Origin of the sequence: Streptomyces sp. NBC_00210 (assembly GCF_045160975.1) — a bacterium.
Lineage (GTDB): Bacteria > Actinomycetota > Actinomycetes > Streptomycetales > Streptomycetaceae > Streptomyces.
The window spans coordinates 5,687,656-5,918,341 of sequence record NZ_CP108120.1 but is presented as its reverse complement, the minus strand read 5'-3'; the positions used below and the strand labels follow the sequence as shown (position 1 = coordinate 5,918,341).

Sequence of the window (230,686 nt, the reverse complement as noted above, 5' to 3'; positions counted from 1 at the left end):
ACCAAGCTGAACGGGCTGCACACAGAGTTTCAGTCGGGCCTGAAGAACACCGCGACGAAGACCTTCATCACCACGCACTCCGCCTTCGGCTACCTCGCCGAGCGGTACGGCCTGGACCAGGAAGGCATCGCGGGCATCGACCCCGAGTCCGAGCCCAGTCCGGCCCGTATCAAGGAGCTGCAGGCCGTCGCGGCGAAGGACAAGGTCAGCACGGTCTTCTTCGAGACCCTGGCCAGCGACAAGACCGCCAAGACCCTCGCCGAGGACGCCGGCCTGAAGACGGACGTCCTCGATCCGCTCGAGGGGATCACGGGCAAGTCCAAGGGCCGCGACTACATCGAGGTCATGGAATCCAACCTCGCCGCGCTGCAGAAGGCTCTCGGCGCGAAGTGACGTACGACGTGGACGACGTATCGGAGGCAGGAGCGATGGAGCCCGTCATATCCGTCAGCGGGGCGCAGGCCACGCTCGGCTCGCGGCCCGTGCTGCGCGGCATCGACCTCACCGTGCAGCGCGGTCAGGTCGTCGCGCTGCTCGGCGCCAACGGCTCGGGCAAGTCGACCGCCGTGCGCTCGATGATCGGCCAAGTGCCGCTCACCGGCGGCGAGATCGCCCTGTTCGGCACCGAGCTGCGCCGTTTCCGGGCGTGGTCGCGCATCGGTTACGTACCGCAGCGCACCACCGCCGCGAGCGGTGTGCCCGCGACCGTGCGGGAGGTCGTCTCCTCGGGTCGTCTCTCACGTACGAGGCTGGGCCGGCTCTCCAAGGCGGACCGGGCGGCCGTGCAGCGCGCCATCGAGCTCGTGGGGCTCGCCGACCGCGCCAAGGACTCCGTGAGCGCCCTGTCCGGCGGCCAGCACCAGCGGGTGCTGATCGCCCGTGCGCTCGCCTCCGACCCGGAACTGCTGATCATGGACGAGCCGATGGCGGGCGTGGACCTCGTCAGCCAGGAGATCCTCGCCGGGACACTGCGCGAGCAGGTCGCCGCCGGGACGACCGTGCTGCTGGTGCTGCACGAGCTGGGCGCGCTGGAGCCGCTCATCGACCGCGCGGTGGTGCTGCGCGACGGCTGCGTCGTCCACGACGGGCCCCCGCCGAAGGCCGTGGGGCAGCACGCCCTGCCCGGCCACGACCACGTACATCCGCACGCGGCCGACGAGCCGCTCCGCACGGGACTGCTGACCTGATCATGGAAATCCTCGAGACCGCCTTTATGCAGCGGGCGCTCATCGCGGCCGTGCTCGTCGGCATCACGGCGCCCGCCGTCGGCATCTATCTGGTGCAGCGCCGACAGGCGCTGATGGGCGACGGAATCGGACATGTCGCGATGACCGGCGTCGGCCTCGGCTTCCTGCTGTCGACCAACCCCGTGTGGATGGCGACGCTCGTCTCCGTCGTGGGCGCGGTCGCGATGGAGCTGATCCGGGCGTACGGACGCACCCGCGGCGACATCGCCCTCGCGATGCTCTTCTACGGCGGTATGGCGGGCGGCGTCCTGCTGATCAACATCTCGGACACCGGGTCGACGGCCAATCTGAGCTCCTACCTGTTCGGATCGCTCTCCACGGTCTCCGAGGAGGACCTGACGGCGATCGGGCTGCTCGCCGCGTTCGTCGTACTCGTCTCGCTGGGGCTGCGGCGGCAGCTGTTCGCCATCAGCCAGGACGAGGAGTTCGCGCGGGTGACCGGGCTGCCGGTGCGGGCACTGAATCTGCTGATCGCCGTCACCGCGGCCGTCACGGTGAGCGTGGCGATGCGGGTGGTCGGGCTGCTGCTGGTCAGCGCGCTGATGGTGGTGCCGGTGGCGGCGGCGCAGCAGATCTCGCGGTCGTTCAAGGCGACCTTCGCCGTGGCGGTGGCGATCGGTATCGCCGTCTCGCTGGCCGGAACCGTCACCTCCTACTACCAGGATGTGCCGCCGGGAGCGACGATCGTATTGCTGGCCATCGCGGTCTTCGTGACCCTGACCGCCCTGGCGGCACCTCTGGCGAGGCGGCGTGCACGCGCTGTGGAGGCGAGTACGGCGGAGTGCACCGCGGACCTGCCCGGCACCCGGCGGGCGAGCGACGACGTCAAGGTCTGAGTCCGGGCCTGGCACAATGACCCGACGTACGTGGGTATGGCGGGCGAAGCGAGGAGGCACCTGTGGCGACGGCGCCAACGGGCGGGAACACCGCCCCTGTGCGAGGCCGGTCGACCCGGCAGCGTGCCGCGGTGGCGGCGGCGCTCGACGAGGTGGACGAGTTCCGTAGTGCGCAGGAGCTGCACGACATGCTCAAGCACCGCGGCGACTCGGTAGGTCTCACCACGGTCTATCGCACGCTGCAGTCCCTCGCCGACGCGGGCGAGGTGGATGTGCTGCGTACATCCGAGGGCGAGTCGGTCTACCGGCGCTGCTCGACCGACGACCATCACCATCACCTGGTGTGCCGCGTGTGCGGCAAGGCGGTGGAGGTGGAGGGCCCGGCGGTGGAGCAGTGGGCGGAGACGATCGCGGCGCAGCACGGGTATGTGAACGTGGCGCACACGGTGGAGATCTTCGGCACGTGCGCGGAGTGCGCAGCGGCGGACGCCTGACCGGGACCCGGCGCGCCCGGGGCTGTGGGTGCGGGCTACGGGCTTGCCCCGTGCCGGATGCGCACCGTCCGGGGCCGCTTCGGGGTCGTGTCCTGGACTGCTTTCCTCACCGCGCTTCGCGCGAGCTGCGCCGCTTTACGTCCAGAACACGACCCCTGCGCGTCCCCCTCCCCCTGAACGGCACCACGCACCACGCCGCGTGAAGCCGCCGGCACCCGTTCCCAGGAGACTCCGGCGCCTTCGGCGTCGTCAACGAGGTTGATACACGGTTGAATTCCGGATCGTCTCGTGGTGGAACTGGCCCGCTGATCCCGTGGTTCCTTCCGCAGACTCTCGTGGTCGCCCACAGCCCCGCCCTGGGGAACCGAAGACTTCAGGCACAGCGCTTTACGTCAACGACCCTGCCCTGCCTAACGTGGCAAAGACGCGGCGCGAGCTTCGGAATGAAAAGCGGACACCGAGAGAAGTGCTCGTCGCTGCTCCTGTACAGACAGAGCGTCCGCGACACAGAGAAGAGAGTCGAACCGTGAACACTGGCCAGAAAGGCCTACTCGGTCTGGTCACACTGGGGGCCACGTGCCTCTCAATCGTGGCATTAGCCCCCGCTGCCCACGCGGGAACCGAAAACTACATCCAGATCACGCACAATGCCGGCTTCGTCGCGAACACCTGCTTCAACTGGCGCGACGCCGAGAACAGGAACTACTGCAACAACGCACGGCCGGTCGGGACTTCCTGGAAGGCGTATTTCCCCGCGGAAGCAACGGGAGCCATGATCGATCTGAGTATCTGGCCCGGCTACACCGCCAAAGCCAGCGCCGTGGTGACCGACACCAACCGGAACCACTGCTTCGAAATCAGCGGCAGCGCTCTCAATCCGACGCTGCTCGAAACCGGTTGCTGATTTCACGAGAGCGGGGAGAAACAAATGGTCACCATGAGCCGAACAGTTGTCGTCGCCGGTGCGCTCACGGCAGCGCTCGCCTTCGCCGGGCCGGCAGTTGCCGCAGAACCACCGCCCGTCAATGGTCACACGGACAACTGGGTGAACGAAGGAACACCGTCGGTCGAATACGACAACGGGTACAAGGTCGACTCGAAGTCCGAGGTCAAGGCCGCTCTGGAGCAGTGCAACGATCGATCGGTGTCATGCTCCGCAACGCCCGTCGAGACCCCCACCGAGGTGGTCAAGTGGTTCGACGTGGTGAACGACAGCATTTCCGGCAAGCCCGGGCCGGTCGGCAACTGCGGGCCGGGCCAAGGAGACATGGTCTTGACGTACGGCGGCAGCCAGACCTTCACCTGGGGCTGGAACGTGGGCGCCAGCGTTGACGTCAGCCTGGTCAAGGACAAGTTGGGTGTGGGCGCCAAAGCGGAATACAGCGAGAGCAACGCCGTAACGAACACCGGTCAGGTCACGCTCACCATAAAGCCGGGCGAAAGAGGGATGCTCAAGATGGGCCACGACATGGAGCGCAGCGTCTCCGACGTGACCATCCAGGGTGGCAAGTTCGGTGGGGCGAAAATCACCGGACTGCGCACAGAGGCACCCCTCAAGCGTGATCCGAGGGTAGGCAAGGACGTAAACACGTGCGGCGCTCCCCTGCTCAACCCCGACTACTGATCCGGCAGATCCTGCAGAAAGGTCAACGCCATGCGAAACGTGAAGCGGTCGGTGGCACGGGGTGTCGCCGGTCTCGGAGTCGCTCTGGCCGGCGCGGTGCTGACGGCACCGCCGGCTTCGGCCGGATCGGGCAATTACATCGGGTTCACGAACAACGGATGGTTCCTGGTCGACACCTGCTACAAGTGGCAGTCCTCGACGACCCCGGACTCGTGCGACTACGCCAAGCCCATCAATACGGACTGGCGTGTGGAAATCCCGGAGGATGCGAAGGGCGTCAGGGTCGAAGTGACCGTGGCCGGACAGATCGCCGGTGGCAACGTGTCGCCGCAGATATCCGACCTGAACCGCGGCCACTGCTACGTACTCAGTGGCTATACGTTCCGCCCCAGCATCACCGAGAAGGACTGCTAGCCCGACGGGAGCAAGAAATGAATGCTGGGTTGCGAAAGATGAAGCGGTCGGTGGCATGTGGTGTCGCCGGTCTCGGAGTCGCTCTGGCCGGCGCAGTGATGACAGCACCGCCGGCCTCGGCGTCCTCGAGCAATTACATCCACTTCGCGAACGACGCGGGGTACCTGATCGACACCTGCTACACCTGGACGGGCCCGGACGGCATAGAGAGCAAGAACTACTGTCATCACGCCAGGCCCGTCGGAACCGGCTGGGAGGCGTACTTCCCGGCGGAAGCCACCGGAGTCACCGTCACCGTGAACTTCACGGGAAGTCACTCGGTACCCATCTACATCGACGACGCCAACACGAATCACTGCTTCAAGTTCACCGGGCTCTGGCCAAACGGCCACGTGCTGCGCGTGCAGTGCTGAGCTGCCCGTAGCTTTTCGCAGTCGGCCCCCGCGTTCCCAGCTCGCCACGAGTACCGGAGCGCGGGGGCCCTTCATGCGTCGGCCTCTTACTGGCCTGACGGAGTCACCCCTGGGCGTGGGGGTCTCTCCGGCCACGGGACGAGATGTCACCGAGGACGGCGACGAGTTCGGACCTGCCGGTGATGCGGAGCTTGCGGTAGGCCCCGGTGAGGTGGGTCTCCACTGTCCTCAGTGACACGAAGAGGCGTTCGGCGATCTGCTTGTTGCTGTATCCCTGGGCGGCCAGCGCGGTGACGCGTTCTTCGCCGGCCGTCAGAGAACAGCCGTATGTTCCCCGGCTGCCGACTCGGCCGCCCGCGTCGTGCAGCCGCTTGTGCAGACGCTCCGCAAGCGAGGAAGCTCCGCACCTGACCGCGATGTCCAGCCCGCGCCGCAGGGCTGTACGAGCACCGCGCTTGTCGTCGCGCCGGAGCAGCGCGGACCCGTACTCATGCAGAGCGCGGGCGAGTTCGAGGTGAGCCGGCGTGCCCTCCAGATGGCTCACCGCCTCGGCCAGGTGTTCCAGCCCTCGCGCTCCTGGGGCCGCCGTTCCGGCGGCGAGCAGCGCCACGCCGAGGGCCCGCGGTATCCGGCAGCGCCGCGCGAGATCGAGCTCCTGCTCGATCAGGGCTCGCGCGTCGCCGTGGTGGCCCAGGGCGAGTTGGGCGGCGGCGGCGCGGGAACGCCACGGGCAGATAACCGGATTGACCGTGCCCGCCGCCTCGAAGTGGTGACCGCACTCACGGAGCAGCGACAGACCCGCACGGACATCCCCCTGCGCCGTACGCAGTGCTGCCAGGCTCATCAGGAACCGTGGCCACTCCCAGGACACGTCAGACGGATCCGCGGCGGAGTAGGCGCCGGCGATGTGCTCGGCAGCCTCCAGGTCGCCCTGCTCGAGGAGGGTGTCGATCCTGATGGTGTCCATCGTCATCGTGTACGGCCTTTCGCCTGCCGCGGAGGGTCCCTCGGACGCGGCCCGCGCAGCCGCGGCGGCCTTGCCGATGTCGCCCCTGCGGAGCGAAATCCCGGCCCGGTAGACCAGCAGCGACGAGGCCAGCAGCTCCAGCCCCCTCCCTCTGGTCTCCCGGAGCAGATGAGTGCACAGGTCGTCGGCCTTGTCGAGCTCGTCCAGATACAGCAGGGCCTGCGCGACGAAGTAGTGCAAGGGGAACAGGTCATGGGAGAACGTCGGCAGATTGACAGAAGTCCGGTCCACCATTTCGGCGATGTAGGGGGCCGGTTGCGCCGCCCGCAAGGCGTTGAAGGCGCGGATCGCGAGGAGTTGCCTTTCCCCGGGGGTGTTGCCGACCAGTTGGGTGTCGCGGACGGCGCGGGATGCCGTCGCGCCGGCCCGGGTGGAGGGGCGCTCGAACTCCAGCCACGAGCGCAGCGCGTGCATGCGGAGCAAGGGCTCACGGTCGGAGCCAGTGGGGTCTGCCCGCACGGACAACTCCGCGGTCAGGTGGTCCAGATCGGGCGCATACGCCGTGGCGCGCGACAGGAGGTGGGAGTACGTCAGTACCCCCACGGCTTCCGAGCGGGCGGAGTCGTCGGTCAGGCCCTCCAGCGCGGCTGTCCCGTACGACACCGCCAGGCCCGTGTCGTAGTGACTCGCGGCGACGGCGAGCTCAAGGAGCACCTGGGCGCGTTCCCCCGGCTGAACGGGTTGGTGCACGGCGTGACGCAGGTAGGTCACGGCCGCCTCCGCCGCGCCTCGGCGCAGCGCCTCTCCGGCAGCCCGGCGCAGGACCGTCAGGACCCAGTGCCCTGGCACCGGTCCGGCGGCCAGAAGATGCGCCGCCACTTCCTCGTCGGGGCGGCCGCTGAGATGGAGTACATGAGCCGCCCGTGCGTGCGCCTCGCCGACCTCCTGGGGCGGCCACTGAGCCAGGACGACTTCCCGGACCACGGGATGTACGAAGCGCAGTCCGTCCCCCGCGCGCAGCAGACCGGAAGCGTGGAGCTCCGCCGCAGCCGACCGGATCACGGCTTCCCCCCTGCCGCAGTACGCGGCCAGCAGCGCGGGCGGCTTGTGGTCGCCCAGGATCGCCAGCCCCCGCGCCAGCGCGGCCATGTCCTCGGAGCCGTGGCCCAGCCGGTGCCCGATCTCGCGACTGAGCGTGGGCAGCCCGAATGTCCTGATCTTCTCCCGGTCGTCCCTGGTGGGCTGTACGCCGCTGCGCCGCGCGTCGCACAGCAACGCCCGCAGAAAGAGCGGGTGTCCATCCGTGGCGGCGTGGCAGGCGGCGCAGAAGGACGGGTCCGGCCGGTCCGCACCGAACACCGCGGACACCAGCTTCTCGACACTGTGGACACCGAGCGGTTCCAGGACGACGCTGCGGCACGTCGAGGGGTGGACGAGGTCGTTGAACAGCTGGCCGGGGGCCGGTTTCTCGCCGGTGCGGGTGGTGGCGGCGACGAGGATCGGATGCGCGTCCGCCCGGTGGACCAGGCGTGCCAGCCAGCGCAGCGACGGCGGATCGATCCACTGCAGGTCGTCGATCGCCAGCAGCAACGGCTGTCGGCGGGACAGGCGGAAGGCGAGGTTGTCCAGACTCAGCAGCGTCTCGGTGGTGTCGGAGCACACGCCGGGCTCGTCGTCGTTCCTGCTGTCCTCGGGGTCCAGGATGCGCAGCACCGTATCGCCCGCTCCTTCCAGCAGGGACCGGCGATCGCTGTCGGAGGCGGCGGCCATGAGGGGCCCCAACAGCCGGCGGACCGTACCGAATGCGAAGTCCCGCTCCAGCTGCCGGCAGCGCGCCCGCAGTATGCGGAACTGCCGGGCCCGGTCCAGCCAGAAGTGCAGCAGAGCCGACTTGCCGATACCTGCGTGCCCGTCCATCAGGACGACGCGCGTCCGCTCCGACAGGACCTCTTCGGCCACCGCATCCAGGGCGGCCAGTTCATCGGCGCGCCCGACCACCGGCCACTCCCCGTAGGCCGATAAGCCCCTCTCCAACGGGTCCGGACCGGGTGATTCACCCCGACCTGTCCCGTCGCTTCGCTGGCTGCTGTGCATCCGGTGCCCACTCCCGTCGTTCGGAATGCGAGACGCCGGTTCATTGGTCCGGGTTGCGCCGGAGCGGCGTATTCCTCACCCGGGTCGCGGCGGTGGTCCCCTGCCGCCAGAGGGCTGACCGGGACGCGGTGGTTCCGGCGCGCCCGGCGCGCCTCTGTGCGGTTCGCCCGCGAAACCCACCACCGAGAGCAACCACCAACGCCCCCTGGCCCACGCCGGCCACGAACCCGGTCACTTGCCGCTACGGGGCTCGTGTCCTGGACTGCTTTCCTCACCGCGCTTCGCGCGAGCTGCGCCGCTTTACGTCCAGAACACGACCCCTACGCGTCCCCCTCCCCGCTGAACGGCATGGCGCACCCCGCCGAGTGAAGCGGCCGGCACCCGTCCCCAAGGGACGAAGCCACCCCGGACATGCGGCGCGAAGCTGCCGCTCGGGGTGTGGGGGCGTCGGCCCCCACCGTTCCCGTCAGGGTTTCGGGAGGGGGCGGGGCGGGGGAACTCCCCCCGCTCAGGCAGGCGTGCCCTCCGGCCGCCCCCGCATCGCTTCCAGCTCCTCGTTCGGGATCGCCCCACCGAACCGCCGGTCCCGCTGCGCGTACTCCAGGCACGCCCGCCACAGGTCCCGCCGGTCGAAGTCCGGCCACAGCACGTCCTGGAAGACCATCTCCGCGTAACTGCTCTGCCAGATCAGGTAGTTGGACGTACGCTGCTCGCCGCTCGGCCGCAGGAAGAGATCCACGTCCGGCATGTCCGGGTAGTACAGGTACTTCGCGAAGGTCTTCTCGTTCACCTTCGACGGGTCGAGCTTCCCCGCCGCCACGTCCCGCGCAATCGCCTGCGCCGCGTCCGCGACCTCCGCCCGTCCGCCGTAGTTGACGCAGAAGTACAGCGTCATCGCGTCGTTGTCCTTCGTCTGCTCCTGCGCGACCTGGAGCTCCTGGACGACCGACTTCCACATCTTCGGCATCCGCCCCACCCAGCGGATACGGATGCCCAGCTCGTTCATCTCGTCACGGCGACGCCGGATCACGTCCCGGTTGAAGTTCATCAGGAAGCGCACCTCGTCGGGCGAGCGCTTCCAGTTCTCGGTGGAGAAGGCGTACAGCGAGAGGTTCTTGACGCCCATCTCCAGGCAGCCCTTGAGCACGTCGAGGACGACACCCTCGCCGACCTTGTGCCCCTCGGTGCGCGGCAGTCCGCGCTCCTTGGCCCAGCGGCCGTTGCCGTCCATCACGCACGCCACATGGTTCGGCACCAGCTCGCCGGGGATCTTCGGCGGGCGGGCGCCCGACGGGTGCGGCTCGGGGACCTTGTACTCGCGGCGGGACCGGCCCAGGATTCCGCGTCGTGCCATGCGGCTCACATCTCCTATTTCTCTACGTATCGAAGCGAGCGCAGGCCGCGCTCCAAGTGCCAGTGCAGATAGGCGGACACCAGCCCGCTGCCCTCCCTGACGTGGCGCGCCTCGCACGCGTCCGCCGTGGGCCAGTCGCCGGTCAGCAGTGCGCTGAGCAGACCGATGGCCTCCGCAGAGGGTACGACGCTGCCGGGCACCCGGCAGTCGCCGCATATGACGCCGCCGGCGGCGACGGAGAAGAAGCGGTTCGGCCCGTGCAGGCCGCATTTCGCGCAGTCCTCGAAGCTGGGCGCGTAGCCGTTGACGGCGAGGGAGCGCAGCAGGAAGGCGTCGAGGACGAGGTTCGGCGCATGTTCGCCGCGGGCGAGGGTGCGCAGGGCGCCGACGAGGAGGAGGTACTGCTGGACCGCCGGCTCGCCCTCGTGGTCGGTGAACCGCTCGGCGGTCTCCAGCATGGCAGTACCGGCGGTGTAGCGGGCGTAGTCGGTGACGATGCCGCCACCGTACGGAGCGATGGTTTCACTCTGGGTACACAGCGGAAGGCCGCGGCCGACGAGTTCGCTCCCGCGGGCGAAGAACTGCACGTCGACATGGGAAAACGGCTCCAGCCGCGCCCCGAACTTGGACTTGGTCCGCCGCACGCCCCGGGCGACGGCCCGTACGCGCCCGTGCCCCCGCGTGAGCAAGGTGATGATGCGGTCGGCCTCGCCGAGCTTCTGGGTGCGCAGCACGACGCCGTCGTCACGGAAAAGACTCATCGCGCGCCCCCACGGGTGTCCTGCCGGGGGTCCGGCCCGCGGCGCAGCCGCAATGGGATGCAGCGCCCCCCAGGTGAGCACAGCATGATGCGGTCGGCCTCACCCAGCTTCTGGGTGCGCAGCACGACGCCGTCATCACGGAACAGGCTCATGGCGCCATTGTCCCGTACGGACGGCGGCCGACCGTCATCGGATGGTCAATCCTCCACGCGCCCCTCAAGGCGCACGGTCACCGAGTCTCCGGCCTCCTTGCCGATCGCCTTGCGCACGTCCGCCTTCACCGGCAGCTTGTGCGTGCCGTCCCCGAGCGCCATGAACGAGCTACGGAACGGATGACCGTCGATCGTCCCCCGGACCTTGACCAGGCCCCGGGTGCCGAAGTACTCGACGGACTCTGGCCACACCAGGTAGGTCCAGCCGCCCTTCTCAGGGCTCTTCTGCAGGGTTGCGGTGAATTTCTTGTCCATGCAGGTATGACGGCGCCGGCCGGGAAAAGTCATCGCGGCTCACGGAATCTCACCCCGGCTGCGTGCGTTCACGTACGCCGTCGTCGCACTGATCCGCTCCACCGCGGTCGCGGGCCGCACCTCGTCCGGCACGCACTCCCACTCCCGGCCCCCGCCGACCGGTCTCAGCATCAGCCGCGGGCCCGCCTCTCCCATGAGCCGGCCCACCCTGCCGGTGCGGATGTCGACGACGTACGACCCGATGGGGTGCGTCACCGTGCCCCTTCCTCCTGCTTCGGCAGTACCGCCGTGAGTGTGCGGACGACGTCGATGGTGCAGCGCCCCAATTCGACCAGGGGACAGGGCGCCTCCCGAGCGTACGAAGCGGGTTCCAGACGCAGTGACGGCAGGGTAATGCCGGACCGTTCCAGGGCCGTACGCAATTTATTCACAGCTTCCTCTGCCTCTTCGATGCATTCCACCGAGTGCCGCGGGTTTTCCTTGCTCGCCATGGCTTCCCTTCCCGGTCCGACTTCACGTTTCGCATTACAACGGTGACGGTGCGGAGCTAGGCTCACCAGGGGTATGCGCACTACAACTTGGCAGCTGCACAGGGAGTTTGATCCATGGCCAACGGTTCGCGACAGGCGGCGTGGGAGTTTTTCGGAACCGAGTTGAAGCGGCGCCGGGAGGGCGCAGGATTCACGCAGGCAGCGCTCGGCGCCCGGGTTTTCGTGTCGGGCGGATACATCGGCCAATTCGAACAAGCCATTCGGAAGCCACAATTGGATGTGGCGCAGCGGATCGACGAGACACTGCAAACCGGAGGTTTTTTCGAGCGGATGTGTCGGAAGCTGATCAATGAACGGCGGTACGCCGACTATTTCGCTCCGGTGGCGGAGCTGGAGCAGCTGGCGACGAAGATCTGCGAGTTCGCGCCGACGGTGGTGCCCGGCCTCCTGCAGACCGCTGCGTACGCCCGGGCGATCACGATCGCAGCCAATCCGTTCACTTCCGACGAGTACATCGAGGAGACCGTCTCGGCCCGGCTCGAGCGGGCACGCATCCTCAAGGACGCTACAAGGCCCGAGTATTGGGTGGTCCTGCACGAGTCGGTGCTGCGTATCCCCATTGGCGGCGATGCCGCTATGGCCGAGCAGCTGGAACACGTCTCCGCGCTGACGCGCGAGCGGAGGGTCCTGGTGATGGTGGTCCCGTGCGCGGCAGGGGCACATGCCTCCATGGCAGGGATGCTGACTCTCATGGAGTTCGAGGACGCACCGCCAACCGCCTATACGGAGACATCGTTTTCGGGGAATCTCGTGGACGATCCGGCAGTGGTGAAGCGGGCACAGCGCGCCTACGATCTGCTCAGGGTCGCCGCACTGTCGCCGGAGGCGTCCCTGGCCCTGCTGGAATCGGCGGCTGAGGACTTCAGACGATGCGCGAGTACGACCTGAGCAACGCCCACTGGCGCAAGAGCAGGCACAGCAACGGCGAGGGCGGCAGCTGCGTCGAGGTGATCGACAACATCCCCGGCGTCGTCCCCGTCCGCGACAGCAAGAACCCCACCGGCCCCGTCCTCGTCATCGGAGCCGCCAGCTGGACCGCTTTCGTCGAGGGTGTCCGCGGCTAGGTCGCTCCATCCCCACGTCCTTGTTGATGGCGCGGGCCAGGATCACCCCGATGAGGATCAGCCCGACGCCGAACCAGGACGCCGCGGCGTCGAAGATCAGGGAGACCACGCCCACCGGGATGATCAAGCCGGCCAGCGGAATCAGCAGATTGCGCACCGGCGGCGGGGGCTCGCCTGTGCGGGTGCGGCTGCGGACGAGTTGGGGATACCACTCGGTGAAGCTCAGCGCCGCGACGATCGCCGCGATCTGGATGATCCACGCGGTCCAGAGGTTGTCCTGGTTGTGCAGGACGAGATCACCGAAGCCGCCCGCGATGGCCGCCACCAGGAAGGCCGCGCCCCAGACGCCGGTGATCACGTAGTTGATGCGGAGGAATTCGGGCGACTTCCAGTACTCGGGGCCGACGCGTTCCCGTCCGTACTGCATCGTGAAGGGCACCCGTACGGCCATCGAGCCGAAGGCGATGACCGCCAGCGCGAGGTTGGAGATCTCGCCCGCGTATGTCTCCAGCCACTGGAGGGTGCCCGGCGAGGCGGCGGCGCCGACCGCGGCGAGCACGGCGAAGAAGACGACGTCCGACACCTCGAGGGTCTTGAGCGAGGTGCCGCGCTCCCGCATCCGCGTCGCGATGAGGAGCACGACCGCCACCGCGAGGGCGAGACCTACGGCCAGTTCGAAGCGGCCCGGTCCGACGAGGACCGAGAAGATGATCCACGGGGACATCCCGACGATCGGGCTTTCGAGCGCGGCGTCGAGACGGCCGCCGGGTGCCGTGCCTGCGACAGCTTTCATTGCGGGGGCCCCTTTGCCCGGGCAGATCCTCCTGTTTCCAGCTTGGCGCGTGACGCCCGGCGACGCGATAGGAGCCGGACAGGCCCAGATGCCGCGCGGGGCGTCGACGATCTGCCAGAGGGCCACGGTCAGGACGTTCTCACGGGTGAACACGTCCACCGCGCCGAGGCGGCCCAGCCACTTGTGGTGGAGACCGGCTCCACCTGTCGGCGACGGCCTGGACGTGGGGCTCTGCGGGCGACCCGCGAGCGGGAGGTTAGGGTGTCCTTACCTCACCCCTCCCAGGGGTCGGGTCATAGATCAGGCTTATGGGTTCATAGGTACAGGGCGGGTACCGCGGCGGGAGCGCTGTTGCCAGGGTGGCGTGGGAGAGTCGGCTCCCTCCGCACGCGCCGGGCCGTCTCACTCGCCGGGTCACACCCCGTGGACCTCGTTCGAAGGGAACCATTCATGCCCCGCCCTCTGCGGATCGCGATCGTCGGTGCCGGCCCCGCCGGGATCTACGCCGCCGACGCACTGCTGAAGTCCGAGGCCGCCGTCGAGCCCGGTGTCTCCATCGACCTCTTCGAGCGGATGCCCGCGCCGTTCGGGCTGATCCGGTACGGCGTCGCGCCCGACCATCCCCGGATCAAGGGCATCGTGACCGCCCTGCACCAGGTGCTCGACAAGCCTCAGATACGCCTCTTCGGAAATGTCGACTACCCGAGCGACATCGGCCTGGACGATCTGCGTGAGTTCTACGACGCGGTGATCTTCTCCACGGGCGCGGACGCGGACCGGGCGCTCGACATCCCCGGCATCGATCTCGACGGCTCGTACGGGGCCGCGGACTTCGTGTCCTGGTACGACGGCCACCCGGACGTGCCGCGCAGCTGGCCGCTCGATGCGGAGAAGGTGGCCGTGCTCGGCGTCGGCAATGTCGCGCTGGACGTGGCCCGCATTCTCGCCAAGACGGCGGACGAGCTGCTGCCGACCGAGATCCCGCCGAATGTGTACGACGGTCTTGCCGCCAACAAGGCCCTCGAGGTCCATGTCTTCGGGCGGCGCGGCCCCGCGCAGGCCAAGTTCAGCCCGATGGAGCTGCGCGAGCTCGACCACTCGCCGAACATCGAGGTCATCGTGGACCCCGAGGACATCGACTACGACGAGGGCTCCATCGCCACCCGCCGGGGCAACAAGCAGGCGGACATGGTCGCGAAGACGCTGGAGAACTGGGCGATCCGGGATGTCGGCGACCGTCCCCACAAGCTGTTCCTGCACTTCTTCGAGTCGCCGACCGAAGTCGTTGGCGAGGACGGCAAGGTGGTGGGGCTGCGTACGGAGCGGACGCAGCTGGACGGCACCGGCAATGTCACCGGTACGGGCGAGATGCGCACGTGGGACGTACAGTCCGTCTACCGGGCCGTCGGCTATCTCTCCGACGAACTGCCCAAGCTGCCCTTCGACTTCCTCACCGGCACTGTCCCGCACGAGGGCGGCCGGGTGATCGAGGGCGGCGAGCATGTGCAGTCGACGTATGTGACGGGCTGGATCAAGCGCGGACCGGTCGGGCTCATCGGCCACACCAAGGGCGACGCGAACGAGACGGTCGCGAACCTGCTGGACGACCACGGGAACGGGCGGCTGCACACGCCGGTCGCGCCCGGCGAGGACGCGGTCGTCAACTTCCTTGAGGGCAGGGACGTTCGCTACACGACGTGGGAAGGCTGGCACCGCCTGGACGCGGCGGAGCGGGCGCGCGGCGAGGCGGAGGGGCGGGACCGGGTGAAGATCGTCGCCCGCGAGGAGATGCTGCGGGCGAGCGAGGCGTAACACGGGGCTCGGCCCCGGACCCCTGGGGCTCCGCCCCGGACCCTCCCCCTACGCCCAGCGGGCGTGGGGGGACCCCCACTCCTCAATCTCCCCCAGACTTCGTCCGGGGGGACCCCCACGGGGCTTGATTTGCCCGGCCCGTTGTCGGGGCCCGGCCTCGAACCCCGCGCCTCAATCCGCGGCGGGGCTTGAAAATCAAGCCCGTCCGGCGATTGAGGACACGCGCGAAGCGCGTACGGGGTTCGGGGCGGAGCCCCGAGGGGTTCTGGGGGCGTGCCCCCAGTTTCGGGATGGGGGTACCTCCCACGGCCGCCAGGCCGTAGGGGGAGGGCGGGGTGGGGGAAAACCCCCGGTCACCGACTACGCGTCGCCCGGGACCACCAGGCCCGACTCGTACGCCACGATCACCAGCTGCGCCCGGTCCCGCGCCCCCAACTTGCCCATGATCCGGCTGACATGGGTCTTCGCCGTGAGCGGGCTCAGGCCGAGCCGTTCGGCGATCTCCGTGTTGTTCAGGCCCCGGGCCACCAGTGCGAGGACCTGGCGTTCGCGGTCCGAGAGGCCGTCCGGGCCGCCGGTGGCGGGTGGTTCGCCGGGGATGCTCAGGACGCGGGCGATCAGGCGCGACGTGGGACCCGGGGAAAGCAGGGATTCACCCGCCGCCACCGTCCTGATCGCGGCAAGCAGATCGGCCGGTCTGGTGTCCTTCACCAGGAAGCCGGACGCGCCCGCGCGCAGCGCTTCGAGGATGTGCTCGTCGGTGTCGTACGTGGTGAGGACCAGGACCTTGACCCCGGCGAGGTCGTCGTCGGCCGCGATGAGGCGGGTCGCCTCGATGCCGTCGAGCTCCGGCATGCGGATGTCCATGACGACGAGGTCCGCGCGTTCGGTGCGGGCCAGTTCGACGGCCTCCGCGCCGGTGCCCGCCTGACCGACGACCTCCATGTCGCGGGCGGACTCGACGAGCATCGCGAACGCGGCGCGTACGAGGCGCTGGTCGTCGGCGAGCAGTACACGGATCACGCTCATGCCAGGGCCTCCGACTGCTGCTTCAGCGGCAGGGCCGCCGCGACCTCGAAACCGCCGCCGTCGCGCGGGCCGGCTGCCAGTGTGCCTCCGACGCTACGGGCGCGCTCGCGCATGCCGACGATGCCGTAGCCGGAGCCTTCGGTGGCGCCCGGGGCGGTGCCGTCGTCGGTGACGGTGACGCGCAGATGGCCGTCTGCCGCCTCGACCGCGACGCGTATGCGGACGCCGGGGCCGCCGTGGCGTACGGAGTTGGTCAGCGACTCCTGCACGATGCGGTAGGCGGCGGCCTCGACGGCCGGCGGGATGTGCGCCTGCTCGGTGCGCACGTCGAGATCGGCCTGTGCGGCGCGTACGAGACCGGGCAGCGCGGTCAGATCCGGCAGCGGTCCGGCGGCGTCCGGGCCGTCCGCCCGAAGGACCTCGAGGGTGGTGCGCAGCTCGCCGCGCGCCGTACGGCAGGTGTCGGCGATCTCGTCGAGGGCCTTGGCGATGGCGGCGCGGTCGAGACGGCCGGGGTCGACGGTCAGTACGTGGGAGGCGACGGACGTCTGCACGCCGATGAGGGTGATGGAGTGCGCGAGCAGGTCGTGCAGATCGCGGGCGATGCGGAGGCGTTCTTCGGCGACGCGGCGGGCGGCCTCCTCCTCGCGGGTGCGTTCGGCGCGCTCGGCGCGGCTGACGACGGAGGCGATGTAGCGGCGGTAGATGCGTACGTCGGCGCCGAAGACGAGGACGGCGAGGATCCATCCGGAGGTGCGCAGCGCCTCGAGACCCTGGTGCGCGTCGACCCGGAACATCACGGTCACGGCGGTGCCGATCACAGCGGTGCCGATGAGGAAGGTGTGCAGGGGGCGCGCGGTGGCGGCGACCGTGTAGAGAGCCAGGAGGGAGCCGTGGAGGGGCGCGAGGTGATTGTTGTCCGCGGCGTGGTACGGAATGACGCAGACAACGACGGCCAGCAAGACGGGAATTGGCCGGCTGCGTCGCCAGGCGAGGGGCACGATGCTGCCGCCGAGGAGTGCCCAGCCGAGGGCGTCGGGCCGACGGCCTTCCTGGACGGTCAGCGCGAGCACGACCGAAAGGACGCCGATGGCCGTGGCGAGGAGGGCGTCGTTGCGGAAGCGGTGCGTCGCGGCGAGGGGATCGCGGCTGACGGCGGTGAGGACGCGCTCGCCGAGCCGCGGGCGTTTCGCCGGGGGCGGCGGGGTGGGGGTCTGTGGCTGCACGGGTCCATCCTCCGGTAGTTGCGGCGGGAGGGAGCGCGGCGGTGGGGGTCGCCTGCGGCGGGCTTTGCCCCGCCCGTCCCTTCCCGAACCAGGGGCTCCGCCCCCGGACCCCTGCGCCTCAATCGCCGGCGGGGCTTGATTTGCCCGGGCGACCTTTAGTTCCGGACGGGCGGAAATTCAAGCCCGTCCGGCGATTGAGGACACGCCCGAAGGGCGTCCGGGGGTCTGGGGGCTTGCCCCCAGTTACGGGAAGGGGCGGGTAGGGGAACAAGCCCGCCGCAGGCGACCCCCACCGCCGCACCCACCCCTCACACCCGGCCCGCCCCTTCCCGAAGCCTCGACGCATCCCGCGACCCAAGCGCGACGCCGCGCCGGCGCGACAGGTGGCCCGGCCACCAGACCCCCCGCCCCAGCAGCAGACTCGCCGAGGTCACCAAGTACGTGCGGACCAGGAACGTGTCCAGCAGGACACCCACCGCCACCACGAAGCCCATCTCCACCATCGTCACCAGCGGCAGGTTCATCAGGACCGCGAACGTCGCCGCGAGCACGATGCCCGCCGAGGCGATGACGCCGCCCGTCGTGCGCAGGGCCGTCAGGGCCGCGGCTGCCGGTTCCGCCCCCGACACCGCCTCCTCGCGCGTCCGGTGCATCAGGAAGATGCCGTAGTCCACGCCGAGCGCGACCAGGAAGACGAAGGAGAGCAGCGGCAGTCCGGGGTCGACCCCGGTGAAGCCGAAGACCGGCCCGAAGACCAGGCCGCCGAGGCCCGTCGCCGCGCCCCACACCGCGACCACCGCGACGACGAGGATCAGCGGGGCGACGAGACTGCGCAGAAGGGCGATCAGGATCAGCAGGACCGCGGCGAGGACGAGTGGGACGACGACCAGGCGGTCGCGGGCATTGGTGTCGTCCAGGTCGAGTTGCTGGGCGCTGGGGCCGCCGACGTACGAGCCGTCCAGGTCCGCGCGCAGCGCCTTGATCGTCGCGGTCTCGCCCGCCGTCTCCGGCGCGTCCTTGGCGAAGACGGAGAGTTCGGTCCAGCCGCCCCCGCTGCGCCCGCGCTCCGCTGCTGCGACGCCTTCGGTCGTACGCGCCTGGGCGAGCGCCTCGTCCGCGCGGCCGGTGGGCGTGACGACGCCGATCGGCTGGCTGCTGCGCTCGGGATAAGCATCGGCCAGCGTCCGCATCGCCGACACCGACTCGGGCCGGTCGGTGAAGCTGTCCTCCTGGGTGAGTGTGCCGGGCAGGTTGAACGCACCGAGCGCCAGCGCCCCGAGCAGGACGGCCCCCGAGGCGAGCACGACGAGAGGCCGCCGCCCCGCGGAGCTGCCCATCGCGGCGAACAGCGAGCGGCGCGGCTTGGGCTCACCGCCGTACGCCGGGATCAGCGGCCAGAAGACCCGGCGACCGAGCAGCACCAGCACCGCGGGCAGCAGCGTGAGCATCGCGGCGAGCGCGCACACCACGCCGACCGCGCCGACCGGGCCGAGCCCGCGGGCACTGTTGAGGTCGGCGGCCAGCAGGCACAGCAGCCCGGCCGCGACGGTCCCGGATGAGGCGAGCACGGCGGGCCCGCAGCCGCGTAGCGCGGCGCGCATCGCGTCGTACGGCTGCGGGACACGGCGCAGTTCCTCGCGATAGCGGGCGACGAGCAGCAGCGCGTAGTCGGTGCCCGCGCCGAAGACCAGGACGGTCATGATGCCCGCGCTCTGACCGGTGACCGTGACGTCGAAGCCCTGGGCGAAGCCGTAGATCACCGCCCTGGTGCTGAGCGCGGCGACGCCCACGACGAGCAGTGGCACCAGCCACAGGAACGGGCTGCGGTAGGTGAGAATCAGCAGCACCGCCACCACGAGCACGGTCGCGATCATCAAGGTGCCGTCGATGGACTGGAAGACCTCGCTCATGTCCGTCTGGACCGCGCTCGGCCCGCCCACCTCGACGCTGAGTCCATCGCCGCCGCTCACCGTCTTGCGTACGTCCTCGACAAGGGCGGCGCGTGCGTCCTCGTCGGCGCCCGGCTCGGTGGTGGACACCGGGACCATCAGGGTCGTGCCGTCCTTGGAGGGCACGGCCACGGGCCGCTGTCCGCCCGCCAGTCGATGCTCGGCCGCGAGCTGCCCGACCTGCTTGTCCGCCAGCGCGCGGTCGGCGGCGCTCAGTCCGCCGTCGCGGTGGTAGACGAGGACGAGCTCGGTGGACTCGCCGCCGGGCAGCTGCTGCTGGATCTTGGCGACCTGGGTGGAGTCCGCGCCTGCCGGGAGGTAGTCCACGACGTTGTCGCGCTGTACGTCGCCGAGCTTGCCCGCGAAGGGGCCGGCCAGCGCGATGACGGCGATCCAGAGCGCGAGCACCGCCCACGGCACGGCTCGGCGGCGTTTGTTTGCGGGCACGGGCCCCATAGGTGTCTCCCCTTCAACACGGGTGTCCGGTGTGGTCGATCACCAGACTCCCGTCGGGGAGCGCTCAATACCTCGCGCGCACGGGCGAGATGAGGCTTACTGCGTGGGGTGGCCCCGGGCGCGCATTACTCCCCAGGGAGTACGCCGCGTACAGGAGCTGCGTACGCGGGTCGAGCGCGCCACTAGAACGGCGTGCGGGCCGTGGCCAGCAGCCGCGCCGTGTCGTCCGCGCCGAGCTGCAGCGCCGTACCGACCGTGGTCAGCACGTCACGCTCCGCCGGGCTGTACGGACCGTCCGCGAGCGCGATCCGCGCGCCCTGCAGCAGGATCGACTCGCGGCCCGCGGGGGCCAGATGCGGCGCGAGCGGCTCCAGCGCCTCGTGCAGCTCGATGGCGAGCGCCGCGCCATAGGGCCCGGTGTCGGCGACGAAGCGGCCGGTGTCCGCCGCGAGCGCCTCGATCAGACCGGTGAGCTGGTCCTCGGTGCAGTCGTCGAGACCGGCCGCGCGGACTGTGGCGACGGCGGTGTCGCGGACCGGGCGGGAGGAGGTGCCACCGGAGGCGAGGACGGCAAGGGCGACCGTGTGGACGGCGTCACGGAGCATCGCGGAGAAGCGAGCGGTGGTGGGGTGGTCGAGGGCGTCGGTGCCGAAGTGGCCGCGGCAGGCGGCGCATTCGATGACCGGGCCCGCCGCGCCGCGCGGCAGCACGGGCAGGCCGAAAAAAGTGAAGCGGCGTCTGCCGGTGCGGCGGCGGTAGTTGCGGTCGCCTCCGCAGCCGGGGCAGAAGAATTCGCCGTCGCCGACCGTGTTCCAGGAGGTATGAACGCCGCAGACCAGCATTTTTCGGCCGAACGGTCCCCGGTCTGGCTGCACGTCGCACCTCCGTAACGCTCCGGCAACATTGCCGCGTTGACGTGATGTTAGCCACAGCGACGATGTGGCGTCAGCACCCCGGAAGCAGGACGCCAGGACATGGCCGATTCCTCGCCCTGACATGGGTCGCCGGACGGGCTTGTTTTCAAGCCCGTCCGGCGACGGAGAACCAAGATCCGGGGCGGAGCCCCGCCCTCCTAGCGCGCGGCCCTGTTCACCGCGGAGACAACCGCCTTCAGCGACGCCCGGGTCGTGTTGGCGTCGATGCCGATGCCCCACAGCACCTTGCCGTCGATCGCACACTCGATGTACGACGCGGCCTGCGCGGACGCGCCCTCGCTCATCGTGTGCTCCTGGTAGTCCAGCAGCCGCGCGTCCACGCCCACCGCGTTCAGCGCCTCGAAGAAGGCGGAGATCGGGCCGTTGCCGGTACCGGTCAGCACGGTCTCGGCGCCGTCCACGACCGCCTCGACGTTCAGCGTGTCGGTGCCGTCCTTGTCGGTGGTGGTCTGGCCGGAACGCAGCTGGATACGGCCCCACGGATTGTCCGGGTTGGGCAGGTACTCGTCCTGGAATACCGACCAGATCGCCTTTGGCGTGACCTCGCCGCCCTCGGAGTCCGTCTTCGCCTGGATGATCTTCGAGAACTCGATCTGCATCCGGCGCGGCAGATCCAGCTTGTGGTCGTTCTTCAGGACGTACGCGATACCGCCCTTGCCGGACTGCGAGTTGACCCGGATGACCGCCTCGTAGGAACGGCCGACGTCCTTGGGGTCGATCGGCAGATACGGCACGGCCCACTCGATCTCGTCCACCGTCTTGCCCTGGGCGGCCGCGTCGGCCTCCATGGCGTCGAAGCCCTTCTTGATGGCGTCCTGGTGGGAACCGGAGAAGGCGGTGTAGACCAGATCGCCCGCATACGGGTGGCGCGGGTGGATCTCCATCTGGTTGCAGTACTCGCTCGTACGACGGATCTCGTCGATCTGCGAGAAGTCGATCTGCGGGTCTACGCCCTGCGAGAACAGGTTCATGCCCAGCGTCACCAGGTCGACATTGCCGGTGCGCTCGCCCTGCCCGAACAGACAGCCCTCGATCCGGTCCGCGCCGGCCATGATCGCCAGCTCGGCGGCGGCGACGGCGGTGCCGCGGTCGTTGTGCGGGTGCACCGACAGGCATACGTGCTTGCGGCGCGTCAGGTTCCGCGACATCCACTCGAAGCGGTCGGCATGCGTGGACGGCGTCGAACGCTCCACCGTGGCAGGCAGGTTGAGGATGATCTCGCGGCCGGCCTCGGGCTGCCAGACGTCACAGACGGCCTCGCAGACCTCCAGCGCGAAGTCCAGCTCGGTGTCGGTGAAGATCTCCGGGCTGTACTGGTAGCCGAAGGTCGTCTCGGGACCCAGGATCTTCTCCGCGTACTCCATCACCAGCCGCGTGCCGTCCACGGCGATCTGCTTGATGTCGCCCTTCGAGCCGCGGAAGACGACCCGGCGGAAGGTGGGTGCCGTGGCGTTGTACAGGTGCACGGTCGCACGGTGGGCGCCGACGACGGACTCGACGGTGCGCTCGATCAGATCCTCGCGCGCCTGGGTCAGGACGGAGATCGTCACGTCCTCGGGGATCGCACCCTCTTCGATGATGGACCGTACGAAGTTGAAGTCGGTCTCGCCGGAGGAGGGGAAACCGACCTCGATCTCCTTGTAGCCCATGCGCACCAGCAGGTCGAACATCTCGCGCTTGCGGGCGGGCGACATCGGGTCGATCAGGGCCTGGTTGCCGTCGCGCAGATCGGTCGACAGCCAGCGCGGCGCCTTGGTGATCCGGTTGTCCGGCCAGGTGCGGTCGGGGATGTCCACGGCCTCGTACGTGCCGTACTTGTGGATCGGCATCCCGGACGGCTTCTGGGCGTGGGTCGCGTTGGTGACGGGCGTGGGGCGACCGACAGAGTTGTCAGACATTGCGTAGGGCTCCTCGGGGTCCATCAAGTAGGACGGCCGACTGAGTCGAAGCAGCACCAGATCCCGCGGGGAGGGGGTCGGCCTACGACTACAGGCCCTCGCCGCGGCAGCTAAGAAGAAGCAGCCCGAAACGCATGATGCTGAGAAGCGTAACCGAGTGGCGCGGGGACGGCGGTCCCGTATCAGTATGCGGGACACCATTTCGGTTACGCCCAAACAGTGGTGCATCACTCCATTTCACTAATCATGGTGGCAACTAGTGACAGCGCCGTGACCCAGTGCCACAGTCCCGTTGCATGGACGCCAACGCCCGCCGGGCAAACCCGGTCTTCTGCACCATCGTGCCGCCCCATGTCCTCGACAAACTGGCCCGCGCCGAGGACCCCGCGATCGCCGAGTCGGCGGCCCGCACCCTCGAACACGACGCCCTCCAGCGCACCCGCCGCCGGATCACCACGGTCCGCGGCCTGGCTCCGAGCGTGAGCGCCATCGTCTCGGACCGGCCGAACCGCACGATCTACGACGCCGGGCACCACGAGACCGTACCGGGCAGGAAGGTGCACTCCGAGAACGACCAGCCCGCCACGGACGCCACGGTCAACCGCGCGCACGCGGGCCTCGGCGCGACCTTCGACCTGTATCTGAAGGTGTACGGACGCCACTCGATCGACGACCTCGGCCTGCCGCTGAACGCGACCGTCCACTACGGCGAGAAGTACGACAACGCCTTCTGGGACGGGCATCGGATGGTCTTCGGCGACGGGGACAACGACCTGTTCCTGGACTTCACGCTGCCCGTGGACGTGATCGGGCACGAGCTCACCCACGGGGTCACGCAGTACACGGCGAACCTGGAGTACTTCAGCCAGTCCGGCGCGCTGAACGAGTCCATGTCGGACGTCTTCGGCTCGCTGATCAAGCAGTACGCGCTGGGCCAGAGCGCCGACGAGGCGGACTGGCTGATCGGCGCGGGCCTGCTCGGGCCGAATGTCACCGGTGTCGCCCTGCGCTCGATGAAGGAGCCGGGCACGGCGTTCGACGACGATGTACTCGGCAAGGACCCGCAGCCCGCGACGATGGAGGACTACGTCAAAACCGGTCGCGACAACGGCGGCGTCCACATCAACTCGGGCATTCCGAACCATGCCTTCTACCTGGCCGCCACCGCGCTGGGCGGCAATGCGTGGGAGCGGGCGGGCCAGATCTGGTACGACGTACTGACGGGCGGTGAGCTGACGACGACCGCACAGTTCTCGGACTTCGCCGCCCTCACGGTGGCCGCGGCCCGCGCGCGCTACGGCGAGGGCCAGGAGCAGGAGGCTCTGCTGAAGGCGTGGTCCCAGGTCGGGGTAGCTAGCAGCTGAGCCGTTCTCGTACTAGACAGAACCCATGCGTATCCAGGTAAGGCGCACGGGCGGATTCGCCGGCATCGAGCGGGTCGCCGAGGTGGACATCGCCGGACGGACAGACGCGGGCGAGTGGCATGCCCTGGCCGAGCGGGCGGTGGCCGACGGCCGGGGCACGCCGCCAGTGGGGGTGCCGGACGGGTTCAGCTACCAGATCAGGGTCGACGGGCGGACGGTGTACTGCGCCGATCCCCGGCTGTCCGAGGCCCAGCGGCAGCTGATCTCGCTCGTCCTCAAGGAAGGTTCCTGAGGGAGTCGGGAAGGGAGGCGGTCGCCGCTTCGACAGCGTCCCCCTGGCCGATCGCGAAGTCCCGGACGAGTGCCGACAGGGTCTCGTCCGGGGTGCGCGGACCGGTGAAGTAGCCCGCCCGCTCCAGCTGGGCGAGACCGTGCATCTGACACCAGAGCTGCCAGGCCCGCAGTGACGCGTCACCGTCCCGGAAGCGGCCCGCTTCGGTGCAGCGGTGGATCACACCGAAGGGGACACGGAGCATGCCGGTGCCCATCTCCCGGTCGTCGTCGGTGAGTTCGAAGCCGGCCAGCTGGGACCCGCCGAACATGACGGCGTAGACGTCCGGCTCGGCACGGGCGAACTCCTGGTAGACGCGGCAGATGGCGTACAGGTCGGCGACCGGGTCGTCGGTGGGCCGTACGACGTCGGTGCGCGCCTCGAAGCGCTCGAAGCCTTCGCGCATCACCTCGCGGACGAGCGCCGGCATGGAGCCGAAGTGGGTGTAGACCGCCATGGTCGAGGCACCGACGGCCTTGACCAGACGGCGGGCGCTGAGGGCAGCGGGGCCTTCGTCGGCGAGGACGCGGGCGGCCTCGTCGAGGAGTCGGCGGCGTACGGGTTCCGGGGTTGACACAAGCAGCAGCGTAACGGCGTTATGCGAAGGAATACGGGGGACCATGCTGCTGCCAAGGGGGCGATGGCAGCGGCCCGGATCGCCGGGCCCGGTGTGATCCGAAGGACACCGCTGGGGGTCAGAAGCCCAGTTTGCGCAGCTGCTTCGGGTCCCGCTGCCAGTCCTTCGCGACCTTCACATGGAGGTCCAGGAAGACCGGCGTACCCAGCAGCGCCTCGATGTGTTTGCGGGACTTCACGCCGACCTCCTTCAGGCGCTTGCCCTTCGGGCCGATGATGATGCCCTTCTGGCTGGGGCGCTCGATGTAGACGTTCGCGTGGATGTCCAGCAGCGGCTTGTCCGCCGGGCGGTCCTCGCGCGGCAGCATCTCCTCCACCACCACCGCGATCGAGTGCGGCAGCTCGTCCCGTACGCCTTCCAGCGCGGCCTCGCGGATCAGCTCCGCGACCATGACCTGCTCGGGCTCGTCCGTGAGGTCGCCCTCCGGGTAGAGCGTGGGGCCCTGGGGCAGCAGCGGGATCAGCAGGTCGGCCACCAGCTCGACCTGCTTGTTGCCGACCGCCGAGACCGGGACGATCTCCGCCCACTCCATGCCCAGCTCCTGGCCCAGCCGGTCGATCGCGATCAGCTGCTCGGCCAGCGTCTTGGAGTCGACCAGGTCGGTCTTGGTGACGATCGCGACCTTCGGGGTCTTCTTGATCCCCGCGAGCTCCTTGGCGATGAAGCGGTCACCGGGGCCTAGCTTCTCGTTCGCCGGCAGGCAGAAGCCGATCACGTCGACCTCGGCCCAGGTGGTGCGCACGACATCGTTCAGCCGCTCGCCGAGCAGCGTGCGCGGCTTGTGCAGTCCTGGGGTGTCGACCAGGATCAGCTGCGCGTCCGGGCGGTGCACGATGCCCCGCACGGTGTGCCGGGTCGTCTGCGGCCGGCTGGAGGTGATCGCCACCTTCTGGCCGACCAGAGCGTTCGTGAGGGTGGACTTGCCCGCGTTGGGGCGGCCGACGAAGCAGGCGAAGCCGGCCCGGTGGGGGGCTTCGGAAGACTGGGTACGAGCGCTCATGGCGCCCATTCTCCCTGATGTCAGACGCCCTCGTTGACGCGCGCCCGCCCGCGCCGCACCCGGGCCCACACCCCGGCACCCGTCGCGGCCGCCGCCAGCAGCAGCGCGACCAGCCACGGCAGTGCGAAGAAAGAGACTCCCGCCGACTCGTGCACGTCCCGCGCGGTGGCGGTTAGCTGCACTTCGCCCCATTCGAGCTGGGGCGCGCCCGACCAGCGTTCAGTGAGACGGATCCTTTGGCGCGGCAGCAGTTCGGAGGGAACCTTCGTCAGCTCGCGGCTCAGCAGATCGCGTCCGAACAGGCCCTCGGCCTTGAGAGCGACCTTGGGGTTGAGGGTCACATTGCCGCGGTTGTAGAGCGTGTACGAGATCAGCGCGCTGCTCTCGCCCAGGCCGGGCACCAGGGGCTGCTCATGGGTGAGTTCGACGTTCTCGACGGAGAGCGCGGGCACGGTGGGTCCGCCCACTCGCAGATAGATGCGTGCGCCGACGGCCTGCTGGATGCCGACGGCGACCGAGCCGGTCGCTGCGCCGATGCGCTCGTCGAGGGCGACCAGGGCGCCGGGGTGGTCGCCGGGCTCGGCTCCCTCGGGGACGGTGAGGGTGTACGGGACGGTGACCGAGCCGTTCGCCGGGACGGTGACGCGGTCGCGGTCCGGTTTGGCCCACGCGCCCACCCCGCGCTGTTTCTCCTTCAGCGTGCGTACGGCGAAGCCGCCGTCCCGCGCGGTGTTGTACGCATCGGCTGCGTACAGCCGGAAGGTCAGCGGGGCCGCGGTCTTGTTGCTGACCGTCACCCGGTCGGTGAGGGTGGTGCCGGGGTCGGCGGAGAGATAGAAGTACGGCCGCCGGCCCAGCTCGGAAGCGGCGGGGTAGACGGACCAGTTGCCGTTGTCGGCGGCGTGCGCGGCCGGGGCGGCGCACAACACCGCGATGAGACCGAGCAGGATCACGTACAGCTTGCGCATGGTGCACACCCCCAGGGACGAAGCGGGCCGACCGGGTGCGCGCCCGGCCCGCCGTTCTTGTTGTGTGTCAGGTGAGCGTGAGGGTCAGCACGCCGGAGTACGCGCCGGGGGCGGTGTACGCCGGGACGTTCAGTGTGACCTTCGCGTTCAGGGTGAACTCACCTCCGGTGAGTGCCCCGTTGGGGGTGGAGGCCAGGGTCGCACCGGCCGTGCCGACGGATCCCGCCGAGCCGGCGACGCAGGTGCTCGGACTGCCCTGCTTGGTGGTGCAGGCCGGCGTCCAGCCGAGCTTGCCGGCGTCGATCTTCCCGCCGGGGCCCGTGAAGTCGGTGACCTTGCCGGTCAGGGACCAGCCCGCGGGGCCGCCGCGGAAGTCCTTGACCGTCACCGTCTTCAGATCGCCGGTGGATGCCCCGCCCGTGCCGAAGTCGACCGCCGAGAGATCGACGGTGTCCCCGGTCTGGGACATGGACAACGTTCCTGCCGCGACGGAGGAGTTGAGCTTCTGACTGTTGGCGGGCAGCGGGGTGTCGTCGATGACGGTGTACGCCGCCGGACCCGCGCCCTTGTCCGGGGACCAGGCAGCGCCTTCGTACGCGACGATGCCGGTGGTCGCCTTCTCGTTGACCTGCAGACCGGCCGTGAAGCCGCCCGCGGCGTCGGCCTTGACGGTCGTCCTGTCGGCGGTCTCGGCCGCTCCGGCCCGTCCGACGACCGTGACGTCGGCGAGCGGAGTGAACTTGGCGCCGATGACGGTGACCTGGTCGCCGGGCTTGCCGGAGGCCGTGGCCAGCTGGATGGAGCGCTCATTGGCCCCTGGCTGGTCCGTCGCGATGACCGTCTCGGAGACGGGCGCGGGCGGATTGATCACCGTACAAGGGGTGTCCAGCTCCATGATGTAGCTGGTGTGGATGTTGTAGTCGCCGGGCGAAAGCGTGATCGAGCCGGGCGCGGTGACCGTGAAGGTGCCGGTCATCGAGAACGACGGGAACGCGCCCTTGCCGGGGACCGGAGGGTTCTTCTTGGGTCCGGTGACCGTGACGCTGCCGGGCTGGGCACCGCCGAGGGTGACCTTGCCGCTGGGCGTCATGATGTCGGCCGGGAGTGCGATGTCGACGGGGTTGCTGGCGGCGGGCTTGGTGACGGTGTAGGTGACCGTGACGGTGTCGCCGACCTTGGGTGCGGCCTTGTCGACGGTGATCTGGGCGGTCGTGGTGCCGTCGATGGGCGGGATGCCTGCGATGGGCGGCGGTACGCAGTGGGTCGCGAAGTCCACCGGCGCCGAGGCGATGGCGAGTGCGTGCGCGGGCCCGGCGAGCGCTGCCGTGCCGGCGACTAGAGCGACCGCCCCCAGCGCGGCGGTCCAGCGCCGCCTTCGGCCGGCGGATCTTCGAGGTGTGGATCTTTGGGTGGCTGTAGCCATGATTGCCCCCTTCTGAGGAATGCCGGGGGCCATTGACGTGTGATGGCCGAAAGAAGTCAATGGAATCGAAATGCACCGTCTGATGGCCCATCAGATACTGTCAAGATCCGCGTTGTCGCAGGCCGGAAGGGGAATCGGCGCCACCGGATTGGTGACGCCGATTCCTGTCACAGTGGTGCTGTCATGAGGCGCTACCGCGCAGGGGCCGCCAGGAGGGGCGGACCGGGCCGTGGCCTCAGACGCCCGCGGGGGTCCGGCGCCCCCGGAACCGGTCCGCGAGGAGCGCCGCCGCGGCGGCCACGTACAGCGTGCCGAGCACACCGACCGCAAGATCGAGCCAATCGGCGCCCCGGCCGAGCGCCAGGGCCCGTACCGCGGCCCCGCCGGTCCACAGACCGACCACCGCCGACAGCACGCTCGCGACCACCTGAGCGGTCCGCGCCGCGCGCTCGCGCCCATGGACCGTCAGCAGCTCGCCCACGGCGAAGCCTGTGACCGCGAAGGGCCAGACATCGAGGGCGTCCACCCCGCCCGTGATGGCACCCTCGACGACGTTGCCGACCCCGGCGATGCCGGAGCCCGCCAGCGCGACCCGGGCGAACAGCCGCCGGCGCCGCGCTCCCGTCGAGGCGAAGAGCATCAGCCCGCCGCCACCGAGGCCTTGAGCTCCCCGTCGGGCCCGGCGAGCAGCACCGGGGTCGCGGGCCCGCCAAGGTCGCGTACGGCCGCGCGGTCCGCGTCGGAGGCGGCTTCGGCCTCGGAGACGAGGGCCGCGGCCTCCAGGGACTTCGCGCCGCTGGCGACGGCCATGGCGACGGCGGTCTGCAGGGCACTGAGCTTGAGCGAGTCGAGTTCCACGGTCCCGGCGACGTAGGTACGTCCGGTCTCGTCCCGTACGGCGGCACCCTCGGGCACACCGTTGCGGGCCCGGGCGCTGCGCGCCAGCGTGATGATCTTGCGGTCCTCGGGGCCGAGGTCGGTGCTCTGCGTCATGGCTCGAGCATAGATCGAGGGCTCGGACGGGAACGGCGAGGGCCCCGGCTCCGGACCCTCGCCGTACGGCCGAGGTCAGCCCTGCGCCGCCTTGGTGAACTTGTCGCCCGCCAGCTTGGCAAGTGCGTCGAAGTCCTTGTGGCCCGAGGCGTTGGCCGGAATGTGGGCGAGCCGGGTCACGCCGGTGCCCTGGCGGGCCACCAGCAGGTTCATCTCGATCTTGAAGCCGGCCATCTCCGGGAACGCCATCTTGAACCGGAAGGCAAGAGCCTCCTCGCCGGCCTGCGGCGCCGTGAGCTTCTCGAGCTTGACGTCGGCCTTCATTCCCTCCATCTCGAAGGAGAAGCCGGTGCAGGCGCCGAGGGCGGTGGAGATCGGCTTGACGTAGTCGGCGGCGCCGGTGCCCGAGAAAGTGAAGACCTGCTGGGCGAGCGAGCTGTCGCCCCCGCCGCGCTCGAACTCCATGTCCCCGCCGATCGTCGCCCCGGCGATCTTGTCCGCCAGGACCCCGGCGATCGGCTGACACTCGGGCTTGTCGGCCTTCGGGTCGTCCTTCGAGGGCTCGGCCTTGCTGGCCTTCCAGCCGGACGGCAGGTCCTTGGCCTCAAGGGTCGCGGCCTTCATCTGCGCGGCGGTCAGCGGCGTGACGGCCGGCGCCTGCGACGTGGTCGGCTCCGGCTTGCCCGCTTCCGTCTTGCCCGCTTCCGTCTTGGCGGGCTTCTTGTCGTCGGAGGATCCCTCGCAGGCCACCGCGGTGAGGCAGAGGGCGGACACGGTGAGGGCGGCGGTCAAACCGCGCATACGGATACGCATCAGATTTTTTCTCCCCTGAATCGATGGATTCGCGTGGGGAGCTGCGGTTCCCCCCTCCCCGGTGACGGGCAGAGAATACACATACGGCCAGGTCAGCCCGCCACGGGATACATGGAGCCGCGGCGCCCCTCCGGGCTCGCCAGCCACTGAAGCTTCCGCGCCGTGTCCGCCTCGGGCAGCGCCGTATGCATCACGATCGCGAGGTCGGGGCGGGCCGGGACCCGCAATTGGGTCGATTCCACGAAGAGCGCGCCGACCAGCGGGTGCTCGATCTCTTTGCGGACCTGGCCGCCGGGGGCGATGTCGCGCCGCTCCCACAGCCCGGTGAACTCGTCACTGACCGCCTTCGCCTCCTCGACCACCGCCTGGAAGCCCTCGTCGTCCGGGCACTCCGAGCAGGCGGCGCGGAACTGCGCGACGACATACGGCGCGTTCTGCTCCCAACTCGTCGCCCGCGCACGGTAGATGGGGTCGGTGAAGAAGGCGATCAGACAGTTCTGGACGAGGCCGGGGCGCATACCGAGGATCATCCCGGCCGCGTCGTTGTACATGATCGTGTTCCAGTACCGGTCCATGATGTGCGCGGGGTACGGCATCCAGGCGTCGATCAGCCTGCGCAGCCCGGCGCACATGTCGGCGTCGCCCGGATCGACCTCGGGCGCCGGCGGGTTGAGCCCGGCCAGTACATAGAGATGGCGGCGCTCGGTGCTGCTCAGCCGCAGCACACGGCCCACCGAGTCGAGGACCTGCGGCGAGACGGTGATGTCCCGCCCCTGCTCGAGCCACTGGTACCAGGAGACGCCGACACCGGCGAGGACGGCGACCTCCTCCCGGCGCAGTCCGGGCGTACGACGGCGGGCCCCGCCGTCCGGCAGGCCCGCCTCGGCCGGGCTGATCCGGGCGCGCCTGCTCATCAGGAACTCGCGCAGCTCACCGAGGCGGTGAGCCTTCATCACATCGTGCTCGGCCGACGCGGCCACGTACTCCCCCTGTCCGTCTGCCTGGTGGTCCGACCAACAGGATAAGTTCCCGCTCCCCACGGCTATTCCTGGAGACCGAAGGTGTTGACCATGGCAATCGACACCTCTGTCCCCACTCCCTCAACGACGGCTCCGCCGAAGCTCGCCGGCCGCGCACGGCTGATCCTCTTCGTGCTGTGCGCCGCGCAGTTCATGGTCGCCCTCGACTTCTCCGTACTGAATGTGGCGCTGCCCGATCTCGGCAGGGACCTGGGGCTCAGTCAGTCCGCCCTGCAGTGGGCGGTCACTGCCTTCGCGCTGCCCTCCGGCGGCTTTCTGCTGCTGTTCGGCCGGATCGCCGATCTGTACGGGCGGCGCAGACTCTTCCTGACCGGGCTCGCTCTCTTCGGCGCCGCGTCGGTGCTGGCGGCACTCGCCTGGAACCCGGCGGCGTTCCTGGCCGGGCGGGCGTTGCAGGGCCTCGGCGCGGCGGTCATCGTGCCGACCGGCATGGCCCTGCTGACCACCACCTTCCCCGAAGGCCCGCAGCGGGACCGGGCGTTGGGCATCAGCGGCACACTGCTGTCGCTCGGCTTCACCGTCGGCATGGTGCTGGGCGGCGTGATGACCGACCTGCTGGGCTGGCGCTCCACGATGGGTCTGCTGGCCCTGTTCACCGTCATCGTCCTGCCGCTGGCGCCGGGGCTGCTGCCCGAGTCGCGTACGCCGGACCGGCCTCGGCTCGACGTGCCCGGCGCGATCACCGTCACCGGCGGTCTGCTCGCGGTGATCTACGCCCTGTCCACGGCGGCCCAGCGCGGCTTCGGCGGCGCGGACGTCGTGGTCACGCTGGTCGCGGGCGTCGCGCTGCTGATCGCCTTCGGGGTGGTCGAATCCCGGTCGGCCGCGCCGCTGGTCTCACTGCCGATGCTGCGGCGGCGGACGGTGGCCTGGGGGAATCTGGGGGGCCTGGTCACCTTCTCGATGATGAGCACGGTCGTCTTCGTCCTCACCCTGTATCTCCAGGAGACCCTGCAGCTCTCGGCGTTCCGGACGGGTCTCGTCTTCGGCGTCCAGGGAGTCCTCTCGGCAGTCGCCGGTACCTATGCCCCGAAGGTCATCGGCCGCCTCGGCGCCCGGCGCACCCTGGTCTACTCCCTGCTCGGCCAGGGCGTGTTCGTGGCGGCACTGCTGGGCCTCGGCACGGAGTCGGGCGCGCTGCTCGCGACGGCTGCGGTGTCGCTGGCGAGCATGTGCCATCTGGGCGCGATCATCTCGTACGGGCTGACGGTGACGTCGGGCGTCCCGGACGAGGAACAGGGCCTGGCAACGGGTCTGGTCACGACGACGCAGCAGGTGGGGATCACGATCGGCATCCCGCTGCTGGGGGTGCTGGCGACGACGCAGGGGGCGCTGTTCGACGGTGTGCGCGTGGTGCTGGGGGTGGACGCGGCGATTGTGGTGGGGGCGGCGGTGCTGGTGGGGGTAGGCCTGCGGAGGGGCCGGGCGTAACGCCTGCGGCGGGGCTTTTCCCCACCCCGCCCCTTCCCGAACCGGGGGCTCCGCCCCCGGACCCCCGCTCCTCAATCGCCGGAGGGGCTGGAAAATCCAGCCCGTCCGGCGATTGAGGACACGCGCGAAGCGCGTACCGGGGTCTGGGGCGGAGCCCCAGTTACGCGATGGGGGTACCTCCCACGGCCGCCAGGCCGTAGGGGGAGGGCGGGGTAGGGGAAAGCCCCGCCGCAGGCGTCAGGGCCGGTCCAGGCGGAGCCGGTCCGCCCTCGGGAGGCCCGCCACCACCAAGTCGTAGGAGTCCTCGATCAGCTCGCGGACCATCCGGTCCGGCAGCTCCCCCACCGTCACCGTGTTCCAGTGCCGCTTGTTCATGTGCCAGCCCGGCACAATCGCCGCGTACTCCCCCCGCAGCCGCACCGCAATCTCCGGCTCACACTTCAGGTTCACCTTCAGCGGCTCCGCATCCAGCGCGCCGAGCGCAAAAAGCTTTCCGTGGACCTTGAACACCGACGTCTCGGGCCCGAACGGAAACTCCTCCACCGCCGCGTTGAATTCGAGGCAGAACGCCCTCAGTTCCTGTGCCTTCATGCCGCCGCATCCCCCTTCCGCCGCACCGGCTCCGCCAGCACCGTGACGATCTTGTTCCGGCGGCCGGCCGGGGACTCCGCGGTCAGGCGAAGCGCGCGCCCATCGGGCAGGTCCACCACCGCGGATGCGCCCGCGATCGGGACGCGGCCGAGTGCCTTCGCCAGCAGGCCGCCGACCGTCTCCACGTCCTCGTCGTCCAGTTCGTCGATGCCGTAGAGCTCGCCGAGGTCCCCGATGTCGAGCCGGGCGGTGACCCGGAAGCGCCCGTTGCCGAGCTCCTCGACCGGCGGCAGTTCACGGTCGTACTCGTCCGTGATCTCGCCGACGATCTCCTCCAGGATGTCCTCGATCGTGACGATGCCCGCCGTCCCGCCGTACTCGTCGATGACGACCGCGACATGGTTGCGCTTCTGCTGCATCTCGCGCAGCAGGTCTCCGGCGTTCTTGGTGTCCGGCACGAACACCGCCGGCCGCATCGCCGTCGACACCAGGTCCGACTCCGACTCGCGGTTGATGTGCGTCTTGCGCACCAGGTCCTTGAGGTAGACCACACCCACGATGTCGTCCTCGTTCTCCCCGGTGACGGGGATCCGCGAGAAGCCCGAGCGCAGCGCGAGCGTCAGCGCCTGCCGGATGGTCTTGTAGCGCTCGATGCAGACCAGATCGGTCCGCGGCACCATCACTTCGCGTACGAGCGTGTCGCCGAGCTCGAAGACGGAGTGCACCATCCGCCGTTCGTCGTCCTCGATCAGGGACTCCTGCTCGGCCAGGTCCACCATCGCCCGCAGCTCCGCCTCGCTGGCGAACGGGCCCTTGCGGAAGCCCTTTCCGGGGGTGAACGCGTTGCCCAGCAGGATCAGCAGCTGCGGAATCGGGCCCATGATCCTGGCGAGCGGCAGCAGGACGTACGCCGCGGCCGTCGCCGTGTTCAGCGGATGCTGGCGGCCGATCGTGCGTGGTGAGACGCCGACCGCGACATAGGAGACGAGCACCATCACGCCGATCGCGACGAGCAGCGCCTGCCAGGTCTCGGTGAACTCCTCCAGGCAGGCATAGGTGACCAGCACCCCCGCCGCCATCTCGCAGGACACCCGCACCAGCAGGGCGACATTGAGGTAGCGGGTCGGGTCGGCGGCGACCTGCGCCAGCTTCGCGGAGCCGCGCCGCCCGTTGCGTATGGCCTCGGCGGCGCGAAAGCTCGAGACGCGGGCGAGGCCCGCCTCCGCGCACGCCGCCAGCCAGGCGACGACGACCAGCAGAATCGCGCCGAAGATCAGTTGACCGGTCATGAGACGGTCGGCGCCGGGGAGGGACCGGTCAGGCCCTTCTCCGCCCGCCAGCCGTCCACGATCGCCGCCTGCAGACCGAACATCTCGGCCTTCTCGTCCGGCTCCTCGTGGTCGTAGCCGAGAAGATGCAGCACTCCATGGACCGTCAGGAGCTGGAGCTCCTCGTCCATGGAGTGCTGCGTCGGCGCCTCTTCGCCCTGCTTCTTGGCGACTTCGGGGCAGAGCACGATGTCACCGAGGAGCCCCTGCGGGGGCTCCTCGTCGTCCTTGACCGGCGGCCGCAGCTCATCCATCGGGAAGGACATGACATCCGTCGGACCGGGAAGGTCCATCCACTGGATGTGAAGCTGCTCCATGGCCTCGGCGTCCACGACGATCACCGAGAGCTCGGAGAGCGGGTGGATACGCATCCGCGCGAGCGCGTAGCGGGCGACATCGAGGATCGCCTGCTCGTCGACCTCGGTTCCGGACTCGTTGTTGACGTCGATCGACATGGTGCGCTGTGACTACTTCCCGTTTTGGCTGTCGTACTTCTCGTACGCGTCGACGATACGGCCGACGAGCTTGTGCCGTACGACATCCTGCGAGGTGAGCAACGAGAAGTGCACGTCCTGCACGCCGTCCAGGATGTCCCGGACCTGGCGCAGACCGCTCTTGGTGCCATTGGGCAGGTCGACCTGGGTGACGTCACCCGTGATGACGATCTTCGAGTCGAAGCCGAGCCTCGTCAGGAACATCTTCATCTGTTCGGGATTCGTGTTCTGCGCCTCGTCGAGGATGATGAACGCGTCGTTCAGCGTCCGTCCTCGCATGTACGCCAGCGGCGCGACCTCGATCGTGCCCGCCGCCATCAGCCGCGGGATCGAGTCGGGGTCGAGCATGTCGTGCAGCGCGTCATAGAGCGGCCGCAGATACGGGTCGATCTTCTCGTAGAGCGTGCCGGGCAGGAAGCCGAGCCGCTCGCCCGCCTCTACGGCGGGCCTGGTCAGGATGATCCGGGTGACCTGCTTGGACTGCAGGGCCTGGACCGCCTTGGCCATGGCGAGATACGTCTTGCCGGTACCGGCGGGGCCGATGCCGAACACGACCGTGTGCTTGTCGATCGCGTCGACATACCGCTTCTGGTTGAGGGTCTTGGGGCGGATGGTGCGGCCGCGGCTGGAGAGGATGTTCTGGGTGAGCACCTCGGCCGGCGTCTCGTCCGATCCGTTGCCGTTCTCGCTCGCCTTGAGCATGGCGATCGAGCGTTCCACTGCGTCCTCCGTCATCGGCTGACCGGTGCGGAGCACCAGCATCATCTCGTCGAACAGGCGCTGGATCAGTGCGACTTCCGCCGCGTCGCCGACCGCGCTCACCTGATTGCCCCGGACATGGATGTCGGCCGCCGGGAAGGCCTTTTCGATCACGCGCAGCAGGGCGTCACCCGAACCCAGGACAGTCACCATCGGATGCTTGGCGGGGACGGTGAACTGGGCTCGTGCCTGCCCCGGCGCTGGGGTCTGGGCTGTGGGTGTCTGAGTCATGGGCCGGCTCTGTGGCCTGCACATACCTCCCGTTGCAGGGTTCTCGCTGCTCGACAACCTCTGGAACACCAGCGTACGACTTGACACTGACAAGGCCGAGGGCTTTTCCGGCGGGGCTCCGCGGGTCGGTCCCCGCGGAACTATGCGGAGCGGCCGAAGCCGATGGTCGGGACGGCTCTGCGCAGGGGCCAGGGCCGGGCCTGCGCGGGCAGCAGGGCCTCGAGGAAGGCGTACCGGCGCAAGGCCGCCGGGTCCTGGTCGGCGAAGCCCTGGACCTGCTGCCACCATGCTCCGACCTCGGACCAGCCGGGGGCGGAGAGCGATCCGCCGAATTCCTGCACCGACAGGGCCGCGGTCAGCCCGGCGAAGGCGAGGCGGTCGGCGAGCGGCCAGCGGGCGAGGGTGCCGGTGACGAACCCGGCCACGAAGACATCGCCGGCGCCCGTCGGGTCGAGCGCCTCCACCTCGATGGCCGGGACCTGTGCACTCTCGCCGGTGGCGCCGTCCACGGCGTACGCGCCCTCCGCACCGAGGGTGACGACGGCGAGCGGTACGCGGTCGGTGAGGGCGTGGGCGGCGGCGCGCGGGCAGTCCGTGCGGGTGTAGCGCATCGCCTCCTCGGCGTTGGGCAGGAAGGCCTCGCAGTGCTCCAGATCGGCGAGGTCGGCCGGGTCCCAGCGGCCGGTGTCGTCCCAGCCGACGTCCGCGAAGATGCGGGTGCCCTTGCGCGCGGCCTGGGCGATCCACTCGGCGCGGCCGGGGGTGAGGGAGGCGACGGCGGCCCTGGCGGGCGGCGGGCAGTCGGGGGCGGGCTCGGGCGGCGGCGCCTCGTGGCCGTGGGAGACCATGGTGCGCTCGCCCTCGTACGCCATGGAGACGGTGACGGGCGAGTGCCAGCCGGGCACGGTGCGGGAGAGGGTGAGGTCGATGCCCTCGCCCTGTTCCAGGGCGTCCCAGCAGTACTCTCCGTAGTGGTCGTCCCCGAACGCGGCGGCGAGCGAGGTCCGCAGCCCCAGCCGGGCGAGCGCGGTGGCCATATTGGCGACGCCGCCGGGGCTGGAGCCCATGCCCCGGGCCCAGGACTCGGTGCCGCGGACGGGGGCGGTGTCGAGACCGGTGAAGATGATGTCGAGGAAGACGTTGCCGGTGAGGTAGACGTCGCAGGCCGGGTCGGCGGGGGTGCGCACGGCGGCCAGGGGGTCCAGGCCGGCGGCCGTGTGGTCCCGTTGCTCTCCGTGTCGAGTGGTCACCGTGCCCGCCGCTCCTGGTACGTGGTGCAGATCAGGCCAGTGTGCCTGACAGGGCCCTGCCCCCGCCCCTCCTCGCAGCCGGAGCTGTCCCTGGCGGGTCGCTACCAGCGGGGTACGGGCGGCGCCGCCCAGCCCGGCTCGGCGACCCGCATCGCCGCCGCGTCGTCCCGGTCCCGCAGGGTGCCGTCGTCGTCGAGCCAGCGCCGGTGCAGGCGGGCCAGCTTGCTGCGGTCGAGTTCGACGCCGAGTCCCGGCAGATCACTCACGGCCAGGCGGCCTTCCTTGAATTCGGGGCGCTCGGTGATCACGTCCTCGGTCTGCCACGGGTAGTGGCTGTCGCAGGCGTAGTCCAGATTGGGTACGACGGAGGCGACATGGGTCATGGCGGCGAGGCTGATGCCCAGATGGGTGTTGGAGTGCATGGACAGGCCGACCCCGAACGTCCGGCAGATCGCGGCCAGTTCACGGGTGTTGCGCAGCCCGCCCCAGTAGTGGTGGTCGCTGAGGACGACCTGCACGGCCCCGCGGGCGAAGGCCTGCGGGATCTCGGCGAAGGTCGTCACACACATGTTGGTGGCCAGCGGTACGTCGGTGCCGGCCGCGACCGCGGCCATCCGGTCCGTGGTGCTCGCCGGGTCCTCCAGGTATTCGAGGACGTCGCTCAGTTCCTCGGCGACCTTCAGCGAGGTCTCGACCGACCAGGCGCCGTTGGGGTCGAGCCGCAGCGGCTGACCGGGGAATGCCGCCGCCAGTGCGCGGACCGCCGCGATCTCCTGGTCCGGCTCGAAGACGCCGCCCTTCAGCTTGAAGGAGGTGAAGCCGTAGTCGCGGGCGAAGCGACGGGCCTGCGCGACGACCCCCGCCGGGTCGAGCGCCGCGCCCCAGTCGTCGGACTCGCCCGCCCCGGCGGGGTGTTCGGCCCAGCGGTAGAAGAGGTACGCGCTGTACTCGACGGCGTCCCGCACCTTGCCGCCGAGCAGCGCGTGCACGGGCAGTCCGAGGGCCTTGCCGAGCGCGTCGAGGCAGGCGACCTCGAAGCCGGAGACGACCGAGAGCCGCAGCTTGTCGGCGGTCTGCACGCCGCGCAGACCGCCGGCGTCGACGGCGTCCGCACCGGTGGCCGCGACGGAGTCGCCGCACACCAGGTCCGCGAGCCGATGCAGCCCGTTCACATCACTGACCGGGCAGCCGGTCAGCACATCTGCCAACGGGGCCGCCAGATCGAGGTACTTGGCGTCGCCGTAGGTCTCACCGACACCGGTGACGCCGCCCGCCGTGACCACTTCGACGATGAGCCTGGGGGTGTACGGCTGGTGCACGCCCTGCGTGTTGAGCAGCGGGGGGTCGGCGACGAGGATCGGGGTGAGCCGCACCTCGGCGATGGTGAGGTCGTTGCCGGTGCTCATGCCGTCTCCCCATATGGATGATGTACACGTATGAGAATCGAGATTAGATAGGCGACCAGTGAGCGTCAATGGCAGTCGCCGGGTTCGTGGTGAGCGTGGGCCAGGGGGCGTTGGTGGTTGCTTGAGGACACGCCCAAAGGGCGTACAGGGTCCGGGGCCGAGCCCCGGCTGAGGGAACGGGCGGGGCGGGGGAAGGCCCGCCGCAGGCGACTCGCGGCCTACTCCGCGCCCGCCGCCTCGAACTCGTACGCCTCCACCTCCGCCAGCAACCGCCCCCTCCGCTCCTCGTCGTCCTCCAGGAACGACGCCACGAACGAATTCCGGGCCAGCTCCCGCAGCTGCTCCTCGCCAAGCCCCAGCGCTTCGTGCACCGCACGGAAGTTGTCCCCGACATAGCCGCCGAAGTACGCCGGATCGTCGGAGTTCACCGTGCACAGCAGGCCCTCGGCCATCATCCGCGGCAGCGGGTGTTCCTCCAGCACGTCCACGGCCCGCAGGCGCACGTTCGACAGGGGGCAGAGCGTCAGCGGAATCCGTTCCCTGGCCAGGCGTGCCACCAGGTCCGGGTCCTCCACACAGCGCAGGCCGTGGTCGATGCGTTCGACGCCGAGGATGTCCAGGGCCTCCCGGATGTACGCCGGCGGGCCCTCCTCGCCCGCGTGGGCGACCTTGCGCAGGCCGAGCTCGGCCGCTGCCTCGTACACCTCCCTGAACTTCGACGGCGGATGACCCGCCTCCGCCGAGTCCAGGCCCACCCCCGTGATCCGGTGCAGATACGGCTTCGCGGCCTGAAGCGTCTGAATCGCCGACTCGGCGGACTCGTCCCGCAGGAAGCACATGATCAGCCGGGTGGAGACGCCGTACCGCTCCTCGCCGCGGTCCAGCGCGCGGGCCAGCCCCTCCACCACCGTGCCGAGCGGGACGCCCCGCGACGTGTGGGCCTGCGGGTCGAAGAAGATCTCCGCGTGCCGCACGCCCTGCTCGGCCGCGCGCGCCAGATACGCGTCGGCGAGATCGGCGAAGTCGTCCTCGGTGTGCAGCACGGCCATCAGGCCGTAGTACAGGTCCAGGAACGACTGCAGATCCTGGAAGAGATACGCGCGGCGGAGCTCCTCGGTGTCCTTGTACGGCAGCGTCACGCCATTGCGCGCGGCGAGCGCGAACGCGAGCTCCGGCTCAAGGGTGCCTTCGATGTGGAGGTGCAGTTCGGCCTTGGGGAGTGGCACGGCTTTCTCGCTCACTGGTGACGTTTGGGGAAGGGGACGCGCAGCAGATCCTGGGCGACGGTCAGATCACCGTCGAAGCCCGCCGCCCGCGCCTGCCGCTCGAACTCTCCCCCAGACTCCGTCCGGGAGGTGCCCCCACCATCGTTGTACCGCTGCGAGAAGTGCGTCAGCACCAGATGCCGCACACCGGCCTCGCGGGCTACCGCGGCCGCCTGGCCCGCGGTCAGGTGGCCATGGTCGGCGGCAAGTTGATGATCCCCGTCGAGGAACGTGGACTCGATGACGAGCATGTCGCAGCCCTCCGCCAGCGCGTGCACGCCGTCGCAGAGCCGGGTGTCCATCACGAACGCGAAGCGCTGGCCCCTGCGGACCTCGCTGACCTGATCCAGCGTGACACCGTTCACGTGGCCCTCGCGCTGGAGCCGGCCCACGTCCGGGCCCTTGATGCCGTGCTCGGTGAGCTTCTCCGGCAGCATCCGGCGGCCGTCCGGCTCGATGAGGCGGTAGCCGTACGACTCGACCGGGTGCGACAGCTTGCGCGCCTCGAGGGTGTACGAACCGGTCGCGGCCAGCAGCCCGTCCGCGGCGACCGGGGCGGGTGCGAGCTCGGCCGTCTCGCGGTACGCCGTCGCGTACCGCAGCCGGTCGAAGAAGCGCTGCCCGCTCGCCGGATAGTGCACGGACACCTCGTGCGGCACCCGGTCGAGGTTGATCCGCTGGATCACTCCGGCGAGTCCCAGGGAGTGATCGCCGTGGAAGTGCGTCACGCAGATCCGGTTGATGTCGTGCGCGGCGACGCCGGCCCGCAGCATCTGGCGCTGCGTGCCCTCGCCCGGGTCGAAGAGGATGCCCTCGCCGTCCCAGCGCAGCAGATAGCCGTTGTGGTTGCGGTGCCGGGTGGGGACCTGGCTGGCCGTGCCGAGCACGACCAATTCACGTACGGACAAGGTGAGCCGGCTTTCGTTATCCCGGGGGCCACTCGAGGCCGCGGCCGCCCAGCAGATGCGCGTGGGCGTGGAAGACGGTCTGGCCCGCGCCGGCGCCGGTGTTGAAGACGATCCGGTATCCGGTGCCGTCGATCTTCTCCTCGGCGGCGACCTCGCCGGCCTCCCGCAGCACATCGGCGGCGAGCTGCGGCTGGGCCGCGGCGAGGGTCCCGGCGTCGCGGTAGTGCGCCCTGGGGATGACCAGGACGTGCGTCGGGGCCTGCGGGTTGATGTCGCGGAAGGCGACGATCTGCTCGGTCTCGCGTACGACGGTGGCCGGCACCTCCCCCGCCGCGATCTTGCAGAACAGGCAGTCAGCCTGCGGTTCTCCCGCCATGCCGGGCTCCTCCTCGCGTGAGTGCACTGGGACCGGCATGGTATCGAGTGATCGGGTTCGCGGGCGCGGTGTGCCAGGGGGGTTGGAGGAGTCACCCGGGTTCGCGGGCGGGCCCCGGCCGTGGCGCAGAGCCCCACGCCCAAGCCCGCCCACCCGCGCCGCGCCTCCCAGGCGACCCGCACTGCCTACGGCAGCACCGGCGGCGACTTCGCCGGGTTCTCCGACAGCACCGCCAGCGCCATCCGCACCGCCTCGTCCAGCTGCGGGTCACGCCCCGCCGCGTGGTCCTGCGGCGACATCACCACCTCCACGTCCGGATCGACGCCGTGGTTCTCCACACCCCAGCCGTACCCCTCAAGCCAGAAGGCGTACTTGGGCTGAGTGACCAGCGTCCCGTCCACCAGCGAGTACCGGCTGTCGATGCCGACGACCCCGCCCCATGTGCGCGTGCCCACCACCGGGCCGATCCCCAGCGCCTTGATCGCCGCGTTGACGATGTCGCCGTCCGATCCCGAGAACTCGTTCGCCACCGCGACGATCGGGCCCCGCGGTGCGTCCAGCGGATAGCTGAACGGCTGCATCCCGCGCGGCAGGTCCCAGCCCACGATCCGCCGCGCCAGTTTCTCGACGACGAGCTGCGACGTATGCCCGCCGCGGTTCTCCCGTACATCCACGACCAGGCCCTCGCAGGCGACCTCGACCCGCAGATCGCGGTGGATCTGGGCCCAGCCCGGCGCCTGCATGTCGGGAACGTGCAGATAGCCGAGCCGGCCGCCGGACCTCTCATGGACGTATGCGCGCCGGCCGGCCACCCAGGCGTGGTACCGCAGCGGCTCCTCGTCGGCGAGCGGGACGACGACCGCGTGCCGCGGATCGCCGCCGCCCGCCGGGGAGATGGTCAGTTCGACGGGCTTGCCCGCCGCGCCGACGAGCAGTGGCCCGGGCCCGGCCACCGGGTCCACCGGCCGGCCGTCCACCGCGAGAATCGCGTCCCCCGCACGCACCGCGACGCCCGGCGCGGCCAGCGGCGAGTGGGCTTTCGGGTCGGACGTCTCGGACGGCAGGATGCGGTCGATGCGCCAGGCGCCGTCCGCCGCGCGGGAGATGTCCGCACCGAGCAGCCCTTGCCGCGTCGACCTGTCCCCGTACCAGCTGTGCGGCGTGACGTAGGCGTGCGAGGTGCCGAGTTCGCCCTGCACTTCCCAGAGCAGGTCGATCAGATCGTCATGGGTGGCCACCCGCGAGAGCACCGGGCGGTAGCGGTCCAGTACGTCGTCCCAGTCGACGCCGCCGAGGTCCGCGCGCCAGAAGTTGTCGCGCATCAGCCGGCCGGCCTCGTCGTACATCTGCCGCCACTCGGCGGCCGGGTCGATGCTGCCGCGTACACGCGAGAGGTCGACGGTGATGTTGGTGTCGCTGTCCTCGTCGCGCGAGGCCCTGCGGTCGCTGGGCACGACCTTGAGCGTGCCGTCGGTGTACAGCAGCACCCGCTTGCCGTCGCCGCTGACCGAGAAGCTCGTGGCGTCGGACGAGAGCTCCTCGACCCGTTGCTGGACGAGATCGAACCGCTCCAGCTCCGTCCGGGGTCCCGGGTCGTCGGGCGTTGCACGGGTCGCGCCGAGGACGCCGCGCACCGGGTGGCGCAGCCACAGCAGCCCGTCCTTCGCGGCGCGCAGCGTCGAGTAGCGGGCGGCCTCGACGGGGAACGGCACTATCCGGTCCGCGAGCCCGTCGAGGTCGATGCGCGTGACCGCGACGTCTTCCGCGTCCTGCCCGCCGTCCTTGTCCTTGTCGGCGTCGAAGGCCCGGCCGTGGCGCTGCGGGCCGAACGGCGACGGTGTGGTGGCCGCCAGCGTGATCAGGTGCGGGCGGCAGCCGCCGACGAAGGCGAGGTCGAAGACATGTGTGTCGTAGACCGGGTCGAAGGCCCGCTCGGAGAGGAAGGCGAGATGCTTTCCGTCGAGGGTGAAGGCGGGCTGGAAGTCGCGGAAGCGCAGCGGGGTGGCCTCGGAGACCGACAGATCGGCGGTGTTGGCGAGCTTCAGCTGGCGCAGCGGGTCCGGTCCCGCGTGCGACCAGGCGAGCCAGCCGGAGTCGGGCGAGAAGGCCAGGCCGTTGACCTCGCCGTGCTCGCTGCGGTCGACTTCGCGGACCTCGCCCGACTCGCGTTCCACGAGAAGTACGCGGCCGTCGTGGGAGGCGACAGCGGCGCGGCTGCCGTCGGGGGCCACGGCGAGGCTCAGTACGCGGCCGAGCCGTCCCGCACCGAGCCTGCGGGGCGTGGCGCCGGGGCCGGTGGCCGGGGCGAACTCGAGCGCGTCCTCGCCCTCGGCGTCGGTGACCCAGACGACCTGCTCCTCGCCGTCCACCCGGAAGGTGCGGGGCAGCCTGGCCCGTACGCCGGGTTCCACGGCGAGCGCCCGCGCGGGCCCCTCGCGGTGGGTGACCCAGTGGATGCCGCCGCGGATCTCCACGGCGCTGCCGCGTCCGGTGTGGTCGGGCGTGGCGGTGCCGAGGTTGTGGTCGGCCCTGACCGGGCGGGGGCGCAGATCGGTGCGCTGACCGCCGAGGCGGATGTCGAGCCGGCGGGGCTCTGCCGTGTCGAGGTCGTCGAGGAGCCACAGTTCGCCTGCACTGGCGTAGGCGACGCGGGTGCCGTCGGTGGCGGCATGGCGGGCGTAGAACCCGTCGGCCGAAGTGTGCCGCCGCAGATCGGACCCGTCCGGCAGGGACGAGTAGACCGCCCCCACCCCTTCGTGGTCGGAGAGGAACGCGATCCTCTCCCCCACCCACAGCGGATACTCGATGTTCCCGTCGAGCTCCTCATGCAGGCGTACGAACTCCCCCTCGCCCGCCCGGTCGATCCACAACTTGCCGGCCGTGCCGCCCCGGTAGCGCTTCCAGGCGGCGGCCTCGCGCCCCATGGTGGCGGAGAGGAGCAGGACGTGCGGTCCGTACGCGACGTCGCCCACCGGCCCGTACGGCAGCACGGTCGCGGGCCCGCCGTCGAGCGGGACGGCCCGCGCCCAGGTGCGGCGCAGCGAGGCCTGGCCGTGGGTGCTGATCGCGAGAATCTCGCCGTCCGGGGTCCAGCCGCGTACGGATGTCTTATTGCTGCCCCAGTACGTCAGCCGGTCCGTGGGCCCGCCGTCGAGGGGCGCCAGATGCACCTCGGGGGCGCCGTCCCGGTAAGAGGACCAGGCTATGTGCGTGCCGTCGGGCGAGATCCTGGGATGGTTCACCGGAACGTTGTCGGCGCTGACACGCCACGCCCGGCCGCCGTCGAGCGGGGCGACCCAGACGTCGTCCTCTGCGGTGAAGGCGATCAACTCGCCGTGGACATGCGGGTACCGGAGGTAGGCAGGGTGCGTCACACCGTCACCCTAGGCAGGGTGCCGCCGCCCGGTCACGCCTTTGGGGATCACTTGCCCGGCGGGTCGCGTGTCTCGGTCACGGTCACGGTCACCGTGACGGTGGGCCGCGGCTGCCCGCCCGGTGGGGTGGGCGAAGGGGCGCTGCTGGACGCGGCGTTGCAGTTGCCGAGGACGCTGGCCTCGAAGACGACCTTGCCGTCGACCCTGGCGATCAGGTCGCCGCGCACGCACGCGCCGGAACGCTCCTCCGTCACCTTGCCCTTGAGAGTGATCTTCTGGCCGGAGTCGGTCTCCCCCTGGCAGTCGACGGTGGCAACGCCCGCGCCCGACGGCGACGTGGACGATCCGGCACTGGCCTTCCCGTCGCCGATCTTCGCCGTACAGCTCAGCCAGCGCACCTTGAAACCGATCCGCTCCAGCGTACTGGTCGCCGTCTTGTCGGTGGTGACCGCGACCGCGACGGAGCTCAGCCCGCCGCTCGCCGGCTCACAGGCCGCGACACCCACAACTGCCGCCCCTGCGGCACCGATTGCGACAAGGGCCCGCCGGTACCGCGTTCGTCTCATGCCCCGCATAGACGGCAGCGTGACACCGAGTCCCCCGGAGGAAAAGAGTGGTTGCGGACACAAATCCCCCGTGTAGATGTGCGTGTCAGGCGTCGCGGGGCAGGCGCGACTTCTAAAACACGCCGCCCTAGGACCAGCGGCCGGTGCGGCCCAGCAGCAACGCCGTCGCGGCCGTGCCGGCGGTGGAGGTCCGCAGCACGCTGCGCCCCAGCCGGTACGGCTTCGCACCCGCCTCGGCGAAGGCCGCCAACTCCTCCGGGGACACGCCCCCTTCGGGCCCCACCACCAGCACGATCGAGCCCTGCGCGGGCAGTTCCGCGGTGGCCAGGGGCTCGGCGCCCTCCTCGTGCAGCACGGCCGCGAAATCGGCTTCGGCCAGAAGTGCCGCAACCTGCTTGGTCGTTGCCGCGTCCGCGACCTCGGGAAAGCGCAGCCTGCGCGACTGCTTGCCCGCCTCGCGCGCCGTGGCACGCCACTTGGCGAGCGACTTGGCACCCCGCTCGCCCTTCCACTGCGTGATACAGCGGGCGGCGGCCCAGGGCACGACGGCGTCCACACCGGTCTCCGTCATGGTCTCGACGGCGAGTTCGCCACGGTCGCCCTTGGGGAGGGCCTGAACGACGGTGATACGGGGCGTGGGCTCGGGCTCCGTGGGAAACTGCAGCGGCTCGACGATCAGCCGGTCCTTGCCCTCGGTCCGCAGCACCACGCCTGCTGCGCCGCGCCCTCGCCCGTCCGTCAGCACGACGTCCTCGCCGGACTGCAGCCTGCGTACGGAGACGGCGTGCCGCCCTTCGGGCCCGTCCAGGGTGATCAGCGCACCCGGGCCCACGCCGTCCAGTGAGTCGACGAGGAACACCGGTGCGGTCATCGGGAGCTGCCCAGCGCGAGCGCGGCGCGCGTGGAGTCGGCTTCGGCGGCGAGGACCTCGACGAGCTGCCCGGCGGGCAGTTCGCGGGCCATCCGGTGGCCCTGACCGGCCCACAGCGCCATGCCCTGCGGGTCGCCCGCCTTGGCGGCGGCCTTGCGCAGACCGCTGGTCAGGTGGTGCACCTCGGGGTAGGCGGCGGGGGCGTACGGGCCGTGCTCGCGCATGAAACGATTCACCAGGCCGCGGGCCGGCCGGCCGGAAAAGGCCCGGGTCAACTCCGTGCGTACGAACAGCGGATTCGTCATGGCCTGCTTGTGCAGCGCATTGGCGCCGGACTCGGGGCAGACCAGGAACGCGGTCCCGAGCTGCCCGGCGACCGCGCCCGCGGCGAGCGCGCCGGCGATCTGACCGCCGCGCATCAGGCCGCCCGCGGCGATGATCGGCAGCTGTACCGTCTCGCGGACCAGCGCGATGAGCGAGAGCAGCCCGATCCCGGCGCCGTCGGACGCGGGGTCGTCCCGGTGCGTGCCCTGGTGTCCGCCCGCCTCGATGCCCTGCACACACACGGCGTCGGCACCGGCCCACTGGGCGGCCTGCGCCTCGTCGGGCGAGGTGACGGTGACGACGGTGAAGGTGCCGGCCTTGGCGAAGGAGTCGAGCACGTCACGGGTCGGGCAGCCGAAGGTGAAGGAGACGAGGGGAACGGGGTCGTCGAGGAGGATGGCGAGCTTGGCCTCGTACCCGTCGTCGCGCCCGGAGTCGGGGTCGCCCAGGGGCGTCTCGTACCAGGCCGCCTCACCGGCGAGCTGATGCCGGTAGACCTCGACGGCGGCGGGGTCGGCGGTGCTCGGCTGCGGCATGAAGAGATTCACGCCGAAGGGCTGCGAGGTGAGCCCGCGGACCTGTTTGACCTCCTGGTACATGCCGTCCGCGGTCTTGTACCCGGCAGCGAGGAACCCGAGGCCACCGGCGTCGGAAACGGCGGCGGCCAAGGGGGGACAGGATGCGCCGCCCGCCATGGGGGCCTGCACGATCGGGTGCCGGCAGAGATCGGTCAGTGCGGAGGACATGCAGGAATGGTGCCACGTCGCCCGCGCCCCACCGAATCCGGCGTTCCGTTCGTCAACCGGGGGCAAGCCCCCAGGCACCCGTACGCCCTTCGGGCGCTGTCCTCGATCCCCCCGGACTCAATCCGGGGGGACCCCCAACGGGCGGCCTAACGGCCGTTGAACGCGTCCTTCAGGCGGGAGAACAGGCCCTGCTGGCCAGGCTGGAACTGGCCCAGTGGCCGTTCCTCGCCGCGCAGCTTCGCCAGATCCCGCAGCAGCCTCTCCTGGTCCGCGTCCAGCTTCGACGGCGTCATCACCTCGACATGCACGATCAGGTCGCCACGCCCCCCGCCCCGCAGGTGCGTGATCCCGCGCCCGTGCAGCGGGATCGACTGGCCCGACTGCGTGCCCGGGCGGATGTCGACCTCTTCCATCCCGTCCAGCGTCTCCAGCGGGCACTTCGTGCCCAGCGCCGCCGCCGTCATCGGGATCGTCACCGTGCAGTGCAGATCGTCGCCGCGCCGCTGGAAGACAGCGTGCGGCAGCTCGTGGATCTCCACGTACAGATCACCCGCAGGGCCGCCGCCCGGCCCGACCTCGCCCTCACCGGCGAGCTGGATGCGCGTCCCGTTGTCGACGCCGGCCGGGATCTTGACCGTAAGAGTCCGGCGGGACCGCACACGCCCGTCGCCCGCACACTCGGGGCACGGCGTCGGCACGACCGTGCCGAAGCCCTGGCACTGCGGGCACGGCCGCGAGGTCATGACCTGCCCCAGGAAGGACCGCGTCACCTGCGAGACCTCACCACGGCCACGGCACATGTCACACGTCTGCGCCGAGGTGCCCGGCGCGGCACCCTCACCGGAGCAGGTGGTGCACACGACGGCCGTGTCGACCTGGATGTCCTTCGTCGTACCGAAGGCCGCCTCGTTGAGATCGATCTCCAGACGGATCATCGCGTCCTGGCCGCGCCGCGTACGCGACCTCGGCCCCCGCTGCGACGCCGTCCCGAAGAACGCGTCCATGATGTCCGAGAAGTTCCCGAAGCCACCGGCTCCGAAGCCGCCCGCGCCACCGCCGCCCGCCTGGGACAGCGGGTCCCCGCCGAGGTCGTAGACCTGCTTCTTCTGCGGGTCCGACAGCACCTCGTACGCGGCGTTGATCTCCTTGAAGCGCTCCTGCGTCTTCGGGTCCGGATTCACATCCGGGTGGAGTTCACGGGCAAGCCGGCGGAAGGCCTTCTTGATCTCGTCCTGGGACGCGTCGCGGCGTACGCCGAGTACGGCGTAGTAGTCCGTGGCCACTTACGACTCCGCCAGGATCTGTCCGACGTAACGTGCCACTGCGCGTACCGCTCCCATCGTTCCGGGGTAGTCCATGCGGGTCGGTCCGACCACGCCGAGTTTGGCAACTGCCTCGTCGCCCGAACCGTAGCCCACCGCGACGACGGACGTGGCGTTGAGGCCCTCGTGGGCGTTCTCATGACCGATCCGTACGGTCATGCCCATGCCGCCCGATTCCTTCGCCTCACCGAGCAGTCTGAGGAGCACCACATGCTCCTCGAGCGCCTCCAGCACCGGCCTGATGGTCAGCGGGAAGTCGTGCCCGAAGCGGGTCAGATTGGCGGTGCCGCCGATCATCAGCCGCTCCTCGGTCTCCTCGACCAGGGTCTCCAGCAGAGTCGAGAGCACGGTGGAGACGGTCCCGCGGTCCTCCGACTCGAAGGAGTCGGGAAGGTCCTGCACCAGCTGCGGCACATCCGCGAAGCGGCGCCCGACGACCCGGCTGTTGAGCCGGGCGCGCAGGTCCGCGAGCGAGCTGTCGCCGAACGGCGCGGGGCAGTCGATCATGCGCTGCTCGACCCGCCCGGTGTCCGTGATCAGCACGAGCATCAGCCGGGCAGGCGCGAGGGAGAGGAGCTCCACATGCCGGACGGTGGACCGGGTCAGCGAGGGGTACTGGACGATGGCGACCTGCCGGGTCAGCTGCGCCAGCAGCCGTACCGTACGGCCGACCACATCGTCGAGATCGACGGCTCCGTCCAGGAAGCTGTGGATGGCGCGCCGCTCGGGCGACGACAGCGGCTTGACGCCGGCCAGCTTGTCGACGAAGAGCCGGTAGCCCTTGTCCGTGGGGATACGGCCGGCGCTGGTGTGGGGCTGGGCGATGTAGCCCTCGTCCTCCAGCACGGCCATGTCGTTGCGGACGGTCGCCGGCGAGACGCCGAGCTTGTGACGCTCGGTGAGCGCCTTGGAGCCGACGGGCTCCTCGGTGCCGACATAGTCCTGGACGATGGCGCGCAGCACCTCGAGTCTGCGTTCGCTGAGCATCGCGCACACCTCCAGCTGTGGTTCCTCGGTGGTGCCTGGCACTCGCTGCGTACGAGTGCCAGCATTTCCACGTGCCAGTGTACGGCGGTGGGGTACGCACCTAGCAAGGGCTGCCCGGCCAGGGCCGCCGACCGCGCCACCGCGCGCTGTGCTGGTCGTTGCCAGTAGCGTCGCGGTATGGACGTCAGTTGGGAAGACTTCGGCTGGGAGCGGTTGGCCGACGGAGTGGGGCGTCGACGGCTGCCGGTCTGGGACGCGACCGCCGGTTTGATCGCCGGTGAGGACGGTGTCCTCATGTACGACACGGGCTCCACACTGCGTGAGGGCGCCGAACTGCGCGCTCAGGCGCAGGGGCTGATGGCCGGCCGCCGGGTGACGCATATCGCACTGAGTCATCCCCACTTCGACCATGTACTGGGGACGGCGGCGTTCTCGGGGGCCGAGGTGTACGGCGCGGTGGGGGTCGCGGATCTGATGAGGCGGGACCGGGACGCGATCCGGGGCTCGGCGGTACGTCACGGGGTCCCCGCCGCCGATGCGGCGGAGTCGGTCGACGTGCTGGTGGTGCCGCAGCACCTGGTGTGCGGCGAGTGGACGCTGGACCTGGGTGGCCGCCAGGTGCTGCTGGCGAACGTGGGCCCCGGTCATTCGGGCCACGACCTCGCGGTACTGGTGCCGGGGGACCCGGAGGTGGTGTTCTGCGGCGACCTGGTGGAGGAGTCCGGCGAGCCGCAGGCGGGCCCGGACGCGATCCCGTCCCGCTGGCCGGCGGCGCTGGACCGGCTGCTGTCACTGGGCGGCGAGGACGCGGTGTACGTACCGGGGCACGGGGCGGTCGTGGACGCGGCGTTCGTGCGCGCACAGCGGGACATGCTGGCGGCGCGCTTCGGGGTGTCGTAGCGTCGCCGAATGCGCAGCTACAGCCCGGATCTGACCCCGCCTTGGAAGAAGTCGCAGCCCGCACCGGAGGTGCCGGCCGAGCCCGATCTGGTCGTGGAGGAGGTCGGGACGGGCTTCTGCGGTGCGGTGATCCGCTGTGAGGCGGGGACGGTGACACTGGAGGACCGCTTCGGCAAGCACCGGGTCTTCCCGCTGGAGCCGCGGGGCTTCCTCCTGGAGGGGAAGGTGGTCACCCTCGTCCGCCCCTCGGCTGCGGGCCCCGCCCGCCCGGCCCGTACGGCCTCGGGCTCGATAGCGGTCCCGGGCGCGCGCGCCCGCGTCGCCCGTGCGGGCCGCATTTACGTGGAGGGCCGCCACGACGCGGAACTCGTGGAGCGGGTCTGGGGCGACGACCTGCGCATCGAGGGCGTCGTCGTCGAATACCTGGAGGGCATCGACGACCTCCCGTCGATCGTCGCCGACTTCGCCCCCGGCCCGGACGCACGCCTCGGCGTCCTGGTGGACCACCTGGTCCCCGGCTCGAAGGAGTCCCGCATCGCGGACCGGGTCACCGGCGCGGACGTACTGGTGGTGGGCCATCCCTACATCGACGTGTGGGAGGCGGTGAAGCCCTCCTCGGTGGGCATCCCGGCGTGGCCGTCGATCCCGCACGGCCAGGACTGGAAGACAGGCGTCTGCCGTGCACTGAGCTGGCGGGAGAACACGGGGGCGGCGTGGCAGCGGATTCTGTCCGGGGTGCGGTCTTACAAGGATCTGGAGCCGGAGCTGCTGGGGCGGGTGGAGGAGCTGATCGATTTCGTGACAGCGCCGTAGGTGTGGGCGGGGGTCTTTTCCCCACCCCGCCCGTTCCCGTCAGTCCACCAGGTCCCGCACCACCCCGTCCGCCAGCAGCCGCCCCCTGAGCGTCAGCACCGCACTCCCCGCCTCGTAAGGCCCCGCCTCCAGCAGGCCGTCCGCCAGTGCGCGGCCCGCCGCCGCAAGGCCCACCGGCCGGAGCAGCGACAGTGGCACGCCCTCGCGCAGGCGCAGTTCCAGCAGGACACGCTCCACCCGGCGGTCCTGCGGCGAGAGCACCTCGCGGCCCGCCCCCGGCGACCGCCCCTCCGCCAGCGCCGCCGCGTAGGCGCCCGGGTGCTTCACGTTCCACCAGCGCACCCCGCCCACATGGCTGTGCGCCCCGGGTCCCGCGCCCCACCAGTCCGCGCCGCGCCAGTACAGCTCGTTGTGCAGGCACCGGCCCGCCCGGGAGGTCGACCAGTTGGAGACCTCGTACCAGTCGAAACCGGCGCGCGACAGCACGTCGTCGGCGATCAGATACCGGTCCGCGTGGACGTCGTCGTCCGTCATCGGGACCTCGCCGCGCCGGATCCGCCGCGCCAGCTGCGTGCCCTCCTCCACGATCAGCGCGTACGCCGAGATGTGGTCGGGACCCGCGCCAACCGCCGCCGCGAGCGACGCGCGCCAGTCGTCGTCGGACTCCCCCGGCGTGCCGTAGATCAGGTCGAGGTTCACATGACCGAAGCCCGCCGCCCGAGCCTCGGCCACGCATGCCTCGGGCCGCCCCGGCGTATGGGTACGGTCCAGCACCTTCAGCACATGCTGCCGCGCGCTCTGCATCCCGAAGGAGATCCGGTTGAAGCCGCCCTCCCGCAGCTCCGCCAGATACTCGGGGTTCACCGACTCCGGATTCGCCTCGGTGGTGATCTCCGCGTCGTCGGCGAGCCCGAACTCCTCCCGTACGGCATCCAGCATCCGTACGAGATCGGCGGCGGCGAGCAGTGTCGGCGTACCGCCACCGACGAACACGGTCCGGACCTGTCGCGGGTCGTCGCCCAGCACCTTCCGGGCCAGCCTCACCTCGTCGGTGAGCGTCGCGGCGTAGTTGTCGCGGGAGGCCAGCACGCCGCCAGAGCCCCGCAGCTCGGTCGCCGTGTAGGTGTTGAAGTCGCAGTAGCCGCAGCGGGTCGCGCAGTACGGCACATGCAGATAGAAGGCGAGCGGCCGGTCTCCGGCGCCCTCGAGTGCGGACGCGGGCAGCGTCCCGTCCTCGGGCATCGGCTCACCATCGGGCAGTACGGAAGGCATGCCCCCCATTGTCCGTCACCCAGGAAGTCACCCAGGACGTGGCCCGGGACCTCGCCCGGGGCACAGACGCAGGGCCCCCGGACTACTGCGCCCGCAGCACCAGCAGCGCAAGATCGTCCCCCGGCGGCGTCTCCGCGAACTCGTGCACCGCCTGCCTGATCCGCTCGGCCACCCCCTGCGCGGTGAGCCCCGCGCAGCTCGCCAGCACCCGCGCGAGCCCGTCCCCGTCGTCGAACATCCGCGCCCCCGAGCGCCGCTCCGTCACCCCGTCCGTGACGCAGAGCAGCGTGTCGCCCGGTTCCAGGTCGAAGGTCTGGCTCTGGTAGGCCACGTCATCGACGACCCCGAGCAGCACCTGCGGCTCTGCCGCCGTGCGCACCCGGCCGTCGGGCCCCAGCAGCAGCGGCAGCGGATGGCCCGCGCTCGCGACGGTGCACCGCACGCCGCCCTGTGCAAAGGGCACCAGCTCGCCGTAGAGGAGGGAGAGGAACCGCGCCTGCGGTCCCTCCGGCAGACCCTGCCCGCCCGCGGCAGCGACCATCAGCGCGGCCGCCTCGGCCGCCTCCATCGCATCGTCGAGGAGGAGTCCGTTCAGCCGGTCGAGCACCGCGCCGACCTGGTATCCCTCGCGGGCGAGCAGCCGCAGCCAGGGCCGGGCGAGCCCGGTGACGACGGCGGCCTCGGGCCCGCTGCCCTGGACGTCGCCGAGCATGAAACACCAGCGGCCGCCCGAGCCGGCCGGGAAGATGTCGTAGAAGTCGCCGCCCGCGACTCCGTCGTCGCTCGGCTCGTACACCAGGAACTGGTCGACGCCGGGGATCTCCCCGACCTTGCCCGGCAGCAGCCCGCGCTGCAGGATCTTGCTGATGGTGGCCTGCCGCGTGTACTGGCGGGCCGCGCCGATGGCCAGAGCCACCCGTCGGGCGAAGTCCTCGATCAGCGCGGTCACTTCGTCGGGCACGCGCCCCGGCCCGTGCCGGGCGACGACCAGAGTGCCGAGCCCGCGCCCGCCCGCGACGAGCCGGTAGGCGAGCGCCGTCCCTTCGTTCTCGCCGGGTTCGCCCTCGGCCGGCCAGGGGATCGGCACCGGCCCGTTGCGCGGTGTTTCGGGCAGCCGTGGCGGCTCCTTGCCGAGAACCTCGCGCAGCCTCTCGATCCGGGACTCGTCGCCGTGCCAGACGCGGGCGAGCCGCTGCCCGGCCCCCGACGGGCCGCCCGTCCCCCACCCCCCGTGCCCGCCCTCGCCCTCCAGCCAGATCGCGCACCAGTCGGCGAGCCGCGGCACCAGCAACTGCCCCGCGAGCGCGGCGACCATGTCCTCGTCGAGCTGTCCGGCGAGCAGGTCGGATGCCTCGGCAAGGAAGGAGAGCGCACCGCGGCTGACCCAGTCCTGGTCCTCGCGGACGGCGCGGCGCGGCGCGGGCGCGAGGATCTCGGCGGCGCGCAGTCCGCGTTGCAGCGCCGGTTCGGCGCCGGGCAGCGGGCAGGTGTCCCAGCCGTCGACGGGCAGCCGGGCCCAGACGGTCTTGAGGGCCGCGAGGTAGGTGATGCCCCAGCGCTCCGCGAGGGCGCCGACGAGATGGAGGCCGCGCCCGTACTCGGGCGTGCCGGTCCGGTCCTCGCCGTCCGGTTCGTTCCGTACGGCCCTGGCCGGGTGGTGGTCGGAGACCTCGATCACCAGCGCGGCGGGCTCGCCGTCGGCCTGCTCCTCGAGGCGGCAGAGGAGTTCGACGGTGGTGCCCGCATGCACGACGGCGTTGGTGACCAGTTCGTTGACGACGAGCACGGCGTCGTCAACGAGCCGGTCCGTACTGTGCCGGCCCGGCGGGCAGCCCCCGCTGCCGGCCGTCCCGCGGCAGAAGGCGCAGGTGGCGAGCAGGCCGAGGTTGGTCCAGTCGGCGAGGGCGGCCCGTACGAAGCGCCGTGCGGCGGACGGCGCGAGGGGGTTGCCCGGAAGACTGGTGCGCGAAATCGACCGTGCGTCATCCCGTAACGGGTACAACGGTGTTGAGCGTTGGACGGTATCGCGCTGCATCGGAAAGGACCCCACGGTGCGGCTCCTGGTCGGTTCTGGCAATGCGCCGCTTATGACACCGACAGAGTGACAGACTGAGCCTGCCCATAAGCGTCGAGTCACCGAAGTGGGCGATATGAATAAAGACCTTGCGCTGTCGCACGCCCAGCCGCCCTCCCGGCCGGCTGCCCAGCCGCCCCCCGACGGCGCCTGGATACGTGTGGCGGAGCTGCGCCCTCTGCTGGCCGCGATGACGGCACTGCGGGACGGGGACTTCAAGGTACGTGTGCCGGAAACCCATGAGGGCATGTCGGCGGAGCTGGCGGCGATGTTCAACCAGATCGCCGTGCGCAATCAGCACTTCGCGGATGAACTGACCCGGGTGCGCCGGGAGGTGGTGCGGCACGGCAGGCTGGACGACCGTCTGTCGGCGAGCCCCGGCCAGGGCGCCTGGACCTCCGGAGTCATCAGTACGAACGCACTGCTGGACGCCCTGGTGGTACCGGCCGCCAACGCCACCCGGGTGCTGGACGCGGTGGCGGGCGGCGATCTCACCCAGCGGGTCGATCTGCACGACGGCAACCGCCAGTTACGCGGCGATCTGCGCCGTCTGGGCCGCGCGGTCAACAAGATGGTCGACCAGCTGTCCCTGTTCACCGGCGAGGTGACCAGGGTTGCGCGCGAGGTGGGCACCGAGGGCCGGCTCGGCGGGCGTGCCAAGGTGCAGGGTCTGTCCGGCAGTTGGCGGGATGTGACCGAGGCGGTCAACACCATGGCCGCCCGGCTGACCGCGCAGGTGCGCGACATCGCCGCGGTGACCACGGCGGTGGCGCGCGGCGACTTGACCCGTACGGTCACGGTCGAGGCGACCGGCGAGCTCCTGGAGCTGAAGCTCACCGTCAACACCATGGTCGACCAGCTCTCGGCCTTCGCCGACGAGGTCACCCGGGTGGCCCGCGAGGTCGGTACGGAGGGCCAGCTCGGCGGGCGGGCCCAGGTCCGCGGCGTATCCGGCGTCTGGAAAGACCTCACGGACAACGTCAACTTCATGGCGTCCAACCTGACGTCCCAGGTCCGCAACATCGCGCAGGTCACCACCGCCGTCGCCAACGGCGACCTGTCCCAGAAGATCACCGTCGACGCCCAGGGCGAGATCCTGGAGCTGAAGTCGACGATCAACACGATGGTCGACCAGCTCTCCGCCTTCGCCGACGAGGTCACCCGCGTCGCCCGCGAGGTCGGCACCGAAGGAAACCTCGGCGGCCGCGCCCAGGTCCGCGGCGTATCCGGCGTCTGGAAAGACCTCACCGAGAACGTCAACTTCATGGCCGACAACCTGACGTCCCAGGTGCGGAACATCGCCCTTGTGTCCACGGCCGTCGCCCAGGGCGACCTCGGCAAGAAGATCACGGTCGAGGCGAAGGGCGAGATCCTGGAGCTGAAGTCGACGATCAACACGATGGTCGACCAGCTCTCGGCCTTCGCCGACGAGGTCACCCGCGTCGCCCGCGAGGTCGGCACCGAAGGAAACCTCGGCGGCCAGGCCCAGGTCCGCGGCGTATCCGGCGTCTGGAAAGACCTCACGGACAACGTCAACTTCATGGCGTCCAACCTGACGTCCCAGGTCCGCAACATCGCGCAGGTCACCACCGCCGTCGCCAACGGCGACCTCTCCAAGAAGATCACCGTGGACGCGCGCGGCGAGATCCTGGAGCTCAAGGACACCGTCAACACCATGGTGGAGCAGCTGCGCGCCTTCGGCGACGAGGTCACCCGGGTGGCCCGCGAGGTGGGCACGGACGGCAGGCTCGGCGGCCGCGCCCAGGTCCTCGGTGTCACCGGTCTGTGGAAGGACCTCACCGACAACGTCAACTACATGGCCGACAACCTGACGTCCCAGGTGCGGAACATCGCGCAGGTGGCGACGGCCGTGGCCCAGGGCGATCTCTCCAAGAAGATCGACGTGGACGCGCGCGGCGAGATCCTGGAGCTGAAGACCACCATCAACACCATGGTGGACACGCTCTCCTCGTTCTCCTCCGAGGTCACGCGCGTGGCCCGCGAGGTGGGTTCGGAGGGCCAGCTCGGCGGCCAGGCGCGTGTCGAGGGTGTGTACGGCACCTGGAAGCGCCTGACGACCAGTGTGAACGAGCTCGCGCTCAACCTCACCACCCAGGTCCGCGCCATCGCCGAGGTGGCGTCCGCCGTCACCCAGGGCGACATGTCACGCTCGATCACCGTCGAGACCCGCGGCGAGGTCTCGGAGCTCAAGGACAACATCAACCTGATGGTGTCCAACCTCCGCGAGACCACCCGCGCCAAGGACTGGCTGGAGTCCAACCTCGCCCGCCTGGCCAGTCTGATGCAGGGCCACCGCGACCTGATGGAGGTCGCCGACCTGATCCTGCGCGAGCTGACCCCGCTGGTGAACGCGCAGTACGGCGCGTTCTTCCTGGCCGATCCGGACGCCGACGGCACTCCGTCCCGTACGACGTCGACCACCAAGGGACTGGCCTTCATCGCCGGTTACGGCTCCGCCCAGTCGGCCACCATAGACACCACCGGCATGCCGGGCCACGGCCTGGTCCGCCAGGCGGCCCTGGAGAAGAAGCGGATCCTTCTGGAGGAGGCCCCGCCGGACTACATCAAGATCAACTCCGGTCTCGGTGAGGCATCCCCGACCAGCGTCGTCATCATCCCGATCCTCTTCGAGGACAAGCTCCTCGGTGTGATCGAGCTGGCGTCCTTCTCCCGCTTCTCCGACGTCCACCTGGCCTTCTTCGACCAGTTCGTGAACACCATCGGCGTCGCGATCAACACCATCATCGCCAACTCCCGTACGGAGTCACTGCTGGGCGAGTCCCAGCGCCTGGCCATACAGCTCCAGGAGCGCTCCAACGAGCTGCAGCGGCAGCAGGCCGAACTGCAGCGCTCCAACGCCGAGCTGGAAGAGAAGGCGGCGCTGCTGGCGACCTCCTCGCAGTACAAGTCGGAGTTCCTGGCGAACATGTCGCACGAGCTGCGTACTCCGCTCAACTCACTGCTCATCCTCGCCCGGCTGCTCTCCGACAACCCGGACGGCCATCTCACCGACCAGGAGGTGCAGTTCGCGACCACGATCCACCGCTCGGGCTCCGACCTGCTGCAGCTGATCAACGACATTCTGGACCTGTCGAAGATCGAGGCCGGCCGGATGGACGTACGCCCGAAGAAGCTGCCGCTGATCAAGCTGCTGGACTATGTGCACGCCACCTTCCGCCCGATCACGATCGACCGGGGTCTCGCCTTCGAGGTCGCGGTGGGCGAGGACGTGCCGCGCGAGATGTTCTCCGACGAGCAGCGGCTCCAGCAGATCCTGCGCAATCTGCTCTCCAACGCGATCAAGTTCACCTCGTCGGGCCGCGTCGAACTGTGCGTGACCAGGGTCAAGGACCCCGACAACAAGCTGCTCAAGGGCATGGACGACCTGATCGCCTTCGCCGTCACCGACACCGGTATCGGTATCGCGAAGGAGAAACTGCCGGTGATCTTCGAGGCGTTCCAGCAGGCCGACGGCACCACCAACCGCAAGTACGGCGGCACGGGCCTCGGTCTGTCCATCAGCCGGGAGATCGCGGGGCTGCTCGGCGGCCGGATCATCGCGGAGAGCGAGCCGGGCCGCGGCTCCACCTTCACGCTGTACGTCCCCGTGCTCTACCCCGGCCATGTCGGCGCCGAGAACGACGGCTCTCACGACAGCCACGACCTCCAGGAGATGCGGACCGTCCCGCTCACCTTGCCGGAGCGCCACGCCGCCGACCACATGGGACTCCCGGAGCCGGACGACGGCTGGCCGACGACGACCAAGCTGGAGGAGTGGAAGTCGGGCCGGGCGGGCCGGATCCTGTCGAGCCGACGCGTCCTCATCGTCGACGACGACATCCGCAACGTCTTTGCGCTCACCCATGTGCTGGGCAGGGTGGGCATGCCCGTGCTGTACGCGGAGAACGGCCGGGAGGGCATCGAGACGCTGGAGCGCAACCCCGACGTCGAACTGGTCCTGATGGACATCATGATGCCCGAGATGGACGGCTACGAGACGATCGAGGCGATCCGGCGCAGCCCGCTGTGGACGGATCTGCCGATCGTCGCGCTCACCGCGAAGGCGATGCCCGGGGACCGCGAGAAGTCGATAGCGCAGGGCGCGAACGAGTACGTACCGAAGCCCGTCGATGTGGACCGTCTGCTGACCGTCGTCTGCGCCCTGCTGGACCCCGAGCGCGAGACGGCCGACCCGGACGGCACGGCGTCCGAAGAAATACCCGCAGCACCGGGAGAGCCAGGCGGCGACGCGCAGCCGGGTGTCCCACCGACGATCACGTAAGGCAGACACAATGAGCACAGAGGCGCCCACCGCCGAACGCGCGAGCATCCTCCTCGTGGACGACATGGAGGACAATCTCGTCGCCCTGGAGGCAGTACTGGGGTCCCTCAACGAACCGCTGGTGCGGGCACGTTCCGGCGAGGAGGCGATGAAGGCGCTGCTGCGGCAGAAGTTCGCGGTGGTTTTGCTGGATGTGCGGATGCCCGGCATGGACGGCTTCGAGACGGCGTCCAACATCAAGCGTCTGGACCAGACGAAGGACGTCCCGATCATCTTCCTGACCGGGGTGGAGGCGGACAGAGGCTATGCCTTCAGGGGGTATGCGACGGGGGCCGCGGACTTTCTGACCAAGCCCTTCGACCCGTGGGTGCTGCGGGCGAAGGTGAATGTGTTCCTCGATCTGCACCGCAAGAACCGCCAGTTGGAGCGTCTGCTGGCCCGCGAGCAGCAACAGCTGGGCACGCTCGCGGACCAGCTGGGTGCGATAGAGAAGGCACTGGACCGCAGGGGCCCGGCCGATACGCCGGAACTGCGGACCCAGTTGACGCGGGTGGAGGAAGCCCTGAGGGACCTGCGCCGCGTCCGAGGCTGAGGCCGCGTCCGGGACTCCACCCCTTCACTCCCCCTGCAGGGAGTAAAGGGGTGGGCCGGCCCGGTTCGGGAAAGCGCGGGCCTCAGGCCTCGCGGGAGCCCGCGTACATGTCCTCGATCAGCTCGCGGTACTCGCGCTCGACGACCGGCCGCTTCAGCTTGAGGCTCGGCGTCAGTTCGCCGTGCTCGATGTCCAGGTCGCGCGGGAGCAGCCGGAACTTCTTAATCGTCTGCCAGCGCTGCAGCCCCTCGTTGAGCCGCTTCACATACCCCTCGATCAGCTCCACGGCCTGCGGCGTGGCCACCACCTCGGCGTACGACTTGCCGTCCAGGCCGTTCTCCTTGGCCCAGCCGAGAATGGTCGGCTCGTCGAGCGCGATCAGCGCCGTGCAGAAGTTACGGTCCGCGCCGTGCACCAGGATGTTGGAGACGAACGGGCACACCGCCTTGAACTGTCCCTCGACCTCCGCCGGCGCGATGTACTTGCCGCCCGACGTCTTGATCAGGTCCTTCTTGCGGTCCGTGATCCGCAGATAACCGTCCGCGGAGAGTTCGCCGATGTCCCCGGTGTGGAACCACCCGTCGGACTCCAGGACTTCCGCGGTCTTCTCCGGCAGACCGTGGTAGCCCTCCATGATCCCGGGGCCGCGCAGCAGGATCTCGCCGTCGTCCGCGATGCGCACCTCCGTGCCGGGCAGCGGCTTGCCGACCGTGCCGGTGCGGTAGGCCTCACCCGGGTTGACGAAGGACGCCGCGCTGGACTCGGTCAGGCCGTAGCCCTCCAGGATGTGGATCCCGGCGCCGGCGAAGAAGTAGCCGATGTCGGGCGCGAGGGCGGCGGAGCCGGAGACCGCGGCGCGCAGGTTCCCGCCGAAGGCGTCACGGAGCTTGGAGTAGACGAGCGCGTCGGCGACCTTGTGCTTTGCGCTAAGCCCGAAGGGCGCGGAGGCCGTGCCCGTACGGCGGAAGTTGTCCTGCGCGGCCTTGGCGTACTCGCGCGAGACACCGGCCGCCCACTGGAAGATCTTGTACTTCGCGCCGCCGCCGGCCCGCGCCTTCGCCGCGACACCGTTGTAGACCTTCTCGAAGATGCGCGGCACGGCGGCCATATAGGTCGGCTGCACCACCGGCAGATTCTCGATGATCTTGTCGACCCGGCCGTCGACGGCGGTGACATGGCCGACCTCGATCTGCCCGGAGGTCAGCACCTTGCCGAAGACATGGGCGAGCGGCAGCCAGAGGTACTGCACGTCGTCCTTGCTGATCAGCCCGGTCGCGGCGGTGGCCTTGGCCATGTACGACCAGTTGTCGTGCGGCAGCCGCACACCCTTGGGCCGTCCCGTGGTGCCCGAGGTGTAGATCAGCGTCGCCAGCTGGTCCGCGGTGATCGCCTCGATCCGCTCCTTGACGGCCTCGGGGTGCTTCTCGAGGTACTGCGCGCCGCGCGCCTCCAGCTCGGCGAGCGAGAGCACCCAGCCATCGGGCTCGCTCGCGTCGGGCTCCACGCCGGTCATGTCGAGGACGACGACGTGCTTGAGCTCCGGCAGATCGGCCCGCTTCTCACGCGCCTTGGCGAGCTGGGATACGTCCTCCGCGATCAGCACCCTGCTGCCGGAGTCGGCGAGGATGTACGACGACTCCTCGGCGTTCGTGGACGGGTAGATGGTCGTGGTCGCGCCGCCCGCGCACATCACGCCGAGGTCGGCGAGGATCCACTCGACCCGGGTGGCGGAGGCGAGCGCGACCCGGTCCTCGGGCTGCACGCCGAGATCGATCAGACCGGCCGCGATGGCGTAGACCCGCTCGGCGGCCTGGCCCCAGCTCAGCGACTTCCAGTCGTCGGGCCCGTGACCGGCGGCGGGGGCCACCGGATAGCGGTAGGCCTCGGCGTCCGGCGTAGCCGCCACACGCTCGGCGAAGAGAGTCGCCACCGAGGGCGGTCGGTTCTCGATCAGGGTCTGTGTGTCGCTCACGACGTCCTCCGGGCCTGCGGCAAGCACTGCACGACTGGCTGGTTGTTTAACTGGCGAGTAACCATCGAGCCGTGATCAGAGTAGAGCGCCCAAAGCCGGTGCGTAAGAGGCTATGGGCTGCCGCTTGATAACGAACAGACCCAGAGATCACTTGCTGGAACCGATGGTCGGTGTATCCCTCACCTATCGGGCGATGCGCCCGCAGACACGCGAAAAGCGCCCGACCGGACCACGGTCGGGCGCTTCCGCTCGTCAGTCACGACCACTGGCGACGCTTGGGGCTACTTCTTCCCCTTGCCACCCTCGTCGCTGGACAGCACGGCGATGAAGGCCTCCTGCGGAACCTCCACGCTGCCGACCATCTTCATCCGCTTCTTGCCTTCCTTCTGCTTCTCGAGCAGCTTCCGCTTACGGGAGATGTCACCGCCGTAGCACTTGGCGAGGACGTCCTTGCGGATGGCGCGAATGGTCTCGCGGGCGATGACCCGGGAGCCGATGGCGGCCTGGATGGGCACCTCGAAGGCCTGCCGCGGGATGAGCTCGCGGAGCTTGGCGACGAGCCGCACGCCGTACGCGTACGCCGCGTCCTTGTGCGTAATGGCGGAGAAGGCGTCGACCTTGTCGCCGTGCAGCAGGATGTCGACCTTGACCAGGCTGGCGGCCTGCTCGCCGGTGGGCTCGTAGTCGAGGGAGGCGTAACCGCGCGTCTTGGACTTCAGCTGGTCGAAGAAGTCGAAAACGATCTCGGCGAGGGGGAGGGTGTAGCGGATCTCGACCCGGTCCTCGGAGAGGTAGTCCATGCCCAGCAGCGTGCCGCGGCGGGTCTGGCAGAGCTCCATGATCGAACCGATGAACTCGCTGGGGGCGAGGATCGTGGCCCGTACGACCGGCTCGTGCACCTCCGCGATCTTGCCCTCGGGGAACTCGCTCGGGTTGGTGACGGTGTGCTCGGCGCCGTCCTCCATGACCACGCGGTAGACCACGTTGGGGGCGGTGGCGATCAGGTCCAGCCCGAACTCGCGCTCCAGCCGCTCCCGGATGACGTCCAGGTGCAGCAGCCCGAGGAAGCCGACCCGGAACCCGAATCCGAGTGCGGCGGACGTCTCGGGTTCGTACACCAGCGCGGCGTCGTTCAGCTGGAGCTTGTCGAGGGCGTCGCGCAGCTCGGGGTAGTCCGAACCGTCCAGCGGATACAGGCCGGAGAACACCATCGGCTTGGGGTCCTTGTAGCCGCCGAGAGCCTCCGTGGCGCCCTTGTGCAGGGTGGTGATCGTGTCACCGACCTTGGACTGGCGGACGTCCTTCACACCGGTGATGAGGTAGCCCACCTCGCCGACGCCGAGGCCGTCGGCCGGCAGCATCTCGGGCGAGTTGGTGCCGATCTCCAGCAGCTCGTGAGTGGCGCCGGTCGACATCATCCTGATGCGCTCGCGCTTGTTGAGCTGGCCGTCGATGACTCGTACATACGTCACCACGCCGCGGTAGGAGTCGTACACCGAGTCGAAGATCATCGCGCGAGCGGGCGCGTCGGCGACACCGACGGGTGCGGGCACATCCCGTACGACCCTGTCGAGGAGGGCGTCCACACCGACACCGGTCTTGGCCGAGACCTTGAGCACGTCCTCGGGCTGACAGCCGATGAGGTTGGCGAGCTCCTCGGAGAACTTCTCCGGCTGGGCGGCCGGAAGGTCGATCTTGTTGAGGACCGGGACGATCGTGAGGTCGTTCTCCATCGCCAGATAGAGGTTGGCGAGGGTCTGCGCCTCGATGCCCTGCGCGGCGTCCACCAGCAGGACGGTGCCCTCGCAGGCCGCGAGCGAGCGGGAGACCTCATAGGTGAAGTCCACGTGGCCCGGGGTGTCGATCATGTTGAGGATGTGGGTCGTGTTCTGACCCTCGCCCTCGGTGGGCGACCACGGCAGCCGGACCGCCTGGGACTTGATCGTGATGCCGCGCTCGCGCTCGATGTCCATGCGGTCGAGGTACTGAGCGCGCATCTGCCGCTGATCGACCACACCGGTCAGCTGAAGCATCCGGTCGGCAAGCGTCGACTTGCCGTGGTCGATGTGCGCGATGATGCAGAAATTGCGGATCAGCGCCGGGTCGGTACGGCTCGGCTCGGGCACGTGGGTAGGAGTCGCGGGCACGCAGGGTCCTGATTCTTGAGACGCGGGGCGTCTCGTCTCGGGCGATGTCGGATCGATACGTAGCTTCCATGGTCCCATGGCTGCGGGGCTGCGCCCGGTTTGGGCCGCGAGATGGGCGGCTGGTAGCCTGGGCAGCTGTGTCTCGTGCCCTCTCATGTACGAGACGCGACGTAAAGATCAAGGTCCGTGAAGGACCAAGATCAATATCATCGAACCTGAAAAGGCTCTTTCGTGGCGAACATCAAGTCCCAGATCAAGCGGAACAAGACGAACGAGAAGGCGCGCCTGCGCAACAAGGCCGTCAAGTCGTCGCTCAAGACCGCGATCCGCAAGGCCCGTGAGGCTGCCGCCTCGGGCGACGCCGAGAAGGCCACTGTGGCCCTCCGCGAGGCGTCGCAGAAGCTCGACAAGGCCGTCTCCAAGGGTGTCATCCACAAGAACGCCGCCGCCAACAAGAAGTCGGCGCTGGCCTCCAAGGTTGGCTCCCTCAAGGGCTGAACCTCTTGATTGTCGCCGGTAGGGATCCAGCGGGCCCTCTCATCCGCTCCCGCCCCGGCACCTCTTAGCGCCGCACGCGGCCTGCGTTCGCCACGCGGGTGCGGCGCACAAGCTTGAACCGTGGGCCCCGTTCGCCGTCCTTCCCCAGGATGTGCGGCCGGGGCCTTCGGCGTTGGTGGGGTCGGGGGGGAGCGGGCTGTGGGGGGCGGCCGGGGGCGGGGGCAGGCGCTTGCTGGGTGCGCGGGCGCCGGGGTGTGGCGCAGGGCCCCGCGCCGCGAAGCAGGCGCATCCCTGCTTTCGGCCCCGAGTGCCGAGGCGGCCGCGAAGCCGGCGCTCCCGGGGGGTGCGTCAAGCCCTGCGGCCTCTTGCGCAGCGGTCCGGGGCAGAGCCCCGGTTTCGAGAGGGGCAGGGTGGGCGGAGCAAGCCGCGCTCAGCGACGCGAACGCGCCGCGCGCGCGATCGCCACCACCGCCTTCTCCAGCGCATACTCAGCGTCGTCCCCTCCGCCCTTCACCCCGGCATCCGCCTCCGCCACCGCCCGCAGCGCCACCGCCACCCCGTCCGGCGTCCAGCCCCGCATCTGCTGCCGCACCCGGTCGATCTTCCACGGCGGCATGCCCAGCTCGCGTGCGAGATCCGCCGGCCGCCCGCCGCGCGCCGAGGAGAGCTTGCCGATCGCCCGTACCCCCTGCGCCAGCGCGCTGGTGATCAGGACCGGCGCGACTCCCGTCGACAGCGACCAGCGCAGCGCCTCAAGTGCCTCCGCCGCCCGCCCCTCCACCGCGCGGTCGGCGACCGTGAAGCTGGAGGCCTCGGCCCGGCCGGTGTAGTAGCGCCCGACGACCGCCTCGTCGATCGTGCCCTCGACATCCGCCGTGAGCTGCGAGACCGCACTCGCCAGCTCGCGCAGATCGCTCCCGATGGAGTCGACCAGCGCCTGGCACGCCTCAGGCGTCGCCGACCTGCCCAGCGCACGGAATTCGGACCGTACGAAAGTGAGCCGCTCCGCGGGCTTCGTGGTCTTGGGGCAGGCGACCTCCCGCGCCCCCGCCTTGCGCGCGGCGTCCAGGAGACCCTTGCCCTTCGCCCCTCCGGGGTGCAGCAGCACCAGCGTGATCTCTTCGGCGGGCGCGTCGAGATACGCCTTGACGTCCTTGATCGTGTCCGCGGACAGATCCTGCGCGTTCCGAACGACCACGACCTTGCGCTCGGCGAAGAGCGAAGGGCTGGTCAGCTCCGCAAGCGTGCCCGGCTGCAGCTGGTCCGCGGTGAGGTCGCGCACGTCCGTGTCGGCGTCGGCGGCACGCGCTGCCGCCACCACCTGCTGCACGGCACGGTCGAGGAGCAGATCCTCCTGGCCCACGGCGAGCGTGACGGGGGCGAGGGGATCATCGGTCGAATTCTTCCTGGTGGCCATCGCGAACCAGCATCCCACGCACCACTGACACGGCCCCCGTCTTCCCTACCGCTCCGCTACGGCTCCTCGCGCCAGCCGTCCCACTCCCCCACGAACTCATCCAGCTTCGCGGGGTCCAGCCGCCCCGCCGGGTCCTCGACGACCACCAGCCACTGGGCGTCCTCTGCGTCGTCCTCGCCGGCCAGCGCGTCCCGTATGAGCAACGGCTCATCGACGACGCCGAAGCGGTCGCCGAGCGCCTCGGCCGCGTCCTCCGCGGCATCCCGGTCGGGCAGCACCAGTACATGTCTCACAGCACTCACAGGAGACATTGTTCAGGTCGCGCGGCCCGGAGCCGACGGCAGGCGGTCGAGCAGCAGCCCGAAGTGGTCGCGGTACGCCGCCAGCACCGCCGCGTCGTCGGCCAGCGGCTGCTCCCTGCGCTCACCGTGCCCGGTGGTGACGAGCTTTCGGCCGCTGAGCGTGATCCGGCCCTCGGGGGAGAGCCGGGAGCAGACGACGGATCGGGTGAAGTGCGAGTCGGGCGAGGTGCGGTGCCACCACGCACCCGCCCGGAAGTCGTCGAGCACGCGGGGCCGCCGCTCCATTCGGAACTGCGGCTCGCCGTCGCGGTAGACGTCGAGATCGCCGTGTTCGGACTCCGGCACCTCGACGATCCGGAACGTACCCGCCGGGTCCTGCTGATCCCCCCGCTCGTCGAACACGAGCGGGTGGTGGGCATGGTCCCCGAAGCCGACGTCGGCCAGCCAGGGGCCGGTCGAGTCCGCCGTCCCGACGAGGAGGGCGAGATGGTCGTAGGGGATGCCGGGCCGGCCCTCATCACCGAAGACACGTGCCTGGAGAAGGGTGACGGTGAAGCCCAGGTCGCGCAGCAACGCGGCGAAGGCGCCGTTGAGTTCGTAGCAGAACCCGCCGCGCCCGGCGTCCACGATCTTGGCCAGGAGCGCCTTCTCCTCCAGCTCGATGTCCTCGCCGAGGTGGATGGAGAGGTTCTCGAAGGGGACCGTGTGGAGGTGCCGCAACTGCAGATCGCGCAGCGCGGCGGCGTCGGCCCGCTCCGGGCGGCTCGCCCCGATACGGCGGAGGTAGGCATCCATGGGAAGAGTGTGGCTCGAGGGGTGCCTGCCCGCCATGCACCGCTGGTCCTAGGCCTGCCGCCGGAGGCGACGGCTCGCTCCCCGGCCCGCCGACGGCGAGGTCGCTCTCCGGCCCGCGGTCGGCGGCAAGGCCGTTGTCCGGCCCGCCGACGGCGAGGTCGTTCTCCGGCCCGCCGACGGCGAGGTCGTTCTCCGACTCCGAACAGGGGAGTTCCTGCAGCTGCGGCAGGGGCGACGGCAGAGGCTGCGGGAGGGTCCGAGCCGCTCCGGGGGACCGCCCTCAGGTCCCGGCCGCCTCCCGTCACCGCGATCGCCCCGTCCGTGTCCGTACGCAGCACCACCGCACCCTGGGCGCGGAGCGCGCCGACAGTACGGGGGGAGGGGTGGCCGTACCCGTTGTCGCGGCCGACGGAGATCAGCGCCAGCCGCGGGCGCACAGCGTGCAGCAGCCCTGGGTGCTGATGCGCGGAGCCGTGGTGGGCGACCTTGAGGACGTCGACGGGCGGAAGTGCGGGAAAGACCCGCAACAACCCCCGCTGGGACGGCGGTTCGAGGTCGCCGAGGAGCAGCAGAGTGGGGCCGTGCTCGATCCGCACGAACAGCGTGACGCTCGCGTCGTTGGGCCCCTCGATCGACGGGGCCGCTGCCGCCCCCGGCCAGAGCACCTCCCATTCGAGAGGCCCGAGACGGCGCCGCTCCCCCGCTTCGGCCCGTACCACCGGCACCCGGGCAGAGTCGGCCACTCGGCGTACGAACGCAGCCTGGTCCTGTGGCTCGTCGAGCACCGTTGTCTCGATTGCGCCGACCGCCCGGCCGCGCAGGACCCCGGGCAGCCCGGCCACGTGGTCGGCGTGGAAGTGGGTGAGGAGCAGCAGCGGGACCCGCGTGACTCCCAGTTCGCGCAGACACCGGTCGGCGAGCTCGGGGGCCGGCCCCGCGTCCACGACCACAGCCGCGCTCTCGCCCGCCGCAAGCACCGTTGCGTCGCCCTGCCCCACATCACACATCGCGAACGTCCAGCCCGGCGGCGGCCAGCCGGTGATGACCCTGGTCAACGGGACCGGACGCACGATGGCGAGCACGAGCAGCAACGCGCACACAGCGGCCGCCCAGGGATGCCGTGGCAGCCGGCGGGCCAGGAGTACGACCAGAACCGTGACGGCGGCCAGCAGCAAGCCGCCGCGCCAGCCGCCCGGCCAGCCCGTCGTGGCGCCCGGCAGCGCTGCCCCCGTGCGGGCGACGGAGGCGATCCACCCGGCCGGCCACCCGGCGCAGCGGGCCACCAGCTCGGCGACGGGCATCGCCACCGGGGCCGCGGCGAGCGCAGCGAAACCGAGGACCGTGGCCGGGGCGACGGCGAGCTCGGCGATCAAGTTGCAGGGGATCGCCACCAGGCTGACCCGGGCCGCGAAGACGGCCACCACAGGAGCACACACGGCCTGTGCTGCGGCGGCTGCGGCCAGGGCCTCAGCGAGCCGGGGCGGCACCCCTCTGCGTTGCAGCGCCGCACTCCAGCTCGGACCGATGGTGAGCAGGGCACCTGTGGCCAGCACGGAGAGCAGAAAGCCGTAACTGCGGGCGAGCCACGGGTCGTACAGGACGAGCAGCAGCACGGCTGCGGCCAGCGCCGGGATGAGTGAGCGGCGGCGTCCGGTGCCGATGGCGAGCAGCGCGACGGTCCCGCAGGCCGCCGCCCGAAGCACGCTCGGCTCCGGTCGGCACACCACCACAAAGGCGAGCGTGAGGGCGCCACCGAGGAGGGCGGCTCCGCGCAGGGTGATGCCCAACCGTGGTGCCACGCCCCGCCGTTCCGCCAGCAGGGCGGTGCCCGGTGGCCCGATGAGCAGCACGAGCACGATGGTCAGATTGCTTCCTGATACTGCGAGCAGATGCGTCAGGTCGGTCGCCTCGAAGGCGTCCTGCAGATCGGGGGTGATCCGTGAGGTGTCCCCGACGACCAGCCCGGGCAGCAGCGCACGGGCGTCCGGGGCGAGCCTGTGCGTCGCCTCGCGCAGTCCGGCCCGGAGCTCTCCGGCTGTGCGCTGGATGGCTGTTGGCGGTCCGGTGATCCGCGGCGGACCGTCCCCCTGCGCCTTCAGCACGGCCGCGAACGGGTCGTCGTCGCCCGAGGGCGGCGCGAGCCGTCCAGTCACCCTCAGCCGGGTGGAGGGCAGCAACCGCATCCACTGCGCGCCAGTCCCGTCGGGCTTGCGCAGGGCGCCTGACGCCACGATCACGAGGACGGGAGTCCGGATCTCGGTGGCCCCGCCACGAGAAGCCGTCACCCGGGTGGCCTCGGCGTTCAGCACGAGGAATCCGCCCGCCGTCTGATTCCCGCGGATGCGGGGACGGATCATCCGGGGATCGGAGGTGACCGTCAACTCTGCGGTGACATATGCGGATTGGCGTGCCAGCTCCGGTAGCGGCCCGCGCCGCACATCTGCGCCGTGCAGTCCTGCCGAGGCCGCACCCGCTGCGGCGCACAGCAGCATCGCTGCCAGGGCTGTGGCATTGAGCCGACGCCGACGGGTGTGTGTGCTGACGGGCGTGTCCTCGCCGCCCGGCGCGAGGCGGCCCCTGCCCCTACTCGCCCCGACGACCAGTAACAACCCCGCTGCGGCGACGCACCCCATGACGCCCACCGCCGTCCACCACCCCCGCGCGCCGACAGCCAGAGCCGCCGCTGCCCAGGCGGCCAGGGCGGGTGGCACCAGCCGCAGATCAAGCGGCCCCTCCTGTCGCGGGTCCGCCGCCCCCAGCCGGTGGCCCGACCTGGCGTGAACCGCCGGGCGCGTCATGGCTGTACCAGGGTCTGGAGGTCCGCGAACCGGCGGTCGCCGATCCCGTCGACGTCGCGGAGCTCGTCGACGGACCGGAAGCCCCCGTGCTGGGTGCGGTAGTCGACGATGTGCTGGGCCAGTACGGGACCGACCCCCGGCAGGGTGTCCAGCTGTTCCACGGTCGCCGAGTTGAGGCTCACCGGACCCGCGGCCTGTGCCCCGCCCTGCCCGGACCCCGGCGGCCCCGGCGGTGCGGGCCCGCCCACGACCACCTGCTCGCCGTCCATGAGCACCCGTGCCCGGTTGAGCCCGGTCAGATCCGTGCCGGCCTTGACGCCTCCGGCCGCCCGCAGTGCGTCCGCGACCCTCGATCCGGCAGGCAGCCGGAGCACTCCCGGCCTGCGCACCTTCCCGCTCACATCTACGACGATCCGGCCGCGGGGCCCCGCGGCCGTCGGCGGCGGACCGGGCGAAGGGCTCGGCTCCGGCATGGCCGCGCTCTGGTGGACCAGCTCCGGGGCCCGTACGGGCTGCGGACTCGCCACCCAGAAGTGCTGGACCGCGAAGGCCGCCGCCACCACCAGGACGACGGTCAGGGCTGCCAGCGTCCTGGCCTCGAGCCCGCATCTGAGCTGGACCCACAACGGCAGCCGTTCGCGCGCCGCGAGCCGCACGCGCTGCCAAGCGCCCGTACCGCTGTCGACATCCCCGGGCGGGACGCCGACAGCGGCAGTCCCGCCGCCTCCGCCTTCTCCGGCCCGGGAGCGCCCGCCTCCCCCTTCGGCCCGGGAGCGAACGACAGCCGCGTCGAGCACGACGGCCGCGTCCGGACTCGTGTCCGCACTGCCGCCCCGCGGCCCCTCGAAGAGGGCGTCCGCCCGGCGGCGCAGGGCTGTACTGGACACCGCGGCATTCGACATGGCGGCCACTCGTCGTCTACCGCGAGAGCGCGAGCCTGATCCGCGCCCGTCACGGGCGCGGCTGTCCGAGGCGGGGGCGCGGCCCGGCCCACTGGTTGCAGAACGTGATCGGATAGCCATGCCACAGGACGGTAGGCACATCCGTCCGAACCCGCTGAGCAGGCTCAATTTCCGTGGACAACAGCCCTGTTGTGGATAACTCGGTCACCTACGAGGGCGACTACCCGTACCGCCACGGGGCACCTACCGTGGTGAGATCACGGCCGCCAGCAGGCCCGGCCCCGTGTGCGCGCCGATCACCGCGCCCACCTCGCTGACATACAGGTCGGCCAGGCCGGGAACCCGCTCGCGCAGCCGCTCCGCCAGCGCCGCGGCCCGCTCCGGCGCGGCCAGATGGTGCACCGCGATGTCCACGCTGCTCGCCCCGGCCCGGTCGACAACGATCTCCTCAAGCCGGGCGATCGCCTTCGACGCCGTACGCACCTTCTCCAGCAGCTCGATCCGCCCGCCGTCCAACTGCAGCAGCGGCTTCACCGCGAGCGCCGAGCCGAGCAAGGCCTGCGCAGCCCCGATCCGTCCGCCACGGCGCAGATAGTCCAGGGTGTCGACATAGAAGTACGCGGACGTGCCCGCGGCCCGCTTCTCAGCTGAGGCAACCGCCTCGTCCATCGTGCCGCCTCCCTCCGCCGTCTCCGCGGCGGCGAGAGCGCAGAAGCCCAGCGCCATCCCGACCATCCCGGTGTCGACCACCCGGACCGGCACCGGTGCGTCCTTGGCGGCCAGCACCGCTGCGTCGTACGTGCCCGAGAACTCGCCCGACAGATGCAGCGAGACGATGCCGGTCGCGCCCGCTTCGGCCCTGGCCCGGTACACCTCGGCGAACATCTCTGGACTCGGCCGGGATGTGGTCACCGAGCGTCGCTTCTGCAACGCCAGTGCCAGCGAGCGGGCCGAGATCTCGGTCCCCTCTTCGAGCGCCTGATCACCGAGCACGACGGTCAGCGGCACCGCGATGATGCCGTGGCGCTCCATCGTCTGCGGCGGCAGGTAGGCCGTTGAATCGGTGACGATAGCGACATGGCGGGACATGAGCGGGAGGTTACCCGCAGGGGCCGCCGGACGGCAGCCCGGCCCCTCGCGAATGATCGCGTCGCCGGGCCCGGAACGTCAGTTCGTGGTCTCCGGTCGGGCGGACTTCTGCCAGGGGTACGTGGTCTGCTGCCGCGGATCGCGCGCCGTGATCGCCTGCGGCTGCTCGGCCACGGTGTGCCCCGGCCCGGACTGAGCGCCGGTCCCGGGCCCCGACCCGGTCCGCGACTGAGGACCCGACTCGGGCTCCGCATCGAGATCCGCCCACGTCTGCTCCGGCACAGCCCCGTCGCCGGTCCCCGCATCCGGCCAGGACGCCTGTGCCCCGTGCGAGGCCTTCGGCGCATCGGCATCCGGCGTCTCCGCCCCCGACCAGTGCCGCAACGCCCCCGCCTCCACGTCGATCTGCGTGCTCAGCGCGTCCAGATCGTCATCCGCGAACTTCCGCGCCCGGTCCCGCGCCGCCCACCTCAGCGACTCCGCCGAGTGCGTGATCCGCTCCGTACGCTCGCGCAGCCCCGGCAGCAGCGAGGCCACCGTCGCCCGGTCCGGCTCGCGCTCCAGCCGCTTCAGTTCGTCGTCGAGCTCGTGCCCGTGCGCACTCAGCCGCTTGAACAGGGCGAGCGACTCGGACAGCGAGGCGTCCTCCGCCACGCCCGCCTGCAGCGCGTCCTGGGTCGCCCTCATCGACGTACGCAGCGCCAGCCGCAGCTGCGCCAGCTCGCCGACCACGCCGCCCTGACCATAGGACTTCGCCCGCAGAGTGGTCTCCTCGACGGTGCGGCGCGCCTGCGTGACCGTACGCTCCACACCCCGCTTCGCCGCGCCGACGATCTTCACGGTCACGTACACCCCCAACGCCACGAAGGCGAAAAGCAGCGTCAGTATCAGAATCGCGGCTTCCATGAGCGCCCCTCCGGCGTCGGCTGTTGTCCCTCCACCGTAAACGGAACAGGCAGGCCGAGGGTTCCGTCGGAACCCCCAACCTGCCCGTAGGGGAAACCCCTCACCGCGCCCGGGGCGCCGCACGCCCTGCGCAGCGACGGCTACCCAGCGGCGCGACGACGCAGAGACGCGCGACTACGCAGGGACGATGTTGACCAGCTTCGGCGCCCGCACGATCACCTTGCGGATGCCGGCGCCACCCAGCGCCGCGACCACTGCCGTGTCTCCCAGCGCCAGCGCCTCCAGCTCCTCGTCCGAGATCGACGGGGAGACCTCCAGTCGCGCCTTGACTTTGCCCTTGATCTGCACGACGCAGGTCACGGACTCGTCCACGACATACGCCGGATCGGCGACCGGGAAGTCCTGGTGCACGACCGACTCGGTGTGCCCCAGCCTGTGCCACAGCTCCTCGGCGATGTGCGGGGCCAGGGGCGCGATCAGCAGCACCAGCTGCTCCGCCACGCTCCGTGGCAGCGGTCCGCCGATCTTGGTCAGATAGTTGTTCAGCTCGGTGATCTTGGCGATGGCGGTGTTGAAGCGCAGCGCCTCCAGGTCCTGTCCGACTCCGTCGATCGCCTTGTGCAGGGCACGCAGCATCGCCTCGTCGGCCTCGGCGTCGACGACGGTCACCTCACCCGTCGCCTCGTCCACCACATTGCGCCACAGCCGCTGCAGCAGCCGGTACTGGCCGACCACCGCGCGCGTGTCCCACGGCCGGGACACATCCAGGGGGCCCATCGCCATCTCGTACAGACGCAGCGTGTCCGCACCGTACTCGGCACAGATCTCGTCCGGAGTGACGGCGTTCTTCAGGGACTTGCCCATCTTGCCCAGCTCGCGCTTGACGGGCTCGCCCTCGAAGTAGAACTTTCCGTCCCGCTCCTCGACCTCGGCGGCGGCGACCGGGAAGCCGCGGCTGTCCCGGTATACGTACGCCTGGATCATGCCCTGGTTGTACAGCTTGTGGAACGGCTCGACCGAGGAGACGTGCCCCAGGTCGAACAGCACCTTGGACCAGAACCGCGCGTACAGCAGGTGCAGTACGGCGTGCTCGGCACCGCCGACGTACAGGTCGACGCCGCCGTGCGGCTGGCCTTCGCGCGGCCCCATCCAGTACTGCTCGATCGCCGGGTCGACCAGCTTGGAGTCGTTGTCCGGGTCCAGGTAGCGCAGCTCGTACCAGCACGAACCCGCCCAGTTGGGCATGGTGTTGGTCTCCCGGCGGTAGCGCTTGACGCCGTCGCCCAGGTCCAGTTCGACGCTGACCCAGTCCTCGTTGCGGGACAGGGGCGTCTCGGGCTGGGTGTCCGCGTCGTCCGGGTCGAACGTGCGAGGCGAGTAGTCGTCGACCTCGGGCAGCTCCAGCGGCAGCATCGACTCGGGCAGCGCGTGCGCGACACCGTCCTCGTCGTAGACGATCGGGAAGGGCTCGCCCCAGTAGCGCTGCCGGCTGAACAGCCAGTCACGCAGCCGGAAGTTGACCGTCCCCTCACCGATTCCGCGGGCGGTCAGCCACTCGGTGATCTTCGCCTTGGCCTCGGCGACAGCCAGGCCGTTCAGCGAGATCTCGTCGTTGGCGGAGTTGATCGCCGGACCCTGTCCGGTGAACGCCTCGCCCTCCCAGCCCTCCGGCGGCTGGACGGTACGGATGATGGGCAGCTCGAATGCCTCGGCGAACTCCCAGTCGCGCTCGTCCTGCCCGGGGACGGCCATGATGGCGCCGGTGCCGTAGCCCATCAGGACGTAGTCGGCCACGAACACAGGGATCTGTGCGCCGGTGACGGGGTTCACCGCGTAGGCGCCGGTGAACACACCCGTCTTGTCCTTGTGTTCGGTCTGCCGCTCGACGTCGCTCTTCGTCTGGGCCTGCTTGCGGTACGCGGCGACGGCCTCGGCGGGAGTCGCGGCGCCGCCCGTCCAGGCCTCGTTGACGCCCTGCGGCCACTCGGCGGGGACGATGGAGTCGATCAGGCCGTGCTCGGGCGCCAGCACCATGTACGTGGCGCCGAACAGGGTGTCGGGACGGGTGGTGAAGACCGTGATCTGCACGTCGTCATGGCCGTCGACCGAGAAGTTGACGCGCGCGCCCTCGCTGCGGCCGATCCAGTTGCGCTGCTGCAGCTTGATCGCCTCGGGCCAGTCCAGCGCGTCCAGATCGTCCAGCAGCCGGTCGGCGTAGGCGGTGATGCGCATGTTCCACTGGCGCAGCTTGGCCTTGAAGACCGGGAAGTTGCCGCGCTCGGAACGCCCGTCCGCGGTGACCTCCTCGTTCGCCAGCACGGTGCCCAGGCCGGGGCACCAGTTGACCGGCGCGTCGGAGGCGTACGCCAGCCGGTAGCCGCTCAGCACATCGGCGCGCTCCACGGCGCTCAGCGCGCTCCACGCGCGCGTGGAGCCCGGCACGGCACGCTCACCGCTCTCGAACTGGGCCACCAGCTCGTCGATGGGGCGGGCCCTCTTCGCGTCGTCGTCGTACCAGGAGTTGAAGATCTGCAGGAAGATCCACTGGGTCCACTTGTAGTAGTCCGGGTCGATCGTCGCGAAGGACCGGCGCTTGTCGTGGCCCAGGCCCAGCCGGCGCAGCTGGGCCTTCATGTTCTCGATGTTCGCCTCGGTCGACACGCGCGGGTGCGTGCCGGTCTGCACGGCGTACTGCTCGGCGGGCAGGCCGAAGGCGTCGAAGCCCAGGGTGTGCAGGACGTTGTGCCCGGTCATGCGCTGGTAGCGGGCGAAGACGTCGGTGGCGATATAGCCCAGCGGGTGGCCGACGTGCAGACCCGCGCCCGAGGGGTACGGGAACATGTCCATGATGAACTTCTTGGACTTCGCAGCCAGGGCGGCGTCCCCGGCCAGCTCACCGCTCGGGTTCGGCGCCTCGTACGTGCCCTCGGCGTCCCAGACGTCCTGCCAGCGTGCCTCGATGTCGGCCGCCATGGCAGCCGTGTAGCGGTGCGCTGCAGCCACCTCTGCAGCGGCAGCTGAATTCGTCTCGCTCATGATCCTTGAAGCTCCATCGATTCGTCTCTGCCAGCGGAATGCAAAACGAAAAAACCCCTCGCACAGGAGGGGACGCCGCGCCGATTCCGACCGGATTCTTCATCCGTCGGGACTGATCAGCGCGGCTCGCTAAGCAGAAGGCGTACGGCACGCATGGCGTCAGGGTACCGCAGCGAGCGAACCGGGCGCATGGGACCAGTCTCGAGGGCGACTCGACCACCCTCTGTGATCACCTGCGGCCACCGAACACCCTTCGAAGATCCACCGAAGCTCCACCAATGGAATCCGGCATTATGCGCGAAGGTGGCAATTCACCTCTCGCGCCCTCTTCGCGCCACCCGGTACCGAGCATTCCGATGCGCCCCTTGCACCCCCGGCGCGCGCCCCGAGTGAGTCGCGGAGCACACCTCGAACCCTATTGACACTGCCTCCTGTTACCCCGCGTATCGCCCCTATCCAGGGCAACCCATAAGTGAGTTGTCTGTGGTTCGGCTCTCTAAACGTTGAAACGTCGTACCACCCAGTATGGGTCGACCTAGCATGCGTCAACGGGACCGTATTTCCCGCACCATTCGGAGTCGCCCCATGAACCCTCAACGCAACAGCCGTTCGTCCCCCGCACCGAGTACCGGGCTCAGCCGCCCGGTGCAAGGTGGCTTGATCGTCGCGGCGTTCGTGCTCATACCCCTGCTGGCCATCGGCGGGAGTGACAGCTTTCGTGCGTTTCTCGACTTCGGCACCGGAGTTCTGTCCCTGGTGTCCCTGACCGCTTCCGTGGCGTGGGGTCTGCTCGCCACCGACCGAGTGCTGCTGAACACCCGCCACCGCCTCCTCGCGCAGGCAATCCACCGAGCCACCGCAACCGCGTCGCTCGGCTTCCTGCTGCTGCACGTCAGCGTGAAGGTGTCGCTGGGGAAGGTGTCGCTGATCGGCGCCCTGATCCCGTTCGGACTCGGCGTCACCGGTACCTCCGGCCTCATCGGCTTCGGCTCGCTGGCCGGCTTCCTCATGGTGGTCGCCGCCACGACCGGTGTGCTGCGCAGCACCCTGGCGGGCAACATCCGCACGGCGGGCCGCTGGCGGCCACTGCACATGCTGGCTTACCCGGCCTGGTGCTCGGCGCTCGTGCACGGCCTCTACGCGGGTCGCCCCGCCGCGCCGTGGGTCACGACCATGTACTGCCTCGCGCTCGCCGGAGTCGCTGGCGCCGTCGCCGTACGGCTGCTGCCCCGCCCGACGCAGCGGCGCATCGCCAACAAGATCATGTCGCTGACCGGCGGCAGCTCCGACGGCCCGTCGGCCGACGAGGAGCCACGGCGCGACCCGAGCGCCTCCCCGCTCCCCGGCGCGACCGCGCCGGCGGGCCTCAACGGCATGGGTGGCATTCCCTCGCAGCGTACGTACGAGGCGGATTTCCAGCGCGCTTCCCCCTTCGACCAGACGCGTGCGCAGCCCAGGCGGCTTGCGGCCCCCTCGCCCCAGCTGTACGAGGTGCCCCCGCCGCCTGAAGCCGAGCCGACCGTCAGCCGCGGCGCGGGCTCCGGCACCGGGATCTCCGCCGCGTACCGCGCGGTCTCCCTCGCCGGCGACCCGGCCGCTCCGCTCGCGGAGCGCATACCGATGACGGAGGAGATCCCCGTCGTGTCGGAGTCGGGGCCCCGGCCCGGTCTGTGGCCCACCCCGTCTCCGCCGCCGCCCGCGCAGGCGTTCCGGCCCGAACCCGCCGAAGCCCCCGAGCCCCCCGCTCCTCCGGCGTACGAGCCCCCGGCGTACGAGCCCCCTCCCGCCTACGATCCCGGTCCCCCGGCCACCGCATACGACACCCCGACGTCCTTCGACACCCCGACGTTCGACACCTCGGCCTCGTTCGGGACCCCGACCGCCTACGACCCCGCTCCCTCGTTCGACACCCCGACCGCTTACGACCCCGCTCCCTCGTATCCCGCGTACGAAGAAACTCCCTCCCCGTACGCCACCGGCAACCCCGCCGCGTACGACGACACAGCGCCGATGCCCGGGCTCTTCCCGCCCCCGGCCGGCGAACCCTGGCACGCGCCCGCAGGAGACCGACCGTGAACACCCCCCTCCCTGATGTCCCCGAGGTCCGCGTTGTCGGCCTTCCCCAGCTGACACAGGGGTTCGACCTTGTCGAGCGCCTCGACCTCCCCATGCATCTCAAGGTGCACGGCCCTCTTGAACCCATGACCGGCGAGCGGCTCGCGCAGCTCGCCGACGACATATCGCTGCGCGGCCGCGGCGGCGCGGGCTTCCCCTTCGGGCAGAAGCTCCGCGCCGTTGCCAAGTCCGCCATCCGACGCGGGGTGCGGCCCGTCGTCGTGGTCAACGGCAGTGAGGGCGAGCCCGCCTGCCGCAAGGACACAGTGCTGCTCAATCGCGCCCCCCATCTGATCCTGGACGGCGCCCTGCTGGCCGCCGAGGCGCTCGGCGCGCGCACTCTGGTCGTCGCGGTCACCCGCAACTCCACCGAGATCTCCATGCGCGCCGCACTGGCCGAGCGCGGGCTGTCCGACCGGCGCGGGCAGCAGCTACGCGCGCGGATCGTGCGCACCCCGGAGCGGATGGTCTCCGGCGAGGCTTCCTCCGTCATCCGCGCGGTGAACGGCGGCCCTGCGCTGCCGCCCGGCCGCCGTGAGCGCGCGTCCGACACCGGCGTCGGCGGCGCCCCGACCCTGCTGTCCAACGCCGAGACCTTCGCGCAGCTCGCTGTCGGCGCCCGCATCGGCGCGCGCCGCTACAGCCACACCGGCCTGGACACCGAGCCGGGCACGGTCATGCTGACCATCTCCGGGGCGGTCGCGCGCCCCATGGTCGTCGAGGTCCCCACGGGTGTGCCGCTGCGGTACGTGCTGCAGCTGGCGGGCGCCCCGCCGCTCCCCCAGGGCGTGCTGACCGGCGGCTACCACGGCAACTGGATCGACTCGGTCGCCGTCCACGAGTCCAACGTCTCGCGCGAATCACTGGCCGCCGTGGGCGGCGCCCTGGGCGCGGGCGCGATCCTCCCCATCGGCCCGGAGACCTGCCCGCTCGGCGAGGCACAGCGAGTGGCCAACTGGCTCGCCGCCGAGACCGCGGGCCAGTGCGGCCCCTGCAAGCTGGGCCTGCCCGCGGCGGCCGGCGGTCTGTCCGACGTCATCAACGGCGGCGGCCCTGCCGCGCTGGAGGCGCTGCGCGAGGTTACCCAGGCCGTCAAGGGCCGCGGCGCGTGCAAGCACCCCGACGGCTCGGCGCGCTTCTTCGCCTCGACCCTGTCCGCCTTCACGGACGACCTCGCCGCCCATGTGCTGCACGGCGGCTGTGGACGCGAGACGACCGGTGTGCTGCCCCTGCCCCTGCCCGGCTACGAGGAGGCGGAGGAGTCGATTCCGAGCGGCGAGAAGGTCTTCATCGACTGGACGCTCTGCCAGGGCCACGGGATCTGCGCGGAAATCATCCCCGAGCTGATCCGGCTCAACCCCGACGGGTATCCGGCGGTGGCCGACGCGGTCGTTCCCGTGCACCTTCAGGGGCGCACACAGCGGGCCGTACGGCGGTGCCCCGCGCTGGCGATGCGTATAGAGCAGGCGCCGGCCGAGCGGGCTCCCAAGGCCGCCGACCGCCCCGCCCTGCCCGGCGGCAACCGCAAGGCCCTTGGCAGCGGCCGCAGTTGACAGGCACATAAGGAAGCGGGCCATCCGGTCGGATGGCCCGCTTCCTTATGTCTGCTTTGAAGTGGAGCTAAGGAGAATTGAACTCCTGACCTCCTGCATGCCATGCAGGCGCTCTACCAACTGAGCTATAGCCCCTTGCGATGTGCCGCCTGCCAGCCTTCCAGCTGGGGGTTTCCTGTGTGAAGGTTCCCCCCGCGGCGACGTCGCCAAGAGTACACGCTCCCCCCGGTGCATCACCAAATCGTTTCCGGCCTGTACGAAGTGGTCCGGTAATGTCCCCTTTCGTGACCATGATCACGCGGCCCGGAATCCAACGTTCCACCCTCGTCGCCGCAGCAGTCTGTCTGCTCTCCTTCACGGCCTTCTGGCTGGCGCAGCGCGCCGTCAACGTCTCGATGATCGACCTGATGGTGTACCGGGCAGCAGGCGCGACCGTACGCGCCGGGGCGGACCTCTACGCGATGCGCACCACCGAGGCGAACCTCCCGTCGACCTATCCGCCGTTCGCCGCACTGCTGTTCACGCCGCTCACGCTGCTCGGCGTGCCCGAGATGCGCACCCTGGCGACCGCCGCGAACCTGCTGCTCCTGGTGGCCCTCGTCGACCTCTCCCTGCGGCTGACCCACCCGCGTGCGGACCGGCCTGCGGCGACGCTCTGGGTGGCGGCGGCGGCCGTATGGTGCGAGCCGGTGTGGGCCACGGTGCGGTACGGCCAGATCAATCTGCTGCTCGCGGTCGCCGTGCTGTGGGACTTCACCCGCCGCGAGGGCCACCGGGTCTCGGGCGCGGGCATCGGGTTCGCCGCCGCCGTGAAGCTCACTCCCGCGCTCTTCGCACTGCTTGCACTGATCGCAGGGCTGGTACTGGTACGGGCCGGGCGCGGGGGCCCGAACCCATGGCTGCGGCGGGCGGCGACCGCGACCACGGTCTTTCTCGGTGCGACCCTCGCGTCCGCCGTCACCCTTCCTTACGACTCCCGGCGCTTCTGGACCGGCATGGTCTTCGCGGCCGACCGCGTCGGCCGCGCCGAGAACACCGCCAACCAGTCGCTGCGCGGTGTGCTCGCCCGGCTGCTGCACACCCCCGATCCGGGGCCGTGGTGGGCCGTGACGGCCGCTCTCGCCGCCTTGGCGGGGCTCGGAGTGGGCGTGGATTGCGCGCTGCGCGGCGATCGCGCCTGCGCGGTCGTGGCCGGTGCCGCGACGGCGCTGCTGATCAGTCCGATCTCCTGGTCTCACCACTGGGTGTGGTGCGTGCCCACGGTGCTCCTGGTGGCGGCACGCGGCAGGACGGGGTGGGCCGCAGCGGCGGGGCTGGTGTTCTTTTCGTATGCCCTGTGGTGGGTGCCCCACGGCCAAGGGCGGCTCGAACTCGCCCAGAACGGAAGCCAGATGGTCCTTTCCGCTCTCTATCCGCTCACGGCCGGGACCGTTCTGGTCATGCTGTGGCGAACGAATAGAACCGTTTCAGGGTGCAGTGCTCATCCAGCAGCCGCCCGTAGATCGGCTCCCCCTCGAGTTCCCGGTAGGTCTCGATGGGGTCGCCTTTTATGATCAGCGCCCGCGCGCACTCCTCGCACCAGTACTGGTACTCCGGATTGATCGGGTCCATGTCCCGGACGATGGGCGTACCACTGCCGCACCAGTCGCATTTCCGCCTGTGTGCACCCATCATTCAGCTCCAGCTGTGGCCGCAGGCCGTGCACACGTAGGAAACTCCACCATGGTCGCCGAGGACTTGGGCGACATGCCCCGATCCGCAGGAGGGGCAGCTGAGACGAGCACGTTCCTCCGCCGTGGCAAGCAGGTCATCGGCCTCCTCGCTGTTCCTGGCGGACATCGTGCTCTCCCTCCCGTACTGGCCGGTGTCCCCTCCGGCCGTCCGATTCTGCCATGGCCACGCAAGAGGGTCATTGGCGTTTGCGTACGAGACCGGCCACCGCACCCAAGATCGACGCCGCCGCCAGCGCGAGGGCGCACACCCACAGGGCGTCCGCGGACCCCTGCGCCCCGGGTACTGTCTGCAGATTCAGGAAAAGTGTGCCGAATGCGGCGACGCCGATCAGCTGGCCGAGCTGCGTGACCGTCACCAACAGACCACTGGCGTCCGCCGCGTCCTGCTGCCGTACGGTTGCGAGCGCGCCCGTGAGCGTGGGGCTGTAAGCGAGCGCCAGACCGGCGCCGACGCCCATGAAGGCGACGTACAGCCACAGTCCGCCGTCACCGCCGTCCCGCAGCACCGCACCGACCGCGACACACGCCAGCGCGGTGAGCGCGAAACCGCCCGGGACCAGGGCCTTTTGGAGACCTGCGGGCCAGCGCCGCCAGGTCAGACCGACCGCTCCGAAGATCAGCGCGGTGGGCGCGAACGTCAGCCCCGCGCGGAGCGCAGTGTGGCCGAGACCACCCTGGACATGCAGGGTCAGAGTGAAGAGGAAGCCGGCGTTCACTGCCATCACGAGTGTGATTCGCAGCACCGCGCGGCCCATGCCCGGGATGCGCAGCACGCGCGGGGCGATCAGCGGTGCGCCGCCGCGTCCCGCGAGCCGCGACTCGTACGCCAGGAAGAGGCCGAAAAGGACCGCGGAGGCGGCGAGCGAGAGCCAGGACCAGGCCGGCCAGTCCTGCTCCTGCCCGAGCACCAGTGGCACCGTGAAGAGCGTTACGACCGCGGCGAGCAGCACCAGGCCGGGCAGATCGAGGCCGCGGGCGCGCTCGGGCTCGTCGCGCCGGTCCTTGGGCAGCGCCCGCGCGCCGAGCACCAGCAGCAGGAGGCCGATGGGGACGTTCACCAGGAAGACCGGCCGCCAGCTCGCGCCGAAGAGATCGGCGCTGACCAGAACACCGCCCACGACCTGTCCGGCGGCGGCTCCGGTGGCCAGAACCGCGGAGTACGCGCCGAGCGCGCGCACCCGTCCCTCGCCGGTGAAGTTCCGCTGGATCAGGCTGAGCACCTGAGGGATCATCAGGGCAGCACCCGCGCCCTGGACAAGCCGGAAGACGATCAACTGGCCGGTGCCCGCGGCGAGTCCGCAGGCGAGCGAGGCGGCGGTGAAGAGCAACAGCCCGCCCAGATAGGCCCGGCGGTGCCCGAGCAGATCGCCGAGCCTGGCGCCGGTGATCAGCAGGACGGCGTACGAGATGGTGTACCCGGCGATGACCAGCTGCAACCCCGCGCCGGACGCGTCGAGTTCGATTCGGATGGTGGGGGCCGCGACATTGACGATGAAGGTGTCGAGGAGCGCCATGAACTGCGCGGCAAGCACGATCGCGAGCAGCAGCCGTGGCCGGTTGTCAGTGGCTGGGTGTCTACTGAGCCGTGGAGTCTGTACCGGGTTCGTCGTCATGGCAGAGAGCCTGACGGCGTTCCGGTACGGGTAACGAGAGCCCGCTGATGCTGGTACTGACAGCACCTGGCAACGGCCGGCGCCGGCCTCGACCATGGGGGATGTGACCACGATGACGGCGACGACGACGAACACCACGGGCGCGGCGCACCATCGCCGCAGACCCGAGCTGGCCGCGTTTCTGCGCAGCCGCCGGGCGCGGGTGACGCCCGCGGATGTGGGCATGCCGCCGGGCCTGAGACGTCGCACGCCTGGCCTGCGCCGCGAGGAGGTCGCCCAGCTCTCCGGCGTCGGCGTCACTTGGTACACCTGGCTGGAGCAGGGCCGCCCGATCAACGCCTCGGCCCAGGTCCTGGACGCCGTGGCGCGTACGCTCCGCCTCGACCAGCCGGAGCGCGAGCATCTCTACCACCTGGCGGAGGTGCCGTATGCCCCGCACCCGCAGAAGGCGGCGGAGAGCGTCAGCCCGGAGATCCAGGGCATCATCGACGCCCTCGACCCGCGTCCCGCCGTGGTCTACAACGCGCGGTACGACGTGCTCGCGACCAACCCCGCCTACCGCGATCTGTTCGCGCTCAACCGCGCGGAGCAATTCGGCATACGCAACGTGCTGTGGACGCTCTTCACGCTGCCCGAGCCGGCCTGCCCGGTGGTGTTCCGCGACTCGGAGCTGCCGCTGATGGTGGCGCAGCTGCGCGGTGCGTACGGCCGGCATGTGGGCGAGCCCGCCTGGGAGTCGTTCGTCCACCGGCTCTCGGCCACCAGCGACTACTTCGCCGAGCTGTGGGAGAGCGGGAACGTCCTGCCGCCGGGTCCGCGCGTGAAGACGTTCCGGCACGAGGAGATAGGCGAGGTGCGGATGACCTCCGTATCGCTGTCGATCAACGGAATGCCGGAGTGCCGGATCGTCGCCTACACACCGAACGACGAGGAGAGCCTGCGACGGATCGAGTTGCTGCGGGAACTGCGCGACTGATGTGGGAACTGCGCGGCCGCGTGGCTGCATGGCTGGGAAGCAAAAATCCCGCCCGGTCGAATGAATCGACCGGACGGGATCTCGACTGTGGAGCTAAGGAGAATTGAACTCCTGACCTCCTGCATGCCATGCAGGCGCTCTACCAACTGAGCTATAGCCCCGCGTGTTCTTCGCGCTCCGCGCTGCGAACAAGAAGAACTTTAGCCTGCGACCTGCCGGAAAGTGAAATCCGGGGGCGGGGTGCCGACGGCCGGGCCCGGGCGGGGTCAGTCGTCGTCGCCGAGGACCGGTTCCGGGAGGGTGCCGGCATTGTGCTCGAGCAGTCGCCAGCCGCGCGCGCCCTCGCCGAGCACCGACCAGCAGCAGTTGGAGAGGCCGCCGAGACTCTCCCAGTGGTGGGCCTCCAGGCCGAGCAGCCGGCCGATGGTGGTGCGGATTGTGCCGCCGTGGCTGACCACGACGAGCGTGCCGTCGTCGGGCAGCTTCTCGGCGTGGTGCAGCACCACGGGAGCGGCCCGGTCGGCAACCTCGGTCTCCAGCTCGCCACCACCGCGGCGCACGGGCTCGCCGCGCTTCCAGGCGGCGTACTGCGCGCCGTACTGCGCGACGATCTCGTCGTGGGTCAGGCCCTGCCAGGCGCCCGCGTATGTCTCGCGCAGGGCGGCGTCGTACGAGATGTCGAGTCCGGTGATCCCGGCCAGCTCGCCGGCCGTGGCCGCCGCCCGCTTGAGGTCGGAGGCGACGATCGCGTCGGGCCGCAGGGAGGCGAGCAGCCGGGCCGCCCGGCGCGCCTGGGCGACACCGGTCTCGGTCAGTGTGATGTCCGTGGAGCCCTGGAAGCGGCGCTCCAGGTTCCACGCGGTCTGGCCGTGCCGCCACAGGACGACACGGCGACCCCTGTCTCGCTTGCTGCTCCTGTCGCGGCCGTTCAGCTCAGCTCACCGTCCGGTCCGCCGGCAAGCCGGGCGTGCTCCTCGGCCTTGCCGCGGGTCTTCCGGGCGTCCTCGGGGAGAGGCAGCTCCGGGCAGTCCTTCCACAGCCGCTCCAGGGCGTAGAAGACACGCTCTTCGCTGTGCTGGACGTGCACGACGATGTCGACGTAGTCGAGCAGGATCCAGCGGGCGTCGCGGTCGCCCTCGCGGCGCACCGGCTTGGCGCCGAGCTCCTTGTTCAGCCGCTCCTCGATCTCGTCGACGATCGACTTGACCTGGCGGTCGTTGGGCGCGGAGGCGAGCAGAAATGCGTCGGTGATCGACAGCACATCGCTGACGTCGTAGGCGATGATGTCGTGCGCGAGCCGGTCGGCAGCCGCCTGAGCGGCGGTGTTGACGAGCTCGATGGAGCGGTCCGTGGCGGTCACAAGCAGGCTTTCGTCGGCGGTCAGGTACCCCTCAAGGGTCTCACGGACCACCGACAGCCCATGCCGGGATTATTCGACCCTGATCACAAGCCTTGATCACGAGCGTCGATCACGAGCGTCGATCACGGGGCATGGCCGCGGGGTCACGATCGAGGGTCTTGATCACGAGCCGGGGCGCCCGCCCTGATCAGTCGCCGTGGCTGCCAGTCGACCGCCCGTCGACCGCCCCTCAATCACTCGCTCCTCGATCACTCGCCGGTCGATCTCCGATCACGGTCCCCTGTCGCCGGTCTCACTCGTCCTGGCCGGTCGGCTTGTAGTCCTTGCCGAGCACCACGGAGACATCCGCGTTGGCGGCCGCGGCGCCCTTCTTGACCGCGCTCGCCGGCAGTCCCAGAGTCTTGGCTACCTCCACCGCCTTCGCCTTCTGTGCCTCGTTCCCGTACGTGACCTTCGAGGCAGACTCGGTGTCCGCCTTGCCGCCGTCGAGGACCGAGTAGCCGCCGTTGACCAAGGCGATCCGGGCCTTCTCGGTAAAGCCGGCGTTCCCGGTGGCGTTCTTGATCCCCACGCGCACGGCCGCGCCCTTGTCCGGTGCGGTGACCTCGCCGCCCAGGATGTCCTCGACGACGCTGTCGGCGGCCTGCGCGGTGAGCGTGCCGTCCTGCTGGACCGGCAGCAGCGCCGTCTTGTAGTCGCCGCCCTTGGCGTGCTCGGCGAGCTTGGCGAGCGCGGCGCCCAGGTCGCTCTCGCGCAGCGACGGGTCGAGGATCTGCGCCAGCGTCTCCACCGTGACGGTCGCCGACTTGGGGTCGTCGGGGAACTTCTTGAGGACGGCCTGCATGACCTGGCCGAAGCGCTGCAGCTGCTTGGCCTCGGCCTCGCCGGGCCCGAGGTAGGTGGCGTACGCGACGGCTGCCCGCCCGTTCAGCGTCTGGTTCTCGCCCTTCTTCACCAGCGGCGCCTCGCCCTTCTTGGCGCCGGGCACCTCGGTGTCGGTGGTCAGGTCGATGGTGCCGACCAGCTCGACGAGGTTCTCCAGGTACGGGGTGTCGAGCCGCCAAGTGCCGGTGATCCTGGCGCCCAGGAGGGTGCCGATCGCCTCGCGCGTGCCCGTCGATCCGTCGTCGTCGACCGACTTGCCGAGCGTGGTGGCGGTGCCGTCGTCGTTGGCAACGGAGAGGGAGTTGGGAAGCAGGACGGTGGTGCCCTGCTTGGTGGTGGCGTTGTTGACGAGAAGGGCGGTCGAAGTGCCCTTCTTCTTGGTGTTGTGCAGATGCACCACGATCACGTCCCGCTTCTGCGGTCCCGTCGCGGTGTTGCTCTTCTTCTCCGTGTCCGAGATCACGGGCAGCTTGCCCGCGTACCAGAGGTAGCCGACGCCGCCGACGACGGCGAGCGCCAGCACGACCACGAGCGCGACGAAGCGGTTGCGGCCGCGGCGCTTGGCCTCCTCGCGCCGCTCGGAGCGGCTCTCGGTGAACTTCAGCCAGTCGATGACATCTTCGGAGTCCTCGTCCGGCTCTTCGATGAAGGAGAACTGCTCGGTGCCGTATTCACGTTCGGCCTCGGGTCGGCGCTGCCCGGGCACGGCGGCATGCCCCTGGTCGGGCCCGGGTGCCCGCACGGGCGGCTCGGCCGGAGCCTGCTGCTGTTGCCGCAGTTGCTGCTGGGGGATGTTCCACTGCTGGGTGGTGTCGACGACCGCGGGCTGCTGACCGGTGTCGTAGCCGTAGCCATAGCCCTGCTGCCCCTGGCCCTGCTGGGGGTAGGGGGCGTACGGGTCGTACTGCTGGGCCTGGTCGGTCCCCGGCGGCTGCTGGGCGTACGGGTCGTAGCGGTAGCCCTGATCGGGTCCCTGCGGTTGCTGCGGGTGCTGTTGCTGAGGGTGCTGCGGTTGCTGCTGCGCGTAGGGGTCGTACTGCTGGGGCTGCTGATAGACCGGCTGCCCGTACTCGTCGTAGCCGATGATCTGCGGCTGCTGGTAGTACGGGTCGTACGGATTTTGCTGGTCGTTCAACGGTGCCCCTCTCCGTGGCTCACTCGCCGCGGTACAACTGGCGCTTGTCGATGTAGCGCACCACACCGTCCGGAACCAGGTACCAGACCGGATCGCCTTCGGCGACCCTCGCCCGGCAGTCGGTCGACGAGATCGCCAGCGCCGGAACCTCCACCAGGGAAACCCCACCCTCGGGCAGCCCATCGTCCGTCAGGTCGTGACCCGGCCGGGTCACACCGATGAAGTGGGCGAGCGAGAACAGCTCTTCGGCGTCGCGCCAGCCCAGGATCTGGGAGAGAGCGTCGGCTCCGGTGATGAAGAAAAGATCCGCGTTCTTGTTGAGCGAGTGCAAGTCCCGCAGCGTGTCTATCGTGTACGTCGGCCCGCCGCGGTCGATGTCGATGCGGCTCACCGAGAACTGCGGGTTGGACGCCGTGGCGATGACCGTCATCAGATAGCGGTCCTCGGCCGGAGAAACCGCCTTGTGGCTCTTCTGCCACGGCTGCCCGGTCGGTACGAACACCACCTCGTCGAGGTGGAACAGGGCGGCCACCTCACTGGCGGCCACCAGGTGTCCATGGTGGATCGGGTCGAACGTCCCGCCCATCACGCCGATTCGGCGCTTGCCGGAACCGGAACCGGGACCGGTAGGCACTTTCTGCTCTCCCATGCGTGCAGAGCCTACTGGCACGACGGCTCGGCCCGGACTCAGCGGTCGCGATTGAAGCGGGTGGTGATCCACAGCAGCAGCAGGAGTGTGAAGAGTGCGCCGCCACCCGTCAGGTAGGGGCTGAGGCTTTCGTGGTTGCCACCGTGCTCGCCGCCTTCGGCGAGAGTGACCAGGTTGGCGGCGGTGCTGGCGAGGCTCATCTTCAGCAGTACCTATCGATCGGGAGTCGGAGCTCGGGACGGGTTCAGGCGACTATCCGACGGAGCGGAGAGACTTCGCGCACATCGTATGCGGGCCGCCCGGGCACGCTCACGGCGACTCAGTCGTTGTCACGGTCGTCGGTGCCGTTACCGCGGTAGCCGCGCAGCAGGAACCAGGCGAGCAGGGCGGCTCCGACGATCGACGCGATCAGCAGGAGCCGCAGCGTATTGCCCAGTCCCTGCTGTTCGGATGCGGCGGCGAGCAGTGCGGCGGTGTCCGGCATGTCGGGTCTACTCCTCAGTTATCCACAGCCCCCGCCACACGGTAGCCCCAGCACCTACGCTGGGGTCCGTCAGGGGGACGAGCCAGCACTCGCACCAAACAGGGGCATCAGGGGGCTTGAATGACAGACAGCAATAACGAGAACGTGCCCAGCAGGCAGCGCAAGCGCTTCCCGGGCATCTCCTCACGTGCGTACGAACATCCCGCGGACCGCTCGGCGCTGGTCGCCCTGCGCAAGCTCAGCGGCTTCGACACCGTTTTCAAGGCATTGAGCGGACTGCTGCCGGAGCGCAGCCTGCGACTGCTCTTCCTCTCCGACTCGGTGCGGGTGAGCGACGCGCAGTTCGCGCATCTGAACACCATGCTCCGGGACGCCTGCTACATCCTGGACCTGGAGAAGGTCCCCGCGATGTACGTCACGCAGGACCCGCGGCCCAATGCCATGTGTATCGGCCTGGACGAGCCGATCATCGTGGTCACCACCGGTCTGGTGGAACTGCTCGACGAGGAGGAAATGCGGGCCGTCGTCGGGCACGAGGTGGGCCATGCGCTCTCCGGCCACTCCGTCTACCGCACGATACTGCTCTTCCTCACCAGCCTCGCGCTGAAGATCGCATGGATTCCGCTCGGCAATTTCGCGATCATGGCGATCGTCACGGCGCTGCGTGAGTGGTTCCGCAAGTCGGAGCTTTCGGCGGACCGCGCCGGGCTGCTGGTCGGCCAGGACCTGCAGGCGTCGATGCGCGGCCTGATGAAGATCGCCGGTGGCAATCATCTGCACGAGATGAACGTCGACGCGTTCCTCGAGCAGGCCGAGGAGTACGAGGCGGGCGGCGATCTGCGCGACTCCGTGCTGAAGATCCTCAACGTGCTGCCGCGCTCGCACCCGTTCACCACGGTGCGGGCCGCCGAGCTGAAGAAGTGGGCCGCGAGCCGCGACTACCAGCGGATCATGGACGGCCACTACCCGCGGCGCACGGAGGACAAGGACACCTCGGTCTCCGACTCCTTCCGCGAGTCCGCGTCGCACTATGCGGAGACGGTGCGCACAAGCAAGGACCCGCTGATGAAGCTGGTCGGCGACATAGCCGGCGGCGCGGGCGACCTGGGCGGGAAGCTGCGGGACAAGTTCACCACCGCGGCCGGCAGCAGCTCGGGCTCGGGCTCGGGCGGAAGCTCCGGTGGGAGCGAGGCGAACGGCAACGGCAGCGGCCCGGCGAGCGAGAACGGGAGCGGCGGGGGTCAGGGCGAGAGCTGAAGCGGCGCGGACGGGCCAGGAACGGACCGCGACGGCACGGCAAGCGCTCAAGCCCGGGCATGACAGGCGCGAATCACCGGTTGCGGCGAGCGCACGGCGCCGGTCACGGCGACGGCTGCGCGCCCGGTGCCAGCGTGCCGCAGAGCGCCGCGGTGGGCCGGCCCGTTGCGTACGGGTCGGTTCCGGCCGGCCCGGACGCCGTCCCCCGCTCGCCGGCGAGCAGGGGACGCAGGACGCCGGTCGTGTCCGCCGAGCAGGCTTGGGGCCCGGCCTGGACATAGCTGACCAGCACCTCCGCGCGGTGCTGGCGCAGATCGTCCCGGTCGAAGCGGAAGTGCAGCTCGCGGCGGACGGTGAACAGCGAGGCATCGCCCGCCCGCGTGCCGTTCACCCCGGCCGGCCGCAGTGCGTAGGCGAAGGTGTGGTCCGACGTCACCTCCAGGGCGTCGGGCCCCGCCTCGGCGACGCGCAGCGTGCCCTGCACCCTCACCTGAGGGTTTGCCAGCGCCACCTTCGCCGGGTCGTAGCGCACCAGCCACCCGCTGGCGGCGTGGCGGCCGTCGGCGGCGGGAGAGGTCATGCTCCGGTCGAACTGGCCGTACTGGTCCGGGTCGAGCAGCAACCGGACCGGTCGCACCGAGCCGCCCGTAAGGACATCGGGGTCGAGTGAGGACTCCACCAGGTAGTCCTTCGCGGTGGTCAGAGCCATCATCACCTGGCTCTCGGAGAAGCTCTTGGTGTGCCGGGCGCCGGGCAGATTGATGCCCGCGGCACCGATGCGGAAGTTCGCGGCAGGGCTGTGCGCATAGAGGTCGGCGGGAGTGCCGCCAGGGACCGGTCCCTGGGGTGCGAGCGGAATGAAGGTGATACGCAACGGTTCCGCCGGCTTGTAGGCCGGGGTCTGGTACGGATGCCGGATGCCCAGGTAGATCGCGGTGCCGAAGGCCATCGCGATCAGCAGGACAAGCACCAGGATCTGCTTGGCCCCGGTCCTGCGGCCCCAGGCGGGGAGGCTGCGCACTGCACGGGAGTGCTCGGCCATCCGCTCCTGCGCGGAGAATTCCTGCAGCCGCGCAGCCCGTACGAACGATTCGTCGAAGACGACGGATCGGTACTCGTCCTCACCACCGCCGGGGAGCCCCTCGGGTGTCCCCTCAGGCGGGTCTCTGCGCCCAGCCATACTTTCAGGGTAGGTCCGGCGGGGCCACGGTAAACGCCGTGGTGCACGACAAACTCTGACGAGTTCTCACGCGGTCGTTCAAGAGCTCGCACAGTGGCTGGGGAGGAGCTGCTCAAGGGCTGATCAGAGGCCGTTCCAAGGAGGTCAGGGCGGTCAGGGCGGTCAAGAAAGGTCAGAGGGTGCGCGTCCAGGGAATCAGGGGGTGCGAGGGTCGGCTGAGACTGGCGGCGCGGAGTACTCCGCGGAGGCGGAGGGCCCGCTCACCCGGTCCGTGGCCGAGCCGTTCGTGGGTGTGGCGTCGACGCCGGTCGTGGCGGGCGGCGGCACCCGGTCCTGGCGGTTGCCAGCGGCCCCTCGGTAGACGGCCGTGAAGGCGAGGGCGACCATTCCGATGCCCATCACCAGGGCGAGTATCCAGGCCACGGGCCGGTGCCAGCGGGCGCTGCCGCGGTAGGGGCGCAGCGCACCGCCGTGCCTGCCGTACGGCCCGCCGTACTCGTCGTCGTCAAAGTCGGTGCCGTCGTCGTACGCCCGCTCCCGGCCGTACTCTCCGAGGCCGTACCCATCGTCGTAGAGCTCTTCGTCGGGCACTCCGCCGCGGGATCTGCCCCGTGCGGCGTCGGCCTCGGCGCGGGCCTGGGCGGCAGCCAGAAGCCGCTCGACGGCGGTCGGCTCATGGAACTCGGCGGCCCGTACGAAGTCCTCGTCGAACACCACGGTGGCGAAGTCCTCGTCCGCGCCCCCGCGGTCGTCGTCGGGCTCCCAGCCGTCCGGGAACGGCCTGCCCCCCACGTCGTCCGGCACGCCTTCAGAGTAGACCTGGCCGGTCGGTTTGGGCAGACAGAGTCCGAACTCCGGCTGCCCGAGTGACCTGGCCGACAGCTACCGAGTGTGACCGTCTCCTGTCACGATGTACTTCGTCGAGGTCAGCTCCGGCAGCCCCATCGGGCCGCGTGCGTGCAGCTTCTGCGTGGAAATTCCGATCTCGGCACCGAAACCGAACTGGCCACCGTCCGTGAAACGCGTGGACGCGTTCACGGCGACCGTGGTCGAGTCCACCAACTGGGTGAACCGGCGGGCCGCCGCCTGCGAGGTCGTGACGATCGCCTCCGTGTGCCCGGAGGACCAGAGCCGGATGTGCGCGACGGCCGCGTCCAGGGACTCGACGACGGCGGCGGCGATGTCGTACGAGAGGTACTCGGTCTCCCAGTCCTCCGCCGTGGCCGCCACGAGGGTGGCCTTGGTGGCGTCGGCGTACTCCAGCACTCGCTCGTCGCCGTGCACGGTGACCCCGGAGTCGGCGAGCGCGTCCAGGGCGCGCGGCAGGAATGCGGCTGCGACGTCCCGGTGGACCAGGAGCGTCTCGGCGGCGTTGCAGACGCTCGGGCGCTGCGCCTTGGAGTTGATCAGGATGTCCACGGCCATGTCGATGTCGGTCTCGGCGTCGACATACACATGGCAGTTACCGGTGCCGGTCTCGATGACCGGGACGGTGGACTCCTCGACGACAGTACGGATGAGGGAGGCGCCGCCGCGCGGGATGAGCACGTCGACCAAGCCGCGGGCGCGCATCAACTCCCGTACGGAATCGCGGCTTTCACCGGGCACGAGCTGCACCGCGTCGGCCGGCAGGCCCGAGCCGCCGACGGCGTCCCGCAGGACCTTCACCAGTGCGCTGTTGGATGAGTAGGCGGACGAGGAGCCGCGCAGCAGCACCGCGTTGCCGGACTTCAGGCAGAGGGCCGCGGCGTCCACGGTGACGTTCGGCCGGGCCTCGTAGATGATCCCGACGACGCCGAGAGGGACGCGCACCTGGCGCAGGTCGATGCCGTTGGGCAGGGTCGAGCCGCGCACCACCTCGCCGACCGGGTCGGGCAGCGCGGCCACGTGCCGCACGTCGGCGGCGATGGCCCGCACCCGCTCCGGGGTCAGGGTGAGCCGGTCGATGATCGACTCGCTGGTACCCGCCTCCCGGGCGCGGGCGATGTCCTCGGCGTTGGCCGTAACGATCTCGCTGGTACGGACCTCGAGCGCGTCCGCGATCGCCAGCAGCGCGTCGTCCTTCGCCGACCGCGGCAGCGGCGCGAGGTCGGCGGCCGCGCCACGGGCCCGGTAGGCGGCCTGGGCGACCGGGGAGAGGTTGTCGTACGGCGAAAGCGGCGACGTCGTCATACCCGCAGGGTAGTGCCACTTCAGCGGGCGTCCCTCACGTATTCCGCACTGCGAGACAGAAGCCTCAGAAGGGATGCACGCCCACGGGGGCGGCCGGTGGCGGGCCGTACCCCTCCGCGATGCGCTGGTGGTAGGTCTGGCGGTCGATGACCTCGAGGCCGACGATCTCCCACGGTGGAAGCCTGGCGCTGGAGCGGTGCTCGCCCCACAGGCGCAGCGCGACCGCTGCGGCGTCGTGCAGGTCCCGCGCCTCCTCCCAGTAGCGGATCTCCGCGTGGTCGTTGGCATACCGGCTGGTCAGCAGGAAGGGGTGATCGTGCGCGAGCTGTTCCAGACCACGCCGGACCTCCTTCAGCGGGGCTTCGGCTCCGGAGACGCTGAGCGTGATGTGCCACAGCTTCGACTGCACACGTTCCCTGCTGTGAGCGCCCGTCTCGGATCCGGTCTGCTGACCTGCTTCGGCGTCGCTGACGTCGTCGAAGTCCGCACCCGCACCGACGCTGGTCAGGGCGCGTTCCTCGCCCACGGCCCTACGGGCGTGAGGGATGCCCCCCGACCCGCGGGGCACATCCCCTGGGCGCGCTCGTCTCACCGGCGGCCTCCTGTTGCATGTGTCGTCCTGCTGTACCCCGCCATTCCTCCGCAACAAAGTTGACCAGTCCGGGACGGAGCATGGGGCGCTTTTGGTGAAGGTGCCTGTCGGAAGACCGGTCTTTCAGCCGATTCAGGGCTGCAGGACGACCAGATCGTCCCTGTGTACGACTTCGCGCTCGTACTCCGGGCCCAGCTCCTGGGCGAGCTCGCGGGTGGAGCGGCCGAGCAGCTGCGGGATCTCCTTGGCGTCGAAGTTGACGAGCCCGCGGGCCACCGCCCGGCCCTCGGTGTCGCGCAGCTCGACCGGGTCCCCGGCGCTGAACTCGCCCTCGACCGCGGCGATCCCGGCCGGCAGAAGCGACTTCCGGCCCTGCACGACGGCCCGTACCGCACCGTCGTCCAGTGTCAGCGAGCCCTGCGGGGTCGAGGCGTGGGCGAGCCACAAGAGCCGGTCGGCGGAGCGGCGTCCGGTGCTGTGGAAGTAGGTGCCGGTGGCGCGGCCGGTGAGAGCGTCGGCGGCCCGGACGGCGGAGGTGAGGACGACGGGGACGCCGGCGGCCGCCGCGATCCTGGCCGCCTCGACCTTGGTGACCATGCCGCCGGTGCCGACTCCGGCCTTGCCAGAGCTGCCGATCTGCACATGGGCGATGTCGTCCGGGCCGCGCACCTCGTCGATCCGCCGACTGCCGGACTTGGCCGGGTCTCCGTCGTAGAGGCCGTCGACGTCCGAGAGCAGCACCAGCAGATCGGCCCGTACGAGATGGGCGACGAGGGCCGCGAGACGGTCGTTGTCGCCGAAGCGGATCTCGTCGGTGGCCACCGTGTCGTTCTCGTTGACGACGGGGACGGCGCCCATGTCGAGCAGCTGGTCCAGGGTCCGGTAGGCGTTGCGGTAGTGGGCACGGCGGCTGGTGTCGTCGCTGGTGAGGAGGACCTGGCCGACGCGTACGCCGTAGCGCGCGAAGGAGGCCGTGTAGCGGGCGACGAGCAGTCCCTGACCGACGCTTGCGGCGGCCTGCTGGCGGGCCAGGTCCTTGGGGCGGCGGGCCAGGCCCAGCGGTGCGAGGCCCGCGGCGATGGCGCCGGAGGAGACCAGCACTATCTCCTTCTCGCCGCCGCTGCGGATCTTGGCGAGCACGTCGACGAGGGCGTCGACGCGATCGGCGTCGAGTCCGCCGGACGCGGTGGTCAACGAGGACGAGCCGACCTTGACGACGATCCTGCGCGCTTGCGTTACCTGCTGTCTTGCCACTGTCACAGAGCTGAATCTATGCCAGCGCGCGTGGCGGGTGCGCGCGTATTCCACTCGCTGGACAGACGGTGGCGGCCCGGGCGCGCACCGGGTCCCTGTCACCGCTCATCTCGTCAGGCGGTGCACCACACGCCGTACGAACGAGGCGCCTCGCGGGCCCGGCGCCGAATACGCCTGGAGCGGCGTGACACGCTCCCCACCGACCTGCTCGGCGACGCGCACCTCGTAGACCGCGTCGGGGAACCCCTCCACCCCCGCCCCGAAGTGCGGATAGGCGAGATACCGGTGCCCGTCCCGCTGCACCACGCCGGGTACGCTCCCGGCCCGCTCGAAGGCGAGAACGTCCTTGAGGACGTCGAAGCGGCCCGCGGGGGCGCAGGTGAGCCGCAGCCGTTGGCCGACCTTGAGGCGGCGCGCCACGCCGTCGGTCCAGTACGCGTCCATCAGCGGTGCCACGAGGCCGAGCTTGTCCCGCCCCCGCTCGTCCGGCTGCTTCAGCACGATCGGTCCCAACTGGGGCAGCAGCGAGGTCACAAAGGGCCTGACCATCAGCAGGTCACGCCGGTCGCCGGGCGGCACATGCGCCGCGATCAGCTTCATCAGGGCGTGCGCCGCCTCGATGATGGCCGCGTGGTCGACGCCCTTGGTGACGTGCTTGCCGTCGTCCCGGCCGACCAGGTAGTAGCAGGTGTAGTCGGCGACGACGGAGACGCCGTCGGCCCGCAGATACGCCTCCATGGTGAACAGCGCGTCCTCGCCGAGCCGCATGCCCTCGTCGAAGTGCAGATCGTGGCGTACGAGCAGCTCGCGCCGGAAGAGCTTCTGCGCGCTCAGCGTGAACTTGATGTTGGAGGAGAAGACGTCCGTCCGCTCGGCGCTCTTGCGGTACATCGACTGGGGGGCGCCCCTGTTGACGCCCTCCATGCGCCCGAGCACCACGTCGGTGCCGGCCCGGTCGGCCACCGCGACCATCCGCTCCAGCGCCTCGTCACCGAGGTGGTCGTCGGCGTCGAGGAAGAAGACATAGCGGCCGCGGGCGAGCGAGAGCCCGAGATTGCGCGGGCCGCCGGGGCCACCGGAGTTGGTCTGCCGCACCACTCGCATCTCGGCCTTGCCGCGGGCCGCGAACTCCTCCAGGCACTCCCCCGTGCCGTCCGTCGAACCGTCGTCGACGGCGACGATCTCGATCCGGTCTGCGCCGATGGTCTGTGCCTCGACCGACTCCAGGCAGCGCACCAGGTAGGGCATGGCGTCATAGGCCCCGATGATCACGCTGACATCGGGTTCATTGCCGTTCATGGCCCCATCCTGCCGCTGCCACTGCGCCGTCCTGTTACAGGACGCGAAACGGCCCGCAACTCCTTGTCCGTACGAGCTCCGTATGAGCTCCGTACGAGAGGAGTGCGGGCCGTCGTGCGTTGCAACTGCCCCGGTACGTCAGCGGGCGACCGACGGGTCCAGGCCTGCTGCCGTGGTCCCGGTCCCGGTCTCGGACTCGGTCCCGGCAGCGCTCTCGCCCTCACCGGGCGCGGCGTCCTCCGCGGCAACGTCCGCCACGTCGTCCATCGACAGTTCGACCAGCTGCTGGCCGGAGCCCGCGTTGCGCGCCTCGGACCGGGCGGCCAGGGCCGCCACCGCGGCGTTGAACTGCTCGATGGAGGTCGGCTCGTCGGGCCCGAGCAGATAGCGCTTCAGCTCACGCCGCGCATCCGTGAGGGCGTCCGCCGCCGGATCGGCGACGGCGTCCAGGAACTCGCCCAGTTCCGCTGCGTCGTTGGAGAGGATGACCGCGGCCCGGACGGCGGTGTTCTGCCGCTTGAACTCCTCGGCACCCACCTCGGCCGAGTCGGTCACGGCATACGGCTTGCCGCTCGCGATGAAGTCCGAGACCACGCTGGAGATGTCGGACACCATGCCGTCCGCCTCGTTGAAGCAGTCGTACAGATGCGGCTGCGAGCCGGTCACCGTCTTGTGCTCCCACCAGCCGAAGGAGCGCCAGTACGCGTCGTTCCACTCGGCCCGCAGGCTCTTGATCTCCGCGAGTCGCTGCGGGTCGGCGAGCGAGACCCGCGAGACCTCCGACTCGTCGCCGCCCGCCCGGCCGGGCTTGGACAGCTCGGCCAGCCGCGCCTGGACGCGGGCCAGCGTCGCCTGCGCACCAGCCTGGTCGGCCTGTGCGGCGGCGGCTTCCTTGGCCCAGCGGGGCTCGGCGGCGCGGGCGGCGGCGGCCTTGTCGACCATCGCCATGATGCGGGTGTGCACCGCCTTGGCCTTGGCGCTGCGCGTGCCGGTGAAGGGGTGCGGCTTGTAGATCAGACGGACCGGACGCTCGGCGTTGAGCAGGCCCTTGACGATGTTCTCGCCGGCCAGCAGCAGCGAGGTGTTGCCCGGGTTGTCGTCCCAGCCCTCCCAGGTGGGGGCGTACAGGACGGTCGGGATCGGGTTCTTCGGGGTGCCGGTCCCGGTCTTGATGGAGGCCAGCTGGGGGCGGCCCACCTCGACGATGTCCTCGTCGCGTACGCCGATGTCCGCGAGGGCGTAGCGGTCGCGGCCCGCGCGGCCGGCCGTCCACACCTCGTCGTACACCTTGCTGAACGGGTTGACGCTGGCCACCTTGTCGCTGTCGCCGTGCCCGATGAAGACGTGCTTCATGGTCGGTACGCGCAGGATGTGGATGTTCTTGCCGACGTTGGCCGGGTACAGCGCGACGCGGACCGTGGACAGGTCCATGTTCATCAGATGGATGCCGCCCGGCACACAGATGACCGGCACCGAGGTCTCACCGAGCTGCGGCACGATGTAGCGCTCGCGCAGAATGATCAGCGGCCGGGCCTCCAGCTGCTCCATCGTCTCGATCCACATCTTCACCTGGTACGCCGACTCCTTGGAGCCGGAGAAGTACAGGACCACGGTCGGCCGGTACTCGTTCAGCCAGGCGTCGATCCCCTTGAGCACCTTGGCCGCGGTGGGCACGCGCCGGCTCGCCCGGATGTACCGGAACAGAGCCGCGGTGTAGAGGACGGCCAGGCCGACGCTGACGCCGAGGCCGACGTACGCGACGACGTCGGTGTCCATCCGGGTGGCGGCCAGCACGCCCGCCACGGCGGGGATGTCCAGGTGGAGCATCTTCTCCGAGGAACGGCGCAGCAGCAGCTTCGGCGGAGCGTCCGGGATCTTCAGGCCGTACAGGTCGACATTGCGCGTCACCACCGGCATGGTGCGGCGCAGCCGGATCAGGGTGGCCAGGGCGCCGTGCGGGGCCTGGAGGCCGAAGATGAGCAGGAAGCCGCCGACCGCGAGGTAGAAGAGCGTCTGATCGGCGAGGTTCAGCCGGGACAGCAGCAGCACCAGCAGCAGCTGACGCACCAGGAAGTGCATCGGCAGACCAAACTTGATCTTGTTCAGTCTGTTGACGAGATAACTGCCCCGCTGATGCAGGTACCAGTCCGCGACATACGTCACGACAGCGGCCGCGACGAAGCCCCAGAAACTGGGAATCAGCGCGGCGATGAGCGCGCACGGAAAGCCCAGTCCCAGTAGGACTGCGGCGACCAATTCAGATCCGCTGCCCACGCGGGCCAGACGAATGGCGGTCGAAATCAAGAACCTGCTCCAGGGGGTGCCGGTTTTACCACATTAAATAAGCAATCGCGAAGACCAGGCTTCACGAATTCGGGCCTCCGCGATCGCAATTTCGGCGACCCCAGAGGCCCTAAATTCAATTATTCGTAATTATTACACATCTTCCTGACGATCCAGGACGGATGCCAATGCCTGCTCGAACCCGGACGCCTCGCTGGCCTCGCGGGTCGGGTCCTGCTGCCGTACGTCGATGACGTGGCCGGTCAGCTCGGAGAGCAGAACGTCGAGAGAACTCCTGGCCACCGCCTCGGAGGAGAGCAGCGAACCGCTCGGCTCCTGGCCGAAGGCCTTGGTGCGCATCGGGGTCGCCGTGCGCTCCGGATTCACGCAGTTCACGCGAATTCCTTCGCCGGCCCATTCGTCGGAGAGGGCCTGGGTCAGGTTGACCATGGCCGCCTTGGTCGACGAATAGAGACTGTACTCGGCGCGCCCGCGGGTGTAACTGGAGGAGGTGTACAGGAGCAGCTGCCCCTTGGTCTCCGCCAGATACTTGTACGAGGCACGGGCAATCTGGACCGGCGCCAGGTAATTGACGTTCAACGCCTCCTGAATGGTGGTGTTGTCCGTCTCCGCGAGCTTGCCGATGCGCAGCACGCCCGCGGTGTTGATGACGTAGTCGATCCGGCCGGTCTCGGAGTACGCCTTGGACAGGGCGTCGTCGACGTGCTCGGGGTTCTCGACATGCGTACCGGTGGTGGAGCGGCCGAGCGCGTACACATGGGCGCCGTACCGCTTCGCCAGTTCGGCGATGTCCGCGCCGATGCCGTACGAGCCGCCGAAGACGACCAGGGTGCGGCCCGCGAGCAGTTCGCGGTACGCCGCCTCGTCCGCCTGCCGCGGCGAGGTGGTCGTGGCCAGCTGGAACAGCTTGTCGGCGATGAACACGTCGACCGGCTGGGTCACCTTCATGTTGTACTCGTCGCCCGCGACGACATAGATCGGCACGTCCGGCAGATACTTCAGAACGACCGAACAGTCGTCGGTGGCCTGGAAGTTGGGGTCGCCCGCCGCTACCTCGTACGCCCTGCGGATGGTGGAGAGCTTGAAGGCCTGCGGCGTCTGACCGCGGCGCAGCCGCGAGCGGTCGGGGACGTCGGTGATGAACTCGCCATCCTCGCCGTGGGTGCGGGTCACGATGATCGTGTCCGCCGACGGGATTGCGACATCGACGGCCTGGTAGCGGTCGAGGGCGTCGACACAGTCCTGGATCACACGCTGTGACAAAAGCGGACGGACAGCGTCATGGAACAGGACGTTGCGGTCCTCGCCGTCGGCAAGTCCCTCGCTCAGCGCGGCGATCGCGCGCTCGGTGGTCTCGTTGCGGGTCGAGCCGCCTTCGATGACCCGGGTGACCTTGGCCAGTCCGGCCTTTGCGATGATCTTCTCCACGTCAGGCACAAAACCCGGCGCCATCAGCACGATCACGTCATCGATGGACTCGGCCTGCTCGAAGATCGTCAGCGTGTGCTCGATGACAGCCTTGCCGGCGATCTTCAGCAGCTGCTTGGGGATCGACAGGCCCACGCGCTGGCCGGTACCACCGGCGAGCACGACTGCTGTGGTGCGGGGCTTGGCTATGGGCTGCACTGACACAGACGACGACCTACCTTGCGGGGGCTGGGGAACATTCCGATAGTTGCACTCTGCGTTACCGTCTCGCAAGGCGCTCGCCTTTCACTCCACACCGCTGCGCAACCTGTTGTTTGCCTTGTGAACAGGGCGGATTAGGCCATGCCCGGCGATTGACCGAGTGACCGACACCACACGGGAACGAGTTGCACATCACTCCTGCACCCAAAAAGCCTTAACGAGTCCGACCCGCGGAATCCATGTGCGGGAAATCTCTACAGATCAACCACGTTGAGAGCCAGATCGTTGGAGGCCGTGTAGAGGAAGCGGACCCGTACCCGCTGCTTCGGCCTCCTGAGGACATTCTTCGCGAGCGCGCGCACAAGACTCCCCTTCCTCCTCTTCGGGAGGATGGTCAGCGGATAGTTGTAGATGTCCTTCTTCATCACCACGTCGTCAAGCATCCTGCCCACCTTCACTGGTTGGGCATTCGATGCATAGCGGACAAATACGTCCCAGACATCGTGTGCGGTGATTTGTTGAGCGGCAGGCGCCGCGCAGGGAACAGCGAAGTGGAAGCCGTTTTCGCCGTCCCACTGCCCGGTGAAGGTCAGTTCGTGCCCTTTGCCGCGACGCCGCAGTACGAGCACCGGGTCGCCGACCACCGTCGCCGGGCCGAGCAGGCTGCCGGACAGGGCGATCTTCTTGCCGACGAGCCGGACGTGCCCGGCCTCCGCATGTACGGGACGGACCCACGACCGCAGCACGAGCGTGCCCCTGGCCTTGTCGACATACGGCACGAGGTTGCGGACGGGGCCGCCGGGCACCAGCCGGTCGGCGGCATGCATGGCGCCACGCTGGTCGACATTGCGGCTGCCGAGGCGGGCGCGCCCACCCGTCGCCGCCGACTCGGCGAAGAGCTCCCAGAGACCTTCGCCGAGCTGCTCGCCGGCCGGTATTGTCGCGACCCCGTCCTGGCCGAAGGGGAAGGTACGGACCTCGGTGCTGCCCTCGGTCCGTACGCACAGCAGCTGCAGCCCGGCGTCATCGGCCGCCGGACGCGGGCCGACCAGCGTGATGGCCAGCTCGCCGTCGCTGCGCACGACGCAGTCACCCACGGGCGCGAAGTCCGGTACCGGGCTGCGCTGTGATGTGGCGGCGACCAGCTCCTCGAAGAGGTTCTCGTACTCCTTGACGACCTGCGCGGGGTCGAAGCGGCGGGCGCTCTCCCGCGCGGCCGTGCCCAGCCGGCGCCGCAGATCCTCGTCGTCGATCAGCTTGAGCAGCGCGTCGACGACGGCCTTCACATCGCCGACCGGCACAAGAAGGCCGTCCACACCGTCCTTGATGATCTCGCGCGGTCCGTAGTCGCAGTCGGTGGAGATCATCGGCAGACCGCAGCGCATGGCCTCCACCAGCGTCATGCCGAACGACTCGTGGCGCGAGGTGGAGACGGCGATGGCGCCCTTGGCCCACTCGGGTTCGATGGGTGAATGCGGCCCCATCAGGTGGACCTTGTTGTACAGGCCCATCTTCAGGATCTGGTCGCGGAGCCCCGGGCGCCGGTCGCCGCCGCCGTAGATGCGCAGCACCCAGTCCGGCCGCACCTCGGTGACCTTGGCGAAGGCGTTGATGAGGACGTTGTACTGCTTCTCGGACGCGAGGCGGCCCGCCGCGACGACGACCTTGCCCGTCCCGTCGGAGGGAGCGATCTGCGGCTCGGGGACGCTGTTGGGGATGGACAGCACGCGGGTACTGGGCAGCGGCATCTTCTCCCGCCAGACCGCGGCGTCACCCTCGGAGACCGTCACAAAGGCGTCGATCGCGGCGAGATGCTCGTACATCTCGGCCCGCAGCGCCGACTTGTGGTGGTTGTGCGTCATGTGTTCCTGGCCGATGCGGACCGCCCCGTCGGGGGCGAACTGCGCGACATACGCGACGAGTCCGGGCCGGGTGCCGACGACGATGTCCGCGTCGGAGGCGGCGTAGTGCGCGCGGACGCGGTCGTCGGTGAGGCGGCTGTACTCCTTGTAACGCGCCTCGCTCTGCGGGAAGAACGCGGCGGGCTGGAGCTGGAAGGGGTGCTCTTTCTCGTTCGTCGGCGAGTTCGGCCGGGTGTCGACGAGGGGGACGACGGAGATGCGGGGGTCGATGGTGAAGAGCGGGATGTCACGGTGCCGGAAGACCGAGACGATCTCCACCTCGTGCCTGTTCACAAGCTCTTCGGCGAGGTTGAGGGTGGTGCGGATCGTCCCGCCAATACCGTAAACGGTATGGATGAGGAAGGAGATCTTCATCGGCCCTTGGTGCTCCGTTCAGCTGAGACTCGGGTGGCGTACAAATGAGGCCCCGTCACGCCAGCTAGACGGGCCTGGCAGCCGGGAGGTTGCCCTGATCCGACGATTTAGCAGGATGCGGTGGAGCAGAACGGGACGAACACGTCGTACGCACCCACTGTGCCCTGTCCCGCGAGCTGCGCAGGACAGGGCACAAGCTGATGAACCGGCGCGGCGGGCGTCAGCCGACCACGCTCACATCTGGGGCTCGGCTCTAGAAGGGGTCGAACTCGTCGAACTCGCGCTGCGCGTCGTCCCGCTCCGCCTCGCGGTCCCGGCGCCGCTGCGCCGCCGGACGCGGAGCCTCAAGGCGGTGGTCCTCACCGCGTCGGCCCAGCATTTCCGCGCCCGCCATCATCGTGGGCTCCCAGTCGAAGACGACCGCGTTGTCCTCGGGGCCGATGGCCACACCGTCGCCGGCACGGGCACCGGCCTTCATCAGCTCCTCCTCGACACCGAGGCGGTTGAGGCGGTCGGCCAGATAGCCGACGGCCTCGTCGTTGTTGAAGTCGGTCTGGCGCACCCAGCGCTCCGGCTTCTCGCCGCGCACCCGGAAGAGGCCGTCCTCCTCCTTGACGACCGTGAAGCCCGCGTCGTCGACCGCCTTCGGGCGGATGACGATACGGGTCGCCTCCTCCACCGGCTTGGCCGCGCGCGCCTTGGCGACGATGTCGGCGAGGGCGAAGGACAGCTCCTTCAGGCCCGTACGAGCCACCGCCGAGGCCTCGAAGACCTGGTAGCCGCGCTCCTCCAGGTCCGGGCGGATCATGTCCGCGAGGTCCTGGCCGTCCGGGATGTCGATCTTGTTGAGGACGACGATCCGCGGGCGGTCGTCGAGCCCGCCGTACTGCTTCAGCTCCTCCTCGATGATGTCGAGGTCGGAGACCGGGTCACGGTCGGACTCCAGCGTCGCGGTGTCCAGCACATGCACCAGCACCGAGCAGCGCTCGACATGGCGCAGGAACTCCAGGCCCAGGCCCTTGCCCTGGCTGGCGCCCGGGATCAGGCCGGGGACGTCGGCGATGGTGTAGACGGTCGACCCGGCGGTGACCACGCCGAGGTTCGGCACGAGCGTCGTGAAGGGGTAGTCCGCGATCTTCGGCTTGGCCGCGCTGAGCACCGAGATCAGCGAGGACTTGCCGGCGCTCGGGTAGCCGACCAGCGCCACGTCGGCGACGGTCTTGAGCTCCATCACCACGTCACGTGCTTCGCCCGGCTCGCCGAGCAGCGCGAAGCCGGGCGCCTTGCGGCGGGCGGAGGCCAGCGCGGCGTTGCCGAGGCCGCCGCGGCCGCCCTGGCCCGCGATGAAGGTGGTGCCCTGGCCGACCAGGTCGGCGAGCACATTGCCCTGCTTGTCGAGTACGACGGTGCCGTCCGGCACGGGCAGGACCAGGTCCTGGCCGTCCTTGCCGGAGCGGTTGTCGCCGGCACCGGGCTGACCGTTGGTGGCCTTGCGGTGCGGGCTGTGGTGGTAGTCGAGGAGCGTGGTGATCGACTGGTCGACGACCAGGATCACATCACCGCCGCGGCCGCCGTTGCCGCCGTCGGGGCCGCCGAGCGGCTTGAACTTTTCCCGGTGTACGGAGGCGCAGCCGTGGCCTCCGTTACCCGCGGCGACATGCAGCTCGACGCGGTCCACGAAGGTGGTCATGGGTACGTGCCTCCAGTAAGTACGGAAATGTCTGAGACGTGCTGTGTCTCTTGCACAACACGCGAAAGGCGGACCCACTTCCCGAACGGGAAGTGAAGTCCGCCCTCGCAAAGCTTCCGATCAGGCGACCGGAACGATGTTCACGACCTTGCGGCCACGGTGCGTGCCGAACTGCACGGCACCGGGCTGCAGCGCGAACAGGGTGTCGTCGCCACCGCGACCGACGCCCGCACCCGGGTGGAAGTGAGTGCCGCGCTGGCGGACCAGGATCTCACCGGCGAGCACGACCTGACCGCCGAAGCGCTTCACGCCGAGCCGCTGAGCGTTGGAGTCGCGCCCGTTCCGAGTGGACGATGCGCCCTTCTTGTGTGCCATCTCTCCTCAGTCCCTTACTTCGCAGCCGCGGGGATGCCGGTGACCTTGATCGCCGTGTACTGCTGACGGTGACCCTGGCGACGGCGGTAGCCGGTCTTGTTCTTGTAGCGAAGGATGTCGATCTTCGCGCCCTTGTGGTGGTCCACGACCTCGGCCGTGACCTTGATACCGGCCAGCACCCACGGGTCGCTGGTCACGGCGTCACCGTCGACAACGAGCAGGGTCGAGAGCTCGACCGTGTCGCCAACCTTGGCAGTGGAAATCTTGTCAACCTCAACGATGTCGCCGACAGCAACCTTGTGCTGGCGACCACCGCTGCGCACGATGGCGTACACGCGGATCTCTCTCTCGCTCGGAACGGAACCTCTGATGCCAGCCGCTCGCACAGGCCGAAGCCTGCGGCGATCCGGAAGGACGAGCGGCCTCTCCCGAACCGGCGGAGCCGTCGGGAGGGAGTTGCTCAGGGGTGGGCGTGCATGGAAACACACCGAGGGTCAAGGTTACGGGGCCCGCCCCAGGGGGTCAAACCGGGTACGCGCCATGAATCCCTGGTGGATGTCCGCCGTGGCCTGTTGAATGTGCGCTCGTGTCTCTGCGCTCCCTGATCACCATGCCTCGCATGCTCCGCCACGGCTCGGCCGTGGGCGCGGATCTGCCGCCGGACGAAGCCGTCACCGTCGATGCCGTGGCCGATCCCGCGCTGCGCGCCGCGCTGAGCGCCGCCGCGGCCGGCGATGCCGCTCCGACGCGCGATCTCCTTGCCGAGACCCGGCTCGGCGCCCAGTGGGAGCGGCGCAGTGTGTGCGTCACGAGGCTGGCCGAGAGCGCGCTGCACAACCCGGGCTGGCTGGAGGGCTGGCTTGCCCGGTCGCCCGAGGACCCCGACGCGGTGCTCGTGAAGGCGGATCTCTGTATCCAGCAGGCCTGGGAGATACGTACCGGCTACCGGGCCCGGCATGTGTCCGAGGACCAGTTCCGGGCCTTCTTCACGCTGCTCGACGACGCGATTCCGGTGATCTCCACGGCAGCCGCGCTGAACCCGACCGACCCGGTGCCGTGGGAGATCGCGCTCACGCACGCACGGGGCATCCAGGCGCCGCGCGATGTGTTCGACGCCTACTGGGCCGAGGCCGTCGCCCGCGCCCCGCACCACTACGGCTGCCATGCCACCGCGCTGCAGTACCTCTGCGACAAGTGGTACGGCTCGCACGAGGAGATGTTCGACTTCGCCGAGCGCGCCGCCGACGGCGCGCTGCCCGGCTCGAAACTGCATGCGCTGCCGCTGCTGGCCGCCATCGAGTACGAGGTGGTCTCCGACGACTCCACCGAGGACGGCCCGATCGACCGCGCCCGCATCGAGGCCGCCGTCAGCCGCGCCCTGGAGCTCTCCGCCTGGTACGCGCCGGGCGACCCGGACGCCGCCGGGTTCCGCAATCACCTCGCCCTGCTGCTGATCTTCGCCGAGCGGTGGAGCGAGGCCCTGGAGGTCTTCCGGGCGATCGGCGTGCACGCACGCGCCTACCCGTGGGCGTACGTCGGCGAAAGCCGCAAGGAGTTCCTGGAGTTCCGCCTGGGTGTACGGATGCAGGTCGCCTCCAAGACCCCTTTCTTCGGCAGACCGCCGCGGCCCACGACCCCGGCGGCCGCCGTCCCCCCGGTCCCCGCGCCGCGCTCGCTGGCGATAGCCGCGGCCCCGCCGCACGAGGTCGCCGAGGCGGCATTGATGTGCGGCGTCTCGCTCCGTATAGCCCCGGCCCCCTCCCCCTCCCTCTCCCCTTCCCCGTCCCGTATGAGCTACGTCGAGCTCGTCCCCGACCCGTCCCCCGGCAAGCGCGCGACCCTCGCAGCCGGCGAGGAACTGCTGACGGCCGCCGCCGACAACTTCACCACCGGTGAGAAGTGGCCCGCCCTGGTCCTGCGCCGCACGGCCGACCGCTGCGGCTTCACGCTCTTCCACAAGGGCAAGCCGCGCGCGTCCCATCTGTGGGACCCCTCGGCCCCCGTCACCGACCACGCCGAGGCCACCGCCACCGCGCAGGCGCTCGCCGCGATCTTCCCGGTGCCGGACCAGCGCCCTCTGGTCACCCTGCTCCGCGGCACGAACGACCCGGCCGGGCGCCAGTCCCAGCTCGTCACCGCGCTCGGGCTGCCCCCGCTCCCGGACGGCTTCGGCGAACGCGACGAGATCCTGGACGGCGCACCCGGAGCCCAACTCCTCCCTCGCCGCGGGGTGTTGAAGGGCATCCGCGACACCATGTCGACGGACCTGGGTACCCCGGCCCTTCCTGTCCCCCGCCCGAGACGCTGGTGGGTGCTGCGGACCGCGGGCCTGGTGATCCTCGTACCTGCGGCGGCGTACGGCTGGCTCTCGCCGGACGTGGGCTGGTACCGGACGGTCCTGCCGACGGCGGCCGCCCTGTTCTATGCGGCCCAGCTGAGGAAGGCCTGGGCCCAGCGGCGCTGAGCGCGGCGCGCGCCGTATGCTCGCCGGGCGAAGCCGCGCACCGGAAGGCAGAGAAGTGAACTACAGGGTCCAGCCCACCGCCCAGGTCGACGAGAGCGCCGTCATCGGCGACGGGAGCAGCGTCTGGGAGCTCGCCCAGATCCGCGAGGGCGCAAAGCTCGGCGAGGGCTGTGTCGTCGGTCGCGGTGCGTATGTCGGGACCGGTGTGCAGATCGGCGACAACGTCAAGCTGCAGAACTACGCCCTGGTGTACGAGCCCGCCGAGCTCGGCGACGGTGTCTTCGTCGGCCCCGCCGTGGTGCTCACCAACGACCACAACCCGCGCTCCGTCGACCCCGAGGGCAAGCAGAAGCGCGGCGGCGACTGGGAGGCCGTGGGCGTCAAGGTCGCCGAGGGTGCCTCGCTCGGTGCGCGTTCCGTGTGTGTCGCGCCGGTGCGGATCGGGCGCTGGTCCATGGTCGCCGCGGGCGCCGTCGTCACCAAGGACGTACCGGACTTCGCGCTGGTCGTCGGCGTACCGGCGCGGCAGATCGGCTGGGTCGGCCGGTCCGGTGTCCGGCTGGTCGAGCGCGAGAGCGAAGCGGGTGTGTGGGAGTGCCCGCAGACCGGTGCCGTGTACGTGGAGAAGGACGGCGTACTCAGCGAGCGCAGCTGACCCTGCTCGACGAGCGCGGCTGACCCGTCCGACGTCACACCTATGCGCTCTCCTCGGCCGCAGAGCCCGCTTCAGGCTTCGATACGCTGGGCCCCTGCGTCATGTTGTGCGAAGGGAACCAGATGAAAAGCCACGTGCTCTATCTCGCGCTCGGAACGTACCGGGTTCGGGCAGCACGCGAGCATGTCAAGGAACTTGCGTCGTCCGGGTCGCAGATCGTACTGGTCGTCACGGACGGCGAGGAGTGGGCGGAGACCACCGGCGAACTCTCGCGCCTGGACGGCGTTGATGTCGTGCGGCTCTCCCGCGACAAGCACGGCTCCGCATGGCCCGCCGCCAAGAAGCTGGTCTCCGACAAGTCGGGGCCCTTCGCCAAGGCCGAGCGACTGATCGCCGGTGACGCACACGCGCTGCCGGTGGCCTGGGCGGCCGTCAAGCGCCGGCCGGAGCTCACGCTGGAGCTGGAGCCCGCCAACACGGAGGGCCACACCGCCGGGCCTTCGGACCTCGCGGTGATCACCCCCTGGTACCCGTCGCCGAACAACCCGTACGCCGGTTCTTTCGTTCAGGCGATGACGGCGGCGGTGGCCGACCAGTTCGACCGGGTCACGGTCCTGCACACCGAGGACTGGTCGGGCAGGGCCCACCCCGCGCTCAACGACGCGATCAAGGTCACCACGGACCGCCTCCAGGAGCGCCGGGACCTCGTCCCCGTCGTGGACAGCCCCGAGGGCACTGTCGTGCGGGTCCCGGTGCCGCTGATAAACCGCAAGAACTACAGCCCCTGGGTCGCCGCCCAGGAGAAGGCGCTGCTCCCCGCACTGCCCACGGGGAAGATCGAGGCCCCGCTCGTCCACGCCCACACCGGCATCTACGGCGGTGTGCTCGCCCTCCACCTGGCCAAGCCGGACGCGCGGGTGGTCGTCACCGAGCACTCGTCCTTCCTCGACAGGGTCTTCGCGCAGCCCGCCGCCCGTGAGCTGTACGGCGAGGTGTTGGTGCGGGCAGACGCGTTCCTTTGCGTCAGCACCCGGCTGCGGGACCAGATCGCCGAGGAGTTCCCGGCGTACGCGCACAAGCTCAGCGTCGTACCGAACATGATCGACTTCGGTCGCTTCACCCCCGGCCCCGAGCGCTCCTCGGAGCTGCTCAGCTGGCTGTACGTGGGCCGTCTGATCAAGCCGAAGGGCGTCGACGAACTCCTTGAGGGCTTCGCGCTGGTGGCGAAGAAGGAGCCGCGGGCGACCCTCACCCTGGTCGGCCACGGCCCCCGCGAGGAGGATCTCGCCGCCCGTGCCAAGGAGCTCGGCCTCGCCGACCGGGTCAGCATTCTGCCGCCCGTGTCCCCCGAGGACATCAACGAGCTGATGCACCGTCACGATCTGCTGGTGCACGCCAGCAAGGGCGAGACCTTCGGCATGACGGTCGTCGAGGCGGTCGCCGCCGGGCTGCCCGTCCTCGCCACCCGCAGCGGTGGCCCGCAGGAGAGTCTGGCCGGGATCGAGTCCAGGGCCGGCGCGTTCATGGACGTCAGCGAGGACCCCAGGGTCATCGCCGACGCCTACTGGCAGCTGCGCCAGGACGCGGCCGGGATCGACCTGCCGGCGGCCCGTGAGGTCCTGGAGAGCAGGTACGGCACCGAGGCGGTGGCCAAGCAGCTCATCTCGGTCTACGAGGGCACCCCGCTGCCCGCCGCAGAGGTGGCGGCCCCGGTCGTGAAGGCGCCCGAGAGCGCGCCCGTGGTCGAGGAGCGGGCCCCGAAGGAGACCGCGCCGAAGACCGCCGCGCCGGCGGAGCCGATCGGGCGCGCGGTCATCCTCGCGCTGACGCCTCCCGGCAAGCCCCGGCGCATCGTGGAATTCGCCAACTTCCTTGTCGAGGTGGGCGTGGAGGTCACCCTCGTCGCGGGCCGGGCCGACAACTTCTGGCAGCGCGCACAGCTGGACGCGCGCGTCCCCGTGATCAGCATCGAGGACGCCGAGAAGAAGCTGCGCATCCCGCGCGGCGAGCGGTTCCTCGTCTACCGCGCCCCGCGCGCGGTGCTGCGCAAGGCCCGGAAGATGGCTGCCCGCAACCGCGCGTCCATCGGCCCCGAGCTCGCCGTCGCGTCCGTGCAGCGGGCGCACACCAAGGCCGCCAACGCCTTCCACAAGAAGATCTTCAACCGTGGGTACAAGGAGATCCGGCCGCAGCTGCTGTCCCGTATGGCCAAGCGTGTGGCCCTCCCGGAGCTGCGTCTCGACCTCGCCGACCATGTGTTCGTGAGCGACATCAACTCCACGGTGACGGGCTGGAAGTGGGCCAAGGCCCATCCGCACCTCACGGTCACCATGCACCTGGACCGGGAGATCTACGCCCCGAAGGGCGAGTGAGCTGCCAAGCCGCCGACGGCGAAGGCCCCGACCGGAACTCCGGTCGGGGCCTTCGCCGTTGCGGTGCGAGCCCGGCAAGATGGCCGGACAGGGCCTAGTGCTCCGAAACGCTCTCCGAAGCGCTCTCCGATGCCTCGGCGGGCTCGCGGCCGATGATGGTCCGCAGCTGCTCCTCGAACGGCTTGAGCACCGCGTCACGCTGGTACTTGTCCGCGTGCCGACGCGCGTTCTCGCGCTGCTCCGGCGTCAGATCACGCGCGGCCTTGCCCGCCGCGACCATCGAGGTCGCCAGGGCGTCCACATCCAGGCTGTCGGCGTTGAACCAGAGCGGGTAGCCCTCCAGCACGTCCTGGGCGGCGATGCCCGGCGCGTGCACCGAGACGATCGGGTGCCCGAAGGCCATGTACTCGAAGATCTTGCCGGAGGTCACGTACTTGCCGCCGCCGGCCAGGAAGACCAGCACGTCGGCGTCCTCGTAGACCCCGCCGACCTCGGTCTTGGAGACCGGGCCGCAGTAGCGCAGACCGGTGTCCTCGGCGCCGTTGACGGGGCCCTCCTCGTCCAGGCCGAGCTTCTTCTTCAGCGTGGCCGGGCTGTTCTTGAAGAAGCCGAGGTGGCCGTGGATCTGCAGCTCGGCGTCCGCGAGGTCCGGGTGACGGCGGGCGATCTTGAACGCCTCGGCCATCTCCTCCACCGGCTGCTTGACGGTGAGCGTGCCGAGGTAGGCGAACTTCAGCGGACGCGTGGACCCGTCGGCGGAGGGCTCCACCACGGTCGCGGGCTGCTCCTCGGCCCCGGAGGGCTCCGGCGCCGCCGGAATCACATCGGCGTCCCAGCCGTTGGGGACCACCATCATGCGGTCGGCGACCTCGGGATACCGCTCCGCGTGCCAGCCCCGCAGCGCCTCGTTCACGAACACCGAGGCGGACGCCCTGTTCAGCATCCGCTTCTCCCAGGCCCAGGCGATGTGGCCCTTGGGGAAGGCGGGCTCGTCGTGGAAGAGGTCCAGCGTCCACGAGTCGCGGTAGTCCATGACGTACGGAACACCCGTGAGCCGGCTGAACAGCCAGGCCGCACCGAAGGACGCGAACGGGTTGCCGGTGGCCACCACGATGTCGAAGCGCTTCTTGGAGTGCAGCTTCAGCGCCCGTACGACGGAGGCCCAGGCCCACGACGAGTAGCGCTCCGGGAAGAGCTTCGTCTGGCTGAACTGGTACACGCGCTTCGCCATCAGCGGGAAGCTGCGGCGCAGCCAGCTGAACTCACGCAGATCCTGCTGCCAGGTGTACTGGTTGAGCTCCGGACGCTCCACCCGGATACGGGGGTCGACGGTCTCGGAGAGACCCTCGTCGACCGAGCCGATCCTCTTGTAGAGGAAGTCCAGCGGCGAGGCGAAGACCGTGACGTCCCAGCCCTTCTCCACCAGATGGTTGGCCGTCGCCCTGGCGCGGTACACGCCGCTGGCCCGGGAAGGCGGGAAGTAGAACGCCAGGTAGAGCACGCGGGGCCGCCGGCCGCTGCGGTTCTTCATGAATCTTCCTCGTTGTCGAAATCAGCGAGCGGCTGAGGTCTGCGGGGACACGTCGGAGTCGATGCCGTAACTGACCCTGGGGACCGCCAGGCCCTCCGACTCCCACGCCTGAATCAGTTGTACGGCACGGGGCACCGAAAGCGCATCGGCCACCACCATGAGCTCCGGGCCCTTGCGTGGCGAGAAGTGGCGCCAGACCATCCGGTCGGCGAGCTTCGGCCACACACGGCGGTGCAGCGGAACGAAAACCCTGCGGTGTATACGGCCCGCCACCCGGCGCTCGTACGCCTTGAGGGCACGCTTGGCCTTGCTGCGGAGCGGGCCGCGGCCGGCCACCTGCACCACGAGCCGCGGGACGCGGTAGAGCACCAGGCGCTCCAGCCGGCGCGGCAGATGGCTCGCCTCCAGCTCCTCGGCCGTCACCAGCTCGACCTCGGGGGCGAAGCCCTGGTCGAGCCACGGCTTGCGCGCGCCGACCAGGACGACCGCACGATCGCCGCGCGCCACCACTTCCGCCGACTCTTCGACCACGGCCCGCTTGCGGGAGGCGCCGAGAGCCAGGAACAGGACCTGCATGTCACTCCATCACGGGGAGTCGGGGAACCAGAGACGGTAGTGCGCCTGGGCGACGGCCTCGTAGCCGTACTGCGCGGCCAGCTGGTCCTGGGCGCGCTTCAGATCCAGACCGCTGCTGTCGAAGCGGCTGCGCAGGCGCCGGTAGCCGTCCCTGATCGACTCGGCGTTCTCTTCCACATCGATGAGCTCGCCGGCCGCGTCCTCGATGCCGGCCAGCGTCTTCTCGGGCCCTCCGCAGCGGGTCACCAGCACCGGCATACCGGCGGCGATGCCCTCCACGATGGTCATGCCGAAGGTCTCGTACCGGCTCGGGTGCACCAGCAGGTCGTGCTCGCGCATCAGGTCCAGCGCCTGCTCGTGCGGGATCGAGCCGGGAAGGTCGACGGCGTCGCTCAGCCCGAGCTCGGCGACCCGGTCGGTCAGCGTCCGCCGCAGCGGGCCCTCACCCACCAGCGTCAGCGTCAGCGTCGGGTCCTCGGCGTAGCACTCGGCGAAGGCCTCGACCAGCCAGTTCACGCCCTTGAGCTCGACCATGCTGCCCAGGTAGAGCCACTTGCGCAGCTCGGTGACCGGGGCGGGGCGACTCTCGTCGAAGGAGATCGGGTTGGGGATGCGCAGGATCTTCTCCGCGTGGTGCGGGAACTGCCTGCTCAGCACCTCGGTGACCTTGTCCCCGACCGCGAAGAAGCCGGTGACGCGGGCCAGCAGCTCGTCGTACAGCTCCACGGCGTCCGGGTCCTGGAAGACCCGCTCAAGGAAGGAGGCGTGCTCGGTGACGAAGACCCGCGCGTCCGGCCGGGCGTTCTGCAGGGCGGCCCAGCCGCTGGGGAGCCCGACATGGGCGTGCACGACCGGGGCGTCGATGGGCCGGCCGCCGAGGGCCGCGCGCAACTGCCGCTCGTGGCTGCGGGACTGTGCGCCGTAGTCCTGACCGCGCGGGGTGGTGACCGGGAAGTGCACCAGCTCGGCGCCGCCGGCGGTGGGCACGCGGTGCGCGGCACGGGTCACCAGTTTGCCACCGGCCGCTTCCACCGCTTGAGTGGTGGCTGCGTCCATCGGGGCGACCCATGGGTCGCAGTGGTAGACCACGAAGCTGTCACAGCCCGGGGCCGTCGCACCGACCATTGCCTGGACGAAGGATCCTCGGAAAGGCAGCTCACGTGTGGGGTACCACGGCGTGACTACGGCCGCATCCCTGGATGCTGCCTGATTCATTACCGACTTCCTCCCCGGAGCACACGTCGAGGCGTCACTTTATCATCGGACGGAATTCGGTCTTCGGCCCCGCCGGGGGGCCGGTAACCCAGGTATCGAGGAGCAGTTCACGGTGAAGGTCATCAGCGTCGTCGGCGCTCGTCCCCAATTGGTCAAACTCGCACCGATCGCCGCTGCGTTCGCGGAAACCGACCACCAGCATGTGATTGTTCACACGGGTCAGCACTATGACGCCGACCTTTCCGACGTCTTCTTCTCGGGCCTTGGCATTCCGGACCCCGATGTACATCTGGGCATCGGCTCGGGCAGCCACGGCGCCCAGACCGGCGGTGTGCTCACCGCGATGGACCCGGTCCTCGACGCCGAGCAGCCCGACTGGGTCCTGGTGTACGGCGACACGAACTCGACGCTCGCCGGTGCGCTGTCCGCGGTGAAGATGCACCTGCCGGTGGCGCACCTGGAGGCCGGGCTGCGCTCCTTCAACCGCCGGATGCCCGAGGAGCACAACCGCATCCTCACCGACCACGCCGCCGACCTGCTGCTCGCGCCGACCGAGGAGGCCATGCGCCACCTGGCGGCCGAGGGGCTGAGCAAGCGCTCCGTGCTGGCGGGAGACGTCATGGTCGACGTGTGCCTGCGGATCAGGGACGCGGTGCTGGCCGGCGAGCACCCCAAGCCCGTGCTGCCCGAGGGCATCGACCCCGAGGCGCCGTACCTGCTGGCAACGCTGCACCGCCCGGACAACACCGACGACCCCAAGCGCCTTGCGGCGATCGTCGACTCGCTCGCGAGCCTGCCGGTGCCGGTCGCCCTGCTGGCGCACCCGCGCCTCGTCGTGCGCGCCGAGGAGCACGGCATCAAGCTGAACCAGGGCTCGCTGCACTCGGGCCGTCCGCTGCCGTACGCGGGTCTGGTCGCGGCCGTCCTCGGCTCGGCCGGTGTGGTCACGGACTCGGGCGGTCTGCAGAAGGAGGCGTTCCTGCTGGACCGCGTCTGCACCACGATCCGCCCGGAGACCGAGTGGGTCGAGACGCTGGAGGGCGGCTGGAACCAGCTGGTCCCGAACCCGCACGAGCTGGACGCTGCCGAGTGGGCCAAGATCGCCACCCGCCCGGCCCCGGCGGCCGAGCGCGGCACCCCGTACGGCGACGGCCGGGCGGCCCACCGCGTGGTGGAGTTCCTGGAGCAGCACAAGCGCTAGTACGTACGGCGAAGGCCCCGGTCACCTCCTGCGAGGCGGCCGGGGCCTTCGTATGACTGCATCAGCCGCCGATGACGACGCGGCGTACGCCTTCCCAGCGCGCCGGGTCGGTGGTGCGCCGGCCGTCGACCAGGACGCGGACGTCCGGCAGGTCACGGGCCGCGAGCTCGCGGTACTCGGCGTGGTCGGCCTGCAGGATCGCCGCGGTGACGACCTGTCCCTCGTGCGGGGTCAGACCGTGCGCGGTGAGCTCCTCGGACGTGTACATCGGGTCCGAGACGAAGGGGACGGCCCCGCGCGCCTTGAGCGCCTCGACGGTCGGGAAGACGCCGGAGAAGGCCGTCTCCTTGACGCCGCCGCGGTAGGCCGCGCCGAGCACCAGCACGCCCACGCCGTCCAGGTCGCCGTAGGCGGCGGCCAGCAGGTCCACGGCGTACTCCGGCATGGCGGCGTTCGCCTCGCGCGCCGAGCGCACGACGGTGGCCTCCGGGTCGTTCCACAGGTACATCCGCGGGTAGATCGGGATGCAGTGGCCGCCGACGGCGATGCCGGGCTGGTGAATGTGGCTGTAGGGCTGCGAGTTGCAGGCCTCGATGACCTTCTTGACGTCGATGTCGTTCTTGTCGGCAAAACGGGCGAACTGGTTCGCCAGGCCGATATTGACGTCGCGGTAGGTGGTCTCCGCGAGCTTCGCCAGCTCGGAGGCCTCGGCGGTGCCCAGGTCCCAGACGCCGTTCGGCTGCGCCAGGTCCTCGCGCTCGTCGAAGTCGAGCACCTGCTCGTAGAACTCCACGCCGTGCTTGGCGGAGGCCTCGTCGATGCCGCCGACGAGCTTGGGGTAGCGGCGCAGGTCGGCGAAGACCCGGCCGGTGAGCACCCGCTCCGGCGAGAAGACCAGCTGGAAGTCCTTGCCCGCGGTGAGCCCGGAGCCCTGCTCCAGCATCGGCGCCCAGCGGGTGCGGGTGGTGCCGACCGGCAGGGTGGTCTCGTACGAGACGAGGGTGCCGGGCTTGAGTCCGGCGGCGATCGCCTTGGTCGCGGAATCCATCCAGCCGAAGTCGGGCACGCCCTCGGCGTCCACGAACAGCGGGACGACGACCACGACGGCGTCGGACTCGGCGACTGCGGCCGCGGTGTCGGTGGTGGCCGACAGCAGTCCGGCGTCGACGGTCTCCTTGAGCAGACGGTCGAGGTCGTGCTCGCCGGGGAAGGGCTCGGTGCCGGCGTTGACCAGCTCGACGACCTTCTCGTTCACATCGGCGCCGATGACCTTGTGGCCCTTGGCGGCGAACTGCACGGCGAGCGGCAGCCCGATCTTGCCGAGCGCGACTACACAGATATTCATCGGGTTACTTTCCTCTTCAACCGGACCAGCAGGGGCCGCACACGCGGCCACACCTTATTCTCGGGCGGGAACAGCAGGCCGGTCAGTATGACCATCCTGCCCTTCTGGTTCACACGCGCGCCCACCCGATACGCGGTGCCGCTGCGCCAGCGCCGGGCCAGCGGCATGGGCTTGTCCTTGCCACGCACGGGGATCTCGTACGTCGATCCCGCGACGTCCACATGGACGCGCACCCCGAGCGAGGCCTGACGGGGCTCTATCGGGATCCGCCCGCGGACGACCGTGCCGGCTCCGTCGGCCGTCACTTCCTGGGTGAACTCCCCCACGGGGGCGGGCAGTTCATGACCGACGGGCAGCCGGCGGCCGCCGGCCTTGTCCGCGCTCTTGGGCATCGAGCCCTGGACGAGACGGATGACGGCCGACTCGGTGTCGCCGGTCAGCCCGAGCCGTACCGCGATGGCCAGCGAGAGATCCTCGCCGTCCTGCTGCCACTCGGCCGAGACCAGCTCCGTGCCCGAGGCGAGCTGGGCGGCGACCGACTCCCCGGTCACCTCGAAGACCCGGTCGGGGATGTTCAGTACGGGGTCCCTGAAGCCCGGGTAGCGGGCGTAGGCCCGGCCGTCCTCCAGGTGGAACGGCGGAGCGCCGTTCTCCTCCTCCGCCTCGATCGCCCGGGTGAGCTCGTCCACCGCGCCGCGCTGGGCCAGGGTGAGCCTGACCCGCCGCATGACCGGCAGGGCGTCGCTCAGCGAGTCCGTGAGGTACTCGTCGGCCAGCTCGGCGATACCGGCGGCAACCTCGCGCCGGGTCCCCGCGTCCAGCGCCGGGAAGTCGCCCTTGAGGAGCTTGGAGAGCTCCCAGTTGAAGTGGCGCTCGAAGAGCATGTCCCGCCGGTGCCCCGCCTCGACCAGCCCGGCGGCGTGATGCAGGATCCTCGCGGTGCAGCGCAGCCGTGACAGATGGCTGGACTTGTAGGTGATGTTGCTCGCGTCCCCGCGCTTCACCGCGTAGTAGTACGTGTAGTCCGCGAGCACCGAGATCTTGCCGGCCCTGACACATGCCTCGATGGTGAACGGCATGTCGCTGCCGACCGGCAGGTCCTCGGGGAACCGCAGGTTGTACTTCTCCACCAGCTCGCGGCGGAACAGCTTGGTGTTGGCCAGCGTGTACGGCAGCGCCGAGTCGAACATGCTGATGTCCGGGTTGCTCTTCTTGAAGAGCGCCTGGTGGACATAGCGGCCGTTGGTGCCGACCATCTTGCCGATCACGACGTCCGACTCGTGCTTGTCGCCGTAGGCCACCATCCGCTCCAACGCCTCTTTGCCGAGGTGGTCGTCGGAGCCGATGAAGTAGACGTAACGTCCGGTGACCAGGTCCAGCGCCCTGTTGCTGGGTGCTGCCGGGCCACCGGAGTTCGCCTGGTGTATCACCTTGACGGTGTCCGGGTACTTCTTCGCGAAGCGGTCGAGCTCCGCTGCGCTGTCGTCCGTGGAACCGTCGTCGACGGCCACGATCTCAAGCCTGTCCAAGCCAATGCTCTGCCCGACAAGGGAGTTAAGGCAATCCGTCAGGTACGGCATCGTGTTGTACACGGCGACGACGACGGAAACATCAGGACTGGTCAAGGCTCCTCGCCCTACTGGGCCGCGGTGTGCGCGGAGAGATCGACTGTGATGCCGCTGGCGGCGGATTCCAGCACGGCTGCCGCCACTTCGACGGTACGAAGACCCTGGCGCAACGTACAGATGTCGTCGGACTTGCCGAGCACGGCGTCACGGAACAGCTCGTGCTCGACCAGCAGCGGCTCGCGCTTCGGGATGGCGTAACGGATCATGTCGCCCTCGGCCACACCGCGGAAGGCCTGCAGGGCCTCCCACTCGGTGGCCTGGGCGGCGTTCGAGTAGAAGGTCAGGTCGGCGGTGAGGGTGTCCGCGATGAAGCAGCCCTTCTCACCGGTGACCGAGGTGAAGCGCTCCTTGAGCGGGCTCAGCCAGTTGACCAGGTGGTTGACCATGGTGCCGTCGGAGAGCTGACCGACCGCGGAGACCATGTCCTCGTGCGGACGGCCGGACTTGGAGACCGTACGGGCCGAGATCGAGGTGTACGTCTGGCCGGTCACCCAGCCGGTGAGGTCGATGTCGTGGGTGGCGAGGTCCTTGACCACGCCGACATCGGCGATGCGGTGCGGGAAGGGGCCCTGGCGGCGGGTGACGACCTGGTACACGTCGCCGAGCTCACCGGCCTCCAGGCGCTGGCGCAGCGAGCGCAGCGCCGGGTTGCAGCGCTCGATGTGGCCGACGCCGGCGACCAGGCCGCGCGACTCGAAGGCCTCGACGAGGCGGCGGGCGCCCTCGACGGTGTCCGCGACCGGCTTCTCGACAAGCGCGCTGACACCGGCCTCGGCGAGCTTGAGGCCGACTTCCTCGTGCAGCGCGGTCGGGCAGGCCACCACGGCGTAGTCGATGCCGAGCGAGATCAGCTCCTCGACGGTGGAGAGCACGGGGACGCCCTGCGCCCAGCCGTTCTTGTCCCCCATCGGGTCGACGACGGCGACGAGTTCGACACCATCCAGGCCGGCGAGCACGCGGGCGTGGTGGCGGCCCATCGAGCCGAGGCCGATGAGGCCGGCCCGCAGTCCCTGGGCGATGGTCACAGGTTCTCTCCAAGCTCGTTCACGGCGGCGACGATGCGCTCGAGGTCCTCGGCGGACAGCGAGGGGTGCACCGGGAGCGAGACGACCTCGGCGGCCGCACGCTCGGTCTCCGGCAGGTCCCAGTTACGGCCGGCCTTCTGGTCCGGCTCCCAGTACGGCTTCAGCCGGTGGATCGGAGTCGGGTAGTACACAGCATTGCCGACGCCCGCGTCGGTGAGCTTCGCCATGGCGGCGTCGCGGTCCCCGCTGATCCGGATCGTGTACTGGTGGTAGATGTGGCGCGCGCCCTCGGCGACCGTCGGGGTCGTGACGCTCGGCGCGGTGATGTGCTCGGTGAGGTACGCGGCGTTGGCGATGCGCTGCTCGGTCCAGCCGTTCAGCTTCGACAGCTGTACGCGGCCGACGGCGGCGGCGACGTCCGTCATACGCATGTTGGCGCCGACGATCTCGTTGGCGTACCGCTGCTCCATGCCCTGGTTGCGCAGCAGGCGCAGGGTGCGGGCGATCTCGGCGTCACCCGTGGAGATCATGCCGCCCTCGAGGGAGTGCATGTTCTTCGTCGGGTAGAAGCTGAAGGTGCCGCCGGAGCCGAACGCGCCGACCGGGGTGCCGTTCAACGCGGCCGCGTGCGCCTGGCAGGCGTCCTCGACGACGGCCAGCTTGTGCTTGGCGGCGATGGGCATGAGCTTGTCCATCGCGGCGGGGTGGCCGTACAGGTGCACCGGCATGATCGCGGCGGTGCGCGGCGTGATGGCGGCCTCCACGGCGGCCGGGTCCAGGCCGAAGCTGCCGGGCTCGATGTCGGCGAAGACGACGTCGGCGCCGACGAGCCGGACCGCGTTCGCGGACGCGGCGAACGAGAACGAAGGAACGATCACTTCGTCACCCGGGCCGATGCCCAAAGCCAGCAGAAGGAGGTGCAGCGCGGAGGTACCCGAGTTGACGGCCACGCAGTGGCGCCCCTCGACCAGCTCCGAGAATCCCTCCTCGAATGCGGCCACCTCAGGGCCCTGAACGACCCTGCCGCTGCGCAGTACGCGTACTGCGGCCTCGATCTCTTCCTCACCGATGACCGGGCGGGCAGCGGGGATGGGCTGCTGGTTGCTGCTCGTCATGGACGTCCTCCTTGAACACCGCAAGAGCTCTTTGTGGCAGAGGTCAGGGGCGGAGCGGACGTCTCGCGAGGCCGCGCTGTACCCCTCCGGCGCAAAGCCAACGCCCTACCGAGGATCTGGGACCGGTCTTGTCCCGAACCGGGCCGGTCACCCACCGTAGTGTCCGGAACGGGGCCCTCACCCGGCAGCGACCGCCGTCACATTATCAGGGATTTCCCAGGCAATTTCGGGGCTGTTAACGGAGCACTGCATCGATTCGGAGACAAAAACCGTGTCCCATCCCGCGGTCTGCGAGATGGGACACGGTCCGTTCACTGAGGGCTCATCAACTGTTCAGCTGTTCAGCCCTCGGTGGATGCGGTCACCGTCGGCAGAGCCTGCTGCTCGGCCGCCGCGGTCTTCTTCGCACCGGCCTTCTTGGCGGTCGTCTTCTTAGCCGCGGTCTTCTTGGCCGCCGTCTTCTTGGTGGCGGCCTTCTTCGCGGTGGCCTTCTTGGCGGTCTTGCGGGCCGCCTTCTTGGCCGGGGCCGAAGCGTCGGCGTCCGGCTCGGCGCCGTCCGTCTGCGGCTCGGACGCCGGCTCCGCCGTCGCGGGGACCACGACGACCGCGGCGTCCTCGGCGCCCGAGGGCGAACCGGCCGGGGCGGTGACCTTGCGGGTCACCCGGCGGCGCGCACGCGGCGGAACCGCGACGGGAGCCTCATCGACGACCGGCGCCTCGGCAGGGGCCTCTTCGGCCCCGGCCTTGGATTCGGCCTTGGATTCGGCCTTCGCCTCGATGACGACCTCGGCCTCGGCGGCGGCCTTCGGCGCACCGGCCGGGGCAGTCGCCTTGCGGGTGGCCCTGCGGCGGGTACGGCCCGTGGGGGCCGCCTCCTCCGCGGGCGCCTGCGCCTCGGCGGCCTGCGCCGGAACCTCGGCCGTGAGCTCAGTCCTGGGCTCTGCCGCGGTCTCCGCCTTGGCCTCCGCCTTGGCTTCGGTGACGATCTCCGCCTCGGCGGCCTTGGGGGCACCGGCCGGAGCCGACGCCTTACGGGTCGCCCGGCGGCGGCCACGACCACGCGTCGCTGCCGCCTCGGCCTCCGCGGCGCTGCTGTACAGCTCCTCGTCCGGCACGAACTCCGGCTCGGTGAGCGCGACGGGCGCGGCCACCTCGGCGGCGACCTCCGCCTCGGTCTCGGCCTCAGTGACCTCGGCGGCCACCTCGTGCTCGTGGACGTGCTCCGCACCACCGCGGCCGCGCTTCTTGGAGCGCTTGCCGCCTCCGCCGCCGATGGAGGTCGGCTGCTCCATGTGCACGATCACGCCACGGCCGTTGCAGTGGACGCAGGTCTCGGAGAAGGACTCCAGCAGACCCTGGCCCACCCGCTTACGGGTCATCTGGACCAGGCCGAGCGAAGTGACCTCGGCGACCTGGTGCTTCGTACGGTCGCGGCCCAGGCATTCGAGCAGCCGCCGCATGACCAGATCGCGGTTGGACTCGAGCACCATGTCGATGAAGTCGACGACGACGATGCCGCCCAGGTCGCGCAGCCGCAGCTGACGCACGATCTCCTCGGCCGCCTCCAGGTTGTTCCTGGTGACGGTCTCTTCGAGGTTGCCGCCCTGACCGGTGAACTTGCCGGTGTTGACGTCGACCACGACCATGGCTTCGGTCTTGTCGATCACCAGCGAACCGCCGCTCGGCAGCCAGACCTTGCGGTCCAGCGCCTTCATCAGCTGTTCGTCGATCCGGTAGGTCGCAAAGACGTCGACCTCGCTCGTCCACCGCTGCAGACGGTCGGCCAGGTCCGGCGCGACGTGCGAGACATAGCCGTGGATGGTCTCCCAGGCCTCGTCACCGCTGACGATGACCTTCGAGAAGTCCTCGTTGAAGATGTCGCGGACGACCCGGACGGTCATGTCCGGCTCGCCGTAGAGCAGCGTCGGGGCGTTGCCGGTCTTGGCCTTCTTCTGGATGTCCTCCCACTGCGCCTGCAGGCGCTCGACATCGCGGCGCAGCTCGTCCTCGCTCGCGCCCTCCGCGGCGGTGCGGACGATGACGCCCGCGTCCTCGGGGACGATCTTCTTGAGGATGGTCTTCAGACGCGCACGCTCGGTGTCGGGCAGCTTGCGGCTGATGCCCGTCATCGAGCCCTCGGGCACGTACACCAGGTACCGGCCGGGCAGCGAGACCTGGCTGGTCAGGCGGGCGCCCTTGTGGCCGATCGGGTCCTTCGTCACCTGGACCAGTACCGACTGGCCGGACTTGAGCGCGACCTCGATGCGGCGCGGGCCGTTGGCCATGCCCAGGGCCTCGAAGTTGACCTCACCGGCGTACAGGACGGCGTTGCGGCCCTTGCCGATGTCGACGAACGCGGCCTCCATGGACGGCAGTACGTTCTGCACCTTGCCCAGGTAGACGTTGCCGACGTACGAGGTCGCCTGCTCCTTGTTGACGTAGTGCTCGACGAGCACGTTGTCCTCGAGGACGCCGATCTGGGTCCGCTCACCGCTCTGGCGGACGATCATCTCCCGGTTGACCGCCTCGCGGCGGGCCAGGAACTCGGCCTCGGTGATGATCGGCACCCGGCGGCGGCCCTGCTCGCGGCCCTCGCGGCGGCGCTGCTTCTTGGCCTCCAGACGGGTCGAGCCCTTGATGGACTGCACCTCGTCGGACGGCTCGTCACTCTTGGCGCGCGCGGGACGGGGCTCGCGGACCTTGACGACCGTACGCTCCGGGTCGGTCGCGGCCGCCTCGTCCTCGGCCACGGCCTCACCGCTGCGACGACGGCGGCGACGACGGCGACGGCTGCTGGAGGTGCCTGCTGCCGAGGGAGTCTCGGTCTCGCCGTGCTCCTCTTCCTCCGCGCCGTCCTCCTCGTACTGCGCCTCCTCGGCAGCAGCCTCGTCGGACTGCTCCTCCGAGGTCTCGTCGGCCTCGGCGGACTCGCCACGACGGCGACGACGGCCACCACGACGACGACGGCGCGAGGGGCGGTCCTCGAACTCGTCCGACTCCTCGCCCTCGCCCGCCTCGGCGGCCTGCTCGGGCTCGGTCTCCTCCTCGGGCTCCGCCTGCGCGGCGGGCGCGGGCGCCTCGACCGGCTCGGCGGGCTCACCACGGCGGCGCCGACGGCGACGGCCGGCGGGCTCGGGAGCGGCGGTCTCGGGAGCGGCGGTCTCGGCGACCGGCTCGGCGATCTCCTCGTCCTCCTCCGGCTCCGCCTCCACGGCCGCGGCGGCGGCAGCGGCGGCCGTCTCCGGGGTCTGGAACATCGGCTCGGTGAAGACCGGGGCCTGGAACACGGCCACGGCCGGCCGCGTGGCACGGCGGCCACGTCCGGGGCCCTCGTTCTTGGCGGCCTCTTCCGGCTGCGCGGTGAACTCGGGCGCGGCGGTGCGACGGCGCGCACGACCCCGGGTCGCCGCCTTCTCGGCGGCCGCGACCTCGGCCTCGGCCTCGTCGGAGGTGATCTGTGCGAGCGCGCCGGTGGGCAGGCTCTCGCCCGCCTCGGCGACGGCGCCGTTCTCGTTCGCCTCTGCGGCCTCGACCGCCTGCGGGGCGCCGGCGGGCGCGGTGACCTTACGGGTGGCGCGACGGCGGCTACGGGGCGCCGGGGCCTCCTCCGCCTGCGGCTCCTCAGCCGCCTCTGCGGCCTCGGCCGTCTCGGCGGCTTCGGCGGCCTGGGGCGCACCGGCGGGGGCGGACGCACGACGGCGCGAACGGCCACGCGGTGCGGGCGCCTCGGCCGCGGTCTCGTCCTTGACGGCGACCTCGGTCGCGGTCTCGGCGGCAGCGGGCTCGGCGACCGGCTCGGGCGCGGTGACCTTACGGGTGGCACGGCGGCGCGCTCGGGGCGCCACAGCCTCCTCCGCCTGCGGCTCCTCAGCGGTCTCGGCCGTCTCAGCAGCCTCGGGCGCACCGGCAGGCGCAGTCGCCTTACGGGTCGCACGGCGCCGCGCACGCGGCGCAGCAGCCTCCTCCGACTGCGGCTCCTCAGCGGTCTCGGCCGTCTCAGCGGCCTCGGGCGCACCGGCAGGCGCAGTCGCCTTACGAGTGGCACGGCGCCGCGCACGCGGCGCAGCGGCCTCCTCCACCTGCGGCTCAGCGGCCTCGGCGGTCTGCGGCGATGCGGCAGCGGTCTCGCCAGCGGGGTCGGTGACGTTCGCGGTCACCTCGGACGCGGGCGTGGACGCCGCAGCGGTCGGCGGACCCGCGGGACGCGACGCAGCGCGGCGCCTGCGGCGAGGCGGCAGCGTGTCGCTGGGGGTGTTGTTCTCTTCGTTCTGGTTGTCCCCGGAAGTACCGGGTTCGTTCGGCTCGAGCATGCGGGCGGTTCTCCCGTCGCGCTCCCGGGCGCCACGCCTGATTCCGGTCCGGCCACGGCCCGCGTGATGTGCGCGGTGCCGCCGTCCGGGGCGCGGGCGCCGCACGGGAGCTGATGTATGGCTCGCCGGTTCCGTACGCGATGTACGCACGGCCTGGCGAAAGTCTTCTGTTCGGTGCGCGGCCCGACCCAGGTGGCTCCCGAGTACCAGGGCTGCGCTACAACGACTGTCCTTACGCGGCGGGACCTTCGTGCGCCGTCGCGGTGGCTGTTCCGGCGGCCGTGGGTGGAGCGGCCGGAACTGCCTCGCGGTCGAGCGCGAGCGGGTCGGTCACCGTGCCGGACTCCTCGTCGAAGAGCCCCTGCGCCAGCCTGGTCACCGCTGCGGGGACCGGCGGCGCCAGGTCGGCCACAGCTCGGAGACCGGACAGGACGTCGTCGGGTCGCACGGCAGGTGTCACGTGCCGAACAACCAGCCGCAGTATCGCACAGGGCCCGTCCCCGGGCCTATTGATGAGCGCGGCGTCAGCCGCTCCGGTGGCTCCGGAGCCTGCCCCGGCCTGCGCGGGAAGCGCCTGCAGGTCCGCCACGGCAGCGCGGGCGTCGAAGGTCCGCATGCCGTTCTTCGTCTTGCGCTGGACCTCGACGGTCTCGGCGCCGAGGAAGGCGGATACGGCCGCCGAGGCGTCCTCGACGCCCACCCCGTCGAGCCGCAGCTCCCACACGGAGGCGGTGAGCCGGTCGGCGAGCCCGGACGTGCGGGCCTCGACGGCGTCGGTGATGTCGAGTCCGGCCGGCAGCGACTCGTCGAGCAGGAGCCGGAGCTTGTCCGGATCCCGGTGCTCGGTGAGGGCGATCTCCAGATACTCGGCCTCGCTGCCCGTGCCGGTGGGTGCGGCATTGGCGTACGACACCTTCGGGTGCGGCGTGAAGCCCGCCGAGTACGCCATGGGCACCTCGGCACGGCGCAGCGCACGCTCGAACGCGCGCTGGAAGTCACGGTGGCTGGTGAACCGGAGGCGGCCGCGCTTGGTGTAGCGCAGTCGAATGCGCTGCACCGCGGGTGCGGGCGGCGGGCCTTCGGGCTGTCGCTTGCCCAGTGGTTCTTCTCCTCGGTGCGGGGCGGGCGCGGGGGGCGCGCCGCCCTCGGACGTGCGGGTGCTCCCTGGGGGCCTGCCCGGCTCACCCCCGCTTGTGCAGGGAGATCTCTGGGTCGGCCGCCGCGCCGGGAACAGTCGTTGTACTACCCAGAGTACGCGCCTGCCGCACCCCCGGTTCCACGGGCTGACGAAGCCGGACGGGGTCGCGCCTGCCCGGCCATATCGCCTCGCGAGCGGCCCGTACCGTCTCCCGGGCCGCCTGGAGCGCGCCCCGGACGGCCAGCCCCGCCTCGGCCGCGGCCTTCTTGGCGGGCCGCCAGATGGTGTCGCGCACCGCGTGCCCGACGGGCGTGCAGACGCTCTGGTAGAGCCAGCGCACCGGCCGTCCGACGACGTTCCAGGCGAGCCACTTGATCGCCCTGCCGACGGCGCGCGAGATATATCCGGCGATGCGCCAGGCGACGCCGACGGCCGCGGCGATCTCGCGGCCGACGGGGGCGAGGATGCGCCGGTAGATCCACACCGCGGGCACCACGAGCCCGTACGTCACCACGGGCACCACCACATACCGCCACAGCGCCACCCACGGCCAGACGATCCCCCGTCCGATCACGGTGAGCAGCCAGACGAGCCCGCGTCCGATCACGGTGAGCAGCCGGGCGAGCCCATGTCCGAGCGGGGTCAGCAACTGCCGGTAGACCCACACCAGCGGCACCACCAGCCCGTACGTCACCACCGGCACCACCACATACCGCCACAGCGCCACCCACGGCCAGACGAACAGCGCCCTGCCCAGCCAGGCAAGCACCGCGGCAACGCCGTGGCCGAGCGGAGTGAGCAGCCGGCGGTAGAGCCGGCCCGCGGGCGCGACGAGCAGCTGCTGGACGAGCCATGCGATGCCATGTCCGAGCGGGGTCAGCAACTGCCGGTAGACCCACACCAGCGGCACCACCAGCCCGTACGTCACCACGGGCACCACCACATACCGCCACAGCGCCACCCACGGCCAGACGAACAGCGCCTTCCCGATGAAGACGGCCAGCCAGGTGGTGGCGAGCCCCAGCGGAGTGAGCACATTCTCGAACACCCAGGCCAGCGCCCGCCCCAGCGGCCGCAGTAGTACGCGCTCGACCGCGCGGCCGCAGACGACGAGAAGATCCCAGACCATCCGCACGGGCACGACCACCAGCAGCACCACGATCCGCACGGGGATCCGGACGACTGTGGTCAGACAGCCGTCTCCGGGCTCGTAGTGCGCCGGCGCCTGGTGACTCCCGTATGTCTGGGGCGACTTCTCGAACTCCATGTCAGGCATGACGCATTACAGCCCCGTTCGGATCCAGTACCTGCGCTTTTCGCCCCGCTGGTCCTCCAGCACCCCGCCGTTCGCCTCGATCACCTTCCGCGAACCGACGTTGCCGGCGTCGCAGGTGACAAGAAGGGATTCGATGCCGAGCGTGCGCGCGTACGGAAGACAGTCGCGCAGCATCGCGGTGGCGTGCCCGCGCCGCCGGGCGCTCGGGCGTACGGCATAGCCGACGTGCCCGCCCAACTCGTGCAGGAACGGGGTCAGCCGGTGGCGTATCGCAAGCCGCCCCAGATAGGTGTCGCCGTCGACGAACCAGAGATTGGTGTGCGGGACCCAGCCCTGAGGACGCGGGGTCTCCTCCAGCGATTCGGCGCCCAGCCGCGCGACATACCCGGCGAAGGCGTCCGGGCGGCGCCAGGTGCCGCCGAACTCCTCGATCTCGTGCGCCAGCAGGGTGTTCGGATCGGCGCCCTCGGCGAGGAACTCTTTCACCGCGACAAGAAACGACTCGTGGAAACGGACGTCGGGCGCGATCAACTGAGGCATCGCCCAATTCTGCCGGGCCCCGACGGGCCCCGGCCAGGCGGTTGTTACGCCGGCCGGCTGCCCTGGACCGCCCATGCGCGGGCAGTGAACGCGATCGACCCATCAGGCCGCGTGGGCACGGCCTCGCCGAGGGTGTCACGCAACCGGTCCCGCGTGGTCGGGGCGAGGGCGGCGACATAGCCAGGGGCGGGGCCCTGCCCGGCCAGGAACGGCTCCCACAAATCCGCGAAGCCGGCGAACACGGTGGGCACCTCGATCGGGGCGACCGCCACATCGACCAGCCCCGCCTCCGTCCACAGAGCGCGCAGCGGATCCGGGCGGCACACCGGGAACCGCCGGCCCTCGTCCAGCGCGGCAGCCGACGGCTCCACCGCGACCGCGACATCCCAGAAGTGCCGCAGGAACGCCATGCCCTCGGCGTAGTCCCACACGTACGCCGCGACCAGCCCGCCCGGCCGCACCACCCGAGCCATCTCGGCCACTGCTGCGCCCGGCTCGGAAAGGAAGTTGAGCGCCAGTCCGCTGACGGCCACGTCGCACCCTTCGTCCCGCACGGGCAGCGACAGTGCGTCGGCCACCACGAAGCACGCCGACGCGGGAGCGGCGGCACGGGCCGAAACCACGAACCCGGCGGACCGGTCCAGGCCCACCACCATCCGGGGCCGACACCGCGCGGCCACCGCAGCGGTCAACGCCCCGGTGCCACACCCCACATCCAGCCACCGCAGACCGTCCGCGCAGCTGAGCGACGCCACGAATCCATCCGCGACCAGACGGCTCCACCGGCCCATGTACCGCTCGTAGGCGTCCCCGGCCGCCCACATGTCGAACCGCTGTTCCTTCATGCCCCCACGATCCCCGATGGTCCTCTGGGCCGACGGCGAGAACCTGCGGCGGACCAGTGAGGGATCCCACAAGTGGCTCGGCCAGTGGCGTGCGGACGCCAAGGGGGTTATCGTCGATAGGTAGAACGACCGGTCTTCCTACCTCTTGAGGGATGGCCTTTCGGCCTTCCGGGCGGGACTGCCTCCAGCCAGGGAAGGCCAGTGGGTCCCCGGTGCACGTCGAAGAGAGATCAAAAGGTTCCATGAAAGCAACCCGCGCCCCGGCCTGGCCGGGGCCCCGCACAGGGCCGGTGTTTCGCGCGGCCCCGATGGGGTCAGCCGCCCGACCGGATCAGCCGGACCGCGTTCAGCAGGGTCTTTTGGGCGGCCGTCGAGTCGTCCAGGTAGCCGGCGGCCATCGCGCCGTCGTACAGCATCAGCAGCGCACCGGCGGCCGACTCCGGGGCGGCGTGGCCGAGCCGGGTGAGCAGATCCTGCAAGAGGGTGCGGATCCAGTCCCGGTGGGACGCCACCAGGCCGCGCACCTGATGGGTGGCGTCCGGGTACTCGGCGGCCGCGTTCATGAACGGCGATCCGCGAAAGCCGCGCTCGCGGGCGTGCTCGGCGATCGCCTCGAAGATCCGGTCGATCGCCTCCGCGGGCGGGTGCTCGGCGGCCAGCGGTTCGACCACCGCCCGGTAGTAGGCATCTTTGGTCAGCAGATAGGCCACGACCAAGTCGTCCTTGGAGGCGAAGTGCCGGTAGAAGGTCGCCTTCGTCACCCCGGCCTCGGCGATCAGCCGCTCCACCCCGATCGCGCGTACGCCCTCGTAATAGAACAACCGCGACGCGGCCCGGACCAGGCGTTCGCGGGGCGGTAGTTCTCCCTCGGTCTTGGTCGCTTGACGCGTGGCGTCGGTGGTCTTCTGTCCAGTGCTGCTCACTTCCCCATTGTGCCCTCGGCCCGGCCTTGAGCGGCCTCCACCCCCGTACGGCCCCCAGCAATAGGGCCGTCCCCTTCCTGTCCCGTACGGCCCACAGCAACGTGGCCGTTCATCGAAAGGCTTGAACCATGACTCGTCGTCTTGAAGGAACCGTCGCCCTGGTCACCGGGGCCTCCAGTGGTATCGGCCACGCCACCGCCTTGGAGCTTGCCCGCGAGGGTGCATCCGTGGCGCTGGTCGGCCGGCGCGAGGACCGGCTCACCGACCTCGCCGCGGAAATCTCCGACGCCGGCGGACAGGCCCTGGTCGTGCCCGCCGACATCACCGACGCCCAGGCCGCCGCGGAAGCGGTCGAGCGGACCGTCGAGGGCCTGGGCCGCCTGGACACCCTGGTCAACAATGCCGGGCTCATGCTGCTCGGGCCCGCCCCTGCCGCGGACCTGAACGACTGGCGGCGCATGATCGACATCAACCTCATGGGCCTGATGTACAGCACCCACGCGGCCATTCCTCACCTGGTCAAGGCAGCCGCCGAGGAACCGCGTCAGGTCGCCGACATCGTCAACATCGGCTCACTCGCCGGCCGTAACGCCTACGCCATGTCCGCCGTGTACAGCGCCACCAAGTTCGGCGTCGGCGCCTTCAGCGAGTCGCTGCGCCAGGAACTGGCACGCCAGCACGTCCGCGTGTCCGTCGTCGAGCCGGGCAGCGTCGACACCGAACTGCGCACGCACAACCCGGCCGCCGTCCAGCAGCACATCTCCGCCGCCCTGGGCGACATCGAGCGGCTGCAGAGCCAGGACATCGCCGACACCGTCGGCTACATCGTCACCCGCCCCCGGCACGTGGCCGTCGCCGAGCTGCTCGTACGCCCCACCGAGCAGATCTAGACACCAAGCCCGTGGCCAACTCCGAGACAGGCAAGGAGTCATGATGGCGACGAGCAGAATCCTCGCCGTAGTAACCAACCAAGCGACCTACGGGGCGAACCCCCACCGGACCGGACTGTGGACCAGAGAAGCCGGCCTGGCGGACCCCGGCGTAGAAGTCGAGGTCGACCTTGTCGGTCCAGCAGGGGGCGGGTGCCGCTGGATCCGCGCAGCACCGGATGGGCCGCCTCGGTCTGCCATGGTGCCTGCGGACTGCTGAACATCACGCTTTCCGACGACGGCAGGCTCGTGGCGGGACAGAACCCTTACTCCACCAAGGCCGCAACTGCAACGGCAGCCGCGTCAGCGATCTCAATGGATCACTCACGTCGGCCGGCGTTTCAGCTGGTCTCGGCGTTGACGACACTGAGAGGCAGGAGCTTCTTGCCGGTCGGGCCGATCTGGATGTGCGTGTCCATCTGAGGGCAGACGCCACAGTCGAAGCACGGCGTCCAGCGGCAGTCCTCGACCTCCGTCTCGTCGAGCGCGTCCTGCCAGTCCTCCCAGAGCCAGTCCTTGTCGAGACCGGAGTCCAAGTGGTCCCAGGGCAGGACCTCTTCGTACGTGCGCTCACGCGTCGTGTACCAGTCGACGTCCACGCCGAAGGCCGGCAGTGTCTTCTCGGCGCAGGCCATCCAGCGGTCGTACGAGAAGTACTCGCGCCAGCCGTCGAAGCGGCCGCCGTCCTCGTACACCGCGCGGATCACCGCGCCGACGCGGCGGTCGCCGCGCGAGAGCAGGCCCTCGACGATGCCGGGCTTGCCGTCGTGGTAGCGGAAGCCGATGGAGCGGCCGTACTTCTTGTCGCCGCGGATCTTGTCGCGCAGCTTCGCCAGACGCGCGTCCGTCTCCTCGGCCGAAAGCTGCGGGGCCCACTGGAAGGGCGTGTGCGGCTTGGGCACGAAGCCGCCGATGGAGACCGTGCAGCGGATGTCGTTCTGGCCGGAGACCTTGCGGCCCTCGGCGATGACGTTGACCGCCATGTCGCCGATCTGCAGCACGTCCTCGTCGGTCTCGGTCGGCAGGCCGCACATGAAGTACAGCTTCACCTGGCGCCAGCCGTTGCCGTACGCCGTCGAGACCGTACGGATCAGGTCCTCTTCGGAGACCATCTTGTTGATGACCTTGCGCATGCGCTCGGAGCCGCCCTCGGGGGCGAAGGTCAGACCCGAGCGGCGGCCGTTGCGCGTCAGCTCGTTGGCCAGGTCGACGTTGAAGGCGTCGACGCGGGTGGACGGGAGGGACAGGCCGATCTTGTCCTCCTCGTACCGGTCGGCCAGGCCCTTCGCGATGTCGCCGATCTCGCTGTGGTCCGCCGAGGACAACGACAGCAGACCGACCTCCTCGAAGCCGGTCGCCTTGAGGCCCTTCTCGACCATGTCGCCGATGCCGGTGATGCTTCGCTCCCGGACGGGGCGCGTGATCATGCCGGCCTGGCAGAAGCGGCAGCCGCGGGTGCAGCCGCGGAAGATCTCGACGGACATCCGCTCATGGACGGTCTCGGCCAGCGGCACGAGCGGCTGCTTGGGGTACGGCCATTCGTCGAGGTCCATGACGGTGTGCTTGGACACGCGCCACGGGACGCCCGACTTGTTCGGTACGACGCGGCCGATGCGGCCGTCGGGCAGGTACTCGACGTCGTAGAAGGCCGGCACATAGACATTGCCGGTCCTGGCGAGGCGGAAGAGGACCTCCTCGCGCCCGCCCGGGCGGCCCTCGGCCTTCCAGGCGCGGATGATCTCGGTCATGTCGAGTACGGCCTGCTCGCCGTCGCCGATGACGGCGCAGTCGATGAAGTCCGCGATCGGCTCGGGGTTGAAGGCGGCGTGGCCGCCCGCGAGCACGATCGGGTCGTCCAGGGTCCGGTCCTTGGACTCCAGCGGGATACCCGCGAGGTCGAGGGCGGTGAGCATGTTGGTGTAGCCGAGCTCGGTGGAAAAGCTCAGCCCGAAGACGTCGAAGGCGCGGACGGGGCGGTGCGAGTCGACGGTGAACTGCGGGAGCTTGTGTTCCCGCATCAGCTCTTCGAGGTCCGGCCAGACGCTGTACGTGCGCTCGGCGAGCACGCCCTCGCGCTCGTTCAGTACCTCGTAGAGGATCATGACGCCCTGGTTGGGCAGTCCGACCTCGTACGCGTCGGGGTACATGAGCGCCCAGCGGACGTCGCACTCGTCCCACGGCTTCACAGTGGAGTTGAGTTCTCCGCCGACGTACTGGATCGGCTTCTGGACGTGCGGGAGCAACGCCTCGAGCTGAGGAAAGACGGAGTCGGCAGGCATCTCGCGAACCTTCGTGAGCGGGCATGGGTGACCATCAAGGCTACCTTGACGCTCAGCCCGCCAGCGCCGCCCGAAGATCCGGATCGGATGCCTTGTGCCAGACCCCCGGCAGCTCCCGCTCGCGCTCGGCCGCCTGCGCCTGCTCCTGTCCGTACAGGAGGCCCCACGTGAACGCGCTCTCCCCCGCCGCATGGGCCTGGATGGCGAGATTCCGCAGGGCCTCACGGGCCACCACGCTGTCCTGGTGGTCGCCGAGGACCGTCTGCACGGCCTTCATCCGTTTGGCGAACTTCTTGGCCACCTTGCCGAGCGCGGGGGTCGCCGCCTCGCCCGCGTACCTGGCGCGCTTGGCGGCCTTGCGGGCATCGTGCATGGCGAGGTCCCGTGCCTCTCCGGCCGGGAGCTCCAGTGCGTGGTCGACCCGGGCGGCCAGCCGGTCGTAGTCCCTGAGGATCGCCTTGGGGATGATCCTGGCGGCCGCGCCGCGCGCCGCCTTGAGCAGCGGCGGGTCGGCGAGCAGCGCGTCCAGGGAGTCGAGGAGGGCGCGGTAGCGCTTGCTGTCGAGTACGGCGACGGCACGGCGCCGCGAGCCCGAGCCGTGGGCGACGGTCCAGACGCGCAGCCGCCCGCGCACGGGGCCTAGCAGCAGGGGCCGGGGCACGGCGTCGATCCGGGACTTCAGCCGCTCGGTGAGCACTTCCTGGTCACGGGCGACGCCCAGCTCCGCGGCGAGCCACTTGAGCTCATCGCCGATCGGGTCGGTGGCAGCGCGATCGATGATCTTGCGGTACGAACGGAACGCGCTGCGCAGCCGCCTGGTGGCGACCCGCATCTGGTGGACGGAGTCGGGAAGGTCGCGGCGTACGGCGGGGTCGTACGCGAGCAGGGCGTCGCGCTGTTCCCGCAGGAAGGCGAGGATGTGCGCGCCCGCGGTACCCGGTGCCGGCTCGGCTGTGGCGGTCCGGGGTGGCTGCTCGGCGGGCGAGCTGCCCCGCGGCTGCTCGGCGGCCGGGCTCTCGCTCTTCGCGCGCTTGCCCGCCTTGGGCGCGGTCTCCGCCAGCGCCCTGGCCAGTTTCGACGGTGACTCGGCCGGCTTCACGCCCGCCTTGCGGAGCTTCTTGTCGACCGCGTCCAGAAAGGCCGGATCTCCGTCGTCGGCGAGCTCGACCTCGATCTCGTCCCAGGCCGCGGTGCGGCCGCCGTCGGTGAGACGCTCGGCGCGGACCGAGTCGCGGCTCAGCTCGGCGAGCAGCTTGCCGTCGGCATCGACCAGGTGGCGGATGTCGCGGGAGGACAGAAGCCGCACCACGGGGGCGAGTTCGGCGTCACGTGTGCGGGCCCGGACCAGGCTCGCGAGCGTCCGCGGGATCTCCTCGGCCAGGGGCGCGGTGATCTCGTCCCGTACACCGGGCGCGACGGGCAGTTTGAGGTGCCAGCCCGCATCGTCGCCACCGGTTCTGCGGCGCAGGGTGATGGCGGAGTCGGCGAGGCGCAGGTCGGCCGTGTCGTAATAGACGGCGTCGAGCTCGCGGACGCCTTTGTCGATGACGGCCGACACCCCGGGCACCCGGGTCAGATCCGGCAGCCGGGTCTCGGGAGTGGCTTCGTACTTCCGCTCGATCTCGCGCTTGGTATCCGCCATGAACCGAATCTAGTTGCCCGGGAGCCTCCGTGGCAGCCCCAAGTGTTCACCCGGGGCGGGTTTCGGATGTCCCGGCCGCGGGGCGGACGGGACATCCACAGCACGCGCTATGCCGTTATCGGCCGCTGCACACGGATCGACTGGAGCAGCCCGACCGCGATCCAGACCGCGAACATGGACGTGCCTCCGTAGGAGACGAACGGCAGCGGCAGACCGGCCACCGGCATGATGCCGAGCGTCATCCCGATGTTCTCGAAGGACTGGAAGGCGAACCAGGCGATGATCCCCGCGGCGACGATCGTGCCGTAGAGCTCGGTCGTCTCGCGTGCGATGCGGCAGGCGCGCCACAGCACCACGCCGAGCAGCAGCAGGATAAGGCCGGCCCCCAGGAAGCCGAGTTCCTCGCCGGCGACCGTGAAGACGAAGTCCGTCTGCTGTTCGGGGACGAACTGGCCCGTCGTCTGGGAGCCCTTGAACAGGCCGGTGCCGGTCAGTCCGCCGGAGCCGATCGCGATCCGCGCCTGGTTGGTGTTGTAGCCGACACCTGCCGGGTCGAGCTCCGGGTTGGCGAACGCCGCGAAGCGGTTGATCTGGTACTCGTCGAGCAGTCCGAGGGCGGTGACCAGCACCGCGCCGATGACTCCGGCCCCGATCAGCCCGAGGATCCAGCGGTTGGAGGCGCCGGAGGCGAGGAGTACCCCGAGCACGATGACCGCCATCACCATCACCGAGCCGAGGTCCGGCATCAGCATGACGATGGCCATGGGCAGGACGGCGAGCCCCAGGGACTTGGCGACGGTCCGGTGGTCCGGATGGGCCAGGTCGCCCGCGTCCACCCGCGCGGCCAGCATCATCGCCATCCCCAGAATGATCGTGATCTTCACGAACTCCGAGGGCTGCAGGGAGAATCCGCCGCCGATCACGATCCAGGCGTGCGCGCCGTTGATGGTCGCGCCGAGCGGAGTGAGCACCATCAGCACGAGCACCACGGACAGGCCGTAGAGGACGGGGACCGCGCCGCGCAGGGTGCGGTGCCCCAGCCAGATCGTGCCGATCATCAGGGCGAACCCGATGCCGGTGTTGAGCACATGGCGGAACAGGAAGTAGTACGGGTCGCCCTGGTTGAGCGTCTCGCGGTTCCGGGTCGCCGACCACACCAGCAGCGAGCCCACGAAGGAGAGCGCGATCGCGGAGAACAGCAGCGGCCAGTCGAGCCGGCGCACCACGGAGTCGCGGGCGGACAGCTGGGACCACAGGCCGCCGCGCTTGGGCCCGTAGCCGGAGACGGAGAAGCCACTCGTGCCGGCCATGGCTCAGTCCCTCCGCGCGGGCGGGCCCGCGAGCTGCTGGTTCTCGTCCGGGGGCGGCTCTTCCGCCGGCTCGTACGGCTTGATCTCGGGGGCGTCGATGGAGCCGTCCGGCTGGATCTTCGGCAGGGACTTCGCCGGCGCGGGCAGCAGGGCCTTCTTCAGGTCCTGGCCGCCCTGCTCGTCGAGTCCGTACATCGCCTCGTAGATCTTGCGCACGGCGGGACCCGAGGCACCGGAGCCCGTACCACCCTGGGCGATCGTCATGATGATCGTGTAGTCCGGGGTGTACGAGACGAACCAGGAGGTCGTCTGCTTGCCGTAGACCTCCGCCGTACCCGTCTTGGCGTGCATCGGGATCTTGTCCTGCGGCCAGCCGCCGAAGCGCCAGGCGGCCGATCCGCGGGTGGTGACTCCCGCGAGGGCTTTGTCTATCTGGTCCCGCGTCCTGGCGTCCATCGGCAGCCTGCCGTGCGACTTCGGCTTGATCTCCTGGACGCTCCTGCCGTCCGCGCTGATGACGGCCTTGCCGATGGTGGGGTTGTAGAGCGTGCCGCCGTTGGCGATGGCGGCGTAGATCGTGGCCATCTGGATCGGGGTGACAAGGGTGTCGCCCTGGCCGATGGAGTAGTTGACGGAGTCACCGGCGCGCATCCGGTTGCCCTCGAGGCAGTTCTCGTACGCGATTCTCTCTACGTAGTCCCCGTTCTTCTTGCCCTGCTTGCACCAGCCGTCCTTGTTGGCCTCCCAGAAGTTCTGCTTCCACTGGCGGTCCGGGACGCGGCCCCTGACCTCGTTGGGGAGGTCGATGCCGGTCTCCTTGCCGAGGCCGAACTGGTGGGCGGTCTTGTAGAACCAGTCGTTGGTGCGCTTCTTGGGCTTGGTGCCGCCGTCCTTCTGCCACTCGCGGTGGGCGATGCCGTAGAAGACGGTGTCGCAGGAGACCTCCAGGGCCCTGCCGAGGTCGATGCTGCCGTAGCCCTTCGACTCGAAGTTCTTGAAGACCTGGCCGCCGACGGAGTACGAGCTGGGGCAGGGGTAGTCGCCGTCGAACGGGTAGCCGGCGTTGACCGCGGCGGTCGACGAGATCACCTTGAAGATCGAGCCGGGGGCCGCCTGGCCCTGGATCGCGCGGTTCAGTAGCGGATAGTTGGAGTCCTTGCCGGTGAGCTTGGCGTAGTCCTTGCCGGAGATGCCGCCGACCCAGGAGTTGGGGTCGTACGTCGGCTGGGAGGCCATCGAGATGATCCGGCCGGTCTTGTTCTCCATCACCACGACGGCACCGGCGTCGGCCTTGTAGTTCTCGTCGGTGTTCTTGTCGAAGTCCTTGCGGGCGGTCTTCATCGCCTCGTTGAGCTCGTACTCCGCGACGCCTTGGACGCGCGCGTCGATCGAGGTGACGAGGTTCGCGCCGGGCTGGGCCTCGTCCTTGGCGGCCTGGCCGATGACGCGGCCGAGGTTGTCGACCTCGTAGCGGGTGACTCCGGCCTTGCCGCGCAGTTCCTTGTCGTAGGTGCGCTCGATGCCCGAGCGGCCGACCTGGTCGGAGCGCAGGAACGGCGAGTCGGTGTCCTTGGCCTTGGTGATCTCCTCGTCCGTGACGGGCGAGAGATAGCCGAGGACCTGCGCGGTGTTGGTCTTGCCGGGCGCGGTGTAGCGGCGTACGGCAGTGGGCTCGGCGGTGATGCCGGGGAAGTCCTCGGCGCGCTCCCGGATCTGCAGGGCCTGCTGGGTGGTGGCCTCGTCGGTGACCGGGATGGGCTGGTACGGCGAGCCGTTCCAGCAGGGCTGCGGGGTCTTGGCGTCGCAGAGCCTGACCTTGTCCATGACGTCTTTCGGCTTCATGCCGAGGACGCCCGCGAGCCTGGTGAGGACGCCCTTGCCGTCGTCCTTCATCTTCAGCAGCTCGGTGCGGGACGCGGAGACGACGAGACGGGTCTCGTTGTCGGCGAGGGGGATGCCGCGGGCGTCGAGGATCGAGCCGCGCACGGCGGGCTGGACGACCTGCTGAACGTGGTTGCTCTTGGCCTCGTCGGTGTACTCCTGGCCGTTGCGGATCTGGAGGTACCACAGACGTCCGCCGAGGGTGAACAGGAGGGAGAAGACCAGTACCTGGATGACGACGAGCCGGATCTGGACCCGGGGGGTCCGCCCGGTCTCCGGAATATTGCTCACGCTGCTGCCCCCTCGATCACAGTCGCTTGACTCCCTTGATGCGTCCGGCCCGTGCCGCCCGGGTCCTGGCGGCCTTGCCGCGCAGTCCGCCGCGCTGGTTGCCGATGCGCAGCCCGGTGCCGGAGGGGCGCCAGCCGCTGGTGACGTCCCCGCCGCCGCTGTTCTGGCTCTCGGAGAGGGGATCGTTCTCGGCCCGTCTGGCGAGCGCCATGATCAGCGGCACGGTGAAGGGCGCAAGCAGCAGGTCGTAGACGGCGGCGGTGAACAGCAGGCTGCCCAGGCCCACATGGCGGGCCGCGGTGTCGCCGACGAGGGCGCCCACACTCGCGTACAGCAGCGTCGATCCGATGGCCGCGGCGACCACCACGACCATCGGTCCGGTGGCCGACCTGAGCTGGCCGTTGTCGGGCCGCACCAGGCCCGCGAGGTAGCCGATCACGCAGAGCACGAGGGCATAGCGTCCGGCGGCGTGGTCGGCGGGCGGGGCGAGGTCGGCGAGCAGTCCCGCGCCGAAGCCGATGAAGGCGCCGGCCATGTGCCCGTACACGAAGGCGAGTCCGAGGACGACGAGCAGCAGCAGGTCGGGGACGGCGCCGGGGAGCTGGAGGCGGGCGAGGACGGAGACCTGGATGACGAGGGCGACCACGACGAGCGTCGTGGAGAGCAGCATCCGGTTGAAACGCATGACGGATCAGCTCCTACCGCTGGTCGTTCTGGTCGGCCGCGTTGACGTCGCCCTGGGTCTCGTCGCCGGGTGACGGGGTGACCGTCACCGTGACCGTCGGCGTGGGCTTGGGGGCAGCCGGCTTGGGCGGCAGCACCGTGTCGCGCGGATCGGACCGGGGGGCCAGGACGACCACGCCGACGATGTCGAGCTTGGTGAAGCCGACGAACGGGCGGACGTAGATGTTCCGGGTGAGGTCGCCGCCGGAGGGGTCGACGCGGACGACCTCGCCGACCGGGACGCCGGGCACGAACGGCTTGTCGGCCTGCGAGCCGAAGGTGACGAGCCGGTCACCCTTCTTGACCTTGGCCTTTCCGTTGAGCAGCTGGACCAGCAGCGGCCGGTCGCCCTGGCCGGTGGCGAAGCCCAGTTCGTCGGTCTTCTCCATCCGGGTGCCGACCGTGAACTTCGGGTCGTTGGCGAGCAGTACGGTCGCGGTCTCGGGGCCGACCGTGGTGACCCGGCCGACGAGCCCGTCGCCGTTGAGTACGGTCATGTCGCGCTTGATGCCGTCGTTCGCGCCGACGTCGATGGTCACGGTCCAGGAGAAGCCCTGGGCCGCTCCTATGGCAATGACCTCGGCGCCCTTGATGCCGTACTGGCCCGCGCCGGCCTTCTTGAGCATGTTGTCGAGCTCATTGGCCCGACTGCGGTTACGGTCGTCGCTGCCGAGCCGCTGCTTGAGCGCGGCGTTCTCCTGCTCCAGTTCGCTGATGCGGTCATGACGCTTGCCGGAGTCACGTACGGCCCCGATCGCGTTGCCGATGGGGTCGATCGCTGTCGCGACGCCGTTCTCGACGGGTCCGAAGACCGTGGCGGCGGCCTGCCGGGCGCCGTCGACCGGTGAATCCTCGCCTCCGCGGATGTCCACCGTGATCAGAGCGAACGCGATGGCGATCAGCAGCACCAGGAGCAGCCGGCTCTCTCGTGTGTCCCTCACGTGCGACGGCCGTGCCTTCCTCGTAGGAATGTTGAGGTCTGTATATCAACGATCCGCTGTACGGGTTGGCAGGCACCCGTACGGGGTCCCCCCACGCCCACCAGGGGCGCAGGGGGAGGATCGTGCCGATCCCCGAGCTCCGCTAGCGGCGGGGCTGGGCGTCCAGTACCTGCTGGAGCGCCTCGAACTCCTCCACACACTTTCCGGACCCGAGGGCCACCGAGTCCAGTGGATCCTCGGCGATATGGATGGGCATGCCGGTCTCGCGGCGCAGCCGCTCGTCGAGGCCGCGCAGCAGGGCGCCACCGCCGGTGAGGACGATGCCGCGGTCCATGACGTCGCCGGAGAGCTCCGGCGGGCACTTGTCGAGCGTGGTCTTGACGGCGTCGACGATCGCGTTGACCGGTTCCTCGATCGCCTTGCGGACCTCGGCGGCCGAGATGACCACGGTCTTCGGCAGACCGGAGACGAGGTCACGGCCGCGGATCTCGGTGTGCTCGTCCTTGTCCATGTCGTACGCGGAACCGATGGTGATCTTGATGCTCTCGGCGGTCCGCTCACCGAGCAGGAGCGAGTACTCCTTCTTGATGTGCTGGATGATCGCGTTGTCCAGCTCGTCGCCGGCGACGCGGATGGACTGTGCTGTGACGATTCCGCCGAGCGAGATCACGGCGACTTCGGTGGTGCCGCCGCCGATGTCGACGACCATATTGCCGGTGGCTTCATGGACCGGGAGTCCGGAGCCGATGGCCGCGGCCATGGGCTCCTCGATGATGTGCACCTGGCGGGCGCCCGCCTGCGTCGACGCCTCGATGACCGCGCGGCGCTCGACGCCCGTGATGCCCGAGGGCACACAGACGACGACACGCGGGCGGGCGAGATACCGGCGCTTGTGGATCTTCAGGATGAAGTAGCGGAGCATCCGTTCGGTGATCTCGAAGTCGGCGATGACGCCGTCCTTCAGCGGCCGGACGGCAACGATGTTGCCCGGTGTCCGGCCGATCATCTTCTTCGCCTCGGCGCCGACCGCGAGAATGCCGCCCGTGTTGGTGTTGATGGCGACGACGGACGGCTCGTTGAGGACGATCCCCCGGCCCCTGACGTACACCAGCGTGTTGGCGGTCCCGAGGTCGACAGCCATGTCACGGCCGATGAACGACATGTTGTTCCCCATGAGGATGCGTCTGGCCTTCCCAAATCGAGCGTTGATGGCTTTTTAGGATGGCGAGGTGGGTGCTGTGGCGTGGAGGCTTCATCGTAGTGCCGCCTGCACGGACACCGCGCGGTGAGTCCACCTCTTAATAGGTGACGAGGTGTCGGAGCGATGCGTTCCCGCAAAGAGCTCATGTACACCGCGGGGCGACCGAAATTCCATCGGTCGCCCCAGGTGGAGAGCTCTGTATGGCTGACGGCCAATCAGGAAAGTCCGGGGAAGAAAATCTTGAGTTCCCGAATGGCGGACTCCTCGGAGTCCGAGGCGTGGATGAGGTTCTCCCGCACGATGGTGCCGAAGTCCCCGCGGATGGAGCCGGGCGCGGCAGCGATCGGGTCGGTCGGGCCGGCGAGCGCGCGCAGGCCCTCGATGACCCGCTCACCCTCGACGACGAGCGCGACGACCGGGCCGGAGGCCATGAACTCGACCAGCGGCTCGTAGAAAGGCTTGCCCTTGTGCTCGCCGTAGTGCTGCTCCAGGATCTCCTGATCGAGGGTGCGCAGCTCCAGCGCGCTGATGGTCCAGCCGGCCTTGGCTTCGATACGGCCGATGATCTCGCCGATCAGGCCGCGGCGTACGGCGTCGGGCTTGAGCAGGACGAGCGTGCGCTGGCTCACGGTGGGGGCTCCTTAAAAAACGGATGTGCGGAAGTCCGAGGCTACCGGTGCGTCTGCCGGGTCTGGGCCCCGGACCCTGCTCCCCGAACGGGGTCCGGGGCTGCCCCCGGTGGCGGGGCGGGGAAGAGCCTCGCACAGCCGCCCGCGCCTCCCTTTCACCCCGCCTGGGCCGCCCGCTTCGCCTTCGCCTCGTCGATCTTGCGGCCGTAGCGGATCGACGCCCACCACAGGCCCGCGAAGACCGCGCCCAGGAAGAACATCGTCGGCACCACGAAGCCGCTCGCGATCAGGCCGATCTGGAGCGCCCAGCCGAGCTGCACCCCGCCGGGGCGGCCGATCATCCCGCAGAGCAGCAGCGAGAGCAGCATCCCGATGCCGCTGACCGTCCAGACCGTCGCCACCGACAGGTCGTCGGACTTCATGGCCACGAGTCCGGCGAAACCGATCACGAAGAACTCGCCGATCAGGGTCGAAGCACAGAGCGTACGCATCGGATGTCAGCCCCTTCCCAGCAGCAGCCGGGCCTCGCCGACCGTGATCACGGAGCCGGTCACCAGCACACCCGCGCCCGCGAACTCCGACTCCTCCTCGGCGAGCGTGATCGCCGCCTCCAGCGCGTCGTCGAGGCGTGGCTCCACGACCACCCGATCGTCGCCGAAGACCTCGACCGCGACCGAAGCCAGCTCGTCCGCGTCCATCGCGCGATGACTGGAGTTCTGCGTGACGACGACCTCCGCGAAGATCGGCTCGAAGGCTTCGAGGAGCGCCTTCACATCCTTGTCGTCGCTCGCGCCGACCACGCCGATGAGGCGCGAGAAACCGAACGACTCGGTGATCCCGTCGGCGCACGCGCGGGCGCCCGCCGGATTGTGCGCGGCGTCCAGGACGACCGTCGGGCTGCGGCGTACGACCTCCAGGCGGCCCGGCGACGTCACTGCGGCGAACGCTTTGCGGACCGTGTCCAGATCCAGCGTGCGGGCGTGCTCGGAGCCGATGCCGAAGAACGCCTCGACCGTCGCGAGCGCCACCGCGGCATTGTGCGCCTGGTGCGCCCCGTACAGCGGGAGGAAGATCTCGCCGTACTCCCCGCCGAGTCCGCGCAGGGTCACCAGCTGGCCGCCGACGGCGATTTCCCGGGAGACAACGCCGAACTCCATGCCCTCACGGGCGACCGTGGCGTCGACCTCGACGGCCTTCTTCAGCATCACCTGCGCGGCGTCCACCGGCTGCTGCGCCAGGATGACCGTCGCGTCCTGCTTGACGATCCCCGCCTTCTCGACGGCGATCTCGGCGGGAGTGCTGCCGAGTCGGTCCGTGTGGTCCAGATCGATGGGCGTGACGACGGCGACCGACCCGTCGATGACGTTCGTCGCGTCCCAGCTGCCGCCCATGCCGACCTCGACGACCGCCACGTCCACGGGTGCGTCGGCGAAGGCGGCGTACGCCATGCCGGTGAGCACCTCGAAGAAGGACAGCCGGAACTCCTGGGCCGCGTCGACCATCTCGACGTACGGCTTGATGTCGTTGTACGTCTCGATGAAGCGCTCGGCCTCGATGGGGGCGCCGTCCAGGCTGATGCGCTCGGTGACCGACTGCACGTGCGGCGAGGTGTACCGCCCGGTGCGCAGGTCGAAGGCGGCGAGCAGGGCCTCGATCATGCGGGCCGTGGACGTCTTGCCGTTCGTCCCCGTGATGTGGATCGAGGGGTACGCACGCTGGGGCTCGCCCAGCACGTCCATCAGCGCCGAGATACGGGCGACGGAGGGCTCCAGCTTGGTCTCGCCCCAGCGCGTCGCCAGGTCTGCCTCGACCTCGCGCAGCGACTTGTCCACCTCCGGGTCTGCGGGCCGGGCGGGCACGTCGCCCTGCGGCGACGCGGCCTGCGCGCGCAGGGTACGGCTGCCGGCCTCGATCACCGCCAGATCGGGGTCACGGTCGGTCTCGGCGTCGACGATCTCGTCGAATGGGTCGGGCTGCTCACTCACGCGGTCCAGTCTACGGAGGAGCACTGACAGGATGTTCGCCCCGCCCCGTTCGGGGCTGTCGGCATCCGGACACACGAGAGGCCCCGGGTTTCCCCAGGGCCTCTCACATACCGCCTCACACCTACCGCGCATACCGCCTCACGCGTGAGGAGTCCGGCGTACCGTCTCCGGCGTACGGCTACGCCTGCGGCAGCCGGTCCAGCTGAGCAGTGATCCGCTCGATGTCCTCCTCGGCCTTCGCAAGCCGCGTACGGATCTTCTCGACCACGTTGTCCGGGGCCTTCGCGAGGAACGCCTCGTTGCCGAGCTTCGCCTGCGCCTGCGACTTCTCCTTCTCGGCCGCCGCCAGGTCCTTCGCAAGACGCTTGCGCTCCGCGACGACGTCGATCGTGCCGGACAGGTCGAGGGCGACCGTGGCCCCCGCGACCGGGAGGGTCGCCGTCGCGCTGAAGCCCTCGCCCTCCGGCTGCAGCCGCAGCAGCTGCCGGATAGCGGCCTCGTGCGGCGCCAGCGCGGTGCCGTCCAGGGTGAGCCTGGCCGGGACCTTCTGGCCCGGCTGGAGCCCCTGGTCGGAGCGGAACCGGCGGACCTCGGTGACGACCCGCTGCACCAGCTCGATCTCCCGCTCGGCGCCCTCGTCCCGGAAGCCGCTGTCGGCCGGCCAGTCGGCGATGACGACCGACTCCTTGCCGGTGAGCGTGGTCCACAGCGTCTCGGTGACGAAGGGGACGATGGGGTGCAGCAGGCGCAGGGTGACGTCGAGGACCTCGCCGAGGACGCGCGCCGAGACCTTCGCCGCCTCGCCGCCCGCGAAGTACGTCGTCTTCGACAGCTCGACGTACCAGTCGAAGACCTCGTCCCACGCGAAGTGGTAGAGGGAGTCGGAGAGTTTCGCGAACTGGTAGTCGTCGTAGTACGCGTCGACCTCCGCGACCACCGTGTTGAGGCGGGAGAGGATCCACCGGTCCGTGGCGGACATCTGCGCCGGGTCGGGCAGCTCTCCTTCCACGGTCGCGCCGTTCATCAGCGCGAAGCGGGTCGCGTTCCAGATCTTGTTGGCGAAGTTGCGGGACGCCTGGACCCAGTCCTCGCCGATCGGCACATCGGCCCCGGGGTTGGCGCCACGGGCCAGGGTGAAGCGGACGGCGTCCGAGCCGTACGCGTCCATCCAGTCCAGCGGGTCAACGGAGTTGGGGTTCGACTTGGACATCTTCTTGCCGTGCTCGTCACGGACGAGACCGGTCAGCGCGATGGTGTGGAAGGGGGCCTCGCCCTCCATCGCGTACAGACCAAACATCATCATCCGGGCGACCCAGAAGAAGATGATGTCGTGCCCGGTCAGCAGGACGTCGGTCGGATAGAACTTCTCCAGATCCGGCGTCTTCTCGGGCCACCCCAGCGTGGAGAACGGCCACAGACCGGACGAGAACCAGGTGTCCAGGACATCGCTGTCCTGCGTCCAGCCCTCACCCGTGGGCGGCTGCTCGTCGGGGCCGACACAGACGACCTCGCCGTTCGGGCCGTACCAGACGGGGATCCGGTGGCCCCACCACAGCTGGCGCGAGATGCACCAGTCGTGCATGTTGTCGACCCAGTCGAAGTAGCGCCTCGACATGTCCGCGGGGTGGATCTTGACCCGGCCGTCGCGGACCGCGTCACCGGCGGCCTGCGCGAGCGGCCCGACCTTGACCCACCACTGGAGCGACAGCCGCGGCTCGATGGTGGTCTTGCAGCGCGAGCAGTGCCCGACGGAGTGGACGTACGGACGCTTCTCGGCGACGATCCGGCCCTGCTGGCGCAGTGCCTCGACGATCGCGGAGCGAGCCTCGAACCGGTCGAGCCCCTGGAAGGGGCCGTGCGCCGTGATGACGGCGTGCTCGTCCATGACCGTCATGGATTCGAGACCGTGCCGCTGCCCGATGGCGAAGTCGTTCGGGTCGTGCGCGGGGGTCACCTTGACCGCGCCCGTGCCGAATTCGGGATCCACGTGCGTGTCGGCGACGACCGGGATCGTACGGTCGGTGAGCGGCAGCTTGATCCGCTTGCCGATGAGGTGCGCGTATCGCTCGTCGTCGGGGTGGACGGCGACGGCGGTGTCACCGAGCATCGTCTCAACGCGGGTGGTCGCGACGACGACGGTCTCGTCGCCCTCGCCGTACTTGATCGAGACCAACTCGCCGTTGTCGTCCTGGTAGTCCACCTCGATGTCCGAGATGGCCGTGAGACAGCGCGGACACCAGTTGATGATGCGCTCGGCGCGGTAGATGAGCTCGTCGTCGTAGAGCTTCTTGAAGATGGTCTGGACGGCCCTGGACAGCCCTTCGTCCATGGTGAACCGCTCACGGCTCCAGTCCACGCCATCGCCGAGGCGGCGCATCTGGCCGAGGATCTTGCCGCCGTACTCTTCCTTCCACTGCCAGACGCGCTCGACGAACTCTTCGCGCCCCAGGTCGTGGCGGGACTTGCCCTCCTCGGCGAGCTGCTGCTCGACCTTGTTCTGGGTGGCGATGCCGGCGTGGTCCATGCCGGGCAGCCACAGCGCCTCGTACCCCTGCATCCGCTTACGGCGGGTGAGGGCGTCCATGAGGGTGTGCTGGAAGGCATGCCCCAGGTGCAGGCTGCCGGTGACGTTCGGCGGCGGGATGACGATGGTGTACGGCGGCTTCTCACTCTTCGGATCCGCCGAGAAGTAACCGCGCTCTACCCAGCGCTCGTACAGCTTCCCCTCTACCTGGGCCGGCGCGTACTGGGTCGGCAGTTCGGGGTTGCTGGCTGGCTGCTGCTGAGTGTTCTCGGTCACGGGCACAGTTTAGAGGTGTCACAGGGCCGTACTGAAACGGGAATCTTCCGTAACGGTGTGACCCCCGCCGCCCCATGGCACCGGCGCTTGGGCCAGGATGTTCGAACTACATAAGTATCTGGAGGGGAACGCAGGAATGAGCTACAACCAGCCGGGCCCGTACGGCGGCCAGCCTCAGCAGCCCGGACCGTACGGTCAGCCGGGTCCCTACGGCCAGCAGCCGCCGCAGGCCCCGCAGCCCGGCTACGGATACCCGCAGCAGCCTCCTCAGGGCGTCCCCCCGCAGCAGCAGCCCGGCCAGTGGAACCAGCCCCAGCAGCCGGGCCCGTACGGCCAGCAGCCCCAGTACGGCCAGCCCTACGGCGGCGGCCAGGTCCCGCCCCCGCCGGCCGCGCCGAAGAAGAAGACGGGCCTGATCGTGGCGGCCTCGGTGGTGGCGCTCGCGGTGATCGGCGGGGGGGTGTACTTCCTGCTGGGCGGAGGCGGCGGGAACGGGGACGTCTCGGCAGACACAAAGGGCTACAAGATCACGCCTGCCGCGTCGGTCGACGACTACAAGAAGTCAGGTTCCGACAAGTCGGGAGCCCTGTCCGAAAAGGACAAGAAGCAGGCTGACGGCCTCGGCATCAAGAATCCGACGGAGGTGGGCGCAACGTACAAGTCCGGTTCAGCGGACGACCCGCTGAAGGGGAAGATGCTGCAGCTCAGCGGCCTGTGGGGGGAGATCTCCGATCCCGAGAAGGCCATCGACGGGTACTTCCGGGGTATTAAGGAGGGGGACAAGAGTGGCGATGACCTCAAGATCGAACTCCTCGGCAGCGCTGAGTCCGTGAAGCCCTCCGGTTTCAAGGGCGCTCTGATGAAGTGCCAGACGGCAAAGCTCACGGATTCGAGCAAGAAGCCTGGGGCGTCGAAGGGGCCCACGGAGGCCGAGTTCCCGGTGTGCGTCTGGGCCGACTACAGCACCATCGGCATGGTGCAGGCCTACGACATGTCGCTGGTCCTCACGGGCGGCAAGGGCATGCCGCAGGACAAGGTCGCCGAGCTGGCCGCCAAGCTCTACAGCACCTCGCGCACTAAGGTGTGATCCAACACAAAAGGGGAGCCCGGCCAGTTAACTGGCCGGGCTCCCCTTTCACGCACCTACAGCACTACACACACCCACGCAGTGCCCGACCTTCACAGCCACGGACTCACGCCCTCCGCGTACCGCACGAGCACGTACGAGTGGGCTGTTCTCAACTACGGACGGCACGCAGTTGCAGCGTGCCCTTGCCTCACGCCGGCGTTCGTGAGCCCCGCGATGCAGTACTGCAATTCCATCCCGAAACGCCCGGCATACGCGCAGGAGGCCTTCACCTTCGGGCCGATGACATAAAGCGGCTTACCCTTGGCGTCACGCTGAGCCTTCAAGTAGCTGATGCACGAGTCAGGGCCGTTAGCACTTGCCGGCGCAGCCGCCACCAACGGAATGACGCTCGCAGCTACAGCCACACACACCGCTGTGAACGCTCTCTGAGCTTTCGCCCTCATAGTTCGCTTCCTCCCGTTTTGGCCACGACAAGACGTGGCTCGGTCACAAACAACCGAATCATCGGATGATCGACTGATGCAACACAGTTGTACGATCCTGGCTTGATCCATGCGCATCCTGCTGCGGCCGGAGCATGAGTCACCGGCGCGTGGGGCGATACATCGGGTTTCAGGCACCCCGCGCAAGCCGACAGCGCAAAGCAGATAGGGCCCGGTCGTGCGACCGGGCCCTAATTATTCGCATGCATACCGCTATGCGGACTTCTCGTGACGCCCGTCGTTCTTCACGATCCGCGGCTCCCGCGGCACCAGCGTCGGGTTCACGTTGTTGTGCACCACATCGGCCGTGATGACCACCCGTGCGACGTCCTTGCGCGACGGGACCTCGTACATCACCGACATCAGGACCTCTTCCATGATGGCCCGCAGGCCCCGCGCGCCGGTGCCGCGCAGGATCGCCTGGTCGGCGATGGCCTCGAGCGCCGGGCGGTCGAAGTCCAGCTCCACGCCGTCCAGTTCGAACAGGCGCTGGTACTGCTTCACCAGCGCGTTGCGGGGCTCCACCAGGATCTGGAGCAGCGCCTCGCGGTCCAGGTTGTGGACCGAGGTCAGTACCGGGAGGCGGCCGATGAACTCCGGGATCATCCCGAACTTCACCAGGTCCTCCGGCATGACCTCCTGGAACTGGTCGCTCGCCTCGATCTCGCGCTTGGAGCGGATCGTCGCGCCGAAGCCGATGCCCTTCGCGCCCGCACGCGACTCGATGATCTTCTCCAGGCCGGCGAAGGCGCCGCCCACGATGAAGAGCACGTTCGTCGTGTCGATCTGGATGAACTCCTGGTGCGGGTGCTTGCGTCCGCCCTGCGGGGGCACGGAGGCCGTCGTGCCCTCCAGGATCTTCAGCAGGGCCTGCTGGACGCCCTCGCCCGACACATCACGGGTGATCGACGGGTTCTCGCTCTTGCGGGCGACCTTGTCGATCTCGTCGATGTAGATGATCCCGGTCTCGGCCTTCTTGACGTCGTAGTCGGCGGCCTGGATCAGCTTCAGCAGGATGTTCTCGACGTCCTCGCCGACATAGCCCGCCTCCGTCAGCGCCGTCGCATCGGCAATGGCGAACGGGACATTGAGCATCCGGGCCAGCGTCTGGGCAAGGAGCGTCTTGCCGGACCCGGTGGGACCGAGCAACAGGATGTTGGACTTGGCCAGTTCGATCGCGTCGTCCCGGCCCTGCGCGCCGCCATTCTCGCCGGCCTGGACGCGCTTGTAGTGGTTGTAGACCGCTACCGAGAGGGCCTTCTTCGCGGGCTCCTGCCCGACGACGTAACCCTCGAGGAACTCGTAGATCTCGCGCGGCTTGGGCAGTTCCTCCCACCGCACTTCGGAGGTCTCGGCGAGCTCCTCCTCGATGATCTCGTTGCAGAGGTCGATGCACTCGTCGCAGATGTACACACCGGGGCCTGCGATGAGCTTCTTCACCTGCTTCTGGCTCTTTCCGCAGAACGAGCACTTGAGCAGGTCGCCGCCATCACCAATGCGTGCCACGAGGTGCTTCCCCTTCGCCTGGGAGCAGCTTGGTTCAGCCGGCTCCTGGTGCCTCATATCCGACGGTACCTTGCCTGGCCCCCCGTTCGGGCCCCCCTTGGCGCGGTTCACATTGTCGTGCACCGCGCCAAGGGCGTCGGACCCGTCAGGCGGCCGCTGCTGCGGTGCTCTTACGGGTCGAGACGATCTGGTCGACGAGGCCGTACGCAAGCGCGTCCTCGGCGGTCAGGATCTTGTCGCGCTCGATGTCGTCGCGGATCTTCTCGATCGGCGTCGTGGAGTGCTTGGCCAGCATCTCCTCGAGCTGGGTGCGCATGCGCAGGATCTCGTTGGCCGCGATCTCCAGGTCGGAGAGCTGCTCCCGGCCGGTCTGCGAGGACGGCTGGTGGATCAGCACGCGGGCGTTCGGCAGGGCCATCCGCTTGCCGGGGGTGCCGGCGGCGAGCAGCACGGCCGCGGCAGAAGCCGCCTGGCCCATGCAGACCGTCTGGATGTCCGGCTTCACGAACTGCATCGTGTCGTAGATGGCCGTCAGGGCCGTGAACGAGCCGCCGGGGCTGTTGATGTAGATGGAGATGTCGCGGTCCGGGTCCATCGACTCCAGGCACAGCAGCTGCGCCATGACGTCGTTGGCGGAGGCGTCGTCGATCTGCACGCCGAGGAAGATCACGCGCTCCTCGAAGAGCTTCGCGTACGGGTCGTACTCACGCACGCCCTGCGAGGTGCGCTCGACGAAGCGCGGGACGACGTAGCGGTTGTCCACCTGCGGGCCGGTGTAGAGGCCGCTCGCGGAGAAGTTACTCATATGGGTGTTCACCATCCTGGTGGCGTTCAGCGGGCGGGGGCTGGGGGCAGGTCGGCTCAGGCGCCGGTGCCGCCGCCGCCCGGAACGCCCGATGCGGCGGAGATGATCTCGTCGATGAGGCCGTAGTCCTTGGCTTCTTCCGCGGTGTACCAGCGGTCGCGGTCACCGTCGCGGATGATCGTCTCGACGGTCTGGCCGGAGTGCCGGGCGGTGATCTCCGCCATGCGCGTCTTCGTACGGAGCAGGTACTCGGCCTGGATCTTGATGTCCGAGGCAGTGCCGCCGATTCCGGCCGAACCCTGGTGCATCAGAATGTCGGTGTTGGGGAGCGCGAAGCGCTTGCCCGCGGTGCCGCCGGTCAGCAGGAACTGGCCCATCGAGGCCGCCATTCCCATACCGATCGTGACGACGTCGTTCGGGATGTACTGCATGGTGTCGTAGATCGCCATGCCGGCCGTCACCGAGCCGCCGGGGCTGTTGATGTAGAGGTAGATGTCCTTTTCCGGGTCGGCAGCCAGGAGGAGCATCTGCGCCGTGATCTTGTTGGCGATCTCGTCGTCGACCTGCTGGCCGAGGAAGATGATCCGCTCGCCGAGCAGCCGGTTGTAGACATGGTCGCCGAGGCCACCACCGATGGACGGCTCACCCGCGGCGTTAGGCATCAGATTCGTCACGTATCCACCTGCTCGTCTCTGACGGCTTCGGCCGTCTCAGCGTCTTTGTACTGGGGGCGGGGACTCCCCTGCCCTCGTATTCATGGACCCTAACGCGCAGGTCGGACAACGCCATCCCGCTTCCCGAACTGTTCGCTCGGAGCGCAAGGTAACCGGGGGCTCACGAGGTGCCCCGGCGGTACGGACCGGGCCCCGGGCGCGCGCAGCGTCCGGGGCCCGGTGTACGGGTCAGCGCGAGGCTCAGGCCTCGTTCTTCTCCTCGGACGCCTCGGGGGCGTCCTCGCCCTCGACGACGGCCTCGACCGTCTCGGCGGCGGCCTCGGTCTCGTCCTCGTCGTCCTCCAGGTCGACGACCTCACCGTTGGTGTCGACGACCTTCGAGGCCTCGACGACCACGGCCAGCGCCTTGCCGCGGGCGACCTCGCCGACGAGCATCGGCACCTGGCCGCCCTCGACGACGGCCTGCGCGAACTGGTCGGGGCTCATGCCGGAGGAGGCAGCGCGCCGCATGAGGTGCTCGGTGAGCTCCTCCTGGTTGACGTTCAGCTTCTCCTTGTTGACGAGCTCATCCAGGATGAACTGCGTCTTGATGCCCTTCTCGGCCTGCTCCTTGGTCTCGGCGATGAACTCTTCCTCGGTCTTGCCCTGGATCTCCAGGTACTTGCCGAGGTCGAGGCCCATCTGGCCGAGCTGGTGGTGCTCCAGGTTGTGCTTGCGGGTGTTGATCTCGTCCTCGAGGAGCTTCTCGGGGATCGGGACCTCCGCCAGCTTCAGCAGCTCGTCGAGGACGCGCTCCTGGGCCTGGGTGGCCTGGTCGTACTGCTTCATGTTCTCGAGGCGCTTGCGGCTGTCCGCCTTGAGCTCCTCGAGGGTGTCGAACTCGCTCGCCAGCTGCGCGAAGTCGTCGTCGAGCTCGGGGAGCTCACGGGCGGCGACGGCGGTGACCTTGACGGTGACCTCGGCGTCCTTGCCCTCGGCGGAGCCGCCCTTGAGCTGCGAGGTGAAGGTGGCCTCGCCGCCGGCCTCCAGGCCGGTGACGGCCTCGTCGATGCCGTCGAGCAGTTCGCCGGAGCCGATCGTGTACTGGACGCCGGACGCGACGCCGTCCTCCAGGACCTCGCCGTCGATCTTGGCCTCGAGGTCGATCGTCACGACGTCGCCCTCGGCGGCCGCGCGCTCGACCGGGTTGGTGGAGGCGAAGCGCTCGCGCAGCTGCTCCACCGACTTGTCGACGTCCTCGTCGGTGACCTCGACGGCGTCGACGGTGACCTCGATACCGGAGTAGTCCGGGATCTCGATGGCCGGGCGGATGTCGACCTCGGCGGTGAAGGCGAGCAGCTCGCCGTCCTTCAGCTCGGTGATGTCGACCTCGGGCTGACCCAGCGGGTTGACCTCGGCGTCGTTGACCGCCTCGGTGTAGAACTTCGGAAGGGCGTCGTTGACGGCCTCCTCCAGCACCGCACCACGGCCGAACCGCTGGTCGATCACTCGGGCCGGGATCTTGCCCTTACGGAAGCCCTTGACCGTGACCTGCTGGTTGATCTTCTTGTACGCCGCGTCGAGGCTGTCCTTGAGCTCCTCGAAGGGCACCTCGACAGTGAGCCGAACCCGGGTCGGGTTCAGGGTCTCCACGGCGCTCTTCACGGTTCGGTCTCCTTGGTGGCTGATTCTGGGGTTCTGCTGCATCCGCCGCACACGAGGCGGCTCAGCGGATCTGCCCGGCTCTTCGTGAGAATCTTCAGACACACGGGCACGCAGCTTGCATAGTAGCCGCAAGCAGGATGACGCCCACAATGTGATCTTGAAGAGCGATCGTGATGATGGTCGGGGTGGCCGGATTCGAACCGACGACCTTCCGCTCCCAAAGCGGACGCGCTACCAAGCTGCGCCACACCCCGTCGGTGCGACACGTAGGGTACATGCCCGCAGGCAGTGCGGCTGCCGCATTCTCGCAGGACGTCCCCGGAGGGATCGCGGAACGCTCCCCGACGGGACGGTGGCGCGGAATGGGGTGTGCGGCGGCGTCCCCGGACCCGCTACGATGCTCTTCGTAACCGCGGCCCTCGTGACCTGCGGTGCGATGTCTGCGGGCGTAGCTCAATGGTAGAGCACTAGTCTTCCAAACTAGCTACGCGGGTTCGATTCCCGTCGCCCGCTCTTTCAGGCCCCAGGCCCGGCTCGGCAGTTGATCGCCCGAGCCGGGCCTGAGGCTTTTCGCAGCCGGCCGATGCGTCCCGGATCGCAGCTCGGATCGCCGCTCAGGTCGTTATTCGGATCGCCGTTCGGATCGCAGGTCAGAAGTTGATCTGGTTGATCGTGTCGGCTATCGAGTTGAGGAATCTGTTGATCGACGGTGCCATGCCCGTCGAGGCGAGGAAGAAGCCGAACAGCACCGCGACGATCGCGGGTCCGGCCTTGATGGAGCCGCCGCGGATCAGCACCACGAGGATGATCGCCAACAGCAGCACCACAGACAGTGAAATGGCCACAACTGATCACACCCTCGGTCGGTCCACCTTGCCCGCCCGGGGGTATACGGCCCAGCACACCCCCGTCTTGACCATCGTGCCACCAACACGCCCATGCATGCCTGCCCCTGACGAATCATCGACGACGGGTTCGCGCCAACCGGGCGCGCGTGTGCGCCGGTCGGCGAAGGGCGGTTCGGCCGCCGGGGTGAAATACGGGAGGAAATTCGACCTGATCGTTTCCATGCCCGCACACCTCGGTCACGAGAAATTCGAAGGCAAGTGGTGAGGAAATTCACGCGGTCACAAGGTCGTGGCGGTATGCGCCATTTAAGGTGGATTAATTAGGGCATAGCGGTCGGTTGGTGGCAGTTTCGGGTTCGAATGGGAGACATGCGGAGAGGGTTTTACGAAATCGAATCGGCGAGGCTAAGGTGCCTCGAATGTTTCACGCTCCGCATGGATATCGCAGGGGCCCGCTCCCCCAGGCCCGGGAGTCGGAGCCCGTCCCTACAACCCTGAAGGCGGCTGGATCCGCCACCCTCGCCCCCGCCGAGAAACCCGTACCGAAGCCCGCCGAGAAGTCCACCAGGCGAGACGCCTACTTCGACAACGCGAAGTATCTGGCCATCGTGCTGGTGGCGGTCGCGCACGCGTGGGAGCCGGTGATGGAGGGCAGTCGCGCCTCCCGGGCGCTCTACGTGCTCGTCTACACCTTCCACATGCCGGCCTTCATCCTCATCTCCGGCTACTTCTCCCGGAGTTACACCGGTCGGCCCGACCAGCTCAGACGGCTGCTGACCGGGATCGCCCTGCCGTATGTCGTCTTCGAGGTGATCTACTCCCTCTTCAGACGGTATGCGCAACACGCGCCCGAGCAGCCGATCAGTCTGCTCGACCCCTTCTATCTGACCTGGTTCCTGGTCGCGCTGTTCATCTGGCGGCTGACGACCCCGCTGTGGCGGCTGATCCGGTGGCCGCTGCCGGTGGCGCTCACGCTGGCCTCGCTCGCCGCGCTGACGCCGAACATCGGGGCCGACCTGAATCTTCAGCGTGTTCTGCAGTTCCTGCCGTTCTTCGTGCTGGGGCTGCGTCTGAAGCCCGAGCACTTCCAGCTGGTGCGGCGCCGTGAGGTACGGCTGCTGTCCCTGCCGCTCTTCGCCGTCGCGGGCCTCTTCGCGTACTGGGCCGCGCCCCGGATGACTCTGGGCTGGCTGTACCGCTCCAGCAGCGCGCAGGAGCTGGGTGTGCCGTGGTGGTCGGGGGTCGTGATGACGCTGGCGTTCTTCGCGTGCGCGGTGCTGCTCTCGGCCGGGTTCCTGGCGTGGGTGCCGCGGCGCAGGATGTGGTGCACGGTGCTGGGCGCGGGCACGATCTGCGGCTATCTGCTGCACGGTCTGCTGATCAAGGCCGCGGACTACGGGCATGTCTTCGAGAACAACGCCTGGCTGAGCACCCCGGGCGGCGAGATCGTGGTGACGCTGGTCGCGGCGGCCGCGGTGACGCTGCTGTGCACGCCCCCGGTGCGGCGGGCGTTGCGGTGGGTGACGGAGCCGGAGATGGCGTGGGCGTTCCGGCGGGACGCGACGGAGCTCGCGCCGCGGGGCTGACGCGATCGGGCCGCCTCGGTCGGCCGCCCGCGGTCGGCCGCGCACGGCTCAGGGCTGTGCGTCCGCCCGGTCGGCCGCGCACGGCTCAGGGCTGCGCGTCCGGCGCCGACAGGCCCAGCAGGGCGCGCACCCTCGCGTACTTCGCCGTCAGCCGGGTCCGCGTCGCCTCGTCCAGTACGGCGAGCCGTGCCGGGTCGGCGTTGTGCGCGAGGTCGGCCTCCTTGACGAGGCGGGCACCGGGCGTGGCCAGGATGCGCCCGGTGTACTCCTCCAGTTCCTCGCCCTTGCGCTTGGTCAGGGCGAGGACCATGTCCTTGACCGGCTGCGGCAGGGCGGCCGCGTCCAGCCAATCCCTGGAGAGCGCGTCGTCCTCCACGGAGTCGTGCAGCCACCCGGCGGCGATCTGCTCGTCGCTGCCGCCCCGGGCGCGTACGCCCTCGGCGACGGCGGCGAGATGTTCTGCGTACGGGCGGCCCGCCTTGTCCTTCTGACCGGCGTGGGCCGCACGGGCAATCGCCTCGACCTGGGCGAGGGTCAGTTGTGGCATGGCCCGACTGTACGGCCCAGTGGTCCGGCCCGGGGCTGCTGATCGCGATACCGCCCCCACCGGCGCCCGGGGCGGTGGTGGCGGCGGCACGGCCCGGGGACCGTGCCGAAAGGTCATGCCTCCCGGCAGAGCAGCAGCAGCGCCCGGTCGTCGTTGACGTCCTTCGCGACCGCCTCGATCAGATGCCAGGCCGCGCCCTCGAAACCCGCCGCCACGTAGCGGTCGGCCTCGCCGGTCAGGCGGTCTATGCCCTCGCTTATGTCCCGGCCCGACGCCTCCACCAAGCCGTCGGTGAAGATCATCAGTACGTCACCGGGGCGCAGGTTGCCCTTGACCGGGTCGAACTGCGCGCCGTCGTAGACGCCGAGCAGCGGGCCCTCTGCGTCCATCTCCTCCCAGCGGCCGCTGCCCGCGTGCAGCTGGAGTGCGGGCAGATGGCCGGCCGACAGCAGCTCGTAGTCGCCGGAGTCCAGGTCCAGCACGAGATATATGGAGGTGGCGAAGCCCTCGTCCCAGTCCTGACGGAGCAGATAGCCGTTCGCCGCGGGCAGGAAGCCGTGCGGCGGCAGCGAACCGAGCAGACCGCCGAAGGCGCCGGACAGCAGCAGCGCACGGGAGCCCGCGTCCATGCCCTTGCCGGAGACGTCGGTGAGGACGACCTCCAGGGTGCGGCCACCGTTCGTACGGGCCGCGACCACGAAGTCGCCGGAGAAGGACTGGCCGCCCGCCGGGCGCAGGGCCATCTCGCGGTGCCAGCCCTTCGGCAGCCGCGGCAGTGCGCTCTGCACCCGGATACGTTCGCGCAGGTCGAAGAGCATCGTGCCGCCGCGCCGCCAGGGCACCCCGACCCGCGCTCGGAACTGGGCGATGAGCAGGCCGAAGAGACCGCAGGCCGCGACCGTGAGGACGATTCCGGGGGTGACTCTGGCCGGGCCTTCCGTGTACGGGCCGAGCACGACCGACTCGAGGATCAGGGCGCCTGCTGCCGCCGCGTACAGACCCAGCAGGCTCGCCGGGCGCAGCAGCAGACCGCCGGCCACGATGGGCAGGACCAGCGCCGCCGGGGAAACCCAGACGGGCATCACGATCGTGCCCCAGGTGAAGGCCGGAACGGTCAGCAGCAGACCGGCCAGCGCGATCCAGTCGGAGCCGTCACCCCGGAAGTAGTCGACACCGGATTTGCGCAGCGCGATGCGCGCCCGGTGCACTGCCTTCCGCAACCGGGCCGTGTACGAGTCTGCTGCAGAGCCGCGGGCCATTGCCGTGGACCTTATCCACCCGCCCGCCTTCCGTGCAGGGGGACCCCGGTGACAATGTGTTCGATATCGGGTCGCCCCGATGCCGCAGCCCTGGTAGGCATGGCATATGACAATCGAGTTGCGAGCGCTGCGTCCGTCCGAATGGAGCGGCTGGTACGGGAAGTTGGAGCTCGCCTTCGGTGGTGTGCCGGGGACCCCGGAAGCGCGCGAGCTGTATGAATCGCTCACCGAGACCGAGCGCTCCATCGGCGCCTGGGACGGGGAGGAGTGCATCGGGACGGCCGGGGCGTTCTCGTTCGGGGTATCGGTCCCTGGCGGCGCGATGGTGCCTGCCGCGGGTGTGACGATGGTCAGCGTCGCCGCGACGCACCGGCGGCGCGGGGTACTCACCTCAATGATGCGGCGCCAACTGGACGATGTACGTAGCTGGGGCGAGCCGCTCGCCGTGCTGACGGCTTCCGAGCCGGAGATCTACGGTCGCTTCGGCTACGGCATCGCGACCCAGATGGTGTCCGCGACGATCGACACCGTCCGGGCACGGATCGACCTCCCTCAGGGCGCGGACGACGTCCGCCTGCGCTTCGCGGACGTCCAGGCGGTGGCGCGCGAGTGCGAGGCGGTGTACGTACACAGCATCGGCTCACGGCCGGGCATGCTCGCCCGAAAGCCGGGCTGGGAGCGGCTGCCGCTGCTCGACCCTCCGGCCGATCGGGACGGCGCATCGCCGATGCAGTGCGTGGTCGCCGAGCGGGAGGGCGAGATCGTCGGTTTCGTGCGCTTTCACAACAAGCCGGAGTGGGGGCCGCGTGGCCCGAAGGGCATCATCACGCTGCGGCACATCGAGGCGCTCGATCCCGTGACGTACGCCGTGCTGTGGCGCTTCCTCCTCGACATCGACCTGACGGTGCAGGTGGTGGTGCGCAACCGGCCCGTGGACGATCCGCTGCTGCTTCTCGTCAATGACGTGCGGCAGTGCGAGGTGCGGGTGCGGGACGGTCTCTTCGTACGGCTGGTGGAGCTCGGGAGCGCGCTGGAGGCGCGTACGTACCAGACGCCGGTGGATGTCGTCTTCGACGTCACGGACGACTTCTGCCCGTGGAACGCCGGACGCTGGCGGCTGACGGGCGACCACAAGGGCGCATCCTGCAAGCGGACCGACGACGATGCCGATCTGGCGCTGTCCGTACGGGAGTTGGGTTCGGCGTATCTGGGCGGGGTGTCGCTGACCGCGCTGGCGGGAGCGGGGCGGGTGCGGGAGCTGCGGCAGGGGGCGCTGGCCGAGGCGTCGGTCGCGTTCGGCAGTGACCCGGCGCCCTGGTTGCCGCACGGTTTCTGACATCGCCCCTTGGGCGGGTCGGGGCGTGCTACCGGTACTGGCAGGCGGGGCACCAGAAGAGATTGCGTGCGGCGAGACCGGCGGTGCGGATCTCGCCGCCGCAGACATGGCAGGGCAGGTTTGCCCGGCGGTAGACATAGACCTCGCCACCGTGATCGTCGACGCGCGGCGGGCGACCCATCGCCTCGGGAGTGTGCTCGGGGCGGACGGTGTCGATGCGGTTGTTCCGTACGCCCTCGCGCATCAGCTCCACGAGGTCCGTCCAGATCGCGGTCCACTCGTCGTGGGTGAGGTCCTTGCCCGCGCGGTAGGGGTCGATGCCGTGCCGGAACAGGACCTCGGCACGGTAGACATTGCCGACACCCGCGATGATCTTCTGGTCCATGAGCAGTGCGGCAACGGTCGTACGGGATCGGGAGATACGTGCCCAGGCCCCGTCGGGGTCGTCGGCGAGCCGCAGCGGGTCGGGGCCGAGGCGGTCGTGTATCGCCCGCTTCTCGGGGTCGGTGATCAGTGCACAGGTGGTGGGGCCGCGCAGATCGACGTACGACTGCGGGTTCGCGAGCCGTAGCCGGACGGTGTCGGTCGGCGGGGGCGCGGGGGCGTCGCCGAAGTTCACCTTGCCGAAGAGGCCGAGGTGGATATGGACCCAGCCGAGCGGGCCGAAGCCGAGGAAGAGATGCTTGCCGTGCGCCTCGGCGGTCTGAAGGACCTGGCGGTCGAGAAGAGCGGCCGAGTCGGAAAACTTGCCCTGCGGGCTGGTCACCCGGACCTGCCGGTCCAGAAAACGCTCGCGGTGATCCTCGGCGAGGCGGTGAATCGTATGCCCTTCGGGCAAGGTGCGCTCCTGAGTGGGGTCCTCGAGCGCCGGACGGGACGGTCGGCCCGCCCGGTGCCTGAGGGCAAAACACAGCGTGCCACCCGCCGCGAGGGCTGGGCAGTCAGCGTCGTCCCAGCACTGAGGTCGGGGGCGTAGCCCCGGGTCAGCCCTGCGGGTGGTGCGCCGGGATCGGGGGGAGTTCGCCGGTGGTCTCGTACGCGGAGAGCATCTCGATCCGGCGCGTGTGACGCTCCTCACCCGAGTAAGGGGTGTTGAGGAAGATCTCGGCGAACTTGGTCGACTCCTCCAGCGTGTGCATCCGGCCGCCGATGGCCACGACGTTCGCGTTGTTGTGCTCACGGCCGAGAGCGGCGGTCTGCTCACTCCAGGCGAGGGCGGCGCGCACCCCCTTGACCTTGTTCGCGGCGATCTGCTCGCCGTTGCCGGAGCCGCCGATCACGATGCCGAGACTGTCCGGGTCCGCGGCCGTCTTCTCGGCCGCACGCAGGCAGAACGGGGGGTAGTCGTCCTGGGCGTCATAGATGTGGGGACCGCAGTCGACGGGCTCGTGGCCGTGGGCCGTGAGCCACTCGACGAGGTGGTTCTTGAGTTCGAAGCCGGCATGGTCGGAACCGAGGTACACGCGCATGTTCCGAGTGTGGCACGGAGGTAGCCGGGTAGCGGTGACCGGGGTCAGGACCTGTCGGGGCCGCAGGCCTCCGCTTATCGCCCGGACCTAACGATCCGAAAACGGGACTTCACACATCTGGAGTCGCGGGTTTGAATGCGGGGGCTCGTGACCCGAGTGCTCTCAAACCTAAGGATTCGTCCATGACCTCGCAGCAGACCCTCATGAAGGAAGGCGAGCAGGCCGGTACAACCGGTAAGCCGCAGGCCTCCGACGGTCTCCAGGCCGGACTCAAGAACCGGCATCTGTCCATGATCGCCATCGGCGGCGTGATCGGTGCCGGACTGTTCGTCGGCTCCGGTTCCGGTATCGCCGCGGCGGGCCCGGCCATCCTCCTGTCGTACGCACTCGTGGGCGCTCTCGTCGTCTTCGTGATGCGGATGCTCGGCGAGATGGCCGCCGCCAACCCGACCTCCGGCTCCTTCTCCGCCTACGCGGACCGGGCGCTCGGCCGCTGGGCCGGGTTCTCGATCGGCTGGCTGTACTGGTTCTTCTGGGTCGTCGTGCTGGCGGTCGAGGCGACAGCCGGCGCGAAGATCCTGGAGAGCTGGATTCCGGCGGTCCCGCAGTGGGGCTGGGCGCTCATCGTGATGGTCGTGCTGACGGCGACGAACCTCGCGTCGGTGTCGTCGTACGGTGAGTTCGAGTTCTGGTTCGCGGGCATCAAGGTCGTCGCGATCGCCGCCTTTGTGGTGATCGGTCTGCTGGCCGTCTTCGGCGTGCTGCCGGGCTCCGACAACCCCGGCGCGGGCTTTGCGCATCTGACGGACGCCGGCGGATTCATGCCGCACGGTGCGGGCGCGATTCTCACCGGTGTGCTGATGGTCGTCTTCTCCTTCATGGGCAGCGAGATCGTGACGCTGGCGGCCGGTGAGTCGGAAGACCCGCAGCGGGCCGTCACCAAGGCCACCAACAGCGTGATCTGGCGGATCGGCGTCTTCTACCTGGGCTCCATTTTCGTGGTGCTGACGCTGCTGCCGTGGAACGACAAGTCGATCGTCGAGAAGGGCTCGTACGTCGCCGCGCTCGACTCGATCGGCATCGCGCACGCCGGGCAGATCATGAACGTGATCGTGCTGACCGCTGTACTGTCCTGCCTCAACTCGGGTCTTTACACCGCGTCCCGGATGGCGTTCTCGCTGGGGCGGCGCGGCGATGCGCCGAAGGTTTTCGCCCGGACGAACGCGCGGGGCGTGCCGCAGGCGGCCATCCTCGGCTCGGTGGTCTTCGGCTTCCTCGCCGTCTTCTTCAACTACAAGTGGCCGGACACCGTCTTCGCGTTCCTGCTGAACGCGTCCGGCGCGGTCGCCCTGTTCGTGTGGCTGGTCATCTGTGTCACCCAGCTGAGGATGCGCGGAATCATCCTGCGCGAGTCGCCGGACAGGCTCGTCGTGCGGATGTGGCTCTTCCCGTATCTGACGTGGCTGACCATCGCGATGATCCTCTTCGTGCTGGGCTACATGGTCTACGACGGCGGCGACGCGCGGGAGCAGGTGCTGCTGTCGCTGCTGGTGGCGGCCGTCGTGATCGCTATCGCGGTGGGTCGTGAGTGGTTCGGCCGTGCGTCGGCGGGCGTAGAGCTGGATCAGAGCGGTGTGAAGGACTCGGTCACCCGGTCGTAGGTGGTCTGCGCGGCGGGCCGGGCGGCGGCGTCGTACCAGATGTTGAGCTGGTACGACTTGCCGCCGGCGGTGAAGCCGAGCTGGCGGGCGCGCCAGGGCGCGCCGTCCTGAGTGAAGACGTACTCCCAGATGATCGCGGATCTGCCGCGGAAGGCGGTGCGTTCCAGGCGGAGCTTGCGGTAGCCGGGAGCGTCGTGGCTTTCGCGCTCGAACTGCTGCCATTGGGTGAGGAGATCGCCGCCTCGTGCGAGAGCGTACGAGGCGGCGATTTCTTGTTTCCCGTCAGGCGAGTGGTAGTGGACGTTGGAGGGGCTTTTCGCGCTGCGGGTCCAGGCTTTGGGGGGTGCCCAGGCGAAGCCGGTCTCGCTGCGGGTGCCGGGCGGTGGGGTGGCGGGGGGTGCTTGGGAGGTACCGGCCACGGTAGGGGGCGGCGTGTTGGCTTCGAGGCTGGTGTCGGGGTGCCGGGCCTGACCCTGGTCCTGGTCCTGGTCCCGGTCCTGGGAGGTGAGGACGAGGACGACGGTGACGGAGACTGCGGCGAGGGCGGCGGCGGCGGTTGCGATGAGGGTGCGGGTGCGGGGCCTCGGGACTGCGGCGGGCTCCGCGTGCGGGGTGCGGGGAGTCTGTTCCCCCACCCCGCCCCTTGCCTGAACCGGGGGCAAGCCCCCGGGCCCCCGGGTTGTGTGCCCGGGCGTACGGGCGGCGTCGCGCTCCGTCTCGCCCGCGGGCGCAGGCTCCGCAGGCGCGGGCTCGGGCTCACGCGGGTCCGGCGGGGGCTCCAAGAGCGGCGAAGGCGGCACTGGGGACGCGACCGACAGCGTCGGGACGTACGTCGAAGCCGCCCTCGTCAGCAACGTCTCCAGTGCGTCCAGCGTCGGGCGCGCCTCCGGGTCCTTCACCAGCAGTGACGCCAGCACCGGGGACAACGGGCCCGCGCCCGGCGGGAGTTCGGGATCCTCGTACAGCACCGCGTGGAGCGTCGCCAGCGTCGTCGGGCGGGCGAAGGGGGACTGACCCGCCACCGCCGCGCACAAGGTGGCGCCCAGCGACCAGAGGTCCGACGCCGGGCCCTGCGGGCGGCCGCCCACCCGTTCCGGGGCCATGTAGTCCGGGGAGCCGACCAGCATCCCCACCACTGTCAGGGCTGTCGCGTCCTGGATCGCGGCAATGCCGAAGTCCGTCAGGACCACCCGCCCGGACCGGCCCAGCAGTACGTTGCCGGGCTTGATGTCACGGTGCAGCACTCCTACCGCGTGAACCTCGCGCAACGCCGCCACCAGGCCGAGGCCGATGCGCGCAGCCTCGCGCGGGGACACCGGGCCGTCCTCCACCAGGAGACGTTCCAGGGATCGGGATTCGACGAGCTCCATCACGATCCACAGCCGGTCGCTCTCCTCGACCACGTCGTAGACCCGGACCACATTTGGGTGATCGATACGCGCGGTCGCACGCGCCTCGCGCAGGGTGCGTTCACGGCGGATACGGGTGTCCTCCGCGTCCGCATCGTCCATCCGCATCTCTTTGACCGCGACCGGCCGGTCAAGCATGACGTCGGCCGCACGCCACACCCGCCCCATTCCCCCCTGCCCAATGCTTTCGTCCAGCCGGTAACGCCCCACCACTAATAGCCCTGGAATTCCCGGCATTCCCTTCCTCCCCGTCGTACCCCTCTGTGACCAGGACAGAAGCATGAACTTTCCCCCATGACAGCATAGTTCGCCGCAATCTTGTGGAACCCTTCTCGTACGCACTGCCCGATGTGCATCAAGGGGGCTGGGAAATGCAGGGATTGAAAAGGCAAGGAAAATACTCGGGGGTATTCGTCGCTGTCATTGCGGCGACCGTACTGACTCTTCCGCTCAGCGCGTACGCCGCCGACGACCCCACGCCCGGGAGCAGCGAGGGGGGTTCCCCCGGGCCCGCCGCACCCGCGGACGTGAAGATCACCACTGAGCTGCCGGGGAAGATCACCGTCGAGAACAAGAGCCAACAGACCTCGGTGACGGCGAAGGTCAAGAACAGCGGGAGCAAGGACAGCGGACCCATCACCCTCTCCGTCGTCGGGTTCGACGGCATGCGCATCACCGGCGTCGAGGGCTGCGTGCCGATCCCCGAGGCGCGCCTGCCTCAGGGCTCCAACAGCGGCTTCGCCTGTGTCATCGACAACCTCGCGGCCGGCAAGGACCGTTCGTACCGGGTCGCCGCGACCTTCGACCTGCACAAGACCGGCAAGATCTGCCTCCCGGTCACCGCCGGCACCGGTGACAAGCTGATCTGGCAGCAAGGACCCGTCCCCTTCGGCACATCGCAGCCGACGCCCAACGCCCCCGACACTCCGCTGCTGCTCGGCACTGAGAACGTGCCCTTCGGGCCGGAGAAGCCGCCGGCCGCCGAGCTGCCGCGCACCGGCACTCCGGACGGCACACTGCCGCTCGGCCTGGCCGCACTCGCGCTCCTTGCGATCGGCGTCACGGGGATCTGGTGGACGACCCGGAGCGAACGCTAAGCAGGTGGGCCCGCGACCTTCATCGGTCGCGGGCCCAGTTCGCAAGTTGACGGCTTCTCAAAAGTTGGCAGCGGCTGCCCGGTGTCGGAAAAGGCTGTCGGCGTTGTCAGCCCCGCCGGCCGATGAGCTTCCAGGCCGCCGGCAGCGCGCCCATCGCCAGCGCCGCCTTCAGGGCGTCACCGATCAGGAAGGGAGTGAGCCCCGCGGCGACGGCCTGCGAGAGCGTCATGCCGGTGGCCAGCGCGAGATAGGGGACGCCGACCGCGTAGATGATCACGGAACCGACCGCCATCGCGCCCGCGGTGCGCAGCATGGAGCGGTCGGCGCCGCGGCGCGCGAGGGCGCCGACGACCGTGGCGGCGAGCATCATGCCGAGGATGTAGCCGAAGGACGGCATCGCATAGCCGGAGGTGGCCTGTGCGAACCACGGCACGCCCGCCATTCCCGCCACCGCGTAGAGCGCGAGGGAGAGGAAGCCGCGGCGGGCACCGAGGGCGGTGCCGACGAGGAGAGCCGCGAAGGTCTGGCCGGAGACGGGGACCGGGGAGCCGGGGACCGGGACCGCGATCTGGGCCGCCATGCCGGTGAGCGCCGCGCCGCCGAGGACGAGCGCGATGTCCTTCGTACGCGATGCGGGCAGCAGGTCGGCGAGAACCGCTCCAGGACGGGAGATGACGGAAGCAGTGCTCATCGGGGCTCCGCGGTAGTGAGGGCAGGCAGGGACACTGTGACGCTATCCCGCGGAGAATCACTCGATCACCGTCAGCCGCCGACAAAGGCCGAGTGAGCGACTTGGTGGGGATCACACAAAGGCCGCCCGTCATGCGCAAGTTGGCGTGATGCTTGTCACTGAGGTCGGAGCGGAGTGGGTCCGTTTTGCCCGGAGGGGCGGGCTCCGGAGCGACTGTGGGGTCCCGCCAAAGCGGCTGCTGCGGCGGTCCTGAGCACGGCGGTACGTGAGGGTCGGGTGGGACGTGAGTAAGTGTTCACCTTGTGTGAGCGTCGTGCCCGTATAGCGGACATTCGTTCCTCATGAGCGGACCGTTGCCCAGACTGATCACTTCCCCCTCAGCTAGTGAACAGGGCATGCCCATGTCTCGGACTTCCGCGCCCGCGCCCGTCGACCAGCAGGCCGACGCATCGCTCTCGCACGGACTCAAGCAACGCCATCTCTCGATGATCGCCCTCGGCGGCGTCATCGGCGCCGGACTCTTCGTCGGATCCGGCGCCGGCATCGCCGCGGCGGGCCCGTCCATCGTCATCGCCTATGCGATCTCGGGCCTGCTCGTCATGCTGGTGATGCGCATGCTCGGCGAGATGTCGGCGGCGAACCCGGCATCCGGCTCCTTCTCCGTGCACGCCGAGCGCGCGATCGGCCCCTGGGCAGGCTTCACGGCGGGCTGGGCGTTCTGGTTTCTGCTCTGTGTGGCCGTCGGCCTCGAAGGCATCGGCGCCGCGAAGATCATGACGGGCTGGCTGCCCGGCACCCCCGAATGGGCGTGGGTCGCCCTCTTCATGCTGGTGTTCTGCGGCACCAACCTGGCCGCGGTGAAGAACTTCGGCGAGTTCGAGTTCTGGTTCGCGGCGCTCAAGGTCGGTGCGATCACGCTCTTCCTGGCCATCGGCGTGCTGGCGATCCTCGGCGTGCTGCCGGGCACCGACGCACCCGGCACCGCCAACCTCACGGGCGAGGGCGGCTTCATGCCGAACGGCTCAGAGGGCCTCGTCGTCGGTCTGCTCGCCTCCGTCTTCGCGTACGGCGGCCTGGAGACGGTCACCATCGCGGCGGCCGAGTCCGAGCACCCGGTGCAGGGCGTCGCCAAGGCCGTGCGTACGGCGATGTGGCGCATCGCGGTCTTCTACATCGGCTCGATGGCGGTCATCGTCACGCTGGTCCCGTGGGGCGACCCGAAGGTCGTCGAGAAGGGCCCGTACGTCGCGACCCTGGACCACCTGGGCATCCCCGGCGCCGGCCAGATCATGAACGTCGTCGTGCTGGTCGCCCTGCTCTCGGCGATGAACGCCAATGTCTACGGCGCCTCCCGCATGGCCTGTTCGCTGGTGGCCCGCGGCCAGGGCCCGAAGGCGCTGGGGCGGACTTTCAGCGGGGTGCCGCGGACCGCCGTGCTGGTCTCGTCCGTCTTCGGCTTCGCGTGTGTGCTGCTCAGCTACTGGCGGCCGAACGACGTCTTCATGTGGCTCCTCAACATGATCGGCGCGATCATTCTGGTCGTCTGGATCTTCATTGCCGTCTCGCAGCTGGTACTGCGCCGCCGTACGGAGCGCGAGGACCCGTCGAAGCTGGTCGTGAAGATGTGGCTGTACCCGGTGCTGACCTGGGTGGCGCTGGCGGGGATGGCAGCGGTGTTCGTACTGATGGCGCGCGAGCCGGACACCCGTACGCAGCTGTACTACTCGGGTGGGCTGACGCTGGCGCTGGCGGTTGTCGGGTACGTGCGCCAGGTCGCTTCCCGCGGCGACGCGGCGGCGGTCGGCGCGGAGGCGAGCGGCGACTGACCGAGGCCGTAACGGCACAGCACACCGGACCCCCGGGCCACCACGGCCCGGGGGTCCGGTGCGTCCGGCAAGCCACCGACGCTCCGGAGTCCCGGGACCAACGCCTGATCATCATCCGGCCTTCCTGCTGCTAGCGTGCACTTGCATAGAATGTGCAATAAGTAGTGGGAGGGACCGGAGAGACATGGCCATTTACACGCTTCCTGAACTTCCGTACGACTACGCGGCGCTCGAACCGGTCATCAATCCGCAGATCATCGAGCTCCACCACGACAAGCACCACGCGGCCTACGTCAAGGGCGCCAACGACACCCTCGAGCAGCTGGCGGAGGCCCGCGACAAGGAGCAGTGGGGAACGATCAACGGCCTGGAGAAGAACCTCGCGTTCCATCTCTCCGGCCACATCCTGCACTCGATCTACTGGCACAACATGACGGGCGACGGCGGCGGCGAGCCGCTGGAGAAGGACGGCATGGGCGAACTCGCCGACGCGATCACCGAGTCCTTCGGCTCCTTCGCCAGGTTCAAGTCCCAGCTGACCAAGGCGTCGGCGACCACGCAGGGCTCGGGCTGGGGCGTTCTCGCGTACGAGCCCGTCAGCCGCCGGCTGATCGTCGAGCAGGTCTACGACCACCAGGGCAACGTCGGCCAGGGCTCGGTGCCGATCCTCGTCTTCGACGCCTGGGAGCACGCCTTCTATCTGCAGTACAAGAACCAGAAGGTGGACTTCATCGAGGCGATGTGGCAGGTCGTCAACTGGCAGGACGTGGCGAAGCGCCATGCCGAGGCGAAGGAGCGCACGCCGCTGATCGTGCCGTAGGCCATGGATCGTCCTGCTCGTGATCGTCTTCTCAACCTTCACCTGCAGGCGGAGTAACGAAGGGCCCCCGCGAGGACGTGGGCGGTTTCTAGGGGTCGTTGCAACACGTGGTCGGTTGTTCAGGCCGCGAGGAGTTTATGCAGGCGCTCGGCTGGGGTTTCCCAGCCGAGCGTTTTGCGTGGCCGGCCGTTGAGCTGGGCGGCGACGACGTCGAGGTGGTCGCGGGTGTGGACGGACAGGTCGGTGCCCTTGGGGAAGTACTGCCGCAGCAGGCCGTTGGTGTTCTCGTTCGATCCGCGCTGCCAGGGACTGGCCGGGTCGCAGAAGTAGACGGGGACGTCGGTAGCGAGCGTGAAGCTCTTGTGGGCGGCCATCTCGCTGCCCTGGTCCCAGGTCAGGGACCGCTTCAGGTGGGCAGGCAGCCGCTGCACGGTCTCTTGGAGGGCGTCGCGGACCTGCTCGGCGCCGCGCCCGTCGGGCAGGTGCAGCAGCATCACGTAGCGGGTGGCTCGCTCGACGAGGGTGCCGATCGCTGAGGCGCTGTCCTTGCCGATGATCAGGTCGCCCTCCCAGTGGCCGGGCACCGCCCGGTCTTCCGCCTCGGCCGGGCGGTCGCTGATCATGACCATCGGGTCGGTGAAGCGGGGCTGGCGGCAGTTGGCCTGCCGGTGGGGCTTGCGGCGGGCGCGGCCACTGCGCAGGGCGCCGGCGAGCTGTCTGCGTAGTTCTCCGCGTCCTTGGACGTAGAGGGCCTGGTAGACGGTTTCGTGGACCACGTGCATCTCCGGCCGGTCGGGGAAGTACCTGCGCAGAGCGTGGCAGATCTGCTCCGGGCTCCACCGTTCGTCCAGGCCGGCCTGGATCGCGGCCCGCAGTTCGGGGTTCTGGCCGATCTTGCCCGGCTTGGGGCGGGGCCGGCGGCCATCGGCGCGGGCCTGGGCGGCGAAGGGCCGGTACTGCCCGTTTCCCGGGTGCCGGTTGCGGCGGATCTCCCGGCTGATGGTTGAGGGGCTGCGTCCCAGTTCGACGGCGATCGCGCGGATCGTGGCCTTCTCCCGCAGCCGGTCGGCGATGTGGATCCGCTCGGCCTCGCGCAGGTACCGCGAGGGTACGGAAGGCGGCACCACCGAACGGATCGGTGGTGCCGCCTTGTTCCCGCCGGACGGGTTGCGTCCGTATCGCCAGCGCTTCCCGGTCCGCCGGTTGATCCCGACGATCCGGCACGCTTCCGTATTGCTTACGCCCTGCTGCACGAGCCGGAAGTATGCCGCCCGCTCACGAGTGAGCTTCTTGCGTCCCTGCGGCTGCCGGTCCTCGCGGATCTCGAAGTCCATCGCACCCCTTGAACTGGGGTGTTGCAACGACTCCTAGAACCCAAGCGTGACTCGCGGGGGCCCTTCCCTGCGCAGGCCGCGCACGGACCGCGCGGCGCCGAGCTGTCAGTCGAAGCTCGGGCCGGCGGTGCGCGTCCGCTTGATCTCGTAGAAGCCGGGGATGGACGCCACCATCAGCGTGCCGTCCCAGAGCTTCGCCGCCTCTTCGCCCTTCGGGGCGGGCGTGACGACCGGGCCGAAGAAGGCGAGCTGCTTGCCGTCCGCGCCCGGGACCGCGATGACCGGGGTGCCGACCTCCTGGCCGACCTTGTCGATGCCCTCCTTGTGGGAGGCGCGCAGCTCGGTGTCGTACGCGTCCGAGTCGGCGTAGTCGATCAGATCCGCGGGCAGGCCGACCTCGTCCAGCGCACCCGCGATCGCCTCGCGGGTCGCGCCCTCGCCGCGGTTGTGGAAGCGGGTGCCGAGCGCGGTGTAGAGCCTGCCGAGCACCTCGTCGCCGTACTTCTGCTGCGCGGCGATGACGACCCGGACCGGGCCCCACGCCTGCTTCATACCCTCGCGGTACTTCTCCGGGAGCGTGTCGAGCTTGGGTTCGTTCAGCACGGCGAGACTCATCACGTGCCAGCGGACCTCGACGTCGCGGAGCTTTTCGACCTCGAGCATCCAGCGGGAGGTCATCCAGGCCCACGGGCACAGGGGGTCGAACCAGAAGTCCACGGGTGTCTTGCCGTTCTCGGACATGCTTCTCCTCATCAGGGACGTCGTGCGCCTCGAACGGGCAAACGCCACCTGCCGCCGGTCGATTCCCGGATACCGCGTGCCAGGAGCACATGGGAGGATCGGTCCTGTTCGAACGAGACACGAAGGAGTGCCCGTGCCCGGTGAGAATCTGTCCCGCGACGAGGCCCGCAGGCGGGCCGAGCTGCTGTCCGTCGACGGGTACGAGGTGGCCCTCGACCTGCGTTCCGCGGTCGGCGATGCGCCGGCGGGCTCCGGGCCCCGCACCTTCCGTTCGGTGACGACAATCCGCTTCCGCTGTCCGCAGCCGGGCGCCTCGACCTTCGCGGACCTGATCGCGCCCGCGGTCACCGAGGTGACGCTGAACGACGAGAAGCTGGATCCGGCCGCGGTCTTCGACGGCTCGCGGATCGCGCTGAGCAATCTCGCCGCGGAGAACGTGCTGGTGGTGGATGCGCAGTGCGCGTACAGCCGTACGGGTGAGGGGCTGCACCGGTTCGTCGACCCGGAGGACGGCGAGGTCTATCTCTACACGCAGTACGAGCCGGCCGACGCCCGCCGGGTCTTCGCCAACTTCGAACAGCCGGACCTGAAAGCGCCGTTCCGTTTCGAGGTGACCGCGCCGGAGGGGTGGACCGTCTGGAGCAACGGGGAAGGCACGCTCGGCGGGGACGATGTGTGGCGGTTCGCCGGGACGAAGCCGATCTCGACGTACATCACTGCGGTCGTGGCCGGCCCGTACCACTACAAGACCGATGTCTACACGCGGACGTTCGATGGGGGTACCTCCCAGGCCGAAGGCTCTGGGGGAGGCACGACGCTGGAGATCCAGCTGGGCGCGCTCTGCCGCAAGGGGCTGGCCAGGCACTTCGACGCGGACGACATCTTCCTGGTGACGAAGCAGGGTCTGGACTTCTTCCACGACCACTTCGACTACCCCTACCCCTTCGGGAAGTACGACCAGGCCTTCGTGCCCGAGTACAACCTCGGGGCGATGGAGAACCCGGGGTGTGTGACCTTCCGCGAGGAGTTCATCTTCCGCGGGAAGGTGACGCAGGCGTCGTACGAGCGCCGGGCGAACGTCATCCTGCACGAGATGGCGCACATGTGGTTCGGCGATCTGGTCACCATGGTGTGGTGGGACGACCTGTGGCTGAAGGAATCCTTCGCGGACTTCATGGGCTCCTTCTCGATGGTGGGCGCGACCCGGTTCAGCAACGGCTGGATCACCTTCGCCAACAACCGCAAGTCGTGGGCGTACCGGGCGGACCAGCTGCCGTCGACGCATCCGGTCACGGCCGACATCCGTGACCTTCAGGACGCGAAGCTCAACTTCGACGGGATCACGTACGCGAAGGGCGCGTCGGTACTGAAGCAGCTGGTGGCGTACGTCGGGCAGGACGCGTTCCTGGAGGGCGCGCGGCGCTACTTCAAGCGCCACGCCTACGGCAACACGCGTCTGGCCGACCTGCTCCTGGTCCTGGAAGAGGTCTCCGGCCGTGACATGGCGTCCTGGTCGCGGTCCTGGCTGGAGACAGCGGGTGTCAACTCCCTGACTCCCGTGGCGACTTACGACGCGGGCGATCGGATCACCGAGCTCGCGGTGGGGCAGGACGGCGATGAACTGCGGCCGCACCGGGTGGCGGTCGGGCTGTACCGGAACGAGGGGACGGACCTGGTGCGTTACGCCAGGGCCGAGGTGGACGTCACGGGTCCGCGGACGGTCGTCGAGGCGCTTGCCGGCGCCGAACGGCCCGACCTGATCCTGGTCAACGACGACGATCTGACGTACTGCAAGATCCGCTTCGACGAGAGCTCGCTGGCCACGCTGAGGGCGCGTCTCGGCGCCATCACGGACCCCCTGGCGCGGGCACTGTGCTGGTCGGCGCTGTGGAACCTGACGCGGGACGCGCTGATGCCGGCGCGGGACTTCATCGACCTGGTGCTGCGGTTCGCGGGGCGCGAGTCGGACATCGGGGTGCTGCAGATGCTGCACGCGTGGGCGCGTTCGGCGCTGGTGCACTATGCCGCGCCACCGTGGCGCGAGGAGGGCGGACGGCTGCTCGCGCAGGGCGCACTGCGGGAGCTGCGGCTGGCCGAGCCGGGGAGCCAGCACCAGCTGACGTGGGCGCGGTTCTTCGCGGCGACGGCGACGTCGGCGGCGGATCTGCAGCTGCTCGACGGGCTGCTCGACGGCACGGCGAAGATCGACGGGCTGGACGTGGACCAGGAGCTGCGCTGGGCGTTCGTGGAGCCGCTGGCGTCGCACGGGGCGGCGGACGAGTCCTTCATCGCGGCGGAACTGGCCCGCGACGACACGGCCTCGGGCAAGCGCCACCAGGTGCGCTGCCTGGCGGCGCGGCCGTCGGCGGCGGTGAAGGACCAGGCGTGGGCGCAGGTCGTGGAGTCGGACTCGCTCTCCAACGCACTGGTGGAGGCGACGATTTCGGGCTTTGTGCAGCCGGGGCAGCGGGAGCTGCTGGCGCCGTACGCGGCGAAGTACTTCGATGCGATCGAGCGGGTGTGGGAGGAGCGGTCGATCCAGATCGGCATGGACGTGGTGAAGGGCTTGTTCCCGAGCCTGCAGGACGACGAGTCGACGCTGACGGCGACGGACGACTGGCTGTCCACCCACACGGGGGCGGCCCCGGCCCTGCGTCGTCTGGTGCTGGAGGCGAGGGACGACCTGGCGAGGGCGCTGCGGGCCCAGGCGTGCGACGCGGCGTCGGGCGCGGCCTGAGGGATTTCGCCCCCGCGCCGCGCCGCCCCTTCCCTGAACCGGGCAAGCCCCCGGCCCCCGGCGGTGCGGCTGCTTCGCGCCGCGCGGGGGCGGGGTTCACGCAGTGCGCGGCAGCTTTGCGCCGCGCGCTGGACGGCGCTTGGTTGCGCCTCGCGCCGCCCGCGCTCGGCGCGCGCGAAGCTGCCGCTCCCCGGGCCGGCACCGGGCCTCGCCGAACGCACGCGCTCGCGGCGCGAAGCTGCCGCTCCCGCGGGAGGAGGTCGGGGCCCACCGCACCCCCGTACGGCGTCCCGCCCTACGAGGTCCGGGGCTTGCACCCGTAACGGGAACGAGCCCCCCGGCACCACGCTCGGCGGCGCGAAGCCGTCAGTCCCCGGCGCCGGGCGCGCCCCGCACACCGCACCTCGCTCCCCCGCGCCCCGCGCCCTTTCGGCAGTCGAACGTCCGTACTTTAGGGCGGCCTTGTCCCGAAATGTCGACGAGACTGTAACAGCGAGTAGGAAGCGGGCCGGACGCGGGCATTCCCGTCCCATGAACCACAACACCCCTCTCTCCCCCCTCCCCCTCAGCCACCTCGCCGACGTCCAGCGCCGCGTCCTGTCCTCCGCGCAGCTCCGCGCGCACGGGGTCTCCGCCGCGCGGACCGCCTCGCAGTGCCGGCCCGGTGGTCCCTGGCAGTTGTTGTTGCCGGGGGTGTATCTCCTGCACCCCGGCCCGCCCACCAGCGAGGAGCGGCTGCACGGCGTGCTCCTGTACGCCGGGCGGCCCGTCCTCCCAGCGCAGGGCGAGGCCCGGAGCGCACCCGGCTTCGGCGAGGCCATGATCACCGGGCTTGCCGCGCTCGCGCTCTATCAGTTCTCGTCGGCCCCGCCGCTGCTCTCCCTCGACCGGATCGACGTCCTCGTGCCCCGCACCCGCCGGCTCCGCTCGACCGGCTGCGCCCGGCTGGTACGCGCGCACGGGATGCCGGGACCGAAAGAGATCACGGGCGTGCCCGTCGCCCCCGTGCCCCGCGCCCTCGCAGACGCCGTCACGCAGGTCGCCGACCCCAACGCCGTACGCCGCCTCCTCACCGAGGCCGTCCGCGCCGGGCACTGCGAACCCGCCGCCGTCGTGAAGGAGTTGAGCCGCGCCCGGCTGCTGAGCCGCCCCCACGTCGTCGGCGCCGTCGACTCGCTCCTCGCCGAGGGCCGCGCCCTCGCTGAGGAGCGGCTGTACGAGCTGGTGCGTACGCAGCAACTCCCCGAACCCGTGTGGAACGTGGACCTGCGCCTCCCCGGCGGCCCCCACCTCGGCGGAGTCGATGCCTACTGGCCCGGACAGGCCGTCGCCCTCGAGCTGGACACCCGCGCGCCCCGCCACGGCGAGGACGCCCAGTGGTCGGAGCAAGCCCGTAAGCGCGAGCATCTGGAACGGCTCGGCATCACCGTCGTGCACCTCACGCCGAAGAAGCTGCGGGAGTCGCCGGAGCAGCAGGCGACCGTCGTCCGTACCGCCCTGATGGCGGCGGTGCAGCGGGACCCCGCCGCCTACGTCGTCGTCCTCCCGCGCTGAGTCGGCGGCCACGTCACAGGCGAGGAAGAGCCGGCCGGCTATCGGCTGTTTCCGGCGAGCCGCCCGGCCGGCGGCCTGGAGCGCCACAACTCCAGGCCGATGTCGACGAGTTCGACCCGTTCGAGGGCGGTCACCGCCGCCAGCGGATGCCAGGCGGCCAGGTCCGTCGACCCGTCCGTCTCATGGCGCAGCTCGCCGCCGGTGATGCGGCCCGCGTACACGATGCGCAGCCCCTGGAAGTCGGCGAACGAACCCAGTCTGCGCGGGTACTGGCGGCGGATGGAGTCGAGGCCGAGCAGTGCGGTCATCTCGGCCGCGTAGCCGGTCTCCTCCTCGACCTCGCGGACCACGGTGTCAAGGGGATCCTCCCCGTGGTCCATGCCGCCGCCGGGCAGCGTCCACTTCTTGGCGCCGTCACGCGCCACCCAGCGGGCGAGCAGGATCTCGTCGTCCCGCACGCACACGGCGTAGGCCGCGACCCTCAGTTCCCTGTTCCGCAACTGCTTGTTCATGCGGTGAGGTTAGAGGGGGCGCATCCACGCTCGGGTTGGCGGGCGAGTACTCGGGGGCCGACCAGCGCAGTGGACTGGCCGCCTCGGTCTGGACGACCTCCTCGACGGTGAAGACGGTGGTGCGGCCGCCGGTGTCCGAATAGTCGGTGTGCGCGGTACCGGTGAGCTGGAGCGTTGTACCGCCGGCCCAGTCCAGCAGCAGCAGTCCGGCGCGCGGGTCGGCCTCCAGGTTGCCCAGCGTCAGGAACATCGCATTGCCCGGGTAGTCCTGCCAGCTGAGCGTGGTGGGCGACGTGACGCGTACGAAGCCGGGGTTGCCGCCACGATGGCTGGCGTCGACGCCGTCCGCCGTGCCGGTGGCGATGAAGAAGGTGTCGGCTGCGCGGATGAACTCCTGCTGGCCGGGGTCCAGTTGTCCCGCGCGCCGGGCGGGACCGGTCCGCTCGCCGCCGCCGGCATCCGGTTCGTACAGCTCCCGCTTCTGCAGATACTTGGGGCAGTTGGCGAAGACCCGCTCCGCCTCGATCACGAGACCCCGGGCGGACGGGCGGGCCGTGCCGCCCAGCCGCATCCGGCGGCGGGTGCGCGGATCGAGCGCGATCGTGCCGACGGGCAGCGGGCCCGCCGCGAGTGCGCCGGAGAGCGGGTCCGCCCGGTGCACGCGGCCGGCGACCGAGACCGAGTGCGCCCCCGTGGCCCGCATGAAGCCGGGCGGACCGGTGAGCAGCGAGGCCCACATCCGGCCCGCCGGGTCCGCCGCGCCGAGCACCAGCATGGGCTGGAGCCCCAGGAAGGCTGCGGCAACCGGTTTGATACCGTCGCCGATCGCCCGGCCGACGTGCGCGGCCTGGTCGCTCACGCCCACCCGCCGCTGCACGTCGAGCGAGCCCTGGTGGTACGGCTGCTGATACGGGTCCACGGATACCGCTCCCCTAGAAGAAGCCGCAGGTGGGCGCCGCGGCGGTGGGCACGGGGGCGCCCTCGGCGCCGGAGGGGGCGTAGATCTCGAGACGGGTGCCGTCCGGGTCGTGGAAGAAGATCCCGCCGGAGGCCGCGCCCTCGCCGTGGGCTACCACGCCCTCGTACGCGAAGTCGACGCCGAGGGTCTTCAGCCGCACCTCGGCGGCGCGGACCTGCTCGATGGATTCCGCCTCGAAGGCGAGGTGGTGCAGCCCGGCGAGTGCGGGTGCATACGCCCCGTCCGCCTGCTGCCAGAGCGTGAGGACGAGCTGACCGTCCCGGCCGAGGAAGGCGAAGCGGCGGTCGTCCTCCTTGCCCTGGCCGAGGAGGTCGAAGCCGAGAACGTCCCCGTAGAAGGGGAGCGAACGGTCGAGGTCGGTGACATTGAGGCCGATATGGCCGGTACGCAGAGCGCTGGTCGCCGTCATGGCACACCTCTCAGAAGGTCGATGCGGACTAACCGCTTAATCCGACTTTAGAGGTTAGACATCAGGAGGTCAACCGGTCACGTAGCCTTGAGCGGTTAGTCACGAGAGGAGCTCAGAGATGCCTGCCATGTCCGATCCGCGGCCGCTCATCGGCGAGCCGGTCTCCCTCGACCTGCTCAACACCCGGTGGGCGCATGAGGGCGTGGGCCAGGATCTGCTGACCGGCGTCGACGGACTGCGCATCTGGCTGGTGAGCAACGACCTCGCCGACCGGTTCAGCGCCGACGCGGCCACTCTGGAGCGGACCCTGACCGCCCGTGACGCACTCGCCGCCCTCGTCGACACCCCCGGCGACCCCGCCGCCGTCGCCCGCGTCGACGAGGTGCTCGGCCACGGGCGGATTCGCGCCACACTCACCGGCGACGGCCCCGGCGAGGAGGCGGAGTTCGCGGACCCGGCCTGGGGCCCCGGCTGGATCGCGGCCCGCGGCCATCTCGATCTGCTGCGCACCGCGCCCGACCGGATCCGCGCCTGCGCGCACGAGGCGTGCGTCCTGCACTTCTTCGACACCTCGCGGAACGGGACGCGCCGCTGGTGCTCCATGGCGGTGTGCGGCAACCGCGCGAAGGCGTCCCGGCACTACGCCCGCAGCCGCGAAGACTGAAGCGAAACCCCAGAAGCACCCATTTGCCCCGCGCGGCGCATCCTCCGCAGTGGCGGATCTCCGCCATGTCCGCAACCCGCCGCTGCCAACTCTGCACAAACCCCTGTCATTTACGAAAGGCTGAGCGGTCATCCGGCACCGAATTCCGGACCCCGTCTTTCACAAAACAGGGATGCTGATGACCCCCGAATCCCAGAGCTCCATACAAGGGCGCTCCGTACCTGGTCACAGACGCGTGGCCCGCATCGCGGCCGCAGCTTCGATCGTGGCCGCGCTGGTGGCCACGGGCGCCGCGCCGGCCTTCTCCGCCGCGCCCGCCGACGGCCCGGGCACCTCCGCCGGCGTCAAGACCTCGTCCTCCGACAAGCTCGGCTCGGCCGACGCCCAACTGCTCGCCGATGCCGAGGCCAAGGGCGAGAAGAGCGTCACCGTCATGGTCGCCACCGCACCCGGTGCGACCGAGCAGGTCGCGGGGCAGCTCGACGCCGTCGAGGGCGCCGTGGTCGGCAAGACGTACGACCAGCTCGGCTATGTGCGGGCCACCCTCCCCACCGCCCGGGCGGAGGCCGCGCTCAAGGCGGCCGCCAAGCTCTCCAGCGTCCACGGCATCGACCTCAAGCACGAGGTCAAGCTGGACGACCCGACGCCGGCCGGTGACACCACCAAGGCCGCCGGCACCGCGGACGCACAGGCCGGTACGTATCCGGCGCCCGGCAAGAACACGCCGGCGAAGAACCCGTACAACCCGTCCTTCGAGACGGGCGCGGTGGAATTCGTCAAGGAGCACCCCAAGGCCGACGGCCGCGGTGTGACCATCGGCATCCTCGACTCCGGTGTCGACCTCGGCCACCCGGCGCTGCAGAAGACCACCACCGGCGAGCGCAAGATCGTCGACTGGGTGACCGCGACCGACCCGGTGGCCGACGGCGACGCCACCTGGCGCCGGATGTCCCTCGATGTCAGCGGCCCGACGTTCGCCGTCAACGGCCGTACGTACTCCGCCCCGGCGGGCGCGTACAAGTTCAACCTCTTCTCCGAGGCCGCCACCAAGGGCGGCGACATGGCCGGTGACCTCAACCGGGACGGCGACACGACCGACGTCTGGGGCGTGCTGTACGACCCGGGCACCCGCACCGCCACGGTCGACCTCGACAACGACGGGAACTTCTCGAACGACACCGTGATGAAGCCGTACAAGAACGGCTTCCAGATCGGCTACTTCGGCAAGGACGACCCGGCGACCGACGTCGTCGAGCGGATCCCGTTCGTCATCGAGGTCCGCAAGGACGTCGTCTACAACGCCGCGGGCGCCAAGGCCGACTACGTCAACATCGGCGTCATCGAGTCCGAGCACGGCACGCACGTCGCCGGCATCACCGCCGCCAACAGCCTCTTCGGCGGCCGGATGAACGGCGCCGCCCCCGGCGCCAAGCTGGTCTCGTCGCGCGCCTGCACCTGGAGCGGCGGCTGCACCAACGTCGCGCTCACCGAGGGCATGGCCGACCTGGTCATCAACCGCGGCGTGGACATCATCAACATGTCCATCGGCGGTCTGCCCGCGCTGAACGACGGCAACAACGCCCGCGCGGAGCTCTACACCCGCCTCATCGACACCTACGGTGTCCAGCTGGTCATCTCGGCCGGCAACGAGGGTCCGGGCACCAACACCATCGGCGACCCGGGCCTCGCCGACAAGGTCCTCTCCGTCGGCGCCGCCATCTCCAAGGAGACCTGGGCCGCCAACTACGGCTCCGCGGTGACCAAGAAGTACGCCATGCTCCCCTTCTCCTCCCGCGGCCCGCGTGAGGACGGCGGCTTCGCGCCGATCATCACCGCGCCCGGTGCCTCCATCAACACCACCCAGACCTGGCTGCCCGGCAGCCCGGTCAAGGAGGCGGGCTACGAGCTCCCGGCCGGCTACTCCATGCTGCAGGGCACTTCGATGTCCTCGCCGCAGGCCGCGGGCGCGAGCGCGCTGCTGCTCTCGGCCGCCAAGCAGCGGCACATCGAGCTGACCCCGGCGAAGCTGCGCACGGCGCTGACCAGCACCGCGCACCGTATCCCCGGAGTGCAGGCGCATGAGCAGGGCTCCGGCCTGATCAACATCGTGGACGCATGGGACGCCGTCGAGGACGGCGCCACCGCCCATGAGTACAGCGTCAAGGCCCCGGTCGACACCGCGATCGACTTCGCGTTGAAGACCCCCGGCTTCGGCACCGGCCTCTACGACCGTGAGGGCGGTCTGAAGGCCGGCCAGAAGAAGACCTACGACGTCGTCATCACGCGGACGACCGGCCCGGACCGCCCTGTGCGGCACGAGCTGGACTGGAAGTACAACGACGGCACCTTCGACCTGCCCGGCAGCGGCGCGGTCACGCTGCCGCTGAACACTCCGGTCACCGTCAAGGTCGTGGCCAGGCCCAAGGCGGCCGGTGTGCACAGCGCGATCCTGGAGGCGGACGACCCGCGCACCGAGGGCGTGGACAAGCAGATCATGACGACCGTGGTCGTCGCCAAGGAGCTCGCGAAGCCTGCGTACACCTTCTCGGCGTCCGGCTCGGTGCAGCGCAACAGCCACAAGTCGTACTTCGTCACGGTCCCCGAGGGCGCGAAGAACCTCGAGGTCGCGCTCGGCGGTCTGGCCGCGAACAGCCAGACCCGGTTCATCGGCATCCACCCGTACGGCGTGGGCGTCGAGGACAGCTCCACGATCTTCTGCTACCCCAACTACAACAATCCGGCGAACACCTGCCGTCCGGACTTGCGCTCGTACCCCGAGCCGACGCCGGGCGTCTGGGAGATCGAGGTCGAGTCGCGGCGCACGTCTCCGCTGCTCGACAACCCGTACAAGCTGGACGTCAGCCTGCTGGGCGCCTCCTTCGACCCGGCCGTCAAGACCCTCCCCGAGGCGAAGGTCGGCGCTCCGGCCCCCGTCGAGTGGAAGGTCACCAACGGCTTCGCCGCGATCGACGGCAAGCTCGCGGGCGGTTCGCTGGGCTCGGCGAAGGTCGCGCGGCCGTCCATCAAGAACGGTGAGTCGCAGGAGTCGACGGTGACCATCGGTGAGGGCGTCGAGCGTCTGGACGTCGCCATCGGCGGGGTCTCCGACACCGGTGCCGACCTGGACCTGACGGTCCTGCGGAACGGTGTGCAGGTCGGCCAGTCGGCGGACGGCGACTCGGAGGAGGCGGTGAGCCTGCTCAAGCCGGCCGCCGGCACCTACACCATCGTGGTCGACGGCTACGCCGTCCCGGCCGGGACCACCGAGTACAACTACCGCGATGTGTTCTTCGCGCCCTCGCTCGGCTCGGTCAAGGTCGATTCGGCAAAGCCGGTCAAGCTCGCCAACGGGGCGTCGGCGCAGGTCAGCGCCGAGGTGCTGGTGGGCGGCGCGGCTCCCGAGGGGCGGCAGTTCTTCGGCGAGGTGCAGCTGCTGAACGGCCGCGGCACGGTCGCGGGCACCGGCAGCGTCGTGATCGAGAAGGTCACGCCGTAGCCGCAGTGGGCTGACTGAAAGGGGCGGGCGTCCATTCCGGACGCCCGCCCTTTTCGCATGCCGGACAATGGATTGGACAAGAAGACCCCGGTCATACGCATGATGGGCAGGCTGCCCGCGTCATACACACAGATCTACGCACAGACAGTACGCACAGACAGAAGGAGTCACCGTGAGGGTCGGAATCGTCGGAGCCACCGGTCAGGTCGGCGGAGTCATGCGCAAGATCCTCGCCGAGCGGAAGTTCCCCGTCGACGAGCTCCGGCTGTTCGCCTCCGCGCGGTCCGCGGGCTCCACCCTCACGTGGGAGGGCCAGGACATCACCATCGAGGACGCCTCCACCGCGGACTACTCCGGCCTGGACATCGTGCTCTTCTCGGCCGGCGGGGCGACGTCCAAGGCCCTCGCCGAGAAGGTCGCCGCGCAGGGTGCCGTGGTGATCGACAACTCCTCGGCCTGGCGCCGCGACCCCGAGGTGCCGCTGGTCGTCTCGGAGGTCAACCCGCACGCGATCAAGGACCGCCCCAAGGGCATCATCGCCAACCCGAACTGCACGACCATGGCCGCGATGCCGGTGCTGAAGCCGCTGCACGCGGAGGCGGGACTCGCCGCGCTGGTCGCCACCACCTACCAGGCCGTGTCCGGTTCCGGCCTGGCCGGTGTCGCCGAGCTGAAGGCCCAGGCCTGCGCGGTCTCCGAGGCCGCCGACCAGCTGACCTTCGACGGCGAGGCGGTCGACTTCCCCGAGCCCGGCGTCTACAAGCGCCCCATCGCCTTCAACGTCCTGCCGCTCGCCGGCAACCTCGTCGACGACGGCTCCTTCGAGACCGACGAGGAGCAGAAGCTCCGCAACGAGTCCCGCAAGATCCTGGAGATCCCGGAGCTCAAGGTCTCCGGCACATGTGTCCGGGTGCCGGTGTTCTCCGGCCACTCGCTGCAGGTCAACGCACGCTTCGAGCGGCCGATCAGCATCGAGCGCGCGTATGAGCTGCTGAAGGACGCGCCGGGGGTGGAGCTCTCGGAGATCCCGACCCCGCTGCAGGCGGCGGGCAAGGACGCGTCGTATGTGGGCCGCATCCGGGTGGACGAGACGGTCGAGAACGGCCTTGCGCTGTTCCTGTCGAACGACAACCTGCGCAAGGGTGCGGCGCTGAACGCGGTGCAGATCGCGGAGCTGGTGGCGGACGAGCTGCGCGCGTAGCGGTCTTGTCCTCAATCTCCCCCAGACTTCGTCCGGGGGGACCCCCAGACGGGCTGAAATTCAGCCCGTCTGGCGATTGAGGATCAGGGTCCGGGGCGGAGCCCCGGCTACGGCCGCCGGACCTCGAAGAGGAAGCAGCCGTACTCCACCGCCCGGACGTGCACCAGCACCACCTCCGGGTCCGCGAACGCCTCCGTGAGCGCCGCGTCGAACGCCTCCGTCGCCGCCGACGGGATCTCCAGGAGGCGGCCGCCTGCGATGTGCCCCTCCGCGTCGTACCGCCGCAGTGTCCGCAGCGCTCCCGGGCGCGCGAACGGGTAGCCGTCGTCCTCGCCCGGCCCCTCGCACTCGTCGGCGTGGATGAAGACGGGCCCCTGCTCGTCGTACGCGCCGGGACTGGCCCAGGTCTCCGCGGCCCAGCGGCGCAGCGGTGCGTACGAGACGAGAGCGATCCGCTCACCGATCCCGCTCGGGCGCAGACAGCAGCGCAGCGGGGCATCTCCCTCGGTGTCGGTGTACGGGACGCAGGCGCGGCCCGCGTCGTCGGTGTCGCGGAGCTGCTTGAGGGCGGCGGGCTCGATGGGCCGCACGGTCCGGAGTGTCTCGGTCGGTGTCTCGGTCATGGGTTCAGCGTGGCGCTTCCGCGGCCCTGGTTCCGGCGGAAATCGGACATGGCATTCGGCTCCACCGCACCGCGCGGGACCCGCACCCCGCGGCACCCGGATTAAGGCGGGCAGCCGCACCGCGCCCCGTGGAAGGATGGCCGCAAACGTCACGAAACCGAGGAGATGACAGCGTGCCTGGCACGAATCTGACCCGCGAAGAGGCGCAGCAGCGGGCCCGCCTGCTGACCGTCGACTCGTACGAGATCGATCTCGACCTCAGCGGCGCACAGGAGGGCGGCACCTACCGGTCCGTGACCACCGTGCGCTTCGACTCCGCCGAGGACGGTACGGAGACCTTCATCGACCTGGTCGCCCCGGCCGTGCACCAAGTCGTACTGAACGGCAAGGCACAGGATGTCGCCGCCGTCTTCCGCGATTCGCGAATCGCGCTCAAGCATCTGCACCAGGGGCTGAACGAGCTCAAGGTCGTCGCCGACTGCGCGTACACCAATACCGGCGAGGGTCTGCACCGCTTCGTCGACCAGGTGGACCAACAGGCATACCTCTACACGCAGTTCGAGGTGCCGGACGCGCGCCGCGTATTCGCCTCGTTCGAGCAGCCGGATCTGAAGGCCACCTTCCAGTTCACCGTGAAGGCGCCGTCCGGCTGGACCGTCATCTCGAACTCGCCGACGCCGGAGCCCAAGGCCGACGTCTGGGTCTTCGAGCCGACGCCCCGGATCTCGACGTACATCACGGCGCTGATCGTCGGCCCGTACCACTCGGTGCACAGCAGCTACGAGAAGGACGGCCAGTCCGTTCCGCTCGGCGTCTACTGCCGGCCCTCGCTCGCCGAGTTCCTGGACTCCGACGCGATCTTCGAGGTCACCCGGCAGGGCTTCGAGTGGTTCCAGGAGAAGTTCGACTACGACTACCCCTTCGCCAAGTACGACCAGCTCTTCGTGCCGGAGTTCAACGCGGGCGCGATGGAGAACGCGGGCGCGGTGACCATCCGCGACCAGTACGTCTTCCGCTCCAAGGTGACGGACGCGGCGTACGAGGTGCGGGCGGAGACGATCCTGCACGAGCTGGCCCACATGTGGTTCGGCGATCTGGTCACCATGGAGTGGTGGAACGACCTGTGGCTGAACGAGTCGTTCGCCACCTACACCTCGATCGCCTGCCAGGCGTACCACCCGGACTCGAAGTGGCCGCACTCCTGGACCACGTTCGCGAACTCCATGAAGACCTGGGCGTACCGGCAGGACCAACTGCCGTCCACCCACCCGATCATGGCCGAGATCCGGGACCTGGACGACGTTCTCGTCAACTTCGACGGCATCACGTACGCAAAGGGCGCCTCCGTCCTCAAGCAGCTCGTCGCCTACGTCGGCATGGACGAGTTCTTCAGCGGTGTACAGGCGTACTTCAAGGCCCACGCCTTCGCCAACACCCAGCTGTCCGATCTGCTGGGCGCCCTCGAGGAGACCTCCGGCCGCGATCTGAAGACCTGGTCGCAGAAGTGGCTGCAGACGGCGGGCATCAACATCCTGCGCCCGGAGATCGAGCTCTCCGAGGAGGGATACGTCACGTCGTTCTCCGTACGCCAGGAGGCCCCGGCGCTGCCGCCCGGCGCGAAGGGCGAGCCCACGCTGCGCCCGCACCGGATCGCGGTCGGCTGCTACGACCTCGACGCCAACGGCAAGCTGGTCCGTACGAACCGGATCGAGCTGGACGTGGACGGCGAGCTGACGGATGTGCCGTTCCCGCAGAACACCCGCCGTCCCGCGGTGATCCTGCTCAACGACGACGACCTCACGTATGCGAAGGTCCGCCTCGACGAGGAGTCGCTGCGGGTCGTCACCGAGCACCTCGGCGACTTCACCGAGTCGCTGCCGCGCGCGCTGAGCTGGGCGTCCGCCTGGGACATGACCCGCGACGGCGAGCTGGCGGCGCGGGACTATCTCTCGCTGGTGCTCTCGGGCATCGGCAAGGAGTCGGACATCGGCGTGGTGCAGTCGCTGCACCGCCAGGTGAAGCTGGCGATCGACCTGTATGCGGCGCCGGACTGGCGCGAGGCGGGTCTGACGCAGTGGACGGACGCGACGCTGGCGCATCTGCGTGCGGCGGAGCCGGGCAGCGACCACCAGCTGGCGTGGGCGCGCGCCTTCGCGGCGACCGCGCGCACTCCGCAGCAACTCGACCTGCTGCAGGCGCTGCTCGACGGCACGGAGTCCATCGAGGGCCTGGCGGTGGACACCGAGCTGCGGTGGGCGTTCGTGGAGCGGCTTGCGGCGGTCGGCCTGCTCGACGAGGAAGAGATCGCGGCGGAGTACGAGCGGGACAAGACGGCGGCGGGCGAGCGCCACGCGACCACGGCGCGCGCCGCCCGGCCGACCGCGGAGGCGAAGGCGGAGTCCTGGGCCTCGGTCGTCGAGTCCGACAAGCTCCCGAACGCCGTGCAGGAGGCGGTCATCGCGGGCTTCGTCCAGACCGATCAGCGCGAGCTGCTCGCCCCGTACACGGAGAAGTTCTTCGCGGCGGTGAAGGGCGTGTGGGAGTCCCGCAGCCATGAGATCGCCCAGCAGATCGCGATCGGGCTCTTCCCCTCGCTCCAGGTCTCGCAGGCCACGCTGGACGCGACGGACGCCTGGCTGGAGTCGGCCGAGCCGAACGCGGCGCTGCGGCGGCTGATTTCGGAGTCGCGCTCCGGCGTCGAGCGGGCGCTGAAGGCCCAGGCCGCGGACGCTGCGGCCGCATAGTGGAATGAAAGGGCGCCGCAGGCCAGAGGCCTGCGGCGCCCTTCCGCTTGCCGGCTGTGTGAACATCCCGCCAATTCGGTGACCCGGCGTCAATTCGAGTAACAGAAGCCGGATATGCTTCCCGACCGTCGTCATATGATCTTTCCAGTTCGATGGTTTGAGGGTGCTGATGGTCCGACAGGAAACCTCGACCGGAAGTCCGCGGACCGCGGCCTCCTTCGCGTGGCTCCTGCCCGTCGTGGCAACCGCCGTGGCCGTAGCCGTAGCGGCGGCCCTGGTCTCCGGTTCGGCGCGCACCCCCGTGGTCTGGATCGGTGTCGGGGCCGTCGCCATAGTCGCTGTCGCCTGCGCCGAGACCGCGCGCAGGGGCCGGAAGCTCGCCGAGCTGAGGGAGCGGCTGGCGCAGCGCGAGGCGGTGCTCTCGCGGCAGCAGGCCGAGACCGCGCGGCTCGCCGGCGAGCTGCTGCCCCAGGTGGTGGAGCGGCTGCGCAAGGGCGAGTTCCCCGAGGATGTGCTCGACTCGCTCGACGCACCGGCCGAGCACCAGGCGGTGCTGCGCTCGGTGCTCGACGCCGTCGTCGCCGAGGAAGACCTGCGCGAGTCCGCGCAGCGCGCGTTCGTGAACATTGCCAGGCGAGTTCAAGCCATCGTGCACCAACAGGCCCAGGAACTGCGTGAGATGGAGGACCGGCACGGCAAGGCCCCCGAAGTCTTCGGCGATCTGCTGCGGATCGACCACGGCACCGCGCTGATCGGCCGGCTCGCCGACTCCATCGCCGTGCTCGGCGGCGCCCGGCCCGGCCGCCAGTGGAGCAAGGCCGTACCGCTCTACAGCGTGATGCGCGGCGCCATGTCGCGGATCATCGACTACCAGCGCGTCGAGCTGCACTCGGCCTCCGAGGTCGCCGTCGTCGGCACCGCCGTCGAGCCGCTGATCCACGCGCTCGCCGAGCTCCTCGACAACGCGACGCGCTACTCGCCGCCGCAGACCAAGGTCCATCTGACCGCCGTCGAGGTGCAGTCGGGCATCGCCATCGAGATCGAGGACGGCGGTGTGAGCATGAGCGAGGAGGCCCGCAAGCGGGCCGAGCGCATGCTCCGCCAGGCCCAGCAGGGCATCGATGTCAACGATCTCGGCGAGACGCCCCGGCTCGGCCTCGCCGTGGTCGGACGGCTCTCGCAGGCGTACGGATTCCAGGTCTCGCTGCGCTCCTCGGCGTACGGCGGTGTGCGTGCCGTCCTCGTCGTACCGCAGGAGCTCATCACCACCGCCGCATCGGCGACAGGTATCGCGCACGGCATCGGCACCTCCTCCGGCCCCCGTGCGGCCGTCCCGGTCATCGACGAGCGGCAGGCGCGCCCGGTCACCGGACCCAGCACCCCGGACGACGACGTGCCGGTTGTGACCGAGCGGACCGCCCTCGGTCTGCCGCAGCGCCGTCGCAAGGCCCCCGTCACCGCACCGGCCGCGGCCGCGGCGCCCGAGCCGGAGTCCGCACCCGCCGTGCAGCCCGGCATGTGGCTGGCCGCCTTCCAGAGCGGCCTGTCCGGTGAGCCCACCCAGACGAACAAGGGGAACACGCAGCCATGATTCAGCAGCAGTCCAACCAGACCAACATGGACTGGATGCTCAAGGACCTGGCAGAGGGCGTCCCGCAGACCAGGAACGTGGTCGTGCTGTCCGCGGACGGGCTCCGGATGGCGCAGTACGGCTCCGACAACGACACCGCCGACCGGCTGGCCGCCGCCTGCGCCGGGCTGCAGAGCCTCGCGGGTGCGGTCGCCTCCGAACTCCCGCACAGCGACGGGCGGATGCACCTCGTCGTCATCGAGATGAACGGCGGCTTCTTCTATCTGATGGCGGCCGGAGCGGGCGCGTTCCTCGCCGTGCTGGCCGACGAAGGTGTCGACGCCGGGCTGATGGGCCAGCGGATGCGGGACCTCGTGCTGCGGATCGGCGAGCACCTCAGCACACCGCCCCGGCACGAGGGACACACCGCGTGAGCGACCCGGGCGGGGACTGGGATGACAGCAGCCCCGAGCGGCTCTACGTCATCACCGGCGGCCGCAGCGGCTCCTCCGCGCCCACCACGCTCGACCTGGTCACGCTGATCGTGGCCAAGTCGGGTCCCCGGCCCGGTATGCAGCCGGAGCACGCCGCGATCGTCCGGCTCTGCCACTCCCCGCTCTCGGTGGCCGAGATCTCCGCGTATCTGAGCCTCCCGGTGAGCGTCGTCACCGTGCTGCTCAGCGATCTGCTCGCCGAGGGCCGGGTGGCGGCCCGCGCTCCGGTCCCGCCCGCCCAACTCCCCGACCGCGCTTTGATTGAGGCAGTGATCGATGGACTTCAGAAGCTCTGAGCAGGCCGTGGGGCCGCGCAGCGAGGACGTGCTGCCACAGACGGCCACGGCCGCCGTCAAAGTGGTCATCGTGGGCGGCTTCGGAGTCGGCAAGACGACCCTGGTCGGCTCGGTGAGCGAGATCAGACCGCTGACCACCGAGGAGACGATGACCCAGGCCGGGGTCGGCGTCGACGACACCCATGGCGTGGAGCGCAAGACGTCGACCACGGTCGCCATGGACTTCGGCCGCATCAGCATCAACGAGGAGCTGGTGCTCTATCTGTTCGGCACCCCCGGCCAGGAGCGCTTCTGGTTCCTGTGGCGCGGCCTGTTCGAGGGCGCGCTGGGCGCGGTGGTGCTGGTCGACACCCGCCGCCTCGAAGTGAGCTTCGACGTCATCGGGCGTCTGGAGGAGCGCCGGGTGCCCTTCGTGGTCGCCGTCAACTCCTTCCCGGACGCGCCGAGTTACCCCCTTGAAGAGCTGCGCGGCGCACTCGATCTGCCGGCGGCCGTGCCGATCGTCGAGTGCGACGCCCGGCTGCGCGGCTCCAGCCGTGACGTACTGATGACGCTGATGCGCTATCTGCAGTCCCTCGCCGTGACCACGGAGGCATCGTGACCACCCCCACTCCCCCGCCGGGCTGCCCCGCGCACCGGCTGTACGGCCCCGAGGCCGAGGCCGATCCGACGGGCCTGTACGAGAAGCTGCGCGCCGAGCACGGCGCGGTGGCACCTGTCCTGGTCCAGGGCGATCTGCCGGCCTGGCTGGTGCTCGGGCACCGGGAGAACCTGGACGTGGCCCGTACGCCGTCGCGGTTCTCGCGCGACTCGCGCCGCTGGCGCGACATGCAGGAGGGCAGGGTCCCGCCGGACCACCCGCTGACTCCCGTCGCCGCCTGGCAGCCGGTGTGCAACTTCCAGGACGGCACCGAGCACGAGCGGCTGCGCGGCGCGGTGACCGAGTCCCTGGAGCGCTTCGACCGGCGCGGCATCCGCCGCTATGTGAAGCGCTTCGCCGACCAGCTGATCGACACCTTCATAGACCGCGGACAGGCCGATCTGGTCGCCGAGTTCGCCGAGCCGCTTCCCATGCTGGTGATGACGCAGCTCGTCGGCATGCCCGACTCGTACGGCCCCCGTCTGGTCGAGGCGGCGCGCGACATGATCAAGGGCACCGCGACCGCGGTGTCGAGCAATGAGTACGTCACGGTCGCGCTGAAGGAGCTGGTGCAGCACAAGCGGGCCGCGCCCGGGCGCGACTTCGCCTCCTGGCTGCTGGAGCACTCCACGTCGCTCACGGACGAGGAAATCATCGAGCATCTGCGCCTGGTGCTGATCGCGGCGTTCACCACGACCGCGAACCTGATCGCGAACACCCTGCGGATGGTGCTCACGGACCGTCGCTTCCGCGCCAGCCTCTCGGGCGGTCATATGACCCTGCCGGACGCGCTGGAGCAGGTCCTGTGGGACGAGCCGCCGCTCGCCACGGTGCTGGGCCGCTGGGCGACCGGGGACACCGTGCTGGGCGGCCGGCAGATCAAGGCCGGTGACATGCTGCTGCTCGGTCTGGCCGCGGGCAACGCCGACCCGGAGATCCGGCCCGATCTGTCGCAGCCGGTGCACGGCAACCGCTCGCACCTCGCGTTCAGCGGCGGCCCGCACGAGTGCCCGGGCCAGGACATCGGCCGCGCCATCGCGGACACCGGCATCGACGTACTGCTCGCCCGGTTGTCCGACCTGCGACTTGCCGTTCCGGAGGACGAGTTGCGTTACGACTCATCACTGATGTCACGGCAGCTGATCTCGCTGCCGGTGTCGTTCGTGCCGGGCGGCAGCACGGTGACGGCGAACTCGCAGCTGCCCCGTACGCCCATGGCGCAGCCGCTTCCCGAGGCTGCCGCGCCGCCCGTACCCGTGTCCGTTCCCGCGGACACGGAGCGGCCGGCACGGCGCTCGTGGTGGGCCCGCCTGCTGGGCCGCTGAGTTCAAGCGTCGAGCTGCTGCCACCACCAGGCGATCGCCGGGACGGGCAGCGGCTCGACGCTCGGGTCGCTGGGGGTGTCCCGCCAGGTGATGTCGTACGAAGCGCCCTCGACGGGAAGTGCGTTCCGGTTGCGGGGGCTGGTAAAGCGTGGCGCCAGGTTCTGCCACTCGATGCAGCCGGACACATAGTGCCCGAGTGAGTCGAGATAGCGGGTGAGCTGTTCGTCCGCGCCGGCGCAGAGCTGCTCCCTGAGCCGTACGAACAGGGTCATGACTCGATCCCGAAGTGCGACCGCGGGCCCGATCGCCTCGGCGGGCGTGCAGCCCTCGTGGCGGGCGACCACATTGAGCAGGTTCTGCTCCCAGGGGTCCTGGTGGTCCTCCTTGTTGTACGAGTAGAGGTCGTTGTCGCAGGAGACGATGAAGCCGGCCGCGTCGGTCAGCGCCTGAACCGGCGCGGAGTAGAGCACGTCGGCCGGCACCTGGATGCCGTTCGATGCGTCGCACCAGGCGAGCGTGAAGCGGGTGCCGTTGACCGACATCCGCATTGCCGCGAAGTCGTTGAGCGACGGCATCACCTTGCGCTCGGCGTTGGAGGTCTGCCATCCCGCGCCGAACAGCCAGTCCCTGGTGCCCTCGGTGAAGCGGCGCAGCTGGAAGGGCGTGAGCATGGCGCGGGTGCGGGCCACCAGGTCGTCGAGCGCGGTGGTCAGCGGGCCGGGCGGCAGCAGCTGCGAGCCCGGCGCCTCGATGGCGCGCACCAGGCGCACACTGTGGTCTGCGATGTCCGCGGTGCGGGTGGCTGTGGAGCCCGAGTCCTGCCAGTCGTCGACGGCGTGGGCCCAGTAGTTCCACTCGATGAACAGCAGCACCGGCTCGACGTCGCCGTACGGGATGATGCGGCTGGTGAAGTCCGCGCTGTGAGTGGCAAGACCCCACGCGCGCTCGGTCGCGTCCGGATAGATTCCGAACTTATCGATCCACTCGATGGCGCGCTGCTCGAGTTCCGCCGCCTTGGGATGGACCTGCTTCTCGTTGAACGGGCAGTAGAACGGGGGCAGTTCCCAGCCGATGCGGGAAGGGCGGCCGCCCTTCGCGTACACAGGAGGCATTGGGTCAGCCCCCCAGCCGGAACATCAGCAACTTGGTCTCCATCGCGTGGTCGCGCCAGATGCGGAACAGCTTGCCGTGCGTGATCGTCGACTCGATCAGCCGCTCCCGGGACCAGGCGTCCCGCTCGCCGCCGCGCTCGACGCGGTCCAGCTCGGCGGTGTTCCAGGCCATGGACTGCACCCAGAACTCGGCGACCCGGTCGGTGACGTCCTCGTCCTGCTCCAGCTCGAAGCCGGCGGCCTCGGCGGCGAATATGTACTCGCTGAGGGTACCGAGGCGTGTCTTGTAGTAGCCGTCGATGAACTCTGTCCACTCGGGACGGCAGATGAAGTGTTCCTGGATGCCGAACCAGCCGCCGGGTCTCAGCGCCTTGGCCACGACCTCGAAGAGCCGTTCTCGGTCCATGTAACCCGAACTTTCGTTCGCATACGCGGCGTCGAACTTCTTTCGGCCAGGTACGAAGTCGTGTACGTCGACGAGACGCGGGCTGACGAGCGATGCGACGCCGGCCTGCCGGGCGAACTCCTCGATGACCGGTATGTGTTCACCGGCGACGGTGAGTCCGGTGACCTTGGTGCCGTGCTCCTGGGCCCAGTAGAGGGAGCCGCCGCCGACTCCGCAGCCGATGTCGAGGAGGCGTCGTGGAGGCTCTGTGTACGCGCCCCAGCTGCGGGCCGCGTGGTCGACTATGGCTTCCTGGGAGGCAACGATGCGCTGTTTGAGCGCGCGCTGAGAGACCGTGGTGTTGGGAGTCGCACCGGGGGCGAACAGGCCCATGTGGAAGTGGATGCGGGGACCGGGACCGTACTTGTGCAGGATGTCGGCCGTCTTACGTGAGTAGTAGATCGGCACTTGGGTCTCGTCGAACGCGACGAGGCTCTGTTCCATCGGGTCTCCGTGCGTCCTGGGGGGGGTGACCGGGCGCTTCAACTCTGCCCGAAAATGATCGTTTCTGTCACCCCCGCCTCTGGTGTCACACCGTCAATTCTCCATTACAGCTTCCACATTGACACCATCAGGCCAGTGCGCGGAGTCGGCCCGGGCGGCGGCCGACAAGGCGGTCGAGCGCGGCGGACGTGGCATCGTCGGCGGGAAGATGGACCATCAGCCGCTGGCCGTCGTCGACGGGAAGTTCGAGGGTTTCGTACGCAAGGCGCAGCTCACCGGCCTCGGGGTGGACCAGCCGTTCGATGCCGCGGGGCTCGGGGAGGCCGGGGATCCGCTCGAGGCGACCGGCGAAGTCGGACCCGGCCGTAACGGTCAACTCGTCGGCGAGCACCGCGATATGGGGGTCCGCACGAAATGGCCCCTGCTTGATGGCGGCGACCTGCTCGTCGGCGATGCGGTCCCAGTCGGGGTAGGCGGTACGGGCGCGGTGGTCGGTGAACACGAAGCGCACGAGGCTGGGCGGGGTGCCGTCGAGCAGTCCGACCGGCCCGGCGAGCCGCTCGTACGCCTCGGTCCAGGCAAGGAGTTCGCCGAGCCGGTTGAGGAGCACGGCGGGGGTGGGTTCGAGGCGGTCGAGGAGGGTCTGCACGGTGGGGCGGACGGCGCGGTTGGGCGATGCGCCGGATGCGCCGCCCATGCAGGCGAAGCCGCCGTCGGCGGCCTTGGTGAGCCGGTGCAGATGGATGCGCTCGTTCGGGGTCAGCCGGAGCGCCTCGGCGAGCGCGGAGAGCACCTGCACGGACGGCCGCCGGTCGCGCCCCTGCTCCAGCCGGGTCACGTACTCGACGCTGACTCCGGCAAGCGTGGCCACCTCGGCCCGGCGCAGCCCGGGCGTACGCCGCCGGGGGCCGGCGGGCAGCCCGGCCCGGGCCGGGGTGACGGCTTCGCGGCGCGTACGCAGGAAGATACCGAGCTCGTTGTCGCTCACGCTTCGAAGGTACCGGCGGGGGCTGCGGGGTGGGTGGCCCTGCTGCTACCAGCCTGAGCGCGGCCTCCCTGGCCCGGGCCTCGCCCGGCAGTTTGGACGGAGGTGACCGCCGGGGTCACCCACGATTTCGAAGCCGGAGCACACAGCCATGCCCAATGAGCCCCTCAAACTCGCAGTGATCATCGGAAGCGTCAGGGAGGGCCGTTTCGGCCCGGTGGTCGCGAACTGGTTCGCCGAACAGGCCGAGCAGCACGGCCGCTTCACGGTGGACGTCATCGACCTGGCGGACACACCACTGCCGCTCGCACTCCCGCCGGTCCCGCCGGCGCTCGATCCCGGCATGCCCCGCCCCGCTGAGATGGAGGACCTCACGCGGCGGCTGCGTACGGCCGATGCGTTCGTGGTGGTGACCCCGGACTACAACCGCAGTTTCCCCGCGTCGCTGAAGGCGGCGATCGACTGGCACTACACGGAGTGGCAGGCGAAGCCGGTCGGCTTCGTGGGTTACAGCGGAGCCAGCGGCGGCCTGCTGGCGATAGAGCAACTGCGCCAGGTCTTCGGCGAACTGCACGCCCACACGATCCGGGACTATGTCTCGTTCCCGCGCTACTACGAACTCTTCGCCCCCGACGCCACCCTGAAGGACCCGGAGGGCCCGAACGCCGCGGCAAAGGTCCTGCTTTCCCAACTCGACTGGTGGGCCTCGATCCTCCACACCGCCCGCCGCGACCGCCCTTTCGGCGCGGCGTAGCTCTGCAGGAGGCATCCCGCCCGCGCGGACCTGGCGCTCCCGGGGGACAGGGGCGCCCGGCGCGTCTGGCGCTCCCGGGGGACGGGGCCGCCCGGCGCGTCTGGCGCTCCCGGGGACGGGGGCGTCAGCCCACCCCGCTCACCCCAGCCGTTGCGCCACCCTTCTCAGCGCCCCCAGCACCCTCCCGACGCCCCTCCCCTCCTCCGCACCCCTCCGCACCGCTGCCACCACATGCCTCCTCGGCTGCTCCCCCGTCAGCACCCGCATCACCACCCCCGCCCGTCGCGCGCCGCCCTCCGTCGCCATCCGGGGGACCAGCGCCACCCCCATGCCCGCCTCCACCATCGACAGGATCGCCGTCCAGCCCGCCGCCGAATGGGCCTGTTCCGGGACGAAGCCCGCCGCCTCGCACGCCGCCAGCGTGATCTCCGACCACGGGCCGCTGCCCCCGAAGATCCACGGCTCGCCGGACAGATCCGCCAGCCGCAGCCCCTCGACCGACGCCAGCAGGTGCCCGGCCGGCAGGGCCACGTCCAGCGGGTCGGCCAGCAGCGGGACGCGGCTGAACCTCCCGTCGCGGGCAGTCGGCGCGTGCGCCGCGAGGGACAGCGCGACATCCACGTCCCCGGACGCCAGGAGCTCGTACGCCTCGGCCGCCTCCGCCTCCCTGACCCGCACCTCCAGCAAGGGGTGCGCCTCCCGCAGCCGCTGCACCGCCGGCACCACCAGCGCGGGCACCGCCGTCGAAAAGGCCCCCACTCGCACCAGACCGGCATCGCCCCGCAGATGTCCGTCCAACTCCGCGTCCGCCCGCTCCAGTTGGGCGAAGACCGCCTCAGCGTGCCGCAGCACCAGATGCGCCGCGTCGGTGAGCCGCACCCGCCGTCCCTGCGCCTCGAGGAGCGGCACGCCGAGCTGCTTGGCCAGGTTGGAGAGCTGCTGCGACACGGCCGACGGAGTCATCAGCAGCGCCTCGGCGGTCGCCGTCACGGTCCCCCGCTCGCTGAGCGTGCGCAGGATCTGGAGCTTCTTGATGTCCCACTCGGTCATGCCCGCACGTTAACCGGACCGCACGTTAACCGGACCGCACGTCGACCGGACCGCACGTTAACCGGACCGCACGTTAACCGGACCGCTCGTCGACCCGGCCGAGCGCGGCGCTACCGCTTCCTGCGGTACGTCGTGAAGATCAGACCGTTGTCGAAGACCCGGCTGCTCATGACCTCGAAGTCCTGTGCGCCGTACTCCGCCGTGAACATCGGCACGCCGGCCCCGAGCACCACCGGATACGTCTTGACGTGCAACTCGTCGATCTCGTCGCGCAACTGCCCCGCCAAATCCCCACCGCCGCAGAGGTAGATCCCGAGATCGCTGTCCTCCGCCTTGAGTTCACGGATCTTCGCGACCACGTCGCCGGGCACGACCTCCACCGCCGGGTCGAGCGACTCCTTGAGGCTGCGCGAGACGACGTACTGCCGCATATGCGCATACGGGCTGGTGACATCGATCTGCAGCGCCGGCTCATAGGTGCGGCGCCCCATCACAACGGTGTCGAAGTGCACGTTCGCCGCGTCCGCGATGCCGAGCATCGGGCGGACGTGCGTGGGGAGGGTCTCCGGGTACTCCGCCGCGGAGTACGCCGTGAACTCCTCGCTGATCGGATAGACGCTGCCGTCCCCGTCGGGGGCGGCGATGAAGCCGTCGATGGAAACGGCGATGTAGTACACGAGCTTTCGCAAGCCGAACCTCTTCAGTCGTCGAAGTGGTGCGCATCAAGTGAATCAAGTGATGCGCGTCGAGAGCGGCACCCGCCGCCCACAACCACGACAGTCATAGTGCTTCACTCGTAGTGGTAATGCAACACCCTTTTCCGCGGCCTCAGTTGGCCCGGCCCGCCGCCCCCAGCATCACCCCGCCCAGAATGAGCGCCATGCACAGAATCTGCAGCGGCCCGGTCGCCTCCCCCAGCAGGGCGAAGGAGAGCACCGCCACGCACACCGGCTGCAGGTAGTAGACGACCCCGGCGCGCGCCGCGCCGATCGCGGCGATCGCCTTGTTCCAGGCGAAAAAGGCGATGGCGGAGGAGAAGACACCCACGTACACCAGCGGCCCCACCGTCTCGGCCGTCGGCTCGAAGCCGCCCTGGACGGCCAGGCTGACCCCGTACACCGGCGCCAGCATCAGCGCACCCAGCACGAACGTCGTGAAGAGAAAGGAGAGCGGCCCGATTCCGGCGGGACGCCGCCGCAGCAGTGCACTGTACGACGCGAAGCTCAGCGCCGCCCCGAACATCCACAGATCACCGGCAGCGAAGGCCGGCGCCGGGGACCCGTTGCCGACGAGCAGCAGAACTCCGGCGCAGGCGACGGCCATCCCGACCAGGCGGCGCGCACCGAGCCGCTTCCCGCCGAGGCGTTCGTACACCGCCATCAGGACGGGCGAGGCGGCCATGATCATGCCCATGTGGCCGGCCGGGGTGGTCAGGCCGGCCTGGTTGACGAGGGTGTTGTAGACAGCGACGCCGAGCAGCGCGGCGAGTACGACATACCCCAAGTGGCGGCGTATCAACGCCCGTTGGCGCCAGGTCTCGCGCAGCGCGAAGGGCGCGACGGCGGCGATCGCGATGATCCAGCGCCAGAAGGCGGCCTGCACGGGCGGGACCGAGTCGTGCAGCGCGCGGGAGGTGACGAAGCTCCCCGACCAGACAACCGTCGCGACGGCGGCGAACAGGAGCCCGATGCCCGCGGCCCCTCGCGCCCTCCCCGTCGCTTCACTGCTGCGGACGCGGTCCAGTACTGCCATCAGTGCCCCTCTCGCTGGTCGATCTCCGGTGAATCCACCGTCGCAGCGAGAAAAGCCTTAGGTCCATCGAATACTTTCGACGATTACCTTCAGAAAAACTGAACGATTGGCTGAACGATCGACTGAACGATCAGCGCGCGGGCACACGACAAGGGCGCCTCAGGGGATGACTCACCCCGAGGCGCCCTTGGAAAAGATCAGCTCTGCGGCTTCCTCGACTTGTCGAGGACCATCACCAGGCCCGCGATCACCGCGAAGATCGCCAGCGGCAGAGCGACATACAGGCCCACCGTCTCGGCCACGCTCAGGCCCTGGCCCGGGTCGTCACCGTCGTCGGGCGTCAGGGCGAGCGCGGGCGACGACAGGAGCAGCATCATCAGCGTCGTACCGGCCGCGACGGCGCCGGCGCGCAAAGCGTTCTTCTTGTCCACGATGCCAACGTAGCGAACGCCTATCCGGGTCGCGCGTCCGGGGGTGCCGTACGGGGCAGGCCCCGGGGACCGAAGACCTCCAACAGAGCGTGCAGCCGGGGCGAGGCCGCCAGCTCCTCCAGGGTGACCGGGCGCGCATCGGCGTCCGCGACGGGCAGCCGCCAGTTCGGATACTCGTCCCAGGTGCCCGGCAGATTCTGCGGGCGGCGGTCGCCCACCGCGTCCGGCAGCCAGATGCCGACCATGCGCGCGGGCGTACGCAGCAGAAGGCGGTAGACCGCGCGGATCTGGCCCTCCTCGTCGCCCGTGCCCTCGGGCAGCAGGCCGAGGCCGCCCAGCACGCCGAGCCATTCGGCGACGTCCGCGGCGTCCTCGGTGCGCTCCTGCTCCAAAGGGCGGGTGAGCAGGCCGAGACGGTGCCGCAGCGCCACATGCTCGCCGGTCAGCCGGGCCGCTGTGGACGGCAGATCGTGCGTGGTGGCGGTGGCCAGGCAGCCCTCGCGCCACTGCTCGGGCGGCAGCGGGCGGCCCGTGCCCGCCCAGTCGCGCTCGAACCAGAGCACGGAGGTGCCCAGCACGCCCCGGCGGGTCAGGGCCTCGCGCACCCCCGGCTCGACCGTGCCGAGGTCCTCCCCTATGACGATCGAGCCCGCGCGGTGGGCCTCCAGGACGAGGACCGCGAGCATCGCCTCCGCGTCGTAGCGGACATACGTGCCGTCGGTGGGCGGGCTGCCCTGCGGGACCCACCAGAGGCGGAACAGGCCCATGACATGGTCGATGCGCAGCGCGCCCGCGTTGCGCAGGAGGCCGCGCAGCAGTCCGCGGTAGGGGGCGTAACCGGACGCGGCCAGCACATCGGGCCGCCACGGGGGCAGACCCCAGTCCTGGCCGCGTGCGTTGAACGCGTCCGGCGGGGCACCCACCGACATCCCGGCGGCGAAGACTTCCCCCTGCGCCCAGGCGTCCGCGCCGCCGGGATGTACGCCGACGGCCAGGTCATGGACGATGCCGACGCCCATGCCCGCCTCGCGCGCGGCCCGCCCTGCGGCGGCCAGCTGCCGGTCGGTCAGCCAGGCGAGCCTGCTGTGGAAGTCGACCCGGTCCATCAGCTCGTACCGGGCGCGGGCGGTCTCGGCCGAACGCGGGTCCTTCAGGCCGGCCGGCCAGGAGTGCCAGTCGGGGCCGTGCAGCTCGGCGACGGCGCACCAGGTGGCATGGTCCTCCAGGGCCCGGCCCTGCTCGGCCAGAAAGTCGCAGTAGGCGGCGCGGCGGCCGGGGCTCAGCGGGACGCCGTACACGATCTCCAGGGCCTCGCGCTTGAGCGCCCAGACGGCGTCCCGGTCGATCAACGCGCCCTTCTGCAGCACCGATTCGCGCAGCTCGGCCGCCTTCTCGCGGAGCGCGTCCAGCCGTTTGCGGTCGTGGGCGCCGACGTTCGCGTACTCGGGGATGTCCTCGATCCGCAGATGGACGGGGTCGGGGAAGCGGCGCGACGACGGCCGGTACGGGGAGGGGTCGGTGGGCGCGCCGGGTACGGCCGCGTGCAGCGGGTTGACCTGCACGAACCCGGCCCCGAGCGCCCGCCCGGACCAGGTGGCGAGCTCGGCGAGATCGCCGAGGTCGCCCATGCCCCAGGAGCGGGCGGAGAGGAGGGAGTAGAGCTGTACGAGAAAGCCGTACGAGCGCCCCTGAGACTGCGGCGCCCGGACAGGCGCGACGACGAGAGCGGCGCGGGCGGCGCGCCCGTCGGGAGCGGAGACGTACAACTGGTGCACACCATGGGGAAGTCGGTGCCACCCGGGACCACGCTCGGCGGCGGCAGCGGGACCGCCGGGACCACGCTCGGCGGCGGCAGGGGGCCAGGTCGCGGCAGTCGGCCCACCGGGGGCGGACTCGCTCGCCGCAGCCGGTCCACCGGGGCCGGACTCGGTCTCCACAGCCTGCCCACCGGGGCCGCGCGGCTCAGGCCCGACCGTGCCCCCCGACGCAGGCGTCACCCACTCCACCGTCCCGCCCGCCTCCCGCTCGACCCGCACGGTCGTGCCCGCGGGGAGCCCGGTCAGCGGCGGCGGGACCTCACCCTCGCCCCACAGGACCACCGTCGGCGGCAGCAGCCGCTCCGCCGCGGCGGACTCGGCGCGGGCCAGCGCGTCACGTAACGCCGTGGGTGTGGCGGCATCGACCCCGAGCGCGGCGAGAACCGCGACGACCGTGGCGTCGGGGACAGCGACGCTGACGCCCTCCGAGGGCGCGTACGCCGTGGCGACTCCGTGCAGCGCGGCAAGCCGGGCAAGGCCCATGAAGACTCCTTCAGACTCCTGGGGACTGGGTGCCTCCGGCCGTCCCGGGGGCGGTCGGCTCGCTGGTGAGGGGCGTGACCTCGGCGAGAGGCGGTTCGCTGGTGAGAGGGGCGGCGTCGGGGAGCGGGGGCTCGCTGGTCAGCGGGCCGGGGCCCGGGACCTGTTTGGACAGGGCGGAGAGCAGCAGATGAGCGGATGCGGCCACGACGGTCACTCCAGACTGACGGTAACGGGACACAGGAGCCCTACCCAGCGGCCACGGCGGCAGACGTACACGATCAGTCAACGTGTTCCGCGTCACATTCCGTTCCCCGCGCGCCAGTTGGATCAAACCGCCCATCGCGTCAGGCAAAAGGTGCACAACGGCCACCCGCATTGACACCCTCAGTGTGCTGGTGGTGGGCTCGAAACCGACCGGAGCAACAGGGGACCGAGGGGAGACGGGCGTGCGGCTCGCGCGCAGGAGGCGCACTGCGACAGCCGTCGCGGTCGCCGTCATCGGCAGCCTGCTCGGCGGCGCGCACGGCGCGATCGCCGCCCCCGACAACCCGGGCTCCCCCGCCACCACCGCCAAGGACCCCGAGGGCGAGGGCGCGCTGCCCTCCGTATGGCCGCGCCCGCAGTCCATACGGGCCGCGGGTGCGGCGGTGCCTCTCGGCGAAGAGGCGACGGTCGTCGCGGACCAAGGGGCAGATCCGTATGCCGTGGAGCGGCTGAAGCAGTTGCTGCGCGAGTGGGGCGTCAACACCCTGTACACCGAGCTGCCGGGACGCGGACCCGTCGTACGGATCGGCGGGAGGGGCGCACAGGAGGCGCTGCGCGCCCTGCGCGCACCCGAACGCACCGATCTCCCCTCCGGCGGCTACCGGATCGCCGTCGGCCGGATCCAGGGCCGTGACACGGTCGCGCTCGACGGCGTCGGCGACGACGGCCTCTTTCACGGAGTCCAGACGCTGCGGCAGCTCATCACGCGGGGGAGTGTCGCCGGAGTTCTCGTACGCGACTGGCCGGGAACGGCCGTACGCGGTACGACGGAGGGCTTCTACGGTCAGCCGTGGAGCCATCAACAGCGGCTGGCCCAGCTGGACTTCATGGGCCGCACCAAGCAGAACCGCTATCTCTACGCGCCCGGCGACGACCCCTTCCGGCAGGCCCGCTGGCGCGAGCCGTACCCGGCGGCCCAGCGCACACAGTTCCGTGAGCTCGCCGAGCGCGCCCGCCAGAACCATGTCACTCTCGCCTGGGCCGTCGCGCCCGCGCAGGAGATGTGTCTGTCCGACGACGGCGACGTCAAGGCGCTCACGCGCAAGATCGACGCGATGTGGGCGCTGGGAGTGCGGGCCTTTCAGCTGCAGTTCCAGGACGTCAGTTACAGCGAGTGGCACTGCGGCAAGGACACGGACGCCTTCGGGTCGGGCCCCCGGGCGGCGGCGAGGGCACATGCGCGGGTCGCGGGTGCACTGGCCCGCCATCTGGCGGACCGGTATCCAGGGGCCGAGCCGCTGTCCCTGATGCCGACGGAGTTCTACCAGGACGGTGCCACCGACTACCGGCGGGCGCTCGCGGACGAGCTGGACAGCCGCGTCCAGGTGGCCTGGACGGGCGTCGGCGTGGTGCCGCGCACGATCACGGGGCACGAACTGACGGGCGCGCGGAGCGTGTTCAAGCATCCGCTGGTCACCATGGACAACTACCCGGTCAACGACTACGCGCAGGACCGGATATTCCTCGGCCCCTACACGGGCCGCGAGCCGGCCGTCGCCGCCGGTTCGGTGGCACTGCTCGCCAACGCGATGGAACAGGCCTCCGCCTCCCGCATCCCGCTGTTCACCGCAGCCGACTACGCCTGGAACCCCAAGGGCTACCACCCCCAGGAGTCCTGGCAGGCCGCCATCAACGACCTCGCGGGCGGCGACGAGCCGACCCGTCAGGCGCTGCGCGCGCTGGCCGGCAACCACGCCTCATCGATACTCAACCCGGCCGAGTCCGGCTATCTGCGGCCCCTCCTCGACGACTTCTGGCGCTCGCACACCGGGACGGACGCGGCGGCCAGGGACCGGGCGGCGGCTGCGCTGCGCACCGCGTTCACCGTGATGCGCCAGGCCCCGCAGCGGCTGAAGGGGCCCGCCGACGGCCGTCTTGACGACGAAGTACGGCCGTGGCTTGAGCAGTTGGCGCGGTACGGCCGGGCGGGCGAACTCTCCGTCGACATGCTGCAGGCGCAGGTGCGCGGCGACGGCGCGGCCGCCTGGCGGGCCTCGCTGGACCTGGAGCCGCTGCGCAAGGCCCTCGCGGCGAGCCGAGCGGCGGTCGGGCAGGGCGTGCTGAACCCCTTCCTGGAGCGGGCGGCGAAGGAGTCCGCGGCCTGGACGGGCGCGGACCGCGGCGCGCAGACGGCCGGGGACGATTCCGTGTGGCTGGAGCGGGTCCGGCCGGTCGCGGCGGTGACCGCGATGACCGAGCCCGCCGCTTCGGGCTCCGGCCGTCTGGAGGCGCACGTGCCGGGCCAGGGCTGGCGCACACTCGGCCCGCTCTCGGCGAGCGGCTGGACCCAGGCGGACGCCAAGGGCCTGCGCGTGGATGCCGTGCGGGTGGTTTCTCAGAGCGCCGAGCCCGTCGCCGTACGGTCCGTGGTGCCGTGGTTCGCCGACGAGCCGGTGGCCGGCCTCGATCTCGTACGCGGCCGGACGGACGCGGAGATCGGCGGCGGACCGCAGCGGGCCGGCGTCCGGCTGACCGCGCAGCGCCCGGCCGAGGTGCGCGGCGAGCTCACCGCGAAGGCCCCGGCGGGGATCAAGGTGACGGTGCCGAAGCAGACGACGGTCCCGCGCGGCGTGCGGACGACGGTGCCCGTCGAGGTCACGGTCCCGGCGGGCACCCCGGCCGGGGAGTACCGGATTCCGCTGTCCTTCGCCGGCCAGGAGCGCACGCTGACGGTCCGCGCCTATCCGCGCACGGCGGGCCCCGACCTGGCGCGGGCCGCGGGCTCGGCCGCCTCCTCGTCGGGTGACGAGACGGCCGACTTCCCGGCCGCGGCGGCGACCGACAACGACCCGAAGACCCGCTGGTCCTCCCCCGTCGAGGACGGCGCCTGGTGGCAGCTCGAACTGGCCCGCCCGGCCCGCATCGGCCAGGTGGTACTGCACTGGCAGGACGCGTACGCGACGAAGTACCGCATCCAGGTGTCGGCGGACGGCCGCACCTGGCGCACGGCCGCGACGGTGACCGACGGCAGGGGCGGCCGCGAGGCGGTCCGCATGGACAGCCGCGACACCCGCTTCATCCGCGTCCAGGGCGAGGCGCGCGCCACTCAGTACGGCTACTCACTGTGGTCGGTGGAGGCGTATGCAGTAGCCGAATGAAGGCGCCGGTGGGTGCCTGAGGACCGACCGGCGCAAGGGACGACGAAGGCCCGGTCTTCAGGCAGAGATGCCGTCGATCCGGGCCATCGCATCGTCCGCGCCGTACGGCTGCAGGTATGGCAGCCAGCGCGGGTCCCTATGCCCGGTCCCGATGATGCGCCACGCGAGCCCGCTCGGCGGTGCGGGATGTTGGTGCAGCCGCCACCCCAGCTCCCGCAGATGCCGGTCCGCCTTGACATGGTTGCAGCGGCGGCAGGCCGCCACCACGTTGTCCCAGGCGTGCTGTCCGCCACGGCTGCGCGGAATGACATGGTCGACGCTGGTTGCGACGCCACCGCAGTACATACAGCGCCCGCCGTCGCGGGCGAAGAGTGCTTTGCGGGTGAGCGGAACGGGCCCCCGGTAGGGGACCCGCACGAACCGCTTCAGCCGTACGACGCTGGGTGCGGCGATGACACGGGTCGCGCTGTGCATAAAGGCGCCGGATTCCTCGAGGCAGAGAGCCTTGTTCTCCAGTACGAGGATGAGCGCGCGGCGAAGCGGTACGACGCCGAGGGGCTCGTACGACGCATTGAGGACCAGAACGTGCGGCACGGTGGATGCCTCCTTGTACGCCGGCGGCGCGTGGCTCGCGCCGGGACGATCTGCTCTTCAGTGTCGCCTCATGCCAGGTCCGAGCGCCACCACGTGCGGGTAACGGGCTCGAAGTGTTTTCGACCACAGCGACTACGACTGGTTCATCCCCAGGTGAGCCTCGTCTCTCCCTCGAACATGGGGACGGAACACCCAGTGGGCCCCGTTAGTGTGGATGGCCTGCCACCCGCAATGCCTGGAGGTTCCCGTCGTGTCCCCATCCGTCCTACTGGCCGCTGACCCGTCTTCCGAGCCAGTCTCGCTCGACGAAGCCGCCAAGCAGGCAGGAGACGCCGCGGGCTGGGTGGAGGAAAACTGGTCCACCTGGCTGAACACCAGCCTGCGGATCGCGCTGATCGTGGTGGTCGCGCTGGTGCTGCGCATGCTGATGCGCCGTGCCCTGACGAAGCTGATCGAGCGGATGAACCGCTCGGCCCAGGCCGTGGAGGGCACGGCCCTCGGCGGCCTGCTGGTGAACGCCGAACGGCGTCGGCAGCGCTCGGAGGCCATCGGCTCCGTACTCCGCTCGGTCACGTCCTTCGTGATCCTCGGCACCGCGGGCCTGATGATCCTCGGCGCCTTCAAGATCGACTTGGCGCCGCTGCTGGCCTCCGCGGGTGTCGCGGGTGTCGCGATCGGCTTCGGAGCGCGCAATCTCGTCACCGACTTCCTCTCCGGCGTCTTCATGATCATGGAAGACCAGTACGGCGTCGGGGACAGCGTCGACGCGGGCGTGGCCTCCGGCGAGGTGATCGAGGTCGGCCTGCGCGTCACCAAGCTGCGCGGCGACAACGGCGAGATCTGGTACGTCCGCAACGGCGAAATCAAGCGCATCGGCAACCTGAGCCAGGGCTGGGCCACCGCCGCGGTCGACGTGATGGTCCGCTCCTCGGAGAACCTGGACCACGTCCGCTCGGTGATCAGCGAGGTCGCGGACGACCTGGCCAAGTCCGAGCCGTGGAACGAGCAGCTGTGGGGCCCGGTCGAGGCGCTGGGCCTGAACGAGGTGCTGCTGGACTCGATGACGGTGCGGGTCGCGGCCAAGACGATGCCGGGCAAGGCGCTCGGCGTGGAGCGCGAGCTGCGCTGGCGCATCAAGCGGGCCTTCGACGCGGCGGACATCCGCATCGTGGGCGGCCTCCCGCCGGTACCGGAGCAGACCGCGCCGGCGGACCCGACGGCGGGGATGGCGGCGCCTTCGGCGTATGCGTCGACGACATCGCCGCAGTCGATGGCGGCGACGCCGTTGGCTCCGTCGGCGAATATGTCGAAGTAGGTCTGCGGACATGAACGGGCGCCCCCACCGTCGCGGTGGGGGCGCCCGTTTTCATGTCCGCGTCAGCGAACCCAGCTCTTGAGCGGCTCCGTGTCCAGGGCGATCCCGATCGGATCGGGCAACGTGACCACCTTGCCGAACGGCACCGTCAGTACGTGCTCGTAGCGGACACCGTCCGGCTCGCTGTGGACCTTGATCTCACAGGAGTCGCGGTCGATCAGCAGGTACACCGGGATCCCCGTCTCGGCGTAGGCACGCGGCTTCTCCACGCGGTCGCGCCGATCGGTGTCGGTGTCGTACGAAGTGATCTCCAACGCCATGAGCACCGGCTCGGGATCAGCCCACTCGCCCGCCCCTACGAAGGCTTCCGAGTCGGCCAAGGTGCCATCCGGCCGGGCGTGACCCTTGCGGTAGGTCTCGATCCTCAGGCCCTGCCCTGTCGAGAGCCACAGCTCCGGCCGATGCTGCATGCAGATCCTGGTGAGCCACTGAATGATGCGCTCATGATCGCCATCGGGCACCGGCTTGACCCCCATCTTGCCGTGAATGAACTCCGCCCGTAGCCCCTCGACCTCACGTGCCAGGGCACGTGATGCGGCTTCGAACTCCTCCGGCAGCATCTGCGGCCGATCAGCAGTCACGGTCACGGCGCCTCCTCCTGCTCTCGCGGACCTGTCCCCAGACTACGGAAGCCGGCACTCCCGCCGCAGACCTTCCTGAGGCGAGCCACCCCGACCGACGGGCGCTTCCGCCCCCGCCACCTCGCGTCACCCGCCGGGCGCATGCGCTGGGTGGCGGTTCAGAGCCCGCTCGGCCCACACCGTCTTGCCGACGGTCCGCAGCTCGGTCCCCCACCGGTCGGCCAGGGCACCGACGAGCAGAAGCCCGCGCCCGCACTGCTCCACGTCGGTGGGCAGGCGAGGATTCGGCAGCCGCTCGCCGCGGGGATCGCTGACCTCGATACGCAGAGTCTCGCGTTGAGGACGACCCTCACCCGGAAGAGTCGACCCCGCAGGCAGCCGTGTCGTAAGGCATTGGTCGCCAGTTCGCTCGCCAGCAGTGCCGCGTCGCCCGCGAGCTCAGGGTGCCCCCAGTCTGCGACGAGTCTCGCCGTGCGACGGCGGGCAAGGCTGACGCTGCGGGCGTTCGGCGTGTAGTCGAGACAGTCCTCGGCCTGGAGCGCCGTCATGAGCGCTCCGCGTGGGCCCAGGGCTGCAGCCGCTTGGTTGGGACCATGCTCATCAGGCGACCCCCAGCCCGTGGATGTCCCGCCTGTCGAGGTCAATCCCGTGCGAAGCGAACCACAGCACCCTGCGGTGCTGCCTGCCTCGAAGTGAAGAGCGCCCGCAATGGCCAGCACATCATCACCCGCTTCCGGCAGGAGCGGCTCAAGGTAGCGGAGGGTCTCCAAGGTCACCGCATCCGCCGCCTCGAAGTGACCCGGGCCGCTGTCACGATGCGCCTGCGCGGCCAGCCACGCTGCCACCCCGAGCGTGTGCGGATCTTCCGATTCCAGAGCCGCGACCATCCCGCGCTCGACTACACGCCAGAGCAGTGAAGCGTCGGGCTGGTAGGCGATGAAGAACTGGCACAAGCTGTACGTCTGCGAGAGCAGCGCTTGGGCGCCGCGCCGCTCAGCCGCCGTCTCGGACTGTCGCACGCCGAGCTGTGCGTCACGGATCAACTCGGGCAGCAGAGAGCCAATGACGTCTCGATGGTTCGGCGACGAGTGCCGCGCCCGCCAGGTCCGCACGAGGCGAGCCTCCATGTAGGCGGCGGATGGAGCCTCGTGGTCAGCCACGAACGGATAGGCATCGATGGCCGCACGCACCTGCGGAAGTCGTGCATGCCCCGGACCGGCGAACAAGGCAGTTGGCACGGACTGCTCGCCCATGAGCTCCGAGAGATCCTGCACGCGCAACGCCTCGGCGATCCGCAGCACCATGGGGAGCTTGGGCATCTGCAACTGCCCACCCTCAACCTGCTTCACCCAGCTCGGAGACTTGCCGACCAGCCCGGCGAGCACAGTCCGGCTCATGCCACGGCGGGTACGCAGGAGGACGGCATGTCCTTGCCTCTCTCTGTGCAACCCAGGTCACAGGCAGAGTACGGCGGGAGGCTTCATGAGGCACGAAGATCGGCCCACCTCGCCCGAAGGGACACTAGTCTCAAAGGAGTTGGCTCCAAGCAGCAAAGAGTCGCCAGCCACGCCCTGCGAGCGGACTGCATGGACAGCGGCCTTGTCTTTCACCACCCCAAACGGGCGGCCCGCTCGACCCCACCAACCCCACCCGGCACTTTCGTGCTCTCCTCGACCGCGCAGGGCTGCGCCGCATCCGCTTCCACAACCTGCTGCGCTCGATGGCGCCCCTGCTCCTTGAGTGGGGGGAACTTCCCGGACACGCCCACATCGGCGTCACCGCCGGCTTCTACCCTCATGTCCGACTCCGCCTTCAACGCCAAGCCATCAACATCCTCAACGACGCACTCAGCCCGACTGGTGACGGCACCGACGCCCCGCGCGCTCCACGGCAGCCGTTCGCCGACGTTGCCGTCACCGTTGCCTTCAAACGACCGCGGAGGCCCTCCAGGAAATCTCCTGCGGGGCCTCCGCGATCGTTTTCTATTCCCTCTCGGGAAGCGTCCGACCCACTCGGAATTTGTCGCGGATATTTCCGTGACGAAGCAAGTCGATCACCTTCTGCGCGAGTGACCGATTTCACTTATAGCGGGAAGTCATTCCTCCAGGGAGCGTCGAGTGTTTCTGCATCGACGCCAAGATCCCGCACCACCGTATCGACTTCTTCGACAGTCTCGACGATAGCTACATGGACGCGCTCTATGTCATCTTCTCCGAAGCAAGCGTCTTCATCCACGAAGGGTTTCGGAATTTCAACCGTTGAGACCCTAAACCTTCCGTCCTTCAACGGGAAGACCCATACCCAGGAATACGAATTTGGAGTACTGGGTTGGCGGCGGGCCGACACCAGAGCCTTTGTCATTAGGAGGCGGTTTGCAACCTCGGTGCGCATGCCGTCTACCCCTTCCAGAAGATTCGAATAATGGAGCCGCCATATTTCGAATCCTCGAATGTGTGAATCTGGAGATGAGGGAGGTCACCGTCCCTGTTACCAGCACCATGCCCTAGCACCCGGCCATCCGCGCCGAGTTGATCATCCCAGTGATACGTTCCACTTTTCGATCCGAAGTACTGCCGCGTTCCCTTGCCATCGAATCCGGCAGCATTACGGTACCCATCCCCCTGGAATTTCCCCAGGAGGATTTCCTCCGCTTCGGAACGCGATCCAACTCTGATGCTAGTACGGCCCTCATCAATTGCTCGGACACCGGCCGACACTCGACCACTCGACCACGGGAATTTGCAAGGACCTGCATTGTGGACGAGTACCGGAGTGGCGCCTGCCAGCACATAGTACGTGTGCAGGTCGTCGACAGTGAAGTTGTACGTGCGGGCGCGCTTGTCGTAGGCACGGTTGGCCTGCACTGTGGCACGCGTTCCGTTGACTGCCAGAAGCGTCATGCCTGGCTGGAGCTGACCGGCCTCTACCCACCGCTTTTCGGAGGGCGACCAGAAGGGGTGCTCATTCGTGGCTGTGAGCTTCTCGGGGCCCTCTTCTGTGGCAATGGTCAGTTCATTGAAATGCTTGTCATCCTCGGTAACGATGAGGCGAGTGACTTTGCGTTTTCCGGTCTTTCCGTTCTGGGGATCGGTCGCTAGGACTTCGTCACCGAGCTTGACGTCTTCGATGTCTTTCGTGGACCCGTCAGCCATCAAGACATCGGTCCCGGCAAGGAAGCACTTCGTGCAATCGCTGATGGGACCCCGCCGGAACATGTTCTTACCGCCGGCACCTCGGATTCCGAGAGATCCTGTGGAAACGGCCACTACGGCCCCGGAACCTAGTGCGGCCTTCAGGCTGGAAACCAGCTTCGGACATCCGCCCATTTCTCCGCACACATGGAACTTGAGCAGAGAAAGCGTGGCAAGTGCGCCAATGAACTGATCTGAATCTTCTGGATTTTCGATCATGTCCGCCAGGCATGTCGGACCATAGAATCCGCATCGCTTCGCTTCCTTGGCTCGAAGCCTGTCGCGGAACTCCTCTGCCCTGTCCCAGTCCGCGGGCGCCACGACACCTGGGTGCACTTCGATGACCGGAATTACTTCTCCGTTGTAATTAACCGTGCCAGTTCCGCCGGTGTCGCCGGAGTTTCCGCCAGTGTCGATTTTGCTGGGACGGCCGTTTCCTCGTGTGCCGTCAGAGTTCCTCGGGCACCCGTCCGCATTCGGCCCGCCGCCGCAGGCAAGACCGAGACCGGTGACGTCGGAGAAGGTGACAGGGTTCTGGGCGCCGTAGCTGTAACCGTTCAGGGTCTGGTGCTTGTCGAGCTCCATGAGCGGGTCAACGCTTGTGAATTGGCCGATGCCTGGGTCGTATTCGCGTGCGCCGACGTGGGTGAGGCCGGTGGTGGTGTCGGCCGGCCTACCCAGGAATGCCTTGTCGTCGGGCCACGTCGTGGGCTTCGTGCCGCGCGGGGCGCCGAATGGCGTCGTGTAGCGCTTGGTAACCGCGAGCGTGGTTGCATCCACCGCGAGGCTGGAGGTGCCGTGGTGGTCGCCGGCGAGGAAGTTGAGCTTGGTGCCCGCGGTGCCCACCGTGGCAGTGCGGACCGCGATGGTCTGGCCGGCCGCCGTGTAGTAGCGCGTGCCGGACAGAGTCTTCGTTGCGCCCTTGGTGGTCAGGCGAACTTCGTTGCCGCCGGCGTACAGGACCGTGTCGCCGTCCCCCGTGGTATTGCGGCGGATCAGGAGTTCGCCGTTGGCGTCGTAGAGGTAGCTCGTGCCTGTGGCGGGCTTGGTAGTGCCCACGGCGGGTTCGGTCGTGCCGACGAGCTTGCCTTCGGTGTTCCAGGTCAGGGTCTGCTGCGCCTGGGTACCGGGACGGCTAGTGGTATTCCCCGCCTCGTCGTAGGCGTAGTCATTGGTCTTGGTGCCGACGACTGTCTTGGCCAATGGGTGGGGCTGCTTGCGGGCAGTGCCGTAGGTGTACGCCGTCGTGACATCGCCCGAACCTGTGTGCTGGGTTTCGGATTTCCGCTGGCCCGCGTCGTTGTAGGTGTAGCTCGACCAGTACGAGGCGGCGCCGTCGAGGTTCGCCGTCGTGCGGCCGCTCGCAGCGCAGTCCGCGGTCTTCGGCGTCCATGCCTCGCTCAGACGGCGATGCCCGTCGTAGGCGAAGCACTGGTAGTCGGCCTTGGACGTACCGCCCTGAGTAGCCGTGTCAAGGATCGACGTGACATTTCCCGCATCGTCCTGTTTGAAGGCGAGTTCCTGCAGAGGATTGGGGTTGCCGGATGCACTGGCAACGGACGTCCTCAGGCGGCGCGTGCCCTCTTCGTAGCCGTAGTCGAGAGTCAACTTCTTCGCCGCTGTCGGGTCGGCGCCCAGGACGAGTTCATCGACGTCGCCGTACGGCGTGTACTTGGCACTCTGGAGGTAGCCGGAGGTTCCGCTTGAGGACTTCTGGAGGCCCACTCCCGCGAAGTCATACTTGTTCAAGACGTCCTCGGCAGCGAGGCCGGCAACAGCCGGATGGCTGACTTGCTTGATGCTGCCGTTGAGGTGGTACTGAGCCGAGAACGAAAGGGTCTGGGGAACTCCGGCCTCGACGAGGGGGTCCTTGTCAGGCAGGATCAACTGACTTCCGGCGACCCGGTAGAGCTCGTCGTACTTGGTGACCTTGCTGGTGTAGGCCCTGCTGTTGGTCTGATTGACACCGTTCTCGTAGCGGACGGCGGTGTCCTGCTGGCCCTTGCGGAGCGTGTCAAAGGTCCAGGCAGCCAGTTTGGTGGCGTCGGTCTTTGCGCCGTCCCACAATCCCGTCTTGCGACCGAGGCTGTCGTACTCGGAGACCAGGGTCTTGCTGCGCGCGTCGGTGGTGCTGACGGCTTGGTCGAGTTCGTTGTACTTGGTGGTGCCGGTGCCCTTGTCAGGGTCGGTGGCACTGGTCTGACGGCCGAACAAGTCGTAGGTGTAAGACCACCCGGCCTGATCGGGCCCGGTGACGGTGGCCTGTTGCCCGGCCGGGGTGTAGGTGTACGAGGTCTGCGTGAAGTCGGTGCCAGTCGGCTTCGGTCCACCGTATTCGCGACGCTTCACCGTCTGCCCGAAAGCGTCGGTTTCCACTGCCGTGGCCTGACCGCCGTTCGGAGCACTGGTGGAAACCGTGTCGCCGGTGTACGTGGTGTCGATGGTCCAGAGGGGGACATTCTTGGCTCTGGTGACCGCCGTCACTGCGCGGCCTGCCCCGTCATACGTTGTGTCGGTCTGCAGCGGAGGCTGCCCGCCGTCGGTCTGAACGATCGTGCTGGACGGCTTCTTGTCCGACGCCCAGATGTCCGCCTGCGTCGATGCCGCGAGGCCCCGCTCGTCATACAGGGTCTGTGCGACCGTCATGCCGAGCAACGGTGAAGGGGTCTGGACTTGGCGTGGTCGCAGCAGCGTGTCGTAGATCGCGTAGACGGTGTCGTATCCGGAACCGTCGCCCTTGAGGGTGGCGGTGGACACCCACGGCAGATCGGTTGCTGAGATGCCGTACTTGTAAACGTAATTGGGGCTGTTGTTCAGCAGCCGGGGGCTGTCCGCAAGCCACACCTGAGTGACGCGGCCCAGAGCGTCATATTCCGACTCGGTGATCTTGCCGTTGGGGTCGGTGACCTTCCTGACAGCTCCCGTGGCGAAGTCGACAAGCGTAGTGGTCTTGTGGCCCTTGGCGTTGGCAGCCGTTGTGGTGGTCAAAGGACCAGCGGCCGCCGGAGTGTAGGTGCTGGTGGTGATGGTGCTGTCGTTGGTGTCCTTGACCGTCAGCGGGCGGCCGAGCGTGTCGTAAGTGATGGTGCCCGTCTTCTGCCAGATGGGCTGCCCGAGGGCGTAGCCACTGACACGTCCCGTCCAGCGCGCCTCGCCCAGATTCGGTTCCTGCGAGTCCGACCAGGTGGTGGAGTCGTACGCGGTGGCTGTGTCGGAGATGACGGGGCCGGGGTTGGCGGAGTCGGTGGGCAGCTTCAGCAGGGCGTCGGGGACGCAGATTCCTGCGGTGGTGCGCACGCGGGCGACCAGGGAGTTGATGCCGACCTTGTCATTGCGCGCAAACCAGGTAACGGTGCACTTCTCGTCGTCGGCAACGTCGTCCGCGCCCTTGTCCTCGACCTGGTAGGCCATGCCGTATGCGTCGTACAGCATCTCCGTCGTACGGACCCGGTCCTTCGGGGTGCCGCTGCTGGTGATGTTGGTGCGAGCGTGGGAGGCACCGGTACGGACGAAATGGGCCTCGGTGTCGGCGTATGACTTGTGCTGCGTTGCGGTCCGCTTCGACCACGGGTCGTTGACGGTGCCGGAGACTTCTTGAATTCCGTTGTAAGTCACCGATTCGCGTGTGAAGCCGGCGTACTGCTCGCTGTCAGTGAGTTCCGGAGCCTTTACACCGATAACCGTGACGGATTTTCGTTGATCAGCATCGAGTTTGCCGTCCGCGCCCAGGACCCGGTCGCCATTCATACCGCGCAGGTACACGCTGACCGTCTTGGACTGAGTCTTGCCAGAGGCACCGGTGACATGCGTGACCTTCTCGAAGCCGCGCCAGATCGACCAGGTCCGTTCCTTCTCCTTGGTCAGTGGATCGTCGTTGTAGTGCCAGGCACCGCCACCCGAGTACGTGTAGTTGTGCTGGACCGCCTGGGAGCCGCCGCGCGGGTCGTTCGTGACAACCGCTGCGACGGGATACTTCTGGAACCAGTCCAGGGTGGGTTCCTTGGCGCCGTTCGGAGACCAGTAGACCGGGTAGCAGCGGCGCGTGTTGGTGTCGACCTTCGGCTTGGCCTGACCGGCAAGACAGTCGGCCTGCATGTAGGTGACCATGGTCTGAGCGCCCGTCTCGGACGTGATCGTGTACAGGCGGGGCTTGTTGAGGGGAAGGATGTTGTCGCTGTTCCCGTCGACGCGGTTCGCGCGGAACTCGTGTCCGAACTTCACCGGTGGCAAGGTGATGGCCGTACCGCGCTCGCCGGTGTGGCGGATCTCCGACAGCCACAGTGACTGGTCGGTGGAGTCACCCGTGTCGCCCGGATCCAGATAGGTCTGCTTCAGCGCCCAAGAGTCCACAGGAACGTAGGCAGGGGTGGCAGCGTCCCAGGCCTGGGTGGTGATGCCCGTCATGCGCTTGCGGGTGTAGAAGGCGGGACCTACATTGCCGGTGCACTTCTGGTCGGCCTTGCACTCTACGTCGAAGGGCACGTCCGGCCAGTTGTCCCGAGTGCCCTCGGTCAGCGAGTCACAGCCCGGGGACGGTTTGTCGCAGCGCTCCGCGTAGTCGAAGAGCACTCGGTTGGACCCGGCCGGGGAGGCGAAGAGAGTGTCCTTGCGCTGCCCGTAGCGGATCTCTTTGAGCATGCCGCCGCGCACATACGGAGTTCCGACCGTGTCGTCCCCGAGCATGTCGTAGTTGTTGCTCTCTGCCGCGTACCAGTACGACGAGGCGTTGCCGTGGGTGTCCTCGATGTAGTCGAGATTCCACCGCCAGGCCTGCTTCTCCGCCCGGCCTGCGAAGGTACTGCTCTGGGTGTAGCCGGGCTCGCCTGCGTCGTCGCCGAAAACTGGCACCGTCCACACCGACTGGGTGGCCTGGGTCGTCGAACCCGGCAGCTTGTTCAACCCGAAGTGGTACTTGGTGCCCTCACCGGTGATGACGGTCCAGTACTCCTTGTTGTCGTCGCCGTTGTCGGCGCCGTCGGTGTCGGAGTGATGAATGACGGTGGAGGCGTCGTCGTCCTTCAATCTCCACTGGCCGCTTGTGTCGTCCTTGACCAGCTCGGTGGCTTTGCCATTCAGGACCAGGGAGGCGTTCTCGTACTTCCAGCACAGGTCGAACTTGTCCGCCTGCCCATCGTCGTCACACGAGCCGTACTTGCGCTCGACGTAGGACGAGGTGATGTCGAAGCCCTCACCAATGACCGTACCCTGGTTGTTCGTCGACGCCGTGCGGCCATCGACGGTCCCTGAGTCGTACGAGATCTTCAGATCCGGAGCAGGGCCGGCCGCGGCCGGAGGCGTACGCAGCGGATACGACCAGGTGAACGTGCCGGAGGACCCGCCGGCTTCCCACGTCGATGAAGCCGCAAGCGGGGTGGCCTTGTAGTCACCACCGCCCGACTTGGTGCCTGCCGCCAGCGCCAGCACCATCGTCTGGCCCGATGCGGCACCCTTTGCCTGGGTCGCGGGAGCCGAGGCAAAGGCCAACTGGGCGTCGATACGGTTCTTCTTGCGGTGGTTGGTGAATTTCAGAGGCGTCCGAGTGCGGCACTTCGCCGTGTCCGGAGTCTTGAGCGCACAGTCCGGCAGGCGCAGCACCTGCAAACGCCCTGCCCAGTCACCGCCATATGCCGAGGCGAACGCCGCGTAATCGATGCCCAGTTGGGCGCTGCCACCGGTAGCAGGTCCGGTGACGGAAAGGACGACGCCCTTGACTCCTAGCTTTGCCGCCTGCTTCTGATCCAGAACGGTGGCCTTGACGGAGTCGGCAGCCTTGGGGGACTTGGTCCCCTTGCCGCCCCGGACGGGCGTGAGCGTGAGCGGCAGGCCACCAGGAGCAGCCTTCGCCGTGCCGGCATTGGGTGCATTGAGGCTCACGGCACCGGCCGTGGGCCACGACACCGTCTGGCCCTGATCCCGCTTGGCTCGGGCAGCATCCGCGCGGCCTGCCTCAGCAGTCTTGCTCATGACTGCCGCTGTTTTCTCATCCACCTTCGGGATGAACGGGGACACCTTGTCCGGACGGTGTTCCGCAGGCTTCGGTCGGCCCTCCCTGACTGCGGATTCCGTCGCGGAGGCCACCGGCGTGACCAAGCCCGGGAGCAACGCGAAGCCGACGACCGCGGCGACTCTCCGAATCCAGGGTCCTCTGGCCCGTCGAACACGTCTGCCGTTGTGGTGTGCCGATGCGAACTGCTTCATTCCCGCCCCTACTGTGGGCCGGCCTCAGGCCTGCCCGTCCACCGTCCCGGCCGTCATGGCCGGGACGCCCCGGTTGATCTCAGTGGTGGTCTTTCGGTCCGGCGCGCTGCGCTCCGACCTCGCTAGACAGGGCTGTCGGAGTTCACCACTTGCTCTCCGACCTGGTCCGCGCTCATGGCGCCTGTCCAGACGCGCAGTAGCTGCAGCTTGCCGGGCAGGTAGTGACCCGTGCTTCCGCCGCCGCTACCCCGGCCCATCGTCAACTCGCCGCTGCCCTGCTGCGAGGCCGTCAAGCCGGGATTGGTCCGGACATCCTTGTCCTCAGAGACCACGAAGAGGTGCAGTTTGCCCCTGCCCGAAGCAGTCTTGTCCGGGTCGTCCGCGTCGGCCCACTGCCATTCCTCATGGGCATCGAATACGCCGGTGACGTCCACCCAGTCGGCTGTCGCTGACACGTCGGCGAATTCCGTTCTGGGAGTCGCCTCAGCGGTCTGCGTGGCCTTTCCGTCTGTGCCGATGACGGTGCGGGTGAAGCGCCATTGGTACGCATCAGCCTTTATCTTCACCAGCCACAGCGCCCAAGAGGACTCGCCGGACGTTGCGCTGGCGCGCTGTCCGGCCACTTGTGCCTGGTAGCCATCGGGTTTCGTGGCCAGTTCGGCAGGGTTCAACTTGACTCGAGCCGAGACCGTGAACGAGCCGCTCTCGTCAACCACCGGGCCGTTGGTGGAGGCGGAACCCGCCTTGCCGTCCAGGACAAGCGCGTTGTCGTCCCCGCCCAGCACCGCTCCGGCGGACAGCTTCATTGCAGCCCGCTTGTACTCCGACTTGTCTGTCACCTCACCGCCGGTGGCAGCCACCGCGTCCCAGCGCGCCACCAGTTCGGTCTCTGCCCCGCCGGCCTTGAGCAGCCGGGCTTCCTGAAGCAGTGCGTGCTCGTTAAGGGCATAGCGCCACACCGACACTTCATCCAAGTAGCCGTGGAAGTACTGCTGGAAAGCACCGGCGGCCTTGGTGCGCCCGAATTGCAGGCCATGGGTGGATGTCCAGGGCTCGTACTCAGGAGCCTTCTCGGACAGCTTCACCGGAGCCGTTCCCTGCGGGATGCCGTTGACGAACAACTGAATCGTGTCGTCCGCCTTGTCCGTGTTCCCACCGGTGTTGAACACCCCTGCCAGGTGCGTCCACACTCCCGCGGGGGGATTCACCGTGTCGCCCTCGGAGATGACATCGGGGGTGGTGCTCTTGTCCTGGGCACCGCGGTTGAACGCCCACCGCTTCCTGCCGGACGAGTAGTACAGCGTGAACGCCGTGTCCTGATCACCGGGAGCAGAGAGCACCACTTGATTGGCACTTGTGTCCGTCAGATATGCCCACCCGGAGACAGTGAACGAATCCCGGGTGTTCACCACCTGCTCGGTGGTGGCGGCGTATCCCTGCTGTTGTGCGGGGTCCTCACTATTCACGCCGAGCGAGAAGTCGCCCGCGCCGCGCCGGGCCCGCTTGTCCCACAAAGCCCCGCCCGTATAGAGCGTTGAGTCATGTCGAGTAGCTCCAGCTTCCGCGGAGTCTGGGCTGGTCCGATCCGTTCCCTCGCCGTCGTCGAACCTCCACCGTCCGATCGGGCCTTCAGCCTCAGCCACATTGATCTTGAAGATTGCGGGCTCACCCCATCGGTCGCGGACATCTGTGGCCCGAACCTCCAAGGTCTGGATGCCGGCGTCAGGAGGTGTTAGGAGCACCGACTTCGCCTGGGAAAGGAGAACCTTCGTCGCCGCCTTCTCCCCGTGCCACCGCCACAGGTACGCCTTGATGTCCGAATCGGCAGCATTCGGCGCGAAGGAGAAAGTGGCCGTGACGCCAGGCCCGCCCAGTTCCTCGCACTGCCCCCCGGTCACGCATTCCTTGTACGGGCTTCCACCCGTGATCACTGGGGCCTTCGGAAGCGTGGTGTCGACCTTGAAGTAGCACCAGTCCGTCGGAGCCGAGTCCATGTGCTGGGTCACGCCCTCGTGCGTCCAGAAGGACTGGGTGACCGCTCGGACCCGGTAGAGCGTGCCCTCTTGCCGTTGAGTCATCTGCTTGCTGAGCAAGGTGCCGTCGGGGCTGTACGCCGGTGCCTCGGGCATGGTCTCGGGGCCCCAGGTGTTGTGCCATGTGGAGCCGTCGGACCTGTGCGCCTGGAACACCACCCGCAGCGAGCCCTTGAATCCGTTTGACGCGGGCTGCACAAGCGCCTGCGCCCCCGCTACGACAGTGGGAGTCAAAACCGTGACGGCCTCCGGGGAGCGGTAGTCCCGCGCGCACTCGGACACGGTGCCAGTGCCCGGGATGACACCGACGGGCACCGGAGTCCCCGGCTTGGGCACATAGTTGATTGTCAGCGCGGCGTTGTCGTCGAACCGCTTCCACGCATCGGGGTCGCTCTCGTCCTTCGCGCGCAGCATCAGCGTCAGGCGCGAGAACTTCCCGTCGGCGAACGAACGCACCGTGGAGGTCAGATTCTCGTCACCCTCAGCGGCGTTGTCGTGGAACTCGACCCAGCTGTCGGGCTGTTCGGGAGTGCAGTTCGTGCCCCGTCCCGCGGACACATTTCGGTCGCCCATCAAGTCCAGCTGCCCAGGGCCCGGCCACCTGGTGCCCTCCGAGATGTTGTTGCTGCGCCACAGGTCCACCTCGTGGGGCGTGCAGGAGAACGACCAGGTCTCGTGCGCGCGGAAGACCGCGTCCACCACGTACTTGCCCGCCAGGTTCGTGGGTGCGAACTCGAAGTACATGCGGTTCGTGTAGTCCCTGCCGCAGTACCAGGGGCCAAGATGGCTGCAGTTGCCCACCCCGTAGTCGCCGTCGAAGTTCCAGAACCGGTCGCCGTCCGAGGAGAGTACGGTGCGTTCCTGCAGGGCCGCCCCCATCGGGGGGTCGATGAAGACGGGGTAGACCGTCTTCTCGCCCCGCAGCAGTTCCAGGTCCGGCCTGACCGCCACCGCGTTGCCGTCCACCTGCACTGGCAGCTCCGCGCTGGCGTCGCCCGCGCCCGGACGGTTCGGGTCCTCCTTCGACGGTTCCGGCTTCTCGGCCTCGGCCGTCGCACGTACCAATTGCGGCGCGGCCCCAGCATCGCCGGCCGAGTCCCACATCACCCCGGCCGGACCCGTGAAGGCCGCATTGCCGTCAGCATCGATCGCGCGCAAGCCGCCGCCTGCCCCCGGCGCGACATCCAGGCCATCCCCTTTGACGGTCAGCTTGATCCGCTCGAGCTCGGAGTTGGCGGCCGCTTCCGCCGACTTGACGACCAGCACCTCGCGGTAGCCCTCAGCAGTCGCCGTCAGCTTCAGGTCGACCCCCTTGAAGACCTCCGGGTAGATGGCGGTGGCTCCCGAGAGCTGCGGCTCTGGCAACGCCCCCGGCCAGCCGAGCGACAGCGAGCCTCGCTTGCCGCCAAGGGTGATCACGGGCTTGGCGCTGCCTCCGCCGGAGAACGCGAGATCGACCACCGCGGACTTCGGGCCGACCGTTCCGTCCGACCGGCGCTCCAGGGTGATGTCGATACCCCGCCAGGAGCCGTCCTTGGCCCGGGCCCGCTGAGGCCGGGTCGACTGGGTCAGCGTGAAGGTACCGTCCGGGTTGGCCATGGTGGTTGCGTACTCGGTGCGCTCCTCGACCACCTCGACCGGCTGTCCTGAGGCCGCGGCACGCGCCGACGCGGACTGATCAGCCGATTGCTTCGCCGCTGGGGTCGTACCGGGTGCCTTCAGCACCGCCACGCCGAACGCCGGGGCAGGCGTATAGCCGGCCACCAACGCGGCGCCCACCAATGCCCCCACAGCACGAGAAACGCGTCGTCTACCCGCAGGCATGACTGATCCCCCTTTAAGGGCCTCCCCAGACCCTTCACAGAACGGACGACTATGTGAAGTCCGTCTGGGAACCCTAGGCACGCTTCGCACGTCTGATCGATGACGTAAGGATGTAAAAAGCTGCAATCGCAGGAGCCTGCTCCCTCTACAGACCGTCCCAGACCGGCATGAATCAAATCAAGATCCCCGCGTCGGCCAGCGGCGACACCGATCCCGTCGCTGGGAAGCCCGTCGATGTAGCGCCACAAAACGCGAACGGGCCCCTGCCATGCGGCAAGGGCCCCATTCACGTCCGCGTCAGCTGACCGCGTCCGGTTCCAGCGCCTGCAGGAGTCCATTCGCTGTCATCGCACCGCTCCAGATGCGCAGCCGGTCCAGGCTGCCAGGGAGATAGTGGTCCATGGTGCCGCCGTCGGAACCGCGCCCCACAGCCAGTTCTCCCGTCCCCTGTGCCTGGGACGTGAGCCCGGCATGGGGGTTTTCGGCCTGCTGGACGACTCCGATGTAGAGCTTGAGCCTGCCGGACGCATCCGGCTCACCCGGCGTGGTCGCAGCCGCGTCGTACACACCTGAGACATCGATCGGGGTGTCGAACTCAGACGGTTCCATGCTGGAGTCCGCCTGAACCACAACCCGCTCGGTCACCTTGCCCGCCGCGTCCACCACGGTCCGCTCGAAGGTCCACACGGTGACATCCTCACCGTCGCCATCAGGATCGATCCTGCTCAGCACCAGCGCCCAGGACGACTCGTCCGCAAGCTTCTGACCGGCCACGATCGCGCGGTACCCGGACGGCTTGGCCGCCCACTTGGCACTGTCGACCCGGACGCGGGCCGAAACCGTGAACGAGCCGGTCTCGTCCACCGCCGGACCGGGAGCCGCGGCGTAGCCCTCAACTCCATCGAGGACCAGCTGACTCCGCCCGGACTCGTCCGTATGCAGCTGCGCCCCCTCGGCCGACAAGGTCAGGCCGGGCTTGGCATAGCCGCTCGAATCCTTGATCTCACTGTCGGTGGAGAGCCGGGCGTTCCAGTCCGCCACGAGTGCGGTGGCGGGCCCCCCGTCAGCCATGAGTTCGGACACCTGCCGTAGGTCCACCGGCCTGAGCGCCCGCTGCCAGACCTGCGCCTCGTCGACATAGCCATGGAAGTACTGCCGGTAGGCGCCGGCGTCCTTGGTCCGGCCGATCTGAAGCCCCATCGAGGACGTCCAGGGTTCGTACGCCGGCGCCGCGGCGGACAGGTTCAACGGCTTGCCCTGAGGCCGGCCGTTGACGAAGAGCTGGACAGTGTCATTCGTCTTGTCCGTGTCGCGCTTGGTGTCGAACACTCCAGCCAGATGCGTCCACACGCGAGCCGGAGGGTTTGCCGCATCGCCGTACGAGACGACATCCGCCGTGCCGATCTCGTCCTTGGCGCCGCGGCTGAAGGCCCACTTCTTCTGCTTGGCGGAGTAGTAGAGGGCGAACGCCGCGTCCCGCTTTCCCGGTGCCGAGAGCACAACCTGATCCGACTTCGTACCGGCGAGATACGCCCAGGCCGAGACAGTGAACGAGTCCTTGGTGTCGACCACCGGTCCGCTTGTGGCCCCGTACGCCTTCCGCTTGGCCGGGTCGGCGCTGTTCAGGTCGAGCGAGAAGTCGTCGGCCCCGCGCCTGCCCAACTCCGACCAGCCCGCACCGCCCTTGAGCGTCGCATCGTGGCGCTCCGTTCCCTCGGTGGCGGTGTCCTTCGTGGTGTGCACTCCCGGGTCCGTCGGGCTGTCGGCGAACTGCCAGTGCCCCACTGCGCCCAACGCAGGCTTCACGCGGAAAGTGAAGTACGCGGGGGCGCTCCATCGTTCGCCGTAGTCCCCGGCCTGTACTTCCAGAGTCTGCATGCCGTCATCGGGCGGCACCACGGCCTGCGAGGCCTCGGCCCCATCGACAACCGTGGCTCCCTGCTGTCCCTGCAGCCTCAAGCGGTAGGCCGTGACATCCGTCTTGCCCGTCGCCGGATCGATGTCCGCCTCATTCGGCCGGAACGTGAACATCCCGGCCAGCCCCGGCTCGCCCCGCCCCACGCAGTCGTTCGCGGTGCACTCCGTATACGGCCCGTCGCTCGTGATCCGCGGCGCCAGCGGCACCGGATCGTCCGCCCCGAAAGCCACCCCCGCCATCAGCGTTGTACCTACCAGCGCGCCCCATGCGCGAGCGCCTCTCCGTCTGTGTAAAGACACGACTGATCCCCCTCCGAGGGCCTCCCCAGGCCCTTCCACGTGCGCACATTAGACACACGACGCCACCGCGATCGATCAAATATCAGGAGCCTGCCCCTCCGCAGACCACCCCAGACCGGTATGAATCCAGCTAGAAGCCCCGCGGCGATTGCGCGACCCACGCCCAGGTCCGTCCCCGTCACCCCGACCACAGGTAACACTTTGACTGCCTAAAAAGCCCTGACCATTGACGCCCGCCCGACATGCGGCTTACCTTCCTCCCAACCGAATAGGAAACTTTCCTAACAGTCCAGCAAAGGACCAAGTGGGAAAACAGGCAGCCGAAGGGCAGGTGCATCCGTCGTGGCCGGAACCACTCCCGGTACACCGCGCGTACTGCGCGCCATGAACGACCGGGCCGCGCTCGATCTGCTGCTGGAGCACGGGCCGCTGTCACGCACCAAGATAGGGAAGCTGACCGGTCTGTCCAAGCCCACCGCTTCCCAGCTGCTCGCCCGGCTCGAAGCCGCGGGGCTCGTCGTCGCCACCGGGACCACCGAGGGGCGGCCCGGGCCCAACGCCCAGTTGTACGCCGTCAACGCTCGCGCCGCCTTCGCCGCCGGGCTCGATGTCACGCCGCATCGGATCCGCGCCGCCGTCGCCGACATCACCGGAGCCACCGTCGGCGAGTTCGAGCTGCCGACCCCGGGCCGGCGCGCCGAGAGTGTCGTGCGGCAGGTCACCGAGGCGCTCGACGGGGCGGTGAAGGCCGCCGGGGTCACCCGCTCCGATGTGCACCGGCTCGTCATCGGTACGCCCGGTGCGTTCGACCCGTCCACCGGGCGGCTGCGGTACGCGTCGCATCTGCCCGGCTGGCACTCCCCCACTCTCCTCGACGAGCTGGCCGCCGTGCTGCCGATGCCCGTCGAGTACGAGAACGACGTCAACCTGGTCGCCGTCGCCGAGCAGCGTCTCGGCGCCGCGCACGGCCATGAGAACTTCGTGCTGCTGTGGAACGAGGAGGGCCTCGGCGCCGCGGTCGTCATCGGCGGCCGGCTGCACCGCGGTTTCACCGGCGGCGCCGGTGAAGTCGGCTTCCTGCCGGTGCCCGGCACCCCGCTCGTGCGCCAGGTGACCAAGGCGAACAGCGGCGGCTTCCAGGAGCTCGCCGGCGCCCAGGCGCTGCCCCGGCTGGCGCGCGAGCTCGGCATCGGCGGCATCGCCCACGGGCCGCACGCCGAAGTCGCCACCGAGCTCGTCGCCCGGGCCGCCGAGGCGGACTCGGGGGCGTACCGCAAGCTGCTCGACGCGTACGCGACCGGGCTTGCCACCGGTCTCGCCTCCATGGTCGCCGTACTCGACCCCGAACTCGTCGTCCTGTCCGGCGAAGTGATCGCCGCCGGCGGGGAGCCGCTGCGCGAGCGCGTACTCGCGGAGCTCACCGAACTGGCCGCACCACGGCCCCGTCTCGTACTCGGTTCCGTACGGGAACACCCTGTCCTGCGAGGGGCGCTCGAGAGCGCCCTGGCCACCACGCGGGACGAAGTCTTCGACACCTCCCGCTGAACACCTCCCGCTGAACATCTCCCACTGAACACCTCTCGCTGAAAGCACCTCCCGCCACCTTCCTCTTGAGCCCTCGACCCGTCACAGGGAGACACCGTCATGTCCACACGCACCCGGAAGACGGCAGCCGCACTCGCCGCGACCGCCGCCATATCCCTGTTCGCCTCGGCTTGTACGGGCTCGAGCGACTCCGCGGCCGACGACGACCCCAACGCCAAGACCACCATCACCTTCTGGCACGGCTGGAGCGCCCCCAGCGAGGTCAAGGCGATCCAGGACAACGTCACCCGCTTCGAGAAGGAACACAGCAACATCAAGGTCAAGATCGTCGGCAATATGACCGACGACAAGATCAACCAGGCGCTGCGGGCGGGCGGTTCGAACGCCCCGGACGTCGTGAGCTCCTTCACCACCGACAGCGTGGGGAAGTTCTGCACCTCCGGCGCCTTCGTCGACCTCAAGCCCTTCCTCGAGAAGTCGAAGATCGACCCGGCCAAGGTCTTCCACAAGCCGCTGCTCGACTACACGCAGTTCGACGGCAACCAGTGCTCGCTGCCGCTGCTCAATGACGCGTACGGCCTCTACTACAACAAGGACGCCTTCAAGGCGGCCGGGATCACCGCCCCGCCGAAGACCTGGAGCGAGTTCGAGAAGGTCGCCGAGAAGCTGACCAAGCCCAAGGGCGACTCGTACGAACAGCTCGGCTTCATGCCGAACTACCACGGCTACGAGACCACCCCCATGCACTACGTCTCGCAGTGGGGCCCCACCTACTTCGGCGCCGACGGCAAGTCCAACATCGTCAAGGATCCAGCCTTCTCGCAGATGCTGACCTTCCAGAAGGGCCTGGTCGACAAGCTCGGCGGCTTCACCAAGCTGGAGAAGTACCGCAACACCTTCGGTGACGAGTGGGGCGCCAAGCACCCCTTCCACACCGGTCAGGTCGCCATGCAACTGGACGGCGAGTGGCGGCTCGGCATGGCCAAGGAGGCGAAGGTGAAGTTCGAGATCGGCACCGCGCCACTGCCCGTCGCCGACGACCAGGTGGCCGACTACGGCAAGGGCTACCTCTCCGGCACGATCATGGGCATCGCCTCTACCAGCAAGAAGCAGAACGCCGCGTGGGAGCTGGTGAAGTACATGACCACCGACACCGACGCGGTGGTGGCCTTCGCCAACGGCATCCACAACGTGCCCTCCACGATCGACGCGCTCACGTCGCCGAAGCTGAAGATCGACCCGGCCTTCAAGACCTTCATCGACATCGCGCAGCACCCGAAGTCCAATACCACGCCGGCCAACGTGGACGGCGGCGCGTACCAGGTGACCTTCCAGGACTTCGGCTACCAGTACGAGTCCGGGAAGGCGAAGGACCTGCAGGCCGGTCTGGAGAAGACGGCCAAGCAGATCGACACCGACATCGCGAAGCAGAAGTAGCCGAGAAGACAGAAGACAGACAGTGACTACGCACACGCTGCGGTCGAAGCGCCGGCAGTCCGGCCTTGTTGCGAAGCACAGAAAACAGGCACTGCGAACCGCGGCCTTCATGTCGCCCTGGCTGATCGGCTTCAGCGTCTTCTTCGCGTACCCGCTGATCTCGACCGTGTACTTCTCCTTCATGAAGTACGACGGCTTCCGGCCCCCCGTCTTCAACGGCCTGGACAACTGGACGTACGTCTTCAGCGAGTACCCGATGTTCTGGCCCGCCCTGCGCAACACGCTCTGGCTGGTGCTGGTGATGGTCAGCTGCCGGGTCGTCTTCGGCCTCGGCATCGGACTGCTCATCACCAAGATCAGGACGGGCGCTGGGGTCTTCCGGACCCTGTTCTATCTGCCCTATCTCGCCCCGCCGGTCGCGGCGACACTCGCCTTCGTCTTCCTGCTCAACCCCGGTACCGGACCGGTCAATTCGGTCCTCGACTCGATCGGGCTGCCCACCCCCGGCTGGTTCACCGACCCCAGCTGGTCCAAGCCGGCCCTCACCGCGCTCGCGCTCTGGGGCATCGGCGATCTGATGGTGATCTTCATGGCGGCACTGCTCGACGTACCGAAGGAGCAGTACGAGGCGGCGGAGCTGGACGGGGCCACGGCCTGGCAGCGCTTCCGCTTCGTCACCCTGCCGAACATCTCCCCGATCGTGATGTTCGCCGTGGTCACCGGAGTGATCCAGACGATGCAGTACTACACACAGCCGTTGGTGGCCGGAAAGGTCGCCTCCGGCATCATCGGCGGCAGCGGACAGCAGTTCGAGCCCGGTTACCCCGAGAAGTCGACGCTCACGCTCCCGCAGCTGGTCTACAACGTCGGCTTCCAGCGCTTCGACTACGGGGCCGCGGCGGTCGTCGCCCTCGTCCTGTTCGTGCTCTCGATGGTCTTCACCGCGTTCCTGATGCGGCGGCGCGGCGGCCTCGTACAGGTGGGTGACTGAGCCATGGCGCAGATTCTCGACAAGCCCGCTCCCGCGGTCGTGAGCGTCGCCGGTGCCGAGCGCACCGCGCGCCGCAAGGCGACGCTGCACTGGATCGCCGTGCACTCGCTGGGTATCGCGGCCGCGCTCTTCTTCGTGCTGCCGTTCGTCTTCGCCGTCCTCACCTCGCTGATGAGCGACCAGCAGGCGCTCACCCGCGATCTCGTCCCCGACACCTGGCAGTGGGACAACTACCGCCGGGTGCTGGACACTCCGGGCTTTCTGACGTGGTGGAAGAACACGCTGCTGTACGCCGGTCTCGGCACAGTCCTCACCGTGGTGTCCTCGATCCCTGTGGCGTACGCGCTCGCCAAGTTCCGCTTCCGCGGGCAGCGCCTCGCCCTGATGCTCGTCATCTCGATGATGATGCTGCCGCCCCAGGTGGTCATCATCCCGATGTATCTGTTCTGGGCGAAGCAGCTGGACCTGGCCGGCACGCTGTGGCCGCTGATCATCCCGATGGCGTTCGGCGACGCGTTCTCGATCTTCCTGCTGCGGCAGTTCCTGCTCACCATCCCCAACGAGTATCTGGACGCCGCGAAGGTCGACGGCTGCAGTGAGTTCCGCACGCTGCTCAGGGTGGTGCTGCCGATGGCCAAGCCGGGCATCGCCGCCGTAGCGCTGTTTCAGTTCTTCTACGCCTGGAACGACTACTTCGGCCCGCAGATCTATGCCTCGGAGAACCCGGCGGCCTGGACCCTCTCGTACGGCCTGGAGTCGTTCAAGGGCGCGCACCACACCGACTGGAATCTGACCATGGCCGCAACCGTGCTGGTCATGGCCCCCGTGATCCTCGTCTTCTTCTTCGCCCAGAAGGCATTCGTCGAGGGCGTCACACTGACCGGAGTGAAGGGCTAAGAGTGACCATGAAGCTCGCAGTCGTGGGTGGCGGATCCACCTATACCCCAGAGTTGATCGACGGCTTCGCCCGGCTGAGGGACACTCTCCCCATCAGTGAACTCGTGCTCATCGACCCCGCGGCCGACCGTCTGGAGCTCGTCGGCGGGCTGGCCCGGCGGATCTTCGCCAAGCAGGGCCACGACGGGAAGATCGTCACCACCTCCGATGTGGACGCGGGCGTCGCGGACGCCGACGCGGTGCTGCTGCAACTGCGCGTGGGCGGGCAGGCCGCCCGCAACCAGGACGAGACCTGGCCGCTGGAGTGCGGCTGTGTCGGCCAGGAGACAACGGGCGCGGGCGGTCTCGCCAAGGCGCTGCGCACCGTCCCGGTCGTGCTCGACATCGCCGAGCGGGTGCGGCGCAGCAACCCTGACGCCTGGATCATCGACTTCACCAACCCGGTGGGCATCGTCACCAGGTCGCTGCTGCAGGCCGGGCACAAGGCCGTCGGGCTGTGCAATGTCGCCATCGGCTTCCAGCGCAAATTCGCGAAGTTCCTCGACGTCGCCCCGGCCGACGTGCACTTGAACCATGTGGGTCTCAACCACCTGACATGGGAGACGGGTGTGCGGCTCGGCGGCCCCGAGGGCGCGGACGTGCTGCCGAAGCTGCTGGCGGGGCACGGTGACGCGATCGCGGACGACCTGCGGCTGCCGCGCGAGGTGCTGGACCGGCTCGGCGTGGTGCCCTCGTACTATCTGCGCTACTTCTACGCGCACGACGAGGTCGTACGAGAGCTGAGGACGAAGCCCTCGCGGGCCGCCGAGGTCGCGGAGATGGAGAAGCAGCTGCTCGAGATGTACGGCGACCCGGCGCTCGATACGAAGCCGGAGCTGCTTGCCAAGCGCGGCGGCGCCTACTACTCGGAGGCGGCCGTGGATCTGGCGGCCTCGCTCCTCGGCGGGGGCGGCAGCCCGTACCAGGTGGTCAACACCGTCAACAACGGCACCCTGCCCTTCCTCGCCGACGACGCCGTCATCGAGGTACAGGCCGCGGTCGGCTCGCACGGCCCGACTCCGCTGCCCGTGGCGGAGCTCGACCCGCTGTATGCCGGGCTGATCGCGCAGGTCACGGCGTACGAGGACCTGGCGCTGGAGGCCGCACTGCGCGGCGGGCGCGACCGCGTGTTCAAGGCGCTGCTGTCGCATCCGCTCGTCGGCCAGTACGAGTACGCAGACGCGCTCACCGTCAAGCTGATCGCGCACAACCGGGAGCACCTCACGTGGGCGTGAACGCATCGGTCCTCGCCATCGACGCGGGCAACAGCAAGACCGACGTGGCCGTCATCGGCACCGACGGCTCTGTGGTCGTGTCGTCCCGCGGGCCCGGCTTCCAGCCGCCGAAGGTCGGCGTCGAGGCGGCGCTCGACGTGCTCGGCTCGACGGTCGGCGAGGCGCTGGCGAAGGCGCGTGCCGAGGGTGAGGCCATCGACAGTGTCGAGCATGTGTCGGCCTGTCTTGCCAACGCCGATCTGCCGGCGGAGGAACGGGAGTTGACGGCCGCTCTGCACGCGCGCGAGTGGGGCCGTACGACCGAGGTACGCAACGACACCTTCGCGATACTGCGCGCCGGGGTCGACGAGCCGCGAGGCGTGGCCGTGGTGTGCGGGGCCGGCATCAACTGCGTGGGGATGCTGCCGGACGGCCGTACCGCCCGCTTCCCCGCGATCGGGAAGATCTCCGGGGACTGGGGAGGCGGTTCGGGGCTGGCCGAGGAGGCGATGTGGTTCGCGGCGCGGGCGGAGGACGGGCGCGGTGAGCCGACGGCGCTGGCGCGCACGCTGCCCGCGCACTTCGGCCTGGACTCCATGTACGCCCTGATCGAGGCGCTGCACCTCGGGCACATCGCGTCGGCGCGCAAGCATGAGTTGACTCCGGTCCTCTTCGCGACCAGTGCGCAGGGCGATCCGATCGCCCGCTCGCTGGTGCACCGGCTTGCGGAGGAGGTCGTCGCGATGTCCACGGTGGCGCTGGCGAGGCTCGATCTGCTCGATGAAGAGGCGCCGGTGCTGCTGGGCGGCAGCGTGCTCGCGGCCCGGCACCCGGAGCTTGACGAGCACATCGGCAAGCTGCTGGCGGCCAAGGCGCCGAAGGCGGTCATCGAGGTGGTGACGGCGCCGCCGGTACTGGGTGCGGCACTGCTCGGGCTCGATCATGTCGGGGCATCGGCGGAGGCGCGCGCCAGGCTGCGCGCGCACTACGCCTAGACGTCACGTTCGTTGGGATGCGTCGCCCAGGTTCCCGGCATCAGGATCGGGAGCATGGGCGACTTTGCGTGAACGATTCGATGCGGACGGGTTCGTGAGGCTCGCCCGCGCTGCTCCCGGCTGCCTCGGCGTAGTCGCTTTCGGCGCTGTGTGGCGTGGGCTCGCCAATACCTGGGCAGCGTCCCTGCGACGGGAACCGATCTACGCAGAGAAGCGTATTCATGGTGGGGAGTTCGGACTGGCGGGATCCTGAATCGAAGCGATAGGAACAAGATCCAGTCAATCATGCTGTGATTGTCGGTCACTGCGGCCATACTGCTGGCCGGGGGCATCCCCAACCCGCCGCCGGGGGGGCGGGCCGACGTCAGGGACCGAGGGGGAGGTCACGTGACATACCCACCGAGTGTGCGCAGCGAGCCTCAGTCGGCTCCGACGCATGCGCCCGCACAGCCGCCGGGCCGGCCGCCCGCACACCGCGGCGTCTGGGCCGAGGGCAAGGAGCGGCTGCGGACGGCGGCGACGACCGAGCCCGGGCGGCTGCAGATCATCGGGGCTGTCCTGGCAGCGCTGGTGATTGCGTTCGGCGCGGTGACCGCTTTCGAGATCGCCGACCGGGCGTCCGCTGCCGACGATGTGGTGAGCCGCAGCCAGCCGCTGAGCGCGGACGCCGCGTCCGTCTACCGCTCCCTGGCCGACGCGGACACGGCGGCCTCCAGCGGTTTCCTGGCCGGCGCCGAGAAGGAGCCCGCGGCCCGCGAGCGGTATCAGAAGGACATCGCCCTCGCGTCCAAGCTGCTGGTCAAGGCCGCGACGAACACGGACAGTGCGAGCGAGTCCGGACGGCAGATCGCCACTCTCAATGAGCAGCTCCCCCGCTATACGGGCCTGGTCGAGACGGCCCGTGCCTACAACCGCCAGGGCCTGCCGCTCGGCGGCGCCTATCTGCGGTATGCGAACGAGCAGATGACCAAGCAGCTGCTGCCCGCCGCCCAGAAGCTGTACGACGCCGAGACGGCCAGGCTCGACGAGGACGACGACCACGCCCGCTTCTGGCCCCTGTTCTCGCTCGCGGTCGGCGCGGTCGCACTGGCCGCCCTTGTCTGGGCGCAGCGTCGCAACTACCAGCGTACGAACAGGGTGTTCAACCACGGCCTGCTCGCCGCCACTGCCGCCGCCACCGTCGTCCTGCTGTGGCTGGCCGTCGGACACACGGTGGCCCGCGCCGAGCTGAACGACGCAAAGGCACACGGCCAGAAGTCCCTGAAGGTCCTCAACGACGCGCGGATCAACTCTTTGAAGGCACGCGCCAATGAGAACCTCACGCTGGTGGCGCGGGGTGCGGTGCTCACCGAGGACGGCAAGAGCGACAAGTACGAGACGGACTACAGCACGGGCATGGACAAGCTCGGCACGCAGCTGAGCGAGGCACAGAAGCTCGCCGACGACACGCAAGGCCGCGATCCCGTCGAGCAGGCGGTCGCGAGCGTGTCCGAGTGGAAGGTCCGGCACAAGAGCGCCAGCGCGACCGACAAGGCCGGCGACTACGTCGGCGCGCTGGACAAGGTCATCGGCCCCAAGGCATCGACCGGTCAGTCCTTCGACCAGGTCGACGAGGCGCTGGCGAAGGCGCTCGGGCATGAGCAGCGCGAGTTCACCCGTGCCGCCGAGGATGGGCGCGGCGCGCTGACGGGGCTGCCGATCGGCGCAGCCGCACTGGCGGTGCTGGGTGGAGCGGGCGCAGTGATCGGCATCAACCGCAGGCTTTCGGAGTACCGGTGAGAGGGGGAGAGATGACGAGCACGAGGACCAGGTTCCGCGGCTGGGGCGGCGTCGCAGGGATGGCCGCGGCCTGTGCGCTGACCGCTGCCGTCACGCTGCTGCCGCTGTCCCGCAGCGGCGCGGACGCCCCCGGCTCCGACTCGGTCGGCCAGGGCGCGGTCGGCACCACGCCTGCCAAGGCGGACAGCTGCACGGAACCGGAGCGCTCCCTGCCGTCATCGGCAGCCGGCGGGCCGAACATCGACGCGATCGTGCAGCGCGGCAAGCTGATCGTCGGCGTCGACCAGAACAGCTACCGCTGGGGCTACCGCAATCCGGCCACCGGTGGTCTTGAGGGCTTCGACATCGATCTCGCCCATGCCATCGCCAAGGACATCCTCGGCAAGCCCGATGCCATCATCTTCCGCGCGATCCCGACCAACCAGCGCATCCCCGCACTGAACAACGGCACGGTGGACATCGTCGTCCGCACGATGACGATCAACTGCGCCCGGATCAAGCAGGTCGCGTTCTCCACGGCGTACTTCCAGTCGGGCCAGCAGGTCCTCGCCCCCAAGGGCTCGTCCATCACCGGGTACGACAAGTCCCTCGCCGGGAAGAGGGTCTGCACGGCAGAGGGCTCGACCGCCTATGAAGAGCTGGAGAAGAAGTCCTTCGGCGCCACGTTCAAGGACGAGCACGACGGGCAGCCGGGGGACGAGGACGTGCTCACCGTGTCCAACCAGCTGGACTGTCTGGTGCGGCTCCAGCTCGGCCTCGCCGACGCGGTCGTGACGGACAACGCCCTCGGGGCGGGCCAGGCGGCCCAGGACCCGGCGGTCGAGCTCAAGGGCGGCAAGCCCTTCACCACGGAGTTCTACGGTGTGGCCACCAAGCTCGGCAAGGACGACCTGGTGCGCCGGGTGAACAACGTGCTCGACACCTATCGCAAGGGCCCATGGACCGAGGCGTACAACAAATGGCTGGCCGCCGATCTGCCCGGGATAGCCGGGCCGCCCGCGCCGAAGTACCGGAGTTGAACAAGCCGCACGGCTGAACAAGCCGTACAGCTGCACAGGCCGCACGGCTGAACAAGCCGTACAGCTGCACAGGCCGCACGGCTGCACAGGCCGCACGGCTGAACAATTGTCCTGCAGGGAAGAGCGGAGAGGTGATCGATGGGCGCGGCGGGATCCTCCCCCAGCTTCGCGGGGGGACCCCCGGGGCCGGTAATGGACCGGGACGAGGTGGACCGTGCGATGGCGCGGCTCGGCGCGGAGCACGAGGCGATTGAGACGTCGCTCCTCGCCCTCCAGGACCATGCGGGCCGCAGGCTCCTCGAAGGCGCCGAGCTCACGGGCGTCACCAAGGACCGCTGGGCCTCCACCGAGCAGGCGATCAGCCTGCTGTGGGGGTACTTCGACGCGTACAGCGCCGCCCTGGAAGACACCCGTGAGCTGCGCGCCGGGCGGCGCTGGCCCAGCCGGGACGACCTGGTGGAGCTGACCGACCGGCTGCGCGGCCGCAGCGTCACGGTCGCAAGCTCCGCCGCCCACCCCTCGCCCTCGATCAACGGACCCGCCAAGCTGTCCGAGCAGTTCACGCTCGAAGAGCTCGTCGCCCGGATGAACGAGCTGTATGCGAGCTCGCTGGACATGGTGGTCACGGCCGATTCGGTGTGGTCCGCGCTGCCCGCCCGGATAGATCTGCTCTCGGCCGAGCTGCAGCGCACCCGCTCGCTCGCGCACTCCGTCGGCGTACGGCCCGGGGAGCACCCGTCCGGCGACGAACTGGAGTCGATCACCCATGAGCTGTCCACGCTGCGCGCGCAGGTGATCTCCGACCCGCTCGCCTTCTGGCGGTCCGCGCCCGGCAGTTCGGCGCCGGGCGGCGGCCGCCCCGACACCGACCGTTACGACCGTGCGGCGCGCGCTCTCGAGGACATCCGCCGGGAGATCGAGGCCGTCCTGCGGGTCCGGCAGGACTCCGAGGAGCGGCTGATCCGGCTGCGTGACGTGCTCTCGCGCGCCGACCGGACGCTGACCGAGGCGCGCTCCGCGCGCGGCGAGGTGCTGGCGAAGATCGCGGCCTCCGAGGTGCCCGCGGTCAGCGGTCCGCCGACCGCACTGCAGGAACGACTCGCTACCGCCGCCGAATACCGCAGGCACTCCCAGTGGAACCGGCTCTCGCCGCTTCTGGAGTCCCTGGAGCGCGAGGCCGAAGACGAACTGATGCGCGCCCGCGAGTCGTTGACGGCGGTCACCGCTCCCCTCGCGGTCCGCGCTGAGCTGCGCGGCCGGCTGGACGCGTACAAGGCGAAGGTGGCCCGGCACGGTCTTGCGGAGGATCCGCTGCTGATCGAGCGGTACGACGCGGCCCGGCGGATGCTGTGGAGCGCGCCGTGCGATCTGCGCGTCGCCGAACAGGCGGTGTTGCGCTATCAGCAGGCAGCCGCGGAAGCACTGGGGCCGAGGCAGCCGGGACCGAGCGGGCCCAATGACCGCAGGGGGGATTCGTGAGCGAGAACAAGCAGTGCCAGCGCCCCGGTTGTGAGGGCTCCTACGAGGACATGGGCAGCGGCGAGCTGTACTGCGACACCTGCGGGCTCGCGCCCGTCGTCTCGTCGAACGGCATGGTGTCCTCGCAGCCCACCGGCATGACCGGCGGCGGCCGGGGCTCCAGCTCCGCGCGGAGCAGTTCGCGCTCATCGCGTGCCTCGTCGCGTTCGTCGACCTCGCGCCGTTCCGTCTCCGGGCGGCTTTCGCGCTCGCTGACCGGGAGCAGCACCTCGACCCGTTCGGTGTCGGTGCGCAGTTCCGGCAGCTCCACGGGCGCGTCGGGACGCAACCGGCTGGGCGCGGGCCTGGTCACGGTGCCGGAGGTACCGCGACCCGATCCGCGTTCCGCGGTGATGGAGAACCCTGAGGTCCCCGAGCGCAAGCGGTTCTGCTCGCGCTCCGACTGCGGGGCGCCGGTGGGGCGTTCTCGCGGAGATCGGCCGGGGCGTACGGAAGGGTTCTGCACCAAGTGCGGCCACCCGTACTCGTTCGTGCCCAAGCTCGCCCAGGGCGACATCGTGCACGGGCAGTACGAGGTGGTGGGCTGTCTCGCCCACGGCGGCCTGGGCTGGGTCTATCTCGCCGTCGACCGCGCGGTCTCCGACCGGTGGGTGGTACTCAAGGGTCTGCTGGACACCGGCGACCAGGACGCGATGGCCGCGGCGATCTCCGAGCGCCGCTTCCTGGCCGAGATCGAGCACTCCAACATCGTCCGCATCTACAACTTCGTGGAGCATCTGGACCAGCGGACCGGCTCGCTCGACGGATACATCGTCATGGAGTACGTCGGCGGCAAGTCGCTGAAGGAGATCGCCAACGAGCGGCGCAACCCGGTGGGCAAGCGCGATCCGCTGCCGGTCGACCAGGCGTGCGCGTACGGCATCGAGGCGCTGGAGGCGCTCGGGCATCTGCACAGCAGAAACCTGCTGTACTGCGACTTCAAGGTCGACAACGCCATCCAGCAGCAGGACCAGCTCAAGCTGATCGACATGGGCGCAGTCCGCCGGATGGACGACGACGAGTCCGCGATCTACGGCACGGTCGGGTACCAGGCCCCGGAGGTCGCCGAGGTCGGCCCCTCGGTCGCCTCCGACCTGTACACCGTCGCGCGCACGCTGGCCGTGCTGACCTTCGACTTCCAGGGCTACACGAATGTGTTCGTGGACTCCCTGCCGGACCCGGAGAACATCAAGGTCTTCCAGACGTACGAGTCCTTCTACCGGCTCCTGGTGAGGGCGACGGACCCGGATCCGGCGCGGCGGTTCGCCTCGGCGCAGGAGATGGCGGACCAGCTGACGGGGGTGCTGAGGGAGGTCGTAGCGATCCAGACGGGCCGGCCGCGGCCATCGCTGTCGACGCTGTTCGGGCCGGAACTGCGAGTGACGGACACACAGTTGTTCGCGGAGCTGACAGGGGACGTTTCGCAGCTGGGGGCCCGCGCTGAGCCGACCTGGGGCCGCGGACGCGGCAAGCATGCCGGAGGCGGCGCGATCGTGGGCGGCGCAGCCGGGATTACGGGCGGCCCGCTGGTGCCGGGCGCGCGGGTGGGCGGGGAAGCCCTCCAACAGGGCGGCGGAGCCGTCGGATACGGGCCCGGCGGATACGGGCCCGGCACGGCCGGAAATGGGGGCGGTGCGCCGGTGCCGGGCGGCGCAGGCGCCGGGATCGTGGGCGGCGGAGCCGCCAATGCCTCCGCCCTCGCTCCCCACCTCGCACCCCTCGACGCCCGGGCGACCTCCCTCGCCCTGCCCGTGCCACGCGTCGATCCGAATGACCCCAACGCCGGGTTCCTGGCCGGTCTGCTGGCCTCCGCGCCCGCCGAGCTGATCGCCGCGCTGCACACGGTGTCCGCCGCATCCCCGGAAACCCGGCTGCGTGAGCTGCGCGCCCGGCTGGAGATGGGCGAGCTGGACTCCGCCGCAAGTGCGCTCGCCACCCTGGAGAGCGAGCACCCCGACGACTGGCGGATCGTGTGGTACCGCGGCCTCGCCTCCCTGGTGTCCGGGGACAACGAGGTCGCGGCGCTCTCCTTCGACGCGATCTACGACGCGTTCCCCGGCGAGCCCGCGCCCAAGCTGGCACTGGGCGTCTGCGCCGAGGTGCTCGGCCAGCTGGACAACGCCGCCGAGTACTACCGCCTGGTGTGGACGACCGACCCGAGCTATGTCAGCGCCGCGTTCGGCCTGGCACGGGTGCAGCTCGCGGCAGGCGACCGCGCCGGAGCCGTACGGACTCT

General features: G+C 69.5%; 183 protein-coding genes, 4 tRNA genes and 2 pseudogenes (2 of these 189 running past the window's edge). 61 read left to right on the top strand and 128 right to left on the bottom strand.

What is annotated here, in order from left to right; all coding sequences use genetic code 11:
- The 8 genes from OG729_RS26715 to OG729_RS26680 form a co-directional block, all read left to right on the top strand.
- Positions 1–393 carry the 3' portion of a metal ABC transporter substrate-binding protein gene (locus OG729_RS26715; protein WP_405808363.1) on the top strand. It extends 579 nt beyond the left edge of the window, so the window shows 393 of its 972 coding nt (coding positions 580–972); its start codon lies beyond the left edge, outside the window; its stop codon occupies positions 391–393.
- 35 nt (positions 394–428) lie between these two features.
- Positions 429–1,187, top strand: coding sequence for a metal ABC transporter ATP-binding protein (locus tag OG729_RS26710; RefSeq protein WP_360880032.1), 759 nt, complete (start codon positions 429–431; stop codon positions 1,185–1,187).
- Positions 1,188–1,189: 2 nt separating this feature from the next.
- Complete coding sequence (locus tag OG729_RS26705) at positions 1,190–2,083, top strand: metal ABC transporter permease (protein WP_405808362.1); 894 nt, start codon at positions 1,190–1,192, stop codon at positions 2,081–2,083.
- 62 nt (positions 2,084–2,145) lie between these two features.
- Positions 2,146–2,577, top strand: a complete 432-nt coding sequence (locus tag OG729_RS26700; protein ID WP_360880002.1) for a transcriptional repressor — start codon at positions 2,146–2,148, stop codon at positions 2,575–2,577.
- 526 nt (positions 2,578–3,103) lie between these two features.
- Positions 3,104–3,481, top strand: a complete 378-nt coding sequence (locus OG729_RS26695; protein ID WP_405808361.1) for a hypothetical protein — start codon at positions 3,104–3,106, stop codon at positions 3,479–3,481.
- Between the two features lie 24 nt (positions 3,482–3,505).
- A complete protein-coding gene (locus OG729_RS26690; RefSeq protein ID WP_405808360.1) occupies positions 3,506–4,201 on the top strand; it encodes a hypothetical protein in 696 nt (231 codons plus the stop codon).
- A gap of 30 nt (positions 4,202–4,231) precedes the next feature.
- Entirely contained in the window at positions 4,232–4,615 is a 384-nt protein-coding gene (locus OG729_RS26685; RefSeq protein ID WP_405808359.1) for a hypothetical protein, read from the top strand.
- 17 nt (positions 4,616–4,632) lie between these two features.
- Positions 4,633–5,028 carry a hypothetical protein gene (locus tag OG729_RS26680; protein ID WP_405808358.1) on the top strand — a complete coding sequence of 132 codons (396 nt, stop codon included), beginning with the start codon at positions 4,633–4,635 and terminating at the stop codon, positions 5,026–5,028.
- 103 nt (positions 5,029–5,131) lie between these two features.
- Here the strand turns inward: OG729_RS26680 and OG729_RS26675 are convergent, their stop codons facing one another.
- The 7 genes from OG729_RS26675 to OG729_RS26645 form a co-directional block, all read right to left on the bottom strand.
- The gene (locus OG729_RS26675; protein ID WP_405808357.1) at positions 5,132–7,993 is read right to left on the bottom strand and encodes an AAA family ATPase; all 2,862 of its coding nucleotides are present in this window, start codon (positions 7,991–7,993) and stop codon (positions 5,132–5,134) included.
- Between the two features lie 604 nt (positions 7,994–8,597).
- Positions 8,598–9,443 carry an isoprenyl transferase gene (locus OG729_RS26670; RefSeq protein ID WP_360879984.1) on the bottom strand — a complete coding sequence of 282 codons (846 nt, stop codon included), beginning with the start codon at positions 9,441–9,443 and terminating at the stop codon, positions 8,598–8,600.
- A 14-nt stretch (positions 9,444–9,457) separates the two neighbouring features.
- Positions 9,458–10,204, bottom strand: a complete 747-nt coding sequence (recO, locus tag OG729_RS26665; RefSeq protein ID WP_360879981.1) for a DNA repair protein RecO — start codon at positions 10,202–10,204, stop codon at positions 9,458–9,460.
- Positions 10,201–10,356 (bottom strand): hypothetical protein, encoded by a 156-nt coding sequence (locus OG729_RS26660; protein ID WP_360879978.1) that lies wholly within the window; start codon positions 10,354–10,356, stop codon positions 10,201–10,203. Before OG729_RS26660 ends, recO begins: the two co-directional genes overlap by 4 nt.
- Before the next feature lie 45 nt (positions 10,357–10,401).
- Complete coding sequence (locus OG729_RS26655; RefSeq protein WP_360879975.1) at positions 10,402–10,671, bottom strand: DUF1905 domain-containing protein; 270 nt, start codon at positions 10,669–10,671, stop codon at positions 10,402–10,404.
- A gap of 39 nt (positions 10,672–10,710) precedes the next feature.
- Positions 10,711–10,926 carry a hypothetical protein gene (locus OG729_RS26650; protein ID WP_405808356.1) on the bottom strand — a complete coding sequence of 72 codons (216 nt, stop codon included), beginning with the start codon at positions 10,924–10,926 and terminating at the stop codon, positions 10,711–10,713.
- A complete protein-coding gene (locus tag OG729_RS26645) occupies positions 10,923–11,162 on the bottom strand; it encodes a hypothetical protein (RefSeq protein WP_405808355.1) in 240 nt (79 codons plus the stop codon). Before OG729_RS26645 ends, OG729_RS26650 begins: the two co-directional genes overlap by 4 nt.
- Before the next feature lie 114 nt (positions 11,163–11,276).
- Between OG729_RS26645 and OG729_RS26640 the strand changes: the two genes are divergently transcribed.
- Positions 11,277–12,110 (top strand): Scr1 family TA system antitoxin-like transcriptional regulator, encoded by an 834-nt coding sequence (locus tag OG729_RS26640; protein ID WP_405808354.1) that lies wholly within the window; start codon positions 11,277–11,279, stop codon positions 12,108–12,110.
- Positions 12,092–12,286 (top strand): DUF397 domain-containing protein, encoded by a 195-nt coding sequence (locus OG729_RS26635; RefSeq protein WP_405808353.1) that lies wholly within the window; start codon positions 12,092–12,094, stop codon positions 12,284–12,286. Before OG729_RS26640 ends, OG729_RS26635 begins: the two co-directional genes overlap by 19 nt.
- Here OG729_RS26635 and OG729_RS26630 read toward each other — a convergent pair.
- Entirely contained in the window at positions 12,237–13,079 is an 843-nt protein-coding gene (locus OG729_RS26630; RefSeq protein ID WP_405808352.1) for a hypothetical protein, read from the bottom strand. The genes OG729_RS26635 and OG729_RS26630 overlap by 50 nt on opposite strands.
- Positions 13,080–13,529: 450 nt before the next feature.
- Here OG729_RS26630 and OG729_RS26625 point away from each other — a divergent pair, with 450 nt between their 5' ends.
- Positions 13,530–14,891, top strand: coding sequence for an FAD-dependent oxidoreductase (locus tag OG729_RS26625; RefSeq protein ID WP_360879960.1), 1,362 nt, complete (start codon positions 13,530–13,532; stop codon positions 14,889–14,891).
- Between the two features lie 360 nt (positions 14,892–15,251).
- On the opposite strand, the gene OG729_RS26620 is transcribed toward OG729_RS26625, so the two are convergent.
- The 5 genes from OG729_RS26620 to leuA form a co-directional block, all read right to left on the bottom strand.
- The gene (locus tag OG729_RS26620; RefSeq protein ID WP_360879957.1) at positions 15,252–15,920 is read right to left on the bottom strand and encodes a response regulator transcription factor; all 669 of its coding nucleotides are present in this window, start codon (positions 15,918–15,920) and stop codon (positions 15,252–15,254) included.
- Complete coding sequence (locus tag OG729_RS26615) at positions 15,917–17,146, bottom strand: sensor histidine kinase (RefSeq protein WP_405808351.1); 1,230 nt, start codon at positions 17,144–17,146, stop codon at positions 15,917–15,919. Before OG729_RS26615 ends, OG729_RS26620 begins: the two co-directional genes overlap by 4 nt.
- Before the next feature lie 308 nt (positions 17,147–17,454).
- Positions 17,455–19,551 (bottom strand): MMPL family transporter, encoded by a 2,097-nt coding sequence (locus OG729_RS26610; protein WP_405808350.1) that lies wholly within the window; start codon positions 19,549–19,551, stop codon positions 17,455–17,457.
- 182 nt (positions 19,552–19,733) lie between these two features.
- Complete coding sequence (locus OG729_RS26605) at positions 19,734–20,426, bottom strand: TerB family tellurite resistance protein (protein ID WP_405808349.1); 693 nt, start codon at positions 20,424–20,426, stop codon at positions 19,734–19,736.
- Positions 20,427–20,623: 197 nt separating this feature from the next.
- Positions 20,624–22,384 carry a 2-isopropylmalate synthase gene (gene leuA, locus OG729_RS26600; RefSeq protein WP_405808348.1) on the bottom strand — a complete coding sequence of 587 codons (1,761 nt, stop codon included), beginning with the start codon at positions 22,382–22,384 and terminating at the stop codon, positions 20,624–20,626.
- Between the two features lie 296 nt (positions 22,385–22,680).
- Between leuA and OG729_RS26595 the strand changes: the two genes are divergently transcribed.
- Both OG729_RS26595 and OG729_RS26590 read left to right on the top strand, forming a co-directional pair.
- Positions 22,681–23,748 (top strand): M4 family metallopeptidase, encoded by a 1,068-nt coding sequence (locus tag OG729_RS26595; RefSeq protein ID WP_405808347.1) that lies wholly within the window; start codon positions 22,681–22,683, stop codon positions 23,746–23,748.
- Between the two features lie 25 nt (positions 23,749–23,773).
- Positions 23,774–24,040 (top strand): protealysin inhibitor emfourin, encoded by a 267-nt coding sequence (locus OG729_RS26590; protein WP_405808346.1) that lies wholly within the window; start codon positions 23,774–23,776, stop codon positions 24,038–24,040.
- Here the strand turns inward: OG729_RS26590 and OG729_RS26585 are convergent.
- From OG729_RS26585 to OG729_RS26550, 8 genes are all read right to left on the bottom strand, one after another.
- A complete protein-coding gene (locus tag OG729_RS26585) occupies positions 24,024–24,656 on the bottom strand; it encodes a TetR/AcrR family transcriptional regulator (protein WP_405808345.1) in 633 nt (210 codons plus the stop codon). The two genes, OG729_RS26590 and OG729_RS26585, sit on opposite strands and share 17 nt — an antisense overlap.
- A 118-nt stretch (positions 24,657–24,774) precedes the next feature.
- The gene (gene era, locus OG729_RS26580; RefSeq protein ID WP_360879936.1) at positions 24,775–25,725 is read right to left on the bottom strand and encodes a GTPase Era; all 951 of its coding nucleotides are present in this window, start codon (positions 25,723–25,725) and stop codon (positions 24,775–24,777) included.
- A gap of 11 nt (positions 25,726–25,736) precedes the next feature.
- Positions 25,737–26,684 carry a WxL protein peptidoglycan domain-containing protein gene (locus tag OG729_RS26575; protein WP_360879933.1) on the bottom strand — a complete coding sequence of 316 codons (948 nt, stop codon included), beginning with the start codon at positions 26,682–26,684 and terminating at the stop codon, positions 25,737–25,739.
- 67 nt (positions 26,685–26,751) lie between these two features.
- A complete protein-coding gene (locus OG729_RS26570; RefSeq protein ID WP_405808344.1) occupies positions 26,752–28,107 on the bottom strand; it encodes a beta-xylosidase in 1,356 nt (451 codons plus the stop codon).
- Positions 28,108–28,342: 235 nt separating this feature from the next.
- Positions 28,343–28,747: a hypothetical protein gene (locus OG729_RS26565; RefSeq protein WP_405808343.1), complete on the bottom strand. Its 405-nt coding sequence runs from the start codon at positions 28,745–28,747 to the stop codon at positions 28,343–28,345.
- Entirely contained in the window at positions 28,747–29,100 is a 354-nt protein-coding gene (locus OG729_RS26560) for a cytidine deaminase (protein ID WP_405808342.1), read from the bottom strand. The genes OG729_RS26565 and OG729_RS26560 overlap by 1 nt, the downstream gene beginning before the upstream one ends.
- A gap of 75 nt (positions 29,101–29,175) precedes the next feature.
- A complete protein-coding gene (locus OG729_RS26555; RefSeq protein WP_405808341.1) occupies positions 29,176–29,913 on the bottom strand; it encodes a hypothetical protein in 738 nt (245 codons plus the stop codon).
- A gap of 92 nt (positions 29,914–30,005) precedes the next feature.
- A complete protein-coding gene (locus tag OG729_RS26550; protein WP_360880026.1) occupies positions 30,006–30,866 on the bottom strand; it encodes a helix-turn-helix transcriptional regulator in 861 nt (286 codons plus the stop codon).
- A 117-nt stretch (positions 30,867–30,983) separates the two neighbouring features.
- On the opposite strand from OG729_RS26550, the gene OG729_RS26545 reads away from it, so the two are divergent.
- The gene (locus tag OG729_RS26545) at positions 30,984–32,384 is read left to right on the top strand and encodes an MFS transporter (protein ID WP_360879918.1); all 1,401 of its coding nucleotides are present in this window, start codon (positions 30,984–30,986) and stop codon (positions 32,382–32,384) included.
- 237 nt (positions 32,385–32,621) lie between these two features.
- Here OG729_RS26545 and OG729_RS26540 read toward each other — a convergent pair whose 3' ends face one another.
- From OG729_RS26540 to hrcA, 15 genes are all read right to left on the bottom strand, one after another.
- Complete coding sequence (locus tag OG729_RS26540) at positions 32,622–32,975, bottom strand: MmcQ/YjbR family DNA-binding protein (RefSeq protein ID WP_360879915.1); 354 nt, start codon at positions 32,973–32,975, stop codon at positions 32,622–32,624.
- Positions 32,972–34,264, bottom strand: a complete 1,293-nt coding sequence (locus OG729_RS26535) for a hemolysin family protein (protein ID WP_405808340.1) — start codon at positions 34,262–34,264, stop codon at positions 32,972–32,974. The genes OG729_RS26540 and OG729_RS26535 overlap by 4 nt, the downstream gene beginning before the upstream one ends.
- Complete coding sequence (gene ybeY / locus OG729_RS26530; protein ID WP_405808339.1) at positions 34,261–34,758, bottom strand: rRNA maturation RNase YbeY; 498 nt, start codon at positions 34,756–34,758, stop codon at positions 34,261–34,263. Before ybeY ends, OG729_RS26535 begins: the two co-directional genes overlap by 4 nt.
- A gap of 12 nt (positions 34,759–34,770) precedes the next feature.
- On the bottom strand, positions 34,771–35,787 hold the full coding sequence (locus tag OG729_RS26525; protein ID WP_405808338.1) for a PhoH family protein: 1,017 nt from the start codon (positions 35,785–35,787) through the stop codon (positions 34,771–34,773).
- A gap of 140 nt (positions 35,788–35,927) precedes the next feature.
- A complete protein-coding gene (locus OG729_RS26520; protein WP_360879903.1) occupies positions 35,928–37,037 on the bottom strand; it encodes a PfkB family carbohydrate kinase in 1,110 nt (369 codons plus the stop codon).
- A gap of 101 nt (positions 37,038–37,138) precedes the next feature.
- A complete protein-coding gene (locus OG729_RS26515) occupies positions 37,139–38,443 on the bottom strand; it encodes a glucarate dehydratase family protein (RefSeq protein ID WP_405808337.1) in 1,305 nt (434 codons plus the stop codon).
- Between the two features lie 218 nt (positions 38,444–38,661).
- Positions 38,662–39,669 (bottom strand): adenosine deaminase, encoded by a 1,008-nt coding sequence (locus OG729_RS26510; RefSeq protein WP_405811295.1) that lies wholly within the window; start codon positions 39,667–39,669, stop codon positions 38,662–38,664.
- Between the two features lie 11 nt (positions 39,670–39,680).
- On the bottom strand, positions 39,681–40,616 hold the full coding sequence (locus tag OG729_RS26505) for a ribonuclease Z (RefSeq protein WP_405808336.1): 936 nt from the start codon (positions 40,614–40,616) through the stop codon (positions 39,681–39,683).
- A 16-nt stretch (positions 40,617–40,632) separates the two neighbouring features.
- The gene (locus tag OG729_RS26500; RefSeq protein ID WP_405808335.1) at positions 40,633–40,992 is read right to left on the bottom strand and encodes a histidine triad nucleotide-binding protein; all 360 of its coding nucleotides are present in this window, start codon (positions 40,990–40,992) and stop codon (positions 40,633–40,635) included.
- Positions 40,993–41,177: 185 nt separating this feature from the next.
- Positions 41,178–44,366 carry a S41 family peptidase gene (locus OG729_RS26495; RefSeq protein WP_405808334.1) on the bottom strand — a complete coding sequence of 1,063 codons (3,189 nt, stop codon included), beginning with the start codon at positions 44,364–44,366 and terminating at the stop codon, positions 41,178–41,180.
- 47 nt (positions 44,367–44,413) lie between these two features.
- Positions 44,414–44,932: a hypothetical protein gene (locus OG729_RS26490; RefSeq protein ID WP_405808333.1), complete on the bottom strand. Its 519-nt coding sequence runs from the start codon at positions 44,930–44,932 to the stop codon at positions 44,414–44,416.
- A 127-nt stretch (positions 44,933–45,059) separates the two neighbouring features.
- Complete coding sequence (locus OG729_RS26485; protein WP_405808332.1) at positions 45,060–45,803, bottom strand: 16S rRNA (uracil(1498)-N(3))-methyltransferase; 744 nt, start codon at positions 45,801–45,803, stop codon at positions 45,060–45,062.
- Positions 45,800–46,873, bottom strand: coding sequence for a nitronate monooxygenase (locus tag OG729_RS26480; protein WP_360879884.1), 1,074 nt, complete (start codon positions 46,871–46,873; stop codon positions 45,800–45,802). The genes OG729_RS26485 and OG729_RS26480 overlap by 4 nt, the downstream gene beginning before the upstream one ends.
- A 146-nt stretch (positions 46,874–47,019) precedes the next feature.
- On the bottom strand, positions 47,020–48,156 hold the full coding sequence (gene dnaJ / locus OG729_RS26475) for a molecular chaperone DnaJ (RefSeq protein WP_360879881.1): 1,137 nt from the start codon (positions 48,154–48,156) through the stop codon (positions 47,020–47,022).
- Entirely contained in the window at positions 48,157–49,182 is a 1,026-nt protein-coding gene (gene hrcA, locus OG729_RS26470) for a heat-inducible transcriptional repressor HrcA (RefSeq protein ID WP_360879877.1), read from the bottom strand. It abuts the gene before it with no gap.
- A 177-nt stretch (positions 49,183–49,359) separates the two neighbouring features.
- On the opposite strand from hrcA, the gene OG729_RS26465 reads away from it, so the two are divergent.
- Both OG729_RS26465 and OG729_RS26460 read left to right on the top strand, forming a co-directional pair.
- Entirely contained in the window at positions 49,360–50,082 is a 723-nt protein-coding gene (locus OG729_RS26465; protein WP_360879874.1) for an MBL fold metallo-hydrolase, read from the top strand.
- 9 nt (positions 50,083–50,091) lie between these two features.
- Positions 50,092–50,895, top strand: coding sequence for a DUF3097 domain-containing protein (locus tag OG729_RS26460; protein ID WP_405808331.1), 804 nt, complete (start codon positions 50,092–50,094; stop codon positions 50,893–50,895).
- A gap of 39 nt (positions 50,896–50,934) precedes the next feature.
- Here the strand turns inward: OG729_RS26460 and hemW are convergent, their stop codons facing one another.
- Together hemW and OG729_RS26450 are read right to left on the bottom strand one after the other, a co-directional pair.
- On the bottom strand, positions 50,935–52,167 hold the full coding sequence (gene hemW, locus OG729_RS26455; RefSeq protein WP_405808330.1) for a radical SAM family heme chaperone HemW: 1,233 nt from the start codon (positions 52,165–52,167) through the stop codon (positions 50,935–50,937).
- 82 nt (positions 52,168–52,249) lie between these two features.
- A complete protein-coding gene (locus tag OG729_RS26450; RefSeq protein ID WP_360880022.1) occupies positions 52,250–54,202 on the bottom strand; it encodes an ATP-binding SpoIIE family protein phosphatase in 1,953 nt (650 codons plus the stop codon).
- A 229-nt stretch (positions 54,203–54,431) separates the two neighbouring features.
- Between OG729_RS26450 and OG729_RS26445 the strand changes: the two genes are divergently transcribed.
- Positions 54,432–58,544: a HAMP domain-containing protein gene (locus tag OG729_RS26445; protein ID WP_405811293.1), complete on the top strand. Its 4,113-nt coding sequence runs from the start codon at positions 54,432–54,434 to the stop codon at positions 58,542–58,544.
- Between the two features lie 10 nt (positions 58,545–58,554).
- Positions 58,555–59,136, top strand: coding sequence for a response regulator (locus OG729_RS26440; protein WP_360879866.1), 582 nt, complete (start codon positions 58,555–58,557; stop codon positions 59,134–59,136).
- Between the two features lie 82 nt (positions 59,137–59,218).
- Here OG729_RS26440 and OG729_RS26435 read toward each other — a convergent pair whose 3' ends face one another.
- Both OG729_RS26435 and lepA read right to left on the bottom strand, forming a co-directional pair.
- On the bottom strand, positions 59,219–61,108 hold the full coding sequence (locus OG729_RS26435; protein WP_405808329.1) for an AMP-dependent synthetase/ligase: 1,890 nt from the start codon (positions 61,106–61,108) through the stop codon (positions 59,219–59,221).
- 281 nt (positions 61,109–61,389) lie between these two features.
- Positions 61,390–63,255 (bottom strand): translation elongation factor 4, encoded by a 1,866-nt coding sequence (lepA, locus tag OG729_RS26430; RefSeq protein WP_405808328.1) that lies wholly within the window; start codon positions 63,253–63,255, stop codon positions 61,390–61,392.
- A 231-nt stretch (positions 63,256–63,486) separates the two neighbouring features.
- Here lepA and rpsT point away from each other — a divergent pair, with 231 nt between their 5' ends.
- The gene (gene rpsT, locus OG729_RS26425) at positions 63,487–63,753 is read left to right on the top strand and encodes a 30S ribosomal protein S20 (protein ID WP_360879857.1); all 267 of its coding nucleotides are present in this window, start codon (positions 63,487–63,489) and stop codon (positions 63,751–63,753) included.
- A 430-nt stretch (positions 63,754–64,183) separates the two neighbouring features.
- Here rpsT and holA read toward each other — a convergent pair whose 3' ends face one another.
- From holA to leuS, 8 genes and pseudogenes are all read right to left on the bottom strand, one after another.
- Positions 64,184–65,170 (bottom strand): DNA polymerase III subunit delta, encoded by a 987-nt coding sequence (gene holA / locus OG729_RS26420; RefSeq protein ID WP_360879854.1) that lies wholly within the window; start codon positions 65,168–65,170, stop codon positions 64,184–64,186.
- Positions 65,171–65,226: 56 nt separating this feature from the next.
- A complete protein-coding gene (locus OG729_RS26415) occupies positions 65,227–65,472 on the bottom strand; it encodes a hypothetical protein (RefSeq protein ID WP_405808327.1) in 246 nt (81 codons plus the stop codon).
- Between the two features lie 12 nt (positions 65,473–65,484).
- Positions 65,485–66,267 carry an arylamine N-acetyltransferase gene (locus tag OG729_RS26410; RefSeq protein ID WP_405808326.1) on the bottom strand — a complete coding sequence of 261 codons (783 nt, stop codon included), beginning with the start codon at positions 66,265–66,267 and terminating at the stop codon, positions 65,485–65,487.
- Positions 66,268–66,530: 263 nt separating this feature from the next.
- Positions 66,531–69,065: pseudogene (locus OG729_RS26405) on the bottom strand (ComEC/Rec2 family competence protein); the annotation flags it as partial.
- Positions 69,062–69,952: a helix-hairpin-helix domain-containing protein gene (locus tag OG729_RS26400; RefSeq protein WP_405808325.1), complete on the bottom strand. Its 891-nt coding sequence runs from the start codon at positions 69,950–69,952 to the stop codon at positions 69,062–69,064. The gene OG729_RS26400 and the pseudogene OG729_RS26405, both read right to left, overlap by 4 nt.
- A 258-nt stretch (positions 69,953–70,210) precedes the next feature.
- Positions 70,211–71,056: a DegV family protein gene (locus OG729_RS26395; protein WP_405808324.1), complete on the bottom strand. Its 846-nt coding sequence runs from the start codon at positions 71,054–71,056 to the stop codon at positions 70,211–70,213.
- 78 nt (positions 71,057–71,134) lie between these two features.
- The gene (locus tag OG729_RS26390; protein ID WP_405808323.1) at positions 71,135–71,962 is read right to left on the bottom strand and encodes a hypothetical protein; all 828 of its coding nucleotides are present in this window, start codon (positions 71,960–71,962) and stop codon (positions 71,135–71,137) included.
- Positions 71,963–72,136: 174 nt separating this feature from the next.
- The gene (gene leuS / locus OG729_RS26385) at positions 72,137–74,998 is read right to left on the bottom strand and encodes a leucine--tRNA ligase (protein ID WP_405808322.1); all 2,862 of its coding nucleotides are present in this window, start codon (positions 74,996–74,998) and stop codon (positions 72,137–72,139) included.
- A 585-nt stretch (positions 74,999–75,583) separates the two neighbouring features.
- Here leuS and OG729_RS26380 point away from each other — a divergent pair.
- Together OG729_RS26380 and OG729_RS26375 are read left to right on the top strand one after the other, a co-directional pair.
- Positions 75,584–77,074 (top strand): hypothetical protein, encoded by a 1,491-nt coding sequence (locus OG729_RS26380; protein ID WP_405808321.1) that lies wholly within the window; start codon positions 75,584–75,586, stop codon positions 77,072–77,074.
- Positions 77,071–78,666: an NADH-ubiquinone oxidoreductase-F iron-sulfur binding region domain-containing protein gene (locus OG729_RS26375; RefSeq protein WP_360879829.1), complete on the top strand. Its 1,596-nt coding sequence runs from the start codon at positions 77,071–77,073 to the stop codon at positions 78,664–78,666. The genes OG729_RS26380 and OG729_RS26375 overlap by 4 nt, the downstream gene beginning before the upstream one ends.
- A 62-nt stretch (positions 78,667–78,728) precedes the next feature.
- On the opposite strand, the gene OG729_RS26370 is transcribed toward OG729_RS26375, so the two are convergent.
- Positions 78,729–78,801 (bottom strand) — tRNA-Ala (locus OG729_RS26370).
- A 155-nt stretch (positions 78,802–78,956) separates the two neighbouring features.
- Between OG729_RS26370 and OG729_RS26365 the strand changes: the two are divergent.
- A pseudogene (locus tag OG729_RS26365) lies at positions 78,957–80,111 on the top strand (glycosyltransferase 87 family protein); the annotation flags it as partial.
- Here the strand turns inward: OG729_RS26365 and OG729_RS26360 are convergent.
- Both OG729_RS26360 and OG729_RS26355 read right to left on the bottom strand, forming a co-directional pair.
- Complete coding sequence (locus OG729_RS26360) at positions 80,104–80,337, bottom strand: hypothetical protein (RefSeq protein WP_040916346.1); 234 nt, start codon at positions 80,335–80,337, stop codon at positions 80,104–80,106. The pseudogene OG729_RS26365 and the gene OG729_RS26360 overlap by 8 nt on opposite strands.
- 238 nt (positions 80,338–80,575) lie before the next feature.
- On the bottom strand, positions 80,576–81,913 hold the full coding sequence (locus OG729_RS26355; protein WP_405811291.1) for an MFS transporter: 1,338 nt from the start codon (positions 81,911–81,913) through the stop codon (positions 80,576–80,578).
- Between the two features lie 193 nt (positions 81,914–82,106).
- Here OG729_RS26355 and OG729_RS26350 point away from each other — a divergent pair, with 193 nt between their 5' ends.
- Positions 82,107–82,988, top strand: a complete 882-nt coding sequence (locus OG729_RS26350) for a helix-turn-helix transcriptional regulator (protein WP_405808320.1) — start codon at positions 82,107–82,109, stop codon at positions 82,986–82,988.
- A gap of 88 nt (positions 82,989–83,076) precedes the next feature.
- Here the strand turns inward: OG729_RS26350 and OG729_RS26345 are convergent.
- From OG729_RS26345 to OG729_RS26315, 7 genes are all read right to left on the bottom strand, one after another.
- Positions 83,077–83,149, bottom strand: a tRNA-Ala gene (locus OG729_RS26345).
- A gap of 105 nt (positions 83,150–83,254) precedes the next feature.
- Positions 83,255–83,920, bottom strand: a complete 666-nt coding sequence (locus tag OG729_RS26340) for a histidine phosphatase family protein (RefSeq protein WP_360881031.1) — start codon at positions 83,918–83,920, stop codon at positions 83,255–83,257.
- The gene (gene rsfS, locus OG729_RS26335; protein ID WP_360881029.1) at positions 83,917–84,348 is read right to left on the bottom strand and encodes a ribosome silencing factor; all 432 of its coding nucleotides are present in this window, start codon (positions 84,346–84,348) and stop codon (positions 83,917–83,919) included. Before rsfS ends, OG729_RS26340 begins: the two co-directional genes overlap by 4 nt.
- 292 nt (positions 84,349–84,640) lie before the next feature.
- A complete protein-coding gene (locus tag OG729_RS26330; protein ID WP_405808319.1) occupies positions 84,641–86,368 on the bottom strand; it encodes an LCP family protein in 1,728 nt (575 codons plus the stop codon).
- 19 nt (positions 86,369–86,387) lie between these two features.
- A complete protein-coding gene (gene nadD / locus OG729_RS26325) occupies positions 86,388–87,017 on the bottom strand; it encodes a nicotinate-nucleotide adenylyltransferase (RefSeq protein ID WP_405808318.1) in 630 nt (209 codons plus the stop codon).
- Positions 87,018–87,055: 38 nt separating this feature from the next.
- A complete protein-coding gene (locus tag OG729_RS26320) occupies positions 87,056–87,217 on the bottom strand; it encodes a hypothetical protein (protein ID WP_360881018.1) in 162 nt (53 codons plus the stop codon).
- 119 nt (positions 87,218–87,336) lie between these two features.
- Positions 87,337–87,501, bottom strand: a complete 165-nt coding sequence (locus OG729_RS26315) for a hypothetical protein (RefSeq protein WP_360881016.1) — start codon at positions 87,499–87,501, stop codon at positions 87,337–87,339.
- Between the two features lie 120 nt (positions 87,502–87,621).
- Here OG729_RS26315 and OG729_RS26310 point away from each other — a divergent pair, with 120 nt between their 5' ends.
- The gene (locus tag OG729_RS26310) at positions 87,622–88,758 is read left to right on the top strand and encodes a M48 family metallopeptidase (RefSeq protein WP_405808317.1); all 1,137 of its coding nucleotides are present in this window, start codon (positions 87,622–87,624) and stop codon (positions 88,756–88,758) included.
- A 103-nt stretch (positions 88,759–88,861) separates the two neighbouring features.
- Here OG729_RS26310 and OG729_RS26305 read toward each other — a convergent pair whose 3' ends face one another.
- The 12 genes from OG729_RS26305 to rplU all read right to left on the bottom strand — a co-directional run bounded on the left by OG729_RS26305 (position 88,862) and on the right by rplU (position 103,864).
- Positions 88,862–89,938 carry a hypothetical protein gene (locus OG729_RS26305; RefSeq protein ID WP_405808316.1) on the bottom strand — a complete coding sequence of 359 codons (1,077 nt, stop codon included), beginning with the start codon at positions 89,936–89,938 and terminating at the stop codon, positions 88,862–88,864.
- A 195-nt stretch (positions 89,939–90,133) separates the two neighbouring features.
- On the bottom strand, positions 90,134–90,742 hold the full coding sequence (locus tag OG729_RS26300; protein WP_360881010.1) for a hypothetical protein: 609 nt from the start codon (positions 90,740–90,742) through the stop codon (positions 90,134–90,136).
- 78 nt (positions 90,743–90,820) lie between these two features.
- Positions 90,821–92,110, bottom strand: a complete 1,290-nt coding sequence (locus tag OG729_RS26295; protein WP_360881008.1) for a glutamate-5-semialdehyde dehydrogenase — start codon at positions 92,108–92,110, stop codon at positions 90,821–90,823.
- A 64-nt stretch (positions 92,111–92,174) separates the two neighbouring features.
- Positions 92,175–92,702, bottom strand: a complete 528-nt coding sequence (locus OG729_RS26290) for a hypothetical protein (protein WP_360881006.1) — start codon at positions 92,700–92,702, stop codon at positions 92,175–92,177.
- A gap of 132 nt (positions 92,703–92,834) precedes the next feature.
- The gene (gene proB / locus OG729_RS26285; RefSeq protein WP_360881004.1) at positions 92,835–93,962 is read right to left on the bottom strand and encodes a glutamate 5-kinase; all 1,128 of its coding nucleotides are present in this window, start codon (positions 93,960–93,962) and stop codon (positions 92,835–92,837) included.
- Positions 93,963–94,061: 99 nt separating this feature from the next.
- Complete coding sequence (locus tag OG729_RS26280; RefSeq protein WP_405808315.1) at positions 94,062–95,255, bottom strand: glycosyltransferase family 2 protein; 1,194 nt, start codon at positions 95,253–95,255, stop codon at positions 94,062–94,064.
- 138 nt (positions 95,256–95,393) lie between these two features.
- Complete coding sequence (locus OG729_RS26275; protein WP_405808314.1) at positions 95,394–97,529, bottom strand: hypothetical protein; 2,136 nt, start codon at positions 97,527–97,529, stop codon at positions 95,394–95,396.
- 162 nt (positions 97,530–97,691) lie between these two features.
- Positions 97,692–99,191 carry a bifunctional cytidylyltransferase/SDR family oxidoreductase gene (locus tag OG729_RS26270; RefSeq protein WP_360880998.1) on the bottom strand — a complete coding sequence of 500 codons (1,500 nt, stop codon included), beginning with the start codon at positions 99,189–99,191 and terminating at the stop codon, positions 97,692–97,694.
- A 251-nt stretch (positions 99,192–99,442) separates the two neighbouring features.
- Positions 99,443–101,464: a glycosyltransferase family 4 protein gene (locus OG729_RS26265; protein ID WP_405808313.1), complete on the bottom strand. Its 2,022-nt coding sequence runs from the start codon at positions 101,462–101,464 to the stop codon at positions 99,443–99,445.
- A gap of 253 nt (positions 101,465–101,717) precedes the next feature.
- The gene (gene obgE, locus OG729_RS26260; RefSeq protein WP_360880994.1) at positions 101,718–103,154 is read right to left on the bottom strand and encodes a GTPase ObgE; all 1,437 of its coding nucleotides are present in this window, start codon (positions 103,152–103,154) and stop codon (positions 101,718–101,720) included.
- Between the two features lie 120 nt (positions 103,155–103,274).
- Positions 103,275–103,529, bottom strand: a complete 255-nt coding sequence (rpmA, locus tag OG729_RS26255) for a 50S ribosomal protein L27 (protein ID WP_307663554.1) — start codon at positions 103,527–103,529, stop codon at positions 103,275–103,277.
- A gap of 14 nt (positions 103,530–103,543) precedes the next feature.
- On the bottom strand, positions 103,544–103,864 hold the full coding sequence (gene rplU / locus OG729_RS26250) for a 50S ribosomal protein L21 (protein WP_015033583.1): 321 nt from the start codon (positions 103,862–103,864) through the stop codon (positions 103,544–103,546).
- Between the two features lie 284 nt (positions 103,865–104,148).
- Between rplU and OG729_RS26245 the strand changes: the two genes are divergently transcribed.
- The 3 genes from OG729_RS26245 (at position 104,149) to OG729_RS26235 (ending at position 109,020) form a co-directional block, all read left to right on the top strand.
- The gene (locus OG729_RS26245; RefSeq protein ID WP_405808312.1) at positions 104,149–105,993 is read left to right on the top strand and encodes a hypothetical protein; all 1,845 of its coding nucleotides are present in this window, start codon (positions 104,149–104,151) and stop codon (positions 105,991–105,993) included.
- Between the two features lie 55 nt (positions 105,994–106,048).
- Positions 106,049–106,648 carry an acyltransferase gene (locus tag OG729_RS26240; RefSeq protein WP_360880989.1) on the top strand — a complete coding sequence of 200 codons (600 nt, stop codon included), beginning with the start codon at positions 106,049–106,051 and terminating at the stop codon, positions 106,646–106,648.
- A gap of 122 nt (positions 106,649–106,770) precedes the next feature.
- A complete protein-coding gene (locus tag OG729_RS26235; protein WP_405808311.1) occupies positions 106,771–109,020 on the top strand; it encodes a glycosyltransferase family 4 protein in 2,250 nt (749 codons plus the stop codon).
- Positions 109,021–109,114: 94 nt separating this feature from the next.
- On the opposite strand, the gene OG729_RS26230 is transcribed toward OG729_RS26235, so the two are convergent.
- From OG729_RS26230 to OG729_RS26220, 3 genes are read right to left on the bottom strand one after another with little or no spacing between them, the layout of a single operon-like run.
- Positions 109,115–110,551 carry a glycosyltransferase gene (locus tag OG729_RS26230; RefSeq protein ID WP_360880985.1) on the bottom strand — a complete coding sequence of 479 codons (1,437 nt, stop codon included), beginning with the start codon at positions 110,549–110,551 and terminating at the stop codon, positions 109,115–109,117.
- 21 nt (positions 110,552–110,572) lie between these two features.
- Positions 110,573–111,127: a hypothetical protein gene (locus tag OG729_RS26225; protein ID WP_405808310.1), complete on the bottom strand. Its 555-nt coding sequence runs from the start codon at positions 111,125–111,127 to the stop codon at positions 110,573–110,575.
- 9 nt (positions 111,128–111,136) lie between these two features.
- Positions 111,137–112,252 carry a glycosyltransferase family 4 protein gene (locus OG729_RS26220; protein ID WP_405808309.1) on the bottom strand — a complete coding sequence of 372 codons (1,116 nt, stop codon included), beginning with the start codon at positions 112,250–112,252 and terminating at the stop codon, positions 111,137–111,139.
- A 202-nt stretch (positions 112,253–112,454) separates the two neighbouring features.
- Here OG729_RS26220 and wecB point away from each other — a divergent pair, with 202 nt between their 5' ends.
- Positions 112,455–113,543, top strand: coding sequence for a non-hydrolyzing UDP-N-acetylglucosamine 2-epimerase (wecB, locus tag OG729_RS26215; RefSeq protein ID WP_360880979.1), 1,089 nt, complete (start codon positions 112,455–112,457; stop codon positions 113,541–113,543).
- A gap of 61 nt (positions 113,544–113,604) precedes the next feature.
- Here wecB and OG729_RS26210 read toward each other — a convergent pair whose 3' ends face one another.
- The 10 genes from OG729_RS26210 to OG729_RS26165 form a co-directional block, all read right to left on the bottom strand.
- Positions 113,605–114,888, bottom strand: coding sequence for a nucleotide sugar dehydrogenase (locus OG729_RS26210; protein WP_405808308.1), 1,284 nt, complete (start codon positions 114,886–114,888; stop codon positions 113,605–113,607).
- A complete protein-coding gene (locus OG729_RS26205) occupies positions 114,885–116,513 on the bottom strand; it encodes a glycosyltransferase family 2 protein (protein WP_405808307.1) in 1,629 nt (542 codons plus the stop codon). Before OG729_RS26205 ends, OG729_RS26210 begins: the two co-directional genes overlap by 4 nt.
- A gap of 11 nt (positions 116,514–116,524) precedes the next feature.
- Positions 116,525–117,535: a Gfo/Idh/MocA family oxidoreductase gene (locus OG729_RS26200; RefSeq protein WP_360881027.1), complete on the bottom strand. Its 1,011-nt coding sequence runs from the start codon at positions 117,533–117,535 to the stop codon at positions 116,525–116,527.
- A 2-nt stretch (positions 117,536–117,537) separates the two neighbouring features.
- Positions 117,538–118,656, bottom strand: coding sequence for a DegT/DnrJ/EryC1/StrS family aminotransferase (locus OG729_RS26195; RefSeq protein WP_360880973.1), 1,119 nt, complete (start codon positions 118,654–118,656; stop codon positions 117,538–117,540).
- A gap of 341 nt (positions 118,657–118,997) precedes the next feature.
- A complete protein-coding gene (locus tag OG729_RS26190) occupies positions 118,998–122,966 on the bottom strand; it encodes a ribonuclease E/G (RefSeq protein WP_405808306.1) in 3,969 nt (1,322 codons plus the stop codon).
- A 232-nt stretch (positions 122,967–123,198) separates the two neighbouring features.
- Entirely contained in the window at positions 123,199–124,023 is an 825-nt protein-coding gene (locus OG729_RS26185; RefSeq protein WP_405808305.1) for a TIGR03936 family radical SAM-associated protein, read from the bottom strand.
- A gap of 124 nt (positions 124,024–124,147) precedes the next feature.
- Positions 124,148–125,371 carry a hypothetical protein gene (locus OG729_RS26180; protein WP_405808304.1) on the bottom strand — a complete coding sequence of 408 codons (1,224 nt, stop codon included), beginning with the start codon at positions 125,369–125,371 and terminating at the stop codon, positions 124,148–124,150.
- A 15-nt stretch (positions 125,372–125,386) separates the two neighbouring features.
- Positions 125,387–125,920 carry a GNAT family N-acetyltransferase gene (locus OG729_RS26175; protein WP_405808303.1) on the bottom strand — a complete coding sequence of 178 codons (534 nt, stop codon included), beginning with the start codon at positions 125,918–125,920 and terminating at the stop codon, positions 125,387–125,389.
- Between the two features lie 44 nt (positions 125,921–125,964).
- Entirely contained in the window at positions 125,965–126,765 is an 801-nt protein-coding gene (locus OG729_RS26170; RefSeq protein ID WP_405808302.1) for a class I SAM-dependent methyltransferase, read from the bottom strand.
- A 314-nt stretch (positions 126,766–127,079) separates the two neighbouring features.
- Positions 127,080–127,688: a TetR/AcrR family transcriptional regulator gene (locus OG729_RS26165; RefSeq protein ID WP_405808301.1), complete on the bottom strand. Its 609-nt coding sequence runs from the start codon at positions 127,686–127,688 to the stop codon at positions 127,080–127,082.
- A gap of 128 nt (positions 127,689–127,816) precedes the next feature.
- Here OG729_RS26165 and OG729_RS26160 point away from each other — a divergent pair, with 128 nt between their 5' ends.
- Positions 127,817–128,578: an SDR family NAD(P)-dependent oxidoreductase gene (locus tag OG729_RS26160; RefSeq protein WP_405808300.1), complete on the top strand. Its 762-nt coding sequence runs from the start codon at positions 127,817–127,819 to the stop codon at positions 128,576–128,578.
- A gap of 380 nt (positions 128,579–128,958) precedes the next feature.
- Here the strand turns inward: OG729_RS26160 and OG729_RS26155 are convergent, their stop codons facing one another.
- The 11 genes from OG729_RS26155 to OG729_RS26105 form a co-directional block, all read right to left on the bottom strand.
- Positions 128,959–130,896, bottom strand: coding sequence for a TIGR03960 family B12-binding radical SAM protein (locus OG729_RS26155; protein ID WP_405808299.1), 1,938 nt, complete (start codon positions 130,894–130,896; stop codon positions 128,959–128,961).
- A 52-nt stretch (positions 130,897–130,948) separates the two neighbouring features.
- A complete protein-coding gene (locus tag OG729_RS26150; protein WP_405808298.1) occupies positions 130,949–132,538 on the bottom strand; it encodes a CHAD domain-containing protein in 1,590 nt (529 codons plus the stop codon).
- A 107-nt stretch (positions 132,539–132,645) separates the two neighbouring features.
- On the bottom strand, positions 132,646–133,848 hold the full coding sequence (gene rodA / locus OG729_RS26145; RefSeq protein ID WP_405808297.1) for a rod shape-determining protein RodA: 1,203 nt from the start codon (positions 133,846–133,848) through the stop codon (positions 132,646–132,648).
- A 3-nt stretch (positions 133,849–133,851) separates the two neighbouring features.
- On the bottom strand, positions 133,852–136,020 hold the full coding sequence (gene mrdA, locus OG729_RS26140) for a penicillin-binding protein 2 (protein ID WP_360880951.1): 2,169 nt from the start codon (positions 136,018–136,020) through the stop codon (positions 133,852–133,854).
- A gap of 16 nt (positions 136,021–136,036) precedes the next feature.
- Positions 136,037–136,705, bottom strand: coding sequence for a rod shape-determining protein MreD (gene mreD / locus OG729_RS26135; protein WP_405808296.1), 669 nt, complete (start codon positions 136,703–136,705; stop codon positions 136,037–136,039).
- 13 nt (positions 136,706–136,718) lie between these two features.
- Positions 136,719–137,684 carry a rod shape-determining protein MreC gene (gene mreC, locus OG729_RS26130; RefSeq protein WP_360880947.1) on the bottom strand — a complete coding sequence of 322 codons (966 nt, stop codon included), beginning with the start codon at positions 137,682–137,684 and terminating at the stop codon, positions 136,719–136,721.
- Positions 137,685–137,826: 142 nt separating this feature from the next.
- Positions 137,827–138,846, bottom strand: a complete 1,020-nt coding sequence (locus tag OG729_RS26125; RefSeq protein WP_020610253.1) for a rod shape-determining protein — start codon at positions 138,844–138,846, stop codon at positions 137,827–137,829.
- Between the two features lie 254 nt (positions 138,847–139,100).
- Positions 139,101–139,514, bottom strand: coding sequence for a nucleoside-diphosphate kinase (gene ndk, locus OG729_RS26120; RefSeq protein ID WP_360880945.1), 414 nt, complete (start codon positions 139,512–139,514; stop codon positions 139,101–139,103).
- A 155-nt stretch (positions 139,515–139,669) separates the two neighbouring features.
- Positions 139,670–140,005 carry a DUF4233 domain-containing protein gene (locus OG729_RS26115; protein ID WP_405808295.1) on the bottom strand — a complete coding sequence of 112 codons (336 nt, stop codon included), beginning with the start codon at positions 140,003–140,005 and terminating at the stop codon, positions 139,670–139,672.
- Between the two features lie 6 nt (positions 140,006–140,011).
- Positions 140,012–141,499, bottom strand: a complete 1,488-nt coding sequence (locus OG729_RS26110) for a bifunctional folylpolyglutamate synthase/dihydrofolate synthase (protein WP_405808294.1) — start codon at positions 141,497–141,499, stop codon at positions 140,012–140,014.
- 178 nt (positions 141,500–141,677) lie between these two features.
- On the bottom strand, positions 141,678–144,299 hold the full coding sequence (locus OG729_RS26105) for a valine--tRNA ligase (protein WP_405808293.1): 2,622 nt from the start codon (positions 144,297–144,299) through the stop codon (positions 141,678–141,680).
- A 136-nt stretch (positions 144,300–144,435) separates the two neighbouring features.
- Between OG729_RS26105 and OG729_RS26100 the strand changes: the two genes are divergently transcribed.
- Positions 144,436–145,386, top strand: a complete 951-nt coding sequence (locus tag OG729_RS26100) for a hypothetical protein (protein WP_405808292.1) — start codon at positions 144,436–144,438, stop codon at positions 145,384–145,386.
- Positions 145,387–146,084: 698 nt separating this feature from the next.
- Here the strand turns inward: OG729_RS26100 and clpX are convergent.
- The 5 genes from clpX to OG729_RS26075 all read right to left on the bottom strand — a co-directional run bounded on the left by clpX (position 146,085) and on the right by OG729_RS26075 (position 150,754).
- Entirely contained in the window at positions 146,085–147,377 is a 1,293-nt protein-coding gene (gene clpX, locus OG729_RS26095; RefSeq protein ID WP_360880935.1) for an ATP-dependent Clp protease ATP-binding subunit ClpX, read from the bottom strand.
- A 145-nt stretch (positions 147,378–147,522) separates the two neighbouring features.
- On the bottom strand, positions 147,523–148,197 hold the full coding sequence (locus OG729_RS26090) for an ATP-dependent Clp protease proteolytic subunit (RefSeq protein WP_360880933.1): 675 nt from the start codon (positions 148,195–148,197) through the stop codon (positions 147,523–147,525).
- Positions 148,198–148,238: 41 nt separating this feature from the next.
- On the bottom strand, positions 148,239–148,844 hold the full coding sequence (locus tag OG729_RS26085) for an ATP-dependent Clp protease proteolytic subunit (RefSeq protein ID WP_360881024.1): 606 nt from the start codon (positions 148,842–148,844) through the stop codon (positions 148,239–148,241).
- Positions 148,845–149,096: 252 nt separating this feature from the next.
- The gene (gene tig / locus OG729_RS26080) at positions 149,097–150,500 is read right to left on the bottom strand and encodes a trigger factor (protein ID WP_360880931.1); all 1,404 of its coding nucleotides are present in this window, start codon (positions 150,498–150,500) and stop codon (positions 149,097–149,099) included.
- Between the two features lie 177 nt (positions 150,501–150,677).
- Positions 150,678–150,754: transfer RNA gene (locus tag OG729_RS26075), tRNA-Pro, on the bottom strand.
- 188 nt (positions 150,755–150,942) lie between these two features.
- Between OG729_RS26075 and OG729_RS26070 the strand changes: the two genes are divergently transcribed.
- Positions 150,943–151,013, top strand: a tRNA-Gly gene (locus OG729_RS26070).
- A gap of 137 nt (positions 151,014–151,150) precedes the next feature.
- Here OG729_RS26070 and OG729_RS26065 read toward each other — a convergent pair.
- On the bottom strand, positions 151,151–151,345 hold the full coding sequence (locus tag OG729_RS26065) for a hypothetical protein (protein ID WP_313946321.1): 195 nt from the start codon (positions 151,343–151,345) through the stop codon (positions 151,151–151,153).
- A 422-nt stretch (positions 151,346–151,767) separates the two neighbouring features.
- Here OG729_RS26065 and OG729_RS26060 point away from each other — a divergent pair, with 422 nt between their 5' ends.
- Complete coding sequence (locus tag OG729_RS26060; RefSeq protein ID WP_405808291.1) at positions 151,768–152,934, top strand: acyltransferase family protein; 1,167 nt, start codon at positions 151,768–151,770, stop codon at positions 152,932–152,934.
- Positions 152,935–153,019: 85 nt separating this feature from the next.
- On the opposite strand, the gene OG729_RS26055 is transcribed toward OG729_RS26060, so the two are convergent.
- Both OG729_RS26055 and OG729_RS26050 read right to left on the bottom strand, forming a co-directional pair.
- Positions 153,020–153,481 carry an HD domain-containing protein gene (locus tag OG729_RS26055; protein WP_405808290.1) on the bottom strand — a complete coding sequence of 154 codons (462 nt, stop codon included), beginning with the start codon at positions 153,479–153,481 and terminating at the stop codon, positions 153,020–153,022.
- 113 nt (positions 153,482–153,594) lie between these two features.
- Positions 153,595–154,740 (bottom strand): PP2C family protein-serine/threonine phosphatase, encoded by a 1,146-nt coding sequence (locus OG729_RS26050; RefSeq protein WP_360885095.1) that lies wholly within the window; start codon positions 154,738–154,740, stop codon positions 153,595–153,597.
- A 106-nt stretch (positions 154,741–154,846) separates the two neighbouring features.
- On the opposite strand from OG729_RS26050, the gene OG729_RS26045 reads away from it, so the two are divergent.
- Positions 154,847–156,076 (top strand): GNAT family N-acetyltransferase, encoded by a 1,230-nt coding sequence (locus tag OG729_RS26045; protein ID WP_405808289.1) that lies wholly within the window; start codon positions 154,847–154,849, stop codon positions 156,074–156,076.
- 28 nt (positions 156,077–156,104) lie between these two features.
- On the opposite strand, the gene OG729_RS26040 is transcribed toward OG729_RS26045, so the two are convergent.
- Positions 156,105–156,914, bottom strand: coding sequence for an Fpg/Nei family DNA glycosylase (locus tag OG729_RS26040; RefSeq protein WP_405808288.1), 810 nt, complete (start codon positions 156,912–156,914; stop codon positions 156,105–156,107).
- A gap of 145 nt (positions 156,915–157,059) precedes the next feature.
- Entirely contained in the window at positions 157,060–157,545 is a 486-nt protein-coding gene (locus OG729_RS26035) for a ribose-5-phosphate isomerase (RefSeq protein WP_360885104.1), read from the bottom strand.
- Between the two features lie 182 nt (positions 157,546–157,727).
- Here OG729_RS26035 and OG729_RS26030 point away from each other — a divergent pair, with 182 nt between their 5' ends.
- A complete protein-coding gene (locus OG729_RS26030; RefSeq protein ID WP_405808287.1) occupies positions 157,728–159,206 on the top strand; it encodes an amino acid permease in 1,479 nt (492 codons plus the stop codon).
- Here OG729_RS26030 and OG729_RS26025 read toward each other — a convergent pair.
- Entirely contained in the window at positions 159,170–160,783 is a 1,614-nt protein-coding gene (locus tag OG729_RS26025; protein WP_405808286.1) for a serine/threonine-protein kinase, read from the bottom strand. The two genes, OG729_RS26030 and OG729_RS26025, sit on opposite strands and share 37 nt — an antisense overlap.
- Before the next feature lie 203 nt (positions 160,784–160,986).
- Here OG729_RS26025 and OG729_RS26020 point away from each other — a divergent pair, with 203 nt between their 5' ends.
- The gene (locus OG729_RS26020) at positions 160,987–161,712 is read left to right on the top strand and encodes a hypothetical protein (protein WP_405808285.1); all 726 of its coding nucleotides are present in this window, start codon (positions 160,987–160,989) and stop codon (positions 161,710–161,712) included.
- A 106-nt stretch (positions 161,713–161,818) separates the two neighbouring features.
- Here OG729_RS26020 and OG729_RS26015 read toward each other — a convergent pair whose 3' ends face one another.
- Complete coding sequence (locus OG729_RS26015; RefSeq protein ID WP_405808284.1) at positions 161,819–162,403, bottom strand: biotin transporter BioY; 585 nt, start codon at positions 162,401–162,403, stop codon at positions 161,819–161,821.
- Positions 162,404–162,804: 401 nt separating this feature from the next.
- Here OG729_RS26015 and OG729_RS26010 point away from each other — a divergent pair, with 401 nt between their 5' ends.
- Both OG729_RS26010 and OG729_RS26005 read left to right on the top strand, forming a co-directional pair.
- A complete protein-coding gene (locus OG729_RS26010) occupies positions 162,805–164,229 on the top strand; it encodes an amino acid permease (protein ID WP_405808283.1) in 1,425 nt (474 codons plus the stop codon).
- A gap of 184 nt (positions 164,230–164,413) precedes the next feature.
- The gene (locus tag OG729_RS26005) at positions 164,414–165,049 is read left to right on the top strand and encodes a superoxide dismutase (RefSeq protein WP_405808282.1); all 636 of its coding nucleotides are present in this window, start codon (positions 164,414–164,416) and stop codon (positions 165,047–165,049) included.
- A gap of 119 nt (positions 165,050–165,168) precedes the next feature.
- On the opposite strand, the gene OG729_RS26000 is transcribed toward OG729_RS26005, so the two are convergent.
- Positions 165,169–166,383 carry an IS30 family transposase gene (locus OG729_RS26000; protein ID WP_405803418.1) on the bottom strand — a complete coding sequence of 405 codons (1,215 nt, stop codon included), beginning with the start codon at positions 166,381–166,383 and terminating at the stop codon, positions 165,169–165,171.
- A 105-nt stretch (positions 166,384–166,488) separates the two neighbouring features.
- Positions 166,489–167,124, bottom strand: a complete 636-nt coding sequence (locus OG729_RS25995; protein ID WP_405808281.1) for a DsbA family protein — start codon at positions 167,122–167,124, stop codon at positions 166,489–166,491.
- Between the two features lie 133 nt (positions 167,125–167,257).
- On the opposite strand from OG729_RS25995, the gene pepN (OG729_RS25990) reads away from it, so the two are divergent.
- Both pepN (OG729_RS25990) and OG729_RS25985 read left to right on the top strand, forming a co-directional pair.
- Positions 167,258–169,861 (top strand): aminopeptidase N, encoded by a 2,604-nt coding sequence (gene pepN / locus OG729_RS25990; RefSeq protein WP_405808280.1) that lies wholly within the window; start codon positions 167,258–167,260, stop codon positions 169,859–169,861.
- A gap of 531 nt (positions 169,862–170,392) precedes the next feature.
- Positions 170,393–171,415, top strand: a complete 1,023-nt coding sequence (locus tag OG729_RS25985; protein ID WP_405808279.1) for a hypothetical protein — start codon at positions 170,393–170,395, stop codon at positions 171,413–171,415.
- Positions 171,416–171,453: 38 nt separating this feature from the next.
- Here OG729_RS25985 and OG729_RS25980 read toward each other — a convergent pair whose 3' ends face one another.
- From OG729_RS25980 to OG729_RS25970, 3 genes are read right to left on the bottom strand one after another with little or no spacing between them, the layout of a single operon-like run.
- Positions 171,454–171,927: an NUDIX hydrolase gene (locus OG729_RS25980; protein WP_405808278.1), complete on the bottom strand. Its 474-nt coding sequence runs from the start codon at positions 171,925–171,927 to the stop codon at positions 171,454–171,456.
- The gene (locus OG729_RS25975) at positions 171,830–172,846 is read right to left on the bottom strand and encodes a pyridoxamine 5'-phosphate oxidase family protein (protein WP_405808277.1); all 1,017 of its coding nucleotides are present in this window, start codon (positions 172,844–172,846) and stop codon (positions 171,830–171,832) included. Before OG729_RS25975 ends, OG729_RS25980 begins: the two co-directional genes overlap by 98 nt.
- 13 nt (positions 172,847–172,859) lie before the next feature.
- Positions 172,860–173,315 (bottom strand): VOC family protein, encoded by a 456-nt coding sequence (locus OG729_RS25970; protein WP_360876089.1) that lies wholly within the window; start codon positions 173,313–173,315, stop codon positions 172,860–172,862.
- A gap of 118 nt (positions 173,316–173,433) precedes the next feature.
- Between OG729_RS25970 and OG729_RS25965 the strand changes: the two genes are divergently transcribed.
- The 3 genes from OG729_RS25965 (at position 173,434) to OG729_RS25955 (ending at position 178,676) form a co-directional block, all read left to right on the top strand.
- The gene (locus tag OG729_RS25965; RefSeq protein WP_360876087.1) at positions 173,434–173,979 is read left to right on the top strand and encodes a CGNR zinc finger domain-containing protein; all 546 of its coding nucleotides are present in this window, start codon (positions 173,434–173,436) and stop codon (positions 173,977–173,979) included.
- 172 nt (positions 173,980–174,151) lie between these two features.
- Positions 174,152–177,475: a S8 family serine peptidase gene (locus OG729_RS25960; protein ID WP_405808276.1), complete on the top strand. Its 3,324-nt coding sequence runs from the start codon at positions 174,152–174,154 to the stop codon at positions 177,473–177,475.
- A 172-nt stretch (positions 177,476–177,647) separates the two neighbouring features.
- Positions 177,648–178,676: an aspartate-semialdehyde dehydrogenase gene (locus tag OG729_RS25955; protein ID WP_360876083.1), complete on the top strand. Its 1,029-nt coding sequence runs from the start codon at positions 177,648–177,650 to the stop codon at positions 178,674–178,676.
- A gap of 107 nt (positions 178,677–178,783) precedes the next feature.
- Here OG729_RS25955 and OG729_RS25950 read toward each other — a convergent pair whose 3' ends face one another.
- Entirely contained in the window at positions 178,784–179,299 is a 516-nt protein-coding gene (locus OG729_RS25950; protein WP_405808275.1) for a DUF1203 domain-containing protein, read from the bottom strand.
- Positions 179,300–179,472: 173 nt separating this feature from the next.
- Here OG729_RS25950 and pepN (OG729_RS25945) point away from each other — a divergent pair, with 173 nt between their 5' ends.
- From pepN (OG729_RS25945) to OG729_RS25920, 6 genes are all read left to right on the top strand, one after another.
- Positions 179,473–182,043 carry an aminopeptidase N gene (pepN, locus tag OG729_RS25945; RefSeq protein WP_405808274.1) on the top strand — a complete coding sequence of 857 codons (2,571 nt, stop codon included), beginning with the start codon at positions 179,473–179,475 and terminating at the stop codon, positions 182,041–182,043.
- 169 nt (positions 182,044–182,212) lie between these two features.
- On the top strand, positions 182,213–183,634 hold the full coding sequence (locus OG729_RS25940; protein ID WP_405808273.1) for a sensor histidine kinase: 1,422 nt from the start codon (positions 182,213–182,215) through the stop codon (positions 183,632–183,634).
- The gene (locus tag OG729_RS25935; RefSeq protein WP_360876075.1) at positions 183,631–184,047 is read left to right on the top strand and encodes a roadblock/LC7 domain-containing protein; all 417 of its coding nucleotides are present in this window, start codon (positions 183,631–183,633) and stop codon (positions 184,045–184,047) included. The genes OG729_RS25940 and OG729_RS25935 overlap by 4 nt, the downstream gene beginning before the upstream one ends.
- Positions 184,044–184,403: a DUF742 domain-containing protein gene (locus OG729_RS25930; RefSeq protein ID WP_360876073.1), complete on the top strand. Its 360-nt coding sequence runs from the start codon at positions 184,044–184,046 to the stop codon at positions 184,401–184,403. Before OG729_RS25935 ends, OG729_RS25930 begins: the two co-directional genes overlap by 4 nt.
- A complete protein-coding gene (locus tag OG729_RS25925; protein ID WP_360876071.1) occupies positions 184,384–185,004 on the top strand; it encodes an ATP/GTP-binding protein in 621 nt (206 codons plus the stop codon). Before OG729_RS25930 ends, OG729_RS25925 begins: the two co-directional genes overlap by 20 nt.
- The gene (locus OG729_RS25920) at positions 185,001–186,368 is read left to right on the top strand and encodes a cytochrome P450 (RefSeq protein ID WP_405808272.1); all 1,368 of its coding nucleotides are present in this window, start codon (positions 185,001–185,003) and stop codon (positions 186,366–186,368) included. Before OG729_RS25925 ends, OG729_RS25920 begins: the two co-directional genes overlap by 4 nt.
- 2 nt (positions 186,369–186,370) lie before the next feature.
- Here the strand turns inward: OG729_RS25920 and OG729_RS25915 are convergent, their stop codons facing one another.
- From OG729_RS25915 to OG729_RS25905, 3 genes are all read right to left on the bottom strand, one after another.
- Positions 186,371–187,480 (bottom strand): hypothetical protein, encoded by a 1,110-nt coding sequence (locus OG729_RS25915; protein WP_405808271.1) that lies wholly within the window; start codon positions 187,478–187,480, stop codon positions 186,371–186,373.
- Positions 187,481–187,484: 4 nt separating this feature from the next.
- Complete coding sequence (locus tag OG729_RS25910) at positions 187,485–188,369, bottom strand: methyltransferase domain-containing protein (RefSeq protein WP_360876065.1); 885 nt, start codon at positions 188,367–188,369, stop codon at positions 187,485–187,487.
- 127 nt (positions 188,370–188,496) lie between these two features.
- On the bottom strand, positions 188,497–189,357 hold the full coding sequence (locus tag OG729_RS25905) for a helix-turn-helix transcriptional regulator (protein ID WP_360876063.1): 861 nt from the start codon (positions 189,355–189,357) through the stop codon (positions 188,497–188,499).
- Positions 189,358–189,505: 148 nt separating this feature from the next.
- Between OG729_RS25905 and OG729_RS25900 the strand changes: the two genes are divergently transcribed.
- Positions 189,506–190,108 carry an NADPH-dependent FMN reductase gene (locus tag OG729_RS25900; protein WP_405808270.1) on the top strand — a complete coding sequence of 201 codons (603 nt, stop codon included), beginning with the start codon at positions 189,506–189,508 and terminating at the stop codon, positions 190,106–190,108.
- Between the two features lie 138 nt (positions 190,109–190,246).
- On the opposite strand, the gene OG729_RS25895 is transcribed toward OG729_RS25900, so the two are convergent.
- The 6 genes from OG729_RS25895 to OG729_RS25870 form a co-directional block, all read right to left on the bottom strand.
- The gene (locus OG729_RS25895) at positions 190,247–191,158 is read right to left on the bottom strand and encodes a LysR substrate-binding domain-containing protein (RefSeq protein WP_405808269.1); all 912 of its coding nucleotides are present in this window, start codon (positions 191,156–191,158) and stop codon (positions 190,247–190,249) included.
- A gap of 110 nt (positions 191,159–191,268) precedes the next feature.
- Positions 191,269–191,847 carry a dihydrofolate reductase family protein gene (locus OG729_RS25890; protein WP_405808268.1) on the bottom strand — a complete coding sequence of 193 codons (579 nt, stop codon included), beginning with the start codon at positions 191,845–191,847 and terminating at the stop codon, positions 191,269–191,271.
- Positions 191,848–191,986: 139 nt separating this feature from the next.
- Positions 191,987–192,910 carry a DMT family transporter gene (locus OG729_RS25885; protein ID WP_405808267.1) on the bottom strand — a complete coding sequence of 308 codons (924 nt, stop codon included), beginning with the start codon at positions 192,908–192,910 and terminating at the stop codon, positions 191,987–191,989.
- A gap of 197 nt (positions 192,911–193,107) precedes the next feature.
- Positions 193,108–193,341: a hypothetical protein gene (locus tag OG729_RS25880; protein WP_360876053.1), complete on the bottom strand. Its 234-nt coding sequence runs from the start codon at positions 193,339–193,341 to the stop codon at positions 193,108–193,110.
- 20 nt (positions 193,342–193,361) lie between these two features.
- Positions 193,362–195,641, bottom strand: coding sequence for a 4-alpha-glucanotransferase (gene malQ, locus OG729_RS25875; protein ID WP_405808266.1), 2,280 nt, complete (start codon positions 195,639–195,641; stop codon positions 193,362–193,364).
- Positions 195,642–195,651: 10 nt separating this feature from the next.
- Positions 195,652–195,846 (bottom strand): hypothetical protein, encoded by a 195-nt coding sequence (locus OG729_RS25870; RefSeq protein ID WP_360876049.1) that lies wholly within the window; start codon positions 195,844–195,846, stop codon positions 195,652–195,654.
- Positions 195,847–196,087: 241 nt separating this feature from the next.
- Between OG729_RS25870 and OG729_RS25865 the strand changes: the two genes are divergently transcribed.
- On the top strand, positions 196,088–199,003 hold the full coding sequence (locus OG729_RS25865; RefSeq protein WP_405808265.1) for a beta-N-acetylglucosaminidase domain-containing protein: 2,916 nt from the start codon (positions 196,088–196,090) through the stop codon (positions 199,001–199,003).
- A 57-nt stretch (positions 199,004–199,060) separates the two neighbouring features.
- Here OG729_RS25865 and OG729_RS25860 read toward each other — a convergent pair whose 3' ends face one another.
- Positions 199,061–199,597, bottom strand: a complete 537-nt coding sequence (locus OG729_RS25860; RefSeq protein ID WP_142217192.1) for an HNH endonuclease — start codon at positions 199,595–199,597, stop codon at positions 199,061–199,063.
- Between the two features lie 214 nt (positions 199,598–199,811).
- Here OG729_RS25860 and OG729_RS25855 point away from each other — a divergent pair, with 214 nt between their 5' ends.
- Entirely contained in the window at positions 199,812–200,912 is a 1,101-nt protein-coding gene (locus OG729_RS25855) for a mechanosensitive ion channel family protein (protein ID WP_405808264.1), read from the top strand.
- A 62-nt stretch (positions 200,913–200,974) separates the two neighbouring features.
- Here OG729_RS25855 and OG729_RS25850 read toward each other — a convergent pair whose 3' ends face one another.
- The 6 genes from OG729_RS25850 to OG729_RS25825 form a co-directional block, all read right to left on the bottom strand.
- A complete protein-coding gene (locus OG729_RS25850; RefSeq protein ID WP_405808263.1) occupies positions 200,975–201,559 on the bottom strand; it encodes a Uma2 family endonuclease in 585 nt (194 codons plus the stop codon).
- A 152-nt stretch (positions 201,560–201,711) separates the two neighbouring features.
- Positions 201,712–203,001 carry a helix-turn-helix domain-containing protein gene (locus OG729_RS25845; protein ID WP_405808262.1) on the bottom strand — a complete coding sequence of 430 codons (1,290 nt, stop codon included), beginning with the start codon at positions 202,999–203,001 and terminating at the stop codon, positions 201,712–201,714.
- A gap of 634 nt (positions 203,002–203,635) precedes the next feature.
- Positions 203,636–203,944, bottom strand: coding sequence for a hypothetical protein (locus tag OG729_RS25840; protein ID WP_405808261.1), 309 nt, complete (start codon positions 203,942–203,944; stop codon positions 203,636–203,638).
- Positions 203,945–203,949: 5 nt separating this feature from the next.
- A complete protein-coding gene (locus OG729_RS25835) occupies positions 203,950–210,942 on the bottom strand; it encodes a polymorphic toxin-type HINT domain-containing protein (protein ID WP_405808260.1) in 6,993 nt (2,330 codons plus the stop codon).
- Positions 210,943–211,064: 122 nt separating this feature from the next.
- Entirely contained in the window at positions 211,065–214,754 is a 3,690-nt protein-coding gene (locus tag OG729_RS25830) for a LamG domain-containing protein (protein ID WP_405808259.1), read from the bottom strand.
- Positions 214,755–215,096: 342 nt separating this feature from the next.
- A complete protein-coding gene (locus tag OG729_RS25825) occupies positions 215,097–216,956 on the bottom strand; it encodes a LamG domain-containing protein (protein WP_405808258.1) in 1,860 nt (619 codons plus the stop codon).
- A gap of 402 nt (positions 216,957–217,358) precedes the next feature.
- Between OG729_RS25825 and OG729_RS25820 the strand changes: the two genes are divergently transcribed.
- From OG729_RS25820 to OG729_RS25775, 10 genes are all read left to right on the top strand, one after another.
- Positions 217,359–218,561 (top strand): ROK family transcriptional regulator, encoded by a 1,203-nt coding sequence (locus OG729_RS25820; RefSeq protein WP_360876031.1) that lies wholly within the window; start codon positions 217,359–217,361, stop codon positions 218,559–218,561.
- A 99-nt stretch (positions 218,562–218,660) separates the two neighbouring features.
- Positions 218,661–219,998 (top strand): ABC transporter substrate-binding protein, encoded by a 1,338-nt coding sequence (locus tag OG729_RS25815; protein ID WP_405808257.1) that lies wholly within the window; start codon positions 218,661–218,663, stop codon positions 219,996–219,998.
- A 22-nt stretch (positions 219,999–220,020) separates the two neighbouring features.
- Complete coding sequence (locus OG729_RS25810) at positions 220,021–220,989, top strand: sugar ABC transporter permease (protein ID WP_360876027.1); 969 nt, start codon at positions 220,021–220,023, stop codon at positions 220,987–220,989.
- A 3-nt stretch (positions 220,990–220,992) separates the two neighbouring features.
- Positions 220,993–221,886, top strand: a complete 894-nt coding sequence (locus OG729_RS25805; protein WP_405808256.1) for a carbohydrate ABC transporter permease — start codon at positions 220,993–220,995, stop codon at positions 221,884–221,886.
- 8 nt (positions 221,887–221,894) lie between these two features.
- On the top strand, positions 221,895–223,160 hold the full coding sequence (locus OG729_RS25800) for a 6-phospho-beta-glucosidase (RefSeq protein WP_405808255.1): 1,266 nt from the start codon (positions 221,895–221,897) through the stop codon (positions 223,158–223,160).
- Entirely contained in the window at positions 223,151–224,134 is a 984-nt protein-coding gene (locus OG729_RS25795) for an N-acetylglucosamine kinase (protein WP_405808254.1), read from the top strand. Before OG729_RS25800 ends, OG729_RS25795 begins: the two co-directional genes overlap by 10 nt.
- A gap of 387 nt (positions 224,135–224,521) precedes the next feature.
- Entirely contained in the window at positions 224,522–225,913 is a 1,392-nt protein-coding gene (locus OG729_RS25790) for a hypothetical protein (protein WP_405808253.1), read from the top strand.
- Between the two features lie 11 nt (positions 225,914–225,924).
- Positions 225,925–226,932: a glutamate ABC transporter substrate-binding protein gene (locus OG729_RS25785; RefSeq protein ID WP_360876017.1), complete on the top strand. Its 1,008-nt coding sequence runs from the start codon at positions 225,925–225,927 to the stop codon at positions 226,930–226,932.
- Between the two features lie 138 nt (positions 226,933–227,070).
- Positions 227,071–228,411, top strand: coding sequence for a hypothetical protein (locus tag OG729_RS25780; protein WP_405808252.1), 1,341 nt, complete (start codon positions 227,071–227,073; stop codon positions 228,409–228,411).
- A gap of 50 nt (positions 228,412–228,461) precedes the next feature.
- Positions 228,462–230,686, top strand: the 5' portion of a protein-coding gene (locus tag OG729_RS25775) for a tetratricopeptide repeat protein (RefSeq protein WP_405811287.1). The gene runs 445 nt beyond the window's last position; 2,225 of the gene's 2,670 nt are visible here — the first part of the coding sequence; its start codon is at positions 228,462–228,464; its stop codon lies beyond the right edge, outside the window.

What these genes read in the sequence shown, in the direction of transcription:
- OG729_RS25800 (WP_405808255.1), top strand. Translation starts at nt 221,895, where the DNA reads ATGAAGCTCGCAGTCGTGGGTGGCGGATCCACCTATACCCCAGAGTTG.
- OG729_RS26210 (WP_405808308.1), bottom strand. Translation starts at nt 114,888, where the DNA reads ATGAATATCTGTGTAGTCGCGCTCGGCAAGATCGGGCTGCCGCTCGCC.
- OG729_RS26230 (WP_360880985.1), bottom strand. Translation starts at nt 110,551, where the DNA reads ATGAAGAACCGCAGCGGCCGGCGGCCCCGCGTGCTCTACCTGGCGTTC.
- OG729_RS26005 (WP_405808282.1), top strand. Translation starts at nt 164,414, where the DNA reads ATGGCCATTTACACGCTTCCTGAACTTCCGTACGACTACGCGGCGCTC.
- OG729_RS26060 (WP_405808291.1), top strand. Translation starts at nt 151,768, where the DNA reads ATGTTTCACGCTCCGCATGGATATCGCAGGGGCCCGCTCCCCCAGGCC.
- OG729_RS26560 (WP_405808342.1), bottom strand. Translation starts at nt 29,100, where the DNA reads ATGACGCAGAGCACCGACCTCGGCCCCGAGGACCGCAAGATCATCACG.
- OG729_RS25960 (WP_405808276.1), top strand. Translation starts at nt 174,152, where the DNA reads ATGCTGATGACCCCCGAATCCCAGAGCTCCATACAAGGGCGCTCCGTA.
- OG729_RS26295 (WP_360881008.1), bottom strand. Translation starts at nt 92,110, where the DNA reads ATGACGACGTCGCCGCTTTCGCCGTACGACAACCTCTCCCCGGTCGCC.
- OG729_RS25840 (WP_405808261.1), bottom strand. Translation starts at nt 203,944, where the DNA reads ATGCGCACCGAGGTTGCAAACCGCCTCCTAATGACAAAGGCTCTGGTG.
- OG729_RS26350 (WP_405808320.1), top strand. Translation starts at nt 82,107, where the DNA reads ATGGGGGATGTGACCACGATGACGGCGACGACGACGAACACCACGGGC.
- rpmA (WP_307663554.1), bottom strand. Translation starts at nt 103,529, where the DNA reads ATGGCACACAAGAAGGGCGCATCGTCCACTCGGAACGGGCGCGACTCC.
- OG729_RS25915 (WP_405808271.1), bottom strand. Translation starts at nt 187,480, where the DNA reads ATGCCTCCTGTGTACGCGAAGGGCGGCCGCCCTTCCCGCATCGGCTGG.
- OG729_RS26355 (WP_405811291.1), bottom strand. Translation starts at nt 81,913, where the DNA reads ATGGCGCTCCTCGACACCTTCATCGTCAATGTCGCGGCCCCCACCATC.
- OG729_RS26390 (WP_405808323.1), bottom strand. Translation starts at nt 71,962, where the DNA reads ATGGAAGCCGCGATTCTGATACTGACGCTGCTTTTCGCCTTCGTGGCG.
- OG729_RS26705 (WP_405808362.1), top strand. Translation starts at nt 1,190, where the DNA reads ATGGAAATCCTCGAGACCGCCTTTATGCAGCGGGCGCTCATCGCGGCC.
- OG729_RS26555 (WP_405808341.1), bottom strand. Translation starts at nt 29,913, where the DNA reads ATGCGTATCCGTATGCGCGGTTTGACCGCCGCCCTCACCGTGTCCGCC.
- OG729_RS26460 (WP_405808331.1), top strand. Translation starts at nt 50,092, where the DNA reads ATGCGCAGCTACAGCCCGGATCTGACCCCGCCTTGGAAGAAGTCGCAG.
- OG729_RS25885 (WP_405808267.1), bottom strand. Translation starts at nt 192,910, where the DNA reads ATGGCAGTACTGGACCGCGTCCGCAGCAGTGAAGCGACGGGGAGGGCG.
- OG729_RS25985 (WP_405808279.1), top strand. Translation starts at nt 170,393, where the DNA reads ATGAACCACAACACCCCTCTCTCCCCCCTCCCCCTCAGCCACCTCGCC.
- OG729_RS25970 (WP_360876089.1), bottom strand. Translation starts at nt 173,315, where the DNA reads ATGACGGCGACCAGCGCTCTGCGTACCGGCCATATCGGCCTCAATGTC.
- OG729_RS26610 (WP_405808350.1), bottom strand. Translation starts at nt 19,551, where the DNA reads ATGGGGCCCGTGCCCGCAAACAAACGCCGCCGAGCCGTGCCGTGGGCG.
- OG729_RS26025 (WP_405808286.1), bottom strand. Translation starts at nt 160,783, where the DNA reads ATGGGGCGGGTGTGGCGTGCGGCCGACGTCATGCTTGACCGGCCGGTC.
- OG729_RS26380 (WP_405808321.1), top strand. Translation starts at nt 75,584, where the DNA reads ATGAACCCTCAACGCAACAGCCGTTCGTCCCCCGCACCGAGTACCGGG.
- OG729_RS26150 (WP_405808298.1), bottom strand. Translation starts at nt 132,538, where the DNA reads ATGGCGGATACCAAGCGCGAGATCGAGCGGAAGTACGAAGCCACTCCC.
- OG729_RS25855 (WP_405808264.1), top strand. Translation starts at nt 199,812, where the DNA reads ATGGCCTGCCACCCGCAATGCCTGGAGGTTCCCGTCGTGTCCCCATCC.
- OG729_RS26630 (WP_405808352.1), bottom strand. Translation starts at nt 13,079, where the DNA reads ATGAAAGCTGTCGCAGGCACGGCACCCGGCGGCCGTCTCGACGCCGCG.
- OG729_RS26710 (WP_360880032.1), top strand. Translation starts at nt 429, where the DNA reads ATGGAGCCCGTCATATCCGTCAGCGGGGCGCAGGCCACGCTCGGCTCG.
- OG729_RS26160 (WP_405808300.1), top strand. Translation starts at nt 127,817, where the DNA reads ATGACTCGTCGTCTTGAAGGAACCGTCGCCCTGGTCACCGGGGCCTCC.
- OG729_RS26625 (WP_360879960.1), top strand. Translation starts at nt 13,530, where the DNA reads ATGCCCCGCCCTCTGCGGATCGCGATCGTCGGTGCCGGCCCCGCCGGG.
- OG729_RS25785 (WP_360876017.1), top strand. Translation starts at nt 225,925, where the DNA reads ATGACGAGCACGAGGACCAGGTTCCGCGGCTGGGGCGGCGTCGCAGGG.
- hemW (WP_405808330.1), bottom strand. Translation starts at nt 52,167, where the DNA reads ATGCCTTCCGTACTGCCCGATGGTGAGCCGATGCCCGAGGACGGGACG.
- obgE (WP_360880994.1), bottom strand. Translation starts at nt 103,154, where the DNA reads ATGACCACCTTCGTGGACCGCGTCGAGCTGCATGTCGCCGCGGGTAAC.
- ybeY (WP_405808339.1), bottom strand. Translation starts at nt 34,758, where the DNA reads ATGTCGATCGACGTCAACAACGAGTCCGGAACCGAGGTCGACGAGCAG.
- OG729_RS26035 (WP_360885104.1), bottom strand. Translation starts at nt 157,545, where the DNA reads ATGCGCGTGTACCTCGGTTCCGACCATGCCGGCTTCGAACTCAAGAAC.
- OG729_RS26525 (WP_405808338.1), bottom strand. Translation starts at nt 35,787, where the DNA reads ATGACTCAGACACCCACAGCCCAGACCCCAGCGCCGGGGCAGGCACGA.
- OG729_RS26570 (WP_405808344.1), bottom strand. Translation starts at nt 28,107, where the DNA reads ATGGCTACAGCCACCCAAAGATCCACACCTCGAAGATCCGCCGGCCGA.
- holA (WP_360879854.1), bottom strand. Translation starts at nt 65,170, where the DNA reads ATGGCCACCAGGAAGAATTCGACCGATGATCCCCTCGCCCCCGTCACG.
- OG729_RS26645 (WP_405808355.1), bottom strand. Translation starts at nt 11,162, where the DNA reads ATGGCGAGCAAGGAAAACCCGCGGCACTCGGTGGAATGCATCGAAGAG.
- OG729_RS26550 (WP_360880026.1), bottom strand. Translation starts at nt 30,866, where the DNA reads ATGAAGGCTCACCGCCTCGGTGAGCTGCGCGAGTTCCTGATGAGCAGG.
- OG729_RS26090 (WP_360880933.1), bottom strand. Translation starts at nt 148,197, where the DNA reads ATGGTGAACACCCATATGAGTAACTTCTCCGCGAGCGGCCTCTACACC.
- OG729_RS26635 (WP_405808353.1), top strand. Translation starts at nt 12,092, where the DNA reads ATGCGCGAGTACGACCTGAGCAACGCCCACTGGCGCAAGAGCAGGCAC.
- OG729_RS26620 (WP_360879957.1), bottom strand. Translation starts at nt 15,920, where the DNA reads ATGAGCGTGATCCGTGTACTGCTCGCCGACGACCAGCGCCTCGTACGC.
- OG729_RS26195 (WP_360880973.1), bottom strand. Translation starts at nt 118,656, where the DNA reads ATGACGAGCAGCAACCAGCAGCCCATCCCCGCTGCCCGCCCGGTCATC.
- rodA (WP_405808297.1), bottom strand. Translation starts at nt 133,848, where the DNA reads ATGGCCGGCACGAGTGGCTTCTCCGTCTCCGGCTACGGGCCCAAGCGC.
- OG729_RS25910 (WP_360876065.1), bottom strand. Translation starts at nt 188,369, where the DNA reads ATGGAACAGAGCCTCGTCGCGTTCGACGAGACCCAAGTGCCGATCTAC.
- OG729_RS25925 (WP_360876071.1), top strand. Translation starts at nt 184,384, where the DNA reads ATGGACTTCAGAAGCTCTGAGCAGGCCGTGGGGCCGCGCAGCGAGGAC.
- OG729_RS26500 (WP_405808335.1), bottom strand. Translation starts at nt 40,992, where the DNA reads ATGGCGGGAGAACCGCAGGCTGACTGCCTGTTCTGCAAGATCGCGGCG.
- OG729_RS26320 (WP_360881018.1), bottom strand. Translation starts at nt 87,217, where the DNA reads ATGAGCCTCGCCAGCACCGCCGCCAACCTGGTCACTCTCGCCGAAGGC.
- OG729_RS26660 (WP_360879978.1), bottom strand. Translation starts at nt 10,356, where the DNA reads ATGAGCCTGTTCCGTGATGACGGCGTCGTGCTGCGCACCCAGAAGCTG.
- OG729_RS26175 (WP_405808303.1), bottom strand. Translation starts at nt 125,920, where the DNA reads ATGCCTCAGTTGATCGCGCCCGACGTCCGTTTCCACGAGTCGTTTCTT.
- OG729_RS26000 (WP_405803418.1), bottom strand. Translation starts at nt 166,383, where the DNA reads ATGGACTTCGAGATCCGCGAGGACCGGCAGCCGCAGGGACGCAAGAAG.
- OG729_RS26015 (WP_405808284.1), bottom strand. Translation starts at nt 162,403, where the DNA reads ATGAGCACTGCTTCCGTCATCTCCCGTCCTGGAGCGGTTCTCGCCGAC.
- OG729_RS25940 (WP_405808273.1), top strand. Translation starts at nt 182,213, where the DNA reads ATGGTCCGACAGGAAACCTCGACCGGAAGTCCGCGGACCGCGGCCTCC.
- OG729_RS26170 (WP_405808302.1), bottom strand. Translation starts at nt 126,765, where the DNA reads ATGAAGGAACAGCGGTTCGACATGTGGGCGGCCGGGGACGCCTACGAG.
- OG729_RS26680 (WP_405808358.1), top strand. Translation starts at nt 4,633, where the DNA reads ATGAATGCTGGGTTGCGAAAGATGAAGCGGTCGGTGGCATGTGGTGTC.
- OG729_RS26410 (WP_405808326.1), bottom strand. Translation starts at nt 66,267, where the DNA reads ATGGATGCCTACCTCCGCCGTATCGGGGCGAGCCGCCCGGAGCGGGCC.
- OG729_RS26085 (WP_360881024.1), bottom strand. Translation starts at nt 148,844, where the DNA reads ATGCCTAACGCCGCGGGTGAGCCGTCCATCGGTGGTGGCCTCGGCGAC.
- OG729_RS25835 (WP_405808260.1), bottom strand. Translation starts at nt 210,942, where the DNA reads ATGAAGCAGTTCGCATCGGCACACCACAACGGCAGACGTGTTCGACGG.
- OG729_RS26045 (WP_405808289.1), top strand. Translation starts at nt 154,847, where the DNA reads ATGACAATCGAGTTGCGAGCGCTGCGTCCGTCCGAATGGAGCGGCTGG.
- hrcA (WP_360879877.1), bottom strand. Translation starts at nt 49,182, where the DNA reads ATGCTCAGCGAACGCAGACTCGAGGTGCTGCGCGCCATCGTCCAGGAC.
- OG729_RS26490 (WP_405808333.1), bottom strand. Translation starts at nt 44,932, where the DNA reads ATGAGACGAACGCGGTACCGGCGGGCCCTTGTCGCAATCGGTGCCGCA.
- OG729_RS26685 (WP_405808359.1), top strand. Translation starts at nt 4,232, where the DNA reads ATGCGAAACGTGAAGCGGTCGGTGGCACGGGGTGTCGCCGGTCTCGGA.
- OG729_RS25995 (WP_405808281.1), bottom strand. Translation starts at nt 167,124, where the DNA reads ATGTCCGAGAACGGCAAGACACCCGTGGACTTCTGGTTCGACCCCCTG.
- nadD (WP_405808318.1), bottom strand. Translation starts at nt 87,017, where the DNA reads ATGGGAGAGCAGAAAGTGCCTACCGGTCCCGGTTCCGGTTCCGGCAAG.
- OG729_RS26440 (WP_360879866.1), top strand. Translation starts at nt 58,555, where the DNA reads ATGAGCACAGAGGCGCCCACCGCCGAACGCGCGAGCATCCTCCTCGTG.
- OG729_RS25825 (WP_405808258.1), bottom strand. Translation starts at nt 216,956, where the DNA reads ATGGCGGGGGTGGCTTTCGGGGCGGACGATCCGGTGCCGCTGGCGCCG.
- OG729_RS25815 (WP_405808257.1), top strand. Translation starts at nt 218,661, where the DNA reads ATGTCCACACGCACCCGGAAGACGGCAGCCGCACTCGCCGCGACCGCC.
- OG729_RS26395 (WP_405808324.1), bottom strand. Translation starts at nt 71,056, where the DNA reads ATGTCCCGCCATGTCGCTATCGTCACCGATTCAACGGCCTACCTGCCG.
- OG729_RS26315 (WP_360881016.1), bottom strand. Translation starts at nt 87,501, where the DNA reads ATGCCGGACACCGCCGCACTGCTCGCCGCCGCATCCGAACAGCAGGGA.
- OG729_RS26100 (WP_405808292.1), top strand. Translation starts at nt 144,436, where the DNA reads ATGAGCTACAACCAGCCGGGCCCGTACGGCGGCCAGCCTCAGCAGCCC.
- malQ (WP_405808266.1), bottom strand. Translation starts at nt 195,641, where the DNA reads ATGGGCCTTGCCCGGCTTGCCGCGCTGCACGGAGTCGCCACGGCGTAC.
- OG729_RS26050 (WP_360885095.1), bottom strand. Translation starts at nt 154,740, where the DNA reads ATGGCCCGCGGCTCTGCAGCAGACTCGTACACGGCCCGGTTGCGGAAG.
- OG729_RS26055 (WP_405808290.1), bottom strand. Translation starts at nt 153,481, where the DNA reads ATGCCACAACTGACCCTCGCCCAGGTCGAGGCGATTGCCCGTGCGGCC.
- OG729_RS25895 (WP_405808269.1), bottom strand. Translation starts at nt 191,158, where the DNA reads ATGACCGAGTGGGACATCAAGAAGCTCCAGATCCTGCGCACGCTCAGC.
- OG729_RS26245 (WP_405808312.1), top strand. Translation starts at nt 104,149, where the DNA reads ATGCTCCGCCACGGCTCGGCCGTGGGCGCGGATCTGCCGCCGGACGAA.
- OG729_RS26655 (WP_360879975.1), bottom strand. Translation starts at nt 10,671, where the DNA reads ATGGACAAGAAATTCACCGCAACCCTGCAGAAGAGCCCTGAGAAGGGC.
- OG729_RS26155 (WP_405808299.1), bottom strand. Translation starts at nt 130,896, where the DNA reads ATGCCTGCCGACTCCGTCTTTCCTCAGCTCGAGGCGTTGCTCCCGCAC.
- mreD (WP_405808296.1), bottom strand. Translation starts at nt 136,705, where the DNA reads ATGCGTTTCAACCGGATGCTGCTCTCCACGACGCTCGTCGTGGTCGCC.
- OG729_RS25935 (WP_360876075.1), top strand. Translation starts at nt 183,631, where the DNA reads ATGATTCAGCAGCAGTCCAACCAGACCAACATGGACTGGATGCTCAAG.
- OG729_RS26445 (WP_405811293.1), top strand. Translation starts at nt 54,432, where the DNA reads ATGACGGCACTGCGGGACGGGGACTTCAAGGTACGTGTGCCGGAAACC.
- OG729_RS26480 (WP_360879884.1), bottom strand. Translation starts at nt 46,873, where the DNA reads ATGTCCTCCGCACTGACCGATCTCTGCCGGCACCCGATCGTGCAGGCC.
- OG729_RS26235 (WP_405808311.1), top strand. Translation starts at nt 106,771, where the DNA reads ATGAAAAGCCACGTGCTCTATCTCGCGCTCGGAACGTACCGGGTTCGG.
- era (WP_360879936.1), bottom strand. Translation starts at nt 25,725, where the DNA reads ATGGGCGCCATGAGCGCTCGTACCCAGTCTTCCGAAGCCCCCCACCGG.
- OG729_RS26595 (WP_405808347.1), top strand. Translation starts at nt 22,681, where the DNA reads ATGGACGCCAACGCCCGCCGGGCAAACCCGGTCTTCTGCACCATCGTG.
- OG729_RS26535 (WP_405808340.1), bottom strand. Translation starts at nt 34,264, where the DNA reads ATGACCGGTCAACTGATCTTCGGCGCGATTCTGCTGGTCGTCGTCGCC.
- OG729_RS26670 (WP_360879984.1), bottom strand. Translation starts at nt 9,443, where the DNA reads ATGGCACGACGCGGAATCCTGGGCCGGTCCCGCCGCGAGTACAAGGTC.
- OG729_RS26450 (WP_360880022.1), bottom strand. Translation starts at nt 54,202, where the DNA reads ATGCAGCGCGATACCGTCCAACGCTCAACACCGTTGTACCCGTTACGG.
- OG729_RS25900 (WP_405808270.1), top strand. Translation starts at nt 189,506, where the DNA reads ATGCCCAATGAGCCCCTCAAACTCGCAGTGATCATCGGAAGCGTCAGG.
- OG729_RS25950 (WP_405808275.1), bottom strand. Translation starts at nt 179,299, where the DNA reads ATGACCGAGACACCGACCGAGACACTCCGGACCGTGCGGCCCATCGAG.
- OG729_RS25780 (WP_405808252.1), top strand. Translation starts at nt 227,071, where the DNA reads ATGGGCGCGGCGGGATCCTCCCCCAGCTTCGCGGGGGGACCCCCGGGG.
- OG729_RS26125 (WP_020610253.1), bottom strand. Translation starts at nt 138,846, where the DNA reads ATGTCGTTCATCGGCCGTGACATGGCTGTCGACCTCGGGACCGCCAAC.
- OG729_RS26020 (WP_405808285.1), top strand. Translation starts at nt 160,987, where the DNA reads ATGCAGGGATTGAAAAGGCAAGGAAAATACTCGGGGGTATTCGTCGCT.
- OG729_RS26565 (WP_405808343.1), bottom strand. Translation starts at nt 28,747, where the DNA reads ATGCTCTTCGCCTCGACGGGAGCGCGGCGCCGGCGGCTGTTCGCCCGG.
- OG729_RS26465 (WP_360879874.1), top strand. Translation starts at nt 49,360, where the DNA reads ATGGACGTCAGTTGGGAAGACTTCGGCTGGGAGCGGTTGGCCGACGGA.
- OG729_RS26590 (WP_405808346.1), top strand. Translation starts at nt 23,774, where the DNA reads ATGCGTATCCAGGTAAGGCGCACGGGCGGATTCGCCGGCATCGAGCGG.
- OG729_RS25805 (WP_405808256.1), top strand. Translation starts at nt 220,993, where the DNA reads ATGGCGCAGATTCTCGACAAGCCCGCTCCCGCGGTCGTGAGCGTCGCC.
- OG729_RS26485 (WP_405808332.1), bottom strand. Translation starts at nt 45,803, where the DNA reads ATGACCGCACCGGTGTTCCTCGTCGACTCACTGGACGGCGTGGGCCCG.
- OG729_RS26180 (WP_405808304.1), bottom strand. Translation starts at nt 125,371, where the DNA reads ATGGAGTTCGAGAAGTCGCCCCAGACATACGGGAGTCACCAGGCGCCG.
- leuA (WP_405808348.1), bottom strand. Translation starts at nt 22,384, where the DNA reads ATGTCTGACAACTCTGTCGGTCGCCCCACGCCCGTCACCAACGCGACC.
- OG729_RS26310 (WP_405808317.1), top strand. Translation starts at nt 87,622, where the DNA reads ATGACAGACAGCAATAACGAGAACGTGCCCAGCAGGCAGCGCAAGCGC.
- OG729_RS26225 (WP_405808310.1), bottom strand. Translation starts at nt 111,127, where the DNA reads ATGCAGGTCCTGTTCCTGGCTCTCGGCGCCTCCCGCAAGCGGGCCGTG.
- OG729_RS26030 (WP_405808287.1), top strand. Translation starts at nt 157,728, where the DNA reads ATGACCTCGCAGCAGACCCTCATGAAGGAAGGCGAGCAGGCCGGTACA.
- OG729_RS26220 (WP_405808309.1), bottom strand. Translation starts at nt 112,252, where the DNA reads ATGGTCGGTGCGACGGCCCCGGGCTGTGACAGCTTCGTGGTCTACCAC.
- OG729_RS26640 (WP_405808354.1), top strand. Translation starts at nt 11,277, where the DNA reads ATGGCCAACGGTTCGCGACAGGCGGCGTGGGAGTTTTTCGGAACCGAG.
- OG729_RS26280 (WP_405808315.1), bottom strand. Translation starts at nt 95,255, where the DNA reads ATGAACGGCAATGAACCCGATGTCAGCGTGATCATCGGGGCCTATGAC.
- OG729_RS26305 (WP_405808316.1), bottom strand. Translation starts at nt 89,938, where the DNA reads ATGGCTGGGCGCAGAGACCCGCCTGAGGGGACACCCGAGGGGCTCCCC.
- recO (WP_360879981.1), bottom strand. Translation starts at nt 10,204, where the DNA reads ATGAGTCTTTTCCGTGACGACGGCGTCGTGCTGCGCACCCAGAAGCTC.
- OG729_RS25980 (WP_405808278.1), bottom strand. Translation starts at nt 171,927, where the DNA reads ATGAACAAGCAGTTGCGGAACAGGGAACTGAGGGTCGCGGCCTACGCC.
- OG729_RS26115 (WP_405808295.1), bottom strand. Translation starts at nt 140,005, where the DNA reads ATGCGTACGCTCTGTGCTTCGACCCTGATCGGCGAGTTCTTCGTGATC.
- leuS (WP_405808322.1), bottom strand. Translation starts at nt 74,998, where the DNA reads ATGAGCGAGACGAATTCAGCTGCCGCTGCAGAGGTGGCTGCAGCGCAC.
- OG729_RS26545 (WP_360879918.1), top strand. Translation starts at nt 30,984, where the DNA reads ATGGCAATCGACACCTCTGTCCCCACTCCCTCAACGACGGCTCCGCCG.
- OG729_RS26265 (WP_405808313.1), bottom strand. Translation starts at nt 101,464, where the DNA reads ATGAAGATCTCCTTCCTCATCCATACCGTTTACGGTATTGGCGGGACG.
- OG729_RS26515 (WP_405808337.1), bottom strand. Translation starts at nt 38,443, where the DNA reads ATGAGCACCGGCAACGACCTCACCATCGCCGAGGTGCGGCTCACCCCG.
- OG729_RS25965 (WP_360876087.1), top strand. Translation starts at nt 173,434, where the DNA reads ATGCCTGCCATGTCCGATCCGCGGCCGCTCATCGGCGAGCCGGTCTCC.
- OG729_RS26540 (WP_360879915.1), bottom strand. Translation starts at nt 32,975, where the DNA reads ATGAAGGCACAGGAACTGAGGGCGTTCTGCCTCGAATTCAACGCGGCG.
- OG729_RS26190 (WP_405808306.1), bottom strand. Translation starts at nt 122,966, where the DNA reads ATGCTCGAGCCGAACGAACCCGGTACTTCCGGGGACAACCAGAACGAA.
- OG729_RS26690 (WP_405808360.1), top strand. Translation starts at nt 3,506, where the DNA reads ATGGTCACCATGAGCCGAACAGTTGTCGTCGCCGGTGCGCTCACGGCA.
- OG729_RS26575 (WP_360879933.1), bottom strand. Translation starts at nt 26,684, where the DNA reads ATGCGCAAGCTGTACGTGATCCTGCTCGGTCTCATCGCGGTGTTGTGC.
- OG729_RS26360 (WP_040916346.1), bottom strand. Translation starts at nt 80,337, where the DNA reads ATGGGTGCACACAGGCGGAAATGCGACTGGTGCGGCAGTGGTACGCCC.
- OG729_RS26010 (WP_405808283.1), top strand. Translation starts at nt 162,805, where the DNA reads ATGTCTCGGACTTCCGCGCCCGCGCCCGTCGACCAGCAGGCCGACGCA.